Consider the following 225,742-nt stretch of genomic DNA (forward strand, 5'->3'; position numbering starts at 1 on the left):
AAGGGCCACAACGGGCCGGATGCCCCGCAGGAGGCCCGCGCGATGGGCGCGACCGTCGGCGGGGTCGAGGTGTGGAGCCTGTACGTGCCCAATGGCCGCTCGCTCGGCGACCCGCACTACTACTACAAGCTCGACTGGCTGTCGGCGCTCGCGCAGTACACGTCCGACTCGCTGGCCGCGGATCCCGACCTGCCGCTCGCCCTGGTGGGCGACTTCAACATCGCGCCGACGGATGCCGACAACGGCGACCCCGCGGTCGTGCCGGGCTTCTCGACCCACGTGTCACCGCCCGAGCGCGAGGCGTTCGCCGCGCTCGAGGCCGTCGGCCTGCACGACGTGGTGCGCCCGCTGATCCCCACCGGCTACACGTACTGGGACTACAAGCGCCTGAAGTTCCCCCGCAACGAGGGCATGCGCATCGACTTCATCCTGGGGTCCCGTGCCATCGCCGACGCCGTGACCGGCGCGACCATCCACCGGAACGAGCGCAAGGGCGAGCTGCCGAGCGACCACGTCCCCGTCGTCGTCGACCTCGACCTCGAGGGCCCCGACGACGACGACCGCCCGATGATCTTCTGACGCGGCGCGGATCGATGCGAGGTACGAGCGTTGATGCGCGCCGGGTCAAGATCGAGTAGCGCGCGAGGAACGAGCACGCGTATCGAGATCTCAGCGACCCCGGTCAGTCCTCCGCGGTCATGTCTCCGGTCCGCACGTCTCCGGCGACCGGACCGTACCGCAGCAGCACCGCGCCGCTCGGACCGGTGACGGCCGGCTCGAGGAGCGTGAAGTTCGCGGGGGCGCACCCCTCGGGGAACACCTTCTTGCCCTGTCCGAGCACCACCGGGTAGATCCACAGCGTCAGCACGTCGAAGAGCTGCTCCATGAGCAGCGTCTGGACGAGGTTGGCGCTCCCGATCACGTGGATGCTCTCGTGCCGCTCGCGCAGCGCCTCGGCCTCTAGCGCGAAGTCCATGCCGAGCTGCGACGAGCCCTCCCAGTCGAGGGTCGGCAGACCGCGCGAGGCGACGTACTTCGGCACGCGGTTGAAGACCTCGGCGATGCCGCCCGTCTGGTTCGGCCAGTACCCCGCGAAGATGTCGTAGGTGCGGCGGCCGAGCAGCAGCGCGTCCAGGTTCGAGATGCCGTCCCAGATCGTCTTCCCGATGACCTCGTCGGGGAACGGCGCCTGCCACCCGCCGTAGGGGAAGCCGCCCGTGGTGTCCTCCTGCGGGCCGCCGGGCGCCTGCGCGACCCCGTCGAGCGTGGTGAACAGGTCGATGTGGATGCGACCGGCCATTGTCGTGTCCCTTCAGAAGGCGGCGGGGCTCACGCGGCGAGCGCGGAGCCGGGTTCGATGCGGAAAGTCTGCGCGAACCGTTCGAGAAGTGTCGCATCCCCGGCGACGACCGCGAGCACATCCTGGTCGATCGCTTCGGCCGGGGTCAGTTCGCCCGAGATGACGCGACGGATGCCGGGGCCCGCCGCGAACGTCAGATCGGGCTCGCCCGCCGTCGAGGCCTGCGTGCCCAGCCGCGGGTCGACGGGGCGTCCCGCGGGGTGCAGCTGCGCGATCCGCAGCCGCTCCCGGTCGACCTGCACGCGCAGGACGACGTCGGCCACGTGCACCTCGTAGTCGGCGGGCGGCAGCGAGGCCGCGGCATCCGCTCGGAACGCCGTCCGCAGCGCCATCGTCAGGGAGTCGGCCGTCACGACGTCGTCGGGCTGCGGGTCGCCCATCTGCTGGAAGCCCCACCGGCCCAGCGCGAGCACGATCGGCTCGAGCTCGCGGCCGTACGGCGTCAGCTCGTAGACGAGCCCGCAGTGCAGCAGCGGCACGCGGCGCACGACGCCGCTCTCCTGCAGCTCCTTGAGCCGCGTGGAGAGGATGTTGGTGGGGATCTTGGGCAGCCCCTGCTTGAGGTCGGTGTAGCGCCGGGGGCCGACGAGCAGATCGCGGACGATGAGCAGTGCCCACCGCTCGCCGATCAGCTCGACGGCGGTCGTGACCCCGCAGTACTGTCCGTAGCTGCGGGCTGCCACTACGCCTTCGCCTGCTCCGCGACGTACGCGTCGGGACCCTGCTCGGCGGCCTGCGGCTCCATGAAGACGAACTCGATGCCGTTGCCGTCGGGGTCTTCGAGGTCGCGGCTGTACATGAAGCCGTAGTCCTTCGGCTCGGTCGGCTCGGTGCCGCCGTTGGCGAGGCCGGTCTCGACGATCTCGTCGACCTCCTCGCGCGAGTCGCGGCTGAGGGCGATGAGCACCTGCGCCTGCGTGCGCGGGTCGGCGATCTGCTTATCGGTGAAGGTCGAGAAGTACTCCTTGGTGAGCACCATGAAGTAGACGTTGTCGTCCCACACGATGCACGCGGCGTTCTCGTCGGTGAACAGCGGATTGATGCCGGCGCCGAGCGACGTGTAGAACGCCTTCGCCCGCTCGAGGTCGCTGGTGGCGATGTTGACGAAGATGTGCGTCATTGCTCTGCTCCTTCAGGCAGGGGCGCCGGGGTGGCGACGCGTCCATGGTTGCAAAAAGCAAGCGTGCTTGTCAATAACAAGTCCCGCAGGTTCGGTGCGGTGAATCCGCCTCGCGGGGGATGCCGCGCCTGCGCCCCCGCCGTAGCGTGGAGGGATGCCCGACCTCCCGCCCTCGACCGCGCGGCCGCGTCCGACACCGCAGGAGCTCCGCGCCGACGTCTGGCTGGCGGCCGGCCTCTTCGTCGCGGCGGTGCTGAGCAGCGCGCTGGGGTCGGTCGCCGGCATCTACGGCGACGATGCGACCGGGGGCATGCAGTGGGCGCTGCTCTACAGCCTCGGGCTCACCGCCCCGCTCGCCGCGCGCCGCCGGTTCCCCGAGATCGTCGTCGTGGCGATCGCGGTGGTGTTCTTCCTCGGCGTGACGTTCCGCATCCCCGACGTGTACGTCAGCAACATCTCGATGTTCATCGCCATGTACACCGTCGGCGCGTGGGTCGACGACCGGCGCCGCGCCCTGTGGGTGCGCGTGGGCGTCATCGTCGGCATGTTCCTGTGGCTGCTCGTGACGACCTTCCAGGCGGCGATCGATCCCAGCGACGAGACGCTGTCGCGCGCCGGCGCGTTCTCGCCGTTCGCGGCCTACATGCTCATCCAGTTCCTCGTGAACGCGGCGTTCTTCGGCGGCGCGTACTACATGGGCGACCACGCGTACGCGGCGGCCATGTCACGCGCCGCGCTGGAGGAGCGCACCCGCGAGCTCGAGCGCGAGCGCGAGGTCACCGCCGCGCAGGCGGTCGCCCTCGATCGCGTGCGCATCGCCCGCGAGCTGCACGACGTCGTGGCGCACCACGTCTCGGCAATGGGCGTGCAGGCGGGCGCCGCCCGCGCCGTGCTGGAACGGGACACGGATGCCGCGCGCGCGGCGCTGCTGGGCGTCGAGGAGTCCGCCCGCGCTGCGCTCGTCGAGCTGCGGCAGCTGCTGGAGACGCTGCGGACATCGGGTGGCGACGCCGACGGCGGCTCGACGGTGCACCTGACGGGCCTCGCCGACCTCGTCGCCCACGCGAACGACAACGGCCTGCCGACCACCCTGACCGTCGTCGGCGAGCCGGTCGAGCTGCCCGAGCTCGTGCAGGTCAACGTGTACCGCGTCGCGCAGGAGGCGCTGACGAACGCGCGCCGGCACGGCGGACCGGATGCCACCGCCGACGTCCGCCTGCGCTACGCGGGTGACGCCGTCGAGCTGGAGGTCGCCAATACCGGCCGCTTCGCCCTGGCCGTGCGCCCGGGGCTGGGGATCGTCGGAATGCGCGAGCGCGCCGCCGCGTCGGGTGGCGAGCTGGAGGTCGGCCCGCGGGGCCGCGGCGGGTTCCTCGTGCGGCTGCGCGTGCCCGTTCCTGCGCGCGCGGAGGTCGACGCGTGAGCGCTCCGGTGCGCGTGCTCCTCGTCGACGACCACGCCGTGATGCGGGCGGGGTTCCGGATGATCCTCGAGTCGGCTGGCGACATCGCCGTGGTGGGCGAGGCTGCGAACGGCGTCCAGGCGGTGGCGGCGGCATCCGCTCTCCGCCCCGACGTGATCTGCATGGACGTGCAGATGCCCGACATGGACGGGCTCGAGGCCACCCGCCGTATCACGGCGGACGCCGAGTCGCGCGCCGCCGTGGTGGTCGTGACGACGTTCGACCGCGACGACTACCTCTTCGACGCGCTGGCGGCCGGCGCGAGCGGCTTCCTGCTGAAGAACGCCGGGCCCGAGGAGCTGATCTCGGCCGTGCGGGTCGCCGCCGCCGGCGACGCCCTGCTCGCCCCCGAGGTCACGCGCCGCGTGATCGCGCGCTTCGCCGTCGCGCCGCCCAGGGAGCCGGCTCCCGGCGTCGACCGTGAGACCCCAATCGGCGGACGAGACCGCGGGGTTTCCCCAGGGTCTCGTCCCGTGGGTGGGGTCTCACCGGCCGAGCGGACGCCAGGCCAGCGCGCCGGGGCGGCGCCGGCGGTCGAGCTCACCGAGCGCGAGACCGAGGTGCTGCGGCTCGTGGCGCAGGCGATGAGCAACGCCGAGATCGCCCAGCGCCTCTACATCGGCGAGGCGACGGTCAAGACGCACGTCTCGAACGTGCTGCAGAAGCTCGGCGCACGCGACCGCGTCGCCGCGGTGGTGTACGCCCACCGGCACGGCCTCGCCTGACACACGCGGCAACGCCCGAAGCCACGGATGCCTCGACCCGGGCCCGCGAGGGGCCGGCGGGTCGAGGCATCCGATCGGCTGGAACGATGCCGGCGACGGACGCCGCCGGCGAGGGGGTCAGGCGGCGACGGGAACCGCGGCGTAGCGGTCGACGAGTGCGCCGAAGGCCTCGAGGTAGCCGACGAGGAACTCGGCGGTCTGGTCGTTGGTGACCTCGCCGTTCTCGGCGAAGAGGCCCGGCGTGGTCTGCACGTAGCCCTCGGGCTGGCCGAGCGTCGGGGCGTTGTAGTGGCTGAGGATCGCCTTGAGGTGCTGCTGCGCGGCCGCGGTGGCGATGCCGCCCTGCGAGGTGCCGATGACGGCGGTGGGCTTGCCGTTGAACGAGCCCTGGCCCCACGGGCGGGCGGCCCAGTCGAGGGCGTTCTTGAGCACGCCGGGGATGGAGCGGCTGTACTCGGGGGTCACGATGATGACGCCGTCGACGTCGTCGATGGCCTCCTTGAAGTCGCGTGCGACCTGCGGGAAGTCGGCGTCGTAGTCGGGCGAGTAGAAGGGGAGGTCCGCGATCGGGATCTCGACGAGCGTCGTGCCCTCGGGAGCGAGACGCTCGAGCGCCTTGGCGAGGCGGCGGTTGATCGAGGTCGACGAGATGCTGCCGACGATGTAGCCGATGGTCCGGTCGGACATGGATTCACTCCTTGAAAAGACAAAGGTCCCCGGCGGGGACCACCGTGGACATTCCACTTCCATGCAAGCACATGAATCTGGGATCTATTCCGTCGCATGAAAGATGTCGCCGTGTGACGGTGGGGGCGGCGTGTGGACCCAGCGGCACGCCTTGTCGCGCCTCAGCCCGGCGAGTAACGTTCGCGGCAGGTTCGGCGGAGCGGGGATCCGCCGGCAGCGGGCATCGGGATGGGGGTCCAGGTGGTCGATCCGACGGCGCCACCGGACGAGCCGGGCGACGCGCACTCGGGGCGCCCGCGACCGGCACGCCGACCACGTCGCCCCGTCCGACGGCTCGTCGGCGTGGGCACGCTCTTCCTGCGGCGCGATACGGCGCTGGTCACCGCGATCGCGATCGCGACGACGCTCAGCGCGTTCGCGGCCTACCAGGCGACGCGCGCCGGGGAGGAGGCCGACGAGGCGTTCAGCCATGCCCGCACGCTGCAGGCCGAGGCCGCCCGCGACGAGGGCCGGCTGCAGACGCTCGTCGCCCACGACTCCTTCCTGCTCGGCCAGTACTGCGAGGCGTCCATCGCCCGCGCCGCGGTGCAGGGGACCCTGCTGACGTCGGCGCCGCAGACCACGGAGCTGGTGGCGGCGTCGCTGGCGATGGAGTCGCTCGATCCGCTGATCCAGGGCGACCCGCTGTACAGCTGCCCTGTGGCCGACGCCGAGCAGGAGGAGCAGGACGAGCAGGCGGAGAAAGCGGTACAGGAGGAGCAGGAGGAGCAGATCGGCTACTCGGCGCAGCGGGCCGAGCGGCGGGTGCTGCTCGACCTCTCCACCGACTCCCAGCCCGCCGTGGGGGCCGCGGAGGCGACGCGGGAGGCGGAGCGGATCAACCGGCAGGAGCTGCTCTCGATGCTCGCCGGCGTGCTGTTCGCGGCGACCGTCGCGACCCTGATCATCGCCGACGAGCTCGGCAACCGCTCCGCCCGGCCGCGGCTCATCGCGCGCGGCCGAGTCCTCCGCGGGCGGCTGTGGGCGCTCGGCGCCGCCGCCCTCGCGCTGGTGTCGGGCATGACGATCCTCCTCGTCGCAACGGTGGACCCGGTGGCGACCGCGATCGTCTTCGGCGCGGTCGCCGCGGCGCTCCTGGCCGAGATCTTCTGGACCCGCCGGATGCGCGGCCGGCGCACCGCCGCCGACAGCCAGGAGGCCGGCACCCGGGCGAAGTGGTGGGCCGAGATCGCCGGGGCGGTGACCCTGGTGATCTTCGCCGCGTCGGCCGCGACGCTGGCGGCCGTCGCCGTCAGCGAGCGCGACGTGCGCGCGGATGCCGATCGCCAGGCGGCGCTCGCGCAGCAGCTCGAGCACGTCGGCCGGCAGACGGCCCTCCGCGACCTCAGCAGGCTGGCGCTGCTGGCGGTCGCCGATGCGCGGTGGACGGCCGCGGAGCACGCGCAGGCCGTGTCGGGGGACGGCGAGGATGCGGCCGCCCTCGGCGCGCGGTGGACCGAGCTCGATCGGCTCACCCTGCAGGTGGAGACCGATCTGCGCGAGGAGATCCAGGCCTCGGCGACCGAACACGTGTCGCAGGACTGTCCGGTCATCACGCCCGGGGCCGCGCTGGGCGGCCTCGACCTCAAAGACATCTCGCGCTACCGGGAGTGGGTCGGCGCGTACCTGATGGAGAGCGAGGAGCCGGCGCGCGCCTGCGAGATGCTCGCCGCGCTCTCGCGCACCGACGCGCGCGCGTGGTCCGCGGACCGGTCGCGGCTCATCGTCTCGCTCGTCGTGCTCGGGCTGTGCGGCTTCATGTTCGCGCTCGCCACCGGCAGGGACCGCTCGCCGCGGGCGTCGCAGACGCTGCTCGCGGTGGGCACCGGTGGCGCGCTGGTCGGGATCGCCCTCGCCCTCTCGACCGTGCCGCACATGGTAGCCCGGTCGGATCCTCCCGATCGCGAGACGCTCGCGGCGCACGCGATGGCGGTCGCGCGCGCCGAGAGCTATGCCTGCGACCCCGAGCAGACCGTCGACAGCTGGCACGACACCCTGGACGAGGCGGTGCGCGTGCTCGACCGCCACGGCCCCGTGCACGCCGCCCGCGCCTACGCCCTCGACTGCGCGGCGGCCACGTACGAGTGGCCGGCATGGAGTGGCGACACCTCGCGCGAGGTGCTGCCCGAGATCGTCGCCGACCTGCGCGCGGCGCTGCAGGCGGGCCCGGCGGGGCCGGCACGGCGCGCCGACCTCGGGTGGTACCTGATCCTGACGGGGATCTACGACGATGACCGCGGCGCGCTGAACGAAGGCCTGAGCCTCACCGATGCCGCGCTGCAGGAGATCGCCGACGACGAGCGCCTCGCCGGCAGCACCGTCCACACCGCACGCGCCAATCGGGCCCTCGCGCTCGCCGCCCTGGGCGAGCCGGCGGCCGCGCTCGAGGCATACGAAGAGGTCAGCCGCTGCCTCGCACCCACTGCCGGCTGCGCGGGCGGCGGACTGGACGACAAGCAGCAGCGGGCTGTGCTGAGACTCGCAGCGCTCTCCGACCTCGAGCTGCTCACGGGTGCCTCCCGCACGCCCGTCGATCCCGAGCAGGTGGAGGCGTACCGCCTCGCCGTCATGGGTGAGGTCGCGGCGGAGGGAACGTTCCCGGCCGTCGCCGAAGACGCCGCGCTGCGGGTGTGGGGTCAGGACATGGAACTCGAGACGGATGCCGCCGGCAAGGCGGTCGTCGTGTGGCTCCACCGGCGCGAGGACAGTGACGTGTGGGCCGTGCTCGCCCAGCCGAGCCTCGAGACCGCCGAGGTCGGCGACTACTTCGGCACGCCGTACTCCGCGACCGCGATGCTGCCCGCGGGCGAGTATCGGGCGGATGTGTATGCCGACGGGCGCCGGTGGGAGTCCGAGGTGGTGCCCAGGGAGCCGAGGGCAGGGATGACGCGCCTGGAAGCGGATTGGGTCGGGGTCAGCCTCGTCGCGCCCGAGGGCTGGGAGTCGCAGTGGGAGTCCGGCACCACGTGGCATGTCGGCCCGGCGGAGGACTCCGGGGTGACGGTGCGCCGGGCGGAGGGGGTCGTCCCCTACGTGCGGTCGGACGAGTTCCTCCGCGGGCAGCTCGACCTCGCCTTCCCCGAGTGGGCCGGCCGTGAGGCGGTGGTCGAGAAGGACGGCTGGTTTCTGGGCGGCCCCAGCTATCGGGCGCTGTTCACCAGCGTCGACGACGAGAACGAGGCCGCGGCGGTCGCGCTGTTCCCCTACACCCAGGGCTACTGGTGCGGCGGCGCCCTGTTCGTGGCGACCACGGATCAGGCCGACACCGACGTCCTCCGCGACATGGTCCTCGATCGCGCGCCCTCAGCGGTCGAGCCGCTGACCGGGGAGGTCTCGACAGCCGGATTCCGCCTCACAGTGCCGAAGGACTGGGATGCCGCGACCCAGCCGCCCGGTGGCGCGGGGCCCCTTCTCACGGCCCGCGACTGCGTCGGCGATTCGGCATCCGTGTCCGTCGAGCGCACGATGCTCGCCGGCACCCTCGACGAGCACGTCGCCGGCGCGATAGCCGGGTATGGCGTGAGCGGCGACTTCCCCTCGTTCGCACTCGTGTCGCGGGCCGCCGCGGTCGTCGACGGCGCGGACGCCGCGGAGGAGGTCGTCTTCACCTACGTCTCGGACGAATGGGTGGATCCCGTGGTCGTGCGCGAGATCCAGGCGCAGCACGGCGACGAGGTGACGACGCTCAGGGTCCGTGTCTACTACGGCGCCGATCCGCACGGCGACGTCTTCCAAGACCTCGTCGCCTCGTGGCGCCTGGAGTGACGGCGGCCGACCGCGGGTGATTCCACCGCCGAGCGGACCCGTCTCCTTCCGCAGGGGGAGGCGGGGTGCTCGCGGCTTCCGTACGGTGATCTCGACGGACTCGGTCAGCCGAGCCGGAGAGGGGATTCAGGATGCTGCAGCTCCGCGGGATCGAGAAGAGCTATGGCGGGCGCCGCGTGCTCGACGACGTGTCGTTCGACGTGCGTCCCGGCCGCCTGACCGGCTTCGTCGGCGGGAACGGCGCCGGCAAGACCACCACGATGCGCATCGTGCTCGGGGTGCTGGCCGGCGACGGCGGCACGGTGACGCTGGACGGCGCCGAGGTGACGGCATCCGACCGCCGCCGCTTCGGCTACATGCCCGAAGAGCGCGGGCTCTATCCGAAGATGAAGGTGCTGGAGCACATCGTCTATCTCGCGCGGCTGCACGGCTTCTCGAAGACGGATGCCACCGCCCGCGCCACGGCCCTGCTCGAGCGGCTCGGACTCGGCGAGCGCCTGAACGACAACGTCGAGACGCTCTCGCTCGGCAACCAGCAGCGCGCGCAGATCGCCGCGGCGCTGGTGCACGACCCGCAGGTGCTGATCCTCGACGAGCCGTTCTCGGGCCTGGACCCGCTCGCCGTCGACGTCGTCGCCGGCGTGCTGCAGCAGCGTGCCGCGGCGGGCGCCGCCGTGCTGTTCTCGTCGCACCAGCTCGATGTCGTCGAGCGGCTCTGCGACGACCTCGTCATCATCGCCGGCGGCACGATCCGCGCCGCCGGCGCCCGCGACACGCTGCGCGCCCAGCACTCGACGCGCCGCTTCGAGCTGGTGTCGGCGGGCGACGCCGGCTGGCTGCGCACCGAGCCGGGCGTCGAGGTGCTCGACTTCGACGGGGGCTACGCCGTGTTCGACGCCGACACCGACGAGACCGCGCAGCGGGTGCTGCGGCGCGCGGTCGCCCAAGGGGATGTGGCGAGCTTCGCGCCGCAGCATCCGTCCCTCGCTCAGATCTTCAAGGAGGTCATCCAGTGAGCACCACCGGCACCACCCGCGGCAGCGGCGCGACCCTCGGCAGCGGGCAGGCGATCTGGCTCGTCGCCGAGCGCGAGATCGGGTCGAAGCTGCGCAGCAAGGCGTTCGTGATCTCGACGGCGATCCTGTTCATCGGGGCGCTCGCGCTCGTGATCTGGGCGGGCTTCCAGGCCTCCAACAGCACCGGCACGCCGGTGGCCGTGACCGCCGATGCGCAGCAGTACGTCTCCGCGGCGGAGGGCCTGGACGTCACCGACGTCGACGACCGCGCCGCCGCCGAGGCGCTCGTGGCCGACGGCACCGTGGACGCCGGGGTCGTCGGCGACCCGTCGTCGCCGCTGGGCTTCGCCGTGATCGCCGACTCGTCCCCGCCGACGACGCTGCTGCTGCAGCTCGCGCAGGTGCCGCCCGTCGAGCTGCTGAATCCCGACGAGGGCAACGCCGCGCTCGGCTACATCGCCGCCGTGGGCTTCGGCATCGTGTTCCTGCTGGCCGCGTCGCTGTTCGGCGGCACGATCGCGCAGAGCGTCGTCGAAGAGAAGCAGACCCGCGTGGTGGAGCTGCTGATCTCGGCGATCCCCGTCCGGTCGCTGCTGGCCGGCAAGGTGATCGGCAACACGATCCTCGCGATGGGCCAGATCCTGATCCTCGCCGCCATCGCGGTCATCGGCCTGACCGTCACGGATCAGACCGCGCTGCTGCAGGGACTCGGCGGGCCCATCGCCTGGTTCGCGATCTTCTTCCTGTTCGGCTTCATCCTGCTGGCATCTCTGTTCGCAGCGGCCGCGTCGATGGTGTCGCGCCAGGAGGACATCGGCTCGACCACGATGCCGCTCACGATGCTCGTGATGGCGCCGTACTTCCTGGTGATCTTCTTCAACGACAACCCGGTCGTGCTCGCGATCATGTCGTACGTGCCCTTCTCGGCGCCGGTGGGCATGCCGATGCGCATCTTCCTCGGCCAGGCGCAGTGGTGGGAGCCGCTCGTGTCGATCGCGATCCTCATCGCGACATGCGTCGCCGCGATCCTCATCGCCGCGCGCATCTACCAGAACTCGCTGCTGCGCATGGGCGGCCGCGTGAAGCTCTCGGAGGCGCTGGCCGGCTGACGGGCGGGGCGCGGATGCCGCGGGGGCTGGGGCGCGTCGGTTGAGGCGCCTCCGCGGGCGGGAGGCGCGGGCGGGGTATACGAGCAATGGTCGGTTGCGCAGGTGCGCGGCGGCGGCGGCGCGGGTCTGCCCGCCCGCGGAGGGATCGCCACCGAACGCACTCCGGCCAGCACGCCACCACCTCAAGCCCGCACTGCCCTCGCGTCGACCGGCTTCCTCACCTCTGACGGAAGGGGCGACCAAGCTGTGACCTAGCTGGCCATCGACGCCAGGGCGAAAATGCCCACGACCACAAACGTCAGGATTGACCAGCCGACCCAGTCCGGCCACACGCCAGCATCCCACTCACCCGGGGGAAGGTTCAGCGCCTTGCGGATGCGGCCCTCCTCTATCGCGAGATCGTGAAGCGCGTCCGAGCGCTCCTCGCTCCAGTCCTCATCATCGATCGGCCAGCTACGATTCAGGATCTGGACTCTCTCGATCTGAATTTGAGCCAGCCGTTGACGCAGACTCTCTGGGTCTTCGCCTCTCAGCTTTCGTCTGCTTGTCATGATGACCCCGCGAGAGTGAGTCGACATGCGCCGGGAGGGCCGGCGACGCGGTCTGGGTCGTGAGCTCGAACAGTGATGGACTCGAGCAGCTTCGACCAGGGTGGCACTGATGATACTCGCGCGATCAGCCCACTGTCGGGCCGACCGGCGTCGCAGCTACGGGCGCTGGTGGACGCGCGGTCATCGGCGAGTGCGCGGGAGTGTTGTGGTCGCGGCCACCTCGCACATGGGTTGGGTGGGCGTCGATGCCGTCAAGTGGCTCCGCGTCGACGCACCTCGTTGGATCAGTGAGATCTGAACGGGCACGTGATCGGGACCGTGTTCAGGCGAGGCAGTACAACGTGCTTTCAGCGCGGGGCGGGGGGTGCCGCGAGGACGGCGAGCGATCAGTTGCTGTGCGGGCACGTAGTCGGTCGCCGCCGCCCTCGCGCCGGCCGGCCTTCGCTGCGGGCTCAGAGGCCGGCAAAGCCCGGATCCTCGTCGTAATGGCCCGCATATGACCAGATGCTCGGGGGCGGCCCGAGATCTTTCACCCAGGCGCGCTCCTCGACGAACTCATGAGAATCAGTTGAAGAGAAGTAGGAGTTCAACGCGGGACTGTCCATGAACCAATAGACGAAGGCGGGGCCTGCGCCCATCTTCATCAGCTCGAGAACGGGGCGTGCCTCCGCTCGCGGATCTGTCGCGGCCGGTGACGGGTTGCCCGGGCGGACGTGCTCCTCCTGATACCGCAGCGCCCTGCAGAGCAATGTCCCGAAGAGCAGTGGGGAGGCGGTGTCGCGGCCTTCCTGCGGCGTTCGAAAGGGCGCGAGAACTTCCAGAAGCGCGTCACGCTTGTATCGCGCGAGCTTCGTACTGGCGTAGCCGTTGGCGGCAGCGACGACGTCATCAGGCAACACGTCGCAGAGACAGAGGTACCTCGTTATCCGTTCCGCATCGGATGTGTCGCGGTCTCCCATACCCGCCCCCGTGTATCTCCGGTGAGAGAGTACCGCTGACAGCGGTTCATCGAAACGGCGCCAGCGGAGCCAGCGCGGTCGGCTGTATTGCCCAGATCCGGCGTAGCCCCGCGGGGGCATGGCGGCCCGTGCCGACGGTCTCGTGTAATGGCCTCGCCCAAGCGTTCTCATCGCACCACCAACCCGGTTGCGTCTGCTCGGATATCAATGGTCGAGGAAGACAACACGGACCCCTGGGGTGTGCGTCCGAGTCTCGGAAGAGTGACGGGTTGCAGGCGTCGGCATTCCGCCCCTCACCGAGGCTGTCCGGAACTCCGGCGCCGCTGCTTGGGAGGGGCCCCCTCCCCGTACCGTTTACTCCGCGGCGAGCGCGGCGACCGCGCTGGCACTGAGCGGCCCGTCGTACAGCCGGATGCGGGATACCGCTCCGCCGGAGTCCTCGTCCGCTGTGACGGTGTCGTCGCTGAAGATCCGAAGCGTGTTGTTCGCGTCGATCACGGCGATGTCGCCTGTGTCGCGGAAGGACAGCTGTCTGGCCCCGTTGACATAGGCGACGACGTTGTCGGTGGCGTCCCTGGTGAGCACGACACGGGCGTATGAGTCCACTTCGACGACCGTGCCCAGCCCGGTGGCGACCGGAAAGAAGTCCATCCGTCCGTCGGGGCTGTACAGGCCGCTATCTGCCGTGGCGTTGTTGAAGTCGAGGATCTTCGCGTAGCCTTCGAGGCGATCGAAGCGGAACACCAACTCGATCGTGTACTCGCTGCCGATCGCCACCGATGCGGGGGTGAGCTCGAGGCCGCCGCCCCGATCGAACGTCAGCACGGGACGCGTTTGACCGAGCACTGCCTCGTCGATGAATACGGCGCCGGGGGCGCCGATCGCCGTGAGCTCCGTGGCGGCGCCCACCGAGTCGGCCAGCGAGCTCTCGAACCGATAGTCAGCCGTGACAGTTGTCTGACGTGGCGTCTGGCCTTCGCGCGGCGTGGATCCATAGAATTCGCCCGCCTCTTTCGGTCGGTACACGTCGACGACCTCATCGTGGAGCAAGAATCGGACGTATGGCGACAGCTCACCGGACGGCGTGGGTGGGAGCTCGTTGGGGTCCATGTCGATATCGGCGATGGTGTCGACAGAAGGCGCCGTGCACTCGAACACCGAGATGTGATTTTCATGAAGCACGGCGATGCATCGCTGGTGCTCCAGCTTCGTCGTGCTCCATATCTGCAGGGGTCCGTACGAGCCGTATGAGACGAAGTCCTCGACCGTCAAGTCATACCTCACAGGAACGTCATCGTCGGGAGGGATGGAAGCAGGGGCGGGTTGGCCCTGCGGGGTAAGTCGTGCGACCGGTTTGGGCTCGTTCGAGTCCTCGCCGAAGGCACCGATGGCGATGGCTGCGGCCAGCACCGCCACGCCGGCGATGGCCCAGGGCAGCACGCGTCGGCGGCGCCACCACGGGGGCGAGAGGGCTCGGTTGATGGGTTTGGGATCGCCGATCGGCACTCGTGCGGGTTTCGGCTCGGCGACGGATTGTCCGTCACCCTCATACTTGGCGGCCGTCGCGCTGACGGGCTGCGGAACCGATGTCGACCCAGGACGTGACCGTTCCGGAGCCTCAGGGATCGGAGTGCGTTCCGAGGCAGGGGCTTGGCGTGCTGCGGGTGCGTCGGCGACGGGAGCCCGCGCTCGACGTTGGGTTGCCTCCAGTTCGGAAAGGCGAGCCTGAGCCGCAGCATCCTCCGCGATGTCCGCATCAGGTCCGTAAGCGCGTCGCCGCAGGCGCTGCAGCTCATCTGATGGTTCGAAGTCGGCCGGCCCGTTCGGCGCGTCCATGCCCTGATTATCCGCCAGAGCACAACACTGAGAAAGGGAGCACCCGGACGAAACTCACAGCGCCAGACCGGATTCATGGCCGTCAATGGCTGGGAGCTCCAGGACGACAAGCGGACCCCAAAGCCTCCCCGTCGGGGCGGACAACGTCCCGGCCGCGATGGCTTCACGCAGCGAACGACATGCATGTGAGGTGGGCGTACCTCTTCGGTGGGTTGCCCGTTTACGGATCGACGACGCACGTCATGGTCTTCTCAGACGGCGATGCCCGTTGAGGGAAGCGCTCACACCGATGTCGGTTGCGTTCCTCGGCAACAGTCCCGGCAGCGACCTGAGAGCTTTCACCGAGCGGACACCTTCTGTCCGGGAGCATCGCTACCTTCTCATCATGACAACGACAGAGATTACGGCGTTCCTCTATGCGCAGATCCCGTACCGCGATGCGCCCGCCGCCCTCCGATGGCTCGAGCGCGCGTTCGGACTGACGACCACCGCGGAATGGCCCGACGGTGAGGGAGGCATCCAGCACGCCGAAATGCGGCTCGGCGACGCTGTCTTCACCGTCTTCACCGATCGAGCGGGCTACGACCGCGCGCAACCACGCGGCGAGTCGGTCGGGCTTGGGCTGGTGTTCGCCCTGGGCTCTCCGGCCGATGTTGACGACATCTTCCGGTCTGCCCTCGCCGCCGGCGCAGAGGTCGTCTTCGAACCCACCGACACGGAGTGGGGGAACTACCGCTGCCGCGTCCGGGACCTCGAAGGCTATGAGTGGACTTTCGGCACGTACAAGCCCGGCGAGCCGCAGGAGTGGGCGGGCGACGACCAGGTCGACTAAGCGCGCCGAGCGTCGACCGACACCGAACCGATGCCGCCGAGCCGGCCAACGACAGCGGCGCCAACTCCAGATCGCTGCGCGCGACGGTTCGGTTTCCGGGCGCCGGTCGGATAGGGATCGGCTCAGAGCGCGGTCCAACGCGGATGAGGTTCCCGTTGTCGTCCACCACTGCGCACTCCCGCATCCCGTAGCTGCAAGGAGGCGTCGACGTCGGTGACGAAGCGATATCAGGAACCGGCCGTTCCTAGCGGTCGACCCGCTGCCTGCCGCAACTCGGCGCATAGCGCAAGCCCTGGCCGAGGTCGACATAGGCGTGGAAGATATGCGGCGGCAGGGAAGCGCGGTGATCGACGCCGGGCGGACACAGGGGGAGACATGGCGAAGAAAAGCAGGAGTACGACGTCGGTGCGGCGCGTGCCTAAGCGGTTGTACAAGGCCGAGCTGAAGCGTCTTCAGGTCGAGCTGGTCGAGATGCAGCGATGGGTGGCGAAATCAGGAGCGCGCGTCCTGGTGATCTTCGAAGGCCGTGACGCCGCCGGCAAGGGGGGAGCGATCAAACGGGTCACCGAGTACCTCAACCCCCGGCATACGCGCGTGGTCGCGCTCACCAAGCCGTCCAAGCGGGAGCGCGGCCAGTGGTATTTCCAGCGTTACATCGAGCATCTCCCCAGCAAGGGTGAGATCGTGCTGATGGACCGGTCCTGGTACAACCGCGCCGGAGTGGAGCGGGTCATGGGGTACTGCACGGACGAGCAGTATCAGAGGTTCCTGCGTCAGGCGCCTGTCGTGGAGCAGCACCTCATCGAGGACGGCATCCTCCTTATCAAGTACTGGTTCTCGGTCTCGGATGACGAGCAGCAAGCGCGCTTTGTCGCGCGACGCGAAGATCCGATGAAGCTGTGGAAGCTGTCACCGACGGACCTGGAGTCGATTCGCCGGTGGGAGGACTACTCCCGCGCGAAGGACGCCATGTTCGCCGCCACCGACACACCGGGCTCGCCGTGGTGGGTTGTCGAGAGCGACGACAAGCGCAGCGCGCGCTTGAACGCGATCAGCCACCTCCTCGACAGCGTCCCCTACCACCCCCTGGACCGGCCGAAGATAACGATTCCCGACCGCCCCAAGGCGGACGATTACGAGCGGCCACCGATCGAGCAGTTCCGATACGTTCCCGACGTCGCGGCCCAACTCGGCAAGAAGGCAGCGGAGCGTCCGTAAGAGTCACAACCCGCTGCGGCTGGAGCAGGCAAGCGGGAGTGTCAGCGACGACCGATCGTACGCACGATCGAAGCCAGCACCACCACGGCGCCCGCGGCTGCGGCGATCACCACGCCGGGACGCTCGCGATATGTCTGCTTCAGCTTGTCTGTCCACTCCCCCGCGACCGTCTTGGTCTGGGCGACAAGGCTGTCGAAATCGACGCTGTCGGCTACATCCTTGAGACTCGCGGTTGCGGCCTTCGCGGCATCGACGGCGGCGTCGGCGGCTTTTCCGGCCGCGGCCCTTGCCTCGGACGCAGCGCTCTTGGCTCCATCGACGACGTCCCCGACCCTCTCGCTCACCGAGCCTGCGATGTCGCTCACGGTTCCTGCGACATTGCTCTTCGTGGCTTGCGCGCCAGCCGAGACCTCGTCAGCGATCTGCTCCGCCGTGGCGCCGGACGATTCTGCCCCGTCGGCGACCGACATGCTCGCCCGCTCGGCGGCTTCTCCCGCCGCCTGTGTGGCTTCGGAGTTTCCCTGGGTGTCGGTCATTCTCGTCTCCCTTTGTCGTGCGGTCGCGCAATCGTATTGGCGCCACCCGTGACCGAGCACGAAATCGAGGTGGGGTTGCCAGCGGCGCGGACGGATGCTAACTCTGACGACGGCATCCTTCCGGCCTCGCCGGTTCTGTCCGCGCGGACCTCCACCGAGCACCCCGCCCCGCGACGCGTGCTGGTCGACTTCACCCTTCAGGCGAGGGAGTCCACAGGGCCGAAGGCAGCGGGCTCATGGGTGGCGAACGATCGGGCTGGCGGCGGCGCGCGGCCGAAGTAGTCGACTGCGGATCCCTGATCGCCATCCTCGAAACGGGCACGGCTATGTCGCGAAGCGCAGCCCGCGCGCGTCGAGCTCCTCCGCGAGGATCCGCACGGCCTTCGGGCCGACACCATGGATCTCGAGCAGGTCGGACGCGGTGAACGAAGTGAGTTGATCGAATCGAGTGATCCCGTGTACGGCAAGCGCCCGCCGTGCGACCTTCCCGAGCGACACCGGGAACTCCGATTCCCCTTCCACGCGGACACCCTATCGGCCGCACGCGGGGGTTCAGATTCGATTCCGTTGCGTTCAGGAGCCCAGGCCTGGCGGACTCGCTGCGCCTTGCGGTCGCATCACATGACGGACAGGACACCGATCGCAGCAAGCACCACCCATGCCAGGTAGGCGAGGAGGCAGAATCTGTCGGGCCATCCGATGCGGATCTCTGGCGAGCCGCCCTGCCCGCCCGCGGGGGCAAAGGCGATGAGGAACCACACGAGGCCGGCCAACGGAACAACGGATGCGACCGCCAGCGTCCAGCCGAGCTCCGGCGCCACCCCGACCCCTGCCAGCAGCGCAGCAGGCGGGAAGCCCGCGAGCAACACTGCGCCGAGCACCGTGTGCACCCTGCCCGCGGCTGTTGCACCGGCTCGCGGAGTCATGATCGGATCAGCGTCGATGAACGCGGCACCGAGCGCGCCCAGTGCGACAGCGGCGAGGCCGACGGTCAACACGCCACCGAACGGCCACAAGGCGACGCACGCCGCTGCCAGGCCGATGGCCATCCCGACGAAGGCCAGGCGCATGACCCACCCGTAACGCCCGAGGGAGTACTCGCTGATCATCCGCCAGGACGGGTCGTACTCGGGCTCGAGCACGTGAAGGATCGCGATCAGCCCCACCGTGATCCCGCCGGCGACCATCGCCGTCACGGCGGCGATGTCAGCGGCGCTCACTGGGTTACGGCGAATGCCGTGCCCCAGAGAGGGGCGAGCGAGACCGCAGCCACGATGAGCACTGTCGCCGCCCCGAACGCGACGATGTCGATCAGCGGAAGCACCCGGGCGGCGAGCCGCCGGGTCACGGCGACGAGGAGCACCACCGCTGCACCGGCTGCGCAGGTCACCAGCAGCCAACCGACGAGCCACGCGAGGACGGCCAAGTCCTCGGTCGCGTCCAGCGCGACCGGAGTTCCGGCATTCCGAACCCAGAGCGAGTGGTAGGCCCAGAGCGAGAGCACTGCTCCGGTCGACAGCGCGAGCGCGACAGCGCCGGGTATCGTCAACCGATCATTCGTCGCTACCTTCTCCACAGGGGGAACCATAGCGCCGCGTTCTGAGTGATGTCGACGGTGGCGGCCCGATCCGATCGCGAGAGGTGGATGCGGCCTCATGACACAGCGATCAGGGATCGCTGCCAGCCGGAGGATCCGTTGGGCGCGATGGGTGCAGGCTCTTCCAACTGCAGCTCGCCGTTCTTGTTGATCGCACGCACAGAGACGTAGTGGGTGCCGGGCGCGGCATCCCACTCCATGACCCATTGCACCCAGGTGTCGGAGTTGATCGGTGTCGACAGGGTCGCGCGCTGCCACTCGCCGTCGTCGATGCGCACCTCGACGGCCTCGATGCCGACCGACTGCGCCCATGCCACGCCCGCGATGGGGATGCGGCCTGCCGAGACGGTCTTGCCGATCTTCGGGGTGTCGATGCGAGACGAGAACTTGATGGGCGCCTGAGCGCTGTAGCCGCGTGGCGTCCAGTACGCCTCGTCCCGCTCGAACGTGGTGACCGTGAGCTCGGTCACCCACTTCGTGGCCGACACATAGCCGTACAGGCCCGGCACGACCATGCGGACGGGAAACCCGTGTTCGGGCGGGAGCGGCTCACCGTTCATGCCGACGGCGAGGATGGCGTCCAGTCCGTCATCGGTGAGCGCCGACAGCGGGGTGCTGGCGGTGTAGCCGTCGACGCTGCGAGACAGCACCATGTCGGCGTCGGCCTGCGGGCCCGCGAGTCGCAGGACATCGCGGATCGGCACACCGAGCCACATCGCGTTGCCGACGAGGTCGCCGCCGACGACGTTGGACACGCAGGTCAGCGTGATCGCGTACTCGTCGAGCCCCATGGCCAAGAGCTCGTCGAAGGTGAGCTCGATGCGCTGATCCACCATGCCGTCGATCACGAGCCGCCAAGCGGCCGGGTCGACCGTCGGCACCGTGAGCGCGGTGTCCACCCGGTAGAAGTCGGCAGTGGGAGTGAACAACGGTGTGATGCCCGGGACGTCGAGTTCCGCTCCGTCGGGGATCGTCACCGACGACCGGGGCGCGGGCAGGCGCAAGCGCTGACGGATGGCCTCGACGGATGACGTCGCCACGGTCACCGCCCGCGCCGTGATGCCGACCACCACCGCGGACACCCCGGCGATGCCCGCGAGCACGAAGAACCGTCGTCGGTCGATCGCCGGCGCACTGTCATCGCTGGGTTCGGCCGCGACCGCCGGCGTGGCAACGGAGCGCTGCCATGCTCGGAGTCGGCGGCAGAGGAGTGAGAGCGCCACGGATCCTGCCAGCGCCCCGATCACGGGCGGGACGAACGCGAGGGGTGTGGCTCCGGCGCGCGTCACGATCGCCGCGACCGACAGCGCTCCCGCGACGGCGAGCGCGATGACCCCCAGCGGCGGCCGCAGGAACTGCAGGACGCCCGCTACCGCCGACGCGATCACCACCGCCAGACCGAGCCCGACCAGCAGCGCGATCTTGTCGTACTCCCCGAACGTCGAGATCGCGAGCTCCTTGAGGGGCTGCGGAATGACGTCGATGACGAACGACCCGACCGCCAGCACCGGACTCGCCTCCCGGGCCACCAGCAATGCCACCAGCTCCGCAGCCGCAAGGAACACCAGCCCGCTGATCACTCCCGCGACCGCGGCGAAGACGACGAATGCGCTGCGTCCACCCCGTCTTGCCACCATGCCCCCGATCACCCGCTCGCTGAGTGATTCGGAGGCGGGCGCCGATCGGATCGGAGAAGTGCCGCACCACCTCCTCGAGCTGTCGTTCCGATCCGTCGAGGCGCTCGCTCGACGTCGCCCGGTGGAGGATCCCGCGCCGCTACCCCGCCCATCGTATTGATCGGATCGCGCCCACGATAAGCGGTCGTCCGCGGCGTGCGGCAGCGCACTCCGGGCGGTCGTCAGTGGATGGATTCGCCCCGCTCGAGCATCTCGACGTACTCGGCGACGCGTGCGGCTCGCGACGCCGGCCGCTTGAGATTGGCCACGCGGAACGCCATCGCGAACCGGTTCTGCGCCGACTGACTCGCGAACGCCTCGGCGATCCTGGGATCCGCGTCCAAGGCCTCCTGCAACTCCACGGGAAGGTCGCCATCACTCTGCCGATACGCGCTGTCCCAACGCCCGTCCGCCTTCGCGCGGTCGATCTCGTGCTGGCCTTGCGGCCGCATCCGACCCTCCTCGATCAGCCGGGTCACGTGACCGATGTTGACCTTCGACCAGATGCTCCGAGGCCGCCGTGGCGTGAAGGTGTGCAGGTAGTAGTCGGCATCGAGGGATTGCGTCTGGCCATCGATCCACCCGAAGCACAGCGCCACATCGAGCGCCTCGGCATACGTGATGCCGGGCTGGGTCGACGCCTTCTTCCGCAGTCGCAGCCGGACCCCTCTCGGGTCGGGGTCCGAGTCGAGCCACGCCTCCCAATCCGCGACCGTGTCGACGTGCAGCACGGGTTTGGTCACGCGGTCGGCCATGACGGGAGGATAGCTCCGGGCACCGACACGACCGGGGCAGGGCGAGCTCTTGCTCGAGTCCGCGAACGGTTCGGCCTCAGTGCTGTGAGAAACGGGCGGTCTGCATCTGCGCGGCGACGTCAGCGGGATCCTCGGCGCCATAGGACTTCGGCGTGCTGTTCTCGAGCACCCTGCTCAAGGGCGTCCACCCCGCGGCCGAAAGCGGCTCCCACCCCGGCGCCGGGCTCAGCGCTGCGATGGCGCGGTGGTCATCGATTCGGACGCGATCCCATGCGTGGATCACGAGACCGTTGCCGAGGCTGAGGCCGACGTGACCCCAGTTCCGGCGTGTGCCCATGATGTCTCCGACGCCGTCGTAGAAGACCAGCGCCCCCAGCGGGGGCACACCCGAGTTCTCGGCAGAGCCGTACAGTCGAGCGGACTCCGCGGCGTAGTCTCCGCCGAAGATCTCGATGCCGTTGGAGCGTTCGATCGCGTCTTCGACGAACGCAAGGCAACGAGTGGCGTAGTCCGTGTCGCCAAGGCGGGCTCGCGCCCACACGATCGCGTTGGCTGCAATTTCGCGCGTGTCGGTAGTCATCGTGGCGAGCCTACGGGCCCGCGGATGCCGCGCGAAGCGTCGCAGCGGTCGTGTCATCCGGCGTGTGTCAGCACCCGAACGGTGGTGTTGGGAGCGGCTGACGGATCGGTCTCACCGAGTTCGATCACGATAGGCCGGTGGCGCAGCAACTCGTCGCGCTCGTACTGGGCGTACGACATCACGATCACGACGTCGCCCGTGTGGACCAGGCGCGCAGCTGCCCCGTTGATCTGCATGACTCCGGAGCCGCGCTCCCCCGCGATCGTGTAGGTCTCGAACCGCGCACCGTTGTTCACGTCGACCACGTGAACCTGCTCGTTCTCGAGGATGTCAGCGAGCGCGAGAAGGTCGGCGTCGATCGTGATCGACCCCACGTAGTTGAGATCGCTGCCCGTCACGGTCGCGCGATGCAGCTTGGACTTGAGCATGGTTCGAAGCACGTGCGCGACCCGTTCGGTGGTTTGATGGACTGGATCTAAGAATAGTCGTCGCCGGGGCGTCCGCTCGCCGCGACCGTAACGTGCTGCGTCGCGGAGCCGACCTGTCACGCGCGGTGCTCGGCGTCGTCGCCCTCGAGGATCATGCCCACGGAGGTAGCGCAGGCGTCGCCGCGCCAGGCCTCGACGCCCTCGCGGATGGCGAAGCCGGCGATGACCAGGCCTGCGAGCGCGTCGGCCCACCACCAGCCGAAGAGGCTGTTGAGCAGGAGCCCGACCAGGACGGCGGCGGACAGGTAGGCGCAGATCAGCGTCTGCTTGGAGTCGGCGACCGCGGTGGCGGAGCCGAGCTCGCGCCCCGCGCGACGTTCAGCGAGAGACAGGAACGGCATGACGACGAGGCTGAGGGCCGTGATCGTGATCCCGAGCGTGCTGTGCTCCGCTTCGGCCCGGGTCAGCAGCGCCAGCAGCGACGTCGCGATGACGTAGGCGGCGAGGGCGAAGAACGCGACGGCGATGACACGGAGCGTGGGCTTCTCCCAGCGCTCCGGATCCCGGCGAGTGAACTGCCACGCGACCGCCGCCGCGGAGAGCACCTCGATCGTCGAGTCCAGCCCGAACGCGATCAGCGCGCCGGACGACGCGACGCTGCCGGCGGTGATGGCGACGATCGCTTCGACGACGTTGTAGGAGATGGTTGCCGCGACGATCCAGCGAACCCGTCGCTGCAGCACACGTCGACGGTCGGCGCTCAGGGCAGTCGCGCTCATGCGCATGAGCACCCTTCCCCGTCGCAGCAGTCGGGCTCGACGACCAGGACCACCTGAAGCAGCTCGCTCAACGCCGGCGCCAGGTGCGGGTCGGCCAGCCGGTACTCGGTGCGCCGGCCATCCGGCGAGGCTTGTACGAGACCGCAGCCGCGCAGACAGGCGAGCTGGTTCGACATCACCTGCCTCGACACCCCGAGCGCATCCGCCAGATCCGACGGGTATGCCGGGGAGTCTCGCAGCGCCAGCAGGATGCCCACTCGCGTCGGGTCGGAAAGCGCCGACCCGAGCCTGGCGAGCGCGGCGGTGTGGGTGAGCGTGGCGGTGAGAACGGGCACGGCGCCAACGATACAGGGCATCGTGAATCAAGGCAGCCGTGAATCGTCGGCGTCCGCAGTCGCCGCACCAGCGAGGTCCTCGAGCGGCTCGACACCCTCTGGCCCGGCCCCGGCATCGCCCCGGAGGCGTACGCCTGGTGATCCCGCGGTCAGGGAAGGGTCACGTATTGACCCAGGAAGTCGCGGGCTGACTCGGTGTCCAGCCGGTAGGTCTGGCTGGTGGCCCGACACCAGCGGTCGGTGCGCACCGTGGTCGAGACCACGAGGTTGCTGTCGACGCCGCCCAGGAAATGCGGCCCGCCCGAATCACCGAAACAGGTGCCGCCGTCGCCGGTCGAGGGATTCTGCGACAGCTCGAGGGAGTTCGGCCTCAGCGACTGGAAGCTCTGCAGCGCGTAGCGACGCACGCCGTCGCGGCCTTCTACGGAGTTCGGCCCGCCGGTCTTGTCGGTGCGCACGGCGCCGTAGCCGACGGTGGTGAACGTGCTGTCGCGAAGCTCGCCGCTGGCGTTGAGCTGGTCGAGGAGGCCCGCGGTCGGCAGCTCTGCGGGGACGACACCGGGTGGTGCGCTGTCGAGCAGCACGACGGCGATGTCGTGGGTGTCGTCCTGCCGGCCCGAACCCCACAGCGGATGCTGGATCGCGGTTCCCGAGATGAGCCCGGCCGGTGCCGCCGCATCCTCGTCATACGTCGACTCGAACGAGACGTAGTAGGGCTGGCCGACGCTTTCGAGCACGTCGACGCAGTGGGCGACCGTCAGGAAGACGAAGTCGGCGATCAAGGTGCCCGAGCACGTGATGTCAGGTCCGGGGCTTCCGGCGCTCCGGTCGATCACGACGACGCCGACATTGGGGTGCAGGTCACCGTCCTCATCGCCGAAGGTGATCGCGGATGCCGGTGCGGTGCCGGCCCACGCGAGAGCCAGAGCGAGCACGAGGATGAGCAGTTGTCGCATGATCCGACCTTCCTCGCCAGCTCCGTCGTTGCCGGGCTTGGTGCGGCCCATTAGACACCCGGACCCACCCCCTGTCCACGGGGGTCCGTGCACGGCTCGTCCGGCGACGACGCGCGACCGCGCTGGCCGGCACCGGCCCCGCCGACATCGACGAAATGTCGCGTCCGGCGTACGCTGGCGCTCGGGAGCCGAGAGTCATGAGATGGCGACACGAGAAACAGCCCGTCCTCAGCGACGATGAGCAGATCGGGCGCTACGCCTACGTGCTCGGGAACGTCCCCGCGAGCGTCGCCGACAAGGCCTACGCGGCCGCCTTCGCCGGGTTCCCGGCCGCGCAGCGTGAGGACATCCTCGGGCAGCTGCTGTCGCAGCTGCCGCCGGGAGCGGAGACGCCGCCATCCGACGATCCGCTCGCGTTCGCCTCATTCATGCGCGACCTCATGTCGCGCGATGCCCTGGTGCGCATCCCCAGTGCCGCCGTCTTCGCGGCCGCGTTCGTGGCGAGTCCTCCGGTCGCCGCCTACTTCACGACCGGCGCGGGTTCGGTGACCATGGACCATCAGCCGCCCTGGGTGCACGCACTGGGCGGCCACGAGACCGCGCCCGTCGATGCCGGCAGGGTGCATCACCGCCCCCGGCTGGATATGGGCGACTGGCGCGGGGCCGGCTGACGTCCGCTACGACCGCCGCGCACCGTTGCATAGGAGCCGCGCACCCGCCAGCCCCTCCCCCGGCGCAGCGGTCGCTGGCTAACGTGGGCGCATGTCGGCGGAGACCACGCTTCTGATCCTCGGCGCCTCGGGCGACCTCACCTCACGACTGCTGCTGCCGGCGCTCGGCCAGCTGCTCACCCTCGAGCCGCACCGCCGCATCCGGCTGCGCGGCGCCGGCATCGACGACTGGGACGACGCGCACTGGCGCGAGACCGTGCGGCGCTCGTTCGAGTCGGCTGGATTCGCGGCGGCATTCGACGCGATCGCCGAGACGACCTACCAGCGCGCCGACATCACCGACCCCGGCGACCTCGCTCGCCTGCTGTCCGACCGCGACGGCCGGCTCGCCCTCTACTTCGCCGTACCGCCCGCCGTCACGAAGGCGGCGTGCGAGGCGCTCGTCGGCGTCGAGATCCCCAAGGGGACGGTGCTCGCGCTCGAGAAGCCGTTCGGCGTCGACGAGGTGACCGCCCGCGCGCTCAATGCGACGCTGGAGCGCCTGGTGCCCGAGGCGCAGGTGTTCCGCATCGACCACTTCCTCGGCCGGTCGACGACGCTCAACCTGCTCGGCGTGCGCTTCGCCAACCGCATCTTCGCACCGGTGTGGTCGGCGCAGCACATCGAGTCCGTCGTCATCCGCTACGACGAGACGCTCGGGCTCGAGGGACGTGCCGGCTACTACGACCGGGCCGGGGCCCTCGCCGACATGATCCAGAGCCACCTGCTGCAGGTGATGGCGATCCTCGCGATGGAGCCGCCGGCGACGCTGCACGAGCGCGACTTCCGCGACGCCACCTCGGCCGTGCTGCGCGCGACGCACGTGTGGGGCGGCGATCCCGCGACGGCCTCGCGGCGGGCGCGCTACACCGCGGGCACCATCGGCGAGCGGCAGCTGCCGTCCTATGCGGACGAGCCCGGCGTCGACGCCGCACGCCAGACTGAGACGCTCGCGGAGCTCGTGTGCGAGGTGCGCAACGAGCGGTGGCGGGGCGTGCCGTTCACGCTGCGCTCGGGCAAGGCGCTCCCCGAGAAGAAGGGCGAGGTCGTCGTGACGTTCCGCCGCGTCAACCACGTGCCGGAAGGTCTCGTCGGCCAGGCGCCGGGATCCGTCCTGCGCTTCTCGCTGGGACCCGACCACATGGACCTCGAGCTCAACGTCAACGGCGGCGACGACCCGTTCGAGCTCGAGCGCGCGACGATCGGGGCCGACCTCGGCGAGGGCGCGCTCAAGGCCTACGGCGAGGTGCTGTCGGGCATCCTCGACGCCGACGCCACCCTCGCGGTGCGCGGCGACGCCGCCGAGGAGTCGTGGCGCATCGTCGATCCCGTGCTGGCCGCCTGGCGCGCCGGCGAGGTGCCGCTCGAGGAGTACCCCGCCGGGTCGCTGGGCCCCGAAGGCTGGCCCGTGCTGCCGTGACGGATGACGGATGCCGCGGGTCGCGGCATCCGTCTCTCGCAGCCGTCAGCCCGCGCCGCCCAGCATCTGCGGCGCCATCTCGCCCACCGCGATGACGTTGCCCGCCGGGTCGCGGAACCACGCGATGTCGGGACCGCCCTCGAAGCCCCGCGAGATGCCCTTCTCGTCGGTGCCGTAGTCCGGATCGGTGTAGATCTTGGTCACCACGCCTCGCGCGTTGAGGTCGTCGACGGCGGAGTCAACGTCGTCGACCTCGAAGTTGAGGATGGTGAAGACGGCCGGCTCGTGGTCCTCCTTCGGGTAGACGAACACGTGGCCGCCGCCGGGGAGGGCGATCGTGAAGCCGCCGCCCATCTCCTCGTAGACGGTCACGTTCAGCCCGAGCGTGTCGCGATAGAAGGCCGCGGCTGCGCCGATGTCGGGTACGGCGAAGCTCGAGAACGGCCGATCGGGTGTGAACATGCCAACCTCCCAGTGTGTGTCCCCACGGCAACGATCCTCTTGCCCCGTGGGCGTGTCCAGAGGGGCGTCGCTCACCGTCGGCCGACAGTCGCGCGGCGTAGACTCCGGGCATCCATACGAACAGTGACACCGCAGTGACAGTCAACGGGCGGCCCCGGCCGCTCGCCGGCACGCCCCCGCACGCCTCCGCGCTGGACTGGCTGCGCGGCCTCGGCCTGACCGGCGCGAAGGAGGGCTGCGCCGAGGGCGAGTGCGGCGCGTGCGCGGTGCTGCTGGCCACCCCGACGCCGGACGGCGGCACGTCCTTGACGCCGGTGAACGCGTGCCTGCTGCCGGCCCTCGCGCTGGACGGCCAGGAGGTCGTCACCGCCGAGGGGCTCGGCTCGCCCGACGACCTGCATCCGGTGCAGGAGGAGCTCGCGGCGGCCGGCGGCTCGCAGTGCGGATACTGCACGCCCGGCTTCGTGTGCAGCATGGCCGCCGAGTTCTACCGGCCGGACCGCGCGCCGCAGGAGGCCACCGCCGAGCACGGGCCGAACGGGTTCGACCTGCACGCCATCGGCGGCAACCTCTGCCGCTGCACCGGCTACCGCCCGATCCGCGATGCCGCGTTCGCGCTCGGGATGCCGCAGCCCGGCGACCCGCTCCGGGAGCGGCTCGACGCGCCTGCGCCCGAGGCCGTCGCCACCGATGAAGAGGTGGCGGGCGCGCGCTTCGTGCGGCCGACGTCCCTCGACGAGGCGCTCGTCCTCCTGCGCGACGAGCCCGCCGCGGTCCCGGTGGCGGGATGCACCGACTGGGGCGTCGAGGTGAACCTGCGCGGCGCCCGCGCGCCGATCGTCGTGGCCATAGACCGGCTGGCCGAGCTGCGCGCCGTCGAGGTGGGCGACGACGTCATCCGGATCGGCGCCGCCGTTGCGCTGTCCGACGTCGAGCGCTCCCTCGGTGAGCGCGTGCCGCTCCTCGGGCAGCTGCTCCCCCAGTTCGCGTCGCGGCTGATCCGCAACCGGGCCACCCTCGGCGGCAACCTGGGCACCGCGTCGCCTATCGGGGACGCCGCCCCGGCGCTGCTCGCGCTCGGGGCCGAGGTCGTGCTCGTGTCCGCCGACGGCGGCGAGCGCGCCGTCGACCTGGCGGACTACTTCACGGGCTACCGCACCACCGTCCGGCGCCCGGGCGAGCTCATCCGCGAGGTGCGCATCCCCGCGTCCGGCCACTCGATCACGGCGTTCCACAAGGTCTCGAAGCGGCGCTTCGACGACATCTCGTCGGTGGCGGTCGCGGTCGCGCTCGACCTCGAGGACGGAATCATCGCGCGCGCCCGCATCGGACTGGGCGGCGTCGCCGCCACGCCGCTGCGTGCGTACGCCACCGAGCGGGCGCTCATCGGACGCCCGTGGGACGCCGACACGGCACGGGCGGCCTCCGCCGTGCTCGAGGGCGAGGGCACGCCCATGAGCGACCACCGCGCCGGAGCCGCGTACCGCGCGCGGATGCTCGGCACGGCGCTGTTCGCCCTGCACGCGGGCGCCGCATCCGATCCGGCGGAGGTGCCGGCATGAGCGGGCTCGCCGATCGCCCCGAGAACCCCGTGGTCGGTCGGCCGGCCGTGCACGAGAGCGCCGCGCTGCACGTCACCGGCGCCGCCGTGTACACCGACGACCTCGCGGCACGCGCGCACGGCGTGCTCACCGCGTGGCCGGTGGCCTCGACCTCGGCGCACGCCCGGGTGACGCTCGACGTCACCCCGGCCGCCGCCGTGCCGGGGGTCGTCCGCGTGCTCACCGCCGACGACGTGCCGGGCGTCAACGACGCCGGAGTCAAGCACGACGAGCCGCTCTTCCCGTCCGAGGCGATGTTCCACGGGCACGCGCTGGCGTGGGTGCTCGGCGAGACGCCGGAGGCGGCGCGGCTGGGCGCCGCCGCCGTCGTCGTCTCGTACGAGCCGCTGCCGTCGCTCATCACGGTGCCCGAGGCCATTCAGGCCGGGTCGTTCCAGGGCAAGGCGCTGACGATCGAACGCGGGGACACGGCATCCGCCCTCTCCTCCTCCGCCGTCGTGCTCGAGGGCGTGAGCGAGTGCGGCGGGCAGGAGCACTTCTCGCTCGAGACCCACGCGGCCTTCGCGGTGCGCGAGCCCGACGGGCGGTACTTCGTCGAATCGTCGACGCAGCACCCGTCCGAGACGCAGGAGATCGTGGCGCACGTGCTCGGCGTCGCGTCGAGCGAGGTGACGGTGCAGTGCCTGCGCATGGGCGGGGGGTTCGGCGGCAAGGAGATGCAGCCGCACGGGTTCGCCGCCATCGCCGCGCTCGGGGCGAAGCTCACCGGCCGCCCGGTGCGGCTGCGCCTCACCCGCGCGCAGGACATCACGATGACCGGCAAGCGGCACCCGTTCCACATGTCGTGGCGCGTCGGCTTCGACGCCGACGGGCGCCTGCAGGCGCTGGAGGCGACGCTGACGTCGGACGGCGGGTGGAGCCTGGACCTGTCGGAGCCGGTGCTCGGCCGTGCCCTGTGCCACGTCGACAACGCCTACTGGATCCCGAACGTGCGCGTGCACGGACGCGTGGCGAAGACGAACAAGCCGTCGAACACCGCGTTCCGCGGGTTCGGCGGGCCGCAGGGCTCGTTCCTGATCGAAGACATCCTGGGCCGCGCGGCTCCCGTGCTGGGGCTCGACCCGCTCGAGCTGCGTGAGAAGAACTTCTACCGCCCCGGGCAGTCCACGCACTACGGGCAGCCGGTGAAGGACGCCGAGCGCATCTCGGTCATCTGGAACCAGCTCCGCGCCGAGAGCGACCTCGACGCCCGGCTGCGCGAGGTCGCGCAGTTCAACGCCGCCCACCCCGATCGCAAGCGCGGGCTGGCGATGACCCCCGTGAAGTTCGGCATCTCGTTCACCTTCACGTCCTTCAACCAGGCCGGCGCGCTCGTCATCGTCTACCGCGACGGCTCGGTGCTCATCAACCACGGCGGCACCGAGATGGGGCAGGGACTGCACACGAAGATGCTGCAGGTCGCCGCGACCGCTCTCGGCGTGGAGCTGCACCAGGTTCGGCTGGCACCCACCCGCACCGACAAGGTGCCCAACACCTCCGCCACGGCGGCGTCGTCGAGCGCCGACCTCAACGGCGGCGCGATCAAGATCGCGTGCGAGGAGATCCGCGGCCGGCTCGCCGCCGTCGCCGGGCGCCTGCTCGGCGTCGACGAGCGCGACGTGCGGTTCTCGGGCGGCGAGGTCTTCGCGCTCGGCGGCACCGGGCCGCGTCTGTCGTTCGCGGAGGTCGTCGCCGCCGCCTACCTGCAGCGCGTGCAGCTCTTCGCCGCGGGCTACTACCGCACCGAGGGCCTGCACTGGGACGCCGACCGCCAGCAGGGGTCGCCCTTCAAGTACTTCGCCTACGGCTGCGCGGCCACCGAGGTCGAGGTCGACGGGTTCACCGGCGCCTACCGGCTGCGGCGGGTCGACATCGTGCACGACGCCGGCGACTCGCTGTCGCCGCGGCTCGACCTCGGGCAGGTCGAGGGCGGCTTCGTGCAGGGCGTCGGCTGGCTGACGCTCGAGGATTTGCGATGGGATGACGGCGACGGCCCCGCCCGCGGCCGCCTGCAGACCCCGTCGGCGAGCACCTACAAGCTGCCGAGCCTGTCCGAGATGCCCGAGGAGTTCCACGTGCGGCTCTTCGACGACGCCCGCGAGGACGGTGCCGTGTACGGCTCGAAGGCCGTCGGTGAGCCGCCGCTCCTGCTCGCCTTCAGCGCCCGCGAGGCCCTCCGGCAGGCGGTCGGGGCGTTCGGCCCGCAGAGACGCAGCGTCGAGCTCGCCTCCCCGGCGACACCCGAGGCGGTGTTCTGGGCGGTCGAGGCCGCGCGCGCCGCCGACGGCCACGGGGCGGAGCCGCGTCAGGCGGAGGCATCGGTCGACGGCAACGGAGGCAAGCCGCGCACGGCCGAGGCATCCGTCGACGACTCCGGCACGAGCGAGACCGGCCTGCTCACGGCGGGCCGCTGAGGCCATGGACTGGCTCGACGCGGTGCAGGCACTGCGTGCCGCACGAACGCCGGCCGTCATCGTGACGCTGGCGATGGTGCGCGGGCACGCCCCGCGCAACGGCGGCGCGAAGATGGTCGTCTCGCCCGCCGAGGTGTTCGGCACGGTCGGCGGCGGCAACCTCGAGGCGACCGCCGTATCGCGGGCGCGCGAGATGCTCGAAGCGGGCGCGGCCGAGCCCGACCTGCTCACGCTCACCCTCAGCGACAAGGCGACGACGGACTATGGGGTGCAGTGCTGTGGAGGCGAGGTCACGCTGATGCTGGAACCGGTGCGGGTCGTCCCCTCCATCGCCGTGTTCGGACTGGGCCACGTCGGCCTCGAGCTGGCGCGCATCCTCGCCCGCCAGCACGTCGACCTGCACCTCGTCGACTCCCGCGGCACCATGCTGGAGCCCGCCCGGCTCGGCGTGGACGGCGCGCCGGGGCCGCTGGGCGACGCCGTCGCGCACGTCTTCGTGCACCACGCCCCTGTGCCCGAGTCCGTGCTGCGCGAGGTGCCGGCCGGAACGCACGTGCTCGTCATGACCCACGATCACGCCGAGGACCTCGCGATCGTCGATCAGGCCCTGCGCGTCGAGGGCATCGGCTCGATCGGGCTCATCGGCTCGCGCTCGAAGTGGGCCCGCTTCCGCGCGCGATTGACGGATGCCGGGCACGACGACGCCGCGCTGGCCCGCGTCGTGACCCCCATCGGCCTTGCCGAGGTCGCCGGCAAGCAGCCCGCCACGATCGCGGTGAGCGTCGCTGCGCGCCTGCTGCAGCTCATCGAGGAGACCGCCCCCGTCGCGGGTCCCTGAGCCGGCTCTCGCGGCGGGACTCAGTACTCGATGCGGGTGGCGGTGCGGTGCCACTCCGTGAAGGGGGCGACCCTGACCTCGTCGGGGAGGGCGACGGATGCCACCGGCATGGCCTCGCGGTGCTCCGGGCCGCCGTCGAAGTACTGGTAGAAGCGGGCGTCGTCGAACCCGGCGGCGGCCGCGTCCTCGCGGTCGGCGGCGAAGTACACGCGGTCCACCCGCGCCCACAGCGCCGCGCCGAGGCACATCGGGCAGGGCTCGCAGCTCGCGTACAGCGTCGCCCCGCTGAGGTCGAACGTGCCGAGCCCCTGGCAGGCGCGGCGGATCGCGGTGACCTCGGCGTGGGCGGACGGGTCGAGGTCGGCGGTCACCCGGTTGACGCCCTCGAACACACGGCCGTCGGCCGACACGACCACGGCGCCGAACGGCCCACCCGCGTTGCGGACGTTCTCGGTCGCGATCTCGATGGCGCGGGCGAGGTGACGGGCCGGTTCCCGGTCGAAGGAGGACACGCTTCACCCTACGAGCGGGCGACGCCGCGCGCACCGCACCGCGCCGCGACCCCGCCCGTCTCGGCGCTCGTCGGGGTCGGTGCCCGGCGTGGCGCCGGGGTCAGCGCTCGACGAGCACGCCGTCCGCGTCGGCCCAGACGTGCCTGCCCGGCGAGAACACCACGCCGGCGATCTCCACCGGCACATCCACCTCGCCGGCGCCGGCCTTGGCGCTCTTGCGGGGATTCGACCCGAGCGCCTTGACGCCGAGGTCGAGCGCCGCGAGCGCGGCACGGTCGCGGACCGCGCCATGCACGATGATGCCGGACCAGCCGTTCTCGACGGCGGAGCCCGCGATGAGGTCGCCGACGAGCGCCGACTCGAGCGAGCCGCCCCCGTCGACGACGAGCACCGCGCCGTCGCCGGGCGTGGCGAGCACCGACTTCACGAGCGCGTTGTCGCGGTGGCAGCGCACGGTGCGGATCGGCCCGTCGAAGGCCACCCGCCCGCCCAGGTCGCACAGCTGCAGCGCGAGCGAGTCCAGCTCGTCGCCGCGATCGTCGTACAGGTCGGCCGTCGCGGTGGTCATGGGCTCAGGCTATGACGCGGCCGCGGGGCGCGGCATCCGTCATCGGCAGAAGTTCCCGCACCCTTCTGCCGGCCGCGAGAAGCGCCGGACCTCAGCCGGCCGCGGGCGGATTCTCGTCGGGGTGCAGCGTGCTGAAGAACGAGTACGTGTCGCCGTCGGGGTCGGGACCACGCTCCTTGAACTCGTTGACGAGCTCGTACAGCCGGTGCTGGAACTCCTCCCGGTGCTCGGCGGTGAGCTTGAGGCCGAGCCAGGTGGTGTCGAGGTCGTCGGGATCGACGCCCTCGATCTGCTGCAGGAACGTCTCGATCAGCACAGGCGAGCCGCCCGGCATCGACGTGCGCCACGACAGCCCGGTCGCGCGATACGGCACCTCGCGGGCGCCCTGCGCGCCGCTGCGCTCGGGCTCGGCTGCGAGGTATCCGGTCTGCACGAGGGTGCGCACGTGATGCAGCATCGTGCCGGGGTTCATGCCGAGCAGCTCGGCGAGCTCCTTGTTGGTGCGCGACTCGAACGCGCACAGTCGCAGCACGCGCAATCGCAGCGGCGAGCTCAGCGCACGCATGCGGGCCTCGGCCTCGGGATCCCCCGCGCGCAGTTCGATGCGCTCCTCGCCGGCGTCCGCCATGCCCTCAGCGTACAAGAGTGATTGACAGTCCTCAATCAGTCGCTCAGACTGATTGACATGTCCCAATCAGACGAGCCGGCGGTGGCGGACGACATCGACGACGGCGTGCGCGCCGAAGCTCGCGCCGAAGCGTCCACCCCCGTCTCGCGCGCCAGCGCCGAGGGCGCGGTGGAGGCGGATCAGGATGCCGCCGCCCCCGCCGCCGCGCGCGCCGCGGCGGCGAAAGGCTCGCTGTGGCGGGACCGCAACTTCCTCACACTGTGGGGCGGCCAGGCCTTCAGCCAGTTCGGCGCCCAGATCACCGAGCTCGCGATCCCCGTCCTCGCCGTGATGGCGCTGAACGCCACCGAGTGGGAGGTCGGCCTGCTGAACGCGGCGCAGGTGGCGGCCTTCCTCGTGGTCGGCCTCCCCGCCGGCGCCTGGATCGACCGCATGCGCAAGCGCCGCGTGATGATCTGGGCCGACCTCTTGCGCGCCGTCGCCCTCGCCTCGCTGCCGGTGCTCGCGATCCTCGGCGTGCTCGAGATCTGGCACATGATCGTCGTCGCCCTCGTCATGGGCGTCGCGACCGTCTTCTTCGACGTCTCTTACCAGAGCATCATCCCGTCGCTGGTGCGGTCGAACCAGATCGCGGAGGCGAACGGCAAGCTGCAGTCGACGTACGAGCTCGCCAACATCGCCGGCCCCGGCATCGGCGGCTGGCTCATCGGCGTGCTCACGGCGCCGCTGGCGATCCTCGCGACCGTCGCGACCTACCTCGTGTCGTTCGTGGCGCTGCTCTTCACCCGCGACCACGAGCAGCTGCGGCCCCCCGAGGACCGCAAGCCGCTCGTCCACGAGATCGGCGAGGGCCTGCGGTGGGTGTTCGGCAACCCGCTGCTGCGACGGATCGTCGGCACCACCGGCGGGGGGAACTTCTTCGGCACGATCGCCACCACGCTTCTGCCGATCTTCCTGCTGCGGGACCTCGGATTCACGCCCGAGATGCTGGGGCTGGTCTTCTCGGTGGGCGCGATCGGCGGCGTCGTGGGCGCCATCGCCACGCCGCGCATCGTCGCCCGGCTGGGTGAGGCCCGCGCGATCCCGGTCAGCGCCATCGCGTTCTGCGTCGCGCCGTTCTTCCTGCCCGTCGCGTCGCTCTTTCCGGCGCTCGCCTTCCCGTTCCTCGCGGTGCAGGGCTTCATCATGAGCTTCACGGTCCTGCTGTACAACATCACGCAGGTGACGTTCCGCCAGCGCATCACCCCGCCGCGGCTGCTGGGCCGCATGAACGCGTCGATCCGGTTCGTCGTGTGGGGAGTCATGCCCATCGCCGCACTGCTGGCCGGCGCACTCGGCACCTGGATCGGCACGGTGCCGACGCTGTGGATCGCGGCCGCCGGTCAGCTGCTGGCGTGCCTGTTCGTGGCGATCGGCCCGTTCTGGCGCATGCGGGAGCTGCCCGACGCGCACGCCGAGCACACCGCGCCTCTCGAGAAGCGGGCGGACCGCACCGAGGACTGACGGAAGATCCGGATGCCGCGGCCCGTCGTGCAGGGGCGGGTCGCGGCATCCGCCCTGCCGTCGCCTGCAGGGGCGGGTCGCGGCATCCGTATCCCAGGTCCGAAGATCTGGCAATCCGATGCGTTCCGGCGTCCGGGCATGCTTAGGTTGCTCCATGACGGCCCGCATCGTCTCGATCGGCACGGCGGTTCCTCCGACCCGCATCCAGCAGGACGACGTCCGCGCTCTCTTCGCCGCGCAGGACGGCGTGGACCGGCTGACGCGGCGGCGCATCCAGGCCGTGTTCGACGCGTCGGCCATCGAGCGCCGCCACACCGTCGTCGACGAGCTGGCGGCCCTGCCCGGCGTCCTCGACGATTCCCCCGAGCGCACCTTCCTCGGCGCGGACGGACTGCTTCGTTCCCCCACGACGGGCACCCGCAACGACCTCTACACGCGCCTCGCACCGGGGCTCACGGCCGCGGCCGCGCGTACCGCGCTCGCCGACAGCGGGATCGAGGCATCCGCCGTCACACACGTCGTCACCGTCTCGTGCACCGGGTTCTTCGCCCCCGGCCCCGACTACCGGCTGGTCCGCGACCTCGGGCTGCCCACGACGGTGGAGCGCTGCCACCTCGGGTTCATCGGGTGCGCGGCGGCGCTCCCGGCGCTGCGGGTCGCGACCGCCCTCGCGCACACGCGGCCCGACGCCGTCGTGCTGGTGGTGTGCGTGGAGCTCTGCTCGCTGCACGTGCGCGCGTCGTCGGACCCGCAGCAGATCGTCGCGGCATCCGTCTTCGCCGACGGCGCGGCCGCTGCTGTCGTCACGGCAGACGCGGAGATCGGGCGTCCGGGCGGGCTGGAGCTCGAGCGATTCGGGACGGCGCTGACCGACGAGGGCGAGACCGACATGGTCTGGACCATCGGCGACAACGGGTTCGAGATGGTGCTCTCGGCGGAGGTGCCCCGCATCATCGGGCGGGAGATCCGCGGCGCGGTGACGCGCTTCGTCGGCGACGGCGAGCCGCCCGCGGCGTGGGCGGTGCACCCCGGCGGTCGCAGCGTGCTCGACCGGGTCGAGGCGGGGCTGGAGCTCGCCCCCGACGCCCTCGCCGCCTCGCGCACCGTGCTGCGCGAGTACGGCAACATGTCGAGCGCCACGATCCTGTTCATCCTGGCGGCGCTGCTGCGCGACGACGCCCTCGCCGACGGGACGCGGGTCGCGGGGCTCGCCTTCGGTCCCGGCCTGACGGTGGAGTCGGCGCTGCTCACGCGACGGCGGCCCGCCGGCCTGGAGGTCGACCGGGGGTCGCTCGCCATGGCGGCCACGGCATGATGGCGGGCGTCGCCGGGGGCTCGGGGGCTGCGGGGAGCGTGGCGTTTGCGGCGAGCGCGGGGGTTCGGGCGTGAGTCTCGCCGTCCGCGACGAGCGGCTCGCCGAGATCATGGACGACCCCGCGTGCGACCCGGAGCGCCTGCGCGCGACGCTGCAGCGCTTCGAGACCGTGAATCGGCTGATCTCGGGATGGGGCACCGTGTACCGCACCATGCTGCGGCCGCACCTCGCCGGACTGGGGCGGCCCGCCCGCGTGCTCGACATCGGGTCGGGTGGCGGCGATCTCGTCGCGCGGCTCGCGTCCGCCGCGCGGAGCGACGGCCTCGACGTGTCGTGGGTCGGCGTCGATCCTGACGCCCGCGCGCACGAGGTCGCGGAGTCGCGCGAGCCGATTCCCGGGGCGACGTTCCGATGCGCGGATGCCGCGACCCTCGTCGACGAGGGCGATCCGTTCGACGCCGTGCTCTCGAACCACGTTCTGCATCATCTCAACGGTGACCTCGAGCGGTTCGCGGCCGAGTCCCGCGCGCTGTCGAGCGGGATCGTGCTGCACAGCGACATCGCCCGCTCCCGCGTCGCCTACGGACTGTACGCCGTCGGGATCACGCCGTTCCAGGCGGGCACGTTCCTGCGCACGGACGGGCTGCGCTCCATCCGCCGCAGCTACACCCCCGGCGAGCTCGCGGCGCGCCTCGACGACGCCGACCCCGGCGCATGGACCGTGCGGATCCCGGTGCCCTTCCGACTCGTCGCCGCAGCGCAGGGCGATGGCTGACGTCGTCGTCGTCGGGGCCGGGCCGGTGGGCATGCTGCTCGCCGGCGCGCTGCGGCGGCGAGACATCGACGTCGAGGTGCTCGAGCGGCGCCCCGCCGCGGGGGACGGAACGCGGGCCATCGGCATCCATGCACCCGTGCTGTCGACCCTCGAGGCCTCGGGCGTGACGGATCGCCTGCTCGCGCACGCGGTCCGGGTGCACCGCGGGGAGGCGCGCTCGAACGGGCGGCTGCTCGGCACGGTGCGGTTCGACCGGCTTGCGACCCGCTTCCCCTTCGTGGCGACGCTGCCCCAGGCCGCGACCGAGGCCGTGCTCGCGGCCGACGCGCCGGAGCCGCTGCGGGGGGCGAACGTCATGGCGGTGCTGCCGCGCGCGGACGCCGTGGTGGTGCGCGCGGGCATCGGCGGCCGCCCCGTGGAGCTCGAGGCGAAGCTCGTCGTGGTCGCGGCGGGCGCGGGCGGGCGCGACCTCGTCTACCGGCCGGGCGCCGTCGGGCGGCGGGATTACCCCGACCGCTATCTGATGACGGATGCCGCCACCGGCACCCGCACCGACCCCGACGTCGCGGTGGTGCATTTGGACCGGGACGGCGTGCTGGAGTCGTTCCCCCTCCCGGGTGGCTCGCGACGGTTCGTGGCGTGGGACGACCCTCGCGCCGACGACGACCCCGCCGCTCAGGCGCAGCGGCTGCGCGACGCGCTCGCCCGCCGCGGCGAGCACGCCGCGGCGGACGCGGTGCAGACGGCGACGGCCTTCGGCGTGCGCCGGGTCGTGGCGCCCCGGCTGCGCAACGGGCGCATCTTCTCGATCGGCGACGCCGCGCACGAGGTCAGCCCGATCGGGGGCCAGGGCATGAACCTCGGCCTGCTCGACGCCGCGACGCTGGCACCGCTGCTCGCCTCGTGGGTGACGACCGGCTCGGCGCCCGACGTCGAGCTGGCGCGCTGGGAGACGCGGCGCCTGCGCTCGGCCCGCCTGGCCGCGGCGCTCGCGTCGATGAACACGGCGCTCGGCCGGCCGCTCCGTGCCGCCGACGCCGCGCGGAGGGCGGGGGTGCGGGCGATGCTCGCGCCGCCGTCGGCGCCGCTCTTCGCCCGCGCGTACGCCATGGGCTTCGACGCGGACGCCGAACGAGGGTGGAGCCGCGGATGAGCGCTGTTCCCCCGGCATCCCGTCGCATCGAGCTGACGCTGCACAAGCCCTGGTTCGCGCTCTACGCCGGCGTCAAGCCGACGCTCGTCATCGACGGGCGCGGCCAGCCGACGCAGTGGGGCCTCGGCACGTGGCAGGTCCCCGCCGACCGGACCGTGACGCTCGGCGTCTTCCTCTTCAACCGGCTCTGGCGCTTCGGCCAGGCCGAGTTCACGCTCGAGCCGGACGACCCGCCGGCCGTGGTGTACCGGGCGCCGGTGCTGCCCTTCACCGCCGGCCGGATGCGCACGCCGACGAACAGACCCGCGTAGTCCCGGCGCGGGCCGTTCCCGGGCACCGTGAGCGAGCGCGCACGCCGCTACTCGGTGACGCGCACGCCGCTGGCCGCGCTCTCGTTCCAGACCCGGTCGAGGGCGGTGACCGCGTACGTGTACACCGCGCCGGGCTCGGCGGTCGCATCGACGAAACGCTGCACCACCCCGGGCTGCGCGCGCCGTGTGGCAACGAGGTGGGCGGCATCCTCGGTGTCGATCGCGGCGACCTGGCCGTCAGCACGATAGACGGCGAAGGACGTCGCGCGGGCGCTCGGGGGTGCGGCATCCGACCACTGCACCGTGACTCCGCCCGCGCCGTGCACGGCGTTCGCGAGCACGGGCGTGCGAAGGTCGCCGGCCGGCAGCCACGGCATCGCCGGCACGATCGCCGGACGCGAGTAGTGGTCGGCGCGCACGATCGACATCGACCCCTTCGGGTCGGCGGGCACGTGCTTGGCAGAGAAGTACACGTTGCCGTGCACGGGGGCGCGCGTCGCGTCGATCTCGCGGTCGAACGTCAGATGGTTCGAGAGCTCGGCCGGATCGGTGAAGACGCCCGAGGTCACCTTGTAGAGCGCCTCGCCGATGTAGAGGTGCGTGCCCGATGTCGCCGCCACGTCGGCCCACCACGGCACCAGCTTCGCGTAGTCCGCGACCGCGAGCCCGAACTGCCAGTAGATCTGAGGGTTGATGTAGTCGAGCCAGCCCTCGAGCACCCACTTGCGGGTGTCGGCGAACTGCATGTCGTACGACTGCGAGCCGCCGGTCTCGGAGCCGAGCGGGTCGGTCGTGCGGTTGCGCCAGATGCCGAACGGGCTGATCCCGAACTTCACCCACGGCTTCAGCGCCTTGATGCGCTGAGAGACCGAGTGCACGAACGTGTTCACGTTGTGGCGCCGCCAGTCGGCGATGTCCGCGAAGCCCGCGCCGTGCGCGGCGTAGGTGGCGGCATCCGGAATCGTCTGCCCGGCCACCGGGTAGGGGTAGAAGTAGTCGTCGAAGTGCACGCCGTCGATGTCGTAGTTCTCGACCGAGTGCAGGATCGCCTGCTGGATGTGCTCCTGCGCCTCGGGCAGGCCCGGGTCGAAGTAGAGCTTGCCGCCGTACGCCCAGATCCAGTCCGGATGCACGCGGGCGGGGTGGTCGGGCACGAGTGCCGAGGGGTCGGCACCCATCGACACCCGGTAGGGGTTGTACCAGGTGTGCAGCTCGAGGTTGCGGCGGTGGGCCTCCTCGACGATGAACGCGAGCGGGTCGTAGCCCGGGTCGCGACCCTGCACGCCGGTGAGGTACTGCGACCACGGCTCGAGCGGGCTCGGCCAGAACGCGTCGGCGGTGGGGCGCACCTGCACGAACACCGCGTTCAGGTGGAACTGCTCGGCGACATCGAGCCAGTGGAGGAACTCGGCCTGCTGATCGGCGGCGCTGAGCCCGGTGCGCGACGGCCAGTCGATGTTGACGACCGACGAGATCCACATCGCCCGCAGCTCGCGCTTGCGCGGTGCGAGGGCGGATGCTTCGGCTCCCGCGGTCGCGGCGAGCGCCGGGGCCGGGCTCAGCGTGCCGATCGTGACGGTGAAGGCGGATGCCGCGGCGCCCGCGACAGCGAGGGTGAGGAAGCCGCGCCGGTCGAGGCCGGGCGAGAGCTGGGGTTCGTGGGGCGTGCGGTCGAGGGGCATCGTCGATCCTCCTGGTCGGTTCGTTCTGGAAGATACTTCCAGAACCTGTCCGATATGTGAAGGGTTGCTTCCGGACGGCCCTCAGGCGGCGAGCGCCTCTCCGGAGGCGACGAGCTGCACCGCGAGCAGCAGGGCGGCGAGCATGACCAGCCGGAACAGCAGCCGGCTCGGCGGACGCGTGGCCGCGAGCCACGCGGTCGCGCCGGCGAGGACGACGACCGCGGTGAAGAACACCCACGACACCGGCCGCACGGCGGCGAGGTCTCCTCCGGCGGCGCCGAGCAGCACCGCGACTGCGCCGCCCACGACGCCGACCGCCGCGACGATGGCCGAGACGCGGGGGCCGAGCCGGTGCGGCAGGCCGCGCACGCCCGTGCGCGCGTCGTCGTCGAGGTCGGGCAGCACGTTGGTGAGGTGCACGGCCGCCCCGAGCGCGGCGCCCGCGATCCATGCCCACCCCGGCGCGAACGCCGGGTCGGGCGCCGCCAGTGTCGCCAGTGATGGGAAGAGCCCGAAGCTCACGAGGAACGGCACGATCGACCACGGCGTGGACTTCAGCCCGGCGTTGTACGCCCACGCCGAGCCGAGGGTGAGGGCGTGCGCCGCCAGCATCCGCCATCCGAGCGGTGCCGACAGCACGAGGGCCGCGGCGAGCAGTCCCCCGGCCGCGCCCCACGCCACGCCGAGCCGGACGTCGCCCCGCGCGAGCGGCTTGTCGGCGCGGCCGACCTCCCGGTCGCGCGCGGCGTCGAGCGCGTCGTTGGAGATGCCGATCGACAGCTGGCCGGCGAACACCGCGAGCGTCAGCAGCACCAGCCGCCACGGCTCCAAGCCGGTCGCGATCCCCAGCGCCAGGGCGAGCGCCGTCACGACGAGGGTCGGCCCAGGATGCGACGAGCCCCACAGGGCGCGGACGGAGCGCATCCTCGATGCTCTCACGCCCCGCCCCTCGGGCGCGGCGGCGGGCCCGGCTGGCTACGGCGAGCGCCTCGGCCAGCGGCATCCGTCCCCCTCCACGCCGGCGAAACACCACAGACGCGACGGGGCACCACGGGATCGGGCGGTGTCTCGTCGCGTCTGCGGTGTCTACCCCCGCGCCGCCGCACACCGCGCCCCGCGCCGCGAGGCGCCCGGCGTCAGTCGTCCAGCAGCTCGGCCTCGATCACGTCGTCGTCCTCGGCCACCGGCGGGGCGGATGCCACGGGGCCGTCGCTCGTCAGCACGAGCTGCGAGCCGTCGGCCGCCACGTCGACCCGGACGATGTCGCCGTCGCGCACGCCGCCCGACAGCAGCGCCATCGCGAGGCGGTCCTGGATCTCGGACTGGATGAGGCGGCGCAGCGGCCGGGCACCGAACACGGGGTCGTAGCCGCGCTCGGCGAGCCACGCGCGCGCGTCGGGCGTGACGGCGAGGGTCAGGCGGCGGTCCTTCAGCCGCCGCTGCAGGGCGTCGACCGTGAGCTCGACGATCTGGGCCAGGTCGTCCTCGCTGAGCGCCGAGAACATCACGACGTCGTCGAGGCGGTTGAGGAACTCCGGCTTGAACGCCTGCCGCACGATCGCCATGACCGACTCGCGCTTCTGCTCGAACGACAGCGTCGGGTCGATGAGGATCGGCGAGCCGAGGTTCGAGGTGAGGATCAGGATCACGTTCGCGAAGTCGACCGTGCGGCCCTGGCCGTCGGTGAGACGCCCGTCGTCCATGACCTGCAGCAGCACGTCGAACACCTCGGGGTGGGCCTTCTCGACTTCGTCGAGCAGCACCACCGAGTAGGGGCGCCGCCGCACGGCCTCGGTGAGCTGACCGCCCTGCTCGTAGCCGATGTAGCCGGGAGGGGCGCCGACCAGGCGCGAGACGGTGTGCTTCTCGCCGTACTCCGACATGTCGATGCGCACCATGGCGTGCTCGTCGTCGAAGAGGAAGTCGGCGAGCGCCTTCGCCAGCTCGGTCTTGCCGACGCCGGTGGGACCGAGGAACAGGAACGACCCCGTCGGACGACCCGGGTCGCTGATGCCGGCCCGGCTGCGGCGCACCGCGTCGGCGACGGCCTTCACCGCCGACTTCTGGCCGATGAGGCGCTTGCCGAGCTCGCTCTCGAGATGCAGCAGCTTCTCGCTCTCGCCCTGCAGCAGGCGCCCGACCGGGATGCCGGTCCACGCCGCGATGACGGCAGCGATGTCCTCGTCGGTGACCTGCTCGTTGACCATGCGGTCCTCCGACGACGCGGCCTCGGCCTGCTCGGCCTGCGCAATCTCGACCTGGAGGCGCTTGATCGTCTCGTACTCGAGCTTGGAGGCGCGCGTGTAGTCCGCCTCGCGCAGCGCGCGGTCGCGGTCGATGATCGCCTGGTCGAGCTGCTTCTTCAGCTCGCCGACCCGGTTCAGGCTCGCGCGCTCGCGCTCCCACCGCTTCTCGAGCTCGGAGAGCTCCGCCTCGGCGGTGCCCATCTGCTCGCGCAGCTTCGCCAGCCGCTCCTTCGACGCGGGGTCCTTCTCCTTCTTGAGCGCCAGCTCCTCGAGCCGCATGCGGTCGAGCTGACGGCGCAGCTGGTCGATCTCGAGCGGGCTCGAGTCGATCTCCATCTTCAGGCGGCTCATCGCCTCGTCGATCAGGTCGATGGCCTTGTCGGGAAGCTGACGGGAGGGGATGTAGCGATTGGAGAGGGATGCCGCGGCCACGAGCGCGCCGTCGCTGATGGTCACTCCGTGGTGGGCCTCGTACCGGCCCTTGAGCCCGCGCAGGATCGCCACGGTGTCCTCCACCGACGGCTCGCCGACGTACACCTGCTGGAAGCGACGCTCGAGGGCGGCATCCTTCTCGATGAACTCGCGGTACTCGTTGAGGGTGGTGGCGCCGATGAGGCGCAGCTCGCCGCGTGCGAGCATCGGCTTGAGCATGTTGGATGCGGCGACCGACCCCTCGCCGCCGCCCGCGCCCATCAGCACGTGCAGCTCGTCGATGAACGTGATGATGCGTCCGTCGGACTCGGTGATCTCCTTGAGGACGGCCTTCAGCCGCTCCTCGAACTGGCCGCGGTACATCGCGCCCGCGACGAGCGCGGAGATGTCGAGCGTCACGAGCTCCTTGTTCTTGAGGGACTCCGCGACGTCGCCCGCGACGATCCGCTGGGCGAGGCCCTCGACGACGGCGGTCTTGCCGACGCCGGGCTCGCCGATGAGGACGGGGTTGTTCTTCGTGCGGCGGGTCAGCACCTGGCTGACGCGCCGGATCTCGCTGTCGCGCCCGATGACGGGGTCGAGCTTGCCCTGGCGGGCGCGGTCGGTGAGGTTGATCCCGAACTGCTCGAGGGCGCTCTGCGCGTCCTCCTGCCCGGGCTGCTGCGTGGCGTTCATCTGTCTCCTGAAATCTTGGGACCCGACTTCGCAAAGTTGAGTCGTTGTGACTCAAGTTTACCAGCGCATGCCGACGAGCGCCAGCACCGCTCGGCGCTCAGCGTTCCCGCAGCTCGTCGCGCGCGTCGTCGTACGCCGCGCGGAGGGTCTCGCCGACCCACTCGGAGCCGCGGTACACGTTGCGCTCGCCGATGATCGCGGTGAGACCGCCGGCGTCCAGCTGCGAGATGACCCGATCCGTGGTCGCGACGATCTTGAGCGTCGAGCCGGCATCGCGCAACTGCGCGGCGAACCGCCGCAGCACCTCGACATGCGACAGCCCGATCTCGTCCGTTCCCCGCAGCCGCACGACGACCACCGAGCCGCTGGACTCCCGACTGACGTCCGGCAGCTGACGCTCGAACACCGGCGCGCTGGCGAAGAAGAGGCTGCCGTACGGCTGGAGCACGAGCACCTCCCCCGCCGGGACGACCGGGGGCGGGTCGCTCTCGCGCATGCGCCCGTCGGGAGACAGGTGCACCGCGCGCACCCGCACGCTGTTGGACTGCTCGGCGACGTAGAGGATCACGCCGAGCCCGACCCCCACCAGCACCGCGAACTGCAGCGGGATGATCAGGGTGAGGCCGAAGGTGACCGCCATGACAGTGGTGGGCAGCGCGCCCGATTTCATCACCGAGTACACGCGGCTCGGTTTGATGGCCCGCCAGCCGACCACGATCAGCAGGCCGGCGAGGGCGGGCATGGCCACGAACGCGACGACATCGGCCGCGAGGAAGACGACGAGCGCCATGACGACGCCCGCGATGAAGAGCGCCATCCGCGACTTCGCGCCGGCCTGCACGATGAGCGACGAGCCCGACATCGACCCGCCCACGGGCATGCCCTGGAACAGCCCCGACACCACGTTGCCCAGCCCCTGCCCGAGGAAGTCGCGGTTGGCGTCGGCGCGCTTCCCGCTGGGAGTGGGGATCCCCGCCGAGACCGCCGCGCCCTGCACGAGCCCGATGAAGGTCAGCGAGAGCGCGGGGATGAGCAGCGACGGCACGTCGGCGATGCTGGGCAGCACCGGCGCCGGCAGGCCCCGCGGCACGTCGACGATGTCGCGCAGCAGCACGACCTCGCCGCGCACCCAGAGGTTCAGCACCACCGCGCAGACCGATCCGACGACGACGGCGATGACGAGCCCCATGCTGCCGACCCGCGTCGGCAGCAGCACCACGATCACGAGCACCGAGATCGTGCCGACGACGAGCGAGGGGATATTCCACTGGCCGATGTGCACCAGCACGTCGAGTGTCTTGAGCAGCCGGTTGGCGCCCTCCGCCTGGTAGCCGGTGAAGTTCGACAGCTGGCCGAGGACGATGTTGACGCCGATGGCCGTGACGAAGCCCGTCATCACCGCGGTCGGCACGAAGCTGATCAGGCGCCCGCCGCGGAGGAGCCCGGCGATGGCCATGATGATGCCGGTGAGGATCGCGAGCGTGAAGAGGCCACGGCCGGGGTCGGGCAGCCGGTCCAGCTCGGCGTCCGAGACGACCAGCGCCATGGCGCTGGTGGCCTGGACCGCCATGAAGGCGCTGCTGGTCAGCGCGGCCGCGCCCACCATCCCGAACAGGTAGCCGTAGAGCCCGGCGAGCGGGTTCACGCCGGCGAGCAGACCCGCCGCCAGCCCGTCGGGCACCGCCTCGACGCCGAGGATCACCCCGGCGACGGCATCCTTGCGGAGAGTCGCGCGCGAGAACCACGTGCGCGGGTCGAGCGCCATTCGCCCACGGTAGCGAAGGCCATCGCCCTGTGGTCGGGCCGACCCCCGGTCGGGGAGCCGCCGGCCGAATTTCACGCGACCTGCGTGACGAAAGCCCTTCCCAGCCTTCTCTCAGGATCACTAACGTGTCGATCGAGGCAGGGCTCACCGTCGCCTCGCGTCTCCGTCCGGCACCTCGCCGCCACGAAAGGACCCTCACATGACCGACAACGACACCACCGTCACGGGATGGGTGGGCTGGGGCGTCTTCGCCGCCGTGGTCCTCATCATCGCCGGCACGATCGACGCCTTCCACGGCCTCCAGGCCCTGATCGGCCCCGACACCGCGTTCTTCGTCGGCGAGTCGGCGCTGTTCTCCCTCGACATCCAGTCGTGGGGCTGGTGGCACCTCATCATCGGCCTGCTGCTGATCCTGACCGGTATCGCGCTGCTCACCGGAGCGACGTGGGCGCGGGTCGTGGCCATCATCCTCGTCTCGCTCAACGCGATCGGTCAGCTGACCCTCATCGCCGCGCAGCCGTGGCTGTCGCTGGCGGTCCTCGCGCTCGACGTCCTCGTGATCTACGCGCTCACGGTCCACGGTCGCGAGCTGAAGGGCTACGCCCGCTGAGCCGCGCCCGGCACGCCTGACGCCCTGCGCGTCAGGCCACCGGCTCGAGAACGGATGCCTCGGCCACCGCTTCGGCGGAGGCCGGGGCATCCGTCATCGCGGCGTCGCCGCACTCCTCGTCGAGGTTGCAGGCGAAGCGTGCGCGGTACGCCGTCGGCGTGATGCCGAGCACGCGCGCGAAGTTCTGCCGCAGCACGGCGGCCGAGCCGAAGCCGGACTCGTACGCGATGCGGTCGAGCCCGAGGTCGGTCTTCTCGAGGAGGCGCTGCGCGTGGATGATGCGCTGACGCGCGAGCCACGCGGCCGGCGTCGCGCCATGGTCGGCCTTGAAGCGGCGGGCGAACGTGCGCGGCGACATGTGCGCCTTGGCGGCGAGCTGGTCGACGGTGAGCTCGAGACGCAGGTTGTCGAGCATCCAATCGGTCACCGGCGCGAGCGAGAGGGAGGTCGTCGCCGGCAGCGGGTTGGCGATGAACTGCGCCTGTCCGCCGTCGCGCTGCGGCGGCACCACCATGCGGCGGGCGATGATGTTCGTCAGCTCGGCGCCGAGCTCCTGGCGCAGCAGGTGCAGGCACGCGTCGAGGCCGGCGGCCGTGCCGGCGCTGGTGATGATGCGGCCGTCCTGCACGTAGAGGACGTCGGGGTCGACGTCGATGGACGGGTACATCTCCTTCATCTTCTGCGCGTACATCCAGTGGGTGGTCGCGCGTCGCCCGTCGAGCACCCCTGAGGCGGCGACGACGAACGACCCGCTGCAGACGCTGAGCACCCACGCGCCGCGGGCGACCGCCGCGCGGATCACGTCGAGCACGCGCTCGTCGATCCGGCCCCAGTACTGATGCGGAACCGGCGACACGACGACGAGGTCGGCCTCGTAGGCGAAGGACAGGTCCTCATGGACGTTGATCGAGAAGCCCATCTTGGACTCCACGACCCCGGGATCGGGAGTCACGACGCGGAAGTCGAAGCTGGGGATGCCGTCCTCGGAGCGGTCGAGGCCGAAGGCCTCGCACGCGACGCCGAACTCGAACGGGGCGAACCCGTCCGTCACGATGCAGGCGACCGTCTTCATCTCGATCCCTCGTCTCATCTCGTTCGCCGCGCCGATCAGGCGTGGCAGTTTTCGTTCGTTGTATGTCTATCCTGCCACTCGTGGCAGTTACAACGCAAGCGTAGCGTTTCTGCCATGTTCATGGTGATTCTCATCTCAGCCCTGTCCGTGGCGGCCATCGGGTCGACGATCGCCGCCCTTCGCACCGACGGCTACCGTCGGATTCCCACCGACCGCACCCGCCTTCCCTGACACCGCCGCACGGCTCCCGCTCCCCGTCTCTGAGGGGCGGGCACCGCGCGCGGACCGTCAGGCGGTGACGCGCTCGTAGACGGCGATCATCGCCGCGGTCCGCGACGACTGGCGGAAGCGCTCGCGCATCGTCGGGTCGGGGATGCGCGCGGTTCCGGCGGCGATGTCGGATGCCGCCTGCCGCAGCGCGGCCGCGAGCGCGGCCGTCGACGGGTCCGCCGTGACGCCGTCCCCCGCCGTCCAGTGGCCCGACTCGAGCTCGGCGGCCAGATCGGGGTCGCTCACGACGGCGGGCGTGCCGAGCGAGGCCGCCTCGAAGATCGTCATCCCCTGCGTCTCGAAGCCGATGGAAGTCTGCACGACCGCGTCGGCGGCGGCGATCCGCCGCAGTGTCTGCGGGTACGGCATCCGTCCCGCGAACGTCACGGACGCGCGAGGCCGCAGCTTCTCGAGGAGCCGCCGCGCCGCACGGAGCTGGCCGCCGCCGCCGATGATCTCGATGTCGGCGTCGATGCCCGACGCGGCCACCGCCTCGAGGAAAGGCAGCAGGCGCTTCTCGGGGCTCATCCGGCCCAGCCAGACCAGCCGCGGCCGGCCGGGGGCGCGCTCCGTCTCGCCGGCGAGGACCTCGTCGAGCACGTCGTCGTCGATGCCGTTCCAGATCACGTCGACCATGGGCGGAGTCGGCGCCGCCTCCAGGTGGGGCAGGACGCCGCGGCGCCCGGCGGGAACCGCCCCGTGCGCCTCGAGCCGCCGGGCGAAGTGCGACGACGGCGCGGTGACGGCATCCGACCGGAGCGCGAACCGGCGCAGGTACGCCCAGCCGTCCCGGCCGGCCGGCTTCGCCTCGCCGGCGACGCCGAGGGCGCGGCGCTGCCAGGCGTTGAGCACGCGCAGCACGGTCTTCGGGAAGGGCGCGGTCGCCTCGATGCCGACGTCGACGCGGTTGTGCATGGTGTGCACCACCGGCAGCCCGTGGCGCTGCGCATACCGGTGCCCGATGAGGGCGCCCCAGAAGTCGGCCTGCACATGGACGACGTCCACCGGCGGGCGCCCGGTCGCCTCGACGAGGCGGCGGAGGGCGGCATCCAGCCATCGATCGGTGCGCCGGCCCGGCCACGACATCGAGTACTCGCGATCGACCGTGATCGGGATCGACGGCAGGTCCACGTACGAGGGATCGGATGCCTCCGCCCGAGCCCGCGGCCCGTGCATCGCCGGCGCGACCAGCGTGACGGTGTGGCCGGCCCTCTCGAGGAAGCGGCGCTGCAGCCGCATCGACACCTGCGCCCCGCCGAGCGACTCGACGTGCTGGTCGCCGAACATCAGGACGTGCACGGTGCGCTACTCCGGCAGCGGCTCGTCGCGGTACAGCGCCTCGAACGTGTCGAGCGTGCGGCGCATGTCATGCACCTTGACCCCCTCCAGCGAGGCCTGCTGCATGCGCAGGCGCTCCTCGGGCGACTGGGTGAGCACGGTCGTGAGCTTGGCCGCGAGGTCGTCCACGTCGCCGGGGCGGAAGAGGTAGCCGTTCTCGCCGTCGTGGACGAGGTGCGGGAGCGCGACGGCGTCGGCCGCGACGACGGGCAGTCCCGACGCCATCGCCTCCATCGTGGCGATGGACTGCAGCTCGGCGATCGAGGCGATCGCGAACACGCTCGCGTTCGACAGCAGCGACCGCAGCTCCTCGTCGCTGGTGTGCCCGTGGAAGTGCACGCGCTCCGTCAGGCCGAGCTCCTCGGTGAGCTGCTCGAGGTTGCGGCGCTGATCGCCGCTGCCGACGATGTCGAAGCGCACGTCGAGGGCGGGGTCCAGGGCGGCGATCGCGCGCAGGATGACGTCGATCTGCTTCTCGGTGGTGAGGCGTCCGACGAAGACGATCCGGTGCGCGTCGCGCGGCGTGAAGTCGGCGGTGTAGTTCGACGCGTCGATGCCGCAGCTGATCGGGATGACGCCCTTGATGTCGATGGTCGACTCGAGGAAGTCCGCCGCCTTGCGCGTCGGCGTGGTGACCGCGCGCGTCAGGTCGAACGTGCGCTTCGCGTCAGCCCACGCAAGTTTGACGAAGCGCTTGTTCAGCACGTCGGGCAGCGTCGTGAAGTCGAGGATGTTCTCGGCCATCACGTGGTTGGTCGCCACGATCGGGATGCCGCGCTTGGTCGCCTCGCGCGACAGGCCGCGGCCGATGACGATGTGGGACTGGATGTGCACGACATCGGGCTTCACCTGGTCGAGCACGCGCCGGGCGTAGTGCTTCGACCGGAACGGCATGACGAAGGTGAGCCAGTCGTGCGGGTACCAGCGCCACGACGGCAGCCGGTGCATCGTCATCGGCTGGCCCTCGATCACCTCGGTGAAGGTGCCGTGCTCGCGGTGCGTCTTGCTGGGGGCCATCACGTGCACCTCGTGGCCGCGGGACACCAGGCCGGCGGCGAGGCGCTCGGCGAACCGCGCCGCGCCGTTCACGTGCGGCAGGAAGGTGTCGGCGCCGATGAGGATCTTCAGCGCGCGCGGGGGCGCGGCATCGGCGGACGTGTCGTCGGGCGTCGCAGGATCGGTCACGGGATTGGGCCTGTCTGTGCGGCGGGGGGGCGCGGTGGCGGGGGTGGGACACACGCGGGCTCCACTGTACCCGAGGGGTTTCCCCGACCTCCCCAGGAACGCGCCAGACGGCCCCCGTACGCTGGGGGGCATGCCCCGACTGCAGGCCGACGCCGACCCCAGCCTCTGGGTTCCCGTGACCGAATCCTTCGGCTTCCGCGGCCGCCGCCATCGCAAGGCGGCCATCCGGATGCTGCTCGGCCAGGCGCAGACCGCGCTCGGCGGCGCCGCGGGGACCGCCCTCCCCGGTCCCGCGGGCGACGCGCGCACCGGCGCCCGGCCGGGGAGCGGCATGGCGGCGTGGGCGATGAGCCAGGTCGCGCCGTTCCTCATGCGCAGGGCCGCCGGCAGGGTGCTCGTCTGGGTGTGGAAGGCCGACGCCGAGCTGGTCGTCGTGATGGCCCAGATCCAGCAGGCGACCAACGATCTGCGTGCCGCGCGCGCGATGATGCCGATGGAATACGACGACACCGAATCGTTCCGCAACCCGTACCTCGGCGTCGGGGAGAAGCTCGAGATGTCGCTGCCGTCCGATCCGCGCACGCCCCCGTTCGCCACCTACACGTGGGACACCGGCACGCACTTCGTCACCGTCAACGCCGTGTGCTCCGACCGGGCGCGGTTCGGTACCGTGATCGGCAGCGTCGACGACCTCGCCCGCACCGTCCGCGTCGTCGACGACCTCGCGGTGGGCGAGTCGCCCGACGTGCTGCGCATCGAGCCCGGGAACTGACCCGACGAGGCCGAACCCGAGGAGCGCACGTGACCCCCGAGCCGAGGCATCCCGCATCCCATCGACCGCTGCGCATCGGCGTGCAGCTGGCGCCCCAGCACGGCTCCTACAGGGCCTACCGCGACGCGGTGCTGCGCGCGGAGGAGATGGGCGTGGACGCCATCTTCAACTGGGACCACTTCTTCCCGCTGACCGCGCCGATGGACGCGGAGCACTTCGAGGCCTGGACGGTGCTCGCCGCGATGGCGGAGCAGACCGAGCGGGTCGAGTTCGGCCCACTGGTGAACTGCAGCTCGTACCGCAATCCCGACCTGCAGGCCGACATGGCCCGCACCGTGGATCACATCAGCGCGAGGGCGACCGGGACCGGCCGGCTGATCTTCGGCACCGGCTCGGGGTGGGCCCAGCACGACTACGACGAGTACGGCTACGAGTACGGCACGGTCGGGTCGCGCCTGGATGCCCTCGCCGAGGACCTGCCCCGCATCCGCGCCCGGTGGGACCGGCTGAATCCGGCGCCGACCCGCCGCATCCCGGTGCTCATCGGCGGGCAGGGAGAGCGCAAGACACTGCGCCTGGTCGCGCAGCACGCCGATATCTGGCACACCTTCACGAAGCTCGACGACCTGCCGCGCAAGATCGCCGTGCTCCACGAGTGGTGCGCGCGGGAAGAGCGCGACCCCGCCGATATCGAGCTGTCGACCGGCTACACGATCCGCGGATTCGGGCCGCTGCTGGAGACGGATGCCCCGGCCCGCCTGTACGAGCTCGGGTTCCGGCTCATCATCCCTGCCATCGACGGACCCGAGTACGACCTGTCGCCGCTCGTCCCCCTCCTGGAGTGGCGGAGCCTCGTCAACGGCTTCCGTCCCTGAGAATCACGCGTGGTGCACGACGCGCGCCGGGGCGGGCGGGTGCCACACTGAGCCCGTGGACTCGACTCTCCTTGCCAACCTGTCGTGGTCGCTCGCCGCGCTCGTGCACGCCGCGATCGTCATCACCGCCCTCATCGTCATCCCGCGCGGGCGCAAGCCGACGGCGGCGATGGCGTGGATCCTGCTCATCGTGGTGCTCCCCGGGTTGGGGGTGGTGCTGTACCTCGTCATCGGCAACTTCCGGCTGCCGCAGAAGCGACGCGCAGAACAGGCGCGCATCGACGAGATCATCCGCAGCCGGGTGGACGCAGGCGCACTGGATGAGACGGATGCCGCGTGGCCGCGCTGGTTCCAGCGCGTGGTGCAGCAGAACCAGGCGCTCACCGCCCTCCCCGCCTCGTCGGGCAACGAAGCGACGCTCCTGCCGCACTACCAGGAGTCGATCGACGCGATGACCGCCGAGGTCGACACCGCGGTGGACTTCGTGCACATCGAGTTCTTCATCGTCGGGTGGGACGACACCACCCGCGGATTCTTCGCCGCGATGGAGCGCGCCGTCGCGCGCGGCGTCACGGTGCGCCTCCTGGCCGACTACGTCGCGACCAAGAAGGTGGCCGACAGCGAGAAGATGCTGGCCGAGCTCGACCGCATCGGCGTGAAGTGGGCGTGGATGCTCCCCGTCGAGCCGTTCAAGGGCAAGTACCAGCGCCCCGACCTGCGCAACCACCGCAAGATCGTCGTGGTGGACGGACGCGTCGCGTTCATGGGTTCGCAGAACCTCATCGCCCGGCACTACGACTCGCCGAAGAACATCAAGCGCGGCCTCAAGTGGCAGGAGCTCATGACGCGGCTGACCGGGCCGGTCGTGGCATCCGTCAACACCGTCTTCCTGTCGGACTGGCTCATCGAGACCGGCGAGGACCTCTCGCAGACGGCCCAGGTGCCGCCGGCCCGGCTTCCGGTGTCGGCCGCGCCCGACGCGCTGCAGTGCCAGGTGGTGCCGAGCGGTCCCGGCTACGACACCGAGAACAATCTGCGCCTGTTCCTCTCGCTCATCTACGGAGCCACCGAGAAGGTCATCCTCACGAGTCCCTACTTCGTCCCCGACGAGGCCATGGTCTACGCCATCACGACCGCGTGCCAGCGCGGCCTCGAGGTGCAGCTGTTCGTCTCCGAGATCGGCGACCAGTTCATGGTGTGGCACGCGCAGCGGTCGTACTACACCGCCCTGCTCGAGGCGGGCGTGCGCATCTTCCTCTACCCCGCGCCGTTCATCCTGCACTCGAAGCACTTCTCGATCGACGACGACATCGCCGTGATCGGGTCGAGCAACATGGACATCCGCTCGTTCAGCCTCAACAGCGAGGTGTCGCTCATGGTGCGCGGCGCGTCGTTCGTCACCGCGATGCGCGAGGTGGAGCAGGCGTACCGCGACGCGGGCCGCGAGCTCACCCTGGAGGAATGGCGTCGCGAGCCCGCCCGGGCCACGTTCCTCGACGGTCTGATGCGCCTCACGTCCGCGCTGAACTGACCGCTGGCCGCGGGTCTTCGCGCGCGTCAGACCTTGAGGTCCTGGCGGGGCACGACGACCTCGCGGATGATGAGCAGGATCGAGGCCATCACGGGCAGGGCGACCAGCACGCCGACGATCCCCGCGAGCGCGCCGCCGGCGAGGGCGCCGATCAGCACGAGGGCGGCGGGGATCTCGATCGCCTTGTTCATGACGCGCGGGCTGATGACGTACGACTCGAGCTGGATGTAGACGAGGTAGGCGACGAAGAAGATCAGCGCCTGCGTGGGGCTCGTGAACAGCGCGATGACCGACGCGAAGATCCAGAAGATCACCGAGCCGAACAGCGGGATGAGGGTGACGACGAACGCGATCACCGCCATGAGCGCGGGGAACGGCAGCTGGATGACCAGGTGCAGCACGAAGACGGCGGCGGCGTTGAGCGACGACAGGATGACCGAGCCGATGAGAGCGCTTCCGACCGAGCCGGTGATGCGCTCGGTGAGGTCCTCCAGCCGCGGGCGATTGCGCGCCGGCGCCAGCGAGTAGAGGGCGCGCTTGGCCGCCGTCAGCGACGCGAGGAAGTAGAGGGTGAGGGCGATGACGATGAAGCTCGCCGAGATCGCGGCGACGAAGCCGACCCCGACCGCCAGCACTCCGCCACCCAGCATCGCGAGGGTCGACGGCGCGGAGATCCAGGATGCGACCTGCTCGAGCGCGCCCAGCACCGCGACCTGGGCGTCCGGGGCCAGCCGCGCGAACCACTCGGACTCGGGGATGTTCTCGACGAGCTCGGGGATCGCCTGCACGAGCTGCACGACCTGGGCGATGACGGGCGGCAGCACGAACACGAAGACCGCGACCATCACGAGGGCGAAACCGCAGAAGACGATCGCGATGCCGATGCTGCGCTTGACGCGGTGACGTTCCAGCATGCGCACCAGCGGGTCCAGCCCGACCGCCAGGAACATCGCCAGGGTGATGTAGACGAGGATCGTCGAGATCGAGCCGATCGCCGACCCCAGCACGAGCGCCGCGAGCACGCCGATCGTCACGAGGAAGCCGGTCGCCAGCGGGTGGTCGAGCGCTGCGCTGATGCGGGCCAAGCCTCGCGGCCGCTCATCGACCGGCGCACCGGCGCCACCCGAGTCGGCGAGGACTGGTTCATCGGTCATGGGGACATGATGCCCCCAAGTCGTCCGCAAATCGTCTATATCGCGTCATGTGATCCGCGTGGAATCGGAGGTAGTCTCGCCGCCAAGGCACCCGCCGCCGAGGCGGGCGCACATCTCACAGCGACGGGCGCTGCCCGTCCCGACGATTGGACCCCTGGCATGGGCGGCAGTATCTGGGACCTGATTCTCTGGTTCTTCTGGATCTTCGTGTTCGTGGCGTACCTGATGGTGGTGTTCTCGATCATCGCCGACATCTTCCGCGATGACTCGCTGAACGGATGGCTGAAGGCGATCTGGATCATCTTCCTGATCTTCGTGCCGTTCCTCACCGCGCTGATCTACCTCATCGCCCGCGGCAACGGCATGCAGAAGCGCTCGATCGCCCAGGCGCAGGAGCTTCGCGCCGCGCAGGACGCGTACATCCGGCAGACCGCGGGTTCCGGCGGAAGCGCGGCCGACGACATCGCCAAGGCCAAGACCCTGCTGGATTCCGGCGCGATCACACAGGCCGAGTTCGACGCCCTCAAGGCGAAGGCGCTGGCGGCCTAGCCGCCACGGATCAGGAGGACTGACATGACGACATTCGACTACGGGCCCATCGAGTTCTATGCGATCGCATTCGACGGCGACCGGCCGGGTCCCGGGGTGCTGCAGGCGATCGACGACCTCGTGGCCTCCGGCACCGTGAATCTGCTCGACCTCGTGTTCGCGCGGCGTTCGCCCGAGGGCGAGATCGAGGTGCTGGAGCTCTCCGACACGGTCGATGATGGCGCCCCCGCTCTCGACCTTGCGGGGCTCGCCGGCCAGGAAGACATCCTGTACCTCGCCGACAGCCTCGAGCCCGGCAAGTCGGCGGCGATCCTCGTCGTCGAGCTGCTGTGGGCCAAGTCCTTCGCCGCGGCCCTGTACGACGCCGGCGGCGCCGTCATCGCCCGCGAGGGCATCCCTGCACCGATCGTGAACGCGTTCCTCTCCGAGCACGCGGACTGAAGGAGGAGAAAGACATGCCACTGGGAAGAGGAGGCCGCCCCGGCCTCATCGGAATGGCTGCCCGCACCGCGGTCGTGGCCGGCACTGCGACCGCCGTCTCGGGGCGCGTCCAGCATCGCCAGCAGGAGAAGTACTACGAGCAGTCGCAGCAGGAGGCCTATGAGGCCGCCCAGCAGCAGGCGGCCATGGACCAGGCTGCAGCCCAGGCCGTCGCCAACGCCCAGGCCGCTCAGGCGCCTGCGCCGGCGGCGCCGGCCGCGGGCGACGACATGATGGCCAAGCTCGGCCAGCTCGCCCAGCTTCACGCGCAGGGGATCCTCTCGGACGAGGAGTTCACCGCCGCGAAGGCCAAGCTGCTCGGCTGACCGCTGCACGCCGGAGGGCCGCTTCCCTGGGGGGCGGCCCTCTCGCCGTTCCAGCGCGGCGCGCAGGCGCTCAGCCGCCCGGCCGGTCGTCCCCGCCGTCGCCGATCCCGTCCGGATGATGGTGTCCGCCGCCCCCACCGCCGGTCGGAGGGTTCCCGGACGGCCGTCCGCCGGGTCCGGCATCACCGCCCGGAGGTCGCGCGGACAGCTCCTCGATCCGCGCCATGAGCGCACGCACCTGGGCGCGGGTCGCGGGCTCCTGGTCGTCGCGATCGCGGGCGGCCCGCTCGAGCACCCACGACGCCAGCGTCGCGGTGATGACGCCGGCCAGCGCCACTCCGCCCAGCATCAGGCCCACGCCCACCCATCGCCCGGCATCCGTCACCGGCACGTAGTCGCCGAAACCCGTCGTCGTCACCGTGACGCACGACCACCAGAGGGCGATCGCGAACGACGTGATGTCGGCATCCGGCGCATGGCGCTCGGCCTCGAGCACCGCCAGCGACGCGATGTAGACGAGGATGGCCGAGGCACCGGCGCCGTAGACGAGGATGCGGGTGCGCAGTACCCCGCCGGCCGTGGTTCTCAGGCCCGGCATCAGCGTGAGCACCCGCAGCAGACGCACCAGGCGCAGCACGGGGATGAGGGTGAACGTCAGCGCGGCGAGGTGGGTGCGGAACCAGGTGCGACGGTCCTCCGCCAGCATGAGCCGGACGAGATAGTCGACGATGAACATCGCCCACGTGACGAACACGACCGTCGTCGCGATCGTGCGGGCCGTCCCGTCGAGGTCGGCGATCACCCGCCACGAGTACGCCACCAGGTAGGCGAGCCCGGCGATGACGAGCACCGTCTCGGTGCGTGCATGCCAGGTTCGCTCGTCCACAGCCGAATCATGGCGCATGGGGCCGCGCGACGGCCCGCAGGCGCGCCCGCGCGCCGGGATCGCACCGCGCATCGCTCGCGATGCGCGGTGCCCGGCCGCTAAGGTGTGGCCATGTCGGGCCCCACCGCGCCCTCGCCGGAGCCGGCCGGAGCACCGGCGCCGCGGCTCACCGTCCGCCGCCTCGTGCTGCTGTCCATCCCCGCGATCCTCATCGGCGTGCTGTCGGCGCTCACGCTCCGGGTGCTCGAGGAGATCGCCGACGGGCTCGAGGATGTGCTGTGGACGAGCATCCCGGGCTCCCTCGGCATCGACCCGGACTCGGGGTGGTGGATCTTCGCCGTCCTCACCGCCACGGGCGTCGCGGTGGGGATGGTGGTGTGGCTCGTGCCCGGACATGCGGGGCCCGACTCAGCCACCACCGAGCTGGCCGCGACACCGATTCCGCTGTCCGCCCTCCCAGGGCTCGCGGTGGTGCTCATCCTGAGCCTCGCCGGAGGGGTGAGCCTCGGGCCCGAGAACCCGATCATCGCGGTGAACGTCTCGCTGGCGGTGGCCCTCGTCGCCCGCATCGCGCGCGCGGTGCCGGCGCCGCTCGTGGGGGCGCTGGCGATCTCGGCGACGATCGGCGCCCTGTTCGGCACGCCGGTGGCTGCCGCCCTCGTGTTCACCGGCATGGTGGGCGGGTTCGCGATGGGCGGGTCGCTGTGGGACAAGCTGTTCCTGCCGCTCGTCGCGGCAGGAGCGGGTTCGGTCACCACCTTCCTGCTCGGCGGCGGCTTCGGCGCGGCGGCGCCGTTCGCGCCCTACGGCACACCGCAGCCGCTCGATCTGCTCCGCGGCGCGCTCATCGCGTGCGCGGCCGCCGCGTTCGCGCTGGTCGGCGTCTACCTCTTCCCCCTCGTGCACCGCGCCTTCCACGCCCTGCGGCATCCGCTCCTCTTCACCGTCGCCGGCGGCGTGGTGCTCGGCGGCCTCGGCGCGATCGGCGGACCCCTCACCCTGTTCAAGGGACTGGATCAGAGCGCCGAGCTCCTCGCCGACCCGGGCGACCACCCACCGGCACAGCTCGTGCTGATCCTGCTCGTGAAGCTGGCGGCGCTCGTCGTCGCGGCATCCGCCGGCTTCCGCGGCGGGCGGATCTTCCCCGCGGTCTTCCTCGGAGTGGCGGCGGGACTCCTCGGCAGCGCCCTCGTGCCGGGCATGTCCCCCTCGCTCGCAGTGGCCTGCGGCGTGCTGGGCGTGGTGATCGCCATCGCCCGCGACGGCTGGGTCGCGCTGTTCGTGGCGGTGGCGATGGTGGACGACATCACAGTGCTGCCGGTGCTCTGCCTCATCGTGCTGCCGGCGTGGCTGGCGGTCACGTGGGCGCGACCGATGCTGATCACGCCCGAGGACCTCGCCCGCGAGCGGTCGCCCGCCGCCCTGCCGTGGGAACGCCGGTCGGCCGGGCACGGCACGTCGGCCACCCGGGACTGATCAGCCGGCTGCGGGCGCGCGCGAGTCCTGCTCGAGGGCCGCGGCGTTGCGGATGAACAGCACGATCCACGTGAAGACCAGGATGCCGGCGACCAGCTCCACCGCCGTGAGCGTGTAGTAGCCGGCGAAGAAGAACCCCGCCAGCACGAGCGTGACCCCGAGGAACAGCCAGCCGAGCACCACGAACGCGCGCGGGATGCCGGTGATCCATCGGGGCAGCCCGATGACGAGCACGCCGTACGCGACGACCATGCCGGAGGCGACACCGGTGTGCAGGGCGAAGAAGTCGTCGACGGGGAACAACCCGACCAGCCCGAGGAACACTCCGACCACGATCAGGCTGACCCGAACCCGCCCGACGCCCTTCGGGTTGTCGGTGGGGATGCCGCGTGTGGAGTACCGCGCGAGCGTCGTCACCAGGAAGCCGGCGACGATGATCGTGATGTTGAAGGCGAAGGCCGACACGTTCGACGACATGCCGAGGGCGCTGAGGTTGTCCTTCCACCAGTCCGGGTCGCTGGCGGTGAGCATGCTGGCGAGGACTCCGAACACCAGGAACACGGCGAGGACGGCGGCGAGCAGCTGCAGGTCCATGTGGCTCGCCGAGTAGAAGGCGACGTACCCGCTCGCCGCCGCCGCCGCGCCGCTGAGGAGGATCGCCGCCACGGGGAACACCTGCGCGCCGATGAACGCCTGCTCGAGGATGACCGCCAGCAGCGTCCAGCCCAGGAGCGCGATGACGCCGTGCGCGAAGGCGAGGGCCGCGACATCGAGGTAGTCCAGCACGCCGTACCGGCTGCGGCCGCCGCGCACGTGGACCGCGAACCGGCCGGCGATCACCGCGGCGAGCGCCGTGACGCCCGAGGCGATCGCGGCGAACTGTCCGGCGGACCCGGGGCCGGCGATCGGCGCGGGCTGGAGCCCGAACGCCGCGAGGGCGGCCAGCCCGACGACGACGAACGCGAGCGCGCCGACGCCGAGGGCGAGGGATTCCAGCGAGCGCTCGCTGGAGGCGTCGAGCAACCGCGTCGCGGTGAGGCTGCGCCGCGTCGCGGGCTCGTCGGGGACCTTCGAGTCGAGTGAGGTCTGGGTCATGACTGCCTCCGGGTGCGAGGTGGGCGAGCGGTCGGGTCAGGAAGGAGAAGCGGCGTCTCGCGCCGCGGCGGCGGGGGTCGCGGTGCGGTCGCCGGAGAGCCAGCGCAACCATAGCGAGCCGGGGTCGCCCTCGAGGACGAGCGCCCGGACGAAGAGCGTGAGCGGGATGGACAGGATCGCGCCGAGCGGGCCGATGACGAAGGTCCAGAAGATCACCGAGAAGAAGCTCAGCGTGAGGCTGAGGTCCACGGCGTCGCTGACGAACTTCGGCTGCACGAGCACCTGCAGCACGACGTTGACGACGCTGTAGACCGCGATCACCGCGAGCAGCAGCGGCCAGCCGCCCACGACGAACGCGAGCACCGCGGGCGGGATCAGGCCCAGGATGAAGCCGATGTTCGGGATGAAGTTCGTCACGAACGCCAGCACCGCCCACACGATCGGCGCCGGCACGCCCAGAGCCCACAGGGCCACGCCGTCGATGATCGCCACGACCGCCCCGAACGACGCGTTCACGACGTAGTAGCGACGGATGCCGCGGTTCAGGCGCCGGACCCGCGCCAGCACCGGTCGGCGCTCGGCGCCGAACACGCGCTCCGCGTCGCGATACCGTGCCGCGTCGGCCGCCGTGAAGATGATGTACGAGACGACGAAGAAGAGCGCCGTCAGGACGGCGAGCACCGTCCCCCCGAAACTCGAGAAGAGCTGCACGAGCGCCTGCGGATCGAGGACGGAGGCCGCGGCATCCGTCGCCTCCTGGGCGAGCCCTGCCGACGCGAGCCAGGCGCGGAAGTCGTCGACGCCGCCACGCAGCTGATCGAGGTAGTCCCTGACGAGCTGCGCGAACTCCGCGCCGGCCACCCACAGCAGCAGTCCCATCAGCGCCAGCACCAGGTAGGCGACGAGGATGACCGCGGTGGTGCCCGCCCACCGCGGCCAGCCGCGGCGATCGAGCGGGCGGCGGACGGGCTCGCAGATCACGACGAGCACGATGCCCAGCGCGAGCGGCCCGACCAGCTCGCGCGCGAAGTACACGCCCGCGAGCACGATCACGGACGCCGCCAGCACGATCAGCACCCTCGCACCCGGCGACAGCACGGGTGCCGGCGGGGCGGGCGGCGCAGCGCGGGTCACGGCGCCAGGGTATCGAGGAGTTGCAGCGGCGGTGGGAGCGGCGCGCTCGCATCGCGGGAGCGGGGCCGCGCTCCGATCCCTGTCGCGGAGGCGGCGGGAGGTGGCACACTGAGCGCATGTCACTGACCGAGACGAGCCCGATCGCCCAGAGCTGGGCGGCCCCGCGATCGCTGCAGCAGCACCTCGACGACGGCCGTGCGGCGCGCGAGCGGACGCCGCGCGAGTCCCTGGCCGTCCTGCCGACCGGCGATCGCGACCCGATGGGGATCCTCGACGCACAGGACGAGACGCGCGTTCCCGAGCTGGTCCCGATCCGCACCGAGCGCATGGCGGCGAACCCGTTCGCGTTCTATCGCGGCACCGCGGCGCTCATGGCGGCAGACCTCGGACGCTCGCCGAGCACGGATCTGCTCGTCGGATCGTGCGGCGACGCGCACGTGGCCAACTTCGGCCTGTACGGGTCACCGCAGCGCACCCTCGTGTTCGACCTGAACGACTTCGACGAGGCCGCGTGGGCGCCCTGGGAGTGGGACCTCAAGCGCCTCGTCACGAGCATCGTCATCGCCGGCCAGGCTACGTCGCGCGACGACCGGGTGATCCGCGATGCGGCGCTCGAGGCGGTGCGCACCTACGCACGGTCGCTCCGCGCAGGCGCCAAGCGCAGCCCGCTGAAGCGCTACTACGACCGGTTCGATGCGCTCGCGGCCGAGGAGGCCGCGGACGCCGAGACCCGCGACGTCATCGCCGGCGCCGTCCGGGACGCCGAGCGGCGCACCGGCAAGCGCGCCGCCCGCAAGCTCACCACCGTCGACGAGAACGGGCGCGTCGTGTTCGTCGAGTCGCCGCCCACCATGACGCACGTCGGAGCGCTCATGGAGGGTCGCGTGCTGAGCGTGCTCGACCAGTTCCGCGATTCGGTGAGCGTCGACATCCGCGCGCTCCTCCAGAAGTACTCGCTCTCGGACGTGTCGCTGCGGGTGGTGGGCGTCGGCAGCGTCGGCACGCGCTGCTTCCTGCTGTCGATGCAGGACGGCGACGACGGGGTGCTGCTCCTCCAGGGCAAGGAGGCCGGTCGCAGCGTCCTCATCGAGCACGGCGGCATCGATCAGCCGCCCGGGGTGGCCCGCTACATCGAGCAGCACGGCGAGGGCGGCCGTGTCGTGGCGATGCAGCGCATCCTGCAGGCCGTCTCAGACCCCTTCCTCGGCCACGTGCGGCGGTCGCCCGAGGGAGCCCAGCGCGACTTCTACGTGCGGCAGTTCCACGACATGAAGGGCGGCTTCGAGATCGACACGCTCGACGACGTCCCCTTCCGGTGGTACGCCGACGCGTGCGCGGCGACGCTCGCCCGTGCGCACGGGCAGTCGCCCGACGCGGCCACGGTCTCGGGCTACGTCGGCCGCGGCAAGGCCGTGGGCGAGGCGATCCTGGAGTGGGCGTACGCGTACGCCGCGCTCTCGTACGCCGACTGGGATCTCTTCCGCCGGCACCGCAACGTCGACGCGGTCTGACCGCGGCCCTGGCGGCGGCGTGCGCGCACAGCGTCGGACGTCTGTGCAGACACGCCGGATCACGGATGCCTCGGCCCGGCGTGTCGCCGAGAACCTCCGATTCCGTGCCCGGCGTCAGGCGGACGGCGGGTGGGACTCGAGCCACTCCCGTCCGACGCGCTTGGCGACCTTGAGCAGCCAGGCGTCGGTGATCACCTCGCGCAGGTGATCGGTGGCGACGGCGTCGAGCCGCACGAGCACCGCGGGAAAGCCGTCGAAGTGCGGGATGGTGAAGAACGCGTCGGGATACGTCTCGAGCAGCGCCTCCTTCACCTGGAGTCCGTCGGTGCGCACGCCCACGATGTCGCCCGCCGGCCAGCTGCGGCCGAGCGCCTCGAGCTGCTCGAGGTCGCGCCGGCTCGGGCCGCGCTGACAGACGAAGGCGCCGGCCGGCGTGCGCCAGGTCGCCCCGCCGCGGTGCCCGTCGACGCGCTCGACCACCTCCGGCAGGTCGAGCGCGATGGCGCGCACGTCGTCGAGGGTCGCCATGCCCCCATGGTGTCGCACCCGTGGCTTCCGCGTAACCGGCTGCACCGGCGCACGGACACCACGGGACCTTCGGCTCACCCGGGCGTGCCCGCACGCTCGTAGCGTGTGCGGTGGAGCCCTCGCGGGCCCGATCCGGAAGTGAGGCACATCATGAAGCGCCTGCCCGTGCAGATCACCCTCGGCGCGGTCGTCCTCGTCGCCGGCGTGCTGCTGTTCATCCAGACCGCCGGGTGGGCGACGATCCCCGGCCCCGTCTGGGCCGCTGTGCTGGCCGTGGCGAGCGGCGCGTTCTGGTACGTGTTCCTCGCCGACGCCGTCGCGTGGTGGGCCGCCATCCCCGGTGCGGCGCTCGCCGGCGCCGCCGTCACACCGCTGATGGAACTCGACCCCGACGGACTCGGCCAGTGGACCGAGGTGCCGATGCTGGCCCTGCTCGGCGTCGGCTTCGCGGCGATCTACCTGCGAGACCACCGCCGCTGGTGGGCGATCATCCCGGCCGGGGTGCTGCTGACGCTCTCGATCGTCATCGCCATCGCGGCGGCGGCGAGCGGTCCCGTCGTCGGGGCCGTCTTCCTGACCGGCGCGGCCGTGACGTTCGCCCTGGTCGCGCTGCTGCCCGGCGGCCAGACGCGCCGGTGGTGGGCGCTGATCCCTGCCGGGGCGCTCGCGATCGCCGCGCTCGTCGTGCTGGCGGGAGCGTCGGAGTGGCTCCTCGTGCTGAACCTCGCCTGGCCGCTGGCGATCGTGGCCGCCGGCACGTTCATCATCTGGCGCGCGCTGCGCCCCAGCCGCCGCTGAGGCGTCCGCTCAGGATGCCGGACCGCCGGGCCGATCGGCATCGCCGGTCGCCGGCGCGATCGGTGTGCGCGGGCGCCACACGACGATCTCGGTCGCCCGGCGCACACGGGTGCCGTGCCGCAGCGTCACCACCGAGCCCGTCGAGCCGGCCGCGAAGACGCGCGCGCCCGGGCGCTTCTCGAGCTCGGCGCGCATGCGGTCCTCGAGGTCGCGCACGCGGCCGTGGAGCTCCTGCACGCGGTTCTCGAGCTCGAGGATGCGCATGATCGCCGGAAGGCCGATGCCGTCGGACGACATGCGCGCGACCTCGCGAAGCTGCTCCACGTGGCGCAGTGAGTACCGCCGGGAGCCGCCCTGCGTGCGGTCGGGCACGACCAGACCCAGCCGGTCGTACTGACGGAGCGTCTGCGGGTGCATGCCCGACAGTTCGGCGGCGACGGCGATCGCGAAGATCGGGGCATCCTCGTCGATCTCGTTCTCGGTCATCATCGTCACCTCCTCACGTCCCGAAACGAGGATGTCAGCCCCGCGCCTTCGTCATGAGGTCGGCGCGCGGGTTCTCCTTCGGCTCCAGGCTCTGGAACCGCTCGAGCGCCTCGCGGGCGGCGTCGTCGAGGTGCGACGGCACGGCCACCTGCACCTCGGCGAGCAGATCGCCGGTGCCCTTGCTCGTCTGCACTCCTCGACCCTTCACCCGCAGAACGCGGCCGGAGGGGGTGCCCGGCGCGACGCGCAGCCGCACCGGGTCGCCGCCGAGGGTCGGCACCTCGATGGTCGCACCCAGCGTCGCCTCGGTGAACGTCACCGGCACGACCACCCGGAGGTTCAGGCCCTCCCGCGTGAAGACCGGATGCGGCCGCACGGCCACCTGCACCACGACGTCGCCGTGCTCGCCGCCGTCGGGCGACGGGCGGCCGCGGCCGCGGAGCCGGATCTTCTGCCCGTCGGACACGCCGGCCGGGATCTTCACCTTGAAAGGCTTGCCGTCGTCGCCCTGGAGCGTGATCGTCTCGCCCTTGGTCGCCGTGATGAAGTCGATCGTCGTGCGCGCCGTGACGTCGGCGCCCCGGGTCGGGCCGCCGTAGCCGCGGAAGCCCCCGCTCGGCTGCCCGAACCGGCCCGTGCCGAACCCGGTGCCGCGCTGCTGCTGATTGAACATCGCGAAGATGTCGTCGAAGTCCTCGGCGGACTGGTACCGGGCACCGCGGCCCTGGTTGAACATCGAGAAGACATCCTCGAAGCCCCCGGCGCCGCCCTGGCCGCCCGCGGTGAAGCGGGCACCCGAGCCCATTGCGCGGATCTGGTCGTACTCCTTGCGCTGCTCGGGGTCGGAGAGCACCGAGTACGCCTCGCTGACCTCCTTGAACTTCGCCTCGGCGGCCGCGTCACCCTGGTTGGAGTCGGGGTGGTACCGGCGGGCGAGCTTGCGGTACGTCTTCTTCAGGTCCGCCTCGCTGACGTCCTTGGCGACGCCGAGCACCGAGTAGAAGTCCTTGTCGAACCAGTCCTGACTGGCCATGGATGCCCCTCTCCGGTGCTACTCGGCCGGCACAGCGACGACGACCTTCGCCGGACGCAGTTCCACCGAGCCGAGCCGATAGCCGATCTCGACGACCTCGAGGATCGTCGTCTCGGTCACACCCGGGGTCGGCGCCTGGAAGATGGCCTCGTGCTGCTGCGGGTCGAACACCTCGCCGGACGCACCGTAGGTGCTGAGCCCGATCCGCTCGGCGACGCCGCGGAGCTTCTCGGCGATCGCCGCGAACGGCGAGCCCTCCTCGAGGTCGCCGTGCTTCTCGGCACGGTCGAGGTCGTCGAGCACGGGCAGCAGGCCCTTCGCGACCGCTCCCTTGGCGCGCTCGATCTCGACCTCGCGCTGCTCCTCGGTGCGGCGGCGGTAGTTGGCGTACTCCGCCTGCAAACGCTTCAGGTCGTTCAGCAGCTGCGACTCGAGGTCGGCGATCACGGCGTCCTCGGCCGCGGCATCCGCGTTCTGCTGCGCACCCAGGATGTCGTCCACGGTCAGCTCGTCGCCGTCGGCGTCGCCCGCGTCCTGCGGCGCGGGGCCGGAGGCGTCCGCCTCCGGCCCCTCACCCTCAGGCCGGACCTCGCCGCCGTCTTCCGGCTCTTCGACCGGGTCGGGATTGTGGTCCTTGTTCGCCATGATTACTTCTTCTCGTCCTCGTCTTCGACGACCTCGGCGTCGACGACATCCTCATCGGAGGTCGCCTGGTCCTGCTGGTCGCCGGCCGGCGCGTCGGTCGGGGCATCGGTCGGCTGCGAGGCCTGGCTCGAGGCGTAGATGGCCTCGCCCAGCTTCGTCTGCGACTGCGAGAGCTTGTCGAACGCGGTCTTCACGGCGTCGTCGTCCTCGCCCGCCAGAGCGGTCTTCAGCGCGTCGACGTCGCCCTGCACCTCGGTCTTCACGTCGGCGGGGAGCTTGTCCTCGTTCTCCTTGATGAGCTTCTCGATCGAGTACGACAGCGTCTCGGCCTGGTTGCGGATCTCGGCGGCCTCACGGCGCTTCTTGTCCTCGGCCGCGTGCTCCTCGGCCTCGCGCACCATCCGCTCGATGTCGTCCTTCGGCAGCGACGAGCCGCCGGTGATCGTCATCGACTGCTCCTTGCCGGTGCCCTTGTCCTTCGCCGACACGTGGACGATGCCGTTCGCGTCGATGTCGAAGGTGACCTCGATCTGCGGGATGCCGCGCGGCGCCGGCGCGATGCCGGTCAGCTCGAACGTGCCCAGCGGCTTGTTGTCGCGGGTGAACTCGCGCTCGCCCTGGAAGACCTGGATCGCGACCGACGGCTGGTTGTCGTCGGCGGTCGTGAAGGTCTCCGAGCGCTTGGTCGGAATGGCGGTGTTGCGCTCGATGAGCTTGGTCATGATGCCGCCCTTGGTCTCGATGCCGAGGCTCAGGGGGGTGACGTCGATGAGCAGGACGTCCTTGCGCTCGCCCTTGAGGACGCCGGCCTGGAGGGCAGCGCCCACGGCGACGACCTCGTCCGGGTTCACGCCCTTGTTGGGCTCCTGGCCGCCGGTCTCCTTCTTGACCAGCTCCGACACGGCGGGCATGCGGGTCGAGCCGCCGACGAGCACGACGTGGTCGATGTCGCCGACCTTGATGCCGGCCTCGCGGATGACGTCCTCGAACGGCTTCTTGGTGCGGTCGAGCAGGTCCTTGGTGAGGTCCTCGAACTTCGCGCGCGTGATCGTCTCGCTGAGCGACACCGGGCCGGAGTCCGTGAGCGAGAGGTACGGCAGGTTCACGGAGGTGCTCGTCGACGAGGAGAGCTCCTTCTTCGCCTGCTCGGCGGCCTCCTTCAGACGCTGCAGCGCGATCTTGTCGCCCGAGACGTCGACGCCGGTGGTGTCCTTGAACTGCTTGATCAGGTAGTCGACGACACGCTGGTCCCAGTCGTCGCCGCCGAGGCGGTTGTCACCGGCCGTGGCGCGCACCTGGATGGTCGAGAAGTCGTCGTCCTTGCCCACCTCGAGCAGGGAGACGTCGAAGGTTCCGCCACCGAGGTCGAAGACGAGGATGAGCTCGTCCTCCTTGCCCTTGTCGAGTCCGTATGCGAGGGCCGCGGCGGTGGGCTCGTTGATGATGCGCAGCACGTTCAGGCCCGAGATCTCCCCGGCCTCCTTCGTGGCCTGGCGCTCGGCGTCGTTGAAGTACGCGGGGACGGTGATGACGGCGTCCGTCACCGTGTCGCCGAGGTACTGCTCGGCGTCGCGCTTGAGCTTCTGGAGGATGCGCGCCGAGATCTCCTGCGGCGTCCAGCGCTTGCCGTCGACGTCGAAGCCCCAGTCGGTGCCCATGTGGCGCTTGACCGACGAGACGGTGCGGTCGACGTTGGTGACGGCCTGGCGCTTGGCGGTCTCGCCGACGAGCACCTCGCCGTCCTTCGTGAATGCGACCACCGACGGGGTCGTGCGGAAGCCCTCGGCGTTCGCGATGACCTTGGGCTCGCCGCCCTCCAGGACGCTCACGACCGAGTTGGTCGTACCGAGGTCGATTCCAACAGCACGTGCCATGTGTTTCTCTCCTTCGTGTGGGTGGAGACGGATGCCGCCACCCGGGGTTTACGGGAAGCCTTCTCGCACCCTCGACCGCTCGAACGTGAGGGTTGAGTCGCGATGGCTCAACCATACGCCGGGTGCCGGCATCCGTCAAATCAAACTTGATACGGATGGACTCAAGTTCACTCGGCGACACGCGGCGCATCGGGGTGTGCGCAGGTCAGGATGCCCTCGCCCCGGACGCCCGGCGGTTCGTCTGCACGCGCCCCGTCCATGCCGCGAACCATCCGGCGTCGGGGACCCGCGCCAGGAGCGGGCCCGCGATCATCGTGATCAGCACGTAGGCCGTCGCGAACGCAGCGAGCGACCTGTCGACTCCGGCGCCGACGGCGAGCCCCGCGATGACGATCGAGAACTCCCCGCGCGGGGTCAGCGCGAAGCCCGCCCGCCATCGGCCGGCCTCGGCGATGCCCACCGCCCGCGCCGCCCGGTATCCGGTCAGGACCTTCGTCGCCATCGTCACGACCGCGAGCACGGCCGCAGGGATGAGGACGGCGACGAGGTCGGCCGGATCGGTGGACAGGCCGAAGAACAGGAAGAACACCGAGGCGAACAGGTCCCGCAGCGGCGACAGCAGCCGGTGGGCGTGGGCGGCGACGGGTCCGGAGATCGCGATGCCGACGAGGAAGGCCCCGACCGCGGCCGACACGTTCGCCTGGGCCGCGAGCCCCGCGACGATGAGCGTGAGCCCGAGCACCGAGAGCAGCAGCACCTCGGCGCTGCGGGACCACACCAGGCGCGAGACGACCTTGCCGTGGCGCAGCGCGATGTACAGGATCAGGGTCACCGCGGCGAGGGAGACGACGACGGTCACGACCGCCGCCCCCGGGTCCAGGCCGATGAGCACCGCCGTGAGGATCGGCAGGTAGAACGCCATCGCGAGATCCTCGATGACGAGGATCGACAGCACGACGGGGGTCTCGCGGTTCGCGAGGCGCCCCAGGTCCTGCAGCATCCGCGCGATCACCCCCGACGACGAGACCCACGTGATGCCCGCCAGTGCGAGCGCGGCCACCGGCCCCCAGCCGAGGATCAGCGCGGCGAGGGCCCCGGGCGCCGCGCCCAGCACCGCGTCCAGGACGCCGGCACGGCGGGAACGGCGGAGATTGCCGAACAGTTCGTCGGCGGTGTACTCCAGCCCGAGCAGCAGGAGCAGGAGGATGACGCCGATCTCGGCGCCGACCTCGATGAACTCCTCGCCCGCGCTGAACGGGAGGAGGCCTCCCTCTCCGAACGCGAGTCCCGCCAGGAGGATGAGCGGGATCGGAGAGATGCCGATCCTGCCCGCGAGCCGGCCGAGCAGGGCGATGCCGAGGAGGAGCGCGCCGATCTCGATGAGAACGAGCGCTCCGTCGTCCATGTCACACCCCGTCGATGATGCGCGCGAGATGCTCGAGGCCGTCGGGCGTGCCGACGGCGACGACCGTGTCGCCGACCATCAGGAGGTCGGCGGGGCCGGGCGCCGGAAGCACGCCGCCACCCCGGACGATCGCCACGATCGAGCACCGGGTCACGGTGCGCGCCCGCGTGTCGCCGAGCCGGCGGCCGGCGAAGGGGCTGTCGGCCCGCAGCGTGATGTTGGCCGTCGAGAGCCCGTCGATCTGCTCCCGCAGCCCCGCGAGCTGGGTGAGGATCACCGATCCGCCGAGGACCTCCGACAGGGCGGTGGCCTCCTCGTCGGTCATCGCGACGCGCTGCGCGGCGCGGTCGGGATCCCGCTCGTCCGCGATGGCGAGTTCGCGCCCGCCGTCACGGAAGGTGACGACCGACAGCCGGCGACCGGCGTTGGTCTCGAGGTCGTGCCGCACGCCGATCCCGGGCAGCTCTGCACGTTGCACATGCACGGACATGCCCTCATGATTCCACTGCCGCCGGGGTTGCGGGGGACGATCCCGCGCGGCGGAGGCCGGGCGCGCAGGACCGCGTCAGGCCAGGAGCGTCTCGGCGCTCGTCGGCTTCGGGTCTGGCAGGCGTCGCATGCGGAACGCGTTGAGCACGCCCAGCACCGTCGCGAGGATCGGGATGAGGAGCGCGACCTGGAGCGCGATGTGACGAGCCTCCGTGTTGATGCGGATCACCTCGTCGGCGGCCTCCGGCGGCTCGTCGGCCAGGAGCTCCTCCAGGCCGGTGTTGGACATCAGCTGCGCGTCCTCCTCCAGCACGGTCGCCACCTGCTCCTGCTGCTGCGCGTCGAGCACCGTGCTGGAGTACGCCATCGACGTGAAGGTCGCCGCGAGAGTGGCGAGCATGATCGCGCCGGCGAACGCGAGCCCGAACGAGAGCCCGAACGACCCCGCGGCCGAGTTGACGCCGGCCGCCTCGCTCACCCGCTCGTCCGAGACCGGCGAGAGCGTGTAGTTGTTGAGCTGCGAGACCAGCAGGCCGAGCCCCGAACCGGCGATGACGAGCGGGACGGCGAGGTACCACCCCGAGTCGGCGATCGGGACGAGCGGCACGATCGCGACGAGCCCGACCAGCGCCAGCGAGAACCCGAGGAGGATGAGGTTGGCCGGACGCCCCTTGCCGCGGCGGCCGACCCATATCGCGACGACGAACATGCTGAGCGACAACGGCGCGATCGACAGGCCCGCCTGCAGCGCGTCGTACTCGAGCACCATCTGCAGATAGAGCGGCAGCACGATCATCGTGCCGCCGAGGGCGATCTGCTGCAGCAGCTGACCGCTCACCCCGGTGCGGAACGGCTTCGACGAGAACAGCGCCGGATCGAGCAGCACCGGCTTGCCCTTCTTCTTGCGCGCGTTCAGCCACCACGCCAGTCCCCCGAGCGCCACCACGCCGAGCCCGATGAGCAGGCCGACGTAGCCGCCGCCCTCCTGCCACACCAGGATTCCGAGCACGACGCCGCCCATGCCCACGACCGACAGCCCGGCGCCGACGAGGTCGATGGACCGGTCGCCGGTGTACTTCACGTCCTTGACGAGCCCGATGCCGAGCAGGACGACGCCGATGATGACGGCCTCGAGCGCGAACGCGACCCGGTAGGACCAGAACGTCGTGATGAATCCGCCGAGCAGCGGGCCGACCGCCGCGGCGATCGCCGCCGACGCCCCGACGAGCGCGTAGACCCGCTTCTGGTGGCCGCCGGCGAAGTTGCCGTGGATGAGCGACTGCATGGAGGGCAGGAGAAGGGATGCCCCGATCCCGCCGATCACCGCCCAGAAGATGATGACGGCGGTGAGGCTCTGCGCGAAGGTCATCGCCACTGCGCCCACGGCGTACCCGAGGAGGCCCAGGATGTAGGCGAGCTTGCGGCCGATGAGGTCGCCGGTCTTCCCCCCGATGAGGATGAAGGCGGCCGACACGAGCGCCTCGAGCGCGATGGCGCCCTGGACGCCGCTCGCCGTCGTGTCGAGTTCGCGCACGACGGCGGAGATGGAGACGTTCATGATCGACGTGTCCACCACCAGCACGAACATCGCCATCGCGAGCAGGAGGGCGAGGCGCCTGTTGAACGACGGCGCGGCGGCGGATTCCTCAGTCATGAACGAAGCAAACCATCACCGGCCTTCCGGGCGCTACGGTGAATGCGCACCAGCCGTTCATCGAAGGGGCCCAGCGTGACCGACATGAGCTCCCCCGTCCCGGGACCCGACGAACCCGGTCCCGCCGACGAGCACGCACTGTCGACCGCGGCGCTGAGCACCGACGGCCTCGACGACACCCCGGTGCCGCGGCGCCAGGTGTTCGCCTGGGCGCTGTGGGACTGGGCGACGCAGCCGTTCAACTCGGTCATCCTGACCTTCGTCTTCGTCTCGCTCTACCTGGTGTCCGACAGCTTCCTGCCGGAGGGCGTGGCCGGTCAGAACGCCGACGGCGAGCTGGTGTGCTCGCGGGCGGCGGATGCGGCGACCGAGTACTGCTCGGGCCTGGCCGACCTGTCGGAGTGGTACGGATGGGTGACCTTCGCCGCCGGCATCCTGATCCTGCTCCTGGCCCCGGTGCTCGGTCAGCGCGCCGACGCGGCCGGGACGAAGAAGCGCTGGGTCGTCGGCGCGACCGCCGCACTGGCGCTGCTGCAGTTCGCCCTGTTCTTCGTCCACAGCGACACGATGTTCTTCTGGCTCGGCGCGATCCTCGTCGCGCTGGGATCGGTGGCGTCCGAGATCGCCGGCGTCAACTACAACGCGATGCTGGTGCAGGTCTCCACGCCCAGGACGATCGGCCGGGTCAGCGGCCTGGGCTGGGGTCTCGGTTACATCGGCGGCATCCTCGCCCTCGCGATCGTGGTCGTGCTCAACACGGTCGGCTGGTTCGGCCTGGACGTGTCGGACGGCCTGGCGTACCGGCTCATCGCCGTCGGCGCCGCCGTGTGGACGGTCGTGTTCGCGCTGCCGTTCGTCTTCCTCGTGCCGGAGTCGGCCTCTCGCCCCGACCGCAGGCGCGTGGGGTTCTTCGAGAGCTACGCGGTCCTCGTGCGGGACGTGATCGCGCTGTTCCGCGAGCACCGCAGCACGTTCTGGTTCCTCATCGCCAGCGCGGTGTACCGGGACGGCCTCGCCGGCGTCTTCGCCTTCGGCGGGGTGCTCGCCGCGGTGTCGTTCGGCTTCGGCGCCACCGAGGTCATCGCCTTCGGCATCGCGCTGAACCTCGTCGCCGGCGTCTCGACGATCGTCGCCGGCCGCCTGGACGACCGGTTCGGAGCCCGCGCCGTCATCATCGCGGCGCTGTCGATCCTCATCGTGAGCGCCCTGTTCGTCTTCTTCCTCCGCGAAGGCGGCAAGCCGGTGTTCTGGATCGGGGGCATCATCCTCTCGGCCGCTGTGGGGCCCGCGCAGGCGTCGAGCCGGTCGCTGCTGGCCCGCGTCACCCCGCGCGACATGCAGGGCGAGGTGTTCGGCCTCTATGCCACGACCGGCCGCGTGATGAGCTTCCTCTCGCCGCTGCTGTGGTCGGCGTTCATCGCGGGATTCGGTGCGACCCACTACGGGATCCTCGGGATCGTCATCGTGCTGGCGGCAGGCCTGCTGCTGCTCATCCCGGTGAAGCTCAGGCCGGGCGACATCGGGCGATGAGTCCGACGGACCGGTCGGGGACGACCGGGGGCGCGAGGATCGGATACCCTCGCTTGCGGTGACCTGGTCACCGGTGCGACCCGGGGGGCGTCGCGACTCGCAGCGCAGCGCTACCCGGAAGGCACCGTGACGATCCCCCTCACCGAGCGACGACGGGCCGCGCGCCACCGGCGGGCGGTGGCGTACTGGTGCGTCATCATCGCGCTGCTGTTCTCCCTCTGGGTGGGCACCACCGTCGCGCCGCCGGTCTGGGTGCGCACGCCGGCGCTCTTCGGCCACCTGGCGGCGGTGATCGTGGGGCTCGGAGCCGCGGTCCTGCTCGAGATGAGCGGATTGCTGTGGATGCTGCGCCGCGCGGTCCTCGCCGACCTCCGGCGGGTCGAGCGCACCGTGACGGGCCTCGCGTGGCTCGGTATCGGCGGACTGCTCGCGACCGGGGCCTTCCTGCAGCCGGATCTGTCCGATCCCCTCACCACCGTCAAGATGGTCGCCGTGCTCGTCGCGGCGATGAACGGCGTCGCGATGACGCGGCTGACCGCCGAGCTCGCACGTCTTCCGGAGGGGGCGCGGTTCCGCGCGATCCCGCGGCGGCTCCAGCTGTGGTGCGTGTGGAGCGCGGTCGTCTCGCAGGCCGCGTGGTGGACGGCGGTGCTCATCGGCATGCTCAACACCGCTTCGCGATGATCTCCCGGCATTCTCGCCCTCGCCTCCCCCGCGGGCTCGGGTAGGCTCTAGCCTGACCGGACTATCCGGCCGGTGACCCCCCGCCCGGCCTCACGTCCGCATCACCTCCGAGGATGCCCATGCGCGATCGCATGCGCGGCACCGAGGACGCGCCCGGGCCACGCCGCGGCCAGTCCTCCAGTCCGTCGACGCCCCCGGCGCCCGCCACGTCCACGCCCGCCCCCGCCGCCCCCTCCTCCGTCGGAGCGTCGACGAAGCCGTCGGCGATCGACGACCGCCGCGACCGGCGCCGTCGCCGCCGCCGGTCGCTGCTGATGTGGACGACGGTCGTGGGCATCGCGGTGCTGGTCGGCTCGATCAGCACCGTGTCCTACGCGATCGTCAGCAATCTCGCCCAGCCGGGTCCCGCCGCGGAGGAGCCGGCGCCCGCCGCACCCGCGGACGCGGCGGTCGAGCTGATCGAGTTCCCGCAGGACGAGCCGGCCGCCGCGGCCGGCGCCGAGCCCTGCACGACGGTGAACGTGCTGTCGTCGTTCGAGAACGCCCAGATGGTCGAGAGTCTCGCCGCCGCGTACAACAGCAGTCCGCGCAACGTGGCCGGCTCGTGCGTCACCGTGACCACCAGCAGGGACAAGTCCGGCGTCGCAGCCGCCGTGGTGGCCGCGGGCTTCCCGAACCTCTCCGACGACCAGAAGCCCGCCGTGTGGCTGCCCGACTCGTCGACGTGGGTCGACGTCGCCCAGGCGGAGGGAGCGACCTCGCTGCGCGCGGAGGGCAGCAGCGTGGCGATCTCCGACATCGTCCTGGCGATGCCCGAGGGCCTGGCCGAGGCGATCGGGTGGGATGCCGAGGCTCCGACGTGGTCCGCCGTGTTCGAGTCCGCCGGCGACGCGGATCTGTGGAGCGGCCTCGGACACCCCGAGTGGGGCGCGTTCAAGCTGGGCAAGACGAGCCCGCTGGTGGCGACGTCGGGCGAGGCGGCCATGTTCGCCTCGTACGGCACCGCGGCCGGCTCGCTCGACGCGCTGACGGCGACCCAGGTCGAGGACCCCGACGTGCAGGCGGTCGTGCACCAGAACGAGCTGACGACGAGCCACTACATGGCGACGCCCGAGCACTTCCTCTGGCATGCGCGCCAGGCGGAGGCATCCGGTTCCGCCGCCGACTTCCTGTCCGCCGTGATCGTCGACGAGAAGTCGGTGTGGGACTACAACCGCGGCATCACCAGCCGCGACGGCGTCACCCGGACGCAGGCCGAGCCGCCGGCGGAGCAGCTGGTGCCGATCTATCCGGCGGACGGCTACTACTCGGCCGACAATCCCGCGGTGCGCCTCACGGGCGCGTGGATCGACCCGGTGGAGTCCGAGGCCGCGGCGGACTTCATCCGCTTCGCGCACACCGCGCAGGGCCAGGCCGCCGTCCGCGCCGCGGGCTACCGCGACCTCAACCGCATGCTCGACGAGAGCGTCGCGCAGGTCGGCCGGCTCGACGTCGCGCAGCGGGGCACGCTCGCGTTCCCCGGCGCCGACGTCGTGACCGCGGTGCAGGCGTCGTTCTCCGAGGTGCGCAAGCGCGCGAACGTCCTGTTCCTCCTCGACGTGTCGGGGTCGATGGACGAGGCGATCTCGCCGTCCGACACGAAGCTGACCCAGGCGCGGAAGGCGATCGACGCGGCGCTCGGACACTTCACCAGCGGCGACGACGTCGGGCTGGCCGCTTTCGCGCAGGCGCCCGACGGCGCGATGGTGCCCGGCCTGGTGTCACCGGTCGCCGACATCGGCGGATCGCGCGATGCATTCCTCGGCGCGCTCGGCGGCCTCTCGTCGATGGGCGACACCCCCCTCTACCAGGCGGTGGACGCCTTCGCGGCGCAGCAGGCCGCGTCGTGGTCGAGCGATCGCATCAATGCGATCGTCCTGCTCAGCGACGGCGAGAACGACGCGCCGAACGCGCCGACGATCGGCGCCGACCAGATGCTCGCGAACCTGGCCGACATGCACCACGACACGCCGGTGCTGATCTTCACGCTCGCGTACGGCGCGGACGCCGACGTGGCGACGCTGCAGTCGATCTCCGGCGCCACCGGAGCCCATTACTACGACGCGACCGACCCGTCCAAGCTCGAGGCCGTGCTCGGCGACCTGGTGACGAGCTTCTGAGACCTGGCGGCCGCCGGGTCGGTCCCGGCGTGGGAGGAGCCGCGGAACCCTCGGCGTCGTCGGTCACCCTCTTCGCGGCAGCGATGAGAGGGCGCGATCGGCAGGGGCGGCGCCGGTGCGCCGTCCCCCGGCCGGTCAGTTCTGAGGACGCGGCCAGGAGTCGGCGAGCTTGGTCAGCAGGCGCGCGAGCTCGGCGCGCTCCTCGTCGGTGAAGGCCGCCAGCGCGGCATCCATCGCCTCCCGGCGCTCGCCCCGGAAGCCGCGCACCAACTGAGCGCCGGTGTCCGTGAGCGCCACCCGGGTGCGGCGTGCGTCGTCGGGGTCGGCCTCGCGCCGCACCAGATCCAGTTGCACGGCCTGCTGCACCAGCCGCGACGCCCGCGGCTGATCCACGCCGACGGCGTCGCCGATCTCGCCGACCGAGAGAGGGTGGGATGCCGCGGCCAGCGCCTCCAGCATCCGCATGCGCGCCGGTCCGCCGATGCGACCGGGGCCGAGCCAGGGCGGTGCGCCGTGGCCGCCCGGCCCTCCGCGCACCCACGGGCCGCGACCCGGGAAGCCGTTCGGGCCGTCGCCGGGAGCTGCGCCCTCCCTGTGGCCGCGCGCGCCGTGCGGTGCGTCGTGCCCGTGGGCGTGCGGACCGCCGTGCGCTCCCTCCGCCCACGGCGGTCGTGGCATCCGTCGACCGCGCAGTCGCGCCAGTGCGGCGGCGATCGCGTCGGACGGGTCGTCGGGGGTGGACGGCATGCCCTCAATTTACATGCGCCTTGACATGTATCCCAAATACATGTCACACTGCATGTACATGCACTTCAACATGTAACGTGCGGCGGCCGCGATCCGCCCCGAAAGGACTTCTCATGAACGACCAGAATGAACAGAACGACCCCGAAGACCACAGCGACTCCCCCGGTTCGACGGACCGTCGCCCCCTCGGCTATTGGCTGCGGGTGGTCGATGGGCTGCTCGACCGCGAGTTCGCCTCGGCGCTCGATGCCGAGGGCATCTCGCGCCGCGACTGGATGGCGCTCAACGTGCTGTCGGGCGACATCGACGCTCCCGAGGTGCGTGAGCGCCTGATCCGCCGGGGCAAGCGCCTGCGCGGGCTCGAGGAGCGCGGCTGGGTGCAGGAGCACGGCGACGGCACCTGGAGCCTGACCGACCTCGGCCGGGCGGAGCGGGAGCGCGTCGGCGCGATCGTCGACGGCATCCGCTCCCGCGTCACCGGCGCGGTGGGCGACGACGCGTACGCGGCGATGACCGCCTCGCTCGAGGCGATCGCCCGCGAGCTGGGCTGGGACGAGGGCGCGGCGCACCGCGAGCGCGGCTTCGGCCGCCCGGGGTTCGGGCGGCCCGGCTTCGGGCGTTTCGGCGGCCCTGGCTTCGGGGGCGGCTTCGGCCCCGGTGTCGGCGGGCGTCCCCGCCCCTTCGAGCCCGACATCCACGACGGCTACGGTCCCAACCTCCACCGCGGGTTCGCGCCCGGGCATCCCGGCCACCCCGCCGAGCGCTTCGACGAGCCGATGCGCGGCGAGCCCCACGCCACGTTCGACGACGGATGCCACGGCCACCACCCCCCGCACGCCCGTCAGGGTCACGCGGGTCACCGCCACGGCGGCCACGGCCACGGCGGTCATCGCCACAGCGGCGGTCGCGCGCAGCGCGCGTACGAGCGCGGCTTCGACGCCGGGTTCGCGCGGGGCCGGGCGGCCGGCGCCGCGTGAGGCGCGGCATCCGTTCCACCACCTACTGACCCCCGAAACACCGCAATCGCGTCGAGACACCATGCCAGCGCGTGGTGTCTCGACGCGTTCGTGGTGTTTCACCTCAAGTTCCTCGCCCGTCCACCCCGAAGCACCGCACGCCGTACGCCGGGCACCGCAGCCGTACGCCGGGCACGCGACGCCGAGCGCCGGGCACCGCCCACGCCCGTCACACGCGCGTCACGCGGGGAGGGCACAATGGGGCGCGTGACACCCACGCCCGCACTGCTCGCCATCTCGCACGGAACGTCGTCGCCCGCCGGGCAGGCGGCTGTCGAGTCGCTCGTGGCGGCGGTCGCCCGGCGACTTCCGGACGTCACGGTGCGGCTCGGCCATGTGGACGTGCAGCAGCCGGATGTCGCGGCATCCCTCGACGGGATCCCTGCGGGCACCCCCGTCGTGATCGTGCCGCTGCTGCTGTCGGCGGGGTACCACGTGCGCGTCGACCTGAAGCAGCAGACCGCCGGGCGGGAAGGCGTCGTGATCGCCCCGGCGCTCGGGCCCGACGCGCGACTGGTCGACGCACTCCTCGCGCGTCTCGAGCCGCTGGCTCCCGGCCCGGCCGACCAGCTGGTGCTCGCCGTCGCCGGCTCCAGCGACGACCGCGCGAACGAGGACTGCCGCGTCACCGCCCGCATGCTCGGGGAGCGGCTCGGACGCGAGGTGACCACCGGCTTCCTCGCCGCCGCCGACCCCCGGCTCGACGCCGCCGTCGCGGCCGCGCAGACCGCGGTGGCCGCGCACGCCGCGGGCGACGGGCCGGGCGCGGTCGTCGTCGCCGACTACCTCATCGCGCCCGGATATTTCCACGATCTCGCGGTCCGGCTGGCGGGCTCCGCCCGGGTGGCGCCTCCGCTGCTCGGCGACGACGAGCCGCCGTCGGCCCTCGTCGACCTGGTGATCGACCGCTACACCGAAGCCGCCGGACTGCCGCACTGAATCACGGCACCCGCAACTGTGTGACGCCCCGTTACGCCGGTTAACGCCCCTTGACACTCGGGTAGGCCCGCGGGCCGCTCGCTTCTAGCCTCACGGAATGGGCTCGATAGAGTCCTGCCCGGGCACGACCCGGGATCGACCCCGGAGGCCACCGTGACCATCAGCGACACCGAAGCGCGTGCAGAGGCGGAGCGCCCGCGCGCAGCCGTGCGCCCCCCGCGCGCGTCGTCGAAGCCCAACGGTCAGTGGAAGATCGACGGCACGACCCCCCTCAACGGCAACGAGGAGTGGAAGCAGGTCGACAACGGACTGAGCGTGCGCGAGCGCATCGAGAACGTCTACTCGAAGGGCGGCTTCGCCTCGATCGACCCGACCGATCTGCACGGCCGGTTCCGCGTGTGGGGCCTCTACACGCAACGCAAGCCCGGCATCGACGGCGGCCGCACCGCGACCCTCACGCCCGAGGAGCTCGAAGACGAGTACTTCATGCTCCGCGTCCGCATCGACGGCGGCCAGCTCACCACCGAGCAGCTGCGCGTCATCGCCGGCATCTCCACCGAGTTCGCGCGCGACACCGCCGACATCACCGACCGTCAGAACATCCAGCTGCACTGGATCCGCGTCGAGGACATCCCCGAGATCTGGCGCCGCCTGGAGGCCGTGGGCCTGTCGACCACGGAGGCGTGCGGCGACGTCCCCCGCGTGATCCTCGGCTCGCCCGTGGCCGGCATCGCCGCCGACGAGCTCATCGACCCGACGCCGCAGATCCACGAGATCACCGCGCGCTTCCTCGGCGACCAGACGCTGGCCAACCTGCCGCGCAAGTTCAAGTCGGCCATCACCGGCCACCCGAGCCAGGACGTCGTGCATGAGATCAACGACGTGGCTTTCGTCGCGGTCGAGCACCCCGAGCTGGGCATCGGCTACGACCTGTGGGTCGGCGGCGCGCTCTCGACGACCCCGCGCCTGGGCGAGCGCCTCGGCACGTTCGTGCGGCCGGACCAGGTGGCGGATGCCTGGCACGGCGTCACCCAGATCTTCCGCGACTACGGCTACCGGCGCCTGCGCAACAAGGCGCGTCTGAAGTTCCTGCTCGCCGAGTGGGGAACCGAGAAGTTCCGCCAGGTGCTGCAGGACGAGTACCTCGGCTACGAGCTTCCCGACGGCCCCGCCCCTGCGCGGCCGCAGACGATCGGCGACCACGTCGGCGTGCACGAGCAGAAGGACGGCCGCTTCTACATCGGCGTCACCCCGATCGTCGGGCGGGTCTCGGGTCCGGCCCTCGCGAAGCTCGCCGATGTCATCGAGGCGCACGGCTCGACGCGCCTGCGCACCACGCCGCACCAGAAGCTCGTGATCCTCGACGTTCCCGCCGAGAACGTCGAGCCGCTCGTCGGCGAGCTCGACGCCCTCGGGCTGCAGGCGCGTCCCAGCCTCATCCGCCGCGGCACGATCGCGTGCACCGGCATCGAGTTCTGCAAGCTCGCGATCGTCGAGACGAAGGTCAACGCGACCGCCGCCGTACTCGACCTCGAGAAGCGTCTCGACCGGTTCGAGCTGCCGCATCCGATCTCGCTCCACGTCAACGGCTGCCCCAACTCCTGCGCGCGCATCCAGACCGCCGACATCGGCCTGAAGGGCCAGCTCGTCACGATCGACGGCGAGCAGGTTCCCGGGTACCAGGTGCACCTCGGCGGCGGCCTGGCCTCGCAGGACCGCGACGAGCCCGGCCTCGGCCGCACCGTCCGCGGCCTGAAGGTGGCCGCCGACGGCATCGCCGACTACGTCGAGCGCGTCGTGACCCGCTTCCTCGCCGACCGCGAGGCCGGCGAGACGTTCGCCCAGTGGGCGCACCGCGCCGAGGAGGAGGCCCTGCAGTGACCGTCTCCCTCGCACCCCGCATCGCCGTCAAGCGCACGCGCGAAGAGCTCGAGGCCCTCGCCGAGCAGGGCAACCTCGAGCTCGGCAGCCTGACCGACCACGAGGCATCCGCCGCGGAGGTCGTCGCGTGGGTCGCGCGGAATTTCGGGACGGATGCCGCCGCCGTCGCCTGCTCGATGGCCGACGCCGCCCTGCCGCACCTCGTGGCGGAGCAGCTCCCGGGCGTGGACGTGCTGTTCCTCGACACCGGGTACCACTTCACCGAGACCTACGCGACGCGCGATGAGGTGCAGCGCGCGCTCGACGTGCGGATCGTGGACATCACGCCCGACCAGACCGTCGCCGAGCAGGACGCCGAGTTCGGCGCGAAGCTCTTCGAGCGGGACCCGGGCCTGTGCTGCGCCCGCCGCAAGGTCGCACCCCTCCAGCAGGCGCTCGGCGGGTACGAGGTGTGGTTCACGGGCGTCCGTCGCGACGAGGCCCCCACCCGCACCAACACTCCCCTCGTGACGTGGGACGAGCGCAACGGGCTCGTGAAGGTGAACCCGGTCGCGGCCTGGAGCTTCGACGACGTGCTCTCGTACGCCGCGGCGCACAAGGCGCCGGTGAACCTGCTCGTCGGGTTCGGCTACCCCTCGATCGGCTGCGAGCCGTGCACGAAGCCGGTCGCCCCCGGCGAAGACCCCCGGTCCGGCCGCTGGGCCGGCTCCGCCAAGACCGAATGCGGGCTCCACGAATGACTGATCTCGATACGGCTCCCACCTCGCCCGCTCGATCGGCGGCGGAAGCGTCCGCCGCCCTGTCCACGCTCGACCTGCTCGAGGCGGAGGCCATCCACGTCATCCGCGAGGTCGTCGCCGAGTTCGAGCGCCCGGTGCTGCTGTTCTCCGGCGGCAAGGACTCCGTCGTCGTGCTGCACCTGGCGACCAAGGCGTTCGCGCCCGGCCGCGTGCCGTTCCCGGTGCTGCACGTCGACACCGGCCACAACTTCCCCGAGGTCATCGCCTTCCGCGACGAGACCGTCGAGCGTCTCGGCATCCGTCTCGAGGTCGCGAGCGTGCAGGACTACATCGACGACGGACGCCTCCAGGAGCGCGCCGACGGCACCCGCAACCCCCTGCAGACGCTGCCGCTGCTCGACGCGATCGCCGCCGGGCGCCACGACGCCGTCTTCGGTGGGGCGCGCCGCGACGAGGACAAGGCCCGCGCCAAGGAGCGCATCATCTCGCTGCGCGACGAGTTCGGCCAGTGGGATCCGCGCAACCAGCGCCCGGAGCTGTGGAGCCTGTACAACGGCCGCCACACGCCCGGTCAGCATGTGCGCGCCTTCCCGATCTCGAACTGGACCGAGCTCGACGTCTGGCGCTACATCGAGCGCGAGGGGATCGCGCTGCCGCCGCTGTACTTCGCGCACGAGCGCGACGTGTACGCCCGCGACGGCATGTGGCGCCCCGTCGGCCCGTTCTCGCCGCCCCGCGAGGACGAGACCGTCGAGCGCCGCACGGTGCGCTACCGCACGGTCGGCGACATGAGCTGCACCGGAGCGGTGGAATCGGATGCCGCGGACCTCGCCGCCATCGTCGCCGAGGTCGCCGTCTCCACCCTCACCGAACGCGGCGCCACGCGCGCCGACGACCGCCTCAGCGAGGCGGCCATGGAGGACCGCAAGAAGGACGGGTACTTCTGATGCTGGATCTCGACACGCCTCACTCCCCGGCTCTCGACGCCGCGGGGACCGGCACGCCCACGCTGTTCCGGTTCGCGACGGCCGGCTCGGTCGATGACGGCAAGTCGACGCTCGTCGGCCGGCTGCTGCACGACTCGAAGGCGATCCTCGCCGATCAGCTCGAGCAGGTCGCCCGCACGTCGGCGGACCGCGGCTTCGCGCACGGCGACTTCGACTTCGCGCTCCTCACCGACGGCCTGCGCGCCGAGCGCGAGCAGGGCATCACGATCGACGTCGCCTACCGCTACTTCTCGACCGGCGCGCGGTCGTTCATCCTCGCCGACTGCCCGGGCCACGTGCAGTACACGCGCAACATGGTGACCGGCGCGACGACCGCCGACGCGGTCGTGGTGCTCGTCGATGCACGCAAGGGCGTCGTCGAGCAGACCAAGCGCCACCTCGCCGTCGTCGCCCTCCTGCGCGTGCCGCACGTGATCGTCGCGGTCAACAAGATCGACCTCGTGGCCTTCTCGCCGGAGATCTTCGCCGATGTGTCCGCCCAGGCCGAGGCGGTGGCGACCGAGCTCGGCATCGCGGATCTGCACGTCATCCCGGTCTCGGCGCTCGAGGGTGACAACATCGTCGAGCGGTCCGAGCGCACACCCTGGTACGAGGGGCCGGCTCTCCTCGGGCTGCTCGAGACGCTTCCGACCGCCGACGTCGAGCGCGACCTCGAGCCGCTGCGGCTGCCCGTCCAGCTCGTGCTGCGCCCGCAGGGCGGGCTCGCCCCCGGCATCGCCCCCGACGAGGCGGAGCGCCTGCGCGACTACCGTGCCGTCGCGGGTCGGATCTCGAGCGGCGTCGTGCGCGTCGGCGATCGCGTGGAGGTCTTCCCGGCGGGCAGCGCCACCACCGTCACCGGCATCCGCTCGGCCGGCGTCGAGGTCGACGAGGCGACGGCGCCGCAGTCCGTCTCGCTCGAGTTCGAGGACGACATCGACACCGCACGCGGCGCCCTCGTCGTCGCCGCCGGCTCACTGCCCCGGGCTCGTCGCGAGTTCGACGCGGAGCTCTTCCAGCTCGACGCGCGGGCGCTGGTCCCCGGCATCCGCGTGCTCATCAAGCACGGCACCGCGACCGTGCAGGCGATCGTCGCGCAGATCGAGTCCCGCTACGACCTCGACGCGCTGGTGCACGAGCCGGCGCAGACGCTCGAGACCAACGACATCGGCCGCGTGCGGCTGCGGCTGGCGGCCGACCTGCCGCTCGAGCCGTACCGCGACAGCCGCCACGGGGGCTCGTTCCTCGTCATCCATCCGTCCGACGGCGCGACCCTCGCCGCCGGCATCGTGCGCGACTGACCGAGTCCGGCATCCGCCCGCACCCGCACCACCCACCCCTGACCCGAACCACCGAACCGAAGGAGGCGACACCGTGAACACAATCCGCACCATGACGACGATCACAACCCTGGGACTCGTGGCGGCGATGATGTCGGGCTGCGCCTCCGCCGCGGCAGAGGCCGGAGACGGCGGCGCCCCGGTGACGGAGCTGCGTCTCGGGTACTTCGCGAACGTCACGCATGCCCCCGCGCTCGTCGGGCTCGAGGAGGGGCTGTTCGCCGACGCGCTCGGCGACGTCGAGGTGACCACGCAGGTCTTCAACGCGGGGCCCGCCGCCATCGAGGCGCTGTCGGCAGGCGCCATCGACGCCACCTACATCGGCCCCAACCCGTCGATCAACACGTTCATCCAGTCCGGCGGCGAGTCCGCCCGCATCGTCGCCGGCGCGGCGACCGGTGGCGCAGCCCTCGTGGTCCGCGACGGCATCGACGAGCCGGCCGACCTCGACGGCGCGACGATCGCGACGCCGCAGCTCGGCAACACGCAGGACGTCTCGGCGCGGGTCTGGCTGGCCGACGAGGGGTTCGAGACCGACACCTCCGGCGGCGGCGACGTGCAGATCACGCCGACCGACAACGCCCAGACACTGACGCTGTTCCAGGACGGTCAGGTCGACGGCGCCTGGGTGCCGGAGCCCTGGGTATCGCGCCTGGTGATCGACGCCGGCGCGCACGTGCTGCAGGACGAGGCCGACCTGTGGCAGGACGGCGAGTTCCCGACCACCGTGCTGCTGGTGCGCAAGGACTTCCTCGATCAGCATCCCGACGTGGTGGCAGACCTCCTGACCGGCCACGCGGCCGCCGTGCAGTGGATCGCCGACAACCCCGGCGACGCGCCGGCGGTCATCAACGGCGCCATCGAGGACGAGACCGGAAAGCCGCTGGCGGACGCGGTGATCGAACGCGCTCTCGAGCACGTGACGTTCTCGGTCGACCCGCACGCCGACGCCTTCGAGACGCTCGTCGAGAACGGCATCCAGGCAGGCACGCAGAAGGCGGGTTCGATCGAGGGCCTGTTCGACCTGACCCTGCTCAACGACCAGCTGACGGCGGCCGGCGGCGAGCCCGTCTCGGCCGCAGGACTCGGCGAGGACTGACATGAGCACCGCACCCGCTTCCGCCTCCGGCGCCGCGCAGGGCTCGAAGGCCCGCGTGCCGGCCGCTCCGGAGACGGGCGCGCCCGCCTCCGCGGGCACGCCTTTCACGCCGAGCTTCGACAGCGTCGCGCCGGTCCCCGTGCCCGCTCCGGCCGTCGCGCCCGCCGTGCGGATCGACGCGGTGTCCAAGCGGTTCGGCTCCGGCCCGGTCGTGCTCGACGACGTGTCGCTCGACATCGCCCCCGGGGAGTTCGTGTGCCTGCTGGGGGCGTCCGGGTGCGGCAAGTCCACGCTCCTGAACCTCATCGCCGGGCTCGATCGCCCGAGCGCCGGCCGCATCGAGACCCCCGACGAGGGCTCGGCCGTCATGTTCCAGGAGTCGGCGCTCATGCCGTGGCTGACCGCCCGCAAGAACGTCGAACTGGCGCTCCGCCTGCGAGGCGTGCCGCGCGGCGAGCGTCGCGAGAAGGCGCTCGCGCTCCTGGACACCGTGAACCTCGCGGATGCCGCCGACAAGCGCCCGCACGAACTCTCCGGCGGCATGCGCCAGCGCGTCGCGCTCGCACGCGCCCTCGCGCAGGACCGGCCCGTGCTGCTGATGGACGAGCCGTTCGCGGCACTCGACGCCATCACCCGCGACCTCCTCCACGAGGAGCTCGAGCGCGTGTGGCGCGCCACCGGTCGCACCATCGTGTTCGTCACGCACAACGTGCGGGAGGCTGCCCGCCTCGGCCAGCGCGTCGTGCTGATGGGCAGTCGTCCCGGCCGCATCGTGCAGCAGTGGCAGATCGCGAAGACCACCGGGCGCCGCATCGAGTCGCCCGAGGTCGCCGCTCTCTCGGTGGAGATCACCGACCAGCTGCGGAAGGAGATCCGCCGCAATGCCGCATGACAGCCTGACCGTTCCGAAGACGGATGCCGCGGCATCCGTCACCTCCGACGATCTGCGCTCGCTCGAGGCGGGCCTGGACCGGCTGCAGACCGACGCGGCCTCGGGCACCGGACGCTGGCGCCGTGTCGCCCAGAGCGTCGTGCCGCCGATCGTCTTCCTCGTGCTGCTGATCGTCGCCTGGCAGCTGTACGTCGTCATCGCCGACCCGCGGCCCGACAAGGTTCCGAGTCCCGTGGACGTGTGGAACGCGCTGGGCCTGGCGTGGGAGACCGGTCGCCTGCAGGAGGCCGTCGCGACCAGCCTCGAGCGCGGGGTCGCCGGCTTCCTCATCGCGATCGTCGTCGGCACACCCATCGGGCTGCTTCTCGCCGAGGTGCGCCCGATCCGCCGCGCGGTCGGACCGATCATCTCGGGCCTGCAGGTGCTGCCGTCGGTGGCCTGGGTGCCCGCTGCGATCATCTGGTTCGGCCTGTCCGACGCGACCGTCTACTTCGTCATCCTCATGGGCGCCATCCCGTCGATCGTGAACGGCCTCATCGCCGGCATCGACCAGGTGCCTCCGCAGCTGCGGCGCGTCGGCACGGTGCTCGGCGCCTCGCGCTGGCAGCTGGCCACCGCCGTCATCCTGCCCGCCGCGCTGCCCGGCTACCTCGCCGGACTCAAGCAGGGATGGGCGTTCTCGTGGCGCTCGCTGATGGCGGCCGAGATCATCGCGACGGGCGGCTCCATCGGCTTCGGCCTGGGCTCGATGCTCGACCAGTCGCGGGAGCTCGCCGACATGGCCGGGGTCCTCGCCACCATCATCCTCATCCTGGCCATCGGCATCCTCATCGAGCTCGTCTTCTTCGGGCCGCTGGAGCGCCGCATGCTGAAGCGCCGTGGCCTGCTCATCACGGGAGGTGCCCGATGACCGGCCGCCCCGAGCCCCTCGAGTCACTCGAGTCCCTCGACCCCTCCTTCCCCGGATCCGGAAATCGGACATCCGCACGTTTTCCGGAGCATCCGGCCGGGGAGGTCCGGAAACACGCCGAATCTCCGAATTCCGGAGCGACGGATGCGACAGATGCCGCGGATGCGACGGATGCCACGGATGCCACGGATGCCACGGGGGCTACGGATGCCACGGCCGACGCCACCACGACCGGGACGGTCTGGCTGGTCGGGGCCGGGCCGGGCGACGCCGGGCTGCTCACCGTCAAGGGCCTGCGCGCCCTCGAAGCGGCCGACGTGATCGTCGCGGACCGGCTCGGCGCGCGCGCCGTGCTCGAGGGGCTCGCCGCCGACGGCGTCGAGCTGCGGGCGGAGGTCGTCGACGTCGGCAAGACGCCGGGCCACCACGCCGTGCCGCAGGACGCCATCAACGCCCTCCTGGTGCAGCTCGCCCTCGACGGCAAGACGGTCGTCCGCCTCAAGGGCGGAGACCCGTACGTCTTCGGGCGCGGCGGCGAGGAGCTCTTCGCCTGCCAGGAGGCGGGCGTCCCCGTCCAGGTCGTGCCGGGGATCACCAGCGCGATCTCGGTGCCCGCGATCGCCGGCATCCCGCTCACCCACCGCGGCGTGGCCACCGCGTTCACGGTCGCCACCGCGCACGACCAGATCGAGTCCCTCGGCGGCGGCCGCGACCACACCGTCGTGCTGCTCATGGGGATCGGCACCCTGGCGAACTCCGCGATCATCCTCGCCCGCGGCGAGCGCGGCGCGGACTGCCCGGTGGCGGTCGTCGAGGACGGCTACGGACCTCGCCAGCGCGTCACCGTCGGCACACTCGCCACGATCGCCCACCAGGCCGCGGAGCGAGGCATCCGCTCCCCCGCCGTCGTGGTCGTGGGCGACGTCGTGCGGCTCAGCCCGTACGCCCCCGCGGAACTCGCCACCCTCGAACTCACCCACTTCGACCCCCTCGCCGTCCCCGGCACCTCCCGAAAGGCCCCCACGCAGTGACCTCTTCGAGCCTCCAGAACCTCCGCGTCGCGATCGTCGGCGCCGGTCCCGCCGGCATCTACGCGGGCAACATCCTCACCAACGCCGTGAACGACGCCGGCGGCTCGGTCGCGATCGATCTGTTCGAGTCGCTTCCCGCGCCCTACGGCCTCATCCGCTACGGCGTCGCACCCGACCACCCGCGCATCAAGGGCATCGTCAACTCGCTCCACGAGATGCTCGACGCCGGAACCACCCGGTTCATCGGCAACGTCGAGGTCGGCCGCGACATCGCGCTGGAGGAGCTGCACGAGCGGTACGACGCCGTGATCCTCGCCACCGGGGCCATCCGCGACGCGGCCCTCGACATCCCCGGCATCGACCTGCCCGGATCGTTCGGCGCCGCGGACTTCGTCGCCTGGTTCGACGGACACCCCGACGTGCCCACCGAGTGGACGCTCGACCAGCGCGAGGTCGCCGTCATCGGCAATGGCAACGTCGCGCTCGACGTCGCCCGCATCCTCGCCAAGCACGCCGTGGACCTCCGCTCGACCGAGATCGCCGACAATGTGCTCGCGGGCCTGGAGGCATCCGCCGTCACCGACGTGCACGTGTTCGGCCGCCGCGGCCCCGCCGACATCAAGTTCACGCCGATCGAGCTGCGCGAGCTCGGCGAGGTGCCGGACGTCGACATCGTCGTGCACGACGAGGACTTCGCCTACCTCGAAGGCCTCACGCCGGCCAACAACCAGCTGAAGGTCATGCTCCGCATCCTCGAGAGCTGGCGCACGCGCGAGTCCACGGGGGCCAGCCGCCGCCTGCACCTGCACTTCTACCACTCGCCCGTCGAGGTGCTCGGCGACGGCAAGGTCGAGGGGCTGCGCTTCGAGCGCACCGAGCCGACGGGGGACGGGCGCGTGCGCGGCACGGGCGAGTTCCGCGAGTACCCGGTTCAGCAGGTGTACCGCGCCGTCGGCTACTACGGCACCCCGGTGATCGACGCGCCGTTCGACGAGAAGGCCGGCGTCGTCTCGAATGTCGAAGGACGGGTGACGGATGCCGCGACCACCGGCGACGCCGACGCTCCGGTGGTCCCGGGCCTCTACGCGACCGGCTGGATCAAGCGCGGACCGGTCGGGCTCATCGGCCACACCAAGTCCGACGCCATGGAGACCATCGCGCACCTCGTCGCCGACATCGAGGCGGGGCGGCTCTCGGCCCCCGCGGTGGCCGGCGACGTGCTGAACCTGCTCGACGAGCGCGAGGTCGCGTACACGACGTGGGAGGGCTGGCTGGCCCTGGACGCGCACGAGCGGGAGCTCGGAGCGAACCACCTCCACACGCGGGAGCGCGTGAAGGTCGTTCCGCGCGACGAGCAGGTCGGCATCTCGCGGGGAGCGCTCGTCCGGTGACGTACGTGATCGCACTGCCGTGCGTCGATGTGAAGGACCGCGCCTGCATCGACGAGTGCCCGGTCGACTGCATCTACGAGGGCGAGCGGTCGCTGTACATCCACCCCGACGAGTGCGTCGACTGCGGGGCCTGCGAGCCGGTCTGCCCGGTCGAGGCCATCTACTACGAGGACGACCTGCCCGACCAGTGGCAGGACTATTACACCGCGAACGTGGAGTTCTTCGACGACATCGGCTCGCCGGGCGGCGCCGCGAAGACCGGCGTGATCGCGAAGGACCACCCGATCATCGCCGCCCTCCCTCCCCAAGGAGACGGTCATGACTGACCCCGCACCCGCAACCGACGCCCCGCCGGCCGAGGTCGACGTGGTCATCGTCGGCGGGGGCCCGGCCGGGCTCTCCGCCGCGCTCAACCTCGGTCGTGCCCGCGCCTCCGTGGCGGTCATCGACGCCGGTAGGCCCCGCAACGCGGCGACGCTGCGATCGCACGGCTTCCTCACGCGCGACGGCATCCCCCCGCTCGAGCTGCGCAAGCTCGCGCGGGCGGAGCTCGCCGCCTACCCCGACGTGCGGGTGTACGACCGCACGGTCGTGACGGCGCTGCTGGAGAAGGACTGCGGCGACGGACGCCGCTTCATCGCCGCGCTGAGCGGGCGCGGCTCGGGCATCCCTCCCGCCGTCTCGGCCCGCTCGGTGCTCGTGGCCACCGGCCTCCGCGAGACGCTGCCCGACATCCCGAGCCTCCGCGCGTTCTACGGGATGACCGTGTTCAGCTGCGCCGCGTGCGACGCGTGGGAGCTGCAGGACCGCCCGCTCGCGCTCATCGGCGAGACGCCCGATCTGGCCGCCCGGGCGCGGCTGATCGCCCGCTGGACCGACCGGCTCACCGTCTTCACCAACGGGTCGGACGCCGTCGACACGGTCGAGGAGGCCGAGCTCGCGGCATCCGGGATCATCGTCGAGCGTCGCGTCATCGACGACCTCGAGGGCGACAAGGGCGCCGTGTCGGCGGTGCGCCTGCACGGCGGTGACCGCGTCGAGATCGACGGCGGGTTCGTGCGCCCGCAGTGGCACCCCGCGCTGGACTTCGTCGCCGGCATCGACCTCGAGCGCGACGGGTTCGGCAACCTGGTCACGGATCGCTCCGGCCGCACGTCCGTGGCGGGCCTGTATGCGGCGGGGGATGCCGCGTCCCCCGGTCCGCAGCAGCTCATCGTCGCCGCGGGGCAGGGCGCGCGCGCGGCGGCCGTGCTCGTCCACGACCTCGTCGGGGTGCGCACCGCCCACTGATCACGGTCATCCGCGCGGCGCCACCGCTCGCGGGATTCCCGCCCCGCGGCGGCGCGTCACGGGATGTTCACGGTCCGGCCACGTGCGCGCTCTCGAACGCGACGCCTCGGTCGGACATGCTGTCGCTGATGTCCGACGACGTGGCCGAGGAGCTCAGGCGGCTGCGGGCGCGAGCCTACGGACCCGACGCCGACATCCGCGACGACCCGGACGCCCTCCGGCGGCTGCGCGAGCTCGAAGGCCACGCCATCGACGCGGCGGCGACGGGCGCGCAGGCCCGCGACGACCGGGCGACTCCCGCCGGAGAGCCGGCTGTCGCGGCATCCCGCATCCGGCGCCCGTGGTGGGAGCGGCACCGGGCCCTCCTCTGGGGCGCGTCGCTGCTGCTCGCCATGCTCCTCGGCGCGGCATCGGTCTCGGCGCAGCAGTCGCCGGGTCGGGAGCGTGTCGCCGTGCTCGGCGTGGACGCCGACGGGCAGTGGCCGGAGCAGATGTGGGGGCCGCGCCCGCCGGACGGCATCACGTTCGAGGAGTACCGCGGTCTCACCGCGATCGCGTCCGCCCGCGACTTCGGCAACAGGACCAGCAGCACCTGCCTGTGGGTGTACGACTCGACCTCGGTGAACTTCGGCCTCTCGGCCGGCTCGTGCACCGCGGGCTCGGTCCCCGCCTCGGCGACGATCCTCGTCACCGCGCAGGCGCCGCGGCCGCTGCTCGAGGAGTTCGGCGAGGGCACGGCGCTGGAGTTCGTCCTCGATCGCGACCGGGTGCTCGTCTCTGCGCAGCGCCCGTAGCCCCGGCCGATCACGCGCCGTCGGCGTGACCGGACTCCCAGGCCTCGCGGCCCGGGGCGAGCATGTCGCTCACCTGATCGCCGTGCGTCGCCGGCGTCACCGTGTCGGGCCAGTCCGCGATCTGCTGCTCGGCCCAGTCGGCCCACGCGAGGATGTGGTCGTAATGGCCGATCATGAACGTGTTGGCCAGTGCGAACAGGTGCTTGCGCTCGGGGAACGTGCCGCCGGTCGCGCTGATGAACGCCGCGTAGCGGGCGAACAGGTCGCGTTGGGCGAGGGCCCGCTCTCGCGTCTGCGCGAGGGTCGAGCGGAGGTCGTCGAGCGATCCCTGATCCGAGAGCAGCACGCGCACCATGCCCTCGAACTCGAACGACGGCGGACGCACCGGCGTCGTCAGCCACCGGGCGAGGGCCTCGCGCCCCTCGGGGGTGATCGAGTAGATCGTGCGCGCGCGCTTGCCGGTGTGTTCCTGGCGGGTGTCGACGAAGCCGGCATCGCGGAGGCGATTGAGCACCGCGTACCGGCCGCGATCGGCCGACGGCCACAGCTCGGCGACGCCGCGGCCGAGCTGCTCGGCCAGCTGGTACGCCGACCAGTCGCGCGCGGCGAGGAGACCGAGGGTCAGGTACGCCGTCGTCGAGAGCTCGCGCTCGGGCACCGGCATCCTCTCCTTCTCCCCTGCGTCGCTGCGGATCCGGCACAGGATCGGATCGGCTCGGGACGTGAAAGGGTATCCCGCTCGCGACAGATCGACCCTATACTGCAGAGTGCAGTAAGCGCGGATGGACGCTGTGGGAGCGCATCTGCGCATTCGGCGGGCCGACGTGGGGACGAGGACCGCCGCAGCGGCGGGCGATCGTGGGGATCGCCCGCCGCCATCTGCCCGTGTGCGCGCGGCGGGAGCGCCGGGATCACCGGGATCAGCGCCGGGTCCGCCCCGGGTGGGGCAGGATGGCATCGATGTCAACGCCGACCGACTCTTCGCAGGACGAGCTCCGCGCACTGCGTGAGCGCGCCTACGGTCCGGATGCCGACATCCACGACGATCCCGTCGCCCTCGCGCGACTGCAGGAGCTGCAGATCCAGGACCAGGCCGCCCGCGCGGCCGCCCGAGCCGCTGTGCCGTCGTCTGGCGCGGCAGGAGCCGGACCGGCCGATGACGCCTCCGACGCGAGAGCGACGGATGCCGCGTCGCGCGGGGAGTCCCTCTATCGAGGCTTTGGCGCCGCGACGTCGACGAGCACGCTGGTCGCTCCTGGCGCGCTGCGCACGCCCGGAACGGACGCAGACCCGCTCACGACGCCCGATCCGGAGAGCGGACCGGCGGGCACGCCGTCCGGGGCTTCGGATCCTGCCGCACCGTCGGACGGCGAGGACGCCCTCGATCCCGACGAGAGCGGTCAGGCGCCTCCGCGACCGTGGTGGCGACGACGCATCCCCGTGCTGTGGGCGGCGTCCGTGGTCGCGGGAGTGCTGGTCGGCGTCGGCCTCACGCTCGGGACGCAGGCGATCGAGGCCGGCCGGATCGCCGTGCTGCAGGAGGATACCGCCGCCGAGTGGCCGGAGGAGTGGTTCGGGTCCCAGCAAGGCGGGCGGGTGTTCGACGAGTTCCACGGGCTCACCGTGCTGGTGTTCCCGCAGTCCTTCGGCCCCGACGGCACGCAGACCTGCCTGTACGTCGTCACCGACCAGGGCGGCGGTTTCGGCGCGGGCAGCTGCGGAGCCGGCTCCTACCCGGCGATCGCGTCGATGGAGGTCGGCCGCCTCTCCCCCGACGAGCTGCGCGACGCCTTCCCCGACGGCACCGCCCTGCAGTTCGTGCACGAGGGCTCCACGGTGAACGTCTACGCGAAGGCCCCCAGCCTGGTCGAGCCGACGCCGTGAGATGACGGATGCCGCGGGCCGTGGCATCCGTTCATCGAGGCGCCGCTGGCCGCCGACCCGGCACGGGGAGTACGGTGGCGGCAGCGCCTCGGCTCGGGGGTCGCCGTGACCGATCGCGGCGGAGGGCGGGCGGCGCAAGCTGGATCGCCATGGCCGCCGGTCCGGTGTGGGGAGGGCGCGCTCATGTCGACATCCGAGCAGCCGGTGACGGGCGACGAGCTGCGCCTGCTCCGCGCCCGCGCCTACGGGCCGGACGCGGACATCCTGGACGACCCGGAGGCGATGCGCCGACTGCGCGAGCTCGAGGAGCAGGCGCGGCTTGCCGGGGAGGCATCCGATCCCGCGGCGTCCGGGGCTGTGGCATCCAGTTCTGCGGCGGCCGGTTCGGAGGCGGCCGACCCCGGCGCTGAAGACCCCAGGGCGATCGCTGCGGCGACGTCCGCCGGAGCGGCGGCCGACCCGACCGCGAACGCCCGGCGCGAACCCGAGGACGCGATGCACAGCGGCGTCGCCGAGGCGCGGGGCACTCGGTCCGACGACGCTGACACCGAAGCAAGCCGCACCCCAGACGGGGTTCCGCCCGCGGACGCCGCGCAGGGGCCGTCGCCGACCCCCGTTCCGGCGGGCGGACCGTGGTGGCGGCGGACACGGACACTGTGGATCGCCTCCGTCGTGCTCGCAGCTGTCGTCGCCTCGGCGGTGACGCTGGCGGCTTCGACGCTGAGCACCGGCCGGGTCGCCGTGCTCGCGGTCGATCCCGACGCCGAGCCGCCCGACGGATTCTTCGATCAGGCGGGTGAGGGCGTGGTGTTCGAGAGGTTCTTCGGCCTGACCGCCGTGCTCGCGCAGCAGGTGTGGACGCGCGGCGAGGTGCTCGACTGCGTCTTCGTCCGCTCAGCGGCCGGCGACGCGCAGATGGCCACCGGCGGCTGCGCCGGCGGCGGCTTCCCTCCGACGGCGGCCATGGTGGTCACGCCGTCGTTCCCGCGGGAGCTGCGCGAGCGGTTCCCGGACGGCACCGCGCTGCAGTTCGTCGTCGAGGGCTCCGAGGTGCACGTCTACGCGAAGGAGCCGGTGGTCGATCCCACCCCGTGAGGGCTCAGGCGCCGCGGCTCCCGGCATCCGTCGCCCCGACATCGGTGCGGTGGAAGTTCTGGAACGATCGGGATGCCGTCGGCCCGCGCTGGCCCTGATACCTGTTGCCGTACGCGCCCGAGCCGTACGGGTTCTCGGCCGGAGAGGTGAGGCGGAAGTAGCAGACCTGGCCGATCTTCATGCCGGGCCAGAGCTTGATCGGGAGCGTCGCGACGTTGGAGAGCTCCAGCGTGACGTGCCCGGTGAAGCCCGGGTCGATGAAGCCGGCGGTGGAGTGGGTCAGCAGGCCCAGCCGTCCGAGCGAGGACTTGCCCTCGAGGCGGGCGGCGATGTCGTCGGGGAGGGAGATCTGCTCGAAGGTCGACCCCAGCGCGAACTCCCCCGGGTGCAGGATGAACGGCTCGTCGGGCTCCACCTCGATGAGGCGCGTGAGGTCGGGCTGGTCCTCGGCCGGATCGATGAACGGGTACTTGTGGTTGTCGAACAGCCGGAAGTACCGATCGAGACGCACATCGACGCTCGAGGGCTGCACCATCGCGGGCTCCCACGGGTCGAGCGCGATGCGCCCCGCGTCGATCTCGAGCCGGATGTCGCGGTCACTGAGCAGCACGGAGTCAGCCTAGCGGGGCGGTCCTGTTATGCTGGCCGGGCGCCGTAACAGGCGCTCGGGGCTGTAGTTCAATGGCAGAACTTCTGCTTCCCAAGCAGACAGCGCGGGTTCGATTCCCGTCAGCCCCTCCATGTCAGTCCGACGACGACTGCCGCTTCCTGTTCGTCCGCCCTCGCGACCGCTACCTCACGCTCCGGCCGGAGCGCGACGTGATGCCGCGACCGAGCTGATCGCCGTCAAGTCGACGACCCGCGAGCTCGGCGCCGGCCAGGCGCCCGCACTGTGGCAGCGCTTCGTCGACGACGAGCTCGCGCGCGCCGAGGGCGTACGAGACGCTTCCGCTCGCGCACGATCCCGCTGAGGTGAGGGCACGCGCCGATGTCGGAGGTCCGTCGTACATTTGTTCTATGAACTCCTCGGTGCCCGCGTCTCCCGCAATGCGGTTGACGGATGCCGCGACCCGGCTCGCAGAGCGGCTCCCGGCGGCTCCCCTCGAGCTCGCGGCGCTCGGTGACGAGGACCTTCTCGCCGTGCTGGCGGACGCCACCGATGCCCGCAAGGCGCTCGAGCTGATCGTCGCGCGCGCCTCGGCCGAGGTGTCGCGCCGGTCGGCACGGGATCTCGGCTACGAAGGGCTCGCGCAGAGGAAGGGAGCCCGCACCGGGACCGCGCTCGTGCAGCAGATCACCGGGTTGGGACGGTCCGACGTCGCGCGGGCGGTCGAAGCCGGCACGGAGCTCTCCGGCGCGGAGCCCTCCGGCGCGGCGGGGTCGGGGACTCCCGTGTGCGGCACGGAAGAGGCGGCGAACGGCGCGATCCGGGCGGACGTGCCGGAGTGGCATGAACTCCTGTGCGATGCGCTCTCCGGTGGTGTCATCTCGCAGGCGCAGTTCCACGCCATCCGGACGGGTCTCGGCGAGCCGCCGGTCGATCGCTACCCCGACCTCGCACCCGACTTCCTCCCGCAGGCCTGGACCCGTGCGGTTCGGCTGCTGCTCGAGGAGGTCTCGGCGTTCCCTGTGGAGGAGCTGCGGCAGCAGGCGCGCATCGCCCGTGACCGGCTCGACCCGGTAGGCGTCACCCTGCGATTCGAGGAGCGCTTCGCGGCCCGCTCGTTCCGCCGGTGGATCGACGAGAGCGGGCAGCGGCACGCGCACATCCTCTTCGACGACGACGCCGGCGCGTGGGTCGACGCGCTCCTGCAGGCCGCGCTGCGCCCGCGTCGGGGCCCCCGGTTCGTGGGGTCCGACGCGGTCGACAAGGCACGCGCGGCCGAGTCGGACGACCGCACCAACGAGCAGCTGCAGTACGACACGATCATGGCGGTGCTGCGCACCGGTGCGCACGCGGACCCGGAGCAGGCTTTCGGCGACCGTCAGCCCGGCGTGCGCATCGTCGTCGAGGCGGCCGCCATCTCAGCCGCCTCGGGCCGGGCGGAGATGCAGGTCGCCGGAGTCGGCCATCTCGAAGACGGTGGACACGCGGTCCCCGGCGGAGTGATCGAGGCGCGGCTGTGCGACGCCGGAGCCGTCGCCGTGATGTGGGGCTCGGACGGGCGTCCGCTCGACGTCGGTCGCGAACTGCGACTGTTCACCGGAAGGCAGCGCATCGCCATCGCCGCTCGCGACGGCGGCTGTGTGTGGCCATCGTGCAGCGCCCCGGTCTCGCAGTGCGAATACCATCACATCGATCACTGGTGGGAGGATCATGGCCGCACCGACGTCGACGACGGCGTCGCCCTGTGCCGCAACTACCACCTGCGACTGCACAATCAGCGATGGCGCATCTCGCGAGAGCGCGACACCGGCACGGGCGCCGACACCTAATGGCTGCATCCACCGCCCGACCCCCTGACCGGAGAGCTCGGCGAGCGCGTCGAGCTCACATCGAAGTCGCCCCGCCGCTTCGCGATCGCCTGACCCCTGGGCTCGGGCGACGCATCGCAGCCTGCCGCGTGAGGCTGCGGCCTGCCGCGGGGCCGGTAGGTGGGGCCGGTAGGTGGGGCCTGTAGGTGGGCGGCCGGTGGGTGGGCTGGCCGGGGGGTGGGCTGGCCGGTGGGTGGGCTGGCCGGCGGGTCGCGGCATCCGTCGTTCCGGGGCCTCTGCAGAATCCCCGCACGGCTGTCGTACTGTGAGCGGGTGAGCTTCGATCCCGGGGACGTGTCGGCATTCACGGCCTTCGTGCGCGCTCGAGGCCAGGGCGTCGTGGCGACCGTCTCTCCTTCGGGCGCGCCCGAAGCGGCGCTGGTCGGACTGGCGGCCCTCGACGACGGAACGCTCGTGTTCGACACGCACGCCGCGTCACGAAAGGCCGAGAACCTCCGCCACGACCACCGGATCGCGGTGGTCGTCGGCACGGTCGACGAGCTCTCGGTGCAGATCGAGGGCTTCGCCGCCATCGCGCACGGCGCGCATCGCGAGCGCTACGGCGCCGCGTACGCCGCGCAGTTCCCCGGATCACACGCGCTCGATCCGGACTTCGCGGTGGTCGCCGTCCGCCCCTCGTGGGTGCGCGTCTACGACGCCTCGGTCACCCCCGCGCGTGTGTCGGAAGCGCGCTGGTGATCCTCCGCTAGATTCATCGTCGTGCTGCCACGCCTCGCCCTGCTCCTCATCGCCTCAGCACTCCTGCTCACCGGCTGCACCTCCTCCGGCTCCACCCCCGAGGCCGTCGCCACCACACCGGCGACCGACACATCGCAGACCCCGACGCCGACCCCGACGGCGACCGAAGCCCGCGCGCTGGTCCTCGGCGTCGAGAGCATCGACCTCGTCGACGGCGCGAGTGCGGAGACGTTCCCCCTCTACGACGACGCAGAACCGCTGCTCGCCCTCGTCGAGGAGCTCACCGGCGAGCCGCGCAGCGGCGAGGACTTCGAGGACCCATGGGGCAACGGCGAGGTGATGGGCACCGTCTACCGCTGGGACGACGTGTGGGTGTCGGTCCTCGAGGGCGGCGGACCGACGAGCGTCACCGTGCTCTCCGCGTCGGTCGGAGATACGCCCGCGCGGACCGCCGACGGCATCACCGTGGGCAGCGCTCGCGACGACGTGCTCGCCGCCGGCGGGTGGGACGACTGGGATGAGGACGGGGACGGCATCGCGGACCACCTGGGCATCGACGAGCAGGAAGCCGAAGGAACGCAATCCCTCACCCGTCCCGGCGAGACCGGGTGGAACTTCGTCGGCATGACGCTCGACGGGGACGTCGTCACCGAGTTGCGCACACCGGCGAACGACTACTCCGACGTCTGAACACCATCGCCCGACCGGGCGATCACCGTTCGCGGACCGGCCAGGGTGCCCAGACACGACCTGCCTTCAGAGCACGCCTCGCTGACCGCCAGCGGTCGCGCGGGTAGTCCTGGCGGCGGCTCGATCCGCCGCGCCAGCCCCCTGTGGACTCGAGGCGGAACGTCACAGGGAGCCGGCCCCGCCCACTGATGCTCTCGGACAGCCCGCCGCTCACCACACTGACCACGGTCTCCTCCAGCTCGTCGGCGCAGCGCTCCCACGTCTCGTCGCAGGCGTCGCAGCCGCACGACGGGAAGACGGCATCGTGCAGCAGCCCGAGATGCAGATGGATGCCGGGGAAAGAGGTGAACACGAAGGTCAGCGGCGACGCCGCCTCATCTGCGGGCCGGACCCGCACAGCGCGTAGCGGCTGCGGCGGCGGCCGGAGCAGGTCCGCGGCGACGCCGAGGGAGTCCTCGACCGTGACGTCGTACGACGTGGCGAGCCAGCCGATCAGCGCGTCCGCGACCTCGTGCAGCGGCGCGAACCGCTCCAGATTGCTCGTCACCGAGTACGAGTCGCCCGGCGGCGAGTCCCCGCCCCACCGCTCGCCGTAGCGGACCACGACGCCGTCCGCGTCCACGAACGCGCGCGGCGCGGGCGAAGGACGTACGTAGTCCGGCATCCCGACACCGTACCGCGGGCCGCTCGTCGCAGGCCGGCCGGCCTCTCGCCCCACGGACATGCGACGCACCGCCGGCTGCTCGTCGCGTCGCGGGCTACTCGTCGCGCTGGCCGAGATCCGGCTGCGCCACGAATCGGGCGATCGGGTCGGCGACGCGGTCGAGCTCGATCACCACGATGGTGTTCTCCCCCGCGACGAGCGCCGCCGCCGGCACGAAGAGCGTCCGCTGCGGACCGCTCGACCAGTACCTGCCGAGCAGGAACCCGTTGACCAGCGCGAAGCCCTTGCCCCAGCCGGCGGTGTCGAGGAACAGATCGGCAGGCTCGGCGAGCGAGAAGGTCCCGCGCAGGCCGAACGGCGCCACACCGGCCGGCCGAACCGCGTCCGCCATCGGCGCGGCCGCGACGCGACGCGCGGCGTCCTCGAGGGCGATCGCCGTCGACGACCACCCCGAGACGGCCGCACCGTCGAGGGTGACGGGCCCGATGAGCCCCTTCGCCTCGCCGAGGTGCGGCCCGTAGTTCACGCGCCCCTGCTCCTCGACCAGCACCCGCACGTGCCGGCCTGCCGGCACGACGAGGGCATCCTCGTGGCGGGTGCGCGAGAGCGTGCCGACGGATACGCCGTCGACCGACACCCATGCGTGGTCGCGGACCTCGCCGACCCGCAGCACGCCGCCCCGGCCTCCCGGCAGATCAGCCTCGTATACCACCAGGGCCCCGAGGTGCCCGAGCTCCTCGAACGTCGGCGGGTCACCCGCCCCAACTCCCGCCGCAGTCCCGGCCGCAGCGCCGAACTCGACGATGTCGAGCGCGACCGTCAGCTCCGGCGCGGGGCCGCTCGCCGGCGGCACCTCGTCGGGCACCGGCGCGTAGCGCGCGATCACCTCGCGGAAGGCGAAGTACTTCTCCGTCGGGTCGCCGCGCTCGTCCAGCGGCGCGTCGTAGTCGTACGACGTCACGATGGGGAGGAAGCGCCCCTTGTGATTCGCCCCGTTGGTCAGCCCGAAGTTCGTTCCGCCGTGGAACATGTAGAAGTTGACGGATGCGCCGGACGCGAGGAGCGCCTCGAGCTCGGCCGCGGACTCGTCCGCCGACGTGGTGTGGTGGTACGCCCCCCACCAGTCGAACCAGCCGTCCCAGAACTCCGCGCACATCAGCGGACCCGTCGGCTGATGACGGCGGAGCGTCTCGAGGCGCTCGGTCGCCCGCGAGCCGAAGGAGCCCGTGAGGTGAACGCCCGCGACGCTCCCGTCGCGCAGCATCTGGTCGGTCGGCTGGTCGATCGTGGTCAGCGGCACGGTGATGCCGGCATCCTTCGTCACGCGCACCAGGTGCTCGAGGTACGCCGTGTCGTCACCGTACGCGCCGTACTCGTTCTCGATCTGGACGAGGATCACCGGTCCCCCGCGATCGATCTGCCGGGGCGCGACGATGTCGTACACACGCTCGAGGTACGCCGCCACCTCGGCGAGGTACGCCGGCTCGGAGCGGCGCAGCCCGATGCCCGGCATCCCCGTCAGCCATGTCGGCAGGCCCCCGTTATGCCATTCGGCGCATATGTACGGGCCGGGCCGCACGATCGCGCGCATCCCCTCGGCGGCGACGAGATCGAGGAACGCCCCGAGGTCGTTCCAGCCCGTCGCATCCCACTCGCCGCGGCGAGGTTCGTGGGCGTTCCACGCGACGTACGTCTCGATGGTGTTGAGGCCCATCAGGCGCGCCTTGCGGATGCGGTCGGCCCACTGGCCGGGGTGGACGCGGAAGTAGTGAAGCGCCCCGGAGAGCACGCGGAACGGCTCGCCGTCGAGCAGGAAGTCGGAGTCGCCGATCGCGAACGATCGGACCGTCGCGCCGGTCACCGGGCGGAACCGCTGCGTGCGCTCAGCAACTCGGCGAGGCGCTCGAGCTGCGAAGCGTCCTCGAGCGCCGAGCCGACCGCCGCAACGCGCACGCCCGCGTCGAGGAACTCGTCGACGTTGGACGCGTTCAGGCCGCCGGTGGCGACGAAGCGCACCTGCGGGAACGGCCCGCGGATGTGCGCGAACCAGTCGCTGCCGAGCCAGGTCGCCGGGAACGCCTTGAGCCAGGTGAGCCCGAGCGACACGGCCAGCTGCACCTCGCTGGGCGTCGCGACGCCGGGGAGGATCGGGATGCCGGCATCCTGCGCCGCCCGCACCACGACCGGGTCGAGCCCGGGCGACACGAGATAGGACGCACCGGCGTCGGCGGCCAGCGCCACCTGCTCGGGAGTGATGATCGTGCCGGCGCCGACGCTCTTCCCGCGGGTCGCGCCGATGCGGACGACCTCCCGCAGGGCGCGCTCGTCCTCGTCGGTCTGCAGCGGCACCTCCACGGAGTCGATGCCGAGATCCCACGCGGTCTCGGACAGGCGGACGGAGCGCTCGACGCCCATGCCCCGCAGGATCGCCATGAGCGGCGCCCCGGCGAACGCCGTCTCGAACCAGGCGCCCTGGGCCGCGGCATCCGCGCTGCTCGTCGATGAGGTGGTCATTCGGAAGTCCTTCGTTCGTCGCGTTCGGTCATCATCTCGGGTTCGGGGCGCACGGCGCGCGTTCGGGGCGCACGGCGCGCGCCCCGAACGTGCGGGACACGCCCCGAACCCGTCATGCGGTCGGGCCGCCGGGCAGCGGCACCCGCGCGGCGGGCTCGTCGATCGAGTCGGTGGTGGTCTGGAGGGTGCGCGCGGCGCGCTCGTGGCCGGCGCGCAGCCGGGCGGGCACGGGCGCGCCGGAGAGGCGCCCGGCGAGGTATCCGCCGGCGAACGCGTCGCCGGCGCCCACCGGCTCGACGACCTCGACGACCAGGGCGGGCTCGAACACCTCGTCGGCGCCGACGAACGCCGTCGCGCCGACGTCGCCGTCCTTGACGATGAGCTCGGCGACCTGCGGCATCAGCGCCCGCACCTCGGCGGCGGTGGCGGTGCCCCACAGGGTCTCGGCCTCGTCGCGGCCGACGAGCACGATGTCGGCGGCGCGGGCCAGCTCGAGCAGCACCGGGGCGGCGGTGGCGGCATCCCACAGCGGCGCGCGGTGATTGACGTCGAACGACACCGGCACGCCGTGCTCCCGGGCGCGCGCCATGACGCGGGCGAGGAAGGACGACGCGGATGCCGAGATCGCGGCCGTGATGCCCGACACGTGCAGCAGGTCGACGCCGTCGAACGCCACCGCGTCGGCGTCCGCGTCGCTCAGGTGGGCGGCCGCGGAGCCCCGGCGGTAGTAGAGGACGCCGTTACCGGGGTCCTTCACGTACAGCCCGGTGGGGTGCGCACCGTCGAACACGACCCGCGACACGTCGACACCGCGGGCGGTGAGCTGCCGCGCGATGCGGTGGCCGAGCGCGTCGTCGCCGAGGCGGCTGAACCAGACCGCGCTGTGGCCGAGCGCGGCCACGTGGGCGGCGACGTTGGACTCCGCGCCCCCCGCGTCGAGGAGGAAGGCGTCCGCGTCCGACACGGGCGTCGCGACGACCGGCGTGACCATCGCCATCGTCTCGCCGATCGCGAGCAGCGTCAGGGGCATCGCCCCAGCGTAGTCAGGCTGCGGCATCCGTCAGCGCAGGTCGGTGACGGGCGCGGCATCCATGTCGTCGAAGGCCTGGTTCTCGCCCGCCATCGCCCAGACGAACGTGTACGACGACGTGCCGACCCCCGAGTGCAGCGACCACGACGGCGAGATGACGGCCTGGCGGTCGGCGACGACGAGGTGACGCGTCTCTTCGCGCTGGCCCATCAGGTGGATGACGCGGGCGTCCTCGGGCAGGTCGAAGTACAGGTAGCACTCGGTGCGACGGTCGTGCGTGTGGGCGGGCATGGTGTTCCACATGGAGCCCGGGTGCAGCTCGGTGACGCCCATGACGATCTGGCAGCTCTTGACGCCGTTCTCGTGGATGTACTGGTTGAGCGTGCGGCGGTTCGAGGTGAGCTGGTCGCCGAGCTCGCGCACGGTGCCCTCGCCGGGCGAGACCAGCGCGGCCGGGTAGGCGGTGTGCGCCGGTGCCGAGAACAGGTAGAACTGCGCGCCCTGGTCACCGGACCCGTCCACGTCGGCGAACGAGATCGAGCGGATGCCGCGGCCGAGGTACAGGCACGCGCCCTTGACGAGCGTGTAGACCTCGCCGTCGGCGGTGACCGTGCCGGTGCCCCCGACGTTGATGATGCCGACCTCGCGGTGCTCGAGGAAGTAGTCGCTGCGGATCTCGGGGTAGCCGCCGAGCTCGAGCACACCGCCGGCGGGCACGGCGCCGCCCAGCACGATGCGGTCGTGGTGCGTGTACGTCAGGCGGATCTCGCCGGGCACGAACACGTCGGGGATGAGGTAGGTGTCGCGCAGGTCCTGGGTGGTCATGCCCGGGATCTGTGCGGGGTTGGTCGCGTAGCGCTGCGGGATGTGCGTCTCGGTCACGAGTTCTCTCCTGGTGTGCGTGAAGGCCTGTGGGGCGTGAGGTCAGCGGACGAGCCAGCCGCCGTCGACGGGGATGACGGCGCCGGTCACGTAGGCGGCGGCGTCCGAGGCGAGGAAGACGAACACGCCCTGCAGATCGGATGCCTCGCCCCAGCGCCCCTCCGGGATACGCGACAGGATCGACGCGGCGCGGTCCTCGTCGGCGCGCAGCGGCGCGGTGTTGTCGGTCGCCATGTAGCCGGGGGCGACGGCGTTGACGGTGACGCCGGCGGCGGCCCACTCGTTCGCCAGCGCCTTCGTCAGCCCGGCGACCGCGTGCTTGGACGCGGTGTATGCCGGAACGAGAATGCCGCCCTGGAACGACAGCATGGACGCGACGTTGATGATGCGTCCGCTCCCCTGAGCCAGCATGTGGCGGCCCGCGGACTGCGACAGGTGGAACACGGCGTCGAGGTTGATCGCGAGCACGTCGTCCCAGTCGCCGAGGGGGTAGTCGACGGCGGGCGCGCGGCGGATCGTGCCGGCGTTGTTCACGAGGATGTCGAGGCCGCCGAGCTCGGCGATCACCTCGTCGACCGCGGACGCGAGCTCATCGGGAGTGGCCGAGACGAGGTCGCGCTGCACCCGGTGGACGCGGCGGCCGGTCGCGGCGATGAGGTCCGCGGTGGCCGAGGCGTCGCCGCGGTCGAGGAGCGCGACGTCGGCACCGGCCTCGGCGAGCGCGACCGCGGCACCCTGACCGAGCCCCCGGCTCGACCCGGTGACGAGCGCGACCTTGCCGTCGAGGCGGAACGAATCGAGGATCATGCGGCGGCCTCCTGGTGGGCGACGAATCGGGTGGTGAGCTCGCCGATGCCCGAGATCCGCACGGTGACCGCGTCGCCGTCGGCGAGCGGGCGGTGCGCGTCCTGGGCGGCGGGCAGCTTCTGCGGGGTTCCGGTCGAGACGATGTCGCCCGGCTCGAGGGTCAGCACCTGGCTGAGGTGATGGATGACGAACGCCACGCTGAAGATCGTGGTCGATGTCGACTGCGACACCGTGACGACGCCGTCGCGCACGACCTCGACGAGGAGGTCCTGCGGGTCGGGCACCTCGTCGGGCGTCACGACCCAGGGGCCGAGGGGTGCGAAGCCGTCCGAGCACTTGCCCAGCGCCCACTGGCTCTGCCGCCGCTGCCACGCGCGGTCCGACACATCGTCGAGGATCGTGTACCCGCCGACGTGGTCGAGCGCGTCCTCCAGCGACACCCGCTGCGCGCGGCGGCCGATGACGACCGCCACCTCGCCCTCGTAGTCGACGTCGGTCGCACCCGGCGGGATCACGACCGGCTCGTTCGGTCCCGCCAGCGTGTTCGGGGTCTTCACGAACACGTCGGGATGTTCGGGGTCGTTCGCGGTCGGATCGATGCCGTCCGGCACGTGACCGCGGTAGTTGTAGCCGAGGCACAGGATCTTCCCCGGCGTCACCGGTGCGAGCAGCGTCGCGGGGTCGAACGGCGCCAGGAGCGTGGCGTCGGCGGCGGCCGCCCTCTGACGCGCGGCGGCCAGCGACGCGGCATCCGTCAGCAGGTCCTCGACCGAGCCGGCGAGGTCGCCGAGGTCCAGCAGCCGTTCGCCCTCGGCGCCCGCGACGACCGCACCGGGCCGCGGTCCCCCGTCGACGCCTGTGTACCTGACGAGCCTCACCAGTACTTCCTCCACTCGGGGCGCGCGACCCGCATGAGGGCCTCGAGGTAGAAGTAATCGCCCCAGAGGGTGCCCTCGTCGACGCCGTTGTCCTTCGGCAGGTCGTAGACCGAGTGCAGGAGGAGCGCGTCCGAGTCCTCGGGAGCGGCCGGGGCGTAGTTCTCGACGAGCGACGCCAGGATCGCGTGGGCACGCGTCGTCCACTCGGCCGCGCGCGCGGCATCCGTCTCCACCTTCGCCAGCTCGAGCAGTCCGCACACTGCGATGGCGGCGGCCGAGCTGTCGCGCGGCGCGTCGCTGCCGTCGGTGTACACGAGGTCCCAGAACGGCACCTCGTCGGCGGGGAGGTGCCGCAGGAAGTACTCCGTGCAGCGGCGGGATGCCTCGAGCAGGCGCTCGTCGCCGGTCACGGCATAGTTCATCGCGAAGCCGTAGATGCCCCACGCCTGGCCACGCGCCCAGCACGACTCGTCGAACGCGCCCTGCTCGGTGGCGCCGCGGAGCGGCTCGCCGGTGGCGGCATCCCAGTAGAACGTGTGGAAGGTCGAGTCGTCCTCGCGCAGGATGTGGTCGCGCAGCTGCGCGGTGTGGCGTGCGACGGCGTCGGCGAAGCGCTCCTGGCCGGTCTGCTCGTGCGCCCAGGTCAGCAGCGGCATGTTCATCAGGCTGTCGATGATCGTGCGGCCGCGCTGCGCCGGGTCGGAGAGGTCGCCCCACGCCTGGATGATGCCTGCGGGCTCCAGGAACCGGCGCATCAGGTGGTCGGCGGCCAGCAGCGACGCGTCGCGGGCGGCCGGATCGCCGACGAGCCGCCACGCGGCGACCGTCGACAGCGTGTACAGGAAGCCCAGGTCGTGGGTGTCGAGGTCCTCCTCGGCGCGGACGCGGCGCGCGAAGTCGGCGACGTCGACCAGTGCGGCCTCGCGGAACACCTCGTCGCCGCTCAGCTCCCACCCGAGCCACAGCATGCCGGTGCGGAAGCTGGTGGTCCAGCCGCGGTTGCCGCCGCGGGGGATGGATCCCTCGGCCGGGCGCAGCTCGTAGCGGTCGTCCACCGTCGTGTCGCCGGGGTACGCGCCGCCGAAGGTCGCGATGTTGCGCCGGACCGTCGACAGGGCGGCGTCGATCGCGCCGGCGACGGCCACCGGCGAGTCGGCGGGCGTGGCGGTGGTGCCCGAGACGGGCGAGGTGGACGTCATGGGAGAATCCTTCGAAGCAGGGGAACGGAGAACGGATGCCGCGGGCTCAGGCCTGCGCGGCCGCCTTCTCGTCGAGGTCGAGCACGGGGCGGAGCGTGAAGCGGGAGTTGGTCCACGCGAAGTACAGGGCGGCGGAGGCGGTGAGCCCGAGGCCGAGCGCGGGCGCGGTGGCGAACACGGCGGCCTGCGCCACGAGTGCGAGCAGCGACGCGGCGGTGAGGTACCAGCGCTTGAGGCTCAGGTAGAGACTCGCGCGCAGCACGTCCCGCAGCCGGGCGGCCGGCGCCTCGGCGAGCGCGACCAGCGCCACCAGCCCCACCGCGACCGCCACGAGCACGAGCACCGCCAGCAGCGGCACCGTGACCACCGCGACCGCCGTGTTCGACAGCATCCGCACATCCACGAGGAGCACCACGACCGCCGCGGTGACCGCCGCACCGATCAGGAGCGCCCGGCGCCACGTGTCGCGCAGCCCGGCGGCGAACGCGCGGATCGGGCCGAGCCCACCTGCGCCGTGCTCGCGGAAGGCCCGGAATGCCGCGGCCACGCCCGGTGTCGCGAGCGGCGCCGTGGCGGCCACCAGCGGCCAGGAGTGCAGCGGGTCGGTGGTGGCGAGCACCGCGACCAGCGGCAGGCACGCGATCACCAGCAGCAGGTTGACCACGAGCGCGAGGTAGATGATCCCGATGAGGGACGCCCACATCTCGTGCGACACCAGGCCGTTGAGCTTCTTCATGCGCTCAGCCCTTCAGACCGCTTGTCGCGATGCCCTCGACGAAGTACTTCTGGCCGAGCAGGAAGATGATCGCGATCGGGATGACCGAGATCGTCAGCCCCGCGAACAGCAGCGCGTAGTTGGTGTCGTAGAGGTTGGAGACGAAGCTCTTAAGGCCCAGCTGGATCGTCCACAGGTCGGGGTTGCGCAGGTAGATGAGCGGCCCGAGGTAGTCGTTCCACGTGTTGACGAAGGTGAGCAGCGTCAGCGAGGCCAGGGCCGGGATCGACAGCGGCAGCATGATCTTGCGCCAGATCGCGTATTCGCTGAGTCCGTCGATGCGCGCCGCCTCGGAGAGCTCCTCGGGGATGGTCTCGTAGAACTGCTTCATCAGGAACACGCCGAACGCGCCGAACGCCTGCAGCAGGATGATCGCCCACAGCGTGTTGGACACCTTGAAATTCGACAGCAGGATGAACTGCGGGATCATGTACGACTGCCACGGCACGGCGATGGTGCCGACGTACAGCAGGAACAGCACGTCGCGGCCGCGGAACCTCATGCGCGCGAAGCCGTACGCGGCGAACGATCCGGTGAGCACCTGCAGGAACGTGACGACCACCGCGAGGAACAGCGTGTTGCGGATCCAGACGAGCATGTTCGACTCGGTCCAGATGTCGAGATAGTTCTGCCACACGAAGGTCTCGGGGAGCCACTTCACCGGCACCGAGAAGACCTCGTTGGCCGACTTGAACGAGCTCAGCACCATCCACGCGAACGGCGTCAGCAGCCCGATCGCGAAGACGACCAGTGCGACGTACATGGCGATCCGCGCGGCGCGCCGCCCGGGGGTCATCTTCTCGCGGGACGTCGGCGCCTGCATGGGCGGCTCCTCGGCGAGCTTGCGCAGGCCGCGGCGCGCCTCGGACGGCGCCGTGTAGTCGGCGACCAGGAGCTCGGCGTCCTTCTCGATCTGCTCGGCCATCAGCTGCTCCGCTTCTTGTTCCAGAGGAACTGCACGATCGTGACGATGATGCACATGAAGAACAGCGCCACCGCGGCCGCCGAGGCGTACCCGAACTGGCTCTCTTCGAAGCCCTTGCGGTAGATGAACTGCGACATCACGAGGGTGGACTGACCCGGGCCGCCGTCGGTCATGACGAGGATCAGGTCGAAGATCTTGAACGAGTTGATCGTCAGCATCACGGTGACGAAGAACATGGTGGGGCGCAGGCACGGCAGCGTCACGTTGACGAACCGCTGCCAGACACTCGCCCCGTCGACGCGGGCGGCTTCGTGCAGCTCACGGGGCACCGTCTGCAGGCCCGCGAGGAACAGGATCATGTAGTAGCCCATGTCGCGCCACGTGCCGACGATCACCACGGCCGGCATCGCCCACTCGGGCGAGGTGAGCCATCCGGGCGGGTTCTGGATGCCGATGAACCGGAGGAACTCGTTGATCGGGCCGTACTCGGGGCTGAAGAGCAGGTTCCACACCACGGCGATCGCGACGATCGAGGTGATGTAGGGGAAGAAGGCGGCGGTGCGGAAGAACGCGACGCCGCGGAGCTTGTTGTTCAGCAGCAGCGCCAGACCCAGCGAGACGGCGATCGTCAGCGGGATGTGCAGCGCGGAGTAGTACAGGGTGTTGAGGACCGAGATGCGGAAGCTGCCGTCGCCCAGCAGCCGCTCGAAGTTGTCCAGGCCCACCCAGTTCGCCGTGCCGAAGACGTTCCAGTTCGTGAACGACATGTAGAAGAGCACGACGATCGGGATGAGCGTGAGCAGACCGAAGCCGAGGAAGTTCGGAAGGATGAAGCTCCATCCGATGAGGGTGTTGCGCAGCCGCAGCTTCGAGCGCCGTCGGCGCACGGGCGGCGGCGCGGTGCCGGCCTCGGTGGCGGTGATGGTCGCCATGGCGGACCTCCAGTGGATGGATGGGTGAAGCGGGGGGATGGTGACCGGCCCGCCCGCAGCGCGGGCCGGTCACCGAGAGGATCAGTCGAGGCCGACCTCGTTGGCGACGCGGTCCTCCGCCTCGGCGATCGCGTCCGACACCGATGCCGAGCCCGACATGATCGCGGTGTGCATGTCGCCGAGGATGCCCTGGATCGCCGCAGCCTTGTTCGACGTCGGGTTCTCGGGGTGCACCTCGTGGGTCGAGTAGGCGAAGGCCGACAGGTCGTCGGTGGGGGCGCCGTCGACCGAGAAGTACGTCTCGACGACCGCGTCGGTCAGCAGCGCCGGCGTGATGCCGATCTCGGCGAGGATCTGAGCGCCTTCCTCACCGGCGGCGAACGCGAGGAACTTCTTCGCGGCGGCGACCTTGCCCTCGTCGATCGCGGCGTTGATGCCGAAGCCGGTCGGGTCGCCGAAGGTCACCGGGGTGTTGTCCAGGCCCGCGGTCTCGGAGTCGGCCTGCGGGATGGGCGCGATGCCCCACTCGAAGTCGTCCGCGTCGCCCGAGGCCTGCTGGGCGATGAGTGTGGCCACGAACCAGGTGCCCATGGGCAGCATCGCGGCGTTCTGCTTGCCGAACTCGCCCTGGTAGGTGAGCTGGTTCGCCTTCGCGGTGTTGAAGTCGACCTGGTCGCCGGCGTCCTGCAGCGCGAGGACGTTCTCGTAGAAGGGCGCCATGTAGCCGTAGTCGCCCTCGAGGATGTCACCGTCGGACTGCGCGTTCGCGAAGCCCTGGACGGTCGACTGCCAGTTGTGCAGGTAGGCGGCCTTGGCGGCGCTGCCGGCACCGGCGAGGCCGCTGTTCAGCTCGGCGGCGGCGTCGGCGTAGTCGTCCCACGTCCACGATCCGTCGGGGTACTCGACGCCCGCCTCGTCGAACAGCGCCTTGTTGTAGTACAGCACCCACGAGTCGTTGCGGTAGGGCACGGCGTAGGCGGTGCCGTCGACCTCGTACGAGGCCGCGCCGCTGATGCCGTCGGGCAGCTCGACGTCCGACACGTCGAGGAGCTGGCCGCCCTCGACGAACGTCGGGACGAACTTGACCTCCTTCTGCGTGATGATGTCGGGGCCCGCGCCGGCGGCGAGGTCGGCGGTGAGCAGCGTGTTGTACTCGGCCGCGTCGTAGCCCTTGACCTCGACGGTGATGTCGGGGTTCTCCTCGTGGAACGCATCGGCGAGCGCCTGGAACTCCGGCGTCGTGTCGAGGCTCCAGCCCGAGAGCGAGAGGGTGACCGGGCCCGATTCCTCGGGCGCGGCGGCCTCGTCGCCGCCGCCACTGCAGCCGGCGAGAGCGAGCGTTGCGACCACGGCGATGCCGGCCGCGGCAGCGTATGAGCGCTTCATTCTGGGGGTACTCCTTTGTGATTGCGGACCCGCCCTCGGGCCCGTCGGGTTACCGGTTCGCGGGGGATCCGGGGTGTGCGAGGCGACTCGTGGTCGCGGTCCCGTCCGGCCAGCTGACCGTGACGGTGGTCTGGGAGCCGTGCGCGTCGACGGCGACGGCCGCGCCGACGGGCGACGCGAGGTCTGCGGTGGTGAGCTCGACGAGCGTCGCGACCCACTGCCCCACCTCGACCGGGTACGACACGACCGGCACGCCGGCGACGGGTCCGAGCGGACTGGCGTCGTGGCGGATCTCGATCGCCGTCTCGCCTTCACCGAGCAGGCGACGGATGCTGCTGCGCAGCCGTGCGGCAGGAGCCGACGCCCGCGGGCCCGAGCCAGGGGCCGGTACGCGCGGCGTGTCCGACACGACCGAGGCTGCGGCATCCGTCGTCTCGTGCTCGACCGACTCGGCGGCCACGGCCCAGCCGCCCACGCGCAGGCGGAGCGACGCGGCGGTCACGCCGGATTCGAGCGCGTCGACACGGGCGAGGCGCACCTCCCACGGACCGCGCACGAGCGAGTGCACCTCGACGGTGCCCGCGACCTCGATCTCGCCGTCGATGCCTGAGCCGTGACGGTGGGCGGAGGGGCGCGGCGCGATCCAGTGGGCGCGCGAGACGGAGGCGGCGATGCCGATCCGGCCCCCCTCGTCGTCCTGGACGCGGACGTCGATGAGCTCCATGGCGGATCGGTGGCTGGCGCGTCCGGCCGCGTCGACGAGGGCGACGGACTGCTCGAGGGGCTCCTCCCACGCCCGCTCGTCCGCGAGCGGACCGGCGGCGGTCGAGTAGCCGATGCGGGCGTAGAGGGGCGAGTCGCCGACGAGGGCGCCCTCGGCGGCGTGGTCGGTGCCGTGGTTCACGATGCGTACGATGCCGTCGGCCCGCGTGCCCGAGACGACCCAGCCAGCCGGCCGCACGGTGCGCAGCTCGTCGCCCGACTCGATGGGCAGCGGCTCGGTCTCGGCCGCCCACACCGGGTGGTCGACGGGAAGCGCGATGCCGAGGAGTCCCTTCACGGCCCAGTACGGGGAGCCGGGACCGGAGTAGGACTGCGCGAGCTCGCGCCACTCGTGGTGCCAGCCCATGGTGAGGACGCCGTCCTGCGCCGGGACGCCGGCGTCATGGAAGTGAGCGACCACGGCGTTCGCCGCGCGGCGCAGCTGCCCGAGCGGCACGGAGGGGACCTCGGCGAGCGCGCCGACCCAGAACGGCGCGGCGGCCGCGAAGCGGTAGATGAGGCTGCGGCCCTGCACGAGCGGCGAGCCGTCGGCGCCGACCAGGCACACGGCGTCCTGGAGGAAGCGGTCGAGCCGCGCGATGTCGGCGGCGGTGCGGCCGGCGGCGAGCGTGTCGGCGCCCTGCATGCGCGACCACAGCACCGGGTAGGTGTGGAGGGCCCAGCCGACGTAGTGGTCGTACGAGCGCTCGAACCCGTCCGAGATCCAGCCGTCCTCGCGCAGGAGCGCGTCATGCAGGGCGAGATCGTCGGCGATGTCGTCGGCCGACCAGGGCCCGCCGACGGAGCGCAGGAACGTCTGCACCACGACGCGGAACCAGAGCCAGTTCGTCTTCGGGTAGCCCGCATCGCCGACGACCGGAGCGAGGTAGTCGATGACGCGCTGCTGCGTCAGCTCGTCCAGGCGGTCCCAGATCCACGGGCGGGTCATGTCGAGCACCAGCGCCAGGGACGCCGCCTCGACCTTCGCCTGGGCGTGCTCCTCCAGACGCACCCAGCGGTCCTCGGCCTGCGGGTCCACGCCCGTCACGATGCCGCGGCGGTAGAACTCGGCGAGCTCCTCGGTGCCCTCGCCGCGGGCGCCGGCGATGCGGAAGCCGGCGAGCAGGAAGGTGCGCGCGAAGCCCTCGAGCCCGTCGACGGCGTGCCCGTAGCCGCCCTCGGCGCCCGGGAAGTGGATGCGCCCGGCGCCGGGCGACGCGAACGAGCGGGCGGTGTCGAGCAGGCGGTCGGCGTAGGCGAGCCACTCGTCGCGGGTCCAGTCGACGCGCGCGCCGGCGAGCGGTGCGGTGCGGCGCGCTGTCTCGTGCTGCTGGACTGTCACTCGGGATCTCCCTCGATGCCGTCTTCTCGCCGCTGGTTCGGGCCAGCGGAAAGCGAACGTTCGGGAGCGTATCAACCGTTTTCGTTCATTGCAAGACTGGTTTCGACTTGTTATGATCGTTTCTGATCGTTTAATGCGATCGTTCCCCGGCTCGAAATCAACGAGGAGGACCCTTGGCCACGGCGACCGTGCCCTTCGAGGGAGTGCTGGCTGACGCCTACCACCGGCAGGCGGGCGCCGGCTCGGCCGGCTTCGCCGCAGCGCTGGCGGGTCTCCTCGTCGCACCCGGACGGGCGCTCCCCGTCGCGTCCTCGGAAGACCGGGGCGTGTGGGGGGCACGCGGCAGCGCCGACCCCTCGGGCGTCGCCGACGTGCTCGAACGCGCCGCGGCGGACCGCACCGCGCCGTGGCCGGTGCCGCTCGCCACCGACGCCGCCCGGCTCCATGACGACGGCGACCGTGAGGGATGGGAGCGCATCGTCTTCGAGCGCCAGCGCCGCGTCGCCCGCGCCGCGATCGCCGCCGCGCACCACGCCGACGACCCCGACCTCGGTCCCGAATGGCTCGCCGAGGTCCTCGACGGCGTGTGGCTCATCTGCGAGCAGAGCTCGTGGTGCTGGCCGGCCCACGACGACGCCTTCCGCGAGCGCGGATCGGTGCTGCCTACGGTGGAGTCCCCGTACCTCGACCTCGGCGCCGGCGAAGCCGTCGCGCTACTGACCTGGATCGACCACCTCCTCGGAGAACGGCTCGAAGCCCGGTACCCCGGCATCCGCTCCCGCATCCGCCGCGAAGCCCGCGTGCGGGTGTTCGAGCCGTTCACCCTTCGCCGCGACTGGCACTGGATCGGCCTGGACGGCGACGTCCACAACTGGAACCCGTGGATCCACGGCAACGTCCTGACCGCGGCCCTCCGGCTGCTCGACGACCCGGCCGAGGCCGACGAGCGCGCACGCATCGTCGGCCTCGCGATCGAGGGCATCGACCGGTACGTCTCGGCGCTCCCCGCCGACGGCGCCATCGACGAGGGCTACGCCTACTGGTGGAACGGCGCCTGCCGCGCCCTCGAGGCGCTCGACATCGTGCGCCACGCCACCGGCGGCGTGCTCGACGCCTCGGGCATCCCGGCGCTGCGCGAGACCGTCGCCTTCCCGCACCGCATGCATCTCGGCGGCGACTGGTACCTCAACGTCGCGGACGGCCAGGCCCGTCCGCCGGCCGCACAGCCGTGGCACGCCCTGCATCGCGCGGCACGCAGCGCCGGAGACGCGGATGCCGCGGCCCACGCCGCCTCGCACCGCATCGCCGGCATGCCCGCAGCGACCGAGCACGAGGGCTTCGGACGCCTGCTGCGGGGCATCACCGACCCGGAGTGGGTGGGCGCCGATCGCGCGGCGTCGCCGCTCCCCCGCGACGTGTGGCTCCCGTCCACCGAGGTGATGCTCGCCCGTGAGCACGGCGGCACGGCGCGGGGCCTGACGGTCGCGGTCAAGGGCGGCCACAACGGCGAGCACCACAACCACAACGACGTCGGGTCGTTCGTGGTCGCCTCCGACGGCGTCCCCGTCATCGTCGACGCCGGCCGGCCCACGTACACCCTGCAGACCTTCGGCGAGGGTCGCTACGACATCTGGACCATGCAGAGCGGCTGGCACAACGTGCCCGTGATCGCCGGGCACGAGCAGAGCCCCGGTGCGCGGTTCGCGGCGGCTGCCGTGGCGGCGTCGGCCGACGAGGACGCGTCGTCGCTCTCGCTCGAGCTCTCGGGCGCCTACGCCGGCGCGACGGGCCCGTGGCGGCGGTCGGTGCGGCTCGAGCGATCGTCGCGGCGCGTCGTCGTCGAGGACCGCTGGACGCCTGCCCCCGCGCACGAGCCCGGGAGCCCGCGGACCTCGCTGCGGATGCTGCTGGCCGGCGAGGTGCGCCGGGAGGCGGCATCCGTCATCGTCACCCCCCTCGACCCAGCGACGCCGGTGCGCATCTCGTGGCCCGAGGGGACCGAGGCGGACCTCGTCGTGCGGGCCCTCGACGACCCGATGCTCGCGGACGTGTGGGGCGCGGCACTGACCCGCCTCGATCTCGACGTGACGACGCGTGACGGCATCGCGGTCACGGTAGAACTGGACCTGACGAACGCGGAGGACACGCGATGACCGACCAGACACCGGCGCTGCTGGCCGCCGAGCGGCGCGCCCACGTGCTGGCGATGCTCGAGCGCGACGGCGCCGTGCGGGTCGCGCAGCTGATGGACGATCTCGGCGTCGCGCCGGTGACGCTGCGCCGGGACCTGGCCCAGATGGAGCGCGAGGGCCTGCTCGTCCGCGTGCACGGCGGTGCGGTTCCGTCGGCCGGCGGCTTCGACGACGCGGATGCCGCCCCCTCGGCCGCCCCCTCGCGCACGGGTTCCATCGCGATGCTCGTCCCGTCGCTGAGCTTCTACTGGCCCAGCGTCGTGCGCGGCGCCGAGACCGAGGCGACGCGCCACGGCTTCCGGGTCGTGCTGCGCGGAGCGTCGTACGAGCTGCAGGACGAGCGTCCGGTGCTCGAGCGCCTCGTCCACACCGAGGGGGTCCGCGGGCTCGTCGTCGCCCCCAACACCGACACCCCCCACGCGCAGGACGTCGTGCAGTGGCTCGCCGGCTGCGGCGTGCCGAACGTGCTCGTCGAGCGCGACGCGGTGCTGCTGCCCGACCGCAGCCCGGTCGAGAATGTCACGACCGACCACGCGCTGGGCGCCGTGCTGGCCGCGCGTCACCTCGCCGCGCTCGGGCACCGCAAGGTGGGGCTCATCATCGCGCGGGACTCCCCCACGTCGCGCAAGATCGCGGCCGGGTGGCAGGCGGCCTGCCTCGAGCTGGGGCTGACGCCCTCGGACCACTTCGAGACCAGCCTGCCGCCGCGCACCAGCCCGGACTTCTCCGCGGTGGTCGACGCGACGCTGGACGCCGCGCTGTCGAACTCGGTCACGGCGATCCTCGTGCACTCCGACCCCGAGGCGATGGCCTTCGTCGACCTGGCGCTCAACCGCGGCATCTCCGTGCCGGGGGACCTCTCGATCGTCGCCTACGACGACGAGGTGGCCGAGCTCTTCACCCCGGCGCTCACCGCGGTCAGCCCGCCGCGGGCCGCCGTCGGAGCCGCGGCCGTGGAGCTGCTCGCGCGCCGCCTGGACGATCCCGCCCGCCCCGTGCACCGCGTGGTGCTGAACCCGACGCTCAACGTGCGCGACTCGACGGCGCCGCCGCGGGGCGCGTAGCAGTCCACGGCGCCGCGGCGGTTCACTGGCCGCCTGCGGAGGCGGTCGCTAGAGTGCCGCCATGGGGGAGGACGTCCAGGCGCAGGAGTTCACCCGCGCCGATCGCACGCGTCACCGCGAGAAGGTCCGGCGCAACCTGGACGTGTTCGCGCGCATGCTGCGCGAGGCGCACTTCGACACCGACGACCCCATGACCGGCCTGGAGGTCGAGCTCAATCTCGTCGACGACGCCGGCGACCCCGCCCTCCGCAACGCCGAGGCGCTGGACGCGATCGCGGATGCCGCGTTCCAGACCGAGCTCGGGCAGTTCAACGTCGAGATCAATGTGCCACCCGCCCGGCTGCGGCTGGACGGGCTGCGCACGTTCGAGGAGGGCCTGCGCCGCAGTCTCAACAACGCCGAGGCGAGATCGTCGACGGTGGGCGCGCACCTCGTCATGATCGGCATCCTCCCCACCCTCGCCGAGGAGCACCTGCGGCCCGCGAGCATCAGCGCGAACCCGCGCTACCGCCTGCTGAGCGAGCAGATCCTCGACGCCCGGGGCGAGGACATCTCGATCTCGATCGCGGGTCCCGAGCGACTGGACGCCACGGCGGACTCGATCGTCCCAGAGGCGGCGTGCACCAGCATGCAGCTGCACGTGCAGACCTCGCCGGAGTCGTTCGCGGCGTACTGGAACGCCTCGCAGGCGATCGCGGGCGTGCAGCTGGCGGTCTCGGCGAACTCCCCGTACCTGCTCGGCCGTGAGCTGTGGCGCGAGACGCGGATCCCGCTGTTCGAGCAGGCCACCGACACCCGCAGCGAGGAGCTCAAGGCGCAGGGCGTGCGGCCGCGGGTGTGGTTCGGCGACCGCTGGATCACATCCGTCTTCGACCTCTTCGAGGAGAACGTGCGGTACTTCCCGCCGCTCCTTCCGATCGTGCACGACGAGGATCCCATGGCGGTGCTCGACGCCGGCGGCATCCCCGGACTGGACGAGCTCCGCCTCCACAACGGCACGATCTACCGATGGAACCGCCCGGTCTACGACATCTCGGCCGGCGTGCCGCACCTGCGCGTCGAGAACCGCCTGCTCGCGGCCGGCCCGACCGTGGTCGACATGGTCGCCAACGCCGCGTTCTACTTCGGTCTCGTCCGCGCGATGGCCGAGAACGACCGGCCGCTGTGGTCGCAGCTGTCGTTCAGCACGGCCGAGGAGAACTTCCACACCGCCGCCCGAGACGGCATCGACGCGCAGCTCTACTGGCCGGGCGTCGGGCAGGTGCCCGCCACCGAGCTGGTGCTGCGACGGCTGCTGCCGCTGGCCCACCAGGGACTCGAGGCGTGGGGGGTGGAGGCATCCGTCCGCGATCGCCTCCTCGGTGTCATCGAGGGGCGCTGCATCACCGGCGTCACCGGGGCCACCTGGTTCGTGAACAGGGTGCATGAACGAGCCGGCATGGAGCGGTACGACGCCCTCCGCGCCACGCTGCGCGAGTACCGCGAAGCGATGCACGCCAACGAGCCCGTGCACACCTGGGCGTGACCCGGTTGCCGGGTGCGAACCCCGGCGGGTCGCTCAGCCGGCGAGCGCGGCCGCGCGCCAGTCCGTCAGCACGCGGGCGGCCGCACGCGTGTGCGACCAGGGCATCTCGGGGACCTCGAGACGCCCGTCCTGGAGGACCCGCGAGAGCGCGTCGGCCTCGGCCGCCATCGGCTGCACCACGGGGAGCTCGACCACCCGCTCGTCGCCGTCGCGCCGGATGAGCAGCGCATCGGGGCTCGCGGTGCGGCTCCCCCACGCGTTGGGCAGCACGACCTCCGCCTCGGCGAAGGTGAGCACGGCGGTGTCGGACAGGTCCTCGATCACCGAGGTCGCGATCGCGGCCGTCAGGTCGCCGAAGCGCAGTTCCGCCGAGGCGGTGCCGTCGACGCCGCCGACCACCCGGGCCTCGAACCGGCCATACTCCGGGTCGATCGGCCGGCCGGATGCCGCGGCCAGGTCGATCGCGAGCGCCAGCGGATAGCACCCGACGTCGAGGATGGCCCCTCCCGCCAGCGCAGGGTCGAACAGGCGTCCCTCGCGGGTGCCGGCGTCGAAGCCGAACGCGCCCTGAACGCGCTGCAGCTCGCCGAGCTCGCCACCACGGGCGAGTTCGCGCAGCGCCTCGGCGAACGGGCCGAACCGCGTCTTGAACGCCTCGAGGAACGGACGCTGCACTCGTTGCGCGGTGTCGAGGATCCGCTCCACCTCGTCAAGCGTCGGGCTCGCGGGCTTCTCGCACAGCACGGCCTTGCCGGCCTCCAGCGCGCGGACGGCGAGGTCGGCGTGGGTGGTGTGGACGGTGCCGACGTAGACCGCGTCGACGTCATCGCGGGCGAGGATCTCGTCGTAGGTCCCGGATGCCGTCGCGCCGTGCTCCGCGGCGAATCCCGCCGCCCTGTCCGCCGACGAGCTGCCCACCGCGTGCAGCACTCCGCGCTCGGACGCGCGCAGCCCCACGACGAAGTCCCTGCTGATCGCGCCGGGGCCGAGCACTGCCCATCTCGTCTTCACCATGACCCGATCGTAGCCAGCGCCGCGCCGCAGCCCGCTCGGGAGTCCTCACGCGCCGTCCGGGCCGTCAGGCGACGGGCTCGGCTGCCTCCTTCGCCGCGCGGGCCGAGGATCGCACCGCGCCCATGCTCGCGGCGATGACGAGTCCGATGCCGAGCACCTCGAGCACCGTCATATGTTGTCCGAGGAATATGAAGCCGGCCAGCGCCGCGGTCGCGGGAGCGAGGCTCATCAGGATCGCGAACACGGCGGCCGGAAGCCGCCGCAGCGCGATCAGCTCGAAGGCGTACGGGATCGTCGACGACAGCACGGCGACGGCCGCGCCGAGGGCGACCAGGTCGAGCCGCAGCAGTGCGGGTCCGGCATCCGCGATGCCGAACGGCAGCGAGACGATCGCGCCGACGGCCATCGCGAGGGCCAGCCCGTCGAGCCTCGGGAACGCCCTGCCGACGCGGGCCGAGGCGAGGATGTAGAACGCCCAGCTCGCCGCGGCGCCGAGCGCGAACAGCACGCCGAGCGGATCCAGGCGATCCCAGCCACCCCCGCCGAGCGCGATGACGCCCGCCAGCGCGAGGAGCGCCCACAGCCAGGCCGATGCCCTCCGGCTCGCGACGATCGAGAGCACGAGGGGCCCGAGCACCTCGATCGTGACCGTGACCCCGAGCGGCAGCCGCTCGAGCGCGAGGTAGAAGAGCGCATTCATCAGCGCCAGCACGAGGCCGAAGAGCGCGACCGCCGTCCAGTCCGGGCGCGAGTGCCCGCGGAGCCGCGGACGGGCGATGAGCAGCAGGATCGCCGCCGAGAACACCAGCCGCAGCATGACCATGCCGAGGGGCCCGACCTGCGGGAAGAGCAGGACTGCGAGCGAAGCGCCGACCTCCTGACAGGCGAGTCCCGCGACCACCAGGAGGATCGCCGGCGTCGAGCCGGAGCCGCTCGCCCGCGCCGGGGCGTCCGAGTGGCCGGAGCTCGGCACTACGCCGCCGGCGGTGCGCACACCGCCGCGGCGGCGATCGCCTCGTGATACTGCTCAGGGGTCCAGGGCAGACCCGCGTCGGGGGCCGTCTCACCGTCGGCGGCGGGGGTCTTGGATGCGATGGCCGCGAGCTCCCACGCGAGGTACTCGCCGATCGCCGCGGACGCCGTGGAGCTGTTCAGCACGACCGCGACCGTCAGCCCAGTGGCCGGGTCGGCGAACGCGGCGGTGAGGTATCCGGGCACCTTGCCGTACTGGCCGACGAGCGAGCCGGCGATGATCGCGCCGCCGTCGGCGTTGAGCCACGTCGGCGCGTCGGGCGCAACCGGCACGGGATCGCCGAAGCGGTCGTCGTCCTCGACCAGTCGACCGGTCGCCAGCGCCTGCACGTACCGTCCGAGGTCCTCGATGTCGGTGACCACGCCGCCGTCGGTGAAGCCGGTGGTCGCCGAGACGCCGGTGAGGTCGACCGGCGCCGCGCAGTCCAGCACACCTTCGGCGTTGTTCACCGCCTGGCCGCCCTGGAGCACTCCGGAGTCGGGCAGCGGGCCCAGCGCGGTCGCCTCCAGGGCGAGCGGGCCGGCGACGTACCGCTCGATCAGGTCCGCGGCCGTTGCTCCCGTGGCGCGCTCCAGGGCGAGGCCCAGCAGCACATAGCCCGCGTCGGAGTCGCGGTACGCGACGCCGGGCTCCGTCGTGCGGGGCTGGCCGAGGCCGAAGCTCGCGAGATAGCGGGGATCCCAGCTGCGCTCGGGGTTGGACAGCCACAGCGGATACAGCTGCGTGCCGTACGAGCCGATGCCCGACGTGCCGTCGCAGAGCTCGGAGAGGCTGACGTCGGCGAGGTCGGGGACACCCGAGACGTAGTCCGCGACGCTGTCGCCGAGCTTGACGATGCCCTCCGCGGCGACCTCGTACAGCACGTCGCAGGTCATCGCCCGGGTGACCTTGCCGGCGCGGAACACCTGGTCGGCCGTCACCTCGCCGCCGCCGTCCGGCCGCTGGGCGCCGACACCGGTGACCCAGCTCCCGCTCCAGGGCGCCCAGACGCCCACGATCGCGCCCGAGGACCCGGTGGTCGTCATGGCGTGGGTGACGGCATCCGTCATCTGCTGCACGGTCTCGTCCGAGAAGGAGGCGGTCGACTGCACCGGGGCGTCGTCGGCCTCGACCTCGCCGCCGAACGAGCAGCCGGCCAGCACGAGGGCTGACATCAGCGCACCGCCGATGACCGCGATGGCGCGGCGACTTCTGGAGCGGGTCCGCATGCTCACCCCCCGATGATCGTGCATGAATTCAAACACACGACAGCCGGTGTCGTCGCACCCCGATCCGTATGGTATGAGCATGACCCATCGGTTCGACGATGCCGCCCTGGCGGGCGTGCTCGGCCACATGAACGGCGACCACGCCGGCGACAACCTCCTCATCGCCCGCGCGTTCGCCCCGCAGGCCGCGACAGGCCCGGACGCGATCGCATCGTCGCGGATGACGGGCTTCGACGGCGAGAGGGGGATCTGGGAGGCCACCCTCACCGACGGGTCGGTGATCGAGGTCGCCGTGCCGTGGCCGGGAGGACCCATCACAGAGCGCCCCGAGGTGCGGCGCGAGATCGTGGCGCTGTACGACGAGGCATGCCGCCGGCTCGGGGTGCCGCCCCGACCGCACGCGTAGAAACTCTTGTTAGGTTCGCCTTATCTTCAGTTACCATGAAGGTATGAGCGACCCGATCCCGTTCTCCGCCGCACTCCGCGAGCGCTCGAGTCGCGCGCACTCGTCGAGCGAGACGGCCGGCTTCATGTCCGACCTCATGACGGGGGAGGGCACGCGCGACGACTACATCGCGCTGGTCGTCCAGCACTGGTTCATCTACGAGGCCCTCGAGCGCGCCGCGAGCCGCATGCGCCACGATCCGATCGCCTCGGTGTTCATCACCGACAAGCTCACGCGCCTGCCGGCGCTCGAGGCCGACCTCGGGTTCCTCATCGGGCCGGACTGGCGCGAGCGCATCGAGCCGCTGCCGACGACCCGGCGCTACGTCGAGCGGATCGACCAGGTCGGCGCCACGTGGCCCGGGGGCTTCGTCGCCCACCACTACACGCGGTATCTCGGCGATCTGTCGGGCGGGCAGTTCATCGGCCGGCTGATGTCGCGCCGCTTCGGCTTCGAGACCAACGGCATCGGCTTCTACCTCTTCGACGACATCGCCGACCCCAAGGCGTTCAAGGACGTCTACCGCGAGCAGCTCGACGCCGCCCCGTGGGATGCCGCCGAGCAGGAGCGCGTCATCGACGAGGTGCTGCTGGCCTATCGCTTCAACACCGAGCTGTTCGAGGACCTCGCCGCCGCCAAGGCCTCCCAGGTCGCCTGAGCCGGCAGCCGGCCGCCGGCAGGCTCAGGTCACCGGCATGCCGCGCACGGCCGAGGCCATGAACCGCTGCACGTCGGGGTCGACGCGGATGTCGCTCGGGCGCAGCGGTCGCGACAGGTACAGTCCGTCCAGCGAGGTCAGCCTCGACAGGGCGACGTACGTCTGCCCGGGGGCGAACGCGCCCGAGCCGAGGTCGATGATCGCCCGGTCGTAGGTCTTGCCCTGCGACTTGTGGATGGTGACCGCCCACGCCAGGCGCAGCGGGAACTGGGTGAACTCGGCGACGATGTCGCGGGTCAGCTGCTTCGACCCCGGATCGTACGAGTAACGGTACTTCTCCCACACCGAGGGCTCGACGTCGAACTCCTCGCCCTCGACGTCGACGCGCACCGTCTCGCCGGCGATGCGCGTGACGGTGCCGATGGTGCCGTTGACCCAGCGCGGCGGCTCGCCGAAGGACTGCGTGTCGTTGCGCAGGAACATCACCTGGGCCCCGACCTTGAGCTTGAGCTCGAGGTCGGCCGGGTACGCGGCATCCCCCCGTCCGAAGTCGCCGCTGACCTCCGCCATCGCCGTCTGCTCGCGCCCGATGAGCTCGGTCAGATGACGGCGGTTGATGTTGTTGACGATGTCGTTGCGCGTGGCGAGCGTGATGATCGGGTGCTCGCCGTCGCGCGGATCCGGGGGAGTGCGCGCACCGGTGTCGTTGAGGACCTGGGCGATGTCGGCCGTCACCCGGCCATACCGGACGGCGTTGAGCATCGCCTTGAACGCGGGGTCGCTCTGGCGGTGGATGTCGATCAGCTCGCGGACGTTCAGCCCGGCGCCGTACGAGCCGACGTCGAGGATGCCGTCGCTCGCGGCCTCGCCGACCCACACCTTGGCGTCGAAGAACCAGAACGAGCGGTAGTGGTCGCGCACGTAGCGCAGCTCGTCGCCGCGGGGCGGCACGGGCGCCAGCTGGTACGGGTCGCCGAACATGACGATCTGCGTGCCGCCGAAGGGCTCCGCCCGGCGGCCCCGCGCCTTGCGCAGCGACCGGTCGATCGCGTCCATGAGGTCGGCGTTGACCATCGAGATCTCGTCGATGACGAGCGTGTCGATCGCGTTGAGCAGCTTGCGCGTCGCGTCGGACTGGTCCTCGTCGTGCGCGCCGATGATGCCGAGCGGCAGCTTGAAGAGCGAGTGGATCGTCTGGCCGTCGACGTTCAGGGCCGCCACGCCGGTCGGCGCGCACACCGCGATCTGCTTGCCGGTGTTCCAGGCGAGGTGCTGCAGCAGCGTGGACTTGCCGGTGCCGGCGCGTCCGGTCACGAACACGTGCTCGCGTGTGTCCTCGATGAGACGGAACAGCGCCTCCTGCTCGGCGGAGAGGGGCGGCGTGTTCACCGATTCATGCTAACGAGCCGACACCGCCTTCCGGCGCCCCGGCGCCGGATCGGTGGACGACCCGCGGCCGTCCACAGCGGACTCCGCCTCCCGCCAGACGCCCGTTCCCGCCACCACCTCGTCCATGATCGCCCGGAACCGCGGGCACGTCGTGATGTCGTGCGACCGGCAGTTCAGCGCGTGCTCGGTCATCCGCCGCGACCGCTCCATGTCGGCCATGCGGCGGTCGAGGTCCGCGAGATGCTCCTCGAGGACTCGATGGCGCTCCGGTGCCCGCTCGTCCAGCAGCACGCCGATCTGCTCGAGGCTCATGCCGGCGTTCCGGCTGCGGACGATGACGCCGATCCGCACGAGGTCGTCGTCGCCGAACCGCCGGCGGTCCGCGCCGTCCCGCGCCGGCCGGAGCAGTCCCATGCCCTCCCAGTGCCGCAGGACGTGCGTGGGCAGCGAGAACCGGGCCGCCGCCTCGCCGATGGACAGACTTGACTTCATGTCGACATGAAGTCACAGGATCGATCCCGACGCAACCCGACGAGAGGATCACCCCATGTACGACGTCATCGTGATCGGCGGCGGCCCGGCCGGCCTCCAGGCCGCGCTCACCATCGGCCGCATGCACCGCGACGTGCTGCTGCTCGATTCCGGCGAGTACCGCAATGCGACCGTGGACCACGCGCACAACCTCATCACCAACGACGGCCGCAGCCCCGCCGAGCTGCGCCGCCTGGCGCGTGAGGAGCTGGCGGCCTACCCGACCGTCGAGGTGCGCACGACGACGGTCGCCGCGGCCTCCGGCGCGCTCGGGGACTTCGCCGTGGCGACCGCCGAGGGCACCGAGCACGCCCGCCGCCTCGTGCTGGCGACGGGCATGCGCGACGAGCTGCCCGCGGTGCCCGGCCTCGCGCAGCAGTGGGGGAGGCGGGTCGCGCAGTGCCCCTTCTGCCACGGCCACGAGTTCGCCGGCGAGCGCGTCGCGATCCTCATCGAGGGCGACCACGGGCTCATGATCGAGCGGATGCTGCGCCCCGTCGTCGCCTCGGCGCTCATCGTGCGCCCGGCCGACCTGGCAGAGGTCGCCGAGGTCGGCGGCGGGCTGGAGCTGACGTACGCCGACGGGCGCGTCGAACGGGTGGCCGGTGTGTTCACCGCCGCGACGGCGAGCCAGCGGGCGCCCTTCGCCGCCCAGCTCGGCTGCGCGGACCTGCCCGGGGGCGGGGTGGAGGTCGACCCGCTCGGCCGCACCACGGTGCCGGGGGTGTACGCCGGCGGCGACATGGCGCACCTCGCGACGGTGCCCGGGCCGATGGTGTCCCTGGCTGCCGCGATCGCCTCGGGCCAGCTCGCCGGCGCCAGCGCCGTGCGCGACGACGTCATGGAGTGACTCGGGCGACAGACGCACAGGGGCCTCCCGGTCAGGGGTTTCTAGACTGTTGCCGTGGACCAAGGGGCGGTGGACACGGCAGCCGGTCGCGCGAGGGCGCCATCGGTCGATTCCGCGGGCCGCACCGCCCCCGCGGGCACGGCCCCGACGGCGACGCTCATCCGGCCGCCTCACAAGCGCCGCCGCTCGAACCTCGCTCTGGACCTCAGCCTTCTCGGCCTCGTCGGCCTGCTCCTCGTCGCAGCGCTGTTCGCGGCCTGGGGCGCGGTGGAGCGGCACTTCTACAGCCCCGTGGCGTTCGTGGAGGGCTACGTGCGCCTGCTCGAGCAGGGACGCGCCGCCGACGCCCTCGCGGTCCCGGGTGTCCGGGTGAGCTCGGCCGAGCTCGAGGCGGCGGGGCTTCCGCCCACCGCCTCCGACGCTCTGCTGCGCAGCGACGCCCTCGCCCCCATCGACGATGTGCGCGTGGTGTCCGAGGAGCAGGACGGCGACGTCACGCACGTGACGGTCTCGTACCAGGCGCGGGGCTACGAAGGACGCACCACGTTCTCTGTCGAGCGGGACGGGTCGATCGGCCTTGCGCCGACGTGGCGATTCGCCGAGAGCCCGCTCGCGGTGATGAACCTGGCGGTGACAGGCTCCATGGCCTTCGACGTCAACGGCTTCGAGATCGACAAGCGCCAGGTCTCGCCGGAGGGGGCGGATGCCGACCCCGCGGCGCCCGTCTCGCTGCTGGTCTTCTCACCCGGCCTGTACTCCGTGTCCGTCGACACGGCGATCTCGAGCACCCCCGGCGTCGCGGTGCTGTCCGACAGCCCGTTCCAGGCCATCCCGGTGAACGTGCAGGCGCAGCCCACCGAGGAGTTCGTGCGAGTGGTCCAGGAGAAGGTCGAGGAGTTCCTCACCGGCTGCGCGACGCAGGAGGTGCTGCAGCCCACCGCGTGCCCGTTCGGCTACTTCGTGCAGGACAGGATCGCGTCGCTCCCGGAGTGGTCGATCGTGCAGCAGCCCACCGTCGAAGTCGAGCCGAACGGCGCCGGCTGGTCGATCCTGCCCGCCGAGGCGGTGGCGCACATCCACGTCGACATCCGCTCGCTCTTCGACGGCAAGGTCCGCCAGATGAGCGAGGACGTCCCCTTCATCGTCAAGGGCGAGATCACCGTGCGGCCCGACGGCAACGTGGCGATCGTCGTGACGGGTCCCGACACCACCTGATCGCGCTCCCGTCGGCCAAGATGGTGCCGAGGAGCCGACGATGAGCGCAGTCGACAGGATCGCCCGCTGGGTCCCGGGCGTGGCGACCGCCCGCGCGTACGAGCGGCGGTGGCTGTGGCCGGACATCCGGTCCGGCCTGGTCCTGACGGCTCTCCTCATCCCGGCCGGGATGGGCTACGCCGTCGTCGCCGGGCTGCCCCCCGAGACCGGGCTGTACGCCACCATCGTCCCGCTGCTGGCCTATGCCCTCTTCGGCCCGTCGCGCGTGCTGGTGCTCGGCCCGGACTCGGCGCTCGCACCGATCATCGCCGCGGCGATCCTGCCTCTCGCGCTCGGCGACGAGCCGCGGGCGGTCGCCCTGGCCGGGCTGCTGGCGATCATGGTCGGCGTGCTCCTGCTGCTGGGCGGCATCCTCCGCCTGGGCGTGGTGACCGACCTGCTGTCCAAGCCCATCCGCGTCGGCTACCTCAACGCGATCGCCGTCATCGTGATCGTCTCCCAGCTGCCGACGCTGCTGGGGTTCTCGATCGACGCCGATTCGCTCTGGCAGCGTGTCGTCGCCATCGGGCAGGGCGTCGCCGGCGGGATGGTGGACCCGCTCGCCGTCGCCTTCGGCGTGGGCTCCCTCGCGGTGATCCTCATCCTCAAGCCGCTGCGCCGGGTCCGCATACCGGGCGTCCTCGTCGTCGTCGTGGTCGCGACGGCGCTCACGGCGATCTTCGGGCTGTCCGATCGGCTCGCCGTCGTCGGCGCGCTCCCGCAGGGACTCCCGGCTCCCGCCCTCGGCGGCCTGCAGTGGAGCGACGTCCTGGCGCTCGTCCTCCCGGCGGCGGGCATCGCCCTCGTCGCTTTCACCGACACGGCGGTCCTCTCGCGGACGTTCGCCGCACGCCGCGGCGAAGACGTCGACGGCAGCCAGGAGATGGCCGGGGTCGGGATCGCGAACATCGCCGGAGGCCTCTTCGGCGGCTTCCCCGTCTCCGGCTCGTCGTCGCGCACACCGGTGGCCGAGCAGTCCGGTGCCCGCACGCAGCTCACCGGCGTCGTGGGCGCGGTGCTCCTGATCGTCTTCATCCTCGTGCTGCCGGGCCTCACCGACCACCTCCCGTCGGCGACGCTGGCCGCCGTCGTCACGAGCGCGGCCATCGGCCTCATCGACCTGCGGGGCTTCACCCGGCTCGTCCGCATCCACGCCGTCGACGCGGTCCTGTCCGCCGCCGCGTTCCTCGGCGTGCTCGTCTTCGGCGTGCTCGAGGGCATCGTCATCGCGATCGGCCTGTCGTTCGTCGCCTTCGTCAACCGGTCATGGCGTCCGTACAAGGCCGAGCTCGGCCTGGTGGAAGGGCTGCGCGGCTACCACGACCTCTCGCGCAACCCCGATGCGAAGCGCATCCCCGGCGTGGTCATCGTCCGCTTCGACGCGCCCCTCTTCTTCGCGAACGGCGGCGTCTTCGACGACTGGGTGCGCTCGCGCGTCCGTGCCGCCGGCGACGACGTGCACACCGTGATCCTCGCCGCCGAGCCGATCACCGACATCGACACCTCCGCCGCCGACGAGCTCGTCGAGCTCGACCAGTACCTGCAGGTGCGCGGCATCCGCCTCGTGATCGCGGAGATGAAATCACCCGTCGTCGACACCCTCGCCCGGTTCGGCCTCACCGGCCGGTTCACGCCCGACCGCTTCGCACCCACCGTCGGCGCCGCGGTCGACGCGCTGACGGGCACCCTGCGCACCGACATCGCCGGCACCAACCCGGACGAGGCGCCCCGTCCCTCGCCCGGCACGGATCCCGGCGCGGGCGACCTCGGACGCCCGCCTGCGCCCTGACCAGCGGCGTGCGACCGTCTCAGCGGCCGGAGCCGGCCTTCGCGTCCTTCTCGGCGAGCTCCGCCAGCCGGGCGTTGTACGCCTCCAGCTCGGCGTCGCCGGTGCGGTCGGCGTGCCGGTCGCGTCGCTTCGTCTCGCGCGCATCGCTCCGGCTCCACTGGATCGCCACCGTGATCGCGAGGATGAGCGTCGGGATCTCGCCGATCGACCACGCCACACCGCCGCCGGTGTACTGGTCCTCCAGCGGAGTCGCGCCCCACGTGCGCCCCATGGATCCGAACCACTCGGCCACCATGAGGCCCTCCTGCATCATGATCGCGATGCCGAAGAAGGCGTGCATCGCCATGACGCCGATGAGCAGCAGGAGACGCCCGGGATAGGGAAGCCGGTAGGGCACCGGGTCGATGCCGATGAGCGAGAGCACGAAGAGGTAGCCGGTGATGAGGAAGTGGGCGACCATCCACTCGTGCCCGAGGTGGTCGTAGAGCGACCAGCGGAACAGATCGGTGTAGTAGAACACCCACAGCGAGCCGACGAAGAGCCCGGCCGCGACGAACGGGTGGGTCAGCACGCGGGCGACCGGGGAGTGCACGGCCCAGAGGATCCACTCCCGGCCGCCGCGGGTGCCGTCGTCGCGCTTGCGGATCGCCCGCGCAGCGAGGGTGACCGGAGCCCCCGCGACCAGCAGCAGCGGGATCGCCATGGTCAGCAGCATGTGGCCGATCATGTGCATGCTGAACAGGTAGTCCTGGTAGACGTTGATCACACCGCCGGTCACCCACACGAGCAGCGCCATGCCCGCGACCCACAGGACGGTGCGGTACACCGGCCACGCGTCGCCGCGACGGCGCAGGCGCCACACGCCGGCGAGGTAGAAGAAGACCGCGAAGGCCGCCACGACGGCCCACAGCAGGTCGACGTTCCACGCGGTGACCCAGCGCTCGATCGTGAGCTCCGGCGGCAGCGGCGCCCCGGTGAGCCGCTCGGCCGGGGTCGGCGTCGTGGGAATCAGGGGCTCGACCGGCGGGGGCGTGCGGGCGAGGGCGGCCGCCGCACCGCTGGCCACGCCCATCAGGGCGAGCTCGAAGACGACGAGGCTCCAGAACGCGCGGGAGGCGGCCGCGGTCGTCAATCTGCCGATGAGCCGCGCGCGATACCAGGCGCCGAACAGCCCGAGCCCGATGAGCGCCACGATCTTCACCGCGAGGATGACGCCGTAGGGCGACAGCAGGGCCGACCAGTCCTGCAGCCCGATCGCCGCCCGCACGGTGCCCGAGAACGCCACGACCGCGAACGCGGCGAGCGCGATGCTCGAGTAGCGGGCGACCGTGTCGGCCGTGGCGTCGCGGGACTGCAGGGGACGCACCACCACGATGAGCAGCAGGCCGCCGAGCCACACCGCGGCCGCGATGATGTGGAGGATCAGCGCGGTCATGGCCTCGTGGTGGAACGCCTCTTCGCCCGAGTGGCCCTGCGTGCCCATGGGAACGAGGGATGCCGCGGCCAGCAGCGCGACGAAGAGCGTCGCCGTCCACGAGCGCACCGCGAAGGTGAGGACCGTGAGCGCGGCGCCGGCGACCGTCGTGATCAGCCAGGTGCGACCCACCTCGGTCTCGACGATGAAGCGGCCCAGCAGCGCGCCGAACTCCGGCCCCATGCTGATCACGGGGTTGAACGCGTCGACGAACGTGAGGAATCCGGTGGCGCCCGCGGCCATCGTGAAGACGGCCGCCGAGATCGACGCGGTGTCCAGGGCGATGTCGAACTCGCGTTCGCCGGCTCGCAGCGTGAAAAGCGCGGTCACGAGGACGCCGACCATGCCCGCCGCGGCGAGGTTGACCACGAGCTTCGCGGTGGGAAGGCTCCAGCGCACCACGGGGCCGGGATCCGCGATCGCGAGCGGCGCGGCGCCGCCGCCGTGCGCGAGCGCCCACACCATGGTCGCGAGCGCGGCCACGACGAGGATCGCGGGCCCGGCGGCCCGCAGGGCGCGGGAGTTCACCGCTCCAGCCTACGTTGCGCCGGGTGGGCGGCCGGTCGGGTCGGGAGGCCGTGCGCCGGCCCGTCGCGGCGCCTGCCGGGCGGACGAACAGAAGAGGGGATGCCGCGGGTCGCGGCATCCCCTCTTCTCGAGGTCTGCGTCGGATTACTTGACGGCGGCCTTCAGCTTCGAGCCGGCGGTGACCTTGACGCGCTTGCCCGCGGGGATCTTGATCTCCTCGCCGGTCTGCGGGTTGCGGCCGGTGCGGGCCGAGGTGGCGACCTGCTCGAAGGCGAGCCAGCCGGGGATCGAGACCTTGCTGCCGTTGGCGACCGCGTCGGAGACGGTGGAGAAGAGGGAGTCGAGCACGCCCGAGACGGCGGACTGGCTCTGGCCGGTCGCGCTCGCGATGCTCGCGACGAGCTCGGTCTTGGTGATGGTCTTGTCGGCCATTGGTTGTGTCCTCCAAAGACGACGAGTGCCGTCTTGTCATTGCTCGGACCGGATGGCGTAGCCCCCCGGCTGGTCCTGTCGACCGGGACCGAATGTACCCGACGACGCCGACAGAACCGCGTATTTCCGCGGTTTTCGGAGGTTTCTGGCGGTGTGTCGCGTGATTTCTGGGGCTCCTGTGGCCTCTGGGGCCGGATTTCGCCCACCGCGATCACTTCCCGTGGGCCACGGCCGGGCCGCTGTCGGGGCCGTCCGCGGCCTCAGGCGTGCAGCCGGCGAAGCGCCGTCACCACGTCGTCGTGCCAGCGCCGGGCGGCCGGCAGCACGCCGGTGAAGATCGGGGTGTCGTGCGTGACGCCCTGGTACCGCACGACGCTCGCGTCGACCCCCGCGGCGCGCAGAGCGGCGCCGTAGGCGTCGCCGTCGCCGCGCAGCGGGTCGTACTCGGCGGTGAGGATGACCGCCGGCGGAAGGCCCTCGTGCGATGCCGCGCGCAACGGGGACGCGTAGGCGTCGCGCGCGTCCTGGGCGCGGGGGAGATAGGTGCGCGCGACCGAGCGGAGCTCGCGCAACGCCAGGAAGCTCGGGATGCGCAGCGCTCGAGTGGCGCGCAGATCCAGGTGTGCACCGGTGAGGTCGACGACGGGCACCTCGAGCACCTGCAGGCGGAGCGGATGCCGCGCGCGATCGCGGTTGACGAGGGTGAGCGCCGCGGCGATGTTCCCTCCCGCCGAGACCCCCAGCAGGCCGATCCGATCGGCGTCCACGCCCACCTCGCCGGCGGCTCCGAAGAGCCAGTCCAGTGCAGCGTAGGCCTGCTCGACCTGCACCGGCCAGCGGTGCTCCGGCGCGAGCGCATAGTTCACGGCGGCGATGGCGACGTGGGCGTCGATGCACCGGCGGCGGTAGGCGGCATCCGTCGTCGGATAGTCGATCCCCCCGATCCGGAACGCGCCGCCGAAGAACGCCAGCACCGCAGGCACCGGCGCGTCGCCCACGACCGGCGGGTGATAGATCCGCACGCGCACGGACGGATGCCCCGGCACGGCCACCTCGTGCTCGGTGGTGCGCACCTCGGGGCCCGGCGTCCCGACCGTGCGCAGCTCGGTGCGGTCCCATGCGATCGCCGCACGGCGGTGCCGGGCACGGGCACGGGCGCGGGATCGGGACCGATGCTCGGCATGGGGCGTCGCCGCCCCGGGCTTCAGCGCCGTGGGGTCCGCGTGGGACGTGGCGTCCGGCGCGGGCTTGTCGGAAGCCTTCGCCGCGGCAGGAGCCGCCGTCCCGCCGCGGTCGAACGGCCAGAGCGCTGCGAGTCTCGATCGCACCGAGCCGAGAGCCTGATCGAACATGTACCTGCGGTGCACCCGCAGGCGCTCCTCGAAGAACGGGTCGAGCGGCATGATCCTATCTTGCGTCGAGAGCGCCTGCCGTCGGTGCTCCCGGGCGAATACCGTGGCGTCATGACCGTCGTGAGCACCCTCGCCGGCGTGCTGCTCATCGTCGTCGCGCTCAACGACGTGTTCCACACCCTGCTGCGTCCGGCCTCCACCGGGCGCCTGACCACCTACATGTTCCGGGCGGCCTGGTCGGTGTCGCACCGCCGGCCCGCCCTGCTGACGGTCGGCGGGCCGCTGACGATCCTCGTGACGATCGGGGTGTGGATCGTGCTCGTCACCGTCGGGTGGGCCCTCATCTACGTGCCGCACTTCCCCGACGGCTTCTCGTACAGCGATCTCGATCCGAACGACTATCACCCGTTCGTCGAGGCGCTGACCTACTCGCTCGTCGCCCTCACCACTCTGGGCCTGGGTGACGTGGTTCCCGCCGAGCCGCTGATCCGGCTCCTGTCGCCGCTGGAGGCCCTGACGGGGTTCGCGCTGCTGTCGGCGTCCGTCTCGTGGTTCATGCAGCTCTACCCCGCTCTCGCCCGCCGGCGGGCGCTGGCGGTGGAGCTGACGAGCCTCCATCGCTCGGGGATCACCGCGCTGCCGCCGGAGCTGCCTCCCGGCAGGGCGGCATCCGTCATCGCCTCCGTCGGGCGGGCGATCGCCGAGCTGACCGCCGATCTCGTGCAGAACACCGAGATCTTCTACTTCGCCGAGCGCGACGAGCGGCTGTCGGCCGCCCGCGCCGTCGGCTACGCCATGGAGCTGCGCGATCAGGCCCTGCAGTCCGGCAACGGCGAGGTGCGCATCGAGGGGGCGTTCCTGGAACAGGTGCTGGATGAGCTGGCCCGCGTGCTCACGGATCAGTACGCGCACGTGACGGGCGAGTCCACCGACGCGGTGCTGCGGGCCGTCGCCGGCAGCCACGGGCATCAGCTGTCGTGATGCCCCCGGATATGCGGAAGGCCCGGAGTTCCGAGGAACTCCGGGCCTTCCGGTGAAGCGGGTGCTTACCAGCTCGACTTGGTCACGCCGGGCAGCTCGCCACGGTGCGCCATGTCACGGAAGCGGACACGCGAGATGCCGAACTTCGTGAGGACACCGCGGGGGCGGCCGTCGATGACGTCGCGCGAACGAACGCGGACGGGCGATGCGTTGCGGGGCAGCTTCTGCAGGCCCACGCGAGCGGCTTCGCGCTCCTCGTCGGTCGACGTCGGCGACACGAGCGCCTTCTTCAGCTCGGCGCGCTTGGCGGCGTAGCGGTCGACGACCACCTTGCGCTGCTCGTTGCGCGCGATCTTGCTCTTCTTAGCCATGGATCAGCGCTCCTCTCGGAAATCGACGTGCTTGCGGATGACCGGGTCGTACTTCTTCAGCACGATGCGGTCGGGGTTGTTGCGGCGGTTCTTGCGCGTCACGTAGGTGTACCCCGTGCCGGCGGTCGAACGCAGCTTGATGATCGGACGGACGTCCTGTGCCTTCTTGGCCATCAGAGCTTCACACCCTTCGCCTGGAGGTCACGCACGACCGCCTCGATGCCACGGGCGTCGATCACCTTGATGCCCTTGGCCGAGACGTTGAGCTTGATGTTGCGACCCAGCGACGGAACGAAGTAGGTCTTCTTCTGCACGTTCGGGTCGAAGCGGCGCTTCGTCCGGCGGTGCGAGTGCGAGATGTTGTGACCGAAGCCGGGAACTGCTCCAGTCACCTGGCACACTGCTGCCATAGTGATGTCTCCTTAGTACCGTGGAGCCGGACGGCCCCACCCAAGATCCCTTGTCTGCACCCCGCGCCAGACCCGGCCAGTGAAGGCCTCGTTCGGGAGTGGGATACGTACTGCGTGCTGGAGTGCGCGCAGACAAAGAGTCAGTCTAGCACGGACGGCGTGTCGCCCTTGTCGGCGGCCTCCCGCGCGCCCCGCCCCCAGCGGAAGGGCGACACGGTGGGGTCGCCCGGCACCCAGTACCGCCACGGGAACGCCGCCGTCCCCGCGACGCCCGCGACCCCCACGCGCGGACCCGACGCGATGTCGGCGAGCGGGTCGACGAGCAGCTGCAGGCGCGCGCGGGCCCCGTGATGGGGCACCCCGGTGATCGCGTCGATGCCGTCGTGCTGCGGATGCCGCAGCCCCACGGCGTCTCCGAATCGGCCGGGCCCGCGGGCCAGGTCGCGCGTCGTGCGCGCGGCGGGGCGGCGGCGGGACGCGGCATCCACCCCCTCGATCACCTGCCCGGCGCGCAGCAGCACACCGCCGGCGACGCCTTCGGGCCCGCAGACCACGTTCACGCAGGAGTGGATGCCGTGGCTCAGGTAGACGTACAGGTGCCCCGGTTCGCCCCACATCGTGGCGTTGCGCGCTGTGGGCCCCATGCGCGCGTGCGATCCGGGATCGGGGACGGGACCCGTGCCACGGCCGTGGTACGCCTCGACCTCGGTGATCCGCACGGCCACCGTCTAGCCGTCGACCACGGTCTCGAGGCGTGCGCCGAGGAGTCTCGGCGCCACCTCGGCGGGAAGGGCTTCGAGGTCCGAACGGGTCGCCGCCCGCCACCCGTGCCGCACCATGCGTGCGAGTCTACGTCCGCCCCTGCGGCCCCCGGGTCGCGCACGGGTCGCCGTGCAACCGATACTGTTCGCGCATGGGGAAGTGGTTCGTGCTCATCCTGCTGAGCGTGGCGCAGTTCATCATGGTGCTCGACAGCACGGTGATGAACGTGTCGATCTCGACGGTGGCATCCGATCTCGGCACCGACATCTCGGGCATGCAGGCGGCCATCACGTTCTATGCGCTGACGATGGCGGCCTTCATGCTCACCGGCGGCAAGCTGGGCGACCGGTGGGGCCGCAGTCTCGCCTTCCGCATCGGCTCGGTCGTGTACGGCATCGGCTCGCTGACGACGGCCCTGAGTCCCAACCTCACGGTGCTGATGCTGGGTTGGTCGCTCGTCGAGGGCCTGGGCGCCGTCCTGGTGATCCCCGCGATCGCGGCGCTGGCGGCGATCAACTACGAGGGGCGGGCGCGCGTGGTCGCGTTCGCCGTGCTCGGCGCGGTGACCGGCGGCGCCGCGGCGGCCGGCCCCCTCATCGGCGGGCTCGTCACGACGTACTCGTCGTGGCGCTACGTCTTCGTCGCCGAGGCCATCGTCATGTCCCTCGTGCTCCTCGTGTCGGGCCGCATCAAGGACGTCCCGGGCGACCGCGGCCTCAAGATCGACCTGCTCAGCGTGGTGCTGTCGGCGCTCGGCCTCGGGCTGCTGGTCTACGGCATCCTGCAGTCCAAGACATGGGGCTGGGTCGTGCCGCTGAACCCGCCCGTGATCAACGGCGAGCCCTTCGCACCCTTCGGCGTCTCACCCGTGGCGTACCTGATCCTGCTGTCGATCCTCGTGCTCTGGGGGTTCGTCCGGCGCCAGCAGCATCTCGAGCGGACCGGCGGCGTGCCGCTGCTGAAGGTCAGCCTGCTGCGGATCCCCGCGCTGCGCAGCGGCCTGACGATGTTCATGGCGCAGTACTTCGCCATCGCCGCGCTGTTCTTCGTCATCCCGGTGTACCTGCAGACGATCCTGGGCTTCGACGCTCTGCAGACCGGCCTGAAGATCCTCCCGCTCTCGGCCGGCCTCATCGTGTTCTCGATGGTGGGGTCGCGCCTGTCGACGGTCCGCTCGGCGAAGAACATCGGCCGCATCGGCCAGCTCACGCTGGGCCTGGGCGTGCTCTTCGTCTTCCTCGCCGTGCAGCCCGAGCTCGCCGACTGGACGTTCGCCGGCGGCATGTTCATCGTCGGCGCGGGCTTCGGCCTGCTCGCCTCCCAGCTCGGGAACGTCAACATGTCGGCCGTGCAGCAGTCCGACACGTCGGAGGTCGGCGGCCTGCAGGGCACGTTCCAGAACCTCGGCTCCTCGTTCGGCACCGCCGTCGTCGGATCGGTGTTCATCCTCCTCCTCACGTCGGGCTTCACGGCGGCGGTGCAGCAGAGTGACACGCTGCCCGACGACATCCGCGAGCAGGTCGTCACCACGGCGTCGAAGGGGGCGCCGATCATCTCGCAGCAGCAGGCCGAGGATCTGTTGACGGATGCCGGCGCCGACCCCGAATCCGCCGCCGAGGTCGCCCAGCTCTACGCCGACACGCAGGTGGAGTCGCTGCGGCAGTCGCTGTTCTTCGTCTTCGCCCTGACGGTGCTGGGTCTCATGCTGGCGTCCGGGCTGCCGTCGAAGCTTCCGGAGCCGGCCGCGGCCGCCGTTCCCCGCGAGCCTTCGCAACCGCCCGCCGAGTAACCGCGACGTCGTCGAATGACCACGCTGTCGGCGACGGTAGCGTGGTCGCTCGCCGAGATCGTGGTTCGTGGGCAGGGGTGCATACGCGCGGATGCCACGGGGGAGCGTCAGAGCGGGGGCACCTGGCACCACGAGATCGACGCGCCGTTGAGCGCGACGATCTCCTCGCCGTCGTCCACCTTCAGGATGCGGGTCTGCGGACGCTCGGGCAGCGGCAGCTGATAGGTGTCGTACGGGTTGGTGACGGCATCCGGCGCCAGCATGAGCGCGACGTACCGGGCGCTCGGAGATATGCAGACCTGGATGACGGCATCCGTCTCCGCCAGCTCGGTGAGCATGCGCGTGGCGCCGTCCGCGCCGACCAGCGCGACCGAGGTGCGGCCCGTCGGCACGTCGTCCTCGAGCACCGCGGCGGTCCGGATGGTCGAGCCGTCGGGCAGCGGCGTCACCGACGTGGTGCCGCCCAGATCGGCCTCGGGCGCGACGAGCGGCTCCTCACCGGCGTCGGTGAGGTCGATGACCACGGACTGCTCGAGGCGGTCGACGACGGCCTCGCTGGATCCGCGCGCGATGCCGTCGATCCCGACGGCCGCGCCGAGGGCGGTCGCCGCGCCGGCATCGGCGCCCGACCCGGTCAGCAGCAGCGACCCGTCGAACGACATCAGCAGGATGCTGTCGGTGTCGGGCACGAACCGCCACTCGGCGACCCGCGGGTCGGAGCCCGAGACCTCGATCTCGCGCGGCTCGGCGTCGACGTCGCCGAGCGAGGCCGTGAACAGCCGGCTCTCGCGGCCCGAATCGGCGTCGAGCTCGGCGTCCGAGAAGGTGTACCCTATCCGCTCGCCGCGGTCGGCGCTCTGGAGGTTCGAGATGAACCCGTCGCCGGGCAGCGGCAGCTCCTGCTCATTCTCGCCGTCCAGGTCGGTCACGATGAGCCCCGGCTGGTCGTCGTCGGTGCGCACCGACACCACGAGGTGCTCGCCGGTCGCGCGGAAGTCCTCGATGTGCGGGTGGCGGAAGACGGGCACCGCGTTCTGCCCGGTGAGGTCGGTGCGGTAGATGAGGTCGCCGTCCGTCCCGCCCGCCTGGTCGGCACCGCCGCGCTGCAGCAGGAACATCTCGGTGGGCGGCGTGCGGAACGTCTCGGTGATGGTGGCGGTCGGGCCGCCGCCGAGCGAGGCGACGTCGTCGATGGCGACGGTGTACTCGGTGTCGTCCCACAGCGGCAGCGTGAACCGCACGCCGACGCTGCGACCGGACGTGTCGACCTCGAAGGGCGTCTCGGGGGTGATCGTCACCTGCGAGGGGTCGACCTCGGCGAGCGACTGCGTCGTCGTGACGATGAGCCGGGATCCGGATGCCGCGGCCGCCGCCTCCGGATCCACCGACACCTGCGTGACGCGGGGACCCTGGGCGACGCTGGCGGCAGCGCCGGCGAGCCCGACGACCGCCAGCGCCGCGACGACGACGGCGAACATCCCGGCGAACGCGCGGCTGCGGCGGTGCCGGGACTGCGAGCGCCGGGTGCGGGGGCCGGGCTCAGTACTCATACGGATCCTCGGGCTCGGGGATCTCCTCGACGGCGGCGGCGTCGACCACGAGCCGGCCGTCGGACGAGGAGCGCACCGTCCCGGTGATCGTGACCCACTGCCCGGTGTCGGGCGAGGATTCGCCGACGACCACCGGGAGGCTGGCCGGCTGGGCGTCGATGACGCAGTGCGTGATGACCAGGCGGGTGAGGTCGAAGGCCCCGTCCTCACCCGGCGTCACGAAGCCGGTGAGCTCGACGGGCTCGCCGTCGAACGTCTCGGGGTTGGTCGCGGTGGCGAACACCGTCGCCCACTCGCCGACGCCGAACGACGCCGTGTCGCCGGTCGACGCCAGCTGCACCGTGTCCGCCCCGCCGAACAGCGGAGTCGCGCCGACGTCGCGCGACATCGCGAGCTCGGCGCTCAACGAGGCCGGGGGCAGCACGAGGGTCAGCACGACGACGCCGGACGCCGCGATACCGCCGACCGCGGTCGCCGCCACCGCCAGCGGGTGGCTGCGGTGGACGTGGTCGTCGTGCCGGTGCGCGCCGTGGCGGTCGCCGCGGGCCACCTCCGGAGCGGGCGACTCCTCGCGATGGCGGAGGATGAGCGTCGAGATCTCCGACTCCGTCGCGGCCGCTCGCTCACCGGCGTGCGCAGGGCCGGCGCCCGCGGGCGCGTGGTCGTGCCCGTGGTCGGCCTCCGCGCCGAGCGGCAGCGCGAACGACGCGACCGTGCCGACGAGCACGACCATCGCCATCGACACCGCGAACCACGTCGAGTCGGGGTTGATGTACAGCCCGAGGCGTCCGGTGACCGCCAGCGAGATCGTGACCACGGCCAGCACCGCGGCCAGGCCCACACCGAGCCACCGCGTGGCGACCCACTCCGTCTTACGCAAGGAGGTTCACCGCCGTCCCGATCGCGAAGGCGGACAGCACCACCACGACGACGATCCCGCCGAGCGTGCGCCACGTGAAGGTCGTGCGCAGCAGCGCGAGCATCTTCACGTCGACGAGTGGCCCGACCAGCAGGAACGCGACGATCGACCCGGGCGTGAAGGTCGAGGCGAACGACAGCGCGAAGAACGCGTCGACGTTGGAGCAGATCGACACCACCATGGCCAGGGCCATCATCGCCACGATCGACAGCGCGGGGTTGGCCCCGATCGCGAGCAGCGCCTCGCGCGGGATGAGCACCTGCACGGCTCCGGCGAGCGCCGAGCCGATGACGAGCGCCGGCATGACCGCACGCAGCTCGATGACGAACTGCGCCAGGGTGCGCCGCCACTTGCCGCCCGGCTCGTGGAGCACGAGCTCGCACGTGTCGCGGAAGCGGTCGGTGAGCAGAGCGTCGGGAGACGGATGCCGCGAGTACAGCCAGCCGATGAGGTTCGCGATCGCGTACCCGCCCAGCAGGCGCGCGACGAGGATGCCGTCGCTGAAGCCGAACGCCTGATGCGTCGTGATGATCACGATGGGGTTCACGATCGGCGCCGCGATCAGGAATGTGAGGGTCTCCGAGACGGAGAAGCCGCGCATCAGCAGGCCGCGGGCGAACGGCACGTTGCCGCATTCGCACACCGGCACGATCATGCCGAGCAGCGACAGCACGGCCCGGCGGGCCCACCCGCGTCGCGGCATCCATCGCTCGATCACACCCGGCGGCACCCACACCTGCACGACGATCGACAGCACCACGCCGAGCGCCACGAACGGCAGCGACTCGATGAGCACGCTGATGGCGAGCGTCAGCCCGTCCTGCGCCCGTGTGGGGAGGGGTGCGGGGAACAGCGCCGGGGCGAGCCAGTCGATGAGGAACAGCCCGGCCACCACGGCGATGCCCACGCCGATCCACAGCAGGGCGCGCGCCTGCGGCGTGGGCTCGAGACGGGCGGTCACCGGAGTGCGCCGCGGGTCCGGCATGCCGGGGGACCGCTGCGCCTGCCGGGACTGAGGCTCAGTCCGCGTCACGCTCTGCGTCCCGGGTCGCGGCGCACGACCCGCAGAGCCCGAAGATGTCGACGACGTGCTCGGCGTCGCGGAATCCGTGGCGCTCGGCGGTGCGCTTGGCCCACTGCTCGACGTCCGTCGCCTCGATCTCGACGGTCAGCCCGCAGGAGCGGCAGATCAGATGATGGTGGTGGCCCGTGCTCGTGCAGGCGCGGTAGAGCGATTCGCCCTCGGGGCTCTGCAGCGAATCGGCCTCGCCCTGGGCGGCGAGGCCGGCCAGCGCGCGGTACACGGTCGCGAGACCGATGCCGGTGTTCTCTCCGCGGAGGGTCGCGTGCAGCGACTGCGCGCTGACGAAGCCTCTGGCGTCGGAGAGGGCTTCGCGCACGCGTTCGCGCTGCCACGTGTTGCGCTGGGCCATGGGGGCGAGTCTACCGGCGGGTCCTGAGCGCGAGCCGGACGCGGGTCACCGGGACCCGGCGCCCACGGCCGCCCGCGTGACGCGGTCGCGGCGGGCGCCGACCACGCGGCACACCACGTAGATGGCGAACGAGATCGTCGTGATGTAGGGGCTGACCGGAAGCGTGCCCATGATCGCGAGGAGGATCCCGCCCACCGCCGACACGAACCCGAACAGCGCCGACAGCAGCGGGACCGACAGCGGTCCGGACGCGACGCGCATGGCCGCGGCCGCCGGGGTCACCAGCAGCGCCATCACCAGCAGCGCGCCGATGATGTGCACGGCGACGGCGACGATGAGGCCGAGCAGCAGCATGAAGGCCAGCGACACGGCCGTCGTGGGCACGCCCCGCGCGGCGGCGGACTGCGGGTCGAGCGAGTCGAACCGCAGGGGGCGCCAGATGAGCAGCAGGCCGAGCAGCACGACGGCGCCGATGCCGATCAGCCAGCCGAGCTGGCCGGTCTGCACCGACACGATCTGACCGGTGAGCAGGCTGAAGCGGTTGGCGCTGCGGCCGTCGTAGAGCGACAGGAACAGGATGCCGAGGCCCAGCCCGAACGGCATCAGCACGCCGATGATCGAGTTGCGGTCGCGGGCCTTCGCCCCCAGCACGCCGATGAGGGCGGCGGCGACGAGCGACCCGACGATCGACCCCGTCACGACGTCCCATCCGATGAGGAGGGCGGCGGCGGCGCCCGCGAACGACAGCTCGCTGATGCCGTGCACCGCGAACGCCATGTCGCGCTGCATGACGAAGACGCCGATGAGCCCGCCGACGAGCCCGAGCACGGCGCCCGCCCACACCGAGTTCGCCACCAGCGCGAGGATCTCGCCGTAGAACGGCAGACCCCCGAACATCGCGTCGGCGATGTCGTCCCAGTTCATGCGTGCGCCTCGTGGTGGTGGTGGGATGCCTCCGCGTCCGGTGCACCCACGACGACGAGCCGGTCGCCCGCGCGCAGCACGAACACGTGCGCGCCGTAGAGCGCGGTCAGCACGTCCGAGCGCAGCACCTCCTGCGGCGTCCCGAGGGTGAATCGGCCGTTGGCGATGTACAGGATGCGGTCGACCTTGCCCAGCAGCGGGTTGATGTCGTGCGTCACCAGCAGGACCGCGGCATCCTTCTCCCGGCGATGCCGATCGATGAGCCCGATCACCGCCTGCTGGTTCGCGAGGTCGAGGCTCGTGAGGGGCTCGTCGCACAGCAGCAGGCGCGGGTCGTCGGCGAGCGCCTGCCCGGCGCGCAGTCGCTGCTGCTCGCCGCCGGAGAGCAGGCCGACGGGCCGGTCGGCGAACCCGCGGGCGCCGACCGCGTCGATCAGGGCGTCGACGCGGGCGCGGTCGCCGCGGCGCGGAAGGGGCAGGCCGAACCGGTGGCCGTCGACGCCGAGCGTGACGAGGTCGCGGCCGAGCAGCGACGTGTCGGGCGGCAGCGGGCGCGCCTGGGGGATGTAGCCGATGCGACGGTTGCCCCGGCGGGTCACCGGCGCGCCCTCGACCGCGATCTCGCCCGACGAGAGGGATTCGAGGCCGAGGATGGCCCGCAGCAGCGTCGTCTTGCCCGAGCCGCTGGGGCCGAGCACCGCGACCAGCTCGCCGGCGTGGACGTCGAGGTCGAGCCCCGACCACAGCTCGCGGTCGCCGCGCTGCAGGGCGGCGTCGCGGACGCTGAGGACGACCGGACGCCCGACCGCCGGCGAGGCGGGGGTCACGCGTCCAGCGCCGCGCTGAGCGCCTCGCTGTTCGCCTGCATCCACGAGATGTAAGTCTCCCCCTCCGGCAGCGTTTCCGAAAACGCGATCACCGGGATCCCGAGCGTCTCGGCCTCGTCGACCATCTGCTGCGTCTCGGCGCCGCCCGTCTGCGTATTGGTGATGACGACGCGCACGCCGCCGTCGCGCAGCAGCCCGAGGGACTCCAGCAGCGTCGCCGGGGCGACATCCTGCCCCTCCTCGACGGCCTCGCTGAAGGCGTCCGGCGTGGCGTTCTCCAGGCCGGCCGCCTGCACGAGGTACACGGGCACCGGCTCGGTGACGAACACCTGCTCTCCGGCGTGGGCGGCGCCGATGTCCGAGAGCGAGGCCTCGAGCTGCTCGACCTCGGCCCCGAAGGCCTCCGCGTTCGCGGCGAAGGTCTCGGAGTCGTCGGGGCTCAGCGCGGCGAGCTCCTCGGCGATCGCCGCCGCGACGTGCGCGACGGTGTGCGGGTCGTACCAGACGTGCTCGTTGAAGCCCTCGACGTGGTCGTGCTCGTGACCGTGGTCGTCGGCCTCGGCGTCGTCGGCGCCCTCGGTCTCCGCGTCGGCGCCCTCGGCCTCGTGGCCCTCGTTCTCGGGCCAGTCGTGCGAGTGCTCGACCGCCGTGACGACCGGCGCCTCACTGCCGCTGGAGTCGATGAGCGCGTCGATGAACGCGTCGTAGCCGCCGCCGTTCTCGACGATGAGGTCGGCCTTCGACACGGTGAGCTGGTCGCGGGCACTGGGCTCGAACGAGTGGGGGTCCTGCGACGCGTTCGTGACGATCGACGTCACCTCGACCAGGTCGCCGCCGACCTGCGACGCGATCTCGCCGTACACGTCGGTCGACGCGACGACCGAGAGTCGCCCGTCAGCGGCGTCGCCGCCCTCGGCGCTGCCCGCTGTCTGCCCGCTCGCGCATCCGGCGAGCACGAGAGCGGATGCCGCCGCCAGGCCGAGCACAGGCAGGGAACGTCGCAGGGAGGTCATGCCCTCCAGCGTAAGGGTAATGAGAATCGTTCTCAAATCGCTCGGGCGAGCGGCGTCATCGTCAGTCGAGCAGCAGCGCGGGCTCCTCGAGGATGGAGGCGACGTCCGCGATGAACCGCGACATCCCGTCGCCGTCGACCACGCGATGATCGAACGAGCCGGCCACGGTCGTGACCCACCGCGGGCGGACCTCGCCGTCGACGACCCACGGCTTCTGGCGGATGGTGCCGAGGGCGACGATGCCGGCCTCGCCGGGGTTGATGATCGGGGTGCCGGCATCCATGCCGAAGACGCCGATGTTCGTGATCGTGATGGTGCCGCCCTGCTGGTCGGCCGGGGTGGTCTTGCCGTCGCGCGCCGTGAGGGTGAGCTTCTCGAGCGCCCGGGCCAGATCGCGCATCGAAAGGTCCTGCGCGTCCTTGATGTTGGGGACGAGGAGGCCACGCGGCGTGGCGGCGGCGATCCCGAGGTTCACGTACCGGCGCACCCGGATCTCGGCGCCGCCCTCGGCGTCGACCCACGCGGCGTTGACCATCGGCGTACGGCGGGCAGCCCAGATCACGGCGCGCGCCATGATCAGCAGCGGTGACACCTTGACGTCGGCGAAGTCGGGCGACGCCTTGAGCCGCTTGACGAGCTCCATCGTGCGGGTGGCGTCGACGTCGGTCCACACCGACACGTGCGGCGCCGAGTAGGCGGACTGCACCATCGCCGACGACGTGGCCTTGCGCACGCCCTTGACGGCGATGGTCTCCTCGCGGCTGTCGCCCGAGTCCTGAGCCGGCCGAGTCGCCGGCGCCGGGACCTGGGGCGCGGCAGGCGCCGGGGCCGCCGCGGGAGCCGGGATCGGGATGGTCTCCTCGCGCACGTCGCCCCACTCGGGCGTCTCGATGTTGCGGAAGACGCTCGCCTGCGACGCGTGCCGCACGACGTCGTCGCGCGTCACCTCGCCGGCCGGGCCGCTGGGCGTGACGGCGCCGAGCTCGACGCCGAGGTCGCGGGCGAGCTTGCGGATCGGGGGCTTCGCGATCACGCCGACGGATGCCGCGACCCGCTGCTCCGCCGGCACCGCGCGCTTCGCGCGCCGCGACTGGACGTGTCCGCCGGTGCCGTAGCCGACCAGCACCGCACCCTCGCCGGCATCGGGCGCCGGCGCGGCGGGGCCGCCGTGCTCGGACTGCCCGACGGTCGCCGGGCCGGAGGCATCCGTCCCTGCGCCGGGGGCGATGGTGATGATGGCGGCGCCGACCTCGACCGTCTCGCCCTCGGCCGCGAGCAGCTCACCCACGGTTCCCGCGAAGGGCGACGGCAGCTCGACGAGGGACTTGGCGGTCTCGATCTCGACGAGGACGTCGTTGACCGCGACCGCGTCGCCGGGGGCGACGCGCCACTGGACGATCTCGGCCTCGGTCAGCCCTTCACCGACATCGGGGAGGACGAACGTCTGGGTGCTCATGCGGTGTCCTTTCGCGGCATCCCGTCACTTCACTCGCAGGGGAGGCCGGCCATCGGGAAGGAGGCGAGGGTGGGGGTCAGTAGGCGAGGGACCGGTCGACGGCCTCGAGGATGCGGTCGGCGTCGGGCAGGTAGGAGCCCTCGAGCTTGGCAGGGGGGAACGGGGCATCGAACCCCGACACGCGCAGCACCGGAGCCTCGAGCGCATAGAACGCGCGCTCCATCACGGTCGCCGCCACCTCTGAGCCGAGCGACGTGAAGCCCGGCGCCTCCTGCGCGTAGATCATGCGGCCGGTGCGCCGCACCGAGTCGAGGATCGGCCCGTAGTCCACGGGCGACAGCGAGCGCAGGTCGACGACCTCGATGCTGGTGCCCTCGGCCTCGGCGAGCACGGCGGCCTGCAGCATCGTCGTCACCATGGCGCCGTGGCCGACGAGCGTGACGTCGGTGCCGCGGCGGACGATGCGCGACGCGTGCAGCGGCAGCGCGCGGGCCGACGTGTCGACCTCGCCCTTCTGCCAGTACTTGCTCTTGGGCTCGAGGAAGATGACGGGGTCGGCCGAGGCGATCGCGTCCTGGATCATCCAGTAGCCGTCGTTCGGCGTCGACGGGCTCACGACGCGCAGGCCCGGGGTGTGCGTGAAGTACGCCTCGGGGCTCTCCTGGTGGTGCTCGATGGCACCGATGTGCCCGCCGTAGGGGATGCGGATCACGACGGGCATCTGCACCGCGCCCTCGAGACGGTTCGTCATCTTCGCCAGCTGCGAGGTGATCTGGTCGAACGCGGGGAAGACGAATCCGTCGAACTGGATCTCGACGACGGGGCGGAAGCCGGCCAGTGCCAGCCCGATCGCGGTGCCGACGAGTCCGGACTCGGCGAGCGGGCTGTCGATCACGCGCCGCTCGCCGAACTCGGCCTGCAGCCCTTCGGTGATGCGGAAGACGCCGCCGAGCTTGCCGATGTCCTCGCCCATCAGGAGCACGCGGTCGCTGCCGGCGAGGGACGCGCGCAGGCCGGCGTTGATGGCCCGGCTGAGCGGCATCGTCTGGACGGCCGGGGCGGCGTCGGCGTCCGTCGCGCTCGTCGTCCGGATGTCGGTGTCGGTCACGATGCGCCTCCTTCGAAGGATGCCTCGTACCCGGCGAGCCACTCGCGCTGCTCGGCCATGAGGGGGTGGGGCTCGGAATACACGTGGGCGAACAGCTGGTCGGGCTCGAGTCCGCCCAGCGCGTTGGTGCGCGTGCGGATGTCGTCGGCGAGAGCCGCACCCTCCGCGTCCACGTCGGCGAAGAACGCCTCCGACGCCCCGCGGGCGAGGAGGAACGCCCTCATGCGCGCGAGGGGGTCGCGGCGGCGCCATGCCTCCTCCTCGCTCGATGGGCGGTACTTCGTGGGATCGTCGCTCGTCGTGTGCGCGCCCAGGCGGTAGGTCATCGCCTCGATCGCCTGCGGCCCGCCGCCGGCGCGCGCGTCGTCGAGCGCGGCGCGCGTGACCGCCCAGCTCGCCAGCACATCGTTGCCGTCGATCAGCGTGCTCGGCATCCCATAGCCCGCGCCGCGCTTGTACAGCGGCGAGCGCGACTGCGTCGAGACCGGCACCGAGATCGCCCACTGGTTGTTCTGCAGGAAGAAGACCTCGGGCGTCTGATAGCTCGCGGCGAAGACCATGGCCTCGTGCACGTCGCCCTGGCTCGAGGCGCCGTCGCCGTAGTAGACGATGACGGCCTCGTCGCGGTCGGCGTCGCCGGTGCCGCAGCGGCCGTCGAAGACGAGACCCATGCCGAAGCCTGTCGCGTGCAGCGTCTGCGAGCCGAGCACGAGCGTGTAGATGTGGGTGTTGCCGTTCTTGGGGTCGGTCGGGTCCCACCCGCCGTGCGTCAGTCCGCGCATCACGCGGATGATGTCGATCAGGTCGACGCCGCGGATCTTGGTGACGACGTGCTCACGGTAGGACGGGAAGATGTGATCCTGCGTCCGCGCCGCCCGTGCGGACCCGACCTGCGCGGCCTCCTGGCCGTAGCTCGGCGGCCAGAGGGCGAGCTGTCCCTGGCGCTGCAGATTGGTCGCCTGCACGTCGAACGCGCGGATGACCGCCATGTCGCGGTAGAACGTCTCGAGGTCGGCGTCGGCGAGGGCGTCGACCGCGTCCCGGTAGGGCTCGGCGGCGGGCGTGGGCGCGAAGGTCCCGTCTGCGCGGAGGAAGCGGACGATGGCGGGATCTTCGGCCGGCGCCGCGGCGTCGGTCGTCACCGAATCTTCAGGCGGGGTCACCGTTCCACGCTAGCCCGCGCCCCCGCGTGCCCTTCCGGGAGGTTCTTCACAACGGATGCCGCAATTCCTAGGACCTTCTCGACAGACTCCTCCTCGCCGACAGAGATCCGGATGCCGTCACCCGCGAACGGGCGGACGATCAGGCCGCCCTCTTCGAAAGCGGTGGCGAAGGCGGCGGTCTCGTCGCCGGCGGAAAGCCAGACGAAGTTGCCCTGCGCGGCCGGGACCTCCCAGCCCGCGGCGCGCAGCTCCTCGGCGAGGCGGTCGCGGCGCTCGGCGATGACCCGTACGCGCTGGAGGAGCTCGGCCTCGGCGTCGAGGCTCGCCAGCGCCGCCTCCTCGGCGTGGGCGGTCACCGACAGCGGGATGGCGGTCGTCCTGGCGGCGTCGAGGATCCTCGGGTGGCCGACGGCGTAGCCGATGCGCAGGCCGGCCAGGCCGTAGGCCTTGGAGAAGGTGCGGAGCACGACGACGTTGGGGTTCTCGCCCCGGGCCAGGACGGCGGCGCCGTCGACGGCGTCGGGGTCGGTGACGAACTCGGCGTAGGCCTCGTCGAGGATGACCAGCACGTCGCGGGGGACGCGCGCGACGAAGGCGTCGAACTCCGCCTGCGTGACGACCGGCCCGGTGGGGTTGTTCGGGCTGCACACCAGGACGGCGCGGGTGCGATCGGTGATGGCCGCCGCCATCGCGTCGAGGTCGTGACGGGCGCCCGCGGCGAGCGGCACCTGGACGGGCGTCGCGCCGGAGACGACCGCGAGCCACGGGTAGGCCTCGAACGACCGCCACGCGTAGATCACCTCGTCCCCGGGGCCGGAGGTCGCCTGCACCAGCTGCGCGAGGATCGAGACGCTGCCGGCCCCGACGTGCACCGCGTCGGTGCCCACGCCGAACCGCTCGGCCAGGCGCTCCCGCAGGCGTGCGGCCGTGGCATCCGGATACCGGTTGAAGGCCGTCGCCGACTGCACGCGCTGCAGCACGCCCGGCAGTGGATCGAACGGGTTCTCGTTGCTGGAGAGCTTGTACGCCTCGGCGCCCGCCTGCCTGCCCTGCTTGTACGGGGGGAGCGCGGCCACCTCCGGGCGCACGCGGACGGGGATGTCGGAAGCGTCGGTCACGCCCCGAGTCTACGAGCGGCGACCGCTCCGCGTCTGCCGGAGAGGACCCCGGCGCGAACCGTTGGCCGCCGCGAGGTGTCGTGGAAGACTGGGCGCACTATGGGCTTCCTCATCCGCGTCGTCGTCAACGCGTTCGCGATCTGGGTCGTCACCCTGATCCCCGCGCTCCAGGTCACCGTCATCCCGTTCGCGCCGGGCGACACCCTGCAGGTCGTGCTCACGTACCTTATCGTCGCGGCGATCTTCGCCCTGGTGAACACGATCATCGGCACCGTCATCAAGGTGCTGGCGTTCCCGCTCTACATCCTCACGCTGGGTCTCATCGGCCTCCTCATCAACGCGTTCCTGCTGTGGCTGACGGCGTGGCTCACCAGCTGGTGGAGCTGGGGCCTGCGCGTCGAGGACTTCTGGTGGGGTGTGCTGGCGGCCATCATCATCACCCTCATCAACTGGGTCTTCGGCATCATCCTCCGCCCGAAGAAGGACTGACCCCGCCCGCTGAGCCCCGCGTCGCCGCGTACTCGGTCACCGCCACCGCGTCGGCGCGGCCGAGGTCGGCGAACACCGCGCGCAACGTGTCGACGCGCGGATCGGTGGAGGCGTCCACGAGCGCCGCCGTCTCGGCGTACGCGCTGAGCCGATGCGCCGGGGCGCGCGCATCGTCGAGACCGGCGTCCGGGTCGGCGACGCGCTCGGCGACGAAGCTGCCCGGCGCCCCGACGCCCTCGCCGTGCCCGCCTCCCGCGAGCGCCGCGACGGGGTCGTCGGTGTGGCGCAGCGCGACGCTCAGCGTCCCGTCGCCGACATCGGCCTCCACCGGCGAGCCGAGCGAGACGAGGGTGCGCACGTCGTAGCCGCTCTCGAGCGCCAGGTGCCCGGCGATCATCGCCCCCTGCGAGTGGCCGAACGCGTGCACGACGTCGCCCTCCCGCGCCCCGGCCGCCCGAAGCGCCGCTTCGGTGGCCGCGTACGAGTCCGACGTCTGTCCGGCGTAGAGCTGCGCGTTGGACGCGTTGTCCCACGGGTCATCGCCGCCGAGCGCGAGCGACTGGGTGCCGGCGACGTAGACCGCGAACTGCCTGCTGGCGTCCGGCATCGTGTAGCGCTCGACCCGCACGCGGGCGTCGCCGGCTCCCGGCATCCGCTCGGTCACCGCGACGAGGCTCTGCGGAGCGACCACCGGTCCGGCGGGCGGAACGCGCACGGCCCCGGCGGCTCCGTTCCCCGGGGGCGCCGCGACGGTGGGCGCCCCGACGGCGGATGCCCCGGGCGTCGCGGCGGCACCCGCCGCGGGCAGCGGCCCGGCGGCCGGCGCGAGCGGCGGTCCACCGCTCGGCGCTGCCGGGGGCACGGTCCGCAGCGCCACCGGGCCGGCCGTGCCTGTGAGGCGGGCATCCCGCGACAGCCGGCCGGTGCCCGCGAACCCGACGAACGCGGCGCCGCCGAGCGTGAGGAGACCCATGCCCGCGCCGAGCACGGCCGCCCCCGGCTCGCTCACCGTGCCGCCCACCGCGACGCCCCACTGCGTCGCCTGCCGAACCAGCTCGGACGGCCACAGCACGGCCCGCTCGAACTCCGCGCCGAGCGCCGTGCGCCAGGCGCCCGGATGCGCGGCGACCAGCGCGCTCAACCGCGCGTCCAGCCGCTCTGCCCGAAGGGCGTCCCCTGCCAGCACGGCGGCGCGGTGCTCGGCCTGGATCTCGACCATCTCGTAGGCGAGCGCAGCGTCGCGCAGCGCCCCGGCGATCCGCCGCGCCTCCGCCTGTGCGGCCTCGATCCTCGAGGAGAGGACGGATGCCGACAGCTCGGCGTCGCCGGTGTGCGCGGGCTCGCTCCGCAGCTCCCGCCGCAGCCCGGCCAGTGTCGCCGCGATCTCCTCCAGTTCGGCGTCGGCGTGCGCGAACCGCTCGGCGGCGGCACGGAGCGTCGCGGTGTCGACGGCGACGGCGCCGCCCGCCTGGAGCTGCAGGCCCCGGTCGGTGCGGGGCCAGCTCTCGCCCAGCACGCTGATGAGACCCCCGTACGGGTCCATCGAGTCGACCCGCACCGCCCGTTCCGGGTCCCACGGCCCGTCCGCCGACGGCGCGCCGCTCACGGGTGCTCCGCGGTGAGCGGCAGACCCGGCAGGGCCTCCGCGAACGCGGCACGATCCCGTGCACGCAGGACGTCGAGCCGCACCGTCTCGGCCACGCACGCGAGTCCCGAGACATCGCCCGCCCAGACGATGGCGCGGTCGTGGAACACGCGCGCCGCCCGTGCCTGCCAGTCGACGGCGTCGGACAGTCCCCGCGCGACGAGAGAGGCATCCGCGATCCGGTCGATGAGGCGCGAGAGCGCACCGGCGACGGACTCCAGGCGGAAGGCCGACGAGCCGGCGGCCGGTGGAACTGTCACCCCTCGATCGTCGAAGAAGAGGCGGGCCCGCGGAGCGCGCCGCCGGGGATCCGTGCAGAGCGCGGCCCTCTCACCGGATGGGGAGGAGGGGCGCCGTCCCGACGGACGACGCCCCTCCCGGTCGCGCACGCGGGGTGGCATCCCCGCGACGGGGTCACCGCTGCGGAAGGAGGCCCTTCAGGCCCACGACCACGATGGCGGTGTCGGTCGTGGTGTTGCCCGCGGCATCCGTCGCCGTCCAGGTGAACTCGTAGACGGTGCCGTTGACCGCCTTGACCTCGACGGTGCGATCGCCCGTGATCTCCCACTCGGCCCGGTCGGAGCCCGTCGCGGTCACCGCGGTGAGCTCCACCGTGACGTCGCCGCGATCATCGGCGGCGTCGACGTCGAACTCGATGGTGCGCATCTTGTTGTTCGGCGCCAGGATGAACGACGGGTCGGCCTCGACGTCGATGGTGGGCGGCGTCACGTCCGGGGGCGTCAGGGAGAGGCCGACGATCACGGGGTCGTGATCGCTCGACCGGTAGGCGTCCGGCGCGTAGATGGCGTCCTGCGCGTCCGCCTTGAACGTCATGTCGTAGTCGATGAGGCTCGCCTCATCGGCGTTGACGTTCCACGTCGCCGCCCCGGTGACCTCGTCCAGCACGTCCTGACCCGCCAGCGCGTAGTCGAGGTAGCCGAGCTGCCCGTCGAACACGTACGAGTAGGCATCCGTCCCCTGGAACTCCGCCAGCAGGTCGGTGTACCCGGCCTGCGTGAGCACCTGGATGGGGTCCTCCTGGGCGTAGGCGTTCAGGTCGCCGATGATGAGCTCGCGCCCGGCGCCGGCACCCGTCGGGTCGGTCGCGAGCCAGTCGGCGAGCGCCGCCGCCGCCTGGGTGCGCACGCCGTTGCAGTTGCCCTGTCCGTTCGGGTCCGTCGGATCGCCGACGTCGTTGCAGTCGGAGCCCTTGGACTTCAGGTGGTTGACCACGACGGTGACCTTCGCACCCTCGGCGTCCACGAAGGTCTGCGTCAGGCCCGGACGGTTGTACTCGTCCAGCCAGCGCGCGTCGACGGACTGGTCCATCAGCTGGTGCTCGCCGTCGGGCGTGACCGACGCGGGCTTGTAGATGAGCGCCGTGGTGATGACGTCGTCCCCGATCACGCCGGTGTCGACATAGTCGTAGACGTCCTCGCCGATGCGCTCGTTGAGGGCCTCGGTGAGGGTCGCGACCGCCGTGCCGTTGTTCTCGATCTCGATGAGTCCGAAGACGTCGGCGTCGATCTCGGCCAGCGCCGTGACGATCTTCGCCTCCTGCCGCTCGAACTCCACCGGGTCGTTCGCGCCGCGCGCATCGGAGCCCGTGAGCGTCGTGAAGTAGTTGAGCACGTTGAAGCTCGCGATCTTCAGCTCGCCGCCGACCTCCGGCGCCTCGGGACGCGGGTTGCCGACCTCGAAGTCGGCGCCCTGCGTCGCCTGCACGCCCCACGTGTCGAAGCGGTAGTCGAGGACGCCGGTGGTGTTCTCGACGAGGTCGCCGCTGCGGAAGGTGTTCGCCAGGGTGAACTCCTCGCCGTTCGGGTGGATCGCCGGGTCGGGATTCTGGATGCTGCGACCGTCGTCCACGCCGATGCTCTCGGCGGCGTTCTTCGCGGCGAGCGCGATCGCGTCCGCCGAGCCCGCGTCGTAGAGCCCGGTCGGCTGATACTGGCGGCCGAGCGTCAGGCTGATCGTGCCGAAGCGCCCGAAGTCGAAGGTCTCGCCGATCGCCAGCTGCTGCGGCAGGGTCACGTACATGCCCTCGAGCGCCTCGCGCTGCTCCGGGGTCGCCGGCAGCGTCAGCTCGACGGCCTCGGGCAGCGTCTGACCGGTCGCGCAGACCTCCAGGTCGACGGCCTTGATCTGCGTGAGGCCGAAGAACTCGTCGACCTCGCCCGCCACGTTGACCACGTCGCCGACCGAGACCTCGGGCCCGCCGGGGAAGTACACGAAGATCCCGTCCGAAGTGTCGGCGAGGTCGTCGCCCGCGTCCTGGACGTAGAACCCGTCGAAGCCGCCCGTCTGGAAGTCGCCGACGACAGTGCCCGTCACGCGCAGGCTGTCGCCGTCGCGCTCGGAGGCCGCGCCCGCACCCTGGACCGATCCGATGGGGACCAGCTCCAGGTCGCAGCCCGCTTCGATCGGCGGGGGTGGCGGAACGGCTCCGTTGGCGGCACCCGGGGTGTTGAACGCCTCCCCGAAGACGGGGGTGCCGGCCGTGCCCTGGTACCCGGCGAGGTCGAAGTCGTTGCGCACCCAGTCGGCCGGCGCGTTCGTGTCGGTGCCGTCCGGGATGCGGGAGGCGCCGCCCGGATCGAATGCAAGGCCGTCGTACGAGACGCCGAGCACGACGCCGCCGTATGCGAGGTCCGTGTCGGCGTCCTTCACCGCGACGGCGTCCACCACGGTGAAGCCGAGGCCGTCGTCGATGACGCCGTCGTCATCGGTGTCGATGTCGGTCCCGACGGCGGGGAAGGTGCCGATCACCAGCAGGAGGCTGACCGTGCCGTTCTCCAGCGCGCCGCCGGCGAGCGTTGCGAGGCTGCGCCCCGACGCGTCGGCCGCCGGGAACGAGATGACCTCGTCGACCGTGCCGGTCGCCGTCCCGCTGAAGTCGCCCTCGATCTCGAGCACGCGGTACGCCGACAGGTCGGCCGTCGCGGGGCTCGCGAGCAGCTCGACGTACTCGACGTCGGCCGCGCCCGTGGTGTCGGCTGAGAACTCGTTGATCACCACGCGCGCGGCGGGAGGCTCACCGCCGCAGTTCGCGGTGTGGCTGCCGAGACCGTCGAAAGCGTCCTGACCATGGCCGGTCCACCCGGCGGAGGGGTCGAACGCGTCGCCGCCGTCCGGGTCGCCGACGCAGACATCCGCGCTGCGGCGCAGGGTGTTGTTGGTCGTCGCGGTGGATGTTCCCGCGCCCCAGCCCGCGACGCCGGGGTCGAGGCCGATCTGTCCGAAGACGTCGACCGCGGAACCGCCCTTGACCAGCGCCAGCGCGTCGTTGCCGTTGAAGAGGCCCGTCGTGGTGCCGGTGAGCTGGTCGGCGGCGTTGCGGACCGCCTCAGCGGCGGCGCCGTGCGCCAGCACGAACACGTCGCCGGGCGCGACGGTCCCGATCAGGTTGATCGTGAGGCCGGCGGTCGCACCGCCGTTCGAGTACTGCCGTAGCTGGTAGCCGGCGGCCTCGAGATCCACCGCGGCGTCCGACGGGTTGTAGATCTCGATGGCCTTGTTGTTGGACGATCCTTCGACGTATTCGCTGATCAGCAGGTCTCCGTCTGCCGCGGCGGCGGGCGCGGCGAAGGCCACGATGCCTGTCGCTGCCAGCGCGGCGGCCGCGAGCGCGGCGGGGAGTCTGCGGGGTGATGGGGACACGGAACCTCCACGGGCATCGCGCGGTCTGGTGGCCGCGCATGAGAACGCGGGCAGGCCGGTCGCCCGCCCGTTGACTGCAAAGCTAGGCGAGGGGCATCCCTCACGGGAAGAGTCCGGAAGGAGAGATCCTTAACGTTCGGTGTCGGCTCGGTCCAGAATGGAACCCATGACCGCGAGCGACGTGGCGCCCTTCCGCGTCGTCTTCGTATGCACCGGCAACATCTGCCGCTCTCCGATGGCGGAGGTGGTCTTCCGGGGATACGCGGATGCCTCGGGCTTCGGGTCCCGGGTGGCCTCGACGAGCGCCGGCACGGGCGACTGGCATGTCGGCGAGCGCGCCGATCAGCGGACGATCGACGCGCTCCACCGCGCGGGCTACGACGGCACGCACCACCGCGCCCGGCAGTTCACCCACGGCGACTTCACGCGCAGCGACCTCATCGTCGCTCTCGACCGCAGCCACGAGCGCATCCTGCGGGGCTGGGCGCGCAGCGAGGCCGACGCCGACAAGATCGCGCTGCTGATGTCGTTCGACGCGGCCGCCCCGACCCTCGACGTGCCGGACCCGTACTATGCCGGGCCCGGAATGTTCGACGAGGTGCTCGGTATGATCGAGAGTGCGAGCCGGGCGCTCTTCCGGCAACTCGAACCCGCGATCCGCCCGGCGCCCTGACGCCGGCGCAAGGTCGCCTTCGACGTGATCGACGGGAGCCACCGTGACCTCTCTGCCGCCCCAGCCCCTGAGCCCCCTCGACGGCCGATACCGGCCCGCGGTCGGCGAGCTCGGCGAGTACCTTTCCGAGGCGGGACTCAACCGCGCCCGCGTCGAGGTCGAGGTGGAGTGGCTGATCGCCCTCACCGACCGCTCGCTGTTCGGCACCTCTCCGCTCGCCGACGGCGACAAGGCCCGGCTGCGCGCCCTGTACCTCGAGTTCGGCCAGGCCGAGATCGACTGGCTCGCCGAGAAGGAGGCGGTGACCCGCCACGACGTCAAGGCGATCGAGTACCTGGTGCGTGACCGCCTGTCGGCGCTGGGCCTCGACGGCATCGCCGAGCTCACCCACTTCGCGTGCACGAGTGAGGACATCAACTCGACCTCCTACGCGCTCACGGTGCAGCGCGCGGTGCAGCGCGTGTGGCTGCCGAAGCTGCGCGAGGTCATCGCCGCCCTCACCGAGCTCGCCGTGCGGCACCGCGACGCCGCGATGCTCTCGCGCACGCACGGCCAGCCGGCGACCCCCTCGACCATGGGCAAGGAGCTGGGCGTGTTCGCCTGGCGCCTCGCCCGCGTCGCCGACCAGATCGACGGCGGCGAGTACCTCGCGAAGTTCTCCGGCGCCACGGGCACGTGGTCGGCCCACCTCTCGGCCGCTCCCGACGTGGACTGGCCGGAGGTCTCCCGGGCCTTCATCGAGGGCCTGGGGCTGGACTTCAACATCCTGACGACCCAGATCGAGTCGCACGACTGGCAGGTCGAGCTGTACGACCGCGTCCGTCACGCGGGCGGCATCCTGCACAACCTCGCCACCGACATCTGGACGTACATCTCGATCGGGTACTTCACCCAGATCCCCGTCGCCGGTGCGACCGGGTCCTCGACGATGCCGCACAAGATCAACCCCATCCGATTCGAGAACGCCGAGGCGAACCTCGAGATCTCGGGCGGGCTGCTGTCGACCCTCTCCCAGACGCTCGTCACGAGCCGCCTGCAGCGCGATCTCACCGACTCCACGACGCAGCGCAACATCGGCGTCGCCCTCGGTCACTCGCTGCTCGCGCTGGACAACCTGCAGCGCGGCCTCAAGGAGATCTCGCTCGCCGAGGACGTGCTGCGGGCCGACCTCGACGCGAACTGGGAGGTGCTCGCCGAGGCGATCCAGACGGTCGTGCGCGCCGAGATCGCGGCGGGCCGCTCGCAGATCAGCGACCCCTACGCCCTCCTGAAGGACCTCACCCGCGGCCGCCGCGTGGGCGCCCCCGAGCTCGCGGAGTTCGTCCGCGGCCTCGACATCGGCGACGAGGCGAAGGAGCGCCTCCTCGCGCTCACGCCGTCGACCTACGACGGTCTGGCCTCGCGGCTGGTCGACGAGCTGCGCTGACCGCGGCCCGGGGCAGGGGCGTCGTCAGGGCTTCGGATCGCCGGATGCCGCGGCATCCGGTTTCTGCCCCTGCTCGCCGTCGGCGGTGTCGTCGTCGAACAGGACGGGCTTGTCGATCGTCTTCGTGACCTGGGCGGGGTCGACGGCCAGCAGCAGGAGCGAGACGATGAGCAGCACGGCGATGAAGCTCACGCCCGCGATGACGAGCGCCGTCATCACGGCGGCCTGCGCCTCTTCGGCGGTGCGCTGCTGGAAGAAGCCCATCGACACGAGCGTCACGACGCCCGCGAAGAGCGCGGCCGCGAAGGCGAGCCCCAGCAGCTGGAGGGGCTTCATGAGGTCGCGGCGGGTGGGGCTTTCGTGGCTCACGCGGAGTCCTTCTGCGGGGTCGGGGCGGCGGATACGGGCTCATCCGCGATGACGGGTGCTGCGGCGCGCGGGGAGAACCCGGCGATCCCGAGGTAGACGGCGACGATCGCGGCGTAGGCGCCGAAAAGCCCCACTCCGATCGTCACGCCGGTGAGGGTGTACGTGGCGCGGGCCTCTTCGATCGTGTAGTCCAGGGCGTACGCGGGCTGGACGAACAGCATGGCCGCGCCGAGCAGGACGGTGACGGCTCCGACGACGACGGCGTCGCGGCTCTCCGAGCGCGGCCCGACCGGGGCGGCGGGGCGGGCATCGGCGACTCCGGGGGCGATCTCGCGCCGCTCGCCGCGCGCGGTGAGTCCGCGCCAGCCGGCGATGATCTCGAGCGCCCCGCTGACGAGGGCCCAGACGATGACGATGGCGAAGAAGCCCGTCGGGGTGCGCAGCGGATAGAGGCCGGCGGCCATGCCGGCCACGATCGTCGCACCGCCGAGCGCGGCGGCAGGCCAGCGGCGTCCGGCGGGGTAGACGAGCCAGACCGAGACGAGGAGCACCAGGCCGGTGGCGATCGCGAAGCCGCTGAAGACCGCGCCGCCGACGCCGGCGGAGTGGTCGGGCGAGAACGTGATCATGAGCGCCGCGAGCGCCGCGAAGGCGGCACGTGCGAGCTGCACGTGCCGCACGGCGAACGTGCGGGAATCGGCTGAGGTCACGGTGATCCTGCGAGGCGGCGGGTTCTCAGAAGCGAGAACGGATGCACCCAGTCTACGTGGCTCCCGGCGGGAGGCATCCGGGGCGCGGGCGGGCGGCCGCGCCTCACGCGAGCGTGTCGAGGATCTCGGTGAGCAGCTCGAACGTCGTCAGCGGCGAGATGATCGCGAAGCGCAGCACCGGCTCGCCGGCGTGGGAGCTCGGCACCACGAAGGCCAGCTGCTCCTCGAGGAGGTGCTCCGACCACGCCGCGTAGTCCGCGAGCGACCATCCGTCCCGGCGGAACACCACGACCGACAGCTGCGGATCGCGCACGAGCGAGAGCCCGTCGCGCCCCTCGATCTCGTCGGCGATGCGCCGCGCGAGGTCGATGCCGTACTCGATCGCGGCGCGGTACAGCGCGGTGCCGTGCGTGGCGAGGGAGAACCACAGCGGCAGCCCTCGGGCCCGACGGGTGAGCTGGACGGCGAGGTCGGACGGGTTCCAGTCCGGCTTGCCGGTGAGCGTGTCGAGGTATTCGGCCTTCTGCGTGTGGGCCGAGAGCGCCAGCGCCGGCTCGCGGTAGATGAGGGCGCACGCGTCGAACGGCGCGAACAGCCACTTGTGCGGATCGACGATGACCGAGTCGGCCAGCTCGACGCCCGCGAACGCCGGCCGCATGCGCTCCACGAGCATCGCTGCGAGACCGTACGCGCCGTCGACGTGGAACCAGACGCCGCGCTCCTTCGCGACCGCGCCGACGCCGGCGATGTCGTCGACGATCCCGAAGTTGGTCGTGCCGGCGGTCGCGACGACCGCGAAGACGGCGTCCCCGTGGGCATCCAGCGCCCGCGCGACCGCGTCGGCGCGCAGGCGTCCGTCCGAGTCGACCGCGGCGGGCGCGATGTCGACGTCCATGACCGCCGCCGCCGAGGCGATCGAGGAGTGCGCCTCGGCACTGCACACGACGACCCACCTCGTGGGCGCGGGGCGCCCCTCGTCCACGAGTCGCCGGCGCGCGGCATCCCGCGCCGTCACCAGTGCCGAGAGGTTGCCGACGGTGCCGCCCTGCACGAACACGCCGCCCGCGGTCTCGGGGAGCCCGAACTCCCGCGCGAGCCAGTGCAGCACCTCGTTCTCGGCGTAGACGGCTCCGGCGCCCTCCATCCACGAACCTCCGTAGATGGCGGATGCCGACACCACGAGGTCGAAGGCCAGCGACGCCTTGCTCGGCGCCGACGGGATGAACGAGAGGTAGCCGGGGTGATCCGTGGACACGCACGCCGGCGCCAGGACGTTCTCGAAGAGGGCGATCGCGCGGCGCGCGCCGATCCCGTCGGGGGTGATCGAGCCGGACGCCAGGCGCTGCAGCTCCCGCGGTGTCATGGGCTTGTCCAGCGGAATGTCCTGGTACAGCGCGCGCCGCCGGGCGTAGTCGAGCACGTCGTCGACGGTGCGCGTGGTGTCGGGTGAGATCCGGTGCATGTCGGCGGGCGCGGTCATGGGAGTGCTCCTGGGTTCGGGTCGACACCTCACGGTAGGGGCGCAGCGCCCGCTGTTCAACACTCGGCCGATCGGGCAGGAATGGAGAAGCGCGGGCGGTGGCACCCGTCATAGCGTGAGGATCACGAGCCGCGAAGCTGCCCCACGAACATGAAGGAGAAAAAGATGGCCGGGAAGACATCGTCCGACGGACTGACTCAGGAAGAGCGGGAAGCCGTCAAGGACCGCGCGAAGGAGCTGCGCGCCCAGGCGAAGGCCGGAAAGAGCCGGGAAGCGGGCACGAAGCAGGTGCTCGAGGCGATCGGCAAGCTCGAGGGCACCGACAGGGTCCTGGCCGAGGGCTTCTACAAGGTCGTCTCCGAGACTGCGCCCGACCTCGTGCCCAAGACGTTCTACGGGTTCCCCGCCTTCGCCGATGCCGACGGCAAGGTGGTGGTGTTCATCCAGCCGGCGTCGAAGTTCAAGACGCGCTACGCCACGATCAACTTCGACGAGCCGTCTCGCCTGGACGACGGCGACATGTGGCCCGTGGGCTTCGCGGTGCTCGCGTGGACACCGGCCGTGGAGAAGAGGATCACCGACCTCGTGACGCAGGCCGTCGCCTGACTCAGGGCCCGCCGGCGTCCTCCGCTCACGGAGAGAGGAAGTCCAGTGCCGCCTCTCGGAACACCCGGGACCCCGGCGTGTTGAAGTGGTGCCGCCCCGGGATCTCGACGAACGTCCCGTGCGGCGCCGTCGACGCCAGCGCCCGGGAACGCTGCAGGATGGCGTCCTCGGACCCGGTCGCGAACAGCACCTGCTGCTGCGGCGGCCGCTCGGGATCCGGGTCCGCGTCGCCGAATCGCATGCCCTCGGCGAGCGCGATCAGGGCGCGCAGGTCGTTGTCGCGCACCCGCTCGGCCAGCCGCACGTAGTTCTGGGTCACCGGATCCTCGACCGGTATGCCGTGCTCGGCATACGCGCGCGCCTGCTCGATCCGCAGCCGGCCCAGCGGTCGGCCGTCGGGGATGCCGCCGAGCACGGCGCGGCTCACGTGCTCGGGCGCGTCGACGGCCAGCTGCCAGCCGACGCGCGCTCCCAGTGAGTAGCCCACGTAGCGGGCGCCGTCGACGAGGTAGGTGTCGAGCACGGCGACGAGGTCGGCCACGAACGCGGACATCGAGTAGGCGAGCGGGTCGTGCGGCTTGTCGCTCGCGCCGTGCCCGCGCTGGTCCACGCCGACGACCCGGTAGCCCGCGCGGGTGAGCGCGCGCACCCAGCCGGTCTCGACCCAGTTGTCGCGGCAGCTCGATGCGAAGCCGTGGACGCACAGGACGGTCTCGGCATCCGGCTCACCCCAGGTGTACGTCGCGACCCGGTATCCCTCCGCCGACATGACGTACGTGGGCGGCGGCATCTCGGTGCGTGCGAGCGGGGAGGGTGCGTCCATCCGCCCATTCTGCTCCGCGCCGACGGCGCCCGGCCACGGCCCCTGCGCGAGGGCCGCATAGGCTACGCCTCGCGCGCGCAGTTGGCAACCGGCTGAGTCGCACCGGGTCGGCGGCATACGTTCGCAGCATGAGCACCGACAATCCTCGGGACCCGAACCGGAACACCGTTCCGCCCGGGTCGACCGCAGCAACGCCGCGTGATCCGGGCGACGATCGCACTCGCCCCCTCTACCAGGGGAGCGACGCGAACGGCAACGGCGTCCGCGACGATCGGGAGCCGGTACGCGCGCAGGCTGTGGACCGGGACCGCGACGGTGTCGCCGATGCCCGCGAGGGGTCGCTGCACGACACCGTCGTCCAGCGCGAGAAGGAGCGCTTCGGCGGAATGAAGTTCGGCTCCGCGTTCTTCGGGTGGCTCACCGCCCTCGGAGCACTCGTGCTCCTGACCGCCGTCGTCGCGGCGATCGGCGCTGCGACGGGCCTCACCGCCCCGGAGGTCGTGGAGGACGCGGCCGAAGCGGCGAGCGAGAACCTCGGCGGCGCCACCGTCATCGGCGCCATCGCGATCGCCCTCGTGCTCTTCGTCGCCTACTTCGCCGGCGGATATGTCGCCGGGCGCATGGCGCGCTTCAGCGGTGCCAAGCAGGGTCTCGCCGTCTGGCTGTGGGCGATCGTCATCGCGATCCTCATCGCCCTCATCACCGCGATCGCCGGCAGCCAGTGGGACATCCTCGCGAACGTCGACATCTTCCCGCGCATCCCGGTCAGCGCCGACGCCGCCACCCTCACCGGCATCCTCACCGCCGTCGGCGCCGCCGTCATCGCCCTCGCCGGAGCGGTGCTGGGCGGCATGGCCGGCATGCGGTACCACCGTCGCGTCGACCGCGTCGGACTCGCCGGAGAACGCTACTGACGTCGCCGCCGGGCGACGACCTCGACCCGCAAGGGACTGAACCCACAAGGAAAGGAGATGCCCATGGGCGTCGGAGATGACATGAAGCACAACGCAGAAGACCTGAAGGGCAAGGCCAAGGAGGCCGTCGGAGACGCGACGGACAACGAGCGCCTCGAACGCGAAGGCCAGGGCGAGCAGTTCAGCGCCAAGATGAAGAAGGCCGGCGACGACGTGAAGGACGCGTTCACCGGCGATCGGTGACCTGCCCCTCCGGTGCCCCGGGATCCCTTGGATCCCCGGGGCATCGTCGTGTCACCCCGGGGGCTCACGACAGGTGGGCTCAGGGCCCGGCGTCGTGGGCTCAGGGCACGCGGTAGCCCGCCGCGCGGAACAGCTCGTACCACTCGGCACGGGTGAGGGCGACGTCGGATCCCTGCGCGGCACCGCTCACGCGCTCGGGCGTCGTCGTGCCGAGCACGACCTGCATCGCCGCCGGGTGACGTGTGATCCAGGCCACCGCGATGGCGATCGGCGGCACGTCGTACGCCGCGGCCAGCCGATCGATCACGGCGTTCAGATCGGCGTAGTCGGGAGAGCCCAGGAAGACGCCGTTGAAGAACCCGGCCTGGAACGGCGACCACGCCTGGATCGCGATGTCGTGCAGCCGGCAGTAGTCGATGATGCCGCCGCTGTCGAGCGTGACCGACTGCTGCTCGCCCTGCATGTTGGCGGCCACGCCCTGCGCGATCGACGGCGCATGGGTGATCGACAGCTGGATCTGGTTGGCGACGAGCTGCTGCCGCACCGACTTCTTGAGCAGGTCGATCTGACGCGGCGTGTGGTTCGAGACGCCAAAGGCGCGCACCTTTCCGGCGGCCTCGAGCTCATCGAAGGCGCGCGCCACCTCGTCCGGCTCGACGAGGGCGTCCGGCCGGTGAAGCAGCAGGATGTCGATGTAGTCGGTCTCGAGCGCACGCAGCGATCCCTCCACGGCCTCGATGAGGTGCTCGTACGAGAAGTCGAAGTACGGCCCCTCGCGGACGATGCCCGCCTTCGTCTGGATCGTGATCTGCTCGCGCTCCGACGGCGAGAGCCGCATCGCCTCGGCGAAGCGGCGTTCGCAGCCGTGCATGTCGCGGCCGTAGACGTCGGCGTGGTCGAAGAAGTCGATGCCCGCATCGCGGGCGGCGCGCACGAGGGTGCGGACGGCGTCGTCGTCGAGGTCCTGGATGCGCATGAGCCCCAGCACCACGTCGGGTGCCGGGCGGTCGATGCCGGTGAGTCGGATGGTCTTCATGGACTCACGCTAGGCACTGCGGAGAGGGATGTCCAAGGCGCCCGATCCCTCCACGTTCACCGATCCGTCCCGGATTCGTCGCCGGCACGTCAGCGGGAGGCCGGGCGGCCGCGATTGCGTCGGCTCCATGAGTCGATTCCCCACACGACGCGTCCTGCCGCGCCTTCTCGCCGCGGCAGCCGCGGCGGCCACCGCCGTCGCGCTCCTTCCCGCCACCGCTGCCTCCGCCCAGCCGGTAGCCGCTGCCCCCGCGGCGTCGCAGTCGCCGTACGTGCAGACGCACGTGCCGACGCTCGTCGCCCGCGCCACTCTGTCGGCCGACCACCTCGAGCCCGGCCCGGTCTCGGGCGCGCTCGCGACTCCGGCCAACGGCCGCACCGGACCCTGGAACGGCCAGGTCATCCCCGGCTTCTCGGCTGCGATCGACAACGGCGACGGCACGTTCTGGGCGCAGCCTGACAACGGCTTCGGCGCCAAGGGCAACTCCGCCGACTTCCTGCTGCGCAACTACCTCGTGCGTCCGGCCTGGCAGACCGCCGAGGGCGGCGCCGGCGAGATCGAGGTCGAGCGGTTCATCTCGTACAACGACCGCAACGGCGTCCTCGACTTCCCGATCGTCAACGACGGCACCGACGAGCGCCTGCTCACCGGCGGCGACTTCGACATCGAGTCGGTCGTGAAGGCCAAGGACGGCACGTTCTGGGTCGGCGAGGAGTTCGGCCCCTTCCTGCTCCACTTCGACGCCGACGGCACGCTGCTCGAGAAGCCGTACGCGCTGGACGGCGCCAAGTCGCCGCAGAACCCCTACCTGCAGCCGGGCGAGACGCCCCGCGTGCGGGCGAGCCGCGGGTTCGAGGCGATGGCCGCCTCGGCCAACGGACGCTACCTGTACCCCGTGGTCGAGGGCTCCTACGCCGACGACGCCGACCTGCGCCGCCGCGAGATCCTGGAGTTCGACACGCGCGCCGGGCAGTACACCGGCCGCACGTGGAGCTACCAGACCGACCAGGAGCCGAATGTCATCGGCGACGCGTTCACCGTGCGGGGCGACGTGCTGATCCTCATCGAGCGTGACGACTTCGAGGGCGAGCAGTCGGTCACCAAGCGCGTGTACGAGGTCGACCTCCGCCGCACCGACGCCGAGGGCTACCTCGAGAAGACGCTCGTGCTCGACGCGCTGCGCATCGCCAACCCGTACGGCATCGGCGCGGGCGACGGCTACGGCACCGGCGAGGTCTTCTCGCTGCCCGTGCAGTCGTTCGAGACCATCGTGCAGCTGAAGGACGGCAGCCTGCTGATCGGCAACGACAACAACTACCCCGGCAACGACGCGCGCATCCCCGGCACGCCGGACGACACCGAGTTCGCCGTCATCGACCTCGACAAGACCAAGATCGAGCCGTCGACGGTGAGCCTCATCGGCCACCGCGGTGCGAGCGGGTCGCGTCCCGAGCACACCCTGGCCGCATACGAGACGGCGATCGTGCAGTGCGCGGACTACATCGAGCCCGACGTCGTGTCGACGAAGGACGGCGTGCTCGTCGCGCGTCATGAGAACGAGATCAGCGGGACCACGGATGTCTCCACCCGGCCGGAGTTCGCCGCGCGCAAGGCGACGAAGGTCATCGACGGATCCGCCGTCACCGGCTGGTTCACCGAGGACTTCACCTTCGCCGAGCTGCGGACGCTGCGCGCCAAGGAGCGCCTGCCCCAGACCCGCCCGGCGAACACGGCGTTCGACGGCCTGTACGTCATCCCGACGCTCGACGAGGTCATCGACCTCGCCCGCCACTCGATCAGCTGCGACGGCCGCACGGTCGGCGTGTACCCCGAGACGAAGCATCCGTCGTACTTCGACTCGATCGGGCTGTCGATGGAGGAGCCGCTCGTCGAGGCGCTGCGTGCGAACGGCCTGGACCGGGCCGACGCGCCGGTGATCGTGCAGAGCTTCGAGACCGCCAATCTCCGCGACCTCGACGCGCTCACCGACGTCACGCTCGCGCAGCTCGTCAGCGGCTCGGGCCGGCCGCACGACTTCACGGCCTCGGGCGACCCGCGCACGTACAAGGACCTCGTCACGCCGGCCGGCCTCGCCGAGATCGCGACCTACGCCGACGGGGTCGGACTGGAGAAGTCCGTGATGATCCCGCGCACCGCCGACGGCCGCCTGGGCACGCCCACGCCGGTCATCGCCGACGCGCACGCGGCGGGGCTCTCGGTGCACGGCTGGACGTTCCGCGCCGAGAACCAGTTCCTCCCGGTCGACTTCCGCTCCAGCGCCGACCCGAACGCATACGGCGACCTCGACGGCGAGCTGAAGGCGTTCATCGGCGCCGGCATGGACGGGGTCTTCAGCGACCACCCCGGCATCGCGGCGGTGACGATCGACACCGTCACGCTCGCCGGCTGACCATCGCGGAGGGGCGGAGGATGCCGGCGGTGTCCTCCGCCCCTTCGCGCCTGTCAGCGCACGGCGCGCTCGTGGGCGAGGTCGATCAGCCGCGACAGCACCCCGCCGCCCGAGCGCAGCCCGTTGTGCTCGTGCTCGCTCGTCACCCACGTGGCGACGCCCGGCAGCAGCCGGGCGGTCTGCATCGAGAACTCCAGCGGCACGAAGAGATCGTTGACGTAGACGGCGGCCGCACCACGAGCGCCGGACGCGGCGATCGCCGCGGCGTCGTAGAGCTGAGGCCATTCGAACTCCGCGAGCTCGAGCGTCACGTCGCGCCACGGCTGAAGGCCGGGCACGGTGTCGGCCCACTCCCTCCGCACGTGCTCGCCGGTGAGCAGCGTCGGATCGTCGCGGAAGTCGTCGGGCTCGGTGCGCTCGGCCGACCATCGCGTGGCGTGGCCGTCGGCGTAGCTGGACTCGTGGAAGACGTAGTACAGCGGGTTGCGCGGGCCGAACGGCAGGGCGGCGAGGAGATCGTGCCGGAACGCGTTGGTGCGCGGATCGAGCTCGAGGAGGGACCAGAGCGTCTGCCAGCCGTCGTTGGATCCCAGCAGCGAGCCGACGGACCGCACCCGTGACACCGAGGCGACCTCGCCGCCCGGGAGCACGAGCTCACCGCGGTCCGCGAGGTCGACCACCCGCCGCATCGCGTCGCGATGCCCGGGGAAGCGCCGGTAGTACCGCTCCGACGCGTCGCGCAGCTTGTCGTACGCGAGCGCGTAGATGTCGTCGGGGTGGCGGCCCACCGCGCTGAGCCCGCCGGTGATGTAGACCTCCGCGAGGGAGGCGGCATCCGTCGACAGGTATGCCAACGTGGTGAACCCGCCGAACGACTGGCCCAGCACGCTCCACGTCGGCGTGCCGAGGTGCTCGCGAAGGGCCTCGGCGTCGCGCACGATCGAGTCCGCGCGGAGGTGGGTGATGTACTCGGCGAGATCGGCCGTGCCGCGCTCGAGGTCGCGGTCGCCGACGGGTGTCGATCGACCGGTGCCGCGCTGGTCGAGGAGCACGACACGGTAGTGCTCGAGGGCCTCGTCGAGCCACGACGGTCCCGACGGCGAGTGGAAGGGACGGGGTGCCTCGTGCCCCGGTCCCCCCTGGAGGAACACCAGGTAGGGCAGGCTCTCGCCGCCCTCCCGCGCGACGACGGCCGCGTGGATGTCGATCGTGCGGCCGTCGGCCGCGTCGTCCCACACCAGCGGAACGGTCAGCGTGTGGTCGTGGATGGTCAGGTCCTGCATGCGGCGCATCGTCACGGGCATGCGGTCGAGCCTAAGGGCACCCGCCGACGGCGGTCAGCCCCGGGTGCGACGCCGGTCGCGCGCGGAGAGCACCGGGAACCGCCGCCGGTGCCGGCCCGGCTGCCGCGCCGCCGCCGGGAGCACGATCGGCTGCGTGACGACCGCGTCCACGACCATCGAGCCGTCGGTGGGGCCGATGACCGGGATGGGCGTGGTGGGGGTGGCGACCATCGGCGTGACCGGCGCGTGCGCGAGCTGCCGGTGCGCGTGGATGTACGCCGGCACGAGGACGAGCACCGCACCCAGCCACGCGAGAGGATTGCTCGCTGCGACCCCGATGAAGCCGAAGATGCCGCCGAGCACGACCGCCGCCCCCACGCGCATCACGAGCTCGATCACGCCGGTGACGGTCGGGATCAGCGTGTGGCCCAGCCCCTGCAGCGCGCCGCGCAGCACGAACAGGATGCCGAGGATCCAGTACGTCGCGCCGTTGATCGCCAGCATCTGCGCGGCCATGCCGACGACCTCGACGGCACCCTCGCCCACGAACAGCCGCACGAGCGCCGCACCGAAGGCGATGAGGAGCACGCCGAGGACGATCGAGGCGGCCACGGCGATCCACGTCGCCTGCGTGACGCCGCGCCGGATGCGGTCGGGGCGGCCGCCGCCGTGGTTCTGGGCGACGAACATCGACACCGCGAGGCCCAGCGACTGCAGCAGCGCGACGGCGAGGCCGTCGACCCGGGACGCGGCGGTGTATGCCGCGACGGCGTCCGCGCCCAGCGTGTTCAGCGCGACCTGCACCGACAGCGTCCCGATCGCGATGATCGACGCCTGGAAGCCCATCGGCAGTCCGAGGCGCAGGTGGTCGGCGAGCTCCGCGCGGCTGACCCGCCAGTCCTCGCGGCGGACGTGGAGCACCGGCATCCGTCGCCGCATGAACTCCAGGCACAGGAGCACCGAGACCGCCTGCGACACGACGGTCGCCAGCGCCGCACCGGCGACGCCCCAGTCCAGCGGGCCCACCATGAGGATGACGAGCCCGACGTTGAGCCCGCACGCCAGCGACAGGAAGAGCAGCGGGGTGCGCGAGTCGCCGATCGCCCGGATGATCGCCGAGAGGTAGTTGAAGAACATCATCGCGCCCGCGCCGAGGAAGCTGATCTGCGCGAAGACGACGGCGTCGTCCATCAGCTCGGGGGGCGTCTGCAGCATCACGAGGAGCGGCTCGCTCAAGAGCGGCGCGCCGACGGTCAGTACGACCGTGCAGGCTGCGGTGAGGATCGTGCCGGCCGCGACCGAGCGCCGCACCGCCGCGAAGTCGCGGGCGCCGAACGCCTGCGCGGTGGGGATGGCGAAGCCGGACGTCAGACCCCAGGCGAACCCGAGCAGCAGGAACAGCATGCTTCCCGTGGCCCCGACCGCGGCGAGCGCATCGACGCCCAGGTGGCGGCCGACGACGATCGCATCGATCACGTGGTACAGCTGCTGCACCACGTTGCCGATGAGGAGCGGGACGGAGAACAGGACGATGACGTGCCAGGGGCGGCCCGTCGTCAGGGCGGTAGGCATGGGGCGGCTCTTGAACGAGAGTGCGGAAAGAGGGCGGATGCCGCGACCGCGGCTGCGAAAGACCGTGCGGCGACAGACCTCACATACTATCGAATCGATTCGGATCCTTCACGCCCGAATACCGGCGATGACCGCGACTCAGTCCGATTCGGGGAGAGACTTCATCGCCCGAAGCGGCGGCGACAGCACCGCGACGATCGCGGCGACGGCGAAGACGATCGCCACGACGACGAGCGTCCACGCGTCACCGACGAGACCCACCGCCGCGCCGCCGGCGAGGGCGCCGAGCGCCGCCGCGGTCCGGTTGGCGGAACGGATGTTCGCGTTCACGCGTCCGAGCAGGGAGTCGGGCGTGACCGCCTGCCGCAGGCCCATCTCGTTGGCGTTCTCGACGCCGGCGGCCAGCCCGTGGATCGCGAGCGCTATATAGAGGAGCACGGGTTCCGCCGACAGCCACGCCGTCGCCCCCGCCAGCAGCCACGCGATCGGATAGGCCGTACGGGCGACGATGATCGCCGGCCCGGTGCCCAGCCACGACCCGAATCTCGACGCGAAGGTCGCGCCGAGCAGAGCCGCCGATCCCGAGACCGCCAGCAGCAGCCCGAACGTGAAGGCGGTGAAGCCGAGGGATCGCAGCGCCAGCAGCGAGAGCACTGTGAACGCGATCCCGTTGGCGAAGAACCAGACATGCGTCGACACCGCGAGCGGTCCGAGCGTCCGGTGGGCGTATGCCCAGCGCAGCCCCTCGACGATCTCGCGGCGGAGGTTGCGCTCGGGGCGGCGCTCCCGCCGCTCATCGACGCGGATGCTCGCGTTCAGCAGCGCGTCGACGAGATAGCTGACCGCGTCCACGGCCAGCACGATCGGCGCTCCCAGCAACGCGACGAGTCCGCCACCCAGCGCCGGGCCGACTGTCTGGGCTGCGGCATCCGTCTGATCCAGTCGCGCATTGGCCACCACCAGTGAAGACCGAGGCACGAGCCGGGGGAGGAAGGACTGCGTGGCGGCGAACCCGAACACCGAGAAGGAGCCGAACAGCAGCAGGAGCACCACGAGCATCCAGATCTCAAGCACGCCGGCCAGCCAGAGCACCGGGATCGCGCCGAGCGAGAGTGCTCGGCCGATGCTCGACCAGACCAGGATCGGCTTGCGGCGCCAGCGATCCGTGTAGGCGCCGGCGATCAGCCCGAGCAGGGCGTACGGCACGAACTGCGCGGCATTGACGATGCCCACCTCGAACGGGGTCGCGCTCAGCAGCTGCACCACGAGCACCGGCATGGCGACCGCCGTGACGGCTGTGCCGAACGAGCTGATCGCCGCCGCCGTCCAGTACCGTCCGAACGAGCCGCGCGGCCGCGGCGCGGCGTCAGCGGGATGCGCGCTCACGACGGTCGTGTCGGGGTCACGCCATCCACGCTGTGCGGCCGAAGCGCTCCCACCGCTCGACGACGCGCGTGTCGGCAGCGCCGTCCGCCGGCTCGAGCACCGCGCGCCCCTCGATGAACACCCGCTGCACGCGCGACTCGACCGCGAGCGGGTCGCCCGACCACACGACCACATCGCCGTCGCGCCCGACCTCGAGGGCGCCGACACGATCGTGCAGACGCAGGATCTCAGCCGGATTGACCGTGAGCGCGGCGAGAGCCGTCTCGGCGGGCAGGCCGTCGCGCATCGCGAGGATCGCCTGCAGGCGGATCTGGTCGATGGGGACCACCGGGTGGTCGGTCGTGATGGCCACCTTGACGCCCGCCTGCGCGACGAGCGCGAGGTGGCCGATGCCACGGTCGCGCAGCTCGACTTTCGATCGCGAGGTGAGCATCGGGCCGAAGATGACGGGGATCTGCTTCTCGGCGAGGACATCGGCGATCTTGTGCGCCTCGGTCCCGTGGTTCACGACCAGCGTGTAGCCGAACTCCTCCGCGAGCCGGATCGCCGTCGCGATGTCGTCGTGCCGGTGGCAGTGCTGATCCCAGAGGAGGTCGCCCGCCAGCACGGCGGCCAGCGTCTCCTTGCCGAGGTCCCGCTCGAACGGCTCGTCCTTGGCGAGGGCGGCGTCACGCTTGTCGGCATAGTGCTGTGCCGCCGTGAACGCGCTGCGGATGACGGATGCCACGCCCAGGCGCGTCGACGGCGTCTGCTTGAGCTCGCCGTAGACCCGCTTCGGGTTCTCGCCCAGCGCCGCCTTCACCGACACGTCCGCGGCGAGGATCTGCTCATCGACCGTCCGGCCGCCCCAGGTCTTGATGGCGACGGTGCGGCCGCCGATGGGGTTGCCCGATCCCGGCTTGATGACCGCGGTCGTCACACCGCCGCGCAGCGCGTCGCGGAAGCCCATCTCCTCGATGTCGATGCCGTCGAGGGCGCGCAGCCGCGACCCGTTCGGATCCGTCATCTCGTTGGTGTCGTTGCCGGACCACCCTTCGCCCTCCTCGTGCACCCCGAGGTGACCGTGGGACTCCACGAACCCCGGAAGCACCCAGCTGCCGGACGCGTCGACCACCTCCGCGCCGTCGGGGACCTCGGTGTCGGGTCCGCCGACGGCCGACACGACGCCGTCCGTGACGATCACCGTGCCGTTCGGAATGGGGTCGGCGCTGACAGGGACGACGTAGCCGCCGGTGACGGCGAGAATGCGAGCCATGCCCTCCAACCTACGCCGGGACCTCAGACACCCCAGCGGGCGATGCTGAGCTCTCGTGGACCACCGCGTCAAGCTCAGCGGATGGTCCACCCGCCGTCGACGACCAGCGTGTGGCCGGTGATCAGCGACGCCGCGGGAGAGCAGAGAAACACAACGGCTCCGGCCACCTCGGTGGGTGTGCCGATCCGATGCAGCGCCGCGATCCGGTCGATGACGTCGGCGCGGAACTCGGGGTCGGACAGCGCCTCGGCCGTGCCGTCGGTTTCGATGAACGTGGGGGCGACCGCGTTGACGCGGATGCCCCGGTCGCCCCACTCGACCGCATGACAGCGAGTCATGTGCAGCATCGCCGCCTTTGCGATGCAGTACGACGACTCGCCGGGCAGCGCCACGATGCCTGCTTGCGACGCGATGTTCACGATCGCGCCCCCGGCCGGCATCGAGCGCGCGACATGCTGTGAGAGGAACAGTGCCGAACGCACGTTCAGCGACCACACCGCGTCGAAATCGGCCTCCGTGACGTCGATCGCCGGCCCGTTCACCCCGCCGCCGGCGTTGTTCACGAGGATGTCGAACACGCCATCATCGGATGCCGCGTCGATCGACGCTCGGGCCTCATCGAGCTGCGTGACATCGAGCGTGATCGAGGATGCGCAACCGCCCTCAGCCCGGATCGCACGGAGTGGTTGTTCCGCGCCGTCCGGATCGCGGACGCCCAGGACCACGTGAGCACCGGCGGCTGCGAGCGCGTGCGCGATCGCAAGACCGAGACCGCGGTTGCCTCCGGTGACCAGAGCTCGCCGGCCGGTCAGATCGAAGTAGTCCATGTCGCTCCTCAGTCACTCGCTCCGGAGGGCGCCGCCTCGCGCCCTTCGTTCGGTCACTCCGCGCCCGAGACTAGTAGCCGCGCGAAGGAGGGCGCGCATGTCGGACCGCGGGCGCGCGAATTCATGCGCTACGAAACCTGGGTCCAGTGGCGAACCACATCGTCGCGCTCCACGAGGAACCGGTCGTCCTCGGGGTAGTAGACGGCGGTCTCGATGTCCGCGCCGGCGAAGCCCTTGATCGCCTCGAGGCTCTGCCAGCGCGACACCGTCACGATCTCGGTCGTGCCGTCGCCGAGGTCGCGTGTCAGCATCCACGCGTCGAGGTTCCCGGGCGTCTCGCGATACTCCCTCATACCGGTGCGTTCGATGTACGCGACGTACTCGTCGGTGTCTTCACTCCGCACACTGCCTCGCCACATCCGGACGACGGCCTTCTGCGCTGTCATGCCGCCATTGTGGGCGGATATCGGATGCTGCGCACCCGGGTGCGCGGACACCCTTCGCGCCTATCCCGCCAGGAGGGCGGCAGCAGCACGCAGGCCCTCAGCATCGGCCGAAGCCCAGCGGGCCACGATGCGCCGGGCGCGATCGGCCTCAGTGCCCGTCAGGCGGGCGAGCAGCGGTCGCACGACGTCCAGGGCAAGCGGCTCGATGAGATCTGGAACGCGGGCGTCGCGGAGGAACCCCTCGATGCGGGTGAGGTCGTTGCCGCTGAGCGCGTCCACCTGCCCCTGCAGCAGCACGATCGCCGCGAAGCGGCGCTCGAAGACGGGCGCCGCCCACAGCTCCGACGCGAGTGCGGTGATGTCGTCGTGCTCGAGTCCGCGATGTCTCCGGAGCGCGTCGCGGACGGTGCCGCGGATCGCGCCGACCGAGGCGCCGTAGACCCGGAGCCCGCCGACCGACGCATCGCCGTCCGCCCACGTGCGCCACTCCGACGCCTCGGCCCGCAGCGTGCGGTCGATGAAGGCGGCGGCGGGTGATTCCACATCACCATCCTCGTCGACGACGATCTACCGATGATCAGTGATCGCGCGCGGCTTGCCGATCCGTGAACGGGCGACCTGCAAGGCCTGCGCGCCCGTCGGGCGGCGTCATCCCGCCCGCCTACGACGAGAGCAGCTCACGCCGCACCACAGCGGCGCTCCATCGTCCCAGCACGGCGCCTACGACGGTGTCCGAGATGTGATGCTGGCCGCGGTAGACCCGCGAGAACGCGATCGCGCCGGGAATGCCGTACCGAAGGAGGGGGCGGAGGAGCCGCGCGCCGCGGCCGCCGTGGCTATCGAGCAGGTCGGCGAGCGTGCCGTGGAGCGCGAAGGCTGCCGCGGTGTGCCCGGAGGGGAACGACGACGTCGCGTGTGGCTGCTCGGGGCGCCACACCCCCTGGGGTCGTGGCCGCCCCACGAGCGCCGCGGACGCGACGAAGCACGCGGTCTCGAGGGCGAGCGCCGCCGCTGGCGCGACCGCTGAGCGCCGGTCCCGCGTCAACCACCAGGTGATTCCGCACCACATCGCGCCGTTCGCGATGGTCTGCGGCACGCCGGAGTACCACGAGAGCAGCTCGGTGACCCGGTCGATCGGCTCGCGTAGCCCAGTCGGGACGGCGGGGTCAGCCGCGACGGCGCCATCGTCCGACCGGTGGCCGAACGCTTCCTGGAGCGCACGCACGGCCCGATCCTCGCGTGGGTCGTCGCCGCCGAGAAGCCGCATCGCCCGCCCAGCCGCGGTCAACACCACGACCGCGCCGAGCCCCGACAGGACGACGGCTCGGAGCAACGGCATGCCCGCATCGTAATGGCGCTGCGCGGAGGGGAGTACGTCGGAGATTCCCACCGCCCCATAGAGATACGCCACCACGGTCGCCCCGCCGCGACGCTCCGGTCATCTCCGCCTGCGGTGTGCCAGGCGGGTTGTCAGCCTTCGGCCACGAGGGTCGACGATGCGACGTCGATCACGCAGAGGCCCTCGTCGGTCTCGCGGTAGAACACATCACCCGGGAACGCTGAGCCGGGTGCCAGACCCTCCGGCAGGCCCTCGAGGTTGATGTTCCATTGAGGATCGAGCGGAACCTGCTCCTCCCAATAGTCTGCGAAGAAGTGCTCCGGCTCGCCGGCCGACAGGCCCAGCCAATCGCTCGGGCCTCCGAGCTCCGCCTCGGAGTCGGCGCAGACGAGATCGGTCGGATTCCCACGCGCCATGGCGTCGATGAGCTCCTCGGTCGTCTGGATCACGCGCGCGCCGTCCGTTCCCCAGATGACCGAATCGAGCGAACAGCCGGTGAGCCCGACTGACAGCGCGAGCGCAACGAGCCCGCACGATGCGCGACGAAGATGAGTCACCACGCGAATCTAGCGAAGGGTTGCGGCAGTCTCTCGCTCTGCGTGCGCGGGATTGGCAGTGTGTGGTGCTTGGCGTGGTCAGTTGCTGGTCATGTTGCGAAGTTCGCGAGCTATGCCCGCAATCACGACCGCCCCGACTATGGCGGCCACACCGCTGAGGAGCAGGATGTTGATCCACGTCGCCAACGCCGAAGCTGTCTCGCTGTCATACGTCGTGTAATCGGTCACTTGGACGAGCACGTTCCACAGCATGAACGCGACTACCCATGCGAATGCGCCGACGATCACGAGGGTGACCAAATACGGGTTGCGTCGGGCGTTCGCCGCTTCTCCTGCCAAGGCTGCCTCTTTCGCAGCAACGGTGCTCTCGACCATGCGTGAAGTGTTGCACCGCCGGGCGGGCCTGGCAACGCGCACCCGTGCCTTCCGGTCGGTGAGGTCTGGATGCCACACGTCGGTCCCCGGCTGCAGGTCTCGACCTGCGATCCCAGCGTGTCCGGCCGCCTGCGGCCGGTCCTCATCGGAGCCGATTGTCTGAGCGGCTCACACAAGCCGAGTCCGGTGTCGCCGTGTCTGCGCGCTTGACGTCGTTGAGCGCACGGAAACGTGTGCCGGTTCGGTTACGTTGTCGCGGGGATGCCGATGATCGGCTGTTGGAGCTGGGTGAGCCACTGCGACTGCGGCAGCGGTTCTGACTCCAGGTAGACCTCGCGTCCTGCGCCGGCCATCGTCACCCCAGCCTGAGCAAGGCCTGTCATGAACTCGTGCCAGGCGTCGCCGATTCCGGGCATGTCGCCGCGGTAGTCGAAGACGGCAGCGTGCGGGACCTCGGGAAGTGTGACGACCTCCCATGCCGGATTCTCGACGGGATCGCCACCGGCGATCCACGAAACCCACACGCGCATGTCGTCACTGCCGTCGACCGGTTCGTACCAGAAGATTCCTGGCTCCTTGAAGTCGACGCGCGATTCCTGCAGCGCGCGAAGGAGCGGGGGCAGGATGCGATCGACAACGGGCGAGACGTTCTCGGGCCCGCTACCGGGAGCAATCTCGCTTGTCGCATAGACGGTGACGGCGGGCAGGGAGGTGTAGGTGATTCCGCTCACGGTGCGAGCTCCTTCCAGGCGGGAGAGTCGCGCATCAATCCGGGCGACGCGTGCGGCATCTGCGGCGATCGAATCCGTGAGCTCCTCGCGTCGGCGGGCCAGGATCGCGCGAGTGGCGGCATCCCGATCATTCGACGAGAGCACCTCGGCGGCATCGTCCAGCGAGCACCCGAATCCGCGGAGGTCGACGATCCGGAGGAGGTCCGACAGCTGCAAGGAGTCGTAGCGCCGGTATCCCGTGGACGGGTCGACCCGAGCGGGCTTGAGCAGCCCGATGGCGTCGTAGTGCCGCAGCATTCGCGCGCTCACACGCCCGTATGCTGCGAACTCTCCGATGGTGTACATGATGGAGACCACGATCGACCCTGACACAGTGAGAAGGTCAAGCGGAACCGCAAGAAGGCCGAGCGGATGGCGGTCCGCACGCGCCGCGGGCGCTGTTGCCCTCAACGAGCCGGCCTCCGGCTCGCAGGGCGGTGTACCGCGGTCCTATGCTCGGCTCATGATGCGGATCGGCAGGTCATCATCGGTTCGGGCTTTTCGCGAGACGAAGCGGGAAGCGCTGGGACGCGCCGGGTTAGCCGCGGTCGCCACGACGCTGCTGACGCTGCTGGTTGGATGCGCAGCCAGCTCCGTCACCGACGGTGACGGCAGTCGAGCGGTGCTGTACGACTCGATCGACGGGCTCGCGAGCGACAGTACGGCGATTGTGATCGGCACAGTGACTGACCAGCGGACCGACGGCGAGACGACAATCTCCACCCTCGATGTGTCGAGCGCGCCGGCGTCTCCGCAGCTAGGAGCCACAGCTCCAGAAGCTGAGCAAGTCAGCGCCGGGGACGCCGTCGCTGTCCGGCAGGATCCGTCGTCCCGGCCTCTCCTCGAAACAGGCAAGGAGTACGCGTTGTGGCTGACTCCGACGATGCTGGACGGCGACGCAGCCAACGACTTCTTCATCACCGGATCGAATGCGGGGATGTACCTCGTAGACGGGGACATCGCTCGCCGTGTGGCAACGGAAACGGGAGACAAGCTGCCCGAGACGATCGAGATCGCGGGGCGACCCTGAGCGACCATACGGCGCGGGTCTTCCAGGGTTAGCCCTCGAGCCGGTCCGCAAGTGCGCAGCCGGGGTGACCGCTTGCATCAGCCGCGCAGGCGAGTCTCCACCGTGGAGCCGTCGGCCGCGCTCGGAACCGAGAAGTGCGCGGAGCCCTGGGGTGCCGTCACGCGATAGTCTCCAGCGAAGCCGCGCACCCGGACGCGCCCGTCCGCGTCGGGACGCAACGCCTGGGGAGCGTGCCACCACTCCCCGCGAATGAGGCCGCGCAGGGCACCATAGGCGGGCTTGGGTGAGGCGTCGGAACGGAGAAGCCCCGACGGTGCGCCCAGCCATGACCCCTCGTCGGTCAGCCCCCAATAGGTGAGCGACTCCACCGCGGGGTGCGCCACAACCGTGCGGTAGTGCCGCACGAGCTCGTCGGCCTGTCGGGCCTCACCCTCGGGCGTGGAGGGCCAGGAGTCGATGACATAGTCGTTCAAGTCGACGATCTCCGCCGGCATGAGGTCGCCCGAGAGCAATGTCGTCTCGGTGAGCTGGAGCGGCAGGCCGAAGCGTGCGAATCGCTCGAGGATGTTCCAGATGTTCTCCTCGCCTCGGAAGCCCTGGTGCATATGAGTCTGCAGGCCGAGGGCGTCGATCCGCACCCCCGCGTCGAGGCATTCCTCGATCAGCCGCTCGTAGTCCGTGCTGAGGTCGAAGTCGTTCAACACGAGCCGGGCGGACGGATTCGCCTCGCGCGCCGTCTCGAACGCCAGACGCACCATCGCCACGCGACCCTTCGCCTGAGCGAGCCGGGTGACCGCGTTGTCCTCCGCCGTGAAGACCGGCAGTATCACCGCCTCGTTGATTGCGTCCCACAGGTCGATGACCCCCGTGAAGGCGGTGACCTCTCGGACGATGCGGTCGCGGATCGTGGCCTCGACCTCCGCATCGGTCCGCTCCTGGAGCCAGCGCGGGGCGAGCGTGTGCCAGACGAGCGGATGCCCCTTGACCCGCACGCCTCGGTCCGCGAACCAGCGAGCCGTCGTGAGGAGCCGAGCGGTGTCGGGACGCCCCGGCTGCGGCTCGAAGCCGCGCCAGTAGAACGGGAGGGTGACGCTGTCGAACAGATCGAGCCAGGCGTCCAGGAGCGGCACCGCCCGGTCGGTGTCTGCGCCGCCGAAGACCCGTGAAGCGCCGCGGTCACTTTGAGGCGGCCCACCGAGCAGCTCGACGAAGTCGAAGCCGATGTTCCCGAAGCCGAACGCGTGCCGTGTCTGCTCCACTGTGACGGGCCCGTCCGTGAGGGGGGTGCCGTCGGGGGCGATCAGCTTGAGGGAGATCTCCTGGAACCGATGCGAGAGGTCGGGTGCCGACATCCGCTCTCCTTCAGATAGGGGCGAGGTGTTTTGTTTCTCTTCCCGACATATTCGCATGTCTTGTCACACCCGCCCGTCTCAGCTCGTTCACCGGCCCTTGTGTGGGCCCAGGCCCGCCCCCATCTCGCGCAGCCAGCGAAGGTCCATGAGCGCGCACCTAGCGAAAGGTAGCCCTTGCGTGGCTACGGTGCCTGGACTGGCGTGGTGATGCCTTTTCGGGGTGGGATGCGTATTGGCGTGAACTGACTCCGCGGAATCGAGCAATACGGTTGTGAGCCCCGACAACGAGGTCATCGAGACGTCGATGCGTGAGCCGGCGATATTCGCCGACCTGTACGACCGGCACGCTCGTTCAGTGTTCCGTTACGCGGCTCAACGCGTCGGTGACCACGCTGCCGAGGACATCATGTCGGACACCTTCCTCGTCGCGTTCGAGAAGCGTCGCACCTACGACACCGCCGTGGCGGACGCCCGGCCCTGGCTTCTCGGAATCGCGACGCGGCTGATCCGCAAGCACTCTCGGCTGGAAGCGGTGGCCTGGAAGGGGATGACCGCGGACCTCGCGGGCCGGATTGCTCCCGACTTCACCGACCAAGCACACGACCGGATCGATGCGCAACGGCTCGTGCATCGCCTCGAGCGAGCACTCAGACGGCTTCGAGCGGAGGATCGCGACACGCTGCTGCTATACGCGTGGGCTGATCTCGACTACGCCGCGATCGCCAAGGCGACCAGCGTACCGATCGGCACCGTCCGGTCCCGGCTCAATCGCGTTCGTCGGGTGCTGAGAGAAGCTGCGGGCACCGGCATCAGTACGGAGGAAGTGGAACATGGACGAGTTGACCCCGCTCCGCAACACCCGTGAGGATAGCCGGGTTCCCACCGACGATGCGCTCGCCAAGGGGCGTGCCGCTCTGCTCAATCGCGCCGCGTCCGTCGTCGTGCAAGACGACGCAGCACCGTCCCCGCATGATGACGGACGGCCATCGGCAGCTGCTCAGCGAACATTCCGGCCGCGCTGGGCTGCGGCCGCGCTCGCCGTGGCCCTCACGGCCGTCGTAGTCGTCGTGGCCGTGCCTTTTGCGATCTCGGCCGGCGGGGGATCCGGCCGACCAGCGGTCGGCGTGCCTTCCTCGACGCCGCTTGATGAGAAGCCGCTGGAGGTCACCGCGCAGATGTATGAAGCGGCGTATGCCACGTTTGCACGATGCATGCGTGACAACGGATCTGGTCTGGCGGCCGAGTACATGGAGGGGGCGGTGCACCAGTACTCCTACCTCGCAGTGGACGAGAGCGCGCACGCGGTCTGCTATCCGCCCTTCCAGCAGATCGACATGGCCTGGCAAATGGCCCATACGTACGACTCGCCCACCTACGTCGCCCTGCGCAAGTGCCTCACCGATATCGGGGTCACGCCGGCCAGCGACGCTCAAGGTGTCTATCAACAGGTGTTGGACCACGGGATCGATCCGACGAGCTGCCAACCACCCGCACGCAATCCCTACAGCCGACCCCAGGAGTAGTCCCTTCCTCGATCGGGATCTCGATCCCCTTTCGAGCAATGAGCGTTCGACGGGACCGTCTCGGCGGCCAGCTGTCAGTCCGCGGAATCCGGGTGACGTCGATTGGGGCGCGCTCGCGCCGCATGCCGGCCGGCGAGGAAGGCGACCGCCAGGAGACCGATCGTCAGAACCGCCAATCCGACGATCGTCGTGCGGGACAGGAAGACGCCGCCGCCACCGGGCACGAATGTCGCATCGGCGAGTGGCTGATAGGCGAACCAGCCGAACGTCACCGGAGTCAGCACCCCGATGAGCAGCACGATGCAGCCGGTGCCGACGATGACACTGGCGATCACCCACGCCAGGGTCGATCTCTTGCGTTCGCTCACGCGTCGACACTATCGACGGGTGAGCGCCGGGATCCGTATTCGCGCGATGCTCGTATGCGGCTGCCTCGGGAGCACTCGTCCGCTCGCTAGGAGCGGCATCGATGTCGCGCGGGCGGCGTAGGCTCGCGCCGTGGCCACCCTCGACGACGTGCGCAGGATCGCGAATAGCCTGCCCGGCAGCGAAGAGCGCGCGACGACGGGTGGCACCGCGTGGTTCGTCCGGAGAAAGTTGTATGCGTGGGAGTGCCACCCATGGCCCAGCATCCCCGACGACATTCGTGCGATTCTCGCAACCGAGCTCGTCGTCGCCGTCAAGGTCGCGGACCGGATGGATGAATTCGCTCTGGTCCAGATGGAGCCCGACGTGTTCCTGCGGACGACCACGCCCTGGGGTGAGCCGAAAGTGGCTTTCCGGCTGGCCGCGATCAAGGCGGACCATCTGGCCGAGCTGGTGACCGACGCCTGGCGCGTTCAGGCCCCGAAGTATCTTCGCCACGAACTCGATGCCGTCGCTCTCGGCGCACAGGCGACCGAGCCCAATACCAGTCACGATGAGTATGCGGACGGGGGCGAAAGCCTCGAGCTTTGATGCCACGAGCCGAACTGCCCGAGTTTGGCCCATCACCCCGTCGGAGAGGCACGTCCGATCCATAAACGGGCATTGCGCGCAAAAGGGAGCGTGCGGGCAAAAGCGCTTACGATGGGTACCCCTGAACGGGCAACTACCGGTCGTCCGGATTCTCGCCCACGCGCACGGAGATCTCGTTCCAGGCTTTGGACCAAACTTCGTCGCGCTCGTTCTGCGAGCGGGTCAGGGCTGATAGCGATTCGAGCAGTTCGAGCGTGCCCGCAGCGTCGGCGACGTCGAGCTCGGTGTCGGGCCGGCCGCCAGAGGCAGGGCCGCTGAGGGTTTTCGCCAGCAGACGATCACCGTGAAGGTAGCTGACTCGCCACTTCTGGTCGACCCCGCTGAACTCGCAAAGTTCGAGCTCGACGAGCATCGGATCGGGCTGCTTACGCTTGTCGTGGAGCAGGGTATTCAGGGACTTCGCCAGGCCCCGGGCATCGACACTGTCGCCCGGCCTCAAGACCCACATTCGCGGCGTCCAGTATTCACTCTGTCCGCCGAGGTCGCTGAAGTAGATGGTTGGTTCGTCCCATTGGTTTATCAAGGGATCCGCAAGAGCGTTGACGGCCCGGTCCAGGTCCCGCACATCGTAGACGGTGACGAACGCCCGGTCGGGAAACGAACCAGCTAGTGCCAGCGCGCCCGCCGGACGCGAGCCGCGAGGAACCAGGTCGATCGTGGAAGCTGCGCTCCACATCAACTGAAGCACCGACGACATCTGCATCAAGGGTTCGGGCCGCGTCGCAGAGATCGTTGCGCTGACGAGCGCTTGTCGCTCGGCAGGTGTGTCTTGCAACGCGATCGACAGTTCGTGGGCGGAGGCGGCAAGCTCTTCCGCATCATCGTCCCGCGAGGCGCGGACGAGCCGCTGGAACGCGGCGACCCCTAAACTCTTGAGCGAGTCGAACGCGTGGCCCGAGATCTCGTCGACGACCCGGTCGCCGATTCCTTTCAAGAGCGGCAGCAGGAACAGTACGAATGGATCCATCGATAATCCTCGATTCAAGGAAGGCTGTACGTGCCCTCATCGGCCGCAAACTCGACGGCCACGAGTGACCGCGCGTCGTCGCAGATCACCTCGGCGGAGAATGGAGGAAGCCCCGTGACCTCCCCATCGACGCGCACATAGCCCTGAACTGAGATGTCGTCGTCTCGCGAGCCGGACAGCTCGCAGGCCTCGTCGACCGCCGCCCAGGCATCCGTGCCTGCGGTAATCGTGATCGATGCGACGCGTCGCACAGAGCTGCCTGGGTCGTCGGTATCTGTCGCCTCTTCGGTCGCGGCGGGATCTGCGTTGGCCGCTAATGCGACGCGGCCGTCGCCCGAAGCGATCTTCACCGTGGCGCCGGCGCAGGCCGTCTCAGCCAGGAGCACCTTGGCCTCGCTCGTTGGGTCGCCAGGATCGGCGATGGAGATCAGGGTGCCGGCTGCATCTTGCACTCCCTCGTCGGCGGAGAGGCCGCAAGAGACCAACGCTTTCATCGAGTCGCTGTCGGGATTTATCGTGATCGACACGGGGGTCTGCAGGCCACCGATCTTGGGGTTTGTGACCGCCCACGCGTACACCACCCCACCGATCAGGACGAGAGCAGCACCGATCATCAACAGGCGGCGGACAACGCGGAAAGTCGCTCGCAGTTGAGATACGCCGGACTCGTCGAGCACGAGGTTGCGGTGCCATAGGCGGTTGTCGAGGATTGCCTTCTGGCTCTTCAACCGCACTGCTTCAACTGCGGATGTGTCGGCGAGTAGAGCCGCTCGTACCTGAGCGGCGGCATCCGTGGGACTCTTGCGCGCTTCGACGGCATCCAGCAGTTTCTGGACAGCCTTCCGGAGGTCCGGGGTAGGCAAGGGTCGCGACGGGAACGCGCGGCTCAGCACGGCCGACACCACCGCCTGGTGCCACTCGTCTGTCAGGAAACGCCGTTGCTCTTCGCCTGCCTCAGCGACGCGTTTGGACTGACCCTCGCCATCGACCTCGTTCCACACCGCGTCAGCCGAGACCTCCTCGGTACCCGGAATCCACGAGATCACGGCATCCACATGCTCCCGCATGCGAGGTCCGATGTCGGCGGAGGGGACGTTCGCAAGCTGAGGCGGCGGCGGAGCGGCGTCTCTCGATGGCGACCAGCCGGTGTCGAGGTGAAGCACGATCGCCTCGCGGCGGCCGATCTCCTCGAGCAGTTTGTCGACAGAGTTGATCCCTGGACCGAACGCCGCGGCGGTGTCACCCGAAAGAAGTCCGTTCAGGCGGGCCGCTTCCTTCGTTCGCGGGTTGGTTGAATTCGGGTTCTTCTCCGCGTCCTTGATGGTCACCCGAAGCTCAGACAGACTGGCGTCTTCCGGCTCCAGGGCCCTGGTCGTCGCATAGATCACGATCGCAAGCCCGATGCCGGAAAGGACAAGCCCTATCGACACCCGCCACACGTCCACAAAGGCGAGGTTTACGAACGGCACCGAGCCGAAGACCAAGAGGCCGATGGCACTGAATACCCCGACCACCCAACGCACGAGCGAGTCGTACTTCTTGCGCGCCCACTTCAGAGTGTCGCTCGCTTGCGTGACCGGGACGGTGCTCGCGGCACCCTCGGTCTCGGTCGCGTCTTCGCCCGGCCATGCATCCGACAGAGCCTTAATCGCAGCGTCGTAGTTCTCCTTCGCGGTCGCCACCGCAGCGACGACGTCCCCCTTGCCAGCCATCGCATTCCCCCCAGGGACTCGAAATGAATCGGCCTGACTTTCGTTCCTATCGGTTCGTTTGTCCGGCGGGTGCCGGGTGGGCTGATTCCTGGTCAGCGTAGTACGCGTGCTCGACCTCGATCGGGGTGCGCAGATCGAGCTCGCCGTGCAGGCGCTGGTGATTCCACCACCACACGTACTCGAGGGTCGCGAGCTCGACCTGCTCGACGGTGCGCCACGGCCCGCGCTGGCGGATCAGTTCGGTCTTGTAGAGGTTGTTCACGGCCTCCGCCATCGCGTTGTCAAACGAGTCGCCGACCGTTCCGGTCGATGGCACGGCGCCGAGCTCGACGATGCGTTCGGTGTAGACCATGGCCATGTAATTCGAGCCGTGATCCGAGTGATGCGTCAGCCCGGTCAGGTCACCGCCGGCATTCCACGCGGCCATGTCCAGCGCCTGCAGCGGCAGGATCTCGGCCTTCAGCGTCGCCGCGACGTTCCACCCGACGATGCGCCGGGAGTAGACGTCGGTGACGAAGGCGACGTAGGCGAACCCGGACCACGTCGCGACGTACGTGATGTCGCAGACCCACAGCCGACGCGGCGCGTCAGCGGTGAACCTGCGGTTGACCAGATCGCCTGGCAGCGTCGTCGTCCTGTCCGAGCGCGTCGTGAACACCCGCTTGGACTTCTTCACGCCCCGCACCCCGGCCAGCCGCATGAGTCGTTCGGTCTGGTCCCGGCCGATGTCCCAGCCCTGTCGGCGCATCAACGCGTGCATCTTCCGGCGCCCGTAGACGCCGTAGTTCTCCGCATGCAGCCGCGCGACTTCCGGGCTGAGGAGGTCGTCGCGCAACTGCCGGGCCGACGGCGCACGGCCGACCGCGGCGCGATAGCCGCGGGAGGTGAGGAACCCCTGGACCGCCGGTCGGAGGACACGGCAGATGAGCTCGACCCCGAAACGATCCCGGTACTCGTCGATGAACCGGATCATCTCGTCGAGGGGCGGTCGAGCTCCTTCGCGAAAAACACGCTCGCAGCCTTGAGGATCTCGTTCGCCTTCCGCAGCTCCGAGACTTCCTTCTCCAGTTGCTTGATCCGCTGCGCCGCATCGGTCGTCAGGCCGGGCTTGGCGCCGGCGTCGACCTCGTACCGGCGCTGCCACAGCCGCAACGTCTCCGGGCTCATCCCGAGCAGCCCGGCCACGTGCCGCACCGCGCTCATCATGTTCGGGTGCTCCGGCCGCGCCTCAGCGAGCATCCGCAACGCCCGCTCACGCATCTCCGGCGAGTACTTCCTGTTCATCGAGTTCCATCCTTGCTTGAAGAACGGAACGAAAGTCAGGCCGATTCACACATCCCGATCGATCGGTCACACGGGTTGGATACGGTGCGGAGCACTCGATGTCCGAATCGGTTGCCAAACGTCAGTGTCCCACGTGCCGACTAAGCAGCGCCCGAGCCTCAAGACCGGCACGCCATCGCGCATGAGGTCCGACCAGCTGCCCGGAGGCCGGTCCTTCAGCGTGCCCACAGGCAGCCCGCTGCGCTGCTCTGCGTCGAGCAATCCCGTGCGCCTCGCGTGCCGATCAGGCCCAGCGTTGCGGGCCGTCGACGCTTCTATCTCGTCCGGCGTCTTTCGGGGCAGTCTCGTGTCCGGCAAGCTCGTGCAACCACGGCGGATGCTGGTCTATCGCAACCGAACCTGCGCCCGTCGTGAAGTAAGCGACGATGGGCGGACTTGTGACGAATCCGGCCGCCAGGGCAGCGGCGCCAGGCGCGGTCACGAGGGCGTGACGGGCGTGGAGGTTGCGCATCAATATCGCGAACGCTTCTGGATCGTCAGGTGGTGAGGGCTCTTGAATGCCAGCGGGAAGCTGCTCACGCAGCCAGTTCATCAGACGCTCCCGCTGTGGCGCTGCAAGTCGTTGGAAGGCGGCCACGTACCCTCTGTCCGCGATGACGGCCGGCACATTTCCCAACACGTAGGCATATCGGGCGATCTGCTCGTCATCACTGATGATCTGCTTCGCCTGTAGCCGCTTCACGATCCCTCCTGAGTGATGACCACAAGGTTACGCCGACCGCGCACTGCAATACAGGGTCCACGAACGGGCAACCGGAGACGGTCTCCTGCGCGCTCAGGAACCAAGCAGCGCTCGTTCGATCGTGTCTCCGCGTGCGCGGGCACTAACGCCTGGCTCGCCGACTGATGCTAGCCCTCGAGTAGCGCTGCGAGCGCGGCCAGGTCGTGCTCCAGGCTGTGCTGAACCTCGGCAGACATTCCCCTTGCCAGTTGCGCTTCGGCTGGCCCGTCGAGCCATGCAGACAGTGTGACCTCAGTACCGTCGAGCCCCTCGACGGCCTCGTGGTGCACGGTCAACTCCGCCCCATCGAGTTCGGTGGTGTCGGCATAGACAAAGCCCGGCCCCACTGTCGTGACGCGGAACGGTGACTCTTGACCACCGACCGCTTTCAGGACTCCGCGGGCGCCCAATCCGAAGGGCTCTGACAGCTTGAAATACTCCATGCTCGGCGCCCACTCGGGGTGTGTTTCGATCGCGCACCAGCGCTCGAAGAACAGCGATGCCGAGGCACTAGACGTGCGGCGGGTTCGGGCAATCTCGATCACGAATCGACGCTAGCGCCGATCCCCGACAGTGAAGCGGCCGAGCTCTTTGGCCGCTCTCATGCCGGTCGTTGGTGTCGGTTGCGGGTCCTCGAGCGCGTGAGGCGTTTGACCTCGTCTGCTCTAGGGCCGATATTCGTCCACGCGGGGCGGAAAGGCCTCTGGCGGAAGCATCGTCTGGGCATTCATCTGCTCGGGCGGTTTGACGACCGAGAAGAATTTGACGACCGAGAGGAAGAAGCCAAGCGCCTTCGCGACTGTCCTGCCGACCACCGCTGCAACCCGCCAAGACAGGGAACGATCACGATCGTCATATCGCCGGCATCCATCACCGGAGTCCCAAGCGTCTAGCGGTTGGGGAGGTGGAACAGCGCGTTCGTCGGTCCAACCGCGCCATGTCCCGGCCTCAAGGAGTCTCGCAGGCGCTCGAATCGGTGAGGCCCGTTGACCCCGCCCGATGAAGATGCCCGCAGGGGCACGCCAACCGCGACATCACGGTCGGGTCAGACGGGACTCCTCGGTCGGTTGTGCGACGGCCATCCCCGTGCCGAATGCCACCTTCACGCGGCAGTCTGCTGCCGATCGCTGAGGAGTGCGTGGAGTTGTCCTGATGCGGCGAGCAGCGCGACACTGCGGCGGCTGAGATCCGACAGCCGCTCGTCGAGAAGCGCTTGAGCCTCTGACGTCAGTCCGTGCTCGCGAAGCTGGGCGAGCACGCGCGATATCGGTGGGATGCGGTGTCCGCCGCTTCGGAGCGCAGCGACGATACGTGCCTCCGTGATCGCTCGAGCGTTGTATCGACGGGTCTGCGACTGACCGATCCGATCCGGGTTGACGAGGCCTTCATGCTCCCAGTGGCGCAACGCCGACGAGCGAACACCGAGGGCGTCCGCGAGCTCGCTGATCGTCATGGAGTCGCGGTCGTCGAAGACGAGGGTGGTGTCGGCGAGAACCGCCTGGAGACCGCGGCTTGCTTCGCGGACGTGTTCACGACTGCGCGCCAGCAGGGCGTGCAGGTCATCGATCTTCTCTGCAGCGGCTTCGAGGGTGCCGTGCACCAGCGTGGGCATCATCTGTCGCGCCGGCACGGATCCGATCGCGGCGACCAGTGCGCGATAGGCGCGGAGCGCGACGATGTGGCGCTCCTGGTAACAGCGGTATCCGTTGGGGGTGCGCTCGGCGGCGGGGAGCACTCCGAGCCGTTCGAGGTCGCGAACTTGCTGTGTGGAATAGCCGACCATTCGAGCGACCGCGGCCGTCGTGAACATCGTCTCTTGAGACTTTTTGGCTGGCATGCATGCTCCCATCTCGCCAAGGTCCACATAAGCACTTCAACGTGACGATGGAAGGATGGAGATGAAGGAGATTGTCGATGCCGTCAGCGGCTTCGAGGGTGTGCTCGTGGTCATCCCCGGAGAGGGGAGCGGTTCGCCGGAGGTGGCGTGGGGTGACGCGTTCTTGTACTACGCCCCGGATGGAGCGATGCCGGAGCGGACGCAGCCGTACGGGACGATCGTGACGAAGAACTATCCCGATGACGAGGAATCGAGATTGGACGAGTCTGGTCGGTTCCGCGTGAACATCCACGTCGGACGCGATCGCGCACCGCAGATCGCGGATGACGGTGCGAGCCCCGCCGACGCCGACGTGTTCGTCTCGCACCCTCTGTACGGGGCGGCCGGATGGGTGTCGGTGGTGAATCCGGCGTCCGCGACGTCGGAGCACGTGATCTCGCTGCTGCACGACGCGCATGAGGCTGCACGAGCTCGCGCATCTCGTCGTGCTGGCAGCGCGTGATGGGATCGCCGCAGGCGTTGAGCGAGGCTGATCGCCGGATCGGGGCATCGTGGGCGGCTGACTGCGCCGAACGAGTCCTCGCGATCTTCGAGTCGGAGTCGCCCGACGACTCGCGGCCACGCGATGCGATCGCTCGCACGCGGGCATTCGCGCGCGGCGAGCTCGGTGCCGCGGGTGAGATCCGTCGCCGCTTCGTTGCGGGACGCGCTGCGCACGAGGTCGCGAGCCCGCAGGCCATCGCGGCCGCGCGCGCAGCGGCGCAAGCCGCCGGCGTGGCCCACATGGGCGCGCATGCCCTCGGGGCCGCCGCATACGCGGCGAAAGCTGTGGGCTTGTCGAAACCCGATCAGGTGGACGCAGTCCGAGCAGAGATCTGCTGGCAGCTCAACCAGCTGAGCCCGGAAGCCAAGACCGCACTACGACAGCTTCCGCTGCTCGGTGAGGACACGAGTGGTCCGCTCGGGCCCGGTCTCCTCAGTCGAGGCGTCCTCGCAGCGAACATCCGCGCCATCCAAGCTGGTCTGGCGTAGTCCCGCCCCGCGCCGATCAGGACGTCTGCATTGAGAATTGGAGACGTTAGCGCGAGATTCACCTACCCGAAGTCGCCCGGGGCCATGTCGGTGAAGCGCGAGAAGTGGCCCTGGAACGCGACGGTGATGGTGTCGGTCGGGCCGTTGCGGTGCTTGGCGACGATGAGGTCGGCCTCGCCGGCGCGCGGCGAGTCCTTCTCGTAGGCGGCCTCGCGGTGCAGGAGCACGACCATGTCGGCGTCCTGCTCGATCGAGCCCGACTCGCGCAGGTCGGACAGCGCGGGCTTCTTGTCGGCGCGCTGCTCGGCGCCACGGTTCAGCTGCGAGAGCGCGATGACCGGGACCCCGAGCTCCTTCGCGAGCAGCTTGAGCGCTCGAGAGAACTCCGACACCTCTTGCTGACGCGACTCGACCCGCTTGCCCGACGTCATGAGCTGGAGGTAGTCGATGACGACGAGCTTCAGGCCCGCGCGCTGCTTGAGCCTGCGGCACTTCGCGCGGATCTCGACGAGCGTCATGTTGGGGCTGTCGTCGATGTACAGCGGGGCATCGTTGATGCGGCCGCGCGTCGCGGCCACGGTCGTCCAGTCGCGCGAGTCGAGCGTGCCCTTGCGCATGGACTGCAGGGGGATCGCTCCCTCGGCGCTGAGCAGGCGCATCGCGATCTCGCTGCGCCCCATCTCGAGCGAGAAGAAGATCGTGGGCATGTCGTGCTTGACGGCCGCCGACCGCGCGAAGTCGAGCGCCAGCGTCGACTTACCCATCGCCGGTCGCGCCGCGATGATGATCATCTGCCCCGGGTGCAGGCCGTTGGTCAGCTGGTCGAGACCCGAGAAGCCGGTCGGGATGCCGGTCATCTGGCCGTCGCGCCCGCGCGCGGCCTCGATCTCTTCGACGGCGGCGTCGACCGCGATCGTGAGCGGCACGTAGTCTTCAGCCTGCTCGGCCCCCGTGACCGAGTAGATCTCGGCCTGTGCGTTGTTGACGAGGTCGAGCGCCTCACCCTGGCCGGAGTACCCCATCTGCACGATGCGGGTGCCGGCCTCGACCAGACGGCGCAGCAGGGCGCGCTCAGAGACGATCGAGGCGTAGTACCCGGCATTCGCGGCCGTCGGGACGATCGACGTCAGGGTGTGGAGGTAGTCGGCGCCGCCCGCGCGCTGCAGCTCGCCCGTCTTGATGAGCTCATCGGTGACGGCGACCACGTCGGTGGGCTCGCCGTGCGAGTAGAGGGTGAGGATCGCCTCGAAGATCAGCTCGTGCTTCGGGATGTAGAAGTCGGCGCCGCGCAGCGTCTCGATGACGTCGGCGACCGCGTCCTTCGACAGCAGCATTCCGCCGAGCGCGCTCTGCTCCGCCAGCACATCGTGCGGGGGAGTGCGCTCGAAGTCGCGGGGACCCCCCATGCGCTCTTCGGAGATGTCGGCGATCGACATACGCTGCGCGTCCTCCCTGCCGTTCGGTCACGGTCATCGTTGTTCGTCGTCTGGTGCTGTGGGCGCGGGCGCGCCGACAACGCACGAACGCGCAGCGGAACACCCTCTTCCGCTCACCTTCGCGTCGCACTGCGCCGGCTGTCGCACTGCCCCCAGCCGTGCGACACGCGTTCCCGAATGGGCCGCCCCCAACGCTATGGATCCCCTCCGACACTCGCAACAGCGCCTGTGGATAACTGTGTGGAAAGCCTGCGCGAAACGCCGTCGCAGTTGTGCAGAACCCCTGTGGACAACCTCGCGTCGTTCCTTCAGATCCGGCGTGGAAAGCGCGTGTGACCTGGATGTGCTTCATTCACAACCTGTGGAGAGAGACGTGCTTGAAGTCAGGGTTGAAGGTTGCGTCTCCGGCGGCACCCTGTGCACAATTCCGGCCCGCTCGCAACAGCCCTCACACTCAAAATGAGCAGGTCGCAACCCGCTCGAGAATCCTCTGGACAGCGCATCACTCGCGCGCTAGCCTCTCTAATCCAGGCACCCTCACGCACGATCCGTCCGGAACGTGCGGCTCTTTCGTCGTGGGAGGTGAACGTGGAGATCGCAACCTCGCAGCTGCCGAGGATCGTGCGGCTGGCCCTCATCGGGACCGTGTCCGCGTTCGCCTGGATCGTCCTCTCACTGGTCCTCGGCTTCGGGCTGGGACACGCGCAGGCGGATGAGACCGACGACGGGGGACTGCTCGGGGGTGCACTCGGAACCGTGACGGCCGCCGTCGACACGACAGCGGCGACGGTGACCCAGACGGTCTCGACCGTCACGACAGGCGCGACGACCGCCGTCAACACGGTCGTCGCCTCGACGCCGGAGCCCGTGCAGGAGCCGGTGAGCCAGGTCGTGCACGTCGTCGGCTCGGCGGTCACGACCGTCGCTCAGCCGGTCTCGGACGCGGTGTCGGGTGGCGTCGTCAGCGACATCACCGAGCCCGTGGTCGACGTCGTCACCGCCGTGCCCATGGTCGGCGACGTCGCCACCGCCGTCGGCCTCGACGACGCCGTCACCGACCTCGGCGGCACGGTCGATGAGACGCTCGACGACCTCGTGGGCGTGGTCGTCGAGACGGGCACGACGGTCGGTCTGCCGCCCGTCGGCGAACTCCCCTCGACCCCCGCCACGCCGGGTCTGCCGGGTCTGCCGGGACTCTCAGACCCCGCCGACGGCGCCTGGCCGAGCGAGACGCCCACCATCGCGGCCGGCGCCGTCACGCTCCTTGCGAGCGCCTCCGCCACCGCCGCAGCGGCCTTGCATGCCGCCTGGGCTGCGGCATCCGTCGCCTCCGCTGTTGCGGCGGAAGCGCTGTACGTCTCGTCCGCCGCGCTCAGCGCGAGCGGGCCCTCCAGCTCTCCGGGCGGGCTCTGCCTGCCCTCCGCCTCCGCGGGACCCGGCGGTGCGGGTCCCGGCGCCTGGGCGTTCATCGCCCTCGTTCCACTCGCCGCACACCGTGCCTGGGTGCGCCGAGCAGGTCCCGAGGACGATCACGCACCGCCGGCGCCCGCCGGTTCCACCGACGTCTCCCCTGACTGATCGGCTCTCCGCCGCCTCGCTCTCACGAGCGCAGTGCGGCAGAGATTCAGCGCGCCTCCCGCGCTGAGCAGCGCCGCTTCGCGCGCTGCATCCGATCGATCACAAAGGGGAACACCAATGCGTACTTTCTGCAAGCGCGCCCTGTGGGGCACGCTTCTCGCCGGCGGCATCACGCTGCTCGGCGCCACGGCCGCGACCGCGGCCGAGACCACCGGTGACGACGGGCTGCTCTCCGGCAGCCAGGCCGTCATCGACGTCACACTCCCGGTCACCGTCAGCGGCACGTCGCTGTCGGTCATCGGCGACTCCCACAGCGACGGCAGCACCGCCGCCGCTCCCACGTCGGATCCCGCACCCGCGGACGCGACGACAGGCGGCCAGGACGGCGCCGCGTCGGGCACGCAGGCGCTCGTCTCGGTGAACGTGCCGGTGACCGTCGCCGGCAATGCGGTGTCGGTAGCCGGCGACAGTGAGTCGTCGGATGCCACGACCGCACCCGCACCGGCTGCTCAGCCTGCTGCGGCCGAGACGTCCGGCGACGACGGCATCCTCTCGGGGACGCAGGGAGTCGTCTCGGTCGCCGCGCCCGTCACGGTCTCGGGGAACGCGATCTCGGTCGTCGGCGACAGCTCGAGCGAGGGAGCGACCACCGCGTCGCCCGCGCCGAGCAGCCCGGGCTCGAGCGGCACCGACGCCTGGACCGACGGCGAGGACTCGATCCTCGGCGGCAGCCAGGTCGTCGCACCGGTCACCGCCCCGGTCACCGCCGGCGGCAACGCCGTCTCGGTCATCGGCGACAGCTCGAGCGAGGGAACGACCACCGCGTCGCCCGCGCCGAGCAGCTCGAGCGGCACCGACGCCTGGACCGGCGGCGAGGACTCGATCCTCGGCGGCACCCAGGTCGTCGCACCGGTCACCGCCCCGATCACCGCCGGCGGCAACGCCATCTCGGTCATCGGCGACAGCAGCTCGACCGGCGCCACCGCGACGCCGGGCACGGGCGGCGGTGCGGTCGTCGGCGGCACCGCGGGCGACGGATCCCTCCTCGGCGGCACGCAGGTGCTCGCGCCGATCTCGCTGCCCGTCGTCATCGGCGGCAACGCCGTCTCGGTGATCGGCGACAGCTCCACCACCGGCCCGGTCGTTCCGACGGATCCCACGGACCCGACCGACCCCACCGATCCGACCGATCCCACGGACCCGACCGACCCCACCGATCCGACGGACCCGACCGACCCCACCGACCCTGGCACGCCGGGGAACCCGGGTCACGACGGAACCCCGGGCGACGGCGGATCGGGCGGCATGGTCGGCCCGACCGCGTCGGACGGCATGACCGGCTCGAACGCGTCGGCCGGCACGGTCGCACAGCTCGCCGCGACAGGAGGATCGGGCGCGATGCCGTTCCTGCTGCTGGGTCTTTCCCTCCTGGCAGCGGGCGCCATCGCGCGCGCTTCGCGGCGCCGCTCCGCGTGAGTCGACGGGGCAAGTCGACGTTCCCCAGACGCCCTTTGCCTCGACCCGCGTGAGCAGCGGGAGGGCTGTCCCCAGCAGCCCTCCCGCACCCCCTCAGACCACCACGATCTCCCGGCCCGTGGAGTCCGGCGCTGCCTGGACCGGACGCCACGGGCCGCGGAGCACGACCATCTCCGCCGCGATCGACGGTTCGGGACCGTCATCGCGGCGGAGATGCCACGCGCGGATGCCGTGAACCGGGGGGCTCGCGGCATCCGCGTCGGACTCCCCCCGGAGACGACGGATGCCGCGGACCCGAAGGTCCGCGGCATCCGTATGTCGCTTCGAAAGCCGAGGCTTACTTGGCGGGGACCACCTGCAGGGTGATCACAGCGGTGAGGTCGTCGCGAAGACGGACCGTCGCCTCGTGCTCGCCCGTCGACTTGATCGGCGAGGTGATGTGGATCTTGCGCTTGTCGAGGTCACCGAGACCCGCGGCCTTGACCGCGTCCGCGACGTCGGCGGTCTTGACCGCACCGAACAGGCGACCCTCGGCGCCGGCCTTGACGGCGAGGCGCACCTTGTTGGTCTCGAGGTTGTTCTTGAGAGCCACAGCCTCTTCGTGGTCGTGGATCGCGCGCGACTCGCGGGCGGCGCGGATCGACGCCACCTGCTTCTCGCCACCGCGGGTCCATGCGACCGCGAAGCCCTGGGGGATGAGGTAGTTGCGGGCGTACCCGTTCTTGACCTCGACCACGTCACCGGCGCTACCGAGCCCGGCCACCTCGTTCGTGAGAATGAGCTTTGCCATGTCGGTACTCCTTAGCGGCCAGCGCCGGCGTAGGGCAGGAGCGCCATCTCGCGCGCGTTCTTGATCGCCTTGGCGATCAGACGCTGCTCCTGCACCGAGACACCGGTGATACGACGGGCGCGGATCTTGCCACGCTCCGAGATGAACTTGCGAAGAGTCGCGACGTCCTTGTAGTCGATGAGACCGACACGGATCGCCTTCGCGGGGGCCGCGTTCTTCGCGCCCTTCCGCGGCTTCCGGCGGTCGCCGGTTGCCTTTCCAGCCATGGTGCTTCCTTTACGTTTTCTTGATCGGATGCCTCGTCACAGGGCATCCGGAATCTTCTTCTGAGATCAGAACGGGGTGTCGTCGCCGTAGGCGCCCGGGGCGGCCCAGGCATCGCCGCCACCGGCACCGCCGGCGTTGGACGAACCGGGCGTCGACCACGGCTCGTCGGCGACCTGCGCCGGACGGGACTGGCCGCCGCCACCGCCGAAGCTGCCGCCGCCACCGGAGCCGCCCGCAGCGCGGGTGACCTGTGCGGTCGCGTAGCGCAGCGACGGGCCGATCTCGTCGACCTCGAGCTCGATCGCGGTGCGGTTGTTGCCCTCGCGGTCCTGGTAGCTGCGCTGCTTCAGACGGCCGGTCGCGATGACCCGCATGCCCTTGGTCAGCGAGCCGGCCACGTGCTCGGCGAACTCACGCCACACGCTCGCGCGGAGGAACAGCGCTTCGCCGTCCTTCCACTCGTTGGCCTGACGGTCGAAGTTGCGCGGCGTCGACGCGATCGTGAAGTTCGCGACGGGGAGGCCGTTCTGCGTGTAACGCAGCTCGGGATCTGCCGTGAGGTTCCCCACGACGGTGATGATCGTCTCGCCGGCCATGTTCCTCAGGCCTTCGCAGCCTTGGCGCTCTTGCGGGCGGCGCGCTCGTCGGCACGCTGCTTCTCGGAGGCGATCATGGCGATCGCTTCTTCGGCGCGGAGGACCTTGGTGCGCATGATCTGCTCGCTGAGGTTCAGCTGGCGATCGAGCTCCTGCGTGGTCGCGGCGGTCGCCGTGAAGTTGACGACGGCGTAGATGCCCTCGTTCTTCTTCTGGATCTCGTACGCAAGACGGCGCTTGCCCCAGATGTCGACGTTCTCGATGGTGCCGCCGTCGGTCGTGATGACCTTGAGGAACTTCTCGAGGTTGGCGCCGACCTGGCGCTCGTCGATCTCAGGGTTCAGAATGACCATGAGTTCGTACTGGTGCGTCACTAACCCACCTCCTTCGGACTAGAACGGCTGCCGGGCATTTCCCGGCAGCAGGAGGGTGTGTTGCACGTCATCCGGCTTCCCGCGTATAGAACGCGTGCGGACAACCCTCCAATGGTACCGGATGCCGCAACCGTCGCCGAATCGCCGGTTCAGCGGAAGGCGCCGAGTCCCGTGAGGTGCTGTCCGAGCACGAGGGTGTGCACCTCGTCGGTCCCCTCATAGGTGCGCACCGACTCCAGGTTGGCGGCGTGGCGGATCGGCGAGTGCTCGAGCAGCACGCCGTCGCCGCCGAGGATCGTCCGCGCCTCCCTGGCGATCTCGATCGCCTCCCGCACGTTGTTGAGCTTGCCCAGCGAGACCTGCGTGGGCGTCAGGGTGCCGGCATCCTTCGCCCGTCCGATGTGGAGCGCGAGCAGCGCACCCTTCTGCAGCTCGACCACCATGTCCACGAGCTTGCGCTGCGTGAGCTGGAAGCCGGCGATCGGCCGGCCGAACTGCTCCCTTCGCAGCGCGTGCCGCAGCGCCGCCTCGTAGCTGTCGCGCGCGGCGCCCAGCGCACCCCACACGATGCCGTAGCGCGCGTCGTTCAGCGCCGAGAACGGCCCGCGCAGTCCGCGCGCACCCGGAAGCAGAGCGGATGCCTCCACCCGCACGCCGTCCAGGCGGAGCTCGGTCTGCACGGAGGCGCGCATCGAGCCCTTCGGCGCGAGCACCGTCACCTCGAAGCCGGGCGCGTCGGTCGGCACGAGGAAGCCGCGGACGCCGTCGTCGGTCTGCGCCCACACGACCGCGAGACGGGCGACCGAGGCCAGCCCGATCCATCGCTTCGCCCCGGTGATGATCCAGTCGCCGCCGTCACGACGGGCGAACGTCTTCATGCTCGACGGGTCGGAGCCGGCGGTGGGCTCGGTGAGGCCGAAGCTGCCGATCACCTCGCCGGCGGCCATCGCCGGCAGCCACTGCTCCTTCTGCTCGGCGCTGCCCCAGCGGTGGATCGACCCCATCGCCAGCGAGCCCTGCACCGAGACGAAGGTGCGGATGCCGGAGTCACCCGCCTCGAGCTCGAGCGCGGCCAGGCCGTACTCGACGGCGCTGCGGCCGGGGCATCCGTACCCCTCCAGCTCCATGCCGAGCACGCCCAGCCGCCCGAGGGTCGGGGCGAGCTCGAAGGGGAAGTGGGCGCGGTCGAACCAGTCGGCGATGTGAGGGCGGATCTCGTCGTCGACGAACGCGCGCACGCGGTCGCGGGCCGACCGCTCCTCGGCGCTGAGCAGTGCGTCGATGCCGAGGATGTCGGATGCCTCGCGCAGCGCGTCGAGGTCGTCGGGGTCCCTGCGGGCATCGGTCATGGCGCCTCCTCGCGTCCCTCCGATCATGCCTTCCCGGGCGCGGGCGTGCAGAACCCTGGGCTGGACCCGGCCGCCGGTACCGTGGTCGGGTGAGCGATCCCTCCGCTGCCCGCTCGGCGACGACGTATCCCTTCGATGCGCGTCCGCTCGTGGAGCCCGTGCCGCACGGCGCACCCCGCGCCTTCGCCGACGAGCTTCGCCGCACCGGCCGGCTCCCGGGATCGGGGAGCAGCCCGTTCGTCGCCATCGTCCTCGGCGCCGTCTTCCTCATCGTGTTCGGCTCGGTCGCGCTGACGATCGTGTCGACCGTCGTGGGGGCGCTGTCGTCGGGCATCAGCGGCGGTGGCGGACTGGGCGTGCTGTTCGCGCTGTTCCCCTTGATCGTGCTGGGCGTGATCGCCGCCCTCGCGATCACGCTCTTCGTCCGCGGCACCCGCGGCAGGCAGGAGCGCATGTACCGGTTCGACCGGTTCGCGCGCGCCAACGGGATGACGTACCTGCCGGCGCTGGACGGCCCCGGCCTGCCGGGCATGATCTTCTCGATCGGCAGCTCACGGCAGGCGAGGGACCTCATCCGCGGCGACGTCCCCCGCTTCGTCGAGTTCGGGAATCACCGCTACACGACCGGCTCGGGCAAGAACCGGCAGACCCACCACTGGGGCTACGTCGCGGTCAAGCTCGACACCCCGCTGCCGCACATCGTGCTGGACGCGACGAGCAACAACTCGCTGTTCGGCTCGAACCTGCCGATGACGATCGACCGCGACCAGCGCCTCAGTCTCGAGGGCGACTTCGACCGCTACTTCGCGCTCTACTGCCCCGCGGACTACGAGCGCGACGCCCTCTACCTCTTCACGCCCGACATCATGGCGCGCTTCATCGACAACGCCGCCGCGCTCGACGTCGAGATCGTCGACGACTGGCTCTTCCTGTACGCCAAGCGCGACTTCTCGACTCTCGACCCCGCCACGTGGGCGTGGCTGTTCTCGGTGGTCGGCGCGCTGCTGGACAAGCTCGCGCAGTGGGCGCGGTGGCGGGACGAGCGCCTGGCGGCGGATGCCTCGACCCAGGGCGCTGCGACCGCCGCGGGCGGCGCGGACCACGCCGGTGCGGCATCCGCCGTTCCCTTCACGCCCCCGCTCGAGTCGCTGCGGCCGCCGCCGGGCGTCGCCCCCGAGGGACGCCGTCTGCAGCGCGGGATCCCGTGGGTGTCGATCGTCGTCGGCGGTGTCGTCGTGGTGCTGTGGATCCTCTCCCGCCTCGGCGGCTCGTTCTTCCCCTGAATCACGGCCTCCCGGAAGCAAAGAATCATGCACGCATTCACCGAGAAGGACATTCGCGCGTCCTTCGTCAACGCCGAGTAACCGCGTACTCGGCGAGATCGCACGCTATCGGCGCCGATGACGTGGTCGTTCGCCGAGTAACCGCGATCTCGACGGGGGCCGGGCCGGAAGGCCGGTGACGAACATGCCGCCAGGACGACCCGGGCGGGCGTGGGGCGCTCCGCCCGGGTCTGCGGGGAGGATCAGAAGAAGCCCATCGCCCCGTCGGCATACGACACCAGCAGGTTCTTCGTCTGCTGGTAGTGGTCGAGCATCTTGAGGTGGTTCTCGCGCCCGATGCCGGACTGCTTGTAGCCGCCGAACGCCGCGTGCGCGGGGTACTGGTGGTACGTGTTCGTCCAGACGCGGCCGGCCTCGATCGCGCGTCCGGCGCGGTACGCGGTGTCGCCCGAGCGGCTCCACACCCCCGCACCGAGGCCGTAGAGGGTGTCGTTGGCGATCGAGATGGCGTCGTCGAAGTCGTCGAAGGAGGTCACCGAGACGACGGGTCCGAAGATCTCCTCCTGGAAGATGCGCATGTCGTTGGTGCCCTCGAACACCGTGGGGGCGACGTAGAAGCCGTCCGAGAGGTCGCCGCCGAGGTCCACTCGCTCACCGCCGGCGAGCAGCTTGGCGCCACCCTGCTTGCCGATGTCGATGTAGCTCAGGATCTTGTCCAACTGGTCGTTGGACGCCTGAGCGCCGATCATCGTCGCGGGGTCCAGCGGGTTGCCCTGCACGATCTTCGACACCCGCTCGAGGCCGTCGCCGAGGAAGCGGTCGTAGATCGAGCGCTGGATGAGGGCGCGCGACGGGCAGGTGCACACCTCGCCCTGGTTGAGCGCGAAGAAGGTGAAGCCCTCGAGCGCCTTGTCGTAGTAGCCGTCGTCAGTGGAGCGGGCGACGTCCTCGAAGAAGACGTTCGCGCTCTTGCCGCCGAGCTCGAGCGTCACCGGGATGAGGTTCTGTGACGCGTACTGCATGATGAGCCGGCCCGTCGTGGTCTCGCCGGTGAAGGCGACCTTGCGGATGCGCTTGTGCTGCGCGAGCGGCGCGCCCGCCTCGATGCCGAAGCCGTTCACGATGTTCACGACGCCCGCGGGGAGCAGGTCGCCGATGATGTCGAAGAGGAAGAGGATCGACGCCGGCGTCTGCTCGGCGGGCTTCAGGACGACGCAGTTGCCCGCGGCGAGCGCGGGAGCGAGCTTCCACGTGGCCATCAGGATGGGGAAGTTCCACGGGATGATCTGGCCCACCACCCCGAGCGGCTCGTGGAAGTGGTAGGCCACCGTGTCTTCGTCGAGCTGGCTGAGCGAGCCCTCCTGCGCCCGCAGGACGCCGGCGAAGTAGCGGAAGTGGTCGACGGCGAGCGGGATGTCGGCGGCCAGGGTCTCGCGCACCGGCTTGCCGTTCTCCCAGGTCTCGGCGACGGCGATCCGTTCGAGGTTCTGCTCGATGCGGTCGGCGATCTTGTTGAGGATCACGGCGCGCTCGGCGGGCGTCGTGCGCTTCCACGACTCGAACGCCTTGGACGCGACGTCCACCGCGCGGTCGATGTCCTCGACCGTGCCGCGGCCGACCTCGGTGAACGGCTTGCCGTTGACGGGGCTGATGTTCTCGAAGTACTGGCCCTTGATCGGCTCGACCCACTCGCCGCCGATGTAGTGGCCGTAGCGGGGGCGGTAGTCGGCGATCGAGCCGCGCTGCCCGGGAGCGGCGTAGATGCTCGAGACGCCCTCTTCGACGATGGTCATGATGGTCTCCTTCGACGCTGTCCGCGACGGTCGTCGTCGCGATGGGTCGAAGGTAGGCCGGGCCAGGTTGCACAACGTTGCGCGACCCCGAGCAAGGCGCAGCGGGCGGCTACTCGTCGGACTCGAGCTTCTCGATGCGGGCGACCAGCCCCGCGCGCCGGGGAGAGCGGGGAGGCAGCATCGAGAGGCAGAGCCGCAGCAGCTCGACGTCGCCGGCGGCGGCATCCGTCTCGGCGAACGCGAGCAGGACGTCGACGGATGCCTCCGCCATCAGCGCCTCGCGCAGCGCCGTGCGGACGGTCTCGCGGAACTCCTCCACACCGGGCGCGACCGAGTCGGGGAGCACGTCGCCGCGGTATGCCGCGAGGGCGACCCGGTGCGCGCCGCGATCGAGGAGCGACAGCACCTGGTGGGCGTCGGTCTCGACCTCGACGCCGAGCCGGTACGGGCGGGATTCGGGCACGAGGGCGGGAGCTGTCTGCGCGAGCGCCCTGCGCAGCCGCACCATCTCGGCACGGAGCGTCACCGAGCCCTCCGGATCACCGTAGACGAGTTCGCCGAGGCGCTCGGCCGACAGGCCCTGCCGGTGCACGGCGAGCATGAGCAGCAGCTCGGCGTGCCGGGGGCCGAGCTCCGACAGGGTCTGGACACCCTCGCCGACCACCTCGAGCAGCGCCCGATCCCGCCCGAGCACGCGGAGGGTCGCCCGCGTCGGCTCAGGGCGCCGTGTCGGCGTGCGGCGGGGCCCCCGCGTCGATTCGGGAGCGTGTCGAACGGCCGCGCGCTCGCGCAGGCGTGCCACCAGCAGCTCTCCCTCGATGGCGCGGGCCGTCGCGTCCACGAGGAGCTGGGCCTGCGGGGTCACCGCCTCCACGCCCCCGGTGACGTCGATGACGCCGAGGATGCGGCGCGTCTCGGGGTCGTGGACGGGCGCCGCCGTGCACGACCACGGCTGCACCAGCCGGTTGAAGTGCTCCGCGCCGCTGATCTGCACCGACCGGCCGAGCGTGAGCGCCGTCCCGGGCGCGGCGGTGCCCACCGCGTCCTCCGACCAGTTCGCGCCTTCGACGAAGCCCATCGCTCCGGTGAGGCTGCGGACGTGCCGGTCGCCCTCCACCCACAGCAGCCGTCCCGCCGCATCGCCCACGGCCACGACGACGCCCGATTCGGATGCCTCGCCGGGCAGCAGCAGCCCGCGCACCATGTCGATCACCCCGGCGAGCGGGTGGGCGCGCCGGTAGGCCTCGAGCTCGTCGGCCGTCAGATCGAGCGGCGGGAGGGCCTCCGCCGCGACCAGGCCCTCGAGCGAGCGGCGCCACGACTCGCGCACGAGGGCGCGGACGTCGCGCAGGCGCTCGTCTCCCGCATTGCCGGCGACGAGCTCCTCATGGGCGCGCTCGATGAGCAGGCGTGAGGTCTCGGGCGACACCTCCCGTCGCTGCGACCACGGTGAGGACACGGCGGCTCCGATCGACGTCGGGGAGCGTGCGTCCAGTGTAGGGGTAGGGTCGACCGCCGGTTCAGGCCCGCGCGGCCCACCATTCCCGCAGGCGCCGCTCGGCCTCGTCCTCGCCCACGATCCCCTCGTCCAGCCGCAGGTCGAGCAGGAAGCGGTACGCCTCGCCGACCTCGCGGCCCGGGCTGATGCCCAGCACCTGCTGGATGCGGTTGCCGTCGAGCTCGGGACGCATCGCCTCGAGCTCCTCCTGCGCGGCGAGCTCGTCGATGCGGCGCTCGATGTCGTCGTACGCGCGGGCCAGCCGTGTCGCCTTCTTGACGTTCCGGGTGGTGACGTCCGCCCGCGTGAGGATGTGGAGACGCTCGAGCTCGGCGTCTGCGTCGCGCACGTACCGGCGCACGGCGGAGTCGGTCCACGCGCCCTCGGAGTAGCCGAAGAAGCGCAGGTGCAGCTCGATGAGCCGGGTCACGGCAGCGATGGTGGCCGAGTCGAAGCGCAGCGCCTGAAGCCGCTTGCGCGCCATCCGGGCGCCCCTGATGTCGTGGTGGTAGAACGTCACCCCGCCGCCGGGCTCGAGGCGCCGCGTCGCCGGCTTGCCGATGTCGTGGAGGAGCGCCGCCAGCCGCAGCGGCACGTCGGGCGCGGCATCCGGATGCCGTGTCTTCTCCAGATCGATGGCCTGCCGCAGCACCGTCAGCGAATGCTCGTAGACGTCCTTGTGGTGGTGGTGCTCGTCCACCTCGAGCTGCAGCGCCGGCACCTCGGGAAGGAACTCGTTCATGAGACCGGTCTGCACGAGCAGGCGGATGCCGCGCACCGGGTCGTCGGTCGCCAGCAGGCGCGCCAGCTCGCCCTGAATGCGCTCGGGGCTCACGATCTCGAGCGTCTGGCGCAGCTCGGCCATGGCCGACACGGTGGCGTCGTCGACCTCGAAACCGAGCTGCGACGCGAAGCGCGCGGCGCGGAGCATGCGCAGCGGATCGTCGCCGAAGCTGACGTGGGGATCGGTCGGCGTCCGCAGCACGCCGCGCACCAGATCCTCGACGCCGCCCGTCGGGTCGATGAGCGTCTGGCCGGGCACGTGCAGCGCCATCGCGTTCACGGTGAAGTCGCGACGCAGGAGATCGCCGTCGATCGTGTCGCCGAACTCGACCGTGGGCTTGCGGGTGACGCCGTCGTAGCTGTCGGCGCGGTACGTGGTGATCTCGACCTGTTCGCCGTGCACGCGCGCACCGATCGTGCCGAACGCGCGGCCGATGTCCCACTGCGCCGTCGACACGGGGGTGACGATCCGCAGGATGTCGTCCGGCCGCGCATCGGTGGTGAAGTCGAGGTCGTTGGTGGGGCGGCCCAGCAGCGCGTCGCGCACGGGCCCGCCGACGATGGCGAGGTCGAACCCGGCGTCCGAGAACGCGCGGGCGAGCGCGGCGACGACGGGGGATTCGGCGAGCGCGCCGAGGCGCGCGATGCCCTCGGCCATGTTGAGCATGGGTTCCAGCCTACCGAGCGCATCCTCTCCCGCCGCGCGGTCAGCCGCCGGGGGCGAACCGCAGGAAGCCCGTGAACAGCAGCTCGCGCACGCGCGGCAGCAGATCCGCGCGCAGGGCGCCGCCGTCGACCTCGAGCAGCTCGGCGATCGCGTCGATCAGCACCCCGACGGGCAGGTCCCCGTCGCACGCGCCGACGAGTGCGGCGAGACCGGGGTCGACCCCGAGAGCCCGCCCGAACCCGCCGCCCTGCCGCAGCTCGATGATCGTGGGGTCGTCGGCGCCGGGGAGGTGGTGGCGGGCCTCGGTGACATCGGGCGCCACCAGGAGGACGGATGCCGCGAGCGCGGCGTCGTCGAGGGTGCCGAGGCGGTCGTGCGCGTCGAGCGCCGCCGCGAGGTGAGCGCCGAGGCCGTCGCCGGCGAGCGCGGCGTGGAGCGTCTCGTACCGGGAGAGGGTCGGCACGCCGTCGAGCGGCCGCCGCAGGAGAAGGTAACCGAAGCCCACCTCGGTCACGCCGCGCGCGCCGAAGTCGTCGAGCCACGCGTCGACGAGGCGCGCGAAGCCCGGCGTGCCGGGAAGCGTCCCGCCGTCGCGCACCCAGAGCTCGGCGTACGACAGCGGGTCCAGTCGCTCGCGCTCCACGACCCAGGCGTCCAGCGGCACGGGCGAGGACTCGATCCACCCGCGCACGCGGTCCAGGCCCGCGATGCGGTCGCGGGTCTCCCAGTTGCCCAGCAGCTGTGCGACACCGCCGGGTGCGAGGTGGCGGCCGACCCCTGAGACGAAGGCCGCCACGAGGTCGTCGCCCACCATGCCGCCGTCGCGGTACTCGTACGCCGGCACGTCGGCGACGCGCGGCGTGATGACGAAGGGCGGATTGGACACGACCCGGTCGAACAGCTCCCCCTCGACCGGCGCGAACAGGCTTCCCTGCCGCACCTCGATGCCGTCCACGCCGTTGAGCAGCGCGTTCAGCCGCGTGAACGCGAGGGCGCGCGCAGAGATGTCGGTGGCGACGACGTGGTCGACGTGGGCGCGGGCGCGCAGCGCCTGGATGCCGCATCCGGCGCCGATGTCCAGTCCCCGCGCCGCCGGTGTGGGCAGCTGCAGGCCCGCCAGGGTCAGCGACGCGCCGCCCACCCCGAGCACGTGGTCCTCGGGGAGCGGCCCGCCGAGCGCCGCCTCGTCGAGATCGCTCGCGACCCACCACTGGCCGGATCCCGTCTCGTCGGCGTACGACTGCGGCCGCACCAGCGCCAGCGGGCGCACCTCGCCGCCCTCGGCCGACGCGAGCCCCAGCCGGATCAGGCCCTCGGCGCCGTTGCGGACGAGTGCACGATCGACGGATGCCGCGGCCTGCGGCATCCCGAGCACCAGAAGCCTGCCCAGCACGGCCAGCGGATCCTCGCGGTCCCCCAGCCCGCGCGACGCCGGCGAGCGCAGCCCCCGCGCGATCGCGTCGTCCGCGGCCTGCCCCCACGCATCCCGCAGCGCCTCGGCGGTGAACCCCGCGTCGCGCAGGTCGGCGGCGAGGTCGCGGCAGCGGGCGGGATCCGGTTCGGGCAGCATCCGACCATTCAACCGCGCGAGCGGGCCGTCGTCGTGCCGCCGTCCGCGGCACGTGACGCCGGTGCGGCCCGGCATCCGGCGGGCTCGGAGGCGCGGACCGTAGAATCGCAGTCGATCGTGCGGTCAGGACATCGCACAGGAGCGAACCCCCGACAGGATGATCGTGACCCAACCGCGAGCACTGCGGCGCACGCCTCGCCGCGCACAGCGCCTCGTGACCGCCGCCGTCGCCGCGCTGGCCGTGCTCGCGACCCTCCTGCTGCCGGCCCCGTCCCTCGCCGCACCGTCCCCCGAGCCCACGCCCACCCCCACGTCGGCCGTGCCGCCCGGGACGACGGCGTTCACGCTCTCTCCGCTTGCGAACGGCGTCGTGCGAGCCGGCGAGTCGCTGAGCGTCTCGATCTCGCTGCAGAACGGCACGGCCGCCGACCTGGCGCCGGTCGACGTCACGCTCTCGCTCGGCACCGCTCCGCTGACCGACCGCACCGCGCTCACGAGGTGGCTCGAGGGTGCGCCGGATCCCTCGCTGCAGCCGATCGCGACGACCTCGACCGGGATCGTGGCGTCCGGGTCGTTCCAGGTGCGCGGGGTGACGGTCCCGGCGGACGATCCGGCAATCGCGGACCGCGCCCCGGGCGTCTACCCCCTCTCGGCGTCGTACGAGGACGCCTCCGGCACCGTGACCTCGGTGAGCGTCATGATCGTGCCCCCGGCCGAGGCGGCCGACGTCGGACTCGGCGTGATCGTCCCCATCACCGCCGGCCCCCTCCGCGCAGGGCTGTTGACGGCCGATGAGCTGGCGGTGCTGACCGGCCCCGAGGGCAGTCTGACCGATCAGCTCGACGCCGTGCGAGGCACCCAGGCGATCCTCGCGGTCGATCCGGCGGTGCCCGCCTCGATCCGCGTGCTCGGAACGTCGGCGCCCGAGTCGGCCGCGGAGTGGCTCGCCGAGCTCGAGAGCATGCAGAACTCCCGCTTCGCGCTGCAGTTCGGCGACGCGGACGTCACCCCCCAGCTGCAGGCCGACCTCCCCCGCCTCCTGGCGCCCACGTCGTTCCGGGCCTACATGTCCCCGTCGGACTTCGCGGACGTCACCCCCAGCCCGACCCCCACGCCGACACCGACGCCCGGCGACCCTACCGCCGCGAGTCCGACGCCGACCGCGCCGCCGGGACCAGCGCTGCCGAGCACCGATGAGCTCCTGGACATCGGGCCCGCCGCACGAGCTGGCGTCTACTGGCCGGCCGACGGCACCGCCGACGCCGACGTCGTGGCGCAGCTCGGCGAGATCCCGACCGACGGCGGCGTGCCCTCGATCACGGTGATCCCGTCCGCGACGACCGAGCCGGGAGCCGCCGGACGCACCGTCGCCGCCCACGGCGTCGTCGGCGAGTCCGAGGTGCTCGTCTACGACAGCGACGTCTCGACGGCGCTCGACGAGGCGTCGCGCAGCGAGGAGTCCTGGCTGCGCGGCGCACCGCTGTCGGCCGCCACCGCCTACCTCGCGTTCGCCACGGCCGATACGCAGGGTCCCGTGCTGGTCACCCTCGGCCGCGGGGACGACCGCTCGCGCGTGGGGATGGAGGCGGCGATCTCCGCCGCCGTCACCGCGCCCGATGTGCTGCCCCGCAGCCTGCCGGCGGTGACCACGAGCGCCTCGGACGAGATCGCGCTGACCGGCGTCGAGCCGTCCACCGAACGCGCGGCGGCCGCGGCGACCCTCGTCGCCGACGAGGGCGAGCTCGGCCGGTTCGCGACCATCCTGGACGAGCCCTCACTGCTCAACGGCCCGGAGCGCAACGAGATCCTCCAGCTCCTCGGCGTCGCCTGGGTCGGCGACCCCGACTGGGCCGCCGCCATCGCCGAGCATCGCGAGCAGACAAGGACGACGCTCGGGTCGGTCGCGCTGCTCCCCACGGTTCCGAACGACCTCTACGGATCGAACGCCTCGCTGCGCTTCTGGGTGCGCAACGACCTGCCGTATCCCGTCAACCTCGTGCTCTACACCACACGCGACAACCTGCGGCTCGACGTGCAGAACGAGACGCCCGTCGTCGCCACCGCGCAGAGCAACACGCGCGTGGAGGTCCCGGTGCAGGCGCGGGTCGGACGCGGCGAGGTCACCCTCACGCTGCAGCTGCGCAGCCCGGCCTTCGTCGCGATCGGCGAGCCCGAGTCGGTCGAGGTCAACGTGTGGGCCGACTGGGAGGGCGTCGGCATCGGGGCCCTCGCCGTGCTCGTCGGAGCGCTGCTGATCATGGGGATCGTCCGCACGGTGCTCCGCGTGCGTCGGCGCCGGCGCGGGACGGATGCCGACACCGCCGTCGCGGCCGACACCGCCGTCGCGGAGCCCGGCCCCGACGGCGCGGTGGAAGAGCCGCAGCCCCGCGAGGAGACGAAGCCGTGAGCGGGATCGGGCGCGCGAGTGTGCTCATCGGCGCGGGCACGGTCGTGTCGCGCCTGACGGGCTTCCTCCGCGCGGTCGTCCTGGTGTCGGCGGTGGGCGCGACCACGGCGGGCGGCAACGCCTTCGCCGTCGCGAACCAGCTGCCCAACAACATCTACGCCATCATCTCGACGGGTCTTCTGAGCGCCGTCGTCGTGCCGCAGATCGTCAAGGCCGCCGCCCATGACGACGGCGGCCGGGCGTTCGTCTCCAAGCTGTTCACCCTCGGCACCGTGGTGCTCCTCGGCACGACGCTGGTGGCGACCGCGGCGGCGCCCTGGCTGGTCGCGCTCTACGCGCCGGCGTTCCCTCCCGAGCAGCAGGCGCTGGCGACCGCCTTCGCCTACTGGTGCCTGCCGCAGATCCTCTTCTACGGGCTGTTCGCGCTCGTCGGCGAGTCCCTCAACGCGCGACGGGTCTACGGGCCGTACACGTGGGCGCCGATCGTCAACAACCTCGTCTCCATCGCCGGCTTCGTGGCCTTCATCTGGCTGTTCGGCCCGGCCGGGAGCTCCACGCAGTGGACGCCCGTGATGATCGCGGTGCTCGCGGGCACCGCGACCCTCGGCATCGTCGTGCAGACCGCGATCCTGTTCGCGTTCTGGCGCAAGACGGGTCTGCACGTGCGACCCGACTTCGGGTGGCGCGGCGTCGGGCTCGGCCAGATCGGCCGGCTGGCCGGCTGGACCTTCCTCATGGTGCTCGCGGGCCAGCTCGCCGGCATCGTGCAGTCCCAGGTGATGTCGCGCATCCCCGAAGGCGACCCCGGCGTCTTCGTGGCCGGCAACGCCTGGCTGCTGTTCATGCTCCCGTACTCGATCATCGTGCTCTCGATCGGGACGCCGTACTTCACCCAGCTCAGCGAGCACGCCGCGGCGGGACGCGACGAGGACGTCCGGGGTGACATCGGCCGCAGCATCCGCACCCTCGGGCTCTTCGTGGTGGGTGCGACGGCGGCGCTCGGAGTCGCCGCGATCCCGGCATCCCGCATCTTCACCGACAGTCCGGACGAGGCGGTCGCGGCATCCGCGGTCCTGCTGTGCTACCTCATCAGCCTCATCCCGCTCGCCGTGCTGTTCGTGGTGCAGCGCACGTTCTACGCCTACGACGACACCCGCACGCCGTTCCTCTTCACGATCCTGCAGTGCACGCTCGTCGTGCTCACCGCGTGGGGGGCGCTGTGGGCGTTCACCGCGGGCGTGCTGCCGGCCTCCCGGCTGACGGCGGCCGTCGCGCTCGGGCAGTCGCTGGCGAGCGTCGTGCAGGTGATCGTCGCGACGTGGCTCCTGCACCGCCGGCTCGGAGGCATCCGGGTGGGATCCTGGATGCTGTCGCTCGGCCGGTTCGCGCTGGCCGCCGTTCCGGCCGCCGGCGCCGGGTGGCTCACTTTCCAGCTGCTGGGGGGCGTGGACGGGTGGACCGTCGCCGACAAGGTGCTCGGCGCCGTGGGTGCGGCGATCATCGGGGTCGTCGTCCTCGTGGTCTACGCGGGATTCCTGGCGCTGCTGCGCGCCCCCGAGCTGTCCGTGGCCGTGGGCCTGGTCCGACGGTTCCTGCCGGGGCGCGGCTGAGACACCCTGCGCCTCCGGCCGGTGTAGACGTGTCGCGCCGCGTCGGCAAGGGGGAGGGCGCGGAATGCCACGCGGTTACCATGTGTTGAGGCATCCGGAAGCCCCGCTCCGTCGACGGGAGCCCGGGGTTCCACGAGGAAAGGTGCGCACGTGCGTCAGGTCATCATCATCGGTTCGGGCCCCGCGGGCTACACCGCCGCCATCTACGCCGCCCGGGCGAATCTGAGCCCGCTCGTCGTGGCGAGCTCGGTCGAGGCCGGCGGCGAGCTGATGAACACCACCGAGGTGGAGAACTTCCCCGGATTCCCCGAGGGGATCATGGGTCCCGACCTGATGGCGAAGATGCAGGAGCAGGCCGAGAAGTTCGGCGCCGAGGTGCTGTACGACGACGTCGTCTCGCTCGACGTCGACGGCGCGGTCAAGAAGATCACGCTCGGCAGCGGCGCCACGCACGAGGCCGACTCCGTGATCTTCGCCACCGGCTCCGCCCCGCGGAAGATCGGCATCGAGGGTGAGACCCGCCTGTCGGGTCGCGGCGTCTCGTACTGCGCGACGTGCGACGGCTTCTTCTTCCGCGAGCGTGTGATCGCCGTGGTGGGCGGCGGCGACTCCGCGATGGAGGAGGCCACCTTCCTCACCAAGTTCGCATCGAAGGTGTACGTCATCCACCGCCGCGACGAGCTGCGCGCGTCGAAGATCATGCAGGACCGCGCGTTCAAGAACGAGAAGATCGAGTTCATCTGGAACGCCGAGGTCGTCGACATCCTGGGCGACGAGGCGGTCAGCGGCGTCGTGCTGCAGGACACGGTCGACGGCTCCACGCGCGAACTGCCGCTGGACGGCGTCTTCGTCGCGATCGGCTACGACCCCCGCACGCACCTCGTGCACGGCAAGCTGGAGCTGACCCCGGAGGGCACGGTCTGGGTCGACGGGCGCTCGTCGCGCACGTCGGTGCCGGGCGTCTTCGCCGCCGGCGACGTCATCGACCCCACCTACCGGCAGGCCGTCACCGCGGCGGGCAGCGGCACGGTCGCGGCCCTCGACCTCGAGCACTACCTCGCCGCTCTCGGCGAGGCGGGGGAGCCCGACGCGCACGGCGACCAGATCGCGGGGCTGCCCGAGGTGACCCCCGTCTGAACCTGGGAGTCCGCGGCACGTGGGGAACAATCCCGCCGCGGACCACGTTCAACCCGTCACGAAGACTTCCACCGAAGGAGAGAACCAGATGACCGCCAAGGCGACCACCTCCGCCACGTTCGAGCAGGACGTGCTCCAGGCTGACGGCCCGGTGCTCGTCGACTTCTGGGCCGAGTGGTGCGGGCCGTGCCGCATGGTCTCGCCCGTCCTCGACCAGATCCAGTCGGAGCACCCCGGCAAGATCACGATCCTCAAGCTGAACGTGGACGAGAACCCCGATCTCGCGATGAAGTACCAGATCACGTCGATCCCCGCGATGAAGGTGTTCAACAAGGGCCAGGTCGAGACGACGATCATCGGCGCCAAGCCGAAGTTCGCCCTCGAGCAGGACCTCGCCGCGTACATCGGCTGAGTCCCCGCTGATTTCACGAGACCCCGTCGGCTCCGGCCGGCGGGGTTTCGTCGTCTCATCCGGTTCTCCGTCATATTCCGTTTTCGGAATCCGTTGACTCTGGAAAGGTCTTCTCGACCGATGTCGATCGGGGCCTCGATCGTTCGACGTACCAGGTGAAGGCCCACAAGGGCCGCCGAACGGGCGATCAGCCCCTACGAGAGGAACACCCATGCGATACATGCTCATCATGAACGTCGACGCCGCGGCCGCTGCTGCCTTCGACCCCACCACGACCGACATGGCGGCCGTCTACGCCGCCATGGGCGCGTACAACGAGGAACTGCAGAAGGCGGGCGTCTTCCTCAGCGCGGAGGGCCTTTCCGATGCCGCGGAAGGCTTCCGTGTGGACTTCGACTCCGTCCCTCCCGTGGTCACCGACGGACCCTTCGCAGAGGCTCGCGAGGTCTTCACCGGGTTCTGGATCCTCGAGGTCGCGTCGCGCGAAGAAGCGGAGCACTGGGCGCGCAAGTGCCCCCTGGGCCCCGGCACGTCCCTGGAGGTTCGTCGCGTCAACGAGATCAGCGACTTCGACCAGAGCGACGAGTGGGTCGCGAAGGAGCAGGAGTGGCGCGCCGCCAACTCCTGATGCGGCCCTCAGTGTGCGTCGGCACGCACCGTCGCGTCCCAGCGGCGGTGCGTCTCGGTGTCCCCGAGGAGCCTCCACACGGCGCGCGTCAGCGGCGGGTAGTCCAGCGAGATCTGGCGCAGCACCCGGTAGTGCCGGCTCGCGTTCGGCAGAGCGCCGCCGTTCGCGGCGATGTTCTCGGCACGCAGGATGAGGACAACCAGCTCATCCACGGTCGGAAGCTCGTCCATGAAGTCCCACGGATCTTCTCCCGCGCGCAGCCGCTCGGTGACCAGCACCGACAGCTCGTCGGCCGCCTCGGCGCGCAGGAGCTCGAGGCTCGCGCGCCGGCGCGGGGTCTGCTCGTTGTGGGCCACCCGTCAAGGGTACGTTGCCCGGCCGACGCCGTGGCTCATTCCGCCTCGCTTACGCTGACAGCATGACCGACCACGACGAGCACGCGCGCCGGGCGGTCGAGGCCGTGTGGCGCGCGCAGTCCGCCCGCATCGTGGCAGCTCTCACCCGGCACACCGGCGACTTCGCCTGGGCGGAGGACCTGGCCCAGGAGGCGCTCGTCGAGGCGCTCGCGGCATGGTCGAGCAGCGGCATCCCCGACAATCCCGGAGCCTGGCTCATGTCCGTCGCCAAGCGGCGCGCGATCGACGGCTGGCGTCGCCGGGAGCGCCTGGCACAGCGCGAGCCGCTCTTCGTCACCGACGCGATCGTCGCGGAGTCCGTCGACCCCGTGCCGGACCAGGCCGACCCCGACGCCATCGACGACGACGTACTGCGCCTCGTCTTCGTGGCGTGTCATCCGATCCTGCCCGCTCAGACCCGGCTCGCCCTGACCCTGCGCACGGTGGCCGGGTTGACCACCGAGCAGATCGCCCGCGCCCTGCTCATGAGCGTGCCCACCGTGCAGCAGCGCATCGTGCGCGCGAAGCGATCGCTCGCCGCGGAGCACGTGCCGTTCGAGGTTCCGGATCGCGCCGAGCGCCCGGCACGGCTGGCGAGCGTGCTGCAGGTGATCTATCTGCTGTTCACCGAGGGCTATGCCGCCGCGGACGGGGAGGGGCACATCCGCCCCGACGTCGCCCGAGAAGCCGTGCGCCTGGGACGGCAGCTCGCCGCGCTCATGCCGGGCGAGCCCGAGATCTGGTCGCTCATCGCGCTGATGGAATTTCAGTCGTCGCGGTTCGCCGCGCGGGTCGGCGCCGACGGCCTTCCGGTCACCCTCGAGGACCAGGACCGACGCCGTTGGGACCGGTCGGCGATCGGCCGGGGCAACGACGCGATGAGAAGAGCGGATGCCGCCCCCCGCGGACTCGGCTACTACGGCGTCCAGGCCGCGATCGCCCAGTGCCATGCGGTGGCGCCGACCTTCGCCGAGACGGACTGGGACCGGATCCTCCGCCTCTATGACGCACTCGCCGCGCTGGCGCCGTCAGCCGTCGTGCGGCTCAACCGCGCCGTCGCCCTCTCGATGGTCGAGGGTCCAGAGCAGGCTCTGGCCGCCGTGGACGCTCTCGAGCCGGAGCCGGCCGGCTTCCGCCCGTTCGCGGCGGTGCGGGCCGAGCTTCTCGAGCGGATGGGACGACCGGATGCCGCGGCCGCCGCGTTCCTGGACGCCGCCGGCCTTCCGGGCAACGACGCCGAGGCCGCTCTGCTGCGATGCCGGGCCGCCGCGCTCGGCGCGTGAGGCGTCAGTTGTCGCCGTATCCCGTCTCGCCGAGCTCGGCCAGGATGCGGTTCAGATCCTGGATGCTCGCGAAATCAATGTTGATCTGGCCTTTCTTGGCGGTCAGCGAGATCTTGACGCGGGTGTTGAGGCGGTCACCGAGCCGCTCGGCGACGTCATCGAGGTGCGCACGGCGGGAGCCGGCCTGAGGCTTCACCGCGCGCGTGGGGGAGTCATCCCGAAGCTTCGCGGCGGCCTCGGCGGCACGCACCGAGAGGTCCTCGTTCACGATCTTGTCGGCGAGACGCTGCATCGACGCCGGGTCCTCGAGCGAGAGGATGGCGCGCGCGTGGCCGGCGGTGAGGACACCGGCGGCGACGCGCTGCTGCACCGGCATCGGCAGCTTGAGCAGGCGGATCGTGTTGCTGATCTGGGGACGCGAACGTCCGATGCGGGTCGCCAGCTCCTCCTGGGTGATGCCGAAGTCCTCGAGCAGCTGCTGGTACGCCGACGCCTCTTCGAGGGGGTTGAGCTCGGAGCGGTGCAGGTTCTCGAGGAGCGCGTCGCGCAGGAGGTGCTCGTCGGCCGTGTCGCGGACGATCGCGGGGATCGACGTCAGTCCCGCCTCGCGCGCGGCACGGGTGCGGCGCTCACCCATGATGAGCTCGTACTCGCCGTTCTCGTTGGTGCGCACGACGACGGGCTGGAGCACGCCGAACTCACGGACACTGTGGACGAGCTCGGCGAAGTGCTGGGGGTCGAAGTTGGTGCGGGGCTGGCGCGGGTTGGGAACGATCGCGTGCGGGTCGATGTGCGCGAGGCGTGCGCCCGGCACGTCGACCAGGTCTTCCTCGATCTCCTCGACCGCGACGGGCCGGGGGAAGAACACGTCCGCGGGGCGCTCCTCGACCTGCTCGTTGGTCGGGATCAGTGCACCGATTCCACGTCCGAGTCCCGTGCGCTTCGCAGCCATCAGGCGTCCTCTTCTTCCTCGTTCGAGGCGCTGTCGCGCCGGATGATCTCCACGGCCGCTTCACGGTACGCGATCGCGCCGGCGGACTGACCGTCGTAGGCGATGACGGTCTGGCCGAAGCTCGGCGCCTCGGAGACGCGTACGGAGCGGGGGATGACGGTTTGCAGCACTTCGCGGGGGAAGTGCTGACGCACCTCGTCGGCGACCTGCTGGGCGAGGCGGGTGCGGCCGTCGTACATGGTGAGCATGATCGTCGACAGATGCAGCCGCGGGTTCAGGTGCTTCTGGATCATTCGCACGGTGCCGAGCAGCTGGCTGAGCCCCTCCAGCGCGTAGTACTCGCACTGGATCGGGATCAGCAGCTCGCCGGCGGCGGTGAAGGCGTTGATCGTGAGCAATCCCAGCGACGGGGGGCAGTCGATGAGGATGAAGTCGAGGCGCTCCTGGAGGGTATCGAGGTACTCCTCGACGGCCGTGCGCAGCCGGTGCTCGCGGGCGACCTGCGAGACGAGCTCGATCTCTGCGCCGGCGAGATGGATGGTGCTCGGGGCGCACAGCAGGTTCGGCGACTCAGGGCTGACCTGCACGATGTCGGCGAGCGGGAACTCGTCGATCAGCACGTCGTACACGCTGGGCGTCTCAGCGGTGTGCGGAACGCCGAGAGCCGTGGAGGCGTTTCCTTGCGGATCGAGGTCGATCACGAGCACGCGTGCGCCTCGGTCGGCGAGTGCGGCGGCGAGATTGACGGTGGTCGTGGTCTTTCCCACGCCACCCTTCTGGTTCGACACCGTCAGCACGCGGGTGCGGCCGGAGAGCTGGACGTCTGTTGCTTCCAGGACCTTCCGGCGAGCGGAGAGATCTGCGATTTCCCGGGCGATCGGTGAGTCGTCGAACGAGAAGGATGCCGGAGCTTCGGTCTCGTCGGGCTGTTTCACGTGAAACACTCTCCCTTTCGCGAGCCGGTGAACAACGCCTTCCACTCTATCCCGAGCCACCCCCGCCGCCTTCCGCGACGTCCCTTTCCGGGCCTTCGCTTCCCGATGTTTCACGTGAAACACCGCCTTCGCCCGTCGAGCAGCGAGGACCGAGCGTATCGAGACCCAGCCGCCCCCCGCCGGTCGAGTAGCGAGGAACGAGCGTATCGAGACCCTCAACTCTTCCCCGCAGGTCGAGTAGCGAGGAACGAGCGTATCGAGACCCCCCGACCCCGGAATGGTGCAGACCATGCCCGGAACCGCCGGTCGAGTAGCGAGGAACGAGCGTATCGAGACCCCAACGCTCCACCCCGCCGGTCGACGCCTTCGCACCACCCCGTCGTGGGCCACAAGCCACACCAACCGGAGGAATCAGCCCGCCGGGACCGTAGCCCTCTCAAGATCCGCGCCCGACCGGTCGAGCAGCGGAGGAACGTATCGAGACCGGAGCGGATCCCGTCCTCTCCGTGCGTCAACACGGCGCCCGAGCTGGGCCCTCTGCATCTGCAGCGCGACCACGTGTGCCGAGACCTCCCGATCGGTCAGTGGGAGCGGGGATACCCAGCGCGTGGTCTCGATACGCTCGCACCTCGCTACTCGACCGGCGGGGCGTGAGATCGGAGTCGTGTTCTCGATGGCGATGTTTCACGTGAAACAACTCACTCTCCGCGTCCGCACTCAGCCGTCAGATGTGTCCACGAACCGCTTCTTGCTGAGCGCCGGTAGCGACTCCAGGTGCCCGGTGGCCAACGCGATGCGCTTGGCTCGGCTCCACCCCTGCACCTGCTTCTCACGTCGGTAGGCGTCGTCGACCCGATCGAACTGTTCGAAGTAGAGCAGCTGCACAGGGAGACGCGTCTTGGTGTATTCAGCCCCTTCACTCTCGTTGTGCTGCGCGATTCGGTGTTCGAGGTTCAGGGTGCTCCCCACGTAGAGGGAGCCGTCGGCGCATTGGAGCATGTACATGTAGGCCATCGGACTATCGTTGCGACTTGGCTCGAGACGACGGCTCGCGTCGTACGGGCTGTGGAGTCAATGCGGGCGGCTCCGTGCTGGGGAGAAGCGGCGACGCGGTCCAGGATGCCATCCGCCCCCGTCGCGAAGAGGCTGTCAGGTCTCCCACCACACCATGCATCCCCCGACACTGAGGTCGGCGCGGTCCCGGTGGGGATCAGTCGCGCGCGCGATCGCTTCCCCCAAGAAGTCGGCGCGTTTCGAGTCGGGCCGGTCGCATGGCTACCGGACGCCGACTGAAGCACCGCGGCTATGTTTCACGTGAAACGGCCCGGCCCGATGGCTCTCCTCTCGCTATTGCCCCCGCGTGAAGCTACGTGATGTTTCACGTGAAACGTCGCCCTCGTCGCCGCCACTCCCAGCGCATGGTTAGGGCGAGAAAGGGGCTCTGAGTGCGCCCGAGGGTGTAGGGCGCAATCAGCCCGCGGGCGCGGCAGTCGCTTTTTTGCAGAATCTTCCGCGGTCGTCAGTGACAGGCAACGGCCAGCCCCGAATATGCGGTCTTCGAGTCGGTGACTCGCCGACTCGACAGGTGGTGGTCTCGATACGCTCGTTCCTCGCTACTCGACCGGCGAGTGCAGGGTGTCGCAGCGCCTGAAGCGAGCGGTACGCACGTTCTACCCGCCATGCGCGCGAACTCCTCCTCGGCCCACCGCGGACTGTGGACAGGTCTCGATACACTCGTGCCTCGATACTCGGCCGGCGAGTGCGGGGTAGGACTGAAGCTGCGGCACCACATCCGCTGAGACCGCGCGATGCGGACCGGAAGTGCATGGAGCTCGGCGGCGCAGAAGGCTCGGGCGCGGTGAGGTCCGAGTGCGGGACCGGAAGATCGGCACAGGTATCGATAGCGGGCCTCGGTGGTCGACGGGCGCGATCAGAAGGTTGTGCGGTCCGTGGCCAGTAGGTCTCGATACGCTCGTACGCGCTACTCGACCGGGAGGTGAACGGGGGCGACCTTGGTCTCGATACGCTCGTACCTCGCTACTCGACCGGCAAGTGAACGGGGGCGACCCGGGTCTCGATACGCTCGTACGCGCTACTCGACCGGCAGGTGAACGGGGGCGACCCGGGTCTCGATACGCTCGTACGCGCTACTCGACCGGCAAGTGAAGGGGGGCGACCCGGGTCTCGATAGGCTCGTACCTCGCTACTCGACCGGCAAGTGAACGGGGGCGGGCGACGCGGGTCTCGATACGCTCGTGCCTCGCTACTCGACCGGCGGGGAATGAGAATGCGGGGAGATGCGGTCGCCGGGGCGCGCTACTGAACGAGCGGCGCGGACCACGGGCGATGTTTCACGTGAAACGAACCGCGGAGCTACGGTCAGCGGACGGTGGCTCGGATCACCCGGGAGGGTTCGGGGAGAAGGCCCTCGCCCACGATCTCGACGCGGGGGTTCGTCAGCTTGAACTTGCGGAGCTGCTTGTCAGCGGCCTCGATCTCGTTCGCGGCGCTCGTGCCCTTGAGGAGGATCAGTTCGCCACCGTTACGCACCAGGGGAGCGGTGATCGGCACCAGGGTGCGCAGCGCGCTGACCGCACGTGCGGTGACGGCATCCAGCACAGGCCCGCGCTTCCAGTCCTCGGCGCGAGCGCGCAGCACCTCGACGTTCTCGAGCCTCAGCGCCTCGACCTGCTCCGACAGCCACGCGACGCGGCGTTCCATCGGCTCGATCAGCACCCACTCCACGTCGGGGCGAGCGATCGCCAGCACCAGACCGGGCAGCCCGGCGCCGGAGCCGACGTCGCCGACGCGCCCGTGGAACAGGGGAGCGATGACGGCGCTGTTGAGGATGTGCCTGGACCACAGGCGCGGCGGTTCGAGCGGACCGATGAGCCCGCGCTCCTCGCCGTGACGCCCGAGGGCCTCCGTGAAACGCCGTGCGACCTCGATCCGGTCGCCGAAGATCTCGGCAGCTGCGGCGGGCTCTTGCTCGATCTCGATCATGGTCACTCCGACAGGGCCGGGCAGTGTTTCACGTGAAACGTCGGCACTCAGCCGCGCCGGATCACGGTGTGACGATCGGCGCCCTCGCCGTACGACTCGGAGACGAAACCGCGCTCGGCGACGATGTCGTGGACCACCTTGCGCTCGTAGCTCGACATCGCCGGAAGCGAGGCCTGCGACGCGCCCTCGTCCAGTCGGGCGATCGCACGGTCGACGAGCGTCGCGAGCTCGTGCTGCCGCGCGTCGCGGGACCCGCCGACATCGAGGATCAGCCGCGAGAACCGCCCGGTGCGGCTCTGCACGGCGATCCGCGTCAACTCCTGAAGGGCCTGCACGGTGTCGGGTGCCGCGATGAGCGCCACCGAGCCGCCGGCGGGCGCCTCCACCGACACGTACGCCCGCCCGGCGCGGACGTCGAGATCCAGGTCGCCGTCGATGTCGGCGATGTCGAGCAGGCCCTCGATGAAGTCGGCGGCGATGTCGCCTTCCTCCTCGAGCTGGGCGACCGTCGCCGGAACGCGCTCGTCGCGAGCGTCGGTAGCGGCGAAGTCAGGAGACGTGGTCATGACGGGATTCCTCGGGGGAGCGGGTCGAAAGGGGACTCAGGATGCCGGACGCGGGCCGGGGGCACCGGCATCCGTCTCATCCGCCGGCTTGCCGCCGCCCGGCTTGGCACCCGGCTGCTTCTGCGCCTGCTTCTTCGCGCGCTGCTTGCTGACGGGCTGCTGACGCTTGGGCGCCGCGGCCTTGGCGCGCTCGGCCTCTTCGAACAGACGCTGCTGCTCGGCCTGGTACTTCTCCATCGGCACGACCTTGCCCGACGCGTCGATCGCCTTGCCCTTGCGAGCGAGGCGCTCCTCGCGCTCCTTGGCGGCGTCCGATCCGGGCGTAGGCATCTCACGGATGACCAGGAACTGCTGGCCCATCGTCCACAGGTTCGACACGAACCAGTAGATGACGACACCCAGCGGGAAGAAGACACCCGAGAAGACGAAGGCGAAGGGCAGGACGTACAGCATGATCTTCTGCATCTGGTACGCCTGGCCGGTCTTGGCCTCGGGAGACAGGTTCTTCGAGATGATCTGCAGCTGCGTGAAGAACTGCGAGACGATCATCAGCACAACGAGCGTGAGAAGGATGAGGATCGCGGGGGTGTTGCCGGTGTTGATCGCGTCGATGAGCGTCTCGTGCAGCGAGGCGACGCCGAAGAGCTTCGCGTTGTAGAACTCCGCGGTGAGCTCGGCGTTGAGCAGTCCGACACCGCCGACGCCGTCGTTGTAGTGGCGGGTCACGTCGTTGAGCACGCTGAACAGCGCGAAGAACACCGGCATCTGGACGAGCAGCGGCAGGCACGAGGAGACGGGCGTGGTGCCGTGCTTCTTGTACAGTGCCATCGTCTCGCGGCTCATCGCCTCGCGGGAGAGCTGATCGCGCTTGCCCTTGTACTTCTCCTGAACTTTTCGCAGTTCAGGAGCGATTTCCATCATCTTTCGCTGGCTCTTGATCTGCCGCACGAACAGCGGGATCATCGCCGAGCGGACGACGATCACGAGGCCGACGATCGACAGCACCCACGTGATGCCGTCTGCCGGCGGAAGACCGATCGCGGTGAACAGCCAGTGCCAGAAGACCAGCACGGCCTCGACCGCCCACTTCAGCGGCCACAGGATGATCCCGAACAGGTCGAATCCTCCGCCGGTCTGTTCGGGCGCGGGGGTGGAGGCCAGCAAGAGATCCATGCGGCGGATCAGTCCTTTCCGGTGGGGGCGGGCACGACGAACCCGTGAGGGGTCAGCGCGTGCCGGAAGTTCTTGTGCGGGGGCACGTCATCGACGCCGCCGGCCGCCCACGGGTGGCAGCGCGCGATGCGGGCGGCAGTCATGGCCGACCCGACGACCGCGCCGTGCTGCTGCACCGCGCCGACGGCGTACGCCGAGCACGACGGGTAGTACTTGCAGACGTCGCCGTAGGTGTGCGAGATCGTGGCGCGGTAGCCGTGAAGCAGCGCGAGGACCGCGTTGCGGGGGAGCAGCGGGATGCTGCGCAGGGAATCGGATGCCTCGAACCGGGCGTCTCCGAGTGCATAGGCCGGGAGCACGCTCATGCGGCGGCGCTCCGCGGGAGGCACTTCGTCACGTCGGTGCGCAGCTCGGCGAACGACGCCGACGCCGCACTCGGCAGGGCGCGGATCACGACGTCGCTTCCGGGCGCGACCGAGCCGAGGGACTCGAAGCACAGCGCCTTCAGCCGGCGCCGGACGGTGTTGCGCATCACGGCGCCGCCGACCTGGCGGCTGACGATGAAGCCGAACCGCGCCGGACCATCGGTCACGACGCGGCTGACATAGGTGACGGTGTGCGCTCCGGCACACCGACGACCCCTACGGACGACGGCCTTGTAATCCGCTCCGCGGGTGAGTCGGTTCGGCCTCGCGAGCACCGCTCGGCTCAGGCCGAGAGCTCGGTGCGCCCCTTGGCGCGACGAGCCGAAAGGATGCCGCGACCGGCGCGCGTGCGCATGCGGGCGCGGAAGCCGTGCTTCTTGGCGCGGCGGCGGTTGTTGGGCTGGAAGGTGCGCTTGCTCATGAGGAACTACTTCCGATCAGGTGTCACCGGGACGCTCGAGACCGGGGACGGGTGTACAGGGGCGACTGCCACGAGGGCATAAGTCAACCGATCAAGGCTACGTCGAGACGCCCGAGAACTCAAACCGAGCGGGGAACGTGTCATTATGCCCCCGGTGACGGCTGGACCCTGGCACCGACACGCAGGCCGGATCTACAGTGGAGTTTGCTCACGGGACGCCCGCTGACTAGCGTGGCTCCGGCAGTTATCCACAGGCTCGGACCGACGTTTCCGCGGCATCGGGTGGAATCGTCAACAACCCGGGGGGGCCATGTCATCGCACGAAGTTCCAGATGTTCCTGTCTGGACCGCCGTCCTGGACGAACTCGTGCGAGACGATCGCATCACCCCGCAGCTGCATGGCTTCATCAGCCTGGCCGTGCCGCAGGGCGTCATGGGCGGCACCCTCTATCTCGACGTGCCGAACGACCTCACCGCGGCGCAGTTCACCAAGCGCATGCGGGCGCCGATCCTCGAGGCGCTGACCCGCGTGGCCGAGGATGTCCAGGACCCGGCGTCGAACTTCCGGGTCGTCGTCAATCCCGACCTCGCTGACGCGCACCTGACCGCGCCGATCCCGCTTCAGTCCAGCGTCATCTCGCCGCAGCCGGCTGCGCCGCAGGTGGGACGCCCACCGCTCGAGGAGCCGGCGGACGCGGCATCCACCTCCCGCAATGACACCCGGCTCAACCCGAAGTACACGTTCGACAACTTCGTCATCGGCCAGTCCAACCGCTTCGCGCATGCCGCGGCGGTCGCGGTGGCCGAGGCTCCCGCGAAGGCGTACAACCCGCTCTTCATCTACGGGGACTCCGGACTGGGCAAGACGCACCTCCTGCACGCCATCGGCGACTACGCGCTCAGCCTCTATGCCGGAATCCGCGTGAGGTATGTGTCGAGCGAGGAGTTCACCAACGACTTCATCAACTCGATCGCCAACAACCGCGGCTCGGCGTTCCAGGCCCGGTACCGCGATGTCGACATCCTGCTGATCGACGACATCCAGTTCCTGCAGGGCCGCGCCGAGACGCAGGAGGCCTTCTTCCACACGTTCAACCAGCTGCACGACCACGACAAGCAGGTCGTGATCACGAGCGACGTCCCGCCGAAGCACCTGACCGGGTTCGAGGACCGCATGCGCAGCCGTTTCGAGTGGGGTCTCATCACCGACGTGCAGGCACCCGACCTCGAGACGCGCATCGCGATCCTCCGCAAGAAGGCGCAGTCCGAGCGGCTGCACATCCCCGACGAGGTGCTGGAGTACATCGCCACCGTCGTCTCCAGCAACATCCGCGAGCTCGAGGGCGCCCTGATCCGCGTGTCGGCGTTCGCGAGCCTCAACCGCTCCACGCTCGACATGTCGCTCGCCCAGACCGTGCTGCGGGACATCGTCGACCAGGACGACGCGAACGTGGTCTCGCCGACCGACATCATCACGGCGACCGCCGCGTACTTCAAGCTCACCGTCGACGACCTCTACGGCTCGAGCCGCTCGCAGCAGGTCGCGCAGGCCCGCCAGATCGCGATGTATCTGTGCCGTGAGCGCACGAGCCTGTCGCTGCCGAAGATCGGGCAGCTGTTCGGCAACCGCGACCACACCACCGTGATGTACGCCTACAAGAAGATCAGCGAGCTCATGAAGGAGCGCCGCTCGATCTACAACCAGGTCACGGAGATCACCGCTCAGCTCGGTCGGAACGGCCGCTGACGACCCCTCCCAGCCACGAAGCGGGCCCCCGATGCGCAGTCGGGGGCCCGCTTGCGCATATGCCGGAAGAAGTTCTTGACATCGGGGCCGAGGGAGCGCGATCATCCGGTTCTTCACAGTGTGGAAAACCTGTGGATAACTCTCGAAGCCTGCGGAAACGCCTGTGCACACCGGTGGGATGCCTGTGGATGAATGGGGGATGCCGGCGGCCGCGGCATCCGTCGTCCCGAAGTCCGTCCGCAGCCGCTCCACAACTCACACTCTTGTGGTTTCCGTGTGCCGACTGGCGAGTCGGACGTTCTCCACAGTTTCCACAGCCGTTAACACCATGACAAGAAATCTCTCTGATGAATCCCGTCCGATGACCTTCACGGTGGACAAGGGCTCGGACAGACCCGGACTCGCAATCGCCGGTGCTGGCACTAGCATGAGTACCCCGAGCCCGTAGCCTGCGGGTCCGCTGCAGAGGGAGCGTTCGTGAAGTTCCACGTCAATCGCGATGTGTTCAGCGAAGCCGTGTCGTTCGTCGTCAAGCTTCTGCCGCAGCGCAACCCCCAGCCGATCCTGGCGGGCGTGCTGATCGAGGCATCCGATGCGGGTCTCTCGCTCGCGGCGTTCGACTACGAGGCCTCGGCACGCACGACCATCGAGGCCACCGTCGACGAGCCGGGCACGATCCTGGTGCACGGCCGCCTGCTGTCGGACATCGCCAGCCGCTTGCCGAACGCCCCCATCCAGATCGAGGTCGATCAGGACGGCGGCATCCTGCTGACATGCGGGTCGGCGCGCTTCACGCTCGCATCCATGCCGGTGCAGGAGTACCCCGCGATCCCGGAGGTCTCGGGCGACTCGGGTCTCGTGCCGTCGGAGGACTTCGCCACCGCGATCTCGCAGGTCGCCTTCGCGGCATCCCGCGACGACGTCACCCCGGTGCTGACCGGTGTGCAGCTGGAGGTGTCGGGCACCAGCCTCAGCCTCGTCGCCACCGACCGCTACCGCGTCGCGCTGCGCGAAATCCCGTGGGACGGCGGCTCCACCGCGAGTGAGGAGGCGACGACGGCGCTCGTCCCCGCCCGCACGCTCACCGAGGTCGGCAAGACGTTCGCGCACGGCGGCGACATCTCGATCGCGTTCTCGGGGTCGGGCGACCGCGAGATCATCGCCTTCACCGCCGGCAACAAGACGGTGACCTCGCTGCTGATCAAGGGCAACTTCCCGCCGGTGCGGCGCCTCTTCCCCGAGCAGACCGATCACCACGCGGTGGTCAACACGGCCGAGCTCGCCGAGGCGGTGCGCCGCGTGTCGCTCGTGCTGGACCGTTCCGCCCCGCTGCGGTTCACGTTCACGGCCGACAGCGTGTCGATGGATGCCTCGGGCACCGAGCAGGCCCGTGCGACGGAGTCGGTCGACGCCACGCTGCAGGGCGGCGACGACGTGACGCTCGGCCTCAACCCCCAGTACCTGCTGGAGTCGCTCGGCGCGGTCAAGAGCGAGTTCGTCCGCATCACGTTCACGTCGAGCGAGAACGCGAACAAGCTCAGCCCCGTGCTGATCACGCCGCAGACCTCGGTCGACCGGGCAGGCTCGGACTCGTTCCGCTATCTGCTGCAGCCGAACCTGCTCCTGCGGTGACCCGGCGGCCGCCGGGCGGCCGGGGACCGGGCGTCGGCAGCGCTCACTAGGCTTGTCCGGTGATCGTGGAGCACCTGAGTCTGGTCGACTTCCGCAACTATGCGGCAGCCGACGTCGAGCTCGGGCCGGGTCCGAACGTCTTCGTCGGCCGCAACGGCCAGGGCAAGACGAACCTCGCCGAAGCGATCGGGTTCTTCGCGACCCTGGGCTCGCATCGCGTCTCGAACGACGCGCCCATGGTGCGCGACGGCGCGGATGCCGCGATCATCCGCGCCCGGCTGGCTCACGGCGACCGGCGCGTGCAGCTGGAGGCGCAGATCAACCGGCAGGGCTCCAACAAGGCTCGGGTCAACGGCTCGACGGTGAAGCCGGCCGAGCTCCCGCGCTACGCGCAGGTCGTGCTGTTCGCGCCCGAGGATCTGCAGATCGTCCGCGGCGACCCGTCGGCCCGGCGACGCTTCGCCGACCAGCTCCTCGTGCAGCGCGCGCCGCGCATGGCCGGCGTGATCTCGGACTACGACCGGGTCCTCAAGCAGCGCACGGCGCTGCTCAAGTCCGCCAGAGCGCGCGGAATCCGCGGTGACGCCCTGTCCACGTTGGACGTGTGGGACGACAAGCTCGTCTCCCTCGGCACTCAGCTGATCGCCGCGCGGCTGGCGCTGGCCGCCGACCTCGCCACGCCCCTCGCGGCCGCGTACACCGCGATCGCCGGCGCCGACCACAACCCCGAGATCGAATGGGCGCTGTCGGTCGCGGGCGCCGACACGGGTGAGGACGCCGACGGATCGGCCGCACCGGCGTCGGGCGCGTCCGGCGCAGGACCGGCTCCGGATGCCTCGACCGCACGCATCGCCGAGCTCTTCCGGCTGGCGCTCGCGGCCCGGCGCACGTCCGAGCTCGAGCGCGGGCTCACGCTCGTCGGCCCGCATCGCGACGACCTGCTGCTGCGGATCCGCGGCCTGCCGGTGAAGGGCTACGCGTCGCACGGCGAGTCGTGGTCGGTGGCGCTGTCGCTGCGCCTCGCCTCGGCCGAGCTCCTGCGAGCGGACTCGCAGCTCGGCGACCCGGTGCTCATCCTCGACGACGTGTTCGCCGAGCTCGACGCCGATCGCCGCGCGCGTCTGGCCCACCTGGCCGCCGGATACGAGCAGGTCGTCGTCACCGCGGCCGTCGAAGGAGACGTCCCCGAGAACCTCCGCGCCCGGATGGTGCGCGTGGAGGCGGGCCGGATCATCGGGCGCGTGGACGAGGAGCGGGCCGATGCCTGACCCGTCGACGGGCCCGGAATCCGGCGCGGGGGCCGACCGCGCGGCGCTGCCCGAGACCATCGCGACCTACCTGCGCCTGCGCGGCCTCGAGCCGTCGGCGCGTTCGTACCGCAAGCGCCGCCGGCGCACCGAGGACGACGAGAACCTGCCGTTCGCTCCCGGCCGCGACCCGCGCGGAGTGGGCGACGTGCTCTCCGATCTCACGCGCGAAGCGGGGTGGGATGCCCAGCTCGCCCGTGAGGACGTGGTGCGCGCCTGGGCCGAGGTCGCCGGTGAGGACACCGCTCGGCACACCCGCCCGGTCGCATTCTCGGGGGGAACGCTGACGGTCCAGGCGGACTCGACGGCGTGGGCGAAGCAGCTCCAGCTGATGCGCGCGCACATCCTCTCGGAGATCGTCCGGCGGTTCCCCGAGGCCGGGGTCGACGCAGTCCGCTTCATCGGGCCGGACGTCCCCTCCTGGAAATGGGGTCCCAGAACGATTCCAGGGCGGGGTCCGCGCGATACCTACGGCTGAACCACGTCAGGAGCCGTCCGGAAGGATTTCATGCGCTCATACGGGCGTAGAGCGTCGTCATCGAGGCGTTACCCGATAGACTGTCGGGGTCCCCTCCGAAGGATTTGGAGCCATCGCGAAGATGACGTCTGACAACCCCGACAACGTTTCCGAGGAACCCGAAACGCCCGACCGGGCTCCCAGCGAATACGGGGCAGATGCCATCCAGGTCCTGGAGGGCCTCGAAGCCGTCCGCAAGCGACCCGGCATGTACATCGGGTCCACCGGCGAACGCGGTCTGCACCACCTGGTCTACGAGATCGTCGACAACTCGGTCGACGAGGCGCTCGCCGGCTACTGCGACGCGATCAGCGTCACGATCCTCGAGGACGGCGCCGTCCGCGTCATCGACAACGGCCGCGGCATCCCGGTCGGCATGCACCGCACCGAGGGCAAGTCGACCGTCGAGGTGGTCCTCACCGTCCTCCACGCCGGCGGCAAGTTCGGCGGCGGCGGCTACGCGGTCTCGGGCGGCCTCCACGGCGTGGGCTCCTCCGTCGTCAACGCGCTGTCGACCCGCCTCGAGGTCGAGGTCAGGCGCGAGGGCCACGTGTGGCGGCAGTCGTACCGCGACGGCGGGCAGCCGCAGGCGCCGCTGGAGAGAGGCGAGGAGAGCACCGAGACCGGGACGATCATCACGTTCTGGCCCGACCCCGGCATCTTCGACACCGTCGAGTTCGACTACGACACGCTGCGCACGCGCTTCCAGCAGATGGCGTTCCTCAACAAGGGACTGCGGATCAGCCTGCGCGACGAGCGGCCGCAGGCGCTCATGCCCGACGACGACCCGGCCGACGGAATGAGTGAGCCGCAGCCCCGCCACGACGACTTCCTCTACGAGCGAGGTCTCGTGGACTACGTGGAGCACCTCAACAAGGTGCGCCACGCGGACGTCGTCAACGACGAGATCATCGAGGTCGAGTCCGAGGACACCGTGCGCCACATCTCGATCGAGCTGGCCATGCAGTGGACGACGAGCTACACCGAGAACGTGTTCACCTTCGCCAACACGATCAACACGCACGAGGGCGGAACCCACGAGGAGGGGTTCCGCGCCGCCCTCACGACGCTGGTCAACCGATACGCCCGCGGGCAGAACATGCTCAAGGAGAAGGACGAGAACCTCACCGGCGAGGACATCCGCGAGGGGCTCACGGCCGTCATCTCGGTGAAGCTCTCCGAGCCGCAGTTCGAAGGGCAGACCAAGACGAAGCTCGGCAACACCGAGGCGAAGGCGTTCGTCCAGAAGGTCGTCGGCGACAAGCTCGGCGACTGGTTCGACCGCAACCCGACGCAGGCCAAGAACGTCATCCGCAAGGCGATCGACGCGGCCTCCGCCCGCCTCGCCGCACGCAAGGCGCGCGAGACCGCCCGCCGCAAGAGCGTGTTCGAGTCGGCCGCGATGCCCGACAAGCTCAAGGACTGCACCAGCAAGGACCCGTCGATCAGCGAGATCTTCCTCGTCGAGGGGGACTCGGCGGGCGGCTCGGCGGTGCAGGGGCGCGACCCGCACACGCAGGCGATCCTGGCGCTGCGCGGCAAGATCCTCAACGTCGAGCGCGCCCGCCTCGACAAGGCGCTGTCCAACAAAGAGGTCCAGGCGATGATCCAGGCCTTCGGCACGGGCATCGGCGAGGACTTCGACATCGGCAAGGCGCGGTATCACAAGATCGTGCTGATGGCGGATGCCGACGTCGACGGCCAGCACATCACCACGCTGCTGCTGACGCTGCTGTTCCGGTACATGCGCGGACTCATCGAGGCCGGCTTCGTCTACCTCGCCATGCCCCCGCTGTACCGCCTGAAGTGGTCGAACTCCGCGCACGAGTACGTGTACTCCGACAAGGAGCGCGACGCGCTGCTGGAGGACGGACTGGCAGGCGGCAAGCGGATCCCCAAGGATTCCGGCATCCAGCGCTACAAGGGCCTCGGTGAGATGAACGCCAAGGAGCTGTGGGAGACGACGATGGACCACCGCACGCGGACGCTCCGCCAGGTGACCATCGACGACGCGGCGGCCGCCGACGAGATCTTCTCGGTGCTGATGGGCGAGGACGTCGAATCCCGCCGCACGTTCATCCAGCGCAACGCCAAGGACGTCCGCTTCCTCGACATCTGAGCCGCGGACAGGTCCACGCACCGGTTCACGGAGAACACGAAAGACACACATGGCAGACGAAGAGCGTCCCGACCCGAACGCCGAACACGAGCACGGCCGTATCGACCAGGTCGACCTGCAGCTGGAGATGCAGCGCAGCTACCTCGACTACGCGATGGCGGTCATCATCGGCCGCGCGCTGCCCGACGTGCGCGACGGCCTCAAGCCCGTGCACCGGCGCGTCCTGTACGGCATGTACGACGGCGGCTTCCGCCCCGACAAGTCGTTCTCGAAGTGCGCGCGCGTCGTCGGCGAGGTGATGGGCCAGTACCACCCGCACGGCGACACGGCGATCTACGACGCGCTCGTACGCCTCGTGCAGCCATGGTCGATGCGCTACCCGCTGGCCCAGGGCCAGGGCAACTTCGGCTCGCCCGGCAACATGGGCGCTGCGGCCCCGCGGTACACCGAGACGAAGATGGCTCAGCTCGCGCTCGAGATGGTGCGCGACATCGAAGAAGAGACCGTCGACTTCCAGGACAACTACGACGGCCAGACCCAGGAGCCGTCCGTCCTGCCGGCGCGCTTCCCCAACCTGCTGGTCAACGGCTCGGTCGGCATCGCGGTCGGCATGGCGACCAACATCCCGCCGCACAATCTCCGCGAGGTGTCGGCGGGTGCGCTGTGGGCGCTGGACAACCCGGAGGCCAAGCGCGAGGAGCTGCTCGAGGCGCTCATGGAGCGCATCCCCGGCCCCGACTTCCCGACGGGTGCGCAGATCCTCGGCACGAAGGGCATCCGCGAGGCCTACCGCACCGGGCGCGGCTCGATCACCATGCGTGCGGTCGTCTCCATCGAGGAGATCCAGGGTCGCACCTGCCTCGTCATCACCGAGCTGCCGTACCAGGTCAACCCCGACAACCTCGCGGTGAAGATCGGCGATCTGGCCCGCGAGGGCAAGATCACCGGGATCGCCGACATCCGCGATGAGACCAGTGACCGCACCGGGCAGCGCCTCGTGGTGGTGCTCAAGCGGGATGCCGTCGCGAAGGTCGTGCTGAACAACCTGTACAAGCACACGCAGCTGCAGGAGAACTTCGGCGCGAACATGCTCGCGATCGTCGACGGCGTGCCGCGTACTCTCCCGCTCGACGGCTTCGTGTCGTACTGGATCGAGCACCAGATCGACGTCATCGTGCGTCGCACGACCTACCGGCTCCGCGAGGCCGAGAAGCGCATGCACATCCTGCGCGGCTACCTCAAGGCGCTCGACGCCCTCGACGAGGTCATCGCGCTCATCCGCCGGTCGCCGACCGTGGACGACGCGCGCGAGGGACTGAAGTCGCTGCTGGAGATCGACGACATCCAGGCCGACGCGATCCTGCAGATGCAGCTGCGCCGCCTGGCAGCCCTCGAGCGTCAGAAGATCGTCGACGAGGCGACCGACCTCGAGGCGAAGATCGCCGACCTCAACGACATCCTCGTCAAGCCGGCGCGCCAGCGCTCGATCGTGCGCGACGAGCTGACCAGCATCGTGGAGAAGTTCGGCGACGAGCGCCGCACCCACATCCTGCCCGGCTACGACGGCGACATGTCGGTGGAGGACCTCATCCCCGAAGAGGAGATGGTGGTCACCGTCACGCGCGACGGCTACATCAAGCGCACTCGCAGCGACAACTACCGGTCGCAGCACCGCGGCGGCAAGGGCGTCAAGGGCGCCCAGTTGCGCGCCGACGACGTCGTCGAGCACTTCTTCGTCACGACGACCCACCACTGGCTGCTGTTCTTCACGAACAAGGGTCGCGTGTACCGGTCGAAGGCGTACGAGGTGCCGGAGGCCGGTCGCGACGCGAAGGGCCAGCACGTCGCCAACCTCCTCGCGCTGCAGCCCGACGAGGAGATCGCGCAGATCCTCGACATCCGCGACTACTCGGTGGCGACCTACCTCGTGCTCGCGACCCGCAACGGCCTGGTGAAGAAGACGCGCCTCAGCGAATACGACACCAACCGCCAGGGCGGCATCATCGCGATCAGGCTCCGCGGTCAGGTGCCCGACGAGACCGGCGACGCCGACGCGGGTCCCGACGACGAGGTCGTCAGCGCGCTGCTGGTCGACGAGGGCGACGACATCCTCCTCATCAGCCGGCACGGCATGTCGCTGCGCTTCTCCGCCACCGACTCGGCGCTGCGGCCCATGGGCCGCTCGACCTCGGGCGTGAAGGGAATGGACTTCCGGGCGGGCGACAGCCTGCTGTCGGCATCCGTCGCCAGCGACGAGGGATTCGTCTTCGTGGTCACCGAGGGCGGCTACGCGAAGCGGACCTCGGTGGACCAGTATCGGGTGCAGAACCGGGGCGGACTGGGCATCAAGGTGGCCAAGCTGAGCGAGGATCGCGGCGATCTCGCGGGCGGTCTCATCGTCTCGGAGGACGACGAGGTCTTGGTGGTTCTTGCCAGCGGCAAGGTGGTACGCTCTGCCGTGGCCGAGGTCCCCGCCAAGGGTCGAGACACGATGGGAGTCGTGTTCGCCCGCTCCGACGAAGCCGATCGCATCCTCGCGATCGCACGCAACGGCGAACGGGGCCTGGCCGAAGAACCAGACGACGCAGCCGCCGACGGCGCCGAAGAGGCCCCGTCACCCGAGGTCCCCGCCGGGACGGATGCCTCGCCCGAGACCCCCGAAGAGAGCACCGACTCATGAGCACAGTAGCCGACAAGCTCGCCAAGAAATCCAGCCACAAGACGAGCGCCAAGCAGGTCCGCCTGCGCCTGGTGTACATCGACTTCTGGTCGGCCGTGAAGCTGTCCTTCCTCGCCGCCATCGCGATCGCCGTGGTCACCGTCGTGGCGTTCGTGATGGTGTTCCTGGTGGTGCAGACCACCGGCCTCATCGCGAAGGCGGACGAGTTCTTCTCGAGCTTCTCCGACGGCAGCATCCTGCTGTCGCACTTCGTGAGCTTCCCCCAGGTGCTGGCCTTCTCGGCCGTCGTGGCGATCCTCAACCTCGTCGTCGTCACCGTCCTCGGCGCCGTCATCGCGGGCATCTACAACCTCGCGGTCAAGGTGACCGGCGGCCTGCTGGTCGGGTTCACCTCCAACTGACCGTTACGTCCGAGCGCCGGCATCCGATTCGGGTGCCGGCGCTTCGCGTTGGCGGGTCAGACGACGGCCGTGCCCAGCATCGTGCCGATGATCCACGTCACCGCGAGCGCCAGCGCGCCGCCGATGACGAGCCGGGCGGCCGCGCGCAGGCGCGGCGCACCGCCCAGGACCGCCGACAGCGTGCCCGTGGCGGCGAGGGCGAGCAGCACCGCGACGAAGGTCACGGGCACCCGCCATTCCGGCGGCGGAAGCAGGATCGCCAAGAG

Annotated in this window: 216 protein-coding genes, 1 tRNA gene, 1 pseudogene and 1 other annotated feature (2 of these 219 only partly in view); of the genes and pseudogenes, 90 read left to right on the forward strand and 128 right to left on the reverse strand. The window is 70.9% G+C overall.

Annotation, left to right across the window (positions count from 1 at the left end; all coding sequences use genetic code 11):
- Window positions 1–579 carry the 3' portion of an exodeoxyribonuclease III gene (locus tag ACWGUG_RS01920; protein WP_336394219.1) on the forward strand. The gene continues 261 nt to the left of window position 1, outside the view, so only the last 579 of its 840 coding nucleotides appear in the window; its start codon lies beyond the left edge, outside the window; the stop codon is at window positions 577–579.
- 103 nt (window positions 580–682) lie between these two features.
- Here the strand turns inward: ACWGUG_RS01920 and ACWGUG_RS01925 are convergent, their stop codons facing one another.
- Genes ACWGUG_RS01925 through ACWGUG_RS01935 form a run of 3 tightly spaced genes read right to left on the reverse strand, consistent with a single transcriptional unit; the run spans window position 683 to window position 2,480 of the window.
- Window positions 683–1,300: a dihydrofolate reductase family protein gene (locus ACWGUG_RS01925; RefSeq protein ID WP_452323654.1), complete on the reverse strand. Its 618-nt coding sequence runs from the start codon at window positions 1,298–1,300 to the stop codon at window positions 683–685.
- A 29-nt stretch (window positions 1,301–1,329) separates the two neighbouring features.
- Window positions 1,330–2,043, reverse strand: a complete 714-nt coding sequence (locus tag ACWGUG_RS01930; RefSeq protein WP_452323655.1) for a winged helix-turn-helix transcriptional regulator — start codon at window positions 2,041–2,043, stop codon at window positions 1,330–1,332.
- Complete coding sequence (locus tag ACWGUG_RS01935; RefSeq protein WP_452323656.1) at window positions 2,043–2,480, reverse strand: VOC family protein; 438 nt, start codon at window positions 2,478–2,480, stop codon at window positions 2,043–2,045. Before ACWGUG_RS01935 ends, ACWGUG_RS01930 begins: the two co-directional genes overlap by 1 nt.
- Before the next feature lie 154 nt (window positions 2,481–2,634).
- Between ACWGUG_RS01935 and ACWGUG_RS01940 the strand changes: the two genes are divergently transcribed.
- Window positions 2,635–3,903: a sensor histidine kinase gene (locus ACWGUG_RS01940; RefSeq protein ID WP_452323657.1), complete on the forward strand. Its 1,269-nt coding sequence runs from the start codon at window positions 2,635–2,637 to the stop codon at window positions 3,901–3,903.
- Window positions 3,900–4,667 (forward strand): response regulator, encoded by a 768-nt coding sequence (locus tag ACWGUG_RS01945; RefSeq protein ID WP_452323658.1) that lies wholly within the window; start codon window positions 3,900–3,902, stop codon window positions 4,665–4,667. The genes ACWGUG_RS01940 and ACWGUG_RS01945 overlap by 4 nt, the downstream gene beginning before the upstream one ends.
- 117 nt (window positions 4,668–4,784) lie before the next feature.
- Here ACWGUG_RS01945 and ACWGUG_RS01950 read toward each other — a convergent pair whose 3' ends face one another.
- Complete coding sequence (locus ACWGUG_RS01950) at window positions 4,785–5,354, reverse strand: NADPH-dependent FMN reductase (RefSeq protein ID WP_452323659.1); 570 nt, start codon at window positions 5,352–5,354, stop codon at window positions 4,785–4,787.
- Window positions 5,355–5,696: 342 nt separating this feature from the next.
- Here ACWGUG_RS01950 and ACWGUG_RS01955 point away from each other — a divergent pair, with 342 nt between their 5' ends.
- The 3 genes from ACWGUG_RS01955 (at window position 5,697) to ACWGUG_RS01965 (ending at window position 11,283) form a co-directional block, all read left to right on the forward strand.
- On the forward strand, window positions 5,697–9,158 hold the full coding sequence (locus ACWGUG_RS01955; RefSeq protein WP_452323660.1) for a hypothetical protein: 3,462 nt from the start codon (window positions 5,697–5,699) through the stop codon (window positions 9,156–9,158).
- 131 nt (window positions 9,159–9,289) lie between these two features.
- Window positions 9,290–10,174, forward strand: coding sequence for an ABC transporter ATP-binding protein (locus ACWGUG_RS01960; protein ID WP_452323661.1), 885 nt, complete (start codon window positions 9,290–9,292; stop codon window positions 10,172–10,174).
- A complete protein-coding gene (locus tag ACWGUG_RS01965) occupies window positions 10,171–11,283 on the forward strand; it encodes an ABC transporter permease (RefSeq protein ID WP_452323662.1) in 1,113 nt (370 codons plus the stop codon). Before ACWGUG_RS01960 ends, ACWGUG_RS01965 begins: the two co-directional genes overlap by 4 nt.
- A gap of 251 nt (window positions 11,284–11,534) precedes the next feature.
- Here the strand turns inward: ACWGUG_RS01965 and ACWGUG_RS01970 are convergent, their stop codons facing one another.
- From ACWGUG_RS01970 to ACWGUG_RS01980, 3 genes are all read right to left on the reverse strand, one after another.
- Window positions 11,535–11,834, reverse strand: coding sequence for a hypothetical protein (locus tag ACWGUG_RS01970; protein WP_336394209.1), 300 nt, complete (start codon window positions 11,832–11,834; stop codon window positions 11,535–11,537).
- 452 nt (window positions 11,835–12,286) lie between these two features.
- Complete coding sequence (locus tag ACWGUG_RS01975) at window positions 12,287–12,793, reverse strand: hypothetical protein (RefSeq protein WP_336394208.1); 507 nt, start codon at window positions 12,791–12,793, stop codon at window positions 12,287–12,289.
- A gap of 354 nt (window positions 12,794–13,147) precedes the next feature.
- Window positions 13,148–14,629: a LamG-like jellyroll fold domain-containing protein gene (locus ACWGUG_RS01980; RefSeq protein ID WP_452323663.1), complete on the reverse strand. Its 1,482-nt coding sequence runs from the start codon at window positions 14,627–14,629 to the stop codon at window positions 13,148–13,150.
- Between the two features lie 268 nt (window positions 14,630–14,897).
- On the opposite strand from ACWGUG_RS01980, the gene ACWGUG_RS01985 reads away from it, so the two are divergent.
- Together ACWGUG_RS01985 and ppk2 are read left to right on the forward strand one after the other, a co-directional pair.
- On the forward strand, window positions 14,898–15,461 hold the full coding sequence (locus tag ACWGUG_RS01985; RefSeq protein WP_452323664.1) for a VOC family protein: 564 nt from the start codon (window positions 14,898–14,900) through the stop codon (window positions 15,459–15,461).
- Between the two features lie 375 nt (window positions 15,462–15,836).
- Entirely contained in the window at window positions 15,837–16,679 is an 843-nt protein-coding gene (ppk2, locus tag ACWGUG_RS01990) for a polyphosphate kinase 2 (protein WP_452323665.1), read from the forward strand.
- Between the two features lie 41 nt (window positions 16,680–16,720).
- Here the strand turns inward: ppk2 and ACWGUG_RS01995 are convergent, their stop codons facing one another.
- From ACWGUG_RS01995 to ACWGUG_RS02045, 11 genes are all read right to left on the reverse strand, one after another.
- Window positions 16,721–17,215, reverse strand: a complete 495-nt coding sequence (locus tag ACWGUG_RS01995; protein ID WP_452323666.1) for a hypothetical protein — start codon at window positions 17,213–17,215, stop codon at window positions 16,721–16,723.
- A gap of 324 nt (window positions 17,216–17,539) precedes the next feature.
- Window positions 17,540–17,737, reverse strand: coding sequence for a helix-hairpin-helix domain-containing protein (locus ACWGUG_RS02000; protein WP_336394205.1), 198 nt, complete (start codon window positions 17,735–17,737; stop codon window positions 17,540–17,542).
- A 95-nt stretch (window positions 17,738–17,832) separates the two neighbouring features.
- A complete protein-coding gene (locus ACWGUG_RS02005; protein ID WP_378878879.1) occupies window positions 17,833–18,435 on the reverse strand; it encodes a DUF998 domain-containing protein in 603 nt (200 codons plus the stop codon).
- The gene (locus ACWGUG_RS02010; RefSeq protein ID WP_452323667.1) at window positions 18,432–18,764 is read right to left on the reverse strand and encodes a hypothetical protein; all 333 of its coding nucleotides are present in this window, start codon (window positions 18,762–18,764) and stop codon (window positions 18,432–18,434) included. The genes ACWGUG_RS02005 and ACWGUG_RS02010 overlap by 4 nt, the downstream gene beginning before the upstream one ends.
- A 104-nt stretch (window positions 18,765–18,868) precedes the next feature.
- A complete protein-coding gene (locus ACWGUG_RS02015; RefSeq protein ID WP_452323668.1) occupies window positions 18,869–20,449 on the reverse strand; it encodes a molybdopterin-dependent oxidoreductase in 1,581 nt (526 codons plus the stop codon).
- Between the two features lie 221 nt (window positions 20,450–20,670).
- Window positions 20,671–21,243 carry a YdeI/OmpD-associated family protein gene (locus tag ACWGUG_RS02020; RefSeq protein ID WP_452323669.1) on the reverse strand — a complete coding sequence of 191 codons (573 nt, stop codon included), beginning with the start codon at window positions 21,241–21,243 and terminating at the stop codon, window positions 20,671–20,673.
- A 76-nt stretch (window positions 21,244–21,319) separates the two neighbouring features.
- On the reverse strand, window positions 21,320–21,823 hold the full coding sequence (locus tag ACWGUG_RS02025; protein WP_452323670.1) for an NlpC/P60 family protein: 504 nt from the start codon (window positions 21,821–21,823) through the stop codon (window positions 21,320–21,322).
- A 53-nt stretch (window positions 21,824–21,876) separates the two neighbouring features.
- Window positions 21,877–22,263 (reverse strand): aspartate 1-decarboxylase, encoded by a 387-nt coding sequence (gene panD, locus ACWGUG_RS02030; RefSeq protein ID WP_378878887.1) that lies wholly within the window; start codon window positions 22,261–22,263, stop codon window positions 21,877–21,879.
- Window positions 22,264–22,367: 104 nt separating this feature from the next.
- Entirely contained in the window at window positions 22,368–23,030 is a 663-nt protein-coding gene (locus tag ACWGUG_RS02035) for a cation diffusion facilitator family transporter (protein ID WP_452323671.1), read from the reverse strand.
- Window positions 23,027–23,365, reverse strand: a complete 339-nt coding sequence (locus ACWGUG_RS02040; protein WP_336394197.1) for an ArsR/SmtB family transcription factor — start codon at window positions 23,363–23,365, stop codon at window positions 23,027–23,029. Before ACWGUG_RS02040 ends, ACWGUG_RS02035 begins: the two co-directional genes overlap by 4 nt.
- 149 nt (window positions 23,366–23,514) lie before the next feature.
- Window positions 23,515–24,321 carry a trypsin-like serine protease gene (locus ACWGUG_RS02045; RefSeq protein WP_452323672.1) on the reverse strand — a complete coding sequence of 269 codons (807 nt, stop codon included), beginning with the start codon at window positions 24,319–24,321 and terminating at the stop codon, window positions 23,515–23,517.
- A gap of 197 nt (window positions 24,322–24,518) precedes the next feature.
- Here ACWGUG_RS02045 and ACWGUG_RS02050 point away from each other — a divergent pair, with 197 nt between their 5' ends.
- Entirely contained in the window at window positions 24,519–24,992 is a 474-nt protein-coding gene (locus ACWGUG_RS02050) for a hypothetical protein (protein ID WP_378878895.1), read from the forward strand.
- 91 nt (window positions 24,993–25,083) lie between these two features.
- On the forward strand, window positions 25,084–26,451 hold the full coding sequence (locus tag ACWGUG_RS02055) for a glucose-6-phosphate dehydrogenase (RefSeq protein WP_452323673.1): 1,368 nt from the start codon (window positions 25,084–25,086) through the stop codon (window positions 26,449–26,451).
- A 45-nt stretch (window positions 26,452–26,496) separates the two neighbouring features.
- On the opposite strand, the gene ACWGUG_RS02060 is transcribed toward ACWGUG_RS02055, so the two are convergent.
- Window positions 26,497–26,913, reverse strand: a complete 417-nt coding sequence (locus ACWGUG_RS02060; RefSeq protein WP_336394193.1) for a VOC family protein — start codon at window positions 26,911–26,913, stop codon at window positions 26,497–26,499.
- Window positions 26,914–27,047: 134 nt separating this feature from the next.
- Between ACWGUG_RS02060 and ACWGUG_RS02065 the strand changes: the two genes are divergently transcribed.
- Genes ACWGUG_RS02065 through xdhC form a run of 3 tightly spaced genes read left to right on the forward strand, consistent with a single transcriptional unit; the run spans window position 27,048 to window position 31,766 of the window.
- Complete coding sequence (locus tag ACWGUG_RS02065) at window positions 27,048–28,475, forward strand: xanthine dehydrogenase small subunit (RefSeq protein ID WP_452323674.1); 1,428 nt, start codon at window positions 27,048–27,050, stop codon at window positions 28,473–28,475.
- Complete coding sequence (gene xdhB, locus ACWGUG_RS02070; RefSeq protein ID WP_452323675.1) at window positions 28,472–30,928, forward strand: xanthine dehydrogenase molybdopterin binding subunit; 2,457 nt, start codon at window positions 28,472–28,474, stop codon at window positions 30,926–30,928. The genes ACWGUG_RS02065 and xdhB overlap by 4 nt, the downstream gene beginning before the upstream one ends.
- Before the next feature lie 4 nt (window positions 30,929–30,932).
- Window positions 30,933–31,766 carry a xanthine dehydrogenase accessory protein XdhC gene (gene xdhC / locus ACWGUG_RS02075; protein WP_452323676.1) on the forward strand — a complete coding sequence of 278 codons (834 nt, stop codon included), beginning with the start codon at window positions 30,933–30,935 and terminating at the stop codon, window positions 31,764–31,766.
- A gap of 20 nt (window positions 31,767–31,786) precedes the next feature.
- On the opposite strand, the gene ACWGUG_RS02080 is transcribed toward xdhC, so the two are convergent.
- From ACWGUG_RS02080 to ACWGUG_RS02090, 3 genes are all read right to left on the reverse strand, one after another.
- Complete coding sequence (locus ACWGUG_RS02080) at window positions 31,787–32,278, reverse strand: nucleoside deaminase (RefSeq protein WP_378878905.1); 492 nt, start codon at window positions 32,276–32,278, stop codon at window positions 31,787–31,789.
- Window positions 32,279–32,378: 100 nt separating this feature from the next.
- The gene (rraA, locus tag ACWGUG_RS02085) at window positions 32,379–32,846 is read right to left on the reverse strand and encodes a ribonuclease E activity regulator RraA (RefSeq protein WP_378878907.1); all 468 of its coding nucleotides are present in this window, start codon (window positions 32,844–32,846) and stop codon (window positions 32,379–32,381) included.
- 91 nt (window positions 32,847–32,937) lie between these two features.
- Entirely contained in the window at window positions 32,938–33,474 is a 537-nt protein-coding gene (locus tag ACWGUG_RS02090; RefSeq protein ID WP_452323677.1) for an ArsR/SmtB family transcription factor, read from the reverse strand.
- 57 nt (window positions 33,475–33,531) lie between these two features.
- On the opposite strand from ACWGUG_RS02090, the gene ACWGUG_RS02095 reads away from it, so the two are divergent.
- The 5 genes from ACWGUG_RS02095 (at window position 33,532) to ACWGUG_RS02115 (ending at window position 38,531) form a co-directional block, all read left to right on the forward strand.
- On the forward strand, window positions 33,532–34,977 hold the full coding sequence (locus ACWGUG_RS02095) for an MFS transporter (protein ID WP_452323678.1): 1,446 nt from the start codon (window positions 33,532–33,534) through the stop codon (window positions 34,975–34,977).
- 154 nt (window positions 34,978–35,131) lie between these two features.
- Window positions 35,132–36,292 (forward strand): type III polyketide synthase, encoded by a 1,161-nt coding sequence (locus ACWGUG_RS02100; protein ID WP_452323679.1) that lies wholly within the window; start codon window positions 35,132–35,134, stop codon window positions 36,290–36,292.
- Window positions 36,293–36,362: 70 nt separating this feature from the next.
- Complete coding sequence (locus ACWGUG_RS02105; RefSeq protein WP_336394184.1) at window positions 36,363–37,067, forward strand: methyltransferase domain-containing protein; 705 nt, start codon at window positions 36,363–36,365, stop codon at window positions 37,065–37,067.
- Window positions 37,060–38,220, forward strand: coding sequence for an FAD-dependent oxidoreductase (locus ACWGUG_RS02110; RefSeq protein WP_452323680.1), 1,161 nt, complete (start codon window positions 37,060–37,062; stop codon window positions 38,218–38,220). The genes ACWGUG_RS02105 and ACWGUG_RS02110 overlap by 8 nt, the downstream gene beginning before the upstream one ends.
- Window positions 38,217–38,531, forward strand: coding sequence for a hypothetical protein (locus ACWGUG_RS02115; RefSeq protein ID WP_452323681.1), 315 nt, complete (start codon window positions 38,217–38,219; stop codon window positions 38,529–38,531). Before ACWGUG_RS02110 ends, ACWGUG_RS02115 begins: the two co-directional genes overlap by 4 nt.
- Window positions 38,532–38,578: 47 nt before the next feature.
- Here ACWGUG_RS02115 and ACWGUG_RS02120 read toward each other — a convergent pair whose 3' ends face one another.
- From ACWGUG_RS02120 to ACWGUG_RS02135, 4 genes are all read right to left on the reverse strand, one after another.
- Window positions 38,579–40,213 carry a glycoside hydrolase family 10 protein gene (locus ACWGUG_RS02120; RefSeq protein WP_452323682.1) on the reverse strand — a complete coding sequence of 545 codons (1,635 nt, stop codon included), beginning with the start codon at window positions 40,211–40,213 and terminating at the stop codon, window positions 38,579–38,581.
- 81 nt (window positions 40,214–40,294) lie between these two features.
- Window positions 40,295–41,137, reverse strand: a complete 843-nt coding sequence (locus ACWGUG_RS02125; RefSeq protein ID WP_452323683.1) for a UbiA family prenyltransferase — start codon at window positions 41,135–41,137, stop codon at window positions 40,295–40,297.
- Between the two features lie 212 nt (window positions 41,138–41,349).
- Window positions 41,350–43,566 carry an ATP-dependent Clp protease ATP-binding subunit gene (locus ACWGUG_RS02130; protein ID WP_336394179.1) on the reverse strand — a complete coding sequence of 739 codons (2,217 nt, stop codon included), beginning with the start codon at window positions 43,564–43,566 and terminating at the stop codon, window positions 41,350–41,352.
- A gap of 97 nt (window positions 43,567–43,663) precedes the next feature.
- Window positions 43,664–45,331, reverse strand: coding sequence for a SulP family inorganic anion transporter (locus ACWGUG_RS02135; RefSeq protein ID WP_452323684.1), 1,668 nt, complete (start codon window positions 45,329–45,331; stop codon window positions 43,664–43,666).
- Window positions 45,332–45,530: 199 nt separating this feature from the next.
- Here ACWGUG_RS02135 and ACWGUG_RS02140 point away from each other — a divergent pair, with 199 nt between their 5' ends.
- Window positions 45,531–45,941: a DUF7144 family membrane protein gene (locus ACWGUG_RS02140; RefSeq protein ID WP_336394177.1), complete on the forward strand. Its 411-nt coding sequence runs from the start codon at window positions 45,531–45,533 to the stop codon at window positions 45,939–45,941.
- A gap of 31 nt (window positions 45,942–45,972) precedes the next feature.
- On the opposite strand, the gene ACWGUG_RS02145 is transcribed toward ACWGUG_RS02140, so the two are convergent.
- The 3 genes from ACWGUG_RS02145 to ACWGUG_RS02155 form a co-directional block, all read right to left on the reverse strand.
- A complete protein-coding gene (locus ACWGUG_RS02145) occupies window positions 45,973–47,013 on the reverse strand; it encodes a GlxA family transcriptional regulator (RefSeq protein WP_452323685.1) in 1,041 nt (346 codons plus the stop codon).
- 288 nt (window positions 47,014–47,301) lie between these two features.
- Window positions 47,302–48,582, reverse strand: a complete 1,281-nt coding sequence (locus ACWGUG_RS02150; RefSeq protein WP_452323686.1) for a glycosyltransferase family 4 protein — start codon at window positions 48,580–48,582, stop codon at window positions 47,302–47,304.
- Between the two features lie 6 nt (window positions 48,583–48,588).
- On the reverse strand, window positions 48,589–49,806 hold the full coding sequence (locus tag ACWGUG_RS02155; protein ID WP_452323687.1) for a glycosyltransferase: 1,218 nt from the start codon (window positions 49,804–49,806) through the stop codon (window positions 48,589–48,591).
- A gap of 130 nt (window positions 49,807–49,936) precedes the next feature.
- On the opposite strand from ACWGUG_RS02155, the gene ACWGUG_RS02160 reads away from it, so the two are divergent.
- Genes ACWGUG_RS02160 through cls form a run of 3 tightly spaced genes read left to right on the forward strand, consistent with a single transcriptional unit; the run spans window position 49,937 to window position 52,984 of the window.
- Window positions 49,937–50,578, forward strand: coding sequence for a hypothetical protein (locus tag ACWGUG_RS02160; RefSeq protein ID WP_452323688.1), 642 nt, complete (start codon window positions 49,937–49,939; stop codon window positions 50,576–50,578).
- Window positions 50,579–50,607: 29 nt separating this feature from the next.
- The gene (locus ACWGUG_RS02165) at window positions 50,608–51,453 is read left to right on the forward strand and encodes an LLM class F420-dependent oxidoreductase (RefSeq protein WP_452323689.1); all 846 of its coding nucleotides are present in this window, start codon (window positions 50,608–50,610) and stop codon (window positions 51,451–51,453) included.
- A gap of 55 nt (window positions 51,454–51,508) precedes the next feature.
- Window positions 51,509–52,984 carry a cardiolipin synthase gene (gene cls / locus ACWGUG_RS02170; RefSeq protein ID WP_452323690.1) on the forward strand — a complete coding sequence of 492 codons (1,476 nt, stop codon included), beginning with the start codon at window positions 51,509–51,511 and terminating at the stop codon, window positions 52,982–52,984.
- 26 nt (window positions 52,985–53,010) lie between these two features.
- Here the strand turns inward: cls and ACWGUG_RS02175 are convergent, their stop codons facing one another.
- On the reverse strand, window positions 53,011–54,138 hold the full coding sequence (locus ACWGUG_RS02175) for an AI-2E family transporter (protein WP_452323691.1): 1,128 nt from the start codon (window positions 54,136–54,138) through the stop codon (window positions 53,011–53,013).
- 159 nt (window positions 54,139–54,297) lie between these two features.
- Here ACWGUG_RS02175 and ACWGUG_RS02180 point away from each other — a divergent pair, with 159 nt between their 5' ends.
- Genes ACWGUG_RS02180 through ACWGUG_RS02190 form a run of 3 tightly spaced genes read left to right on the forward strand, consistent with a single transcriptional unit; the run spans window position 54,298 to window position 55,493 of the window.
- Window positions 54,298–54,687: an SHOCT domain-containing protein gene (locus ACWGUG_RS02180; protein ID WP_452323692.1), complete on the forward strand. Its 390-nt coding sequence runs from the start codon at window positions 54,298–54,300 to the stop codon at window positions 54,685–54,687.
- 24 nt (window positions 54,688–54,711) lie between these two features.
- Window positions 54,712–55,128 carry a DUF6325 family protein gene (locus ACWGUG_RS02185; RefSeq protein WP_452323693.1) on the forward strand — a complete coding sequence of 139 codons (417 nt, stop codon included), beginning with the start codon at window positions 54,712–54,714 and terminating at the stop codon, window positions 55,126–55,128.
- 14 nt (window positions 55,129–55,142) lie between these two features.
- Window positions 55,143–55,493, forward strand: coding sequence for an SHOCT domain-containing protein (locus tag ACWGUG_RS02190; protein WP_452323694.1), 351 nt, complete (start codon window positions 55,143–55,145; stop codon window positions 55,491–55,493).
- Between the two features lie 70 nt (window positions 55,494–55,563).
- Here the strand turns inward: ACWGUG_RS02190 and ACWGUG_RS02195 are convergent, their stop codons facing one another.
- A complete protein-coding gene (locus tag ACWGUG_RS02195) occupies window positions 55,564–56,379 on the reverse strand; it encodes a potassium channel family protein (RefSeq protein ID WP_452323695.1) in 816 nt (271 codons plus the stop codon).
- A gap of 111 nt (window positions 56,380–56,490) precedes the next feature.
- Between ACWGUG_RS02195 and ACWGUG_RS02200 the strand changes: the two genes are divergently transcribed.
- Entirely contained in the window at window positions 56,491–57,855 is a 1,365-nt protein-coding gene (locus tag ACWGUG_RS02200) for an ion channel protein (RefSeq protein ID WP_452323696.1), read from the forward strand.
- On the opposite strand, the gene ACWGUG_RS02205 is transcribed toward ACWGUG_RS02200, so the two are convergent.
- Both ACWGUG_RS02205 and ACWGUG_RS02210 read right to left on the reverse strand, forming a co-directional pair.
- Window positions 57,856–58,950 (reverse strand): DUF998 domain-containing protein, encoded by a 1,095-nt coding sequence (locus tag ACWGUG_RS02205; RefSeq protein WP_452323697.1) that lies wholly within the window; start codon window positions 58,948–58,950, stop codon window positions 57,856–57,858.
- A 36-nt stretch (window positions 58,951–58,986) separates the two neighbouring features.
- On the reverse strand, window positions 58,987–60,084 hold the full coding sequence (locus ACWGUG_RS02210; RefSeq protein WP_452323698.1) for an AI-2E family transporter: 1,098 nt from the start codon (window positions 60,082–60,084) through the stop codon (window positions 58,987–58,989).
- Between the two features lie 116 nt (window positions 60,085–60,200).
- Here ACWGUG_RS02210 and ACWGUG_RS02215 point away from each other — a divergent pair, with 116 nt between their 5' ends.
- A complete protein-coding gene (locus ACWGUG_RS02215) occupies window positions 60,201–61,595 on the forward strand; it encodes a DUF2252 domain-containing protein (RefSeq protein WP_452323699.1) in 1,395 nt (464 codons plus the stop codon).
- Window positions 61,596–61,709: 114 nt separating this feature from the next.
- Here ACWGUG_RS02215 and ACWGUG_RS02220 read toward each other — a convergent pair whose 3' ends face one another.
- Entirely contained in the window at window positions 61,710–62,123 is a 414-nt protein-coding gene (locus ACWGUG_RS02220) for an MmcQ/YjbR family DNA-binding protein (protein WP_452323700.1), read from the reverse strand.
- A 150-nt stretch (window positions 62,124–62,273) separates the two neighbouring features.
- On the opposite strand from ACWGUG_RS02220, the gene ACWGUG_RS02225 reads away from it, so the two are divergent.
- A complete protein-coding gene (locus ACWGUG_RS02225) occupies window positions 62,274–62,921 on the forward strand; it encodes a hypothetical protein (protein WP_452323701.1) in 648 nt (215 codons plus the stop codon).
- A 9-nt stretch (window positions 62,922–62,930) separates the two neighbouring features.
- On the opposite strand, the gene ACWGUG_RS02230 is transcribed toward ACWGUG_RS02225, so the two are convergent.
- The 7 genes from ACWGUG_RS02230 to ACWGUG_RS02260 all read right to left on the reverse strand — a co-directional run bounded on the left by ACWGUG_RS02230 (window position 62,931) and on the right by ACWGUG_RS02260 (window position 70,507).
- Entirely contained in the window at window positions 62,931–63,410 is a 480-nt protein-coding gene (locus ACWGUG_RS02230; protein WP_452323702.1) for a heat shock protein transcriptional repressor HspR, read from the reverse strand.
- Window positions 63,411–63,441: 31 nt separating this feature from the next.
- Window positions 63,442–64,440, reverse strand: a complete 999-nt coding sequence (locus tag ACWGUG_RS02235) for a DnaJ C-terminal domain-containing protein (RefSeq protein WP_336394159.1) — start codon at window positions 64,438–64,440, stop codon at window positions 63,442–63,444.
- Between the two features lie 18 nt (window positions 64,441–64,458).
- Window positions 64,459–65,085, reverse strand: a complete 627-nt coding sequence (locus ACWGUG_RS02240; RefSeq protein ID WP_452323703.1) for a nucleotide exchange factor GrpE — start codon at window positions 65,083–65,085, stop codon at window positions 64,459–64,461.
- A gap of 2 nt (window positions 65,086–65,087) precedes the next feature.
- The gene (dnaK, locus tag ACWGUG_RS02245) at window positions 65,088–66,959 is read right to left on the reverse strand and encodes a molecular chaperone DnaK (RefSeq protein ID WP_452323704.1); all 1,872 of its coding nucleotides are present in this window, start codon (window positions 66,957–66,959) and stop codon (window positions 65,088–65,090) included.
- Between the two features lie 205 nt (window positions 66,960–67,164).
- Window positions 67,165–68,364 carry a cation:proton antiporter gene (locus ACWGUG_RS02250; RefSeq protein WP_452323705.1) on the reverse strand — a complete coding sequence of 400 codons (1,200 nt, stop codon included), beginning with the start codon at window positions 68,362–68,364 and terminating at the stop codon, window positions 67,165–67,167.
- Window position 68,365: 1 nt separating this feature from the next.
- A complete protein-coding gene (locus tag ACWGUG_RS02255) occupies window positions 68,366–68,854 on the reverse strand; it encodes a cation:proton antiporter regulatory subunit (protein ID WP_336394155.1) in 489 nt (162 codons plus the stop codon).
- A 75-nt stretch (window positions 68,855–68,929) separates the two neighbouring features.
- The gene (locus ACWGUG_RS02260) at window positions 68,930–70,507 is read right to left on the reverse strand and encodes an MFS transporter (protein WP_336394154.1); all 1,578 of its coding nucleotides are present in this window, start codon (window positions 70,505–70,507) and stop codon (window positions 68,930–68,932) included.
- 84 nt (window positions 70,508–70,591) lie between these two features.
- On the opposite strand from ACWGUG_RS02260, the gene ACWGUG_RS02265 reads away from it, so the two are divergent.
- The 3 genes from ACWGUG_RS02265 (at window position 70,592) to ACWGUG_RS02275 (ending at window position 74,880) form a co-directional block, all read left to right on the forward strand.
- Complete coding sequence (locus ACWGUG_RS02265) at window positions 70,592–72,037, forward strand: MFS transporter (protein WP_452323706.1); 1,446 nt, start codon at window positions 70,592–70,594, stop codon at window positions 72,035–72,037.
- A gap of 126 nt (window positions 72,038–72,163) precedes the next feature.
- On the forward strand, window positions 72,164–72,721 hold the full coding sequence (locus tag ACWGUG_RS02270; RefSeq protein WP_336394153.1) for a hypothetical protein: 558 nt from the start codon (window positions 72,164–72,166) through the stop codon (window positions 72,719–72,721).
- Between the two features lie 119 nt (window positions 72,722–72,840).
- Window positions 72,841–74,880, forward strand: coding sequence for a substrate-binding domain-containing protein (locus ACWGUG_RS02275; RefSeq protein WP_452323707.1), 2,040 nt, complete (start codon window positions 72,841–72,843; stop codon window positions 74,878–74,880).
- A 135-nt stretch (window positions 74,881–75,015) separates the two neighbouring features.
- Here the strand turns inward: ACWGUG_RS02275 and ACWGUG_RS02280 are convergent, their stop codons facing one another.
- A complete protein-coding gene (locus ACWGUG_RS02280) occupies window positions 75,016–75,627 on the reverse strand; it encodes a MarR family winged helix-turn-helix transcriptional regulator (protein WP_452323708.1) in 612 nt (203 codons plus the stop codon).
- Window positions 75,628–75,740: 113 nt separating this feature from the next.
- On the opposite strand from ACWGUG_RS02280, the gene ACWGUG_RS02285 reads away from it, so the two are divergent.
- From ACWGUG_RS02285 to ACWGUG_RS02350, 14 genes are all read left to right on the forward strand, one after another.
- Complete coding sequence (locus tag ACWGUG_RS02285; RefSeq protein WP_452323709.1) at window positions 75,741–76,604, forward strand: MarR family winged helix-turn-helix transcriptional regulator; 864 nt, start codon at window positions 75,741–75,743, stop codon at window positions 76,602–76,604.
- 237 nt (window positions 76,605–76,841) lie between these two features.
- Entirely contained in the window at window positions 76,842–77,582 is a 741-nt protein-coding gene (locus tag ACWGUG_RS02290; protein WP_452323710.1) for a sirohydrochlorin chelatase, read from the forward strand.
- Between the two features lie 153 nt (window positions 77,583–77,735).
- A complete protein-coding gene (locus ACWGUG_RS02295; RefSeq protein WP_452323711.1) occupies window positions 77,736–79,463 on the forward strand; it encodes a nitrite/sulfite reductase in 1,728 nt (575 codons plus the stop codon).
- Complete coding sequence (locus ACWGUG_RS02300; protein WP_452323712.1) at window positions 79,460–80,203, forward strand: phosphoadenylyl-sulfate reductase; 744 nt, start codon at window positions 79,460–79,462, stop codon at window positions 80,201–80,203. The genes ACWGUG_RS02295 and ACWGUG_RS02300 overlap by 4 nt, the downstream gene beginning before the upstream one ends.
- Window positions 80,200–81,150, forward strand: coding sequence for a sulfate adenylyltransferase subunit CysD (gene cysD, locus ACWGUG_RS02305; protein WP_452323713.1), 951 nt, complete (start codon window positions 80,200–80,202; stop codon window positions 81,148–81,150). The genes ACWGUG_RS02300 and cysD overlap by 4 nt, the downstream gene beginning before the upstream one ends.
- Window positions 81,150–82,490 carry a sulfate adenylyltransferase subunit 1 gene (locus ACWGUG_RS02310; protein WP_452323714.1) on the forward strand — a complete coding sequence of 447 codons (1,341 nt, stop codon included), beginning with the start codon at window positions 81,150–81,152 and terminating at the stop codon, window positions 82,488–82,490. Before cysD ends, ACWGUG_RS02310 begins: the two co-directional genes overlap by 1 nt.
- Before the next feature lie 91 nt (window positions 82,491–82,581).
- On the forward strand, window positions 82,582–83,628 hold the full coding sequence (locus tag ACWGUG_RS02315) for an aliphatic sulfonate ABC transporter substrate-binding protein (protein ID WP_452323715.1): 1,047 nt from the start codon (window positions 82,582–82,584) through the stop codon (window positions 83,626–83,628).
- A gap of 1 nt (window position 83,629) precedes the next feature.
- Window positions 83,630–84,520 carry an ABC transporter ATP-binding protein gene (locus ACWGUG_RS02320; RefSeq protein ID WP_452323716.1) on the forward strand — a complete coding sequence of 297 codons (891 nt, stop codon included), beginning with the start codon at window positions 83,630–83,632 and terminating at the stop codon, window positions 84,518–84,520.
- The gene (locus tag ACWGUG_RS02325; RefSeq protein ID WP_452323717.1) at window positions 84,510–85,430 is read left to right on the forward strand and encodes an ABC transporter permease; all 921 of its coding nucleotides are present in this window, start codon (window positions 84,510–84,512) and stop codon (window positions 85,428–85,430) included. Before ACWGUG_RS02320 ends, ACWGUG_RS02325 begins: the two co-directional genes overlap by 11 nt.
- Window positions 85,427–86,461, forward strand: coding sequence for a uroporphyrinogen-III C-methyltransferase (gene cobA, locus ACWGUG_RS02330; RefSeq protein ID WP_452323718.1), 1,035 nt, complete (start codon window positions 85,427–85,429; stop codon window positions 86,459–86,461). Before ACWGUG_RS02325 ends, cobA begins: the two co-directional genes overlap by 4 nt.
- Window positions 86,458–87,852 carry an FAD-dependent oxidoreductase gene (locus ACWGUG_RS02335; protein WP_336394141.1) on the forward strand — a complete coding sequence of 465 codons (1,395 nt, stop codon included), beginning with the start codon at window positions 86,458–86,460 and terminating at the stop codon, window positions 87,850–87,852. Before cobA ends, ACWGUG_RS02335 begins: the two co-directional genes overlap by 4 nt.
- Window positions 87,849–88,178, forward strand: a complete 330-nt coding sequence (gene fdxA / locus ACWGUG_RS02340; protein ID WP_336394140.1) for a ferredoxin — start codon at window positions 87,849–87,851, stop codon at window positions 88,176–88,178. Before ACWGUG_RS02335 ends, fdxA begins: the two co-directional genes overlap by 4 nt.
- Window positions 88,171–89,142, forward strand: a complete 972-nt coding sequence (locus tag ACWGUG_RS02345) for an NAD(P)/FAD-dependent oxidoreductase (RefSeq protein WP_452323719.1) — start codon at window positions 88,171–88,173, stop codon at window positions 89,140–89,142. The genes fdxA and ACWGUG_RS02345 overlap by 8 nt, the downstream gene beginning before the upstream one ends.
- A gap of 128 nt (window positions 89,143–89,270) precedes the next feature.
- On the forward strand, window positions 89,271–89,936 hold the full coding sequence (locus ACWGUG_RS02350) for a hypothetical protein (RefSeq protein WP_452323720.1): 666 nt from the start codon (window positions 89,271–89,273) through the stop codon (window positions 89,934–89,936).
- Between the two features lie 10 nt (window positions 89,937–89,946).
- Here the strand turns inward: ACWGUG_RS02350 and ACWGUG_RS02355 are convergent, their stop codons facing one another.
- The gene (locus ACWGUG_RS02355; protein WP_452323721.1) at window positions 89,947–90,600 is read right to left on the reverse strand and encodes a PadR family transcriptional regulator; all 654 of its coding nucleotides are present in this window, start codon (window positions 90,598–90,600) and stop codon (window positions 89,947–89,949) included.
- A gap of 296 nt (window positions 90,601–90,896) precedes the next feature.
- Here ACWGUG_RS02355 and ACWGUG_RS02360 point away from each other — a divergent pair, with 296 nt between their 5' ends.
- Window positions 90,897–91,820, forward strand: a complete 924-nt coding sequence (locus tag ACWGUG_RS02360; protein WP_452323722.1) for a hypothetical protein — start codon at window positions 90,897–90,899, stop codon at window positions 91,818–91,820.
- 183 nt (window positions 91,821–92,003) lie between these two features.
- Window positions 92,004–92,915 (forward strand): hypothetical protein, encoded by a 912-nt coding sequence (locus tag ACWGUG_RS02365; RefSeq protein ID WP_452323723.1) that lies wholly within the window; start codon window positions 92,004–92,006, stop codon window positions 92,913–92,915.
- 4 nt (window positions 92,916–92,919) lie between these two features.
- Here the strand turns inward: ACWGUG_RS02365 and dcd are convergent, their stop codons facing one another.
- Window positions 92,920–93,525: a dCTP deaminase gene (gene dcd, locus ACWGUG_RS02370; RefSeq protein ID WP_336394134.1), complete on the reverse strand. Its 606-nt coding sequence runs from the start codon at window positions 93,523–93,525 to the stop codon at window positions 92,920–92,922.
- Between the two features lie 57 nt (window positions 93,526–93,582).
- Between dcd and ACWGUG_RS02375 the strand changes: the two genes are divergently transcribed.
- From ACWGUG_RS02375 to ACWGUG_RS02390, 4 genes are all read left to right on the forward strand, one after another.
- A tRNA-Gly gene (locus ACWGUG_RS02375) sits at window positions 93,583–93,656 on the forward strand.
- A 276-nt stretch (window positions 93,657–93,932) separates the two neighbouring features.
- The gene (locus tag ACWGUG_RS02380) at window positions 93,933–95,351 is read left to right on the forward strand and encodes a DUF222 domain-containing protein (RefSeq protein WP_452323724.1); all 1,419 of its coding nucleotides are present in this window, start codon (window positions 93,933–93,935) and stop codon (window positions 95,349–95,351) included.
- Between the two features lie 312 nt (window positions 95,352–95,663).
- Entirely contained in the window at window positions 95,664–96,089 is a 426-nt protein-coding gene (locus ACWGUG_RS02385) for a pyridoxamine 5'-phosphate oxidase family protein (protein WP_452323725.1), read from the forward strand.
- A 21-nt stretch (window positions 96,090–96,110) separates the two neighbouring features.
- Complete coding sequence (locus tag ACWGUG_RS02390; RefSeq protein ID WP_452323726.1) at window positions 96,111–96,779, forward strand: hypothetical protein; 669 nt, start codon at window positions 96,111–96,113, stop codon at window positions 96,777–96,779.
- Between the two features lie 22 nt (window positions 96,780–96,801).
- Here ACWGUG_RS02390 and ACWGUG_RS02395 read toward each other — a convergent pair whose 3' ends face one another.
- The 13 genes from ACWGUG_RS02395 to ACWGUG_RS02455 form a co-directional block, all read right to left on the reverse strand.
- The gene (locus ACWGUG_RS02395; protein WP_452323727.1) at window positions 96,802–97,443 is read right to left on the reverse strand and encodes a DUF6226 family protein; all 642 of its coding nucleotides are present in this window, start codon (window positions 97,441–97,443) and stop codon (window positions 96,802–96,804) included.
- A gap of 94 nt (window positions 97,444–97,537) precedes the next feature.
- Window positions 97,538–99,304 (reverse strand): glycoside hydrolase family 35 protein, encoded by a 1,767-nt coding sequence (locus ACWGUG_RS02400; RefSeq protein ID WP_452323728.1) that lies wholly within the window; start codon window positions 99,302–99,304, stop codon window positions 97,538–97,540.
- The gene (locus ACWGUG_RS02405; RefSeq protein ID WP_452323729.1) at window positions 99,301–99,957 is read right to left on the reverse strand and encodes a bifunctional 4-hydroxy-2-oxoglutarate aldolase/2-dehydro-3-deoxy-phosphogluconate aldolase; all 657 of its coding nucleotides are present in this window, start codon (window positions 99,955–99,957) and stop codon (window positions 99,301–99,303) included. The genes ACWGUG_RS02400 and ACWGUG_RS02405 overlap by 4 nt, the downstream gene beginning before the upstream one ends.
- 112 nt (window positions 99,958–100,069) lie before the next feature.
- On the reverse strand, window positions 100,070–100,987 hold the full coding sequence (locus ACWGUG_RS02410) for a sugar kinase (protein WP_452323730.1): 918 nt from the start codon (window positions 100,985–100,987) through the stop codon (window positions 100,070–100,072).
- Window positions 100,988–101,017: 30 nt separating this feature from the next.
- Window positions 101,018–101,869 (reverse strand): 5-dehydro-4-deoxy-D-glucuronate isomerase, encoded by an 852-nt coding sequence (gene kduI, locus ACWGUG_RS02415; protein ID WP_452323731.1) that lies wholly within the window; start codon window positions 101,867–101,869, stop codon window positions 101,018–101,020.
- A 42-nt stretch (window positions 101,870–101,911) separates the two neighbouring features.
- Window positions 101,912–102,676 (reverse strand): 2-dehydro-3-deoxy-D-gluconate 5-dehydrogenase KduD, encoded by a 765-nt coding sequence (kduD, locus tag ACWGUG_RS02420; protein ID WP_452323732.1) that lies wholly within the window; start codon window positions 102,674–102,676, stop codon window positions 101,912–101,914.
- On the reverse strand, window positions 102,673–103,554 hold the full coding sequence (locus tag ACWGUG_RS02425) for a fumarylacetoacetate hydrolase family protein (RefSeq protein ID WP_452323733.1): 882 nt from the start codon (window positions 103,552–103,554) through the stop codon (window positions 102,673–102,675). Before ACWGUG_RS02425 ends, kduD begins: the two co-directional genes overlap by 4 nt.
- On the reverse strand, window positions 103,551–104,753 hold the full coding sequence (locus tag ACWGUG_RS02430; RefSeq protein WP_452323734.1) for a glycoside hydrolase family 88 protein: 1,203 nt from the start codon (window positions 104,751–104,753) through the stop codon (window positions 103,551–103,553). The genes ACWGUG_RS02425 and ACWGUG_RS02430 overlap by 4 nt, the downstream gene beginning before the upstream one ends.
- 46 nt (window positions 104,754–104,799) lie before the next feature.
- Entirely contained in the window at window positions 104,800–105,489 is a 690-nt protein-coding gene (locus ACWGUG_RS02435; RefSeq protein ID WP_452323735.1) for a ferredoxin-NADPH reductase, read from the reverse strand.
- A 4-nt stretch (window positions 105,490–105,493) separates the two neighbouring features.
- On the reverse strand, window positions 105,494–106,453 hold the full coding sequence (locus tag ACWGUG_RS02440) for a carbohydrate ABC transporter permease (RefSeq protein WP_378879073.1): 960 nt from the start codon (window positions 106,451–106,453) through the stop codon (window positions 105,494–105,496).
- The gene (locus ACWGUG_RS02445; protein ID WP_378879076.1) at window positions 106,453–107,385 is read right to left on the reverse strand and encodes a carbohydrate ABC transporter permease; all 933 of its coding nucleotides are present in this window, start codon (window positions 107,383–107,385) and stop codon (window positions 106,453–106,455) included. Before ACWGUG_RS02445 ends, ACWGUG_RS02440 begins: the two co-directional genes overlap by 1 nt.
- A gap of 81 nt (window positions 107,386–107,466) precedes the next feature.
- Window positions 107,467–108,771 (reverse strand): ABC transporter substrate-binding protein, encoded by a 1,305-nt coding sequence (locus ACWGUG_RS02450; RefSeq protein WP_452323736.1) that lies wholly within the window; start codon window positions 108,769–108,771, stop codon window positions 107,467–107,469.
- Window positions 108,772–108,820: 49 nt separating this feature from the next.
- Window positions 108,821–110,875 carry a DUF2264 domain-containing protein gene (locus tag ACWGUG_RS02455; protein WP_452323737.1) on the reverse strand — a complete coding sequence of 685 codons (2,055 nt, stop codon included), beginning with the start codon at window positions 110,873–110,875 and terminating at the stop codon, window positions 108,821–108,823.
- A 173-nt stretch (window positions 110,876–111,048) separates the two neighbouring features.
- Here ACWGUG_RS02455 and ACWGUG_RS02460 point away from each other — a divergent pair, with 173 nt between their 5' ends.
- The 3 genes from ACWGUG_RS02460 (at window position 111,049) to ACWGUG_RS02470 (ending at window position 115,656) form a co-directional block, all read left to right on the forward strand.
- Entirely contained in the window at window positions 111,049–113,028 is a 1,980-nt protein-coding gene (locus tag ACWGUG_RS02460) for a heparinase II/III domain-containing protein (protein ID WP_452323738.1), read from the forward strand.
- On the forward strand, window positions 113,025–114,131 hold the full coding sequence (locus ACWGUG_RS02465; RefSeq protein ID WP_452323739.1) for a substrate-binding domain-containing protein: 1,107 nt from the start codon (window positions 113,025–113,027) through the stop codon (window positions 114,129–114,131). The genes ACWGUG_RS02460 and ACWGUG_RS02465 overlap by 4 nt, the downstream gene beginning before the upstream one ends.
- A 61-nt stretch (window positions 114,132–114,192) precedes the next feature.
- Entirely contained in the window at window positions 114,193–115,656 is a 1,464-nt protein-coding gene (locus tag ACWGUG_RS02470; RefSeq protein ID WP_452323740.1) for a glutamate-cysteine ligase family protein, read from the forward strand.
- A gap of 33 nt (window positions 115,657–115,689) precedes the next feature.
- Here ACWGUG_RS02470 and ACWGUG_RS02475 read toward each other — a convergent pair whose 3' ends face one another.
- From ACWGUG_RS02475 to ACWGUG_RS02485, 3 genes are all read right to left on the reverse strand, one after another.
- Window positions 115,690–116,670, reverse strand: a complete 981-nt coding sequence (locus tag ACWGUG_RS02475) for a Gfo/Idh/MocA family protein (RefSeq protein WP_378879092.1) — start codon at window positions 116,668–116,670, stop codon at window positions 115,690–115,692.
- A 64-nt stretch (window positions 116,671–116,734) separates the two neighbouring features.
- Complete coding sequence (locus tag ACWGUG_RS02480; protein ID WP_336394113.1) at window positions 116,735–117,643, reverse strand: EamA family transporter; 909 nt, start codon at window positions 117,641–117,643, stop codon at window positions 116,735–116,737.
- A complete protein-coding gene (locus ACWGUG_RS02485) occupies window positions 117,643–118,911 on the reverse strand; it encodes a serine hydrolase domain-containing protein (protein ID WP_452324185.1) in 1,269 nt (422 codons plus the stop codon). Before ACWGUG_RS02485 ends, ACWGUG_RS02480 begins: the two co-directional genes overlap by 1 nt.
- 79 nt (window positions 118,912–118,990) lie before the next feature.
- Between ACWGUG_RS02485 and ACWGUG_RS02490 the strand changes: the two genes are divergently transcribed.
- Together ACWGUG_RS02490 and ACWGUG_RS02495 are read left to right on the forward strand one after the other, a co-directional pair.
- Window positions 118,991–119,317: a DUF2470 domain-containing protein gene (locus ACWGUG_RS02490; RefSeq protein ID WP_452323741.1), complete on the forward strand. Its 327-nt coding sequence runs from the start codon at window positions 118,991–118,993 to the stop codon at window positions 119,315–119,317.
- 43 nt (window positions 119,318–119,360) lie between these two features.
- A complete protein-coding gene (locus ACWGUG_RS02495) occupies window positions 119,361–120,014 on the forward strand; it encodes a biliverdin-producing heme oxygenase (RefSeq protein ID WP_378879098.1) in 654 nt (217 codons plus the stop codon).
- A 24-nt stretch (window positions 120,015–120,038) separates the two neighbouring features.
- Here the strand turns inward: ACWGUG_RS02495 and ACWGUG_RS02500 are convergent, their stop codons facing one another.
- The gene (locus tag ACWGUG_RS02500) at window positions 120,039–121,403 is read right to left on the reverse strand and encodes an ATP-dependent DNA helicase (RefSeq protein ID WP_336394110.1); all 1,365 of its coding nucleotides are present in this window, start codon (window positions 121,401–121,403) and stop codon (window positions 120,039–120,041) included.
- 9 nt (window positions 121,404–121,412) lie between these two features.
- The gene (locus tag ACWGUG_RS02505; RefSeq protein WP_336394109.1) at window positions 121,413–121,895 is read right to left on the reverse strand and encodes a MerR family transcriptional regulator; all 483 of its coding nucleotides are present in this window, start codon (window positions 121,893–121,895) and stop codon (window positions 121,413–121,415) included.
- A gap of 55 nt (window positions 121,896–121,950) precedes the next feature.
- Here ACWGUG_RS02505 and ACWGUG_RS02510 point away from each other — a divergent pair, with 55 nt between their 5' ends.
- From ACWGUG_RS02510 to ACWGUG_RS02520, 3 genes are all read left to right on the forward strand, one after another.
- Window positions 121,951–122,784, forward strand: coding sequence for an NAD(P)/FAD-dependent oxidoreductase (locus ACWGUG_RS02510; protein ID WP_452323742.1), 834 nt, complete (start codon window positions 121,951–121,953; stop codon window positions 122,782–122,784).
- A gap of 159 nt (window positions 122,785–122,943) precedes the next feature.
- A complete protein-coding gene (locus ACWGUG_RS02515) occupies window positions 122,944–123,999 on the forward strand; it encodes a hypothetical protein (protein ID WP_378880211.1) in 1,056 nt (351 codons plus the stop codon).
- Between the two features lie 40 nt (window positions 124,000–124,039).
- On the forward strand, window positions 124,040–125,827 hold the full coding sequence (locus ACWGUG_RS02520; RefSeq protein ID WP_452323743.1) for a SulP family inorganic anion transporter: 1,788 nt from the start codon (window positions 124,040–124,042) through the stop codon (window positions 125,825–125,827).
- A 19-nt stretch (window positions 125,828–125,846) separates the two neighbouring features.
- Here the strand turns inward: ACWGUG_RS02520 and ACWGUG_RS02525 are convergent, their stop codons facing one another.
- The 3 genes from ACWGUG_RS02525 to ACWGUG_RS02535 all read right to left on the reverse strand — a co-directional run bounded on the left by ACWGUG_RS02525 (window position 125,847) and on the right by ACWGUG_RS02535 (window position 129,664).
- Entirely contained in the window at window positions 125,847–127,829 is a 1,983-nt protein-coding gene (locus ACWGUG_RS02525; protein ID WP_452323744.1) for a cytochrome c oxidase assembly protein, read from the reverse strand.
- Between the two features lie 144 nt (window positions 127,830–127,973).
- Window positions 127,974–128,261, reverse strand: a complete 288-nt coding sequence (locus ACWGUG_RS02530; RefSeq protein ID WP_336394104.1) for an HU family DNA-binding protein — start codon at window positions 128,259–128,261, stop codon at window positions 127,974–127,976.
- Between the two features lie 260 nt (window positions 128,262–128,521).
- Window positions 128,522–129,664: an alpha/beta hydrolase gene (locus tag ACWGUG_RS02535; RefSeq protein WP_452323745.1), complete on the reverse strand. Its 1,143-nt coding sequence runs from the start codon at window positions 129,662–129,664 to the stop codon at window positions 128,522–128,524.
- Between the two features lie 60 nt (window positions 129,665–129,724).
- On the opposite strand from ACWGUG_RS02535, the gene ACWGUG_RS02540 reads away from it, so the two are divergent.
- Complete coding sequence (locus ACWGUG_RS02540; RefSeq protein ID WP_452323746.1) at window positions 129,725–130,594, forward strand: potassium channel family protein; 870 nt, start codon at window positions 129,725–129,727, stop codon at window positions 130,592–130,594.
- Between the two features lie 65 nt (window positions 130,595–130,659).
- Here the strand turns inward: ACWGUG_RS02540 and rpsN are convergent, their stop codons facing one another.
- From rpsN to ACWGUG_RS02560, 4 genes and pseudogenes are all read right to left on the reverse strand, one after another.
- Window positions 130,660–130,965: a 30S ribosomal protein S14 gene (gene rpsN, locus ACWGUG_RS02545; protein ID WP_127820367.1), complete on the reverse strand. Its 306-nt coding sequence runs from the start codon at window positions 130,963–130,965 to the stop codon at window positions 130,660–130,662.
- Between the two features lie 3 nt (window positions 130,966–130,968).
- Window positions 130,969–131,139 carry a 50S ribosomal protein L33 gene (gene rpmG / locus ACWGUG_RS02550; protein ID WP_018173550.1) on the reverse strand — a complete coding sequence of 57 codons (171 nt, stop codon included), beginning with the start codon at window positions 131,137–131,139 and terminating at the stop codon, window positions 130,969–130,971.
- On the reverse strand, window positions 131,139–131,375 hold the full coding sequence (gene rpmB / locus ACWGUG_RS02555; protein ID WP_013584774.1) for a 50S ribosomal protein L28: 237 nt from the start codon (window positions 131,373–131,375) through the stop codon (window positions 131,139–131,141). Before rpmB ends, rpmG begins: the two co-directional genes overlap by 1 nt.
- Before the next feature lie 140 nt (window positions 131,376–131,515).
- Window positions 131,516–132,214 (reverse strand): annotated as a pseudogene (locus ACWGUG_RS02560) (DNA-3-methyladenine glycosylase).
- 74 nt (window positions 132,215–132,288) lie between these two features.
- Here ACWGUG_RS02560 and ACWGUG_RS02565 point away from each other — a divergent pair.
- Entirely contained in the window at window positions 132,289–133,926 is a 1,638-nt protein-coding gene (locus ACWGUG_RS02565; protein ID WP_452323747.1) for an MFS transporter, read from the forward strand.
- Window positions 133,927–134,033: 107 nt separating this feature from the next.
- On the opposite strand, the gene ACWGUG_RS02570 is transcribed toward ACWGUG_RS02565, so the two are convergent.
- The 11 genes from ACWGUG_RS02570 to ACWGUG_RS02620 form a co-directional block, all read right to left on the reverse strand.
- The gene (locus ACWGUG_RS02570; RefSeq protein WP_452323748.1) at window positions 134,034–135,476 is read right to left on the reverse strand and encodes a hypothetical protein; all 1,443 of its coding nucleotides are present in this window, start codon (window positions 135,474–135,476) and stop codon (window positions 134,034–134,036) included.
- Entirely contained in the window at window positions 135,466–136,356 is an 891-nt protein-coding gene (locus tag ACWGUG_RS02575) for a TIGR03943 family putative permease subunit (protein WP_452323749.1), read from the reverse strand. Before ACWGUG_RS02575 ends, ACWGUG_RS02570 begins: the two co-directional genes overlap by 11 nt.
- On the reverse strand, window positions 136,349–137,380 hold the full coding sequence (locus ACWGUG_RS02580) for a permease (protein ID WP_452323750.1): 1,032 nt from the start codon (window positions 137,378–137,380) through the stop codon (window positions 136,349–136,351). Before ACWGUG_RS02580 ends, ACWGUG_RS02575 begins: the two co-directional genes overlap by 8 nt.
- Before the next feature lie 34 nt (window positions 137,381–137,414).
- Complete coding sequence (locus ACWGUG_RS02585; protein ID WP_336394097.1) at window positions 137,415–137,828, reverse strand: Fur family transcriptional regulator; 414 nt, start codon at window positions 137,826–137,828, stop codon at window positions 137,415–137,417.
- Window positions 137,829–137,873: 45 nt separating this feature from the next.
- Entirely contained in the window at window positions 137,874–138,752 is an 879-nt protein-coding gene (locus ACWGUG_RS02590; RefSeq protein ID WP_336394096.1) for a metal ABC transporter permease, read from the reverse strand.
- Window positions 138,749–139,579, reverse strand: a complete 831-nt coding sequence (locus ACWGUG_RS02595) for a metal ABC transporter ATP-binding protein (protein WP_378879139.1) — start codon at window positions 139,577–139,579, stop codon at window positions 138,749–138,751. The genes ACWGUG_RS02590 and ACWGUG_RS02595 overlap by 4 nt, the downstream gene beginning before the upstream one ends.
- Window positions 139,576–140,592: a metal ABC transporter solute-binding protein, Zn/Mn family gene (locus ACWGUG_RS02600; RefSeq protein ID WP_452323751.1), complete on the reverse strand. Its 1,017-nt coding sequence runs from the start codon at window positions 140,590–140,592 to the stop codon at window positions 139,576–139,578. Before ACWGUG_RS02600 ends, ACWGUG_RS02595 begins: the two co-directional genes overlap by 4 nt.
- A 61-nt stretch (window positions 140,593–140,653) precedes the next feature.
- The gene (locus ACWGUG_RS02605) at window positions 140,654–142,048 is read right to left on the reverse strand and encodes a dihydrolipoamide acetyltransferase family protein (RefSeq protein ID WP_336394093.1); all 1,395 of its coding nucleotides are present in this window, start codon (window positions 142,046–142,048) and stop codon (window positions 140,654–140,656) included.
- 76 nt (window positions 142,049–142,124) lie between these two features.
- A complete protein-coding gene (locus ACWGUG_RS02610) occupies window positions 142,125–143,090 on the reverse strand; it encodes an alpha-ketoacid dehydrogenase subunit beta (RefSeq protein WP_336395027.1) in 966 nt (321 codons plus the stop codon).
- 62 nt (window positions 143,091–143,152) lie between these two features.
- The gene (locus ACWGUG_RS02615) at window positions 143,153–144,319 is read right to left on the reverse strand and encodes a thiamine pyrophosphate-dependent enzyme (protein ID WP_336394092.1); all 1,167 of its coding nucleotides are present in this window, start codon (window positions 144,317–144,319) and stop codon (window positions 143,153–143,155) included.
- Window positions 144,316–145,437, reverse strand: a complete 1,122-nt coding sequence (locus ACWGUG_RS02620; RefSeq protein ID WP_452323752.1) for a histidinol-phosphate transaminase — start codon at window positions 145,435–145,437, stop codon at window positions 144,316–144,318. The genes ACWGUG_RS02615 and ACWGUG_RS02620 overlap by 4 nt, the downstream gene beginning before the upstream one ends.
- 99 nt (window positions 145,438–145,536) lie before the next feature.
- Between ACWGUG_RS02620 and ACWGUG_RS02625 the strand changes: the two genes are divergently transcribed.
- On the forward strand, window positions 145,537–145,926 hold the full coding sequence (locus tag ACWGUG_RS02625) for a phage holin family protein (RefSeq protein WP_336394090.1): 390 nt from the start codon (window positions 145,537–145,539) through the stop codon (window positions 145,924–145,926).
- Here ACWGUG_RS02625 and ACWGUG_RS02630 read toward each other — a convergent pair.
- The 3 genes from ACWGUG_RS02630 to ACWGUG_RS02640 form a co-directional block, all read right to left on the reverse strand.
- Window positions 145,901–147,532 carry a hypothetical protein gene (locus tag ACWGUG_RS02630; protein ID WP_452323753.1) on the reverse strand — a complete coding sequence of 544 codons (1,632 nt, stop codon included), beginning with the start codon at window positions 147,530–147,532 and terminating at the stop codon, window positions 145,901–145,903. The genes ACWGUG_RS02625 and ACWGUG_RS02630 overlap by 26 nt on opposite strands.
- Window positions 147,529–147,831: a hypothetical protein gene (locus ACWGUG_RS02635; RefSeq protein ID WP_452323754.1), complete on the reverse strand. Its 303-nt coding sequence runs from the start codon at window positions 147,829–147,831 to the stop codon at window positions 147,529–147,531. The genes ACWGUG_RS02630 and ACWGUG_RS02635 overlap by 4 nt, the downstream gene beginning before the upstream one ends.
- Window positions 147,832–147,985: 154 nt before the next feature.
- Window positions 147,986–151,231: an ExeM/NucH family extracellular endonuclease gene (locus ACWGUG_RS02640; protein WP_452323755.1), complete on the reverse strand. Its 3,246-nt coding sequence runs from the start codon at window positions 151,229–151,231 to the stop codon at window positions 147,986–147,988.
- Window positions 151,232–151,397: 166 nt separating this feature from the next.
- Here ACWGUG_RS02640 and ACWGUG_RS02645 point away from each other — a divergent pair, with 166 nt between their 5' ends.
- A complete protein-coding gene (locus ACWGUG_RS02645) occupies window positions 151,398–151,904 on the forward strand; it encodes a low molecular weight protein-tyrosine-phosphatase (protein WP_336394086.1) in 507 nt (168 codons plus the stop codon).
- 43 nt (window positions 151,905–151,947) lie between these two features.
- Window positions 151,948–153,330, forward strand: a complete 1,383-nt coding sequence (gene purB, locus ACWGUG_RS02650; protein WP_452323756.1) for an adenylosuccinate lyase — start codon at window positions 151,948–151,950, stop codon at window positions 153,328–153,330.
- A 24-nt stretch (window positions 153,331–153,354) separates the two neighbouring features.
- Here the strand turns inward: purB and ACWGUG_RS02655 are convergent, their stop codons facing one another.
- From ACWGUG_RS02655 to ACWGUG_RS02665, 3 genes are all read right to left on the reverse strand, one after another.
- Window positions 153,355–153,699 (reverse strand): amino acid transporter, encoded by a 345-nt coding sequence (locus ACWGUG_RS02655; protein WP_336394084.1) that lies wholly within the window; start codon window positions 153,697–153,699, stop codon window positions 153,355–153,357.
- On the reverse strand, window positions 153,696–154,409 hold the full coding sequence (locus tag ACWGUG_RS02660; protein ID WP_336394083.1) for an acyl-CoA synthetase: 714 nt from the start codon (window positions 154,407–154,409) through the stop codon (window positions 153,696–153,698). The genes ACWGUG_RS02655 and ACWGUG_RS02660 overlap by 4 nt, the downstream gene beginning before the upstream one ends.
- Before the next feature lie 103 nt (window positions 154,410–154,512).
- On the reverse strand, window positions 154,513–155,889 hold the full coding sequence (locus ACWGUG_RS02665; protein ID WP_452323757.1) for a pyridoxal phosphate-dependent decarboxylase family protein: 1,377 nt from the start codon (window positions 155,887–155,889) through the stop codon (window positions 154,513–154,515).
- Window positions 155,890–156,054: 165 nt separating this feature from the next.
- Here ACWGUG_RS02665 and ACWGUG_RS02670 point away from each other — a divergent pair, with 165 nt between their 5' ends.
- Window positions 156,055–156,495 carry a hypothetical protein gene (locus tag ACWGUG_RS02670; protein ID WP_336394081.1) on the forward strand — a complete coding sequence of 147 codons (441 nt, stop codon included), beginning with the start codon at window positions 156,055–156,057 and terminating at the stop codon, window positions 156,493–156,495.
- A gap of 25 nt (window positions 156,496–156,520) precedes the next feature.
- Here the strand turns inward: ACWGUG_RS02670 and ACWGUG_RS02675 are convergent, their stop codons facing one another.
- Window positions 156,521–157,318, reverse strand: a complete 798-nt coding sequence (locus ACWGUG_RS02675) for an alpha/beta fold hydrolase (protein WP_452323758.1) — start codon at window positions 157,316–157,318, stop codon at window positions 156,521–156,523.
- 128 nt (window positions 157,319–157,446) lie between these two features.
- On the opposite strand from ACWGUG_RS02675, the gene ACWGUG_RS02680 reads away from it, so the two are divergent.
- Together ACWGUG_RS02680 and ACWGUG_RS02685 are read left to right on the forward strand one after the other, a co-directional pair.
- Window positions 157,447–158,232, forward strand: coding sequence for a hypothetical protein (locus ACWGUG_RS02680; protein ID WP_452323759.1), 786 nt, complete (start codon window positions 157,447–157,449; stop codon window positions 158,230–158,232).
- 63 nt (window positions 158,233–158,295) lie between these two features.
- Complete coding sequence (locus ACWGUG_RS02685; RefSeq protein WP_336394078.1) at window positions 158,296–158,475, forward strand: CsbD family protein; 180 nt, start codon at window positions 158,296–158,298, stop codon at window positions 158,473–158,475.
- Window positions 158,476–158,575: 100 nt separating this feature from the next.
- Here ACWGUG_RS02685 and ACWGUG_RS02690 read toward each other — a convergent pair whose 3' ends face one another.
- Window positions 158,576–159,511 (reverse strand): aldo/keto reductase, encoded by a 936-nt coding sequence (locus ACWGUG_RS02690; RefSeq protein WP_336394077.1) that lies wholly within the window; start codon window positions 159,509–159,511, stop codon window positions 158,576–158,578.
- Between the two features lie 127 nt (window positions 159,512–159,638).
- On the opposite strand from ACWGUG_RS02690, the gene ACWGUG_RS02695 reads away from it, so the two are divergent.
- Window positions 159,639–161,921, forward strand: a complete 2,283-nt coding sequence (locus tag ACWGUG_RS02695) for an esterase-like activity of phytase family protein (RefSeq protein WP_452323760.1) — start codon at window positions 159,639–159,641, stop codon at window positions 161,919–161,921.
- Window positions 161,922–161,974: 53 nt separating this feature from the next.
- Here the strand turns inward: ACWGUG_RS02695 and ACWGUG_RS02700 are convergent, their stop codons facing one another.
- The 11 genes from ACWGUG_RS02700 to ACWGUG_RS02750 form a co-directional block, all read right to left on the reverse strand.
- Window positions 161,975–163,225 (reverse strand): alpha/beta fold hydrolase, encoded by a 1,251-nt coding sequence (locus ACWGUG_RS02700; RefSeq protein WP_452323761.1) that lies wholly within the window; start codon window positions 163,223–163,225, stop codon window positions 161,975–161,977.
- 33 nt (window positions 163,226–163,258) lie between these two features.
- On the reverse strand, window positions 163,259–164,776 hold the full coding sequence (locus ACWGUG_RS02705) for an MATE family efflux transporter (protein WP_452323762.1): 1,518 nt from the start codon (window positions 164,774–164,776) through the stop codon (window positions 163,259–163,261).
- 138 nt (window positions 164,777–164,914) lie between these two features.
- Window positions 164,915–166,162 (reverse strand): MFS transporter, encoded by a 1,248-nt coding sequence (locus ACWGUG_RS02710; protein WP_452323763.1) that lies wholly within the window; start codon window positions 166,160–166,162, stop codon window positions 164,915–164,917.
- A 16-nt stretch (window positions 166,163–166,178) separates the two neighbouring features.
- Complete coding sequence (locus tag ACWGUG_RS02715; protein ID WP_336394072.1) at window positions 166,179–167,417, reverse strand: amidohydrolase; 1,239 nt, start codon at window positions 167,415–167,417, stop codon at window positions 166,179–166,181.
- Window positions 167,418–167,491: 74 nt separating this feature from the next.
- Window positions 167,492–168,244, reverse strand: a complete 753-nt coding sequence (locus tag ACWGUG_RS02720; protein ID WP_452323764.1) for an SDR family NAD(P)-dependent oxidoreductase — start codon at window positions 168,242–168,244, stop codon at window positions 167,492–167,494.
- Window positions 168,245–168,372: 128 nt separating this feature from the next.
- A complete protein-coding gene (locus ACWGUG_RS02725; protein ID WP_452323765.1) occupies window positions 168,373–168,690 on the reverse strand; it encodes a hypothetical protein in 318 nt (105 codons plus the stop codon).
- Between the two features lie 60 nt (window positions 168,691–168,750).
- On the reverse strand, window positions 168,751–169,233 hold the full coding sequence (locus tag ACWGUG_RS02730) for a DNA alkylation repair protein (RefSeq protein WP_452323766.1): 483 nt from the start codon (window positions 169,231–169,233) through the stop codon (window positions 168,751–168,753).
- A 118-nt stretch (window positions 169,234–169,351) separates the two neighbouring features.
- A complete protein-coding gene (locus ACWGUG_RS02735; protein ID WP_452323767.1) occupies window positions 169,352–170,029 on the reverse strand; it encodes a phosphatase PAP2 family protein in 678 nt (225 codons plus the stop codon).
- A gap of 131 nt (window positions 170,030–170,160) precedes the next feature.
- A complete protein-coding gene (locus tag ACWGUG_RS02740; protein ID WP_452323768.1) occupies window positions 170,161–170,478 on the reverse strand; it encodes a hypothetical protein in 318 nt (105 codons plus the stop codon).
- A gap of 186 nt (window positions 170,479–170,664) precedes the next feature.
- Window positions 170,665–170,961 (reverse strand): hypothetical protein, encoded by a 297-nt coding sequence (locus tag ACWGUG_RS02745; protein WP_452323769.1) that lies wholly within the window; start codon window positions 170,959–170,961, stop codon window positions 170,665–170,667.
- Window positions 170,962–171,206: 245 nt separating this feature from the next.
- Window positions 171,207–172,037: a MerR family transcriptional regulator gene (locus ACWGUG_RS02750; RefSeq protein ID WP_452324186.1), complete on the reverse strand. Its 831-nt coding sequence runs from the start codon at window positions 172,035–172,037 to the stop codon at window positions 171,207–171,209.
- Between the two features lie 157 nt (window positions 172,038–172,194).
- On the opposite strand from ACWGUG_RS02750, the gene ACWGUG_RS02755 reads away from it, so the two are divergent.
- Window positions 172,195–172,761, forward strand: a complete 567-nt coding sequence (locus tag ACWGUG_RS02755; protein ID WP_452323770.1) for a hypothetical protein — start codon at window positions 172,195–172,197, stop codon at window positions 172,759–172,761.
- A 77-nt stretch (window positions 172,762–172,838) separates the two neighbouring features.
- Here the strand turns inward: ACWGUG_RS02755 and ACWGUG_RS02760 are convergent, their stop codons facing one another.
- Entirely contained in the window at window positions 172,839–174,113 is a 1,275-nt protein-coding gene (locus tag ACWGUG_RS02760) for an endo-1,4-beta-xylanase (RefSeq protein WP_452323771.1), read from the reverse strand.
- Between the two features lie 271 nt (window positions 174,114–174,384).
- Here ACWGUG_RS02760 and ACWGUG_RS02765 point away from each other — a divergent pair, with 271 nt between their 5' ends.
- Complete coding sequence (locus tag ACWGUG_RS02765) at window positions 174,385–174,978, forward strand: RNA polymerase sigma factor (RefSeq protein ID WP_452323772.1); 594 nt, start codon at window positions 174,385–174,387, stop codon at window positions 174,976–174,978.
- Window positions 174,944–175,636: a hypothetical protein gene (locus tag ACWGUG_RS02770; protein WP_452323773.1), complete on the forward strand. Its 693-nt coding sequence runs from the start codon at window positions 174,944–174,946 to the stop codon at window positions 175,634–175,636. Before ACWGUG_RS02765 ends, ACWGUG_RS02770 begins: the two co-directional genes overlap by 35 nt.
- Before the next feature lie 74 nt (window positions 175,637–175,710).
- On the opposite strand, the gene ACWGUG_RS02775 is transcribed toward ACWGUG_RS02770, so the two are convergent.
- Window positions 175,711–176,004, reverse strand: coding sequence for a hypothetical protein (locus tag ACWGUG_RS02775; RefSeq protein ID WP_452323774.1), 294 nt, complete (start codon window positions 176,002–176,004; stop codon window positions 175,711–175,713).
- Window positions 176,005–176,134: 130 nt separating this feature from the next.
- On the opposite strand from ACWGUG_RS02775, the gene ACWGUG_RS02780 reads away from it, so the two are divergent.
- A complete protein-coding gene (locus ACWGUG_RS02780) occupies window positions 176,135–176,593 on the forward strand; it encodes an MmcQ/YjbR family DNA-binding protein (protein ID WP_452323775.1) in 459 nt (152 codons plus the stop codon).
- A 133-nt stretch (window positions 176,594–176,726) separates the two neighbouring features.
- On the opposite strand, the gene ACWGUG_RS02785 is transcribed toward ACWGUG_RS02780, so the two are convergent.
- From ACWGUG_RS02785 to ACWGUG_RS02810, 6 genes are all read right to left on the reverse strand, one after another.
- Window positions 176,727–177,620: a hypothetical protein gene (locus ACWGUG_RS02785; protein ID WP_452323776.1), complete on the reverse strand. Its 894-nt coding sequence runs from the start codon at window positions 177,618–177,620 to the stop codon at window positions 176,727–176,729.
- Between the two features lie 14 nt (window positions 177,621–177,634).
- Window positions 177,635–179,332, reverse strand: a complete 1,698-nt coding sequence (locus ACWGUG_RS02790) for a hypothetical protein (RefSeq protein WP_452323777.1) — start codon at window positions 179,330–179,332, stop codon at window positions 177,635–177,637.
- A 46-nt stretch (window positions 179,333–179,378) separates the two neighbouring features.
- Window positions 179,379–180,616, reverse strand: a protein-coding gene (locus ACWGUG_RS02795; RefSeq protein ID WP_452323778.1) for an IS3 family transposase whose coding sequence is annotated in 2 segments (ribosomal slippage) — window positions 179,379–180,337 and window positions 180,337–180,616 — 1,239 coding nt in all. Because the reading frame shifts where the segments join, the coding sequence is not laid out codon by codon here.
- Window positions 180,228–180,344: a sequence feature (AL1L pseudoknot), on the reverse strand. Its footprint overlaps the gene before it by 117 nt.
- A 283-nt stretch (window positions 180,617–180,899) precedes the next feature.
- Window positions 180,900–181,358 carry a hypothetical protein gene (locus tag ACWGUG_RS02800; RefSeq protein ID WP_452323779.1) on the reverse strand — a complete coding sequence of 153 codons (459 nt, stop codon included), beginning with the start codon at window positions 181,356–181,358 and terminating at the stop codon, window positions 180,900–180,902.
- A 167-nt stretch (window positions 181,359–181,525) separates the two neighbouring features.
- Window positions 181,526–181,942, reverse strand: a complete 417-nt coding sequence (locus tag ACWGUG_RS02805; protein WP_336394044.1) for an SRPBCC family protein — start codon at window positions 181,940–181,942, stop codon at window positions 181,526–181,528.
- A 557-nt stretch (window positions 181,943–182,499) separates the two neighbouring features.
- Window positions 182,500–183,207: a MerR family transcriptional regulator gene (locus ACWGUG_RS02810; RefSeq protein WP_452323780.1), complete on the reverse strand. Its 708-nt coding sequence runs from the start codon at window positions 183,205–183,207 to the stop codon at window positions 182,500–182,502.
- A gap of 88 nt (window positions 183,208–183,295) precedes the next feature.
- Between ACWGUG_RS02810 and ACWGUG_RS02815 the strand changes: the two genes are divergently transcribed.
- Both ACWGUG_RS02815 and ACWGUG_RS02820 read left to right on the forward strand, forming a co-directional pair.
- Window positions 183,296–183,736: a DUF6194 family protein gene (locus tag ACWGUG_RS02815; RefSeq protein ID WP_452323781.1), complete on the forward strand. Its 441-nt coding sequence runs from the start codon at window positions 183,296–183,298 to the stop codon at window positions 183,734–183,736.
- Window positions 183,736–184,266: a putative immunity protein gene (locus ACWGUG_RS02820; protein WP_452323782.1), complete on the forward strand. Its 531-nt coding sequence runs from the start codon at window positions 183,736–183,738 to the stop codon at window positions 184,264–184,266. The genes ACWGUG_RS02815 and ACWGUG_RS02820 overlap by 1 nt, the downstream gene beginning before the upstream one ends.
- Before the next feature lie 62 nt (window positions 184,267–184,328).
- Here ACWGUG_RS02820 and dnaB read toward each other — a convergent pair whose 3' ends face one another.
- A complete protein-coding gene (dnaB, locus tag ACWGUG_RS02825) occupies window positions 184,329–185,702 on the reverse strand; it encodes a replicative DNA helicase (protein WP_336394039.1) in 1,374 nt (457 codons plus the stop codon).
- A gap of 588 nt (window positions 185,703–186,290) precedes the next feature.
- Between dnaB and ACWGUG_RS02830 the strand changes: the two genes are divergently transcribed.
- Complete coding sequence (locus ACWGUG_RS02830; protein WP_452323783.1) at window positions 186,291–187,280, forward strand: hypothetical protein; 990 nt, start codon at window positions 186,291–186,293, stop codon at window positions 187,278–187,280.
- Between the two features lie 117 nt (window positions 187,281–187,397).
- Window positions 187,398–188,756, forward strand: coding sequence for a chaplin family protein (locus tag ACWGUG_RS02835; RefSeq protein ID WP_452323784.1), 1,359 nt, complete (start codon window positions 187,398–187,400; stop codon window positions 188,754–188,756).
- 337 nt (window positions 188,757–189,093) lie between these two features.
- On the opposite strand, the gene rplI is transcribed toward ACWGUG_RS02835, so the two are convergent.
- The 5 genes from rplI to ACWGUG_RS02860 form a co-directional block, all read right to left on the reverse strand.
- Window positions 189,094–189,546 (reverse strand): 50S ribosomal protein L9, encoded by a 453-nt coding sequence (gene rplI / locus ACWGUG_RS02840; protein ID WP_336394034.1) that lies wholly within the window; start codon window positions 189,544–189,546, stop codon window positions 189,094–189,096.
- Between the two features lie 11 nt (window positions 189,547–189,557).
- On the reverse strand, window positions 189,558–189,812 hold the full coding sequence (gene rpsR, locus ACWGUG_RS02845; protein ID WP_045301896.1) for a 30S ribosomal protein S18: 255 nt from the start codon (window positions 189,810–189,812) through the stop codon (window positions 189,558–189,560).
- Window positions 189,813–189,878: 66 nt separating this feature from the next.
- Window positions 189,879–190,409: a single-stranded DNA-binding protein gene (locus ACWGUG_RS02850; RefSeq protein WP_336394033.1), complete on the reverse strand. Its 531-nt coding sequence runs from the start codon at window positions 190,407–190,409 to the stop codon at window positions 189,879–189,881.
- Window positions 190,410–190,414: 5 nt separating this feature from the next.
- A complete protein-coding gene (gene rpsF / locus ACWGUG_RS02855) occupies window positions 190,415–190,783 on the reverse strand; it encodes a 30S ribosomal protein S6 (protein WP_336394032.1) in 369 nt (122 codons plus the stop codon).
- A 149-nt stretch (window positions 190,784–190,932) separates the two neighbouring features.
- Window positions 190,933–192,132: an acyl-CoA dehydrogenase family protein gene (locus tag ACWGUG_RS02860; RefSeq protein WP_452323785.1), complete on the reverse strand. Its 1,200-nt coding sequence runs from the start codon at window positions 192,130–192,132 to the stop codon at window positions 190,933–190,935.
- Between the two features lie 89 nt (window positions 192,133–192,221).
- Between ACWGUG_RS02860 and ACWGUG_RS02865 the strand changes: the two genes are divergently transcribed.
- Window positions 192,222–193,415, forward strand: coding sequence for a hypothetical protein (locus ACWGUG_RS02865; RefSeq protein WP_336394028.1), 1,194 nt, complete (start codon window positions 192,222–192,224; stop codon window positions 193,413–193,415).
- Between the two features lie 242 nt (window positions 193,416–193,657).
- Here the strand turns inward: ACWGUG_RS02865 and exaC are convergent, their stop codons facing one another.
- The 4 genes from exaC to ACWGUG_RS02885 form a co-directional block, all read right to left on the reverse strand.
- Window positions 193,658–195,208 (reverse strand): acetaldehyde dehydrogenase ExaC, encoded by a 1,551-nt coding sequence (gene exaC / locus ACWGUG_RS02870; protein WP_452323786.1) that lies wholly within the window; start codon window positions 195,206–195,208, stop codon window positions 193,658–193,660.
- 109 nt (window positions 195,209–195,317) lie between these two features.
- Window positions 195,318–196,667 carry a GAF domain-containing protein gene (locus ACWGUG_RS02875; protein WP_452323787.1) on the reverse strand — a complete coding sequence of 450 codons (1,350 nt, stop codon included), beginning with the start codon at window positions 196,665–196,667 and terminating at the stop codon, window positions 195,318–195,320.
- Between the two features lie 61 nt (window positions 196,668–196,728).
- Entirely contained in the window at window positions 196,729–198,156 is a 1,428-nt protein-coding gene (locus ACWGUG_RS02880; protein ID WP_452323788.1) for a CCA tRNA nucleotidyltransferase, read from the reverse strand.
- A 40-nt stretch (window positions 198,157–198,196) separates the two neighbouring features.
- Entirely contained in the window at window positions 198,197–199,726 is a 1,530-nt protein-coding gene (locus ACWGUG_RS02885; protein WP_452323789.1) for a DUF7059 domain-containing protein, read from the reverse strand.
- 163 nt (window positions 199,727–199,889) lie between these two features.
- On the opposite strand from ACWGUG_RS02885, the gene ACWGUG_RS02890 reads away from it, so the two are divergent.
- From ACWGUG_RS02890 to ACWGUG_RS02910, 5 genes are all read left to right on the forward strand, one after another.
- Window positions 199,890–202,133 (forward strand): DUF6049 family protein, encoded by a 2,244-nt coding sequence (locus ACWGUG_RS02890; protein WP_452323790.1) that lies wholly within the window; start codon window positions 199,890–199,892, stop codon window positions 202,131–202,133.
- Entirely contained in the window at window positions 202,130–203,743 is a 1,614-nt protein-coding gene (murJ, locus tag ACWGUG_RS02895; protein WP_336394022.1) for a murein biosynthesis integral membrane protein MurJ, read from the forward strand. Before ACWGUG_RS02890 ends, murJ begins: the two co-directional genes overlap by 4 nt.
- A gap of 150 nt (window positions 203,744–203,893) precedes the next feature.
- Window positions 203,894–204,880 (forward strand): thioredoxin-disulfide reductase, encoded by a 987-nt coding sequence (gene trxB, locus ACWGUG_RS02900; RefSeq protein WP_336394021.1) that lies wholly within the window; start codon window positions 203,894–203,896, stop codon window positions 204,878–204,880.
- A 19-nt stretch (window positions 204,881–204,899) separates the two neighbouring features.
- Window positions 204,900–205,292 carry a thioredoxin gene (trxA, locus tag ACWGUG_RS02905; protein WP_452323791.1) on the forward strand — a complete coding sequence of 131 codons (393 nt, stop codon included), beginning with the start codon at window positions 204,900–204,902 and terminating at the stop codon, window positions 205,290–205,292.
- 211 nt (window positions 205,293–205,503) lie between these two features.
- On the forward strand, window positions 205,504–205,920 hold the full coding sequence (locus ACWGUG_RS02910; protein ID WP_378879278.1) for a YciI family protein: 417 nt from the start codon (window positions 205,504–205,506) through the stop codon (window positions 205,918–205,920).
- Between the two features lie 8 nt (window positions 205,921–205,928).
- Here the strand turns inward: ACWGUG_RS02910 and ACWGUG_RS02915 are convergent, their stop codons facing one another.
- Window positions 205,929–206,276, reverse strand: coding sequence for a tryptophan synthase subunit alpha (locus ACWGUG_RS02915; protein ID WP_378879281.1), 348 nt, complete (start codon window positions 206,274–206,276; stop codon window positions 205,929–205,931).
- Between the two features lie 62 nt (window positions 206,277–206,338).
- On the opposite strand from ACWGUG_RS02915, the gene ACWGUG_RS02920 reads away from it, so the two are divergent.
- Window positions 206,339–207,598: an RNA polymerase sigma factor gene (locus ACWGUG_RS02920; RefSeq protein WP_452323792.1), complete on the forward strand. Its 1,260-nt coding sequence runs from the start codon at window positions 206,339–206,341 to the stop codon at window positions 207,596–207,598.
- A gap of 4 nt (window positions 207,599–207,602) precedes the next feature.
- Here the strand turns inward: ACWGUG_RS02920 and ACWGUG_RS02925 are convergent, their stop codons facing one another.
- The 9 genes from ACWGUG_RS02925 to rpmH all read right to left on the reverse strand — a co-directional run bounded on the left by ACWGUG_RS02925 (window position 207,603) and on the right by rpmH (window position 215,073).
- Window positions 207,603–208,550 (reverse strand): ParB/RepB/Spo0J family partition protein, encoded by a 948-nt coding sequence (locus ACWGUG_RS02925; RefSeq protein ID WP_452323793.1) that lies wholly within the window; start codon window positions 208,548–208,550, stop codon window positions 207,603–207,605.
- Window positions 208,550–209,485, reverse strand: a complete 936-nt coding sequence (locus ACWGUG_RS02930) for a ParA family protein (protein WP_378879288.1) — start codon at window positions 209,483–209,485, stop codon at window positions 208,550–208,552. The genes ACWGUG_RS02925 and ACWGUG_RS02930 overlap by 1 nt, the downstream gene beginning before the upstream one ends.
- A 717-nt stretch (window positions 209,486–210,202) precedes the next feature.
- On the reverse strand, window positions 210,203–210,499 hold the full coding sequence (locus ACWGUG_RS02935) for a GIY-YIG nuclease family protein (RefSeq protein WP_452323794.1): 297 nt from the start codon (window positions 210,497–210,499) through the stop codon (window positions 210,203–210,205).
- 1,365 nt (window positions 210,500–211,864) lie between these two features.
- Window positions 211,865–212,488 carry a 16S rRNA (guanine(527)-N(7))-methyltransferase RsmG gene (gene rsmG / locus ACWGUG_RS02940; protein ID WP_452323795.1) on the reverse strand — a complete coding sequence of 208 codons (624 nt, stop codon included), beginning with the start codon at window positions 212,486–212,488 and terminating at the stop codon, window positions 211,865–211,867.
- 47 nt (window positions 212,489–212,535) lie between these two features.
- Window positions 212,536–213,054 (reverse strand): Jag family protein, encoded by a 519-nt coding sequence (locus tag ACWGUG_RS02945; protein ID WP_378879297.1) that lies wholly within the window; start codon window positions 213,052–213,054, stop codon window positions 212,536–212,538.
- Window positions 213,055–213,090: 36 nt separating this feature from the next.
- Entirely contained in the window at window positions 213,091–214,227 is a 1,137-nt protein-coding gene (yidC, locus tag ACWGUG_RS02950) for a membrane protein insertase YidC (RefSeq protein ID WP_336394012.1), read from the reverse strand.
- 8 nt (window positions 214,228–214,235) lie between these two features.
- The gene (yidD, locus tag ACWGUG_RS02955; protein WP_336394011.1) at window positions 214,236–214,592 is read right to left on the reverse strand and encodes a membrane protein insertion efficiency factor YidD; all 357 of its coding nucleotides are present in this window, start codon (window positions 214,590–214,592) and stop codon (window positions 214,236–214,238) included.
- Complete coding sequence (gene rnpA, locus ACWGUG_RS02960; protein WP_336394010.1) at window positions 214,589–214,927, reverse strand: ribonuclease P protein component; 339 nt, start codon at window positions 214,925–214,927, stop codon at window positions 214,589–214,591. Before rnpA ends, yidD begins: the two co-directional genes overlap by 4 nt.
- A gap of 8 nt (window positions 214,928–214,935) precedes the next feature.
- On the reverse strand, window positions 214,936–215,073 hold the full coding sequence (gene rpmH, locus ACWGUG_RS02965; RefSeq protein WP_055952712.1) for a 50S ribosomal protein L34: 138 nt from the start codon (window positions 215,071–215,073) through the stop codon (window positions 214,936–214,938).
- A gap of 310 nt (window positions 215,074–215,383) precedes the next feature.
- Here rpmH and dnaA point away from each other — a divergent pair, with 310 nt between their 5' ends.
- The 7 genes from dnaA (at window position 215,384) to ACWGUG_RS03000 (ending at window position 225,476) form a co-directional block, all read left to right on the forward strand.
- Entirely contained in the window at window positions 215,384–216,820 is a 1,437-nt protein-coding gene (dnaA, locus tag ACWGUG_RS02970) for a chromosomal replication initiator protein DnaA (RefSeq protein WP_452323796.1), read from the forward strand.
- 477 nt (window positions 216,821–217,297) lie between these two features.
- On the forward strand, window positions 217,298–218,452 hold the full coding sequence (gene dnaN / locus ACWGUG_RS02975; RefSeq protein WP_336394008.1) for a DNA polymerase III subunit beta: 1,155 nt from the start codon (window positions 217,298–217,300) through the stop codon (window positions 218,450–218,452).
- A 59-nt stretch (window positions 218,453–218,511) separates the two neighbouring features.
- On the forward strand, window positions 218,512–219,720 hold the full coding sequence (gene recF / locus ACWGUG_RS02980) for a DNA replication/repair protein RecF (RefSeq protein ID WP_452323797.1): 1,209 nt from the start codon (window positions 218,512–218,514) through the stop codon (window positions 219,718–219,720).
- Window positions 219,713–220,237, forward strand: coding sequence for a DUF721 domain-containing protein (locus tag ACWGUG_RS02985; protein WP_336394006.1), 525 nt, complete (start codon window positions 219,713–219,715; stop codon window positions 220,235–220,237). Before recF ends, ACWGUG_RS02985 begins: the two co-directional genes overlap by 8 nt.
- A 121-nt stretch (window positions 220,238–220,358) precedes the next feature.
- Window positions 220,359–222,395, forward strand: coding sequence for a DNA topoisomerase (ATP-hydrolyzing) subunit B (gene gyrB, locus ACWGUG_RS02990; RefSeq protein WP_336394005.1), 2,037 nt, complete (start codon window positions 220,359–220,361; stop codon window positions 222,393–222,395).
- A gap of 49 nt (window positions 222,396–222,444) precedes the next feature.
- The gene (gene gyrA / locus ACWGUG_RS02995) at window positions 222,445–225,075 is read left to right on the forward strand and encodes a DNA gyrase subunit A (RefSeq protein ID WP_336394004.1); all 2,631 of its coding nucleotides are present in this window, start codon (window positions 222,445–222,447) and stop codon (window positions 225,073–225,075) included.
- Window positions 225,072–225,476, forward strand: a complete 405-nt coding sequence (locus tag ACWGUG_RS03000) for a DUF3566 domain-containing protein (protein ID WP_336394003.1) — start codon at window positions 225,072–225,074, stop codon at window positions 225,474–225,476. Before gyrA ends, ACWGUG_RS03000 begins: the two co-directional genes overlap by 4 nt.
- Before the next feature lie 56 nt (window positions 225,477–225,532).
- On the opposite strand, the gene ACWGUG_RS03005 is transcribed toward ACWGUG_RS03000, so the two are convergent.
- On the reverse strand, window positions 225,533–225,742 hold the final stretch of the coding sequence (locus ACWGUG_RS03005; RefSeq protein WP_378879315.1) for a VIT1/CCC1 transporter family protein. It continues 516 nt past the right edge of the window; only the last 210 of its 726 coding nucleotides appear in the window; its start codon lies beyond the right edge, outside the window — the gene reads right to left on this strand; it ends in the stop codon at window positions 225,533–225,535.

It is taken from the genome of Microbacterium sp. NPDC055455 (assembly GCF_053619935.1).

Excerpts from the sequence above, each read along its gene's own strand:
- ACWGUG_RS01925 (WP_452323654.1), bottom strand. The coding sequence starts at position 1,300 with ATGGCCGGTCGCATCCACATCGACCTGTTCACCACGCTCGACGGGGTC.
- ACWGUG_RS01935 (WP_452323656.1), bottom strand. The coding sequence starts at position 2,480 with ATGACGCACATCTTCGTCAACATCGCCACCAGCGACCTCGAGCGGGCG.
- ACWGUG_RS01940 (WP_452323657.1), top strand. The coding sequence starts at position 2,635 with ATGCCCGACCTCCCGCCCTCGACCGCGCGGCCGCGTCCGACACCGCAG.
- ACWGUG_RS01950 (WP_452323659.1), bottom strand. The coding sequence starts at position 5,354 with ATGTCCGACCGGACCATCGGCTACATCGTCGGCAGCATCTCGTCGACC.
- ACWGUG_RS01960 (WP_452323661.1), top strand. The coding sequence starts at position 9,290 with ATGCTGCAGCTCCGCGGGATCGAGAAGAGCTATGGCGGGCGCCGCGTG.
- ACWGUG_RS01970 (WP_336394209.1), bottom strand. The coding sequence starts at position 11,834 with ATGACAAGCAGACGAAAGCTGAGAGGCGAAGACCCAGAGAGTCTGCGT.
- ACWGUG_RS01975 (WP_336394208.1), bottom strand. The coding sequence starts at position 12,793 with ATGGGAGACCGCGACACATCCGATGCGGAACGGATAACGAGGTACCTC.
- ACWGUG_RS01980 (WP_452323663.1), bottom strand. The coding sequence starts at position 14,629 with ATGGACGCGCCGAACGGGCCGGCCGACTTCGAACCATCAGATGAGCTG.
- ppk2 (WP_452323665.1), top strand. The coding sequence starts at position 15,837 with ATGGCGAAGAAAAGCAGGAGTACGACGTCGGTGCGGCGCGTGCCTAAG.
- ACWGUG_RS01995 (WP_452323666.1), bottom strand. The coding sequence starts at position 17,215 with ATGACCGACACCCAGGGAAACTCCGAAGCCACACAGGCGGCGGGAGAA.
- ACWGUG_RS02015 (WP_452323668.1), bottom strand. The coding sequence starts at position 20,449 with ATGGTGGCAAGACGGGGTGGACGCAGCGCATTCGTCGTCTTCGCCGCG.
- ACWGUG_RS02020 (WP_452323669.1), bottom strand. The coding sequence starts at position 21,243 with ATGGCCGACCGCGTGACCAAACCCGTGCTGCACGTCGACACGGTCGCG.
- ACWGUG_RS02025 (WP_452323670.1), bottom strand. The coding sequence starts at position 21,823 with ATGACTACCGACACGCGCGAAATTGCAGCCAACGCGATCGTGTGGGCG.
- ACWGUG_RS02035 (WP_452323671.1), bottom strand. The coding sequence starts at position 23,030 with ATGAGCGCGACTGCCCTGAGCGCCGACCGTCGACGTGTGCTGCAGCGA.
- ACWGUG_RS02045 (WP_452323672.1), bottom strand. The coding sequence starts at position 24,321 with ATGCGACAACTGCTCATCCTCGTGCTCGCTCTGGCTCTCGCGTGGGCC.
- ACWGUG_RS02050 (WP_378878895.1), top strand. The coding sequence starts at position 24,519 with ATGAGATGGCGACACGAGAAACAGCCCGTCCTCAGCGACGATGAGCAG.
- ACWGUG_RS02055 (WP_452323673.1), top strand. The coding sequence starts at position 25,084 with ATGTCGGCGGAGACCACGCTTCTGATCCTCGGCGCCTCGGGCGACCTC.
- ACWGUG_RS02060 (WP_336394193.1), bottom strand. The coding sequence starts at position 26,913 with ATGTTCACACCCGATCGGCCGTTCTCGAGCTTCGCCGTACCCGACATC.
- xdhB (WP_452323675.1), top strand. The coding sequence starts at position 28,472 with ATGAGCGGGCTCGCCGATCGCCCCGAGAACCCCGTGGTCGGTCGGCCG.
- xdhC (WP_452323676.1), top strand. The coding sequence starts at position 30,933 with ATGGACTGGCTCGACGCGGTGCAGGCACTGCGTGCCGCACGAACGCCG.
- rraA (WP_378878907.1), bottom strand. The coding sequence starts at position 32,846 with ATGACCACCGCGACGGCCGACCTGTACGACGATCGCGGCGACGAGCTG.
- ACWGUG_RS02090 (WP_452323677.1), bottom strand. The coding sequence starts at position 33,474 with ATGGCGGACGCCGGCGAGGAGCGCATCGAACTGCGCGCGGGGGATCCC.
- ACWGUG_RS02095 (WP_452323678.1), top strand. The coding sequence starts at position 33,532 with ATGTCCCAATCAGACGAGCCGGCGGTGGCGGACGACATCGACGACGGC.
- ACWGUG_RS02100 (WP_452323679.1), top strand. The coding sequence starts at position 35,132 with ATGACGGCCCGCATCGTCTCGATCGGCACGGCGGTTCCTCCGACCCGC.
- ACWGUG_RS02110 (WP_452323680.1), top strand. The coding sequence starts at position 37,060 with ATGGCTGACGTCGTCGTCGTCGGGGCCGGGCCGGTGGGCATGCTGCTC.
- ACWGUG_RS02115 (WP_452323681.1), top strand. The coding sequence starts at position 38,217 with ATGAGCGCTGTTCCCCCGGCATCCCGTCGCATCGAGCTGACGCTGCAC.
- ACWGUG_RS02120 (WP_452323682.1), bottom strand. The coding sequence starts at position 40,213 with ATGCCCCTCGACCGCACGCCCCACGAACCCCAGCTCTCGCCCGGCCTC.
- ACWGUG_RS02125 (WP_452323683.1), bottom strand. The coding sequence starts at position 41,137 with ATGCGCTCCGTCCGCGCCCTGTGGGGCTCGTCGCATCCTGGGCCGACC.
- ACWGUG_RS02130 (WP_336394179.1), bottom strand. The coding sequence starts at position 43,566 with ATGAACGCCACGCAGCAGCCCGGGCAGGAGGACGCGCAGAGCGCCCTC.
- ACWGUG_RS02135 (WP_452323684.1), bottom strand. The coding sequence starts at position 45,331 with ATGGCGCTCGACCCGCGCACGTGGTTCTCGCGCGCGACTCTCCGCAAG.
- ACWGUG_RS02140 (WP_336394177.1), top strand. The coding sequence starts at position 45,531 with ATGACCGACAACGACACCACCGTCACGGGATGGGTGGGCTGGGGCGTC.
- ACWGUG_RS02145 (WP_452323685.1), bottom strand. The coding sequence starts at position 47,013 with ATGAAGACGGTCGCCTGCATCGTGACGGACGGGTTCGCCCCGTTCGAG.
- ACWGUG_RS02160 (WP_452323688.1), top strand. The coding sequence starts at position 49,937 with ATGCCCCGACTGCAGGCCGACGCCGACCCCAGCCTCTGGGTTCCCGTG.
- ACWGUG_RS02175 (WP_452323691.1), bottom strand. The coding sequence starts at position 54,138 with ATGACCGATGAACCAGTCCTCGCCGACTCGGGTGGCGCCGGTGCGCCG.
- ACWGUG_RS02180 (WP_452323692.1), top strand. The coding sequence starts at position 54,298 with ATGGGCGGCAGTATCTGGGACCTGATTCTCTGGTTCTTCTGGATCTTC.
- ACWGUG_RS02185 (WP_452323693.1), top strand. The coding sequence starts at position 54,712 with ATGACGACATTCGACTACGGGCCCATCGAGTTCTATGCGATCGCATTC.
- ACWGUG_RS02190 (WP_452323694.1), top strand. The coding sequence starts at position 55,143 with ATGCCACTGGGAAGAGGAGGCCGCCCCGGCCTCATCGGAATGGCTGCC.
- ACWGUG_RS02200 (WP_452323696.1), top strand. The coding sequence starts at position 56,491 with ATGTCGGGCCCCACCGCGCCCTCGCCGGAGCCGGCCGGAGCACCGGCG.
- ACWGUG_RS02205 (WP_452323697.1), bottom strand. The coding sequence starts at position 58,950 with ATGACCCAGACCTCACTCGACTCGAAGGTCCCCGACGAGCCCGCGACG.
- ACWGUG_RS02215 (WP_452323699.1), top strand. The coding sequence starts at position 60,201 with ATGTCACTGACCGAGACGAGCCCGATCGCCCAGAGCTGGGCGGCCCCG.
- ACWGUG_RS02220 (WP_452323700.1), bottom strand. The coding sequence starts at position 62,123 with ATGGCGACCCTCGACGACGTGCGCGCCATCGCGCTCGACCTGCCGGAG.
- ACWGUG_RS02225 (WP_452323701.1), top strand. The coding sequence starts at position 62,274 with ATGAAGCGCCTGCCCGTGCAGATCACCCTCGGCGCGGTCGTCCTCGTC.
- ACWGUG_RS02230 (WP_452323702.1), bottom strand. The coding sequence starts at position 63,410 with ATGATGACCGAGAACGAGATCGACGAGGATGCCCCGATCTTCGCGATC.
- ACWGUG_RS02235 (WP_336394159.1), bottom strand. The coding sequence starts at position 64,440 with ATGGCCAGTCAGGACTGGTTCGACAAGGACTTCTACTCGGTGCTCGGC.
- ACWGUG_RS02240 (WP_452323703.1), bottom strand. The coding sequence starts at position 65,085 with ATGGCGAACAAGGACCACAATCCCGACCCGGTCGAAGAGCCGGAAGAC.
- dnaK (WP_452323704.1), bottom strand. The coding sequence starts at position 66,959 with ATGGCACGTGCTGTTGGAATCGACCTCGGTACGACCAACTCGGTCGTG.
- ACWGUG_RS02250 (WP_452323705.1), bottom strand. The coding sequence starts at position 68,364 with ATGGACGACGGAGCGCTCGTTCTCATCGAGATCGGCGCGCTCCTCCTC.
- ACWGUG_RS02255 (WP_336394155.1), bottom strand. The coding sequence starts at position 68,854 with ATGTCCGTGCATGTGCAACGTGCAGAGCTGCCCGGGATCGGCGTGCGG.
- ACWGUG_RS02260 (WP_336394154.1), bottom strand. The coding sequence starts at position 70,507 with ATGACTGAGGAATCCGCCGCCGCGCCGTCGTTCAACAGGCGCCTCGCC.
- ACWGUG_RS02265 (WP_452323706.1), top strand. The coding sequence starts at position 70,592 with ATGAGCTCCCCCGTCCCGGGACCCGACGAACCCGGTCCCGCCGACGAG.
- ACWGUG_RS02275 (WP_452323707.1), top strand. The coding sequence starts at position 72,841 with ATGCGCGATCGCATGCGCGGCACCGAGGACGCGCCCGGGCCACGCCGC.
- ACWGUG_RS02280 (WP_452323708.1), bottom strand. The coding sequence starts at position 75,627 with ATGCCGTCCACCCCCGACGACCCGTCCGACGCGATCGCCGCCGCACTG.
- ACWGUG_RS02285 (WP_452323709.1), top strand. The coding sequence starts at position 75,741 with ATGAACGACCAGAATGAACAGAACGACCCCGAAGACCACAGCGACTCC.
- ACWGUG_RS02290 (WP_452323710.1), top strand. The coding sequence starts at position 76,842 with ATGGGGCGCGTGACACCCACGCCCGCACTGCTCGCCATCTCGCACGGA.
- cysD (WP_452323713.1), top strand. The coding sequence starts at position 80,200 with ATGACTGATCTCGATACGGCTCCCACCTCGCCCGCTCGATCGGCGGCG.
- ACWGUG_RS02310 (WP_452323714.1), top strand. The coding sequence starts at position 81,150 with ATGCTGGATCTCGACACGCCTCACTCCCCGGCTCTCGACGCCGCGGGG.
- ACWGUG_RS02315 (WP_452323715.1), top strand. The coding sequence starts at position 82,582 with ATGACGACGATCACAACCCTGGGACTCGTGGCGGCGATGATGTCGGGC.
- ACWGUG_RS02320 (WP_452323716.1), top strand. The coding sequence starts at position 83,630 with ATGAGCACCGCACCCGCTTCCGCCTCCGGCGCCGCGCAGGGCTCGAAG.
- ACWGUG_RS02325 (WP_452323717.1), top strand. The coding sequence starts at position 84,510 with ATGCCGCATGACAGCCTGACCGTTCCGAAGACGGATGCCGCGGCATCC.
- cobA (WP_452323718.1), top strand. The coding sequence starts at position 85,427 with ATGACCGGCCGCCCCGAGCCCCTCGAGTCACTCGAGTCCCTCGACCCC.
- ACWGUG_RS02345 (WP_452323719.1), top strand. The coding sequence starts at position 88,171 with ATGACTGACCCCGCACCCGCAACCGACGCCCCGCCGGCCGAGGTCGAC.
- ACWGUG_RS02350 (WP_452323720.1), top strand. The coding sequence starts at position 89,271 with ATGTCCGACGACGTGGCCGAGGAGCTCAGGCGGCTGCGGGCGCGAGCC.
- ACWGUG_RS02355 (WP_452323721.1), bottom strand. The coding sequence starts at position 90,600 with ATGCCGGTGCCCGAGCGCGAGCTCTCGACGACGGCGTACCTGACCCTC.
- ACWGUG_RS02360 (WP_452323722.1), top strand. The coding sequence starts at position 90,897 with ATGTCAACGCCGACCGACTCTTCGCAGGACGAGCTCCGCGCACTGCGT.
- ACWGUG_RS02365 (WP_452323723.1), top strand. The coding sequence starts at position 92,004 with ATGTCGACATCCGAGCAGCCGGTGACGGGCGACGAGCTGCGCCTGCTC.
- ACWGUG_RS02380 (WP_452323724.1), top strand. The coding sequence starts at position 93,933 with ATGAACTCCTCGGTGCCCGCGTCTCCCGCAATGCGGTTGACGGATGCC.
- ACWGUG_RS02395 (WP_452323727.1), bottom strand. The coding sequence starts at position 97,443 with ATGCCGGACTACGTACGTCCTTCGCCCGCGCCGCGCGCGTTCGTGGAC.
- ACWGUG_RS02405 (WP_452323729.1), bottom strand. The coding sequence starts at position 99,957 with ATGACCACCTCATCGACGAGCAGCGCGGATGCCGCGGCCCAGGGCGCC.
- ACWGUG_RS02410 (WP_452323730.1), bottom strand. The coding sequence starts at position 100,987 with ATGCCCCTGACGCTGCTCGCGATCGGCGAGACGATGGCGATGGTCACG.
- kduD (WP_452323732.1), bottom strand. The coding sequence starts at position 102,676 with ATGATCCTCGATTCGTTCCGCCTCGACGGCAAGGTCGCGCTCGTCACC.
- ACWGUG_RS02430 (WP_452323734.1), bottom strand. The coding sequence starts at position 104,753 with ATGACGTCCACCTCGCCCGTCTCGGGCACCACCGCCACGCCCGCCGAC.
- ACWGUG_RS02435 (WP_452323735.1), bottom strand. The coding sequence starts at position 105,489 with ATGAAGAAGCTCAACGGCCTGGTGTCGCACGAGATGTGGGCGTCCCTC.
- ACWGUG_RS02440 (WP_378879073.1), bottom strand. The coding sequence starts at position 106,453 with ATGGCCGAGCAGATCGAGAAGGACGCCGAGCTCCTGGTCGCCGACTAC.
- ACWGUG_RS02445 (WP_378879076.1), bottom strand. The coding sequence starts at position 107,385 with ATGGCGACCATCACCGCCACCGAGGCCGGCACCGCGCCGCCGCCCGTG.
- ACWGUG_RS02450 (WP_452323736.1), bottom strand. The coding sequence starts at position 108,771 with ATGAAGCGCTCATACGCTGCCGCGGCCGGCATCGCCGTGGTCGCAACG.
- ACWGUG_RS02465 (WP_452323739.1), top strand. The coding sequence starts at position 113,025 with ATGACCGACCAGACACCGGCGCTGCTGGCCGCCGAGCGGCGCGCCCAC.
- ACWGUG_RS02470 (WP_452323740.1), top strand. The coding sequence starts at position 114,193 with ATGGGGGAGGACGTCCAGGCGCAGGAGTTCACCCGCGCCGATCGCACG.
- ACWGUG_RS02475 (WP_378879092.1), bottom strand. The coding sequence starts at position 116,670 with ATGGTGAAGACGAGATGGGCAGTGCTCGGCCCCGGCGCGATCAGCAGG.
- ACWGUG_RS02485 (WP_452324185.1), bottom strand. The coding sequence starts at position 118,911 with ATGCGGACCCGCTCCAGAAGTCGCCGCGCCATCGCGGTCATCGGCGGT.
- ACWGUG_RS02490 (WP_452323741.1), top strand. The coding sequence starts at position 118,991 with ATGACCCATCGGTTCGACGATGCCGCCCTGGCGGGCGTGCTCGGCCAC.
- ACWGUG_RS02495 (WP_378879098.1), top strand. The coding sequence starts at position 119,361 with ATGAGCGACCCGATCCCGTTCTCCGCCGCACTCCGCGAGCGCTCGAGT.
- ACWGUG_RS02505 (WP_336394109.1), bottom strand. The coding sequence starts at position 121,895 with ATGAAGTCAAGTCTGTCCATCGGCGAGGCGGCGGCCCGGTTCTCGCTG.
- ACWGUG_RS02510 (WP_452323742.1), top strand. The coding sequence starts at position 121,951 with ATGTACGACGTCATCGTGATCGGCGGCGGCCCGGCCGGCCTCCAGGCC.
- ACWGUG_RS02520 (WP_452323743.1), top strand. The coding sequence starts at position 124,040 with ATGAGCGCAGTCGACAGGATCGCCCGCTGGGTCCCGGGCGTGGCGACC.
- ACWGUG_RS02530 (WP_336394104.1), bottom strand. The coding sequence starts at position 128,261 with ATGGCCGACAAGACCATCACCAAGACCGAGCTCGTCGCGAGCATCGCG.
- ACWGUG_RS02535 (WP_452323745.1), bottom strand. The coding sequence starts at position 129,664 with ATGCCGCTCGACCCGTTCTTCGAGGAGCGCCTGCGGGTGCACCGCAGG.
- ACWGUG_RS02540 (WP_452323746.1), top strand. The coding sequence starts at position 129,725 with ATGACCGTCGTGAGCACCCTCGCCGGCGTGCTGCTCATCGTCGTCGCG.
- rpsN (WP_127820367.1), bottom strand. The coding sequence starts at position 130,965 with ATGGCTAAGAAGAGCAAGATCGCGCGCAACGAGCAGCGCAAGGTGGTC.
- rpmG (WP_018173550.1), bottom strand. The coding sequence starts at position 131,139 with ATGGCCAAGAAGGCACAGGACGTCCGTCCGATCATCAAGCTGCGTTCG.
- rpmB (WP_013584774.1), bottom strand. The coding sequence starts at position 131,375 with ATGGCAGCAGTGTGCCAGGTGACTGGAGCAGTTCCCGGCTTCGGTCAC.
- ACWGUG_RS02565 (WP_452323747.1), top strand. The coding sequence starts at position 132,289 with ATGGGGAAGTGGTTCGTGCTCATCCTGCTGAGCGTGGCGCAGTTCATC.
- ACWGUG_RS02570 (WP_452323748.1), bottom strand. The coding sequence starts at position 135,476 with ATGAGTACTGAGCCCGGCCCCCGCACCCGGCGCTCGCAGTCCCGGCAC.
- ACWGUG_RS02580 (WP_452323750.1), bottom strand. The coding sequence starts at position 137,380 with ATGCCGGACCCGCGGCGCACTCCGGTGACCGCCCGTCTCGAGCCCACG.
- ACWGUG_RS02585 (WP_336394097.1), bottom strand. The coding sequence starts at position 137,828 with ATGGCCCAGCGCAACACGTGGCAGCGCGAACGCGTGCGCGAAGCCCTC.
- ACWGUG_RS02590 (WP_336394096.1), bottom strand. The coding sequence starts at position 138,752 with ATGAACTGGGACGACATCGCCGACGCGATGTTCGGGGGTCTGCCGTTC.
- ACWGUG_RS02600 (WP_452323751.1), bottom strand. The coding sequence starts at position 140,592 with ATGACCTCCCTGCGACGTTCCCTGCCTGTGCTCGGCCTGGCGGCGGCA.
- ACWGUG_RS02605 (WP_336394093.1), bottom strand. The coding sequence starts at position 142,048 with ATGAGCACCCAGACGTTCGTCCTCCCCGATGTCGGTGAAGGGCTGACC.
- ACWGUG_RS02610 (WP_336395027.1), bottom strand. The coding sequence starts at position 143,090 with ATGCCGCTCAGCCGGGCCATCAACGCCGGCCTGCGCGCGTCCCTCGCC.
- ACWGUG_RS02625 (WP_336394090.1), top strand. The coding sequence starts at position 145,537 with ATGGGCTTCCTCATCCGCGTCGTCGTCAACGCGTTCGCGATCTGGGTC.
- ACWGUG_RS02645 (WP_336394086.1), top strand. The coding sequence starts at position 151,398 with ATGACCGCGAGCGACGTGGCGCCCTTCCGCGTCGTCTTCGTATGCACC.
- ACWGUG_RS02665 (WP_452323757.1), bottom strand. The coding sequence starts at position 155,889 with ATGACCGCGCCCGCCGACATGCACCGGATCTCACCCGACACCACGCGC.
- ACWGUG_RS02670 (WP_336394081.1), top strand. The coding sequence starts at position 156,055 with ATGGCCGGGAAGACATCGTCCGACGGACTGACTCAGGAAGAGCGGGAA.
- ACWGUG_RS02675 (WP_452323758.1), bottom strand. The coding sequence starts at position 157,318 with ATGGACGCACCCTCCCCGCTCGCACGCACCGAGATGCCGCCGCCCACG.
- ACWGUG_RS02680 (WP_452323759.1), top strand. The coding sequence starts at position 157,447 with ATGAGCACCGACAATCCTCGGGACCCGAACCGGAACACCGTTCCGCCC.
- ACWGUG_RS02685 (WP_336394078.1), top strand. The coding sequence starts at position 158,296 with ATGGGCGTCGGAGATGACATGAAGCACAACGCAGAAGACCTGAAGGGC.
- ACWGUG_RS02690 (WP_336394077.1), bottom strand. The coding sequence starts at position 159,511 with ATGAAGACCATCCGACTCACCGGCATCGACCGCCCGGCACCCGACGTG.
- ACWGUG_RS02695 (WP_452323760.1), top strand. The coding sequence starts at position 159,639 with ATGAGTCGATTCCCCACACGACGCGTCCTGCCGCGCCTTCTCGCCGCG.
- ACWGUG_RS02700 (WP_452323761.1), bottom strand. The coding sequence starts at position 163,225 with ATGCCCGTGACGATGCGCCGCATGCAGGACCTGACCATCCACGACCAC.
- ACWGUG_RS02705 (WP_452323762.1), bottom strand. The coding sequence starts at position 164,776 with ATGCCTACCGCCCTGACGACGGGCCGCCCCTGGCACGTCATCGTCCTG.
- ACWGUG_RS02715 (WP_336394072.1), bottom strand. The coding sequence starts at position 167,417 with ATGGCTCGCATTCTCGCCGTCACCGGCGGCTACGTCGTCCCTGTCAGC.
- ACWGUG_RS02720 (WP_452323764.1), bottom strand. The coding sequence starts at position 168,244 with ATGGACTACTTCGATCTGACCGGCCGGCGAGCTCTGGTCACCGGAGGC.
- ACWGUG_RS02725 (WP_452323765.1), bottom strand. The coding sequence starts at position 168,690 with ATGACAGCGCAGAAGGCCGTCGTCCGGATGTGGCGAGGCAGTGTGCGG.
- ACWGUG_RS02735 (WP_452323767.1), bottom strand. The coding sequence starts at position 170,029 with ATGCCGTTGCTCCGAGCCGTCGTCCTGTCGGGGCTCGGCGCGGTCGTG.
- ACWGUG_RS02745 (WP_452323769.1), bottom strand. The coding sequence starts at position 170,961 with ATGGTCGAGAGCACCGTTGCTGCGAAAGAGGCAGCCTTGGCAGGAGAA.
- ACWGUG_RS02750 (WP_452324186.1), bottom strand. The coding sequence starts at position 172,037 with ATGTACACCATCGGAGAGTTCGCAGCATACGGGCGTGTGAGCGCGCGA.
- ACWGUG_RS02755 (WP_452323770.1), top strand. The coding sequence starts at position 172,195 with ATGATGCGGATCGGCAGGTCATCATCGGTTCGGGCTTTTCGCGAGACG.
- ACWGUG_RS02760 (WP_452323771.1), bottom strand. The coding sequence starts at position 174,113 with ATGTCGGCACCCGACCTCTCGCATCGGTTCCAGGAGATCTCCCTCAAG.
- ACWGUG_RS02770 (WP_452323773.1), top strand. The coding sequence starts at position 174,944 with ATGGACGAGTTGACCCCGCTCCGCAACACCCGTGAGGATAGCCGGGTT.
- ACWGUG_RS02785 (WP_452323776.1), bottom strand. The coding sequence starts at position 177,620 with ATGGATCCATTCGTACTGTTCCTGCTGCCGCTCTTGAAAGGAATCGGC.
- ACWGUG_RS02790 (WP_452323777.1), bottom strand. The coding sequence starts at position 179,332 with ATGGCTGGCAAGGGGGACGTCGTCGCTGCGGTGGCGACCGCGAAGGAG.
- ACWGUG_RS02810 (WP_452323780.1), bottom strand. The coding sequence starts at position 183,207 with ATGTTCACGACGGCCGCGGTCGCTCGAATGGTCGGCTATTCCACACAG.
- ACWGUG_RS02815 (WP_452323781.1), top strand. The coding sequence starts at position 183,296 with ATGAAGGAGATTGTCGATGCCGTCAGCGGCTTCGAGGGTGTGCTCGTG.
- ACWGUG_RS02820 (WP_452323782.1), top strand. The coding sequence starts at position 183,736 with ATGGGATCGCCGCAGGCGTTGAGCGAGGCTGATCGCCGGATCGGGGCA.
- dnaB (WP_336394039.1), bottom strand. The coding sequence starts at position 185,702 with ATGTCGATCGCCGACATCTCCGAAGAGCGCATGGGGGGTCCCCGCGAC.
- ACWGUG_RS02835 (WP_452323784.1), top strand. The coding sequence starts at position 187,398 with ATGCGTACTTTCTGCAAGCGCGCCCTGTGGGGCACGCTTCTCGCCGGC.
- rplI (WP_336394034.1), bottom strand. The coding sequence starts at position 189,546 with ATGGCAAAGCTCATTCTCACGAACGAGGTGGCCGGGCTCGGTAGCGCC.
- rpsR (WP_045301896.1), bottom strand. The coding sequence starts at position 189,812 with ATGGCTGGAAAGGCAACCGGCGACCGCCGGAAGCCGCGGAAGGGCGCG.
- ACWGUG_RS02850 (WP_336394033.1), bottom strand. The coding sequence starts at position 190,409 with ATGGCCGGCGAGACGATCATCACCGTCGTGGGGAACCTCACGGCAGAT.
- ACWGUG_RS02860 (WP_452323785.1), bottom strand. The coding sequence starts at position 192,132 with ATGACCGATGCCCGCAGGGACCCCGACGACCTCGACGCGCTGCGCGAG.
- exaC (WP_452323786.1), bottom strand. The coding sequence starts at position 195,208 with ATGACCATCGTCGAAGAGGGCGTCTCGAGCATCTACGCCGCTCCCGGG.
- ACWGUG_RS02880 (WP_452323788.1), bottom strand. The coding sequence starts at position 198,156 with ATGCTCAACATGGCCGAGGGCATCGCGCGCCTCGGCGCGCTCGCCGAA.
- ACWGUG_RS02885 (WP_452323789.1), bottom strand. The coding sequence starts at position 199,726 with ATGCTGCCCGAACCGGATCCCGCCCGCTGCCGCGACCTCGCCGCCGAC.
- ACWGUG_RS02910 (WP_378879278.1), top strand. The coding sequence starts at position 205,504 with ATGCGATACATGCTCATCATGAACGTCGACGCCGCGGCCGCTGCTGCC.
- ACWGUG_RS02920 (WP_452323792.1), top strand. The coding sequence starts at position 206,339 with ATGACCGACCACGACGAGCACGCGCGCCGGGCGGTCGAGGCCGTGTGG.
- ACWGUG_RS02925 (WP_452323793.1), bottom strand. The coding sequence starts at position 208,550 with ATGGCTGCGAAGCGCACGGGACTCGGACGTGGAATCGGTGCACTGATC.
- ACWGUG_RS02935 (WP_452323794.1), bottom strand. The coding sequence starts at position 210,499 with ATGGCCTACATGTACATGCTCCAATGCGCCGACGGCTCCCTCTACGTG.
- rsmG (WP_452323795.1), bottom strand. The coding sequence starts at position 212,488 with ATGATCGAGATCGAGCAAGAGCCCGCCGCAGCTGCCGAGATCTTCGGC.
- ACWGUG_RS02945 (WP_378879297.1), bottom strand. The coding sequence starts at position 213,054 with ATGACCACGTCTCCTGACTTCGCCGCTACCGACGCTCGCGACGAGCGC.
- yidC (WP_336394012.1), bottom strand. The coding sequence starts at position 214,227 with ATGGATCTCTTGCTGGCCTCCACCCCCGCGCCCGAACAGACCGGCGGA.
- yidD (WP_336394011.1), bottom strand. The coding sequence starts at position 214,592 with ATGAGCGTGCTCCCGGCCTATGCACTCGGAGACGCCCGGTTCGAGGCA.
- rpmH (WP_055952712.1), bottom strand. The coding sequence starts at position 215,073 with ATGAGCAAGCGCACCTTCCAGCCCAACAACCGCCGCCGCGCCAAGAAG.
- dnaA (WP_452323796.1), top strand. The coding sequence starts at position 215,384 with ATGTCATCGCACGAAGTTCCAGATGTTCCTGTCTGGACCGCCGTCCTG.
- ACWGUG_RS02985 (WP_336394006.1), top strand. The coding sequence starts at position 219,713 with ATGCCTGACCCGTCGACGGGCCCGGAATCCGGCGCGGGGGCCGACCGC.
- gyrB (WP_336394005.1), top strand. The coding sequence starts at position 220,359 with ATGACGTCTGACAACCCCGACAACGTTTCCGAGGAACCCGAAACGCCC.
- gyrA (WP_336394004.1), top strand. The coding sequence starts at position 222,445 with ATGGCAGACGAAGAGCGTCCCGACCCGAACGCCGAACACGAGCACGGC.
- ACWGUG_RS03000 (WP_336394003.1), top strand. The coding sequence starts at position 225,072 with ATGAGCACAGTAGCCGACAAGCTCGCCAAGAAATCCAGCCACAAGACG.